This window comes from Buchnera aphidicola (Cavariella theobaldi) (genome assembly GCF_964059165.1).
Classification (GTDB): Bacteria; Pseudomonadota; Gammaproteobacteria; order Enterobacterales; family Enterobacteriaceae; genus Buchnera; species Buchnera aphidicola_BO.
Window position 1 is genome coordinate 1 of the sequence record NZ_OZ060413.1, and the last position, 230,686, is coordinate 230,686.

Genomic DNA, 230,686 nt, shown 5'->3' on the forward strand with positions numbered 1-230,686 from the left:
TTATACACATTTAGTTCATATCATAATTGCTTTTATTATCAATGCTGTATATGACTTATCCACAGATTTTTTCTTTATTAATAATAATAATCATTATCATTATTATTTTTTCTTTTTTTTTTAAAAAAAGATTTAAAAACCATCTAAAAGATAAAAAAAATGTTTTTAAAATTATCTTTGAATTTAACATGTTTTATCTTGAATTAAATATTAATACTATATAGAATACTTTTCGAACACTGTGAGGATTAGTTAGATGTGTAATTTAAAAAAATTTGACGTGATTGTTATTGGAGGAGGGCATGCTGGTACTGAATCCGCTATGGCATCAGCACGTATGGGTTGTAAAACATTATTATTAACGCAAAAGATATCAAGTTTAGGTGTGTTATCTTGCAACCCTGCAATTGGAGGAATAGGTAAAAGTCATTTAGTGAAAGAAATTGATGCGCTCGGCGGTATAATGGCTCAAGCTATTGATTATGCAGGCATTCAATTTAGAATGTTAAATTCTAAAAAAGGCCCAGCTGTTAGATCTACTAGAGCTCAAGCAGATAGATTATTATATCGTATAGAAATATTAAATAGATTAAAAAAACAAAAAAATTTATGTATTTTAGAACAAGAAGTTCAAGATTTAATTATTGAAAAATACGAAATTATGGGTGTTATCACAAAAAATGATAACAATTTTTATGCAAGATCTGTAATCTTATCTACAGGAACTTTTTTAGGGGGTAAAATACATATCGGATTAAATAGTTATCCAGCTGGAAGGATGGGAGAAAACTCTTCTATTGATTTAGCTCTTCGTTTACGCTCTTTATCTTTAAGAGTTAATCGATTAAAAACTGGAACACCTCCTCGCATTGATAAAAAAACTATTAATTTTAAAAATTTATCGGTGCAGCACGGGGATATACCAGTACCAGTTTTTTCATTTATGGGAGATCCTTCAAATCATCCTGAACAAATTCCCTGTTATTTAACGCATACTAATGAAAAAACACATGAGATTATATTTAATAATCTCGATAAAAGTCCTATGTACACTGGTTTTTTAAAAGGTTTTGGACCTCGATATTGCCCTTCTATTGAAGATAAAATCATTCGTTTTAAAAACAAAATATCACATCAAATATTTTTAGAACCAGAAAGTTTATCCGACAATATTATATATCCTAATGGCATTTCAATGAGTTTACCTTTAGATGTGCAAAAAAATGTTATTCAATCTATTAAAGGTTTGGAAAATGCTAAAATTATTAATCCAGGATATGCTATTGAATATGATTTTTTTGATCCAAAAGATTTAAAATTGACGTTAGAAAGTAAATTAATTAAGGGTTTATTTTTTGCTGGTCAAATTAACGGAACAACGGGTTATGAAGAGGCTGCAGCTCAAGGATTATTGGCTGGTATTAATGCTGCACTTCGTGTATTAGATGCGGAATACTGGTTTCCTAGACGCGATCAAGCATATTTAGGGGTTCTAGTCGATGATTTATCTACACAGGGCACAAAAGAACCGTATCGCATGTTCACCTCCCGAGCTGAGTATCGATTAACTTTAAGAGAAGATAATGCGGATTTACGACTTACTGAAATCGGGCGTAATTTAGGTTTAATAAATGATTTAAGGTGGGCTCGTTATAATAAAAAATTATTGAACATGAATACTGAAATGAAACGTTTAAATGACTTTAAAATACATCCTCTATCTACACATGCAAATAATTTACATAGTTTTTTAAATATTCATTTATCTAAAGCAATTACTATTAAGGAATTATTAAAACGCCCAGAAATTACATATAAAAAATTAGAGTTAATGAAAATATTATTTTCTGAAAAAGTAGATTTAGAAATCAAAGAACAAATAGAAAATAAAATAAAATATGAAGGATATATCAAACGGCAATCAGATGAAATTGAACGTCATATCAATAATGAAAACACGTTTTTATCACCCTTATGTGATTATAATAAAATAAAAGGTTTATCCTGTGAAGTTATAGCAAAATTAAATGATGTTAAACCCATGTCAATTGGTCAGGCATCTCGTATATCAGGGGTTACACCAGCTGCTATATCAATTTTATTAATACATTTAAAAAAAGAATCTTATAAAAACATTTCATGTTAATATTACATGTTTTTGAATTATGATTTTGTCAATTTTTTAAAAAAAATAATTATTGCAAAATATTATTACAAAAAATGATATAATTTTATGGAGATTTTTTTATTATACATTTTTTGTTATATAATCTATAATTAAATTATGCAAAAGGTATAAAATTTATTATGGTTTTAAAAGAAACTTTTAATTTTCAGAAATATATTACGCATCATTTAAATCATTTGCAAATGGATTTGCGTACTTTTAAAATTGTTTCATCAAATCATTTTTCTTCACAATACTTTATTATAAATTTAGATTCAATAATATTTTCTCTTTTATTAGGATGTTTTTTTTTAAGTGTATTTTATCTAGTTTCTAAAAGTTTTACTACAGGCGTTCCTAATAAATTGCAAACTAGTGTTGAAATAATATTTCACTTTGTTCATAATAATGTAAAAAATATGTATCACGGAAATAGCCCTCTTATTGCACCTTTGGCATTAACAATATTTGTGTGGGTTTTTTTAATGAATTTAATGGATTTAGTTCCAATAGATTTTTTCCCGTTTATTTGTGAAAATATATTTTCTTTACCAGCCATGAAAATTGTACCATCTGCAGATGTGAATATCACACTTTCCATGTCATTAGGTGTTTTTATTCTTATTTTATTTTATAGTATTAAAATGAAAGGTATATTAGGTTTTTTGAAGGAATTAACATTACAACCATTTAATCATCCTGTTTTTTCTATTTTTAATTTTATGTTAGAATTTGTTTCATTATTATCAAAGCCAATTTCTTTAGGATTAAGACTTTTTGGAAATATGTATGCGGGAGAAATGATTTTTATTTTAATTGCAGGTTTGTTGCCGTGGTGGTTGCAATTTTTTTTACATGTGCCATGGGCTATTTTTCATATTTTCATTATTTCATTACAGGCTTTTATTTTTATGGTATTGACAATTGTATATTTATCTTTAGCATCTCAATCTCATAATGAAAAAACATAACTATAATTCTAATAAATCACTAGGAGAGTTTTTTAAATGGAGCATTTAAATGTTGATATGTTATATATAGCAGTAGCTATTATGATTGGATTAGCTGCTATTGGAGCTTCAATCGGCATTGGTATCCTTGGTAGTAAGTTTTTAGAAGGTGCTGCAAGACAACCAGATTTGATACCGATATTAAGAACGCAATTTTTTGTTATTATGGGATTAGTCGATGCTATTCCAATGATTGCTGTCGGTCTCGGTTTATATATGCTTTTTGCGATTTCTTAATTTTTTTAAGTAAAATCTTTACGTGTTTAGATAGCGTAAAGATTACTTTTTTATTAAAATATTAAAGGTGTTTTTGTGAATCTGAATGCTACAATTTTTGGACAAGTTATTTCATTTATTTTATTTGTTTGGTTTTGTATGAAATATATATGGCCACCTATTCTATTGTCTATAGAAACTCGACAAAGAGAAATTCATGAATCATTATTACGCGCACATGAAGCTCAAAAAGAATTACAATTAGTGCAAGAAACAATCAATCAAAAAATTAAAGAAACTAAAGATAAAGCGTCTAAAATTATTAATGAAGCAAATAAGCAAAAAGCATTAATTATAGAAGAAGCTCACAATAAAGCAACTGAAGAATCAAAAAAAATTTTTATTAAGATGCAAACTGAAATTGATATTAAAATGATTGATGCGCGTGAAATATTACAGGAAGAAACAGTAGAATTAGCAGTAGCAATAGCAGAAAAAATAATAAAAGAACATATTCCCAGAAATATTAATTTAGATTTAACAGATTCTTTAATCAATTCTTTGTCTAAGGTTAAAAATTTATGTTAGTGTCGCAAACAATTGCACGACCATATGCACGAGCAATTTTTGAACTGGCTATCGAAAATAATTCAATAGAAAAATGGAAATCAATGCTGATTTTAATGAATCAAATAGCTTCTCATGAAAAGATTAGATATTATTTATCTGGATCAGTTGCACCTCAATATTTAGTGTCCTTTTTTTTATTAATTGGTCAAAAAAAAATTGATCAATATGGAAGAAATTTTATACAATTGTTATCTAATAATAAACGTTTAAATATATTGCATGAGATATTAAAAAAATTTTTAATTTTAGAGTCTGTATATAAAAATATTGTTAATGTGGAATTAATTTCATCTCATCATTTAAAAAAATATCAAATAAATAATATTAATAATATATTAAAACAGTTTGTAACGGGTAGAATTAATTTTACATCTAAAATAGATACAAGTATAATTGGTGGTATTATTATAAAAATTAGAAATACTGTTTTTAATTTATCTATTAATAATCATTTAAAACAATTGTCTAATTTTTTAAAGTTTGAAGAGAATAATAATATATGCAATTAAATTCTACAGAAATAAGTCAATTAATTAAAGAAAGGATTTCTCAGTTTGAAGTGTTTAATCAATCTTACAATGAAGGTACTGTTATTTCTGTGATTGATGGTATTATTAGAATTAATGGTTTATCTGATGTCATGTCAGGAGAAATGATTCAATTACCAAATAATGAATATGCTCTCGCATTAAATATTGAAAGAGATATTGTCAGTGCAGTTGTCATGGGTCCTTATGCCCATATTACCGAAGGTACTCGTGTTCAATGCACTGGAAAAATTTTAGAAGTACCAGTCGGTGATAATATGTTGGGAAGAGTTGTCAATGCTTTGGGTGCACCTATTGATGGTAAAGGTGTTATTAAAAACGATGGTTATTTACCGGTTGAACGTGATGCGCCTGGTGTAATTGAACGTCAAACAATTAATCAACCTATTCAAACTGGTTATAAAGCAATTGACACCATGATTCCTATTGGGCGAGGGCAACGCGAATTAATTATTGGTGATCGTCAAACGGGTAAAACAGCTCTAGCAATTGATACTATTATTAATCAAAAAAACTTTGGTATTCCCTGTATTTATGTTGCGATTGGACAAAAATTGTCTACAATTATTAATGTTGTAAAAAAATTAGAAGAATATAATGCTTTATCAAACACTACTATTGTAGTTGCTTCATCTTCAGAAGCGGCGACTTTACAATATTTAGCACCTTATGCCGGTTGTTCTATGGGAGAATATTTTCGCGATCAAGGGAAAGATGCTTTAATTGTATATGATGATCTTTCAAAGCACGCTATAGCATATCGTCAAATTTCTTTATTATTACGAAGACCACCGGGAAGAGAGGCATTTCCAGGTGATATTTTTTATCTTCATTCTCGCTTATTAGAAAGATCTGCACGGATTACAATAGAGAGAATAAAACAAATAAATCATAAGATAAAAATATATAACACCGGATCACTTACAGCACTACCTATTATTGAAACACAATCAGGAGACGTATCCGCATTTGTGCCAACCAATGTTATTTCAATTACTGATGGACAAATATTTTTGGAATCTAATTTATTTAATGCTGGTATTCGTCCTGCGGTTAATCCGGGTATTTCTGTTTCTCGGGTAGGTAGTGCGGCTCAAAGTCAAATTATTAAAAAATTATCTTCTGGTATTCGTACAGCATTAGCTCAATATAGAGAATTGGCTGCATTTTCGCAATTTTCATCTGATTTAGATGATATTACTCAAAAACAGTTGACACATGGTCAAAAAATTACTGAATTATTAAAACAAAAACAATATTCACCTATGTCTATTGCTGAGCAAGGCCTTTTATTATTTATTTCTGAGAAACAATTTTTAGATGATATTGTTTTAGATCAGATTAGTATCTTTGAAAAAGATATATTAATCTATTTTAAAAAAAATTATTCTGATTTAATTAAAGAAATAAATAATTCTGGAGTGTTTAATCAAACAATAGAAAAAGATTTTATAATGTTAATTAATAATTTTAAAAAAATTTAAAATTCTATACAATATTTTGAAAATACACATAAAAAATTATTAAAGAGATAATAATGAGGGGAAAAAAAGAAATACGAAATAAAATAAAAAGCGTGATTAATACACAAAAAATTACTAAAGCTATGGAAATGGTTGCAGTTTCAAAAATGAGAAAAGCTGAACATAGAATGCGCTCAGGTCGTCCATATTCCGATATTATTCAAAATGTTATTAATCATGTTGTAGAAGGTAGTTTAGAATATAAACATAGTTACTTAGAAAAGAGAGTTACTAAACGTATTGGTATGATTATAATATCTACCGATCGAGGATTATGTGGTAGTTTAAATACTAATCTGTTTAAGAAAGTTCTTCTGAAAATACAATCTTGGAAACAGATTAATATTTCATGTGATTTCATATTATTTGGAGCAAAAAGTTTTTCTTTTTTTCAATCGTATAAAAAAAATATTCTTTCAAAGAAAAGTAATATAGGAGATTATCCTGTAATTATAGAATTAATTAATAATGTTGAAGTTATATTAAAAAAATATCAAAATAATGAAATTGATAAAATTTTTATTGCTTACAATAAGTTTCATAATAGATTATTACAATATCCAACAATTTATCAGTTACTTCCTTTAATTCAATCAAAGATCAAAAAACCTGTTATTCAAATAAAAAAATGGGATTATTTATATGAACCAGATTCAAAATTAATTTTAGATCTTTTATTTGAACGTTATATTGAATCACAAGTATATCAAAGTATTTTGGAGAACATTGCAAGTGAACAAGCCGCTCGTATGGTAGCTATGAAAACAGCAGCAGATAATAGTGATAACTTTATTAAAGAATTACAGTTAATTTATAATAAATTACGTCAAGCGAGTATTACTCAGGAACTTACTGAAATTGTTGCGGGAGCTTCAGCGGTATCAGTGAATTAGAAATTTTTCAGAGGTTGCAAATGGTTTTTGGAAAAATTATCCAAATTATTGGCCCTGTCGTGGATGTCGAATTTTCACAACATGAAGTGCCAAAAATATATAATGCTTTATCAGTAAAAAATAGACAATGTAATCTTATTTTAGAGGTTCAACAACAACTAGGATCAGGTATAGTCAGAACTATTGCCATGGGATCATCTGATGGTTTAAAACGGGGTTTAATTGTGACCGATCTCGGTCATTATATTCAAGTACCTGTTGGAGAATCTACATTAGGTCGTATTTTGAATGTATTAGGTGAAACAATAGATGGAAAAGGGGCATTAAAAAGCAAAAATAATAATCCTATTGAATACTGGGAAATTCATCGATCACCTCCAGCTTATAAAGAACAAGCGAGTTCTCAAGAAATATTGGAAACGGGTATTAAAGTTATTGATTTAATATGTCCTTTTGCAAAAGGTGGTAAAGTTGGTTTATTTGGAGGTGCTGGTGTCGGAAAAACAGTTAATATGATGGAATTAATTCGTAATATTGCTATTGAACATGCAGGATATTCTGTTTTTACTGGTGTTGGTGAACGAACACGTGAAGGTAATGATTTTTATCACGAAATGAAAGAATCTCATGTGTTAGATAAAGTATCATTGATATATGGTCAAATGAATGAACCTCCCGGTAATCGATTAAGAGCTGCTTTTACAGGTTTAACTATCGCTGAAAAATTCCGTGATGAAGGAAGAGATGTTTTATTATTTATTGATAATATTTATCGTTATACCTTAGCTGGTACAGAAGTTTCTGCATTATTAGGAAGAATGCCATCTGCCGTGGGATACCAACCAACTTTAGCTGAAGAAATGGGTCTTCTTCAAGAGCGTATTACATCAACAAGAAAAGGTTCTATTACTTCTGTACAAGCCGTATATGTACCAGCAGATGATTTAACTGATCCTTCACCTGCAACAACTTTTGCGCATTTAGATTCTACTATTACATTAAGTCGTCAAATTGCAGCATTAGGAATTTATCCTGCTATTGATCCTTTAAATTCCACAAGCCGGCAGTTAGATCCGGAAATTATCGGAGAAGAACATTATCAAACAGCACGAAGTGTACAGTCAATATTGCAAAGATATGAAGAACTAAAAGATATTATTGCAATATTAGGTATTGACGAATTATCTGAGGAAGATAAGTTATTAGTTACACGATCACGAAAAATACAAAGATTTTTATCGCAACCCTTTTTTGTCGCAGAAGTATTTACTGGCTCTCCCGGCAAATATGTATCTCTTAAAGATAGTATTCATGCTTTTCAGGGAATTATAGCAGGTGAATATGATGCATTGCCAGAACAAGCATTTTATATGGTGGGTTCTATTGAAGAAGTAATAAAAAAATCACAAAAATTGTAATTTAATAATAAATATATATTTGGATATGTTAATGGCTTTTTATTTAGATGTTGTAAGTATCGAGAAGCGCATATTTTCGGGTTTAGTAAAAACAATAAGAGTATCGGGTATTGAAGGCGAATTAGGTATTTATTCTGGGCATACTCAATTACTGAGTATTATTAAGCCTGGTATGATATATATTAAACATCTCGATCATAAAAAAGAATATATTTACATCTCCGGTGGAATACTTGAAGTTCAACCTTCTGTTGTTTCTATTTTAGCAGATCTTGCAATACATGCTATCGATTTAGATCGAGCTTCTATTTTAAAAGAAAAAACACAAGCTGAAGAATATATCAAAAGTGCACTTATAAAAGCACAAAGAGATAATATGTCCATTCAATTGTCTAAAGCAATAGCAAAATTACGAGTTCTAGAAATGGCGGAAAAGTTAAATGAATGTTAGTATATCAAATAATTTTGGCGGCTGGTTTGTCCTGCCGCAGGTATTGTGAAAATTTAAAAATAATTTTTAAAACAAGCTTTTTAATAATATATAAAATTATTAATTTTTATATATCAATATTTTCTGCTTGTAAAGCATTATTTTTAATAAATCGCCGTCTAGGTTCTACGGCATCACCCATAAGCGTACTAAATAAATGGCTTGCAGATTCTGCATCGTGAATAGTGACTTGTAACATATTTCTCGTTTCAGGATTCATAGTAGTGTTCCATAGTTGTTCCGGGTTCATTTCTCCCAATCCTTTATAGCGTTGTATAAATAATCCTCTTTTAGATTCTGATGTCAACCATGTTAGTGTCTTTTTTATATTTTTTATTAAATAATTTTTTTCTCCCTTTTCTATAGATATTTGATTTTTAGAAAAATAATAAAAATTTTTACCAATTGAAGTGATTAAAAGATATTCTTTACTTATAAAAAAATTATATTTTAAATCATATTCTTTATGATATGCATATGTAGATATTTTTATAGTCGGTTCAAAAACATTATGTATACTGTTTTTTTTAACAATTGCTTTATAAAAAATATTATTTTTTTTATGTTTATTTAAAATCCGTGCTAATTCATTAGTCCAATTTACAACTTGTTCTTGATTAGTGAATTGTTTTAATGGTGAATGATATATTAATGCATCTAATATAAACATGGGTAGAGAATTTTTATTTTGTTTGCAAATATATTGAAGATGATGATACTGTAATATTATTTTTTTAAATATTTGAGTATCTCGATCTTTTTTTACCACTCCTTCTTTTTTAAAAGTAATTCCATGCAAAGCCATTTTAATTTGATATTTTTGCATATCTTCATCATTCTTAATATATTTTTCTTGTTTTCCTTTTTTGATTTTATATAAAGGTGGTTGTGCAATATAAATATATCCCTTTTCAATTAATTCAGGGAGTTGACGATAAAAAAAGGTTAATAGCAATGTTCTAATATGCGCTCCATCTACATCTGCATCAGTCATAATAATGATACTATTATATCGTAATTTTTGTAAATTATATTCGTTTTTTCCAATGCCACATCCTAGTGCAGTAGTAAGCGAAATAATTTCTTGAGATAATAGCATTTTTTCGAATGTAGCTTTTTCTACGTTTAATATTTTTCCTTTTAAAGGAAGGATGGCTTGGTTTTTTCTATTTCGACCTTGTTTTGCTGATCCACCGGCAGAATCTCCTTCTACTAAATAAATTTCTGATAATTTCGGATCGTTTTCTTGGCAATCAGATAATTTTCCAGGTAAAGCACCGATATCTAACATATTCTTTTTTTTATTAATTTCTCGTGCACGTCTTGCTGCTTCTCTAGATTTAGCGGCATCAATAATTTTATGAATAATATTTTTTGCATCTAATGGATTTTCTAAAAGATATTCAATAAGATGCTCATTAATTAATGATTCTATGACGGGTTTGGCTTCTGAAGATACTAATTTATCTTTGGTTTGAGAAGAAAATTTTGGATCCGGTATTTTAATCGATATTATTGCCGATAATCCTTCGCGTGCATCTTCACCAATAATGGTAGTTTTGCTTTTTTTATTATATCCTTCTCGTTCTATATGTAGATTTAATGTTCTCGTCATTCCTGATCGAAAACCAGCTAAATGTGTACCTCCATCTTTTTGTGGTATATTATTAGTAAAACAATGTATGTTTTCTTGTATTGAATCGTTCCATTGCATAGCTACTTCTAATTCTATTGTGTCTTTTATACAATGAAAATAAAATATATTATTATGAATAGGTGTTTTTTTTTTATTTAAAAAATGAATAAAAGAGCGTAATCCGCCTTTGTTATAATAACAATTTTGTATATTAGAACGTTTATCTTTTAAATGGATAGTAATACTAGAATTAAGAAAAGATAATTCACGTAAGCGATTAGCTAAAATATCTAATTCAAATGTAGTATTATTTGTAAATGTTTTATAACTAGGCCAAAATCTTATATATGTACCTGTTATATTAGTTGTGCCTATTACAGATAGAGCTGATTTTGGTGTTCCATTTTTATATATTTGTTGATATTTTTTTTTGTTCTTATAAATTATTAACTCTAATTTTTCTGATAAAGCATTTACTACGGATATACCTACTCCATGCAAACCACCTGATATTTTATATGATGCATTATCAAATTTTCCACCAGCATGTAGTACTGTCATAATAACTTCTGCGGTAGAAATCCCTTCTTCCGGATGAATATCAGTTGGAATTCCTCGCCCATCATCTTGTATAGAAACAGAGTTATCAGCATGAATGATAACTGTAATTTCTTTACAATATCCAGCTAAAGCTTCATCGATGGAATTATCTACTACTTCAAAAACCATATGATGTAATCCACTACCATCATCAGTATCTCCAATATACATACCAGGTCTTTTACGTACAGCATCCAATCCGCGTAGAATTTTAATACTAGAAGAGTTGTAAAGATTTGACATATATAGTCCTTATATTATATAACGAATGACATGTAATTAGAATGATATTAATTATTTAAAATAAAATACAAAATAGTACTTGATCATGAATAAATTATTTAATTTTTTATAACTATATATAAAAGATATTTTTTGATGATTAATATTAACTTTTTAATAACATCACAATATATAGATTTGAATTATCATTTTCTTCTGTAATTTGTATGGAAGATTGAGATGGATTAATAAATAGTAAAATATTTTCACTTTTAATAACATTTAAGATATCTAATATATAATACACATTAATAGAGAACTCTATTTTAGTTTGAGAATAATTTATATTAAACACATCCTTTGCTGTCTCTTCTTCTTGATTATCCGATGTTATCTTACATTGATTATTACCGATATTAATATCAACACCACAAAATTTTTCATGTGATAAAATAGCTGTACGTGATAATGAGTTTTTTAGTGCAATAGTATTGATTATAACGGGATTATTCATGCTTTGAAATAATACACTATTATAATCTGGATATTTTCCTTCAAGTAATTGCGCTGTAAAGATTAAATTATTTATATTTATTTTAATGTTATTATTACCAATTATAATATGTATTAATTGTGGTGCAATATTCAATAATCGAGATAGTTCCACTATACCTTTTCTAGGAATAATAACTGAAAAATCTATTATATTTTTTTTAATTAAAGTGTGTGACAATGCTAATCGATATCCATCTGTTGCTACAATTTGTAGTAATGCACCTTTTTTTTCTAGCAAAACTCCATTAAGATAATAACGAATATCTTGTTTACCCATAGAAAATTCAGTTTTGTCAATCATATCTTTAAAAATATGAGAATTGATAAAAAATTCTGAAATACAATTAAATTGTTTTTTTTGAGGAAAATTATCAGGAGATAAAGTTGTTAAAATATAATGACTATTATCAGATTTAACATGTATTTTGCTCTTAATTAATTGTATATTAATGACCGAATTTTTTGGTATATGACGGCAAATATTCAATAGTTTACGACCAGATACAGTAATTTTTCCTGGTTGATATTCTGTATTTATTGTGATATTTGAAATTAATTCCAGTTCAAGATTACTAGCTGTTAATGATAGTGTCCCGTCTTCAATATTAAATAATATATTTTCAAGAATAGGTAGAGAAATATTTTTTGTCAATAACCGATATATTTTATGTAAATGTTCAATGAGTATTTTATTGTGAATATTAAATTTCATAAGGTTATATTGATAGTTTTTTAGTTAAGTTAAAAAAATCTTCTTTAATATTATTATTTTTTTCGAACAATTTTTTAATTTTTCGATAAGCATATAATACTGTGGTATGATCTCTGCCATTAAAAGCATGTCCAATCTCAGATAAACTATGATTAGTTAATTCTTTAGATAAAGCCATAGCCATTTGTCTTGGGCGAGCTACAGAACGCGATCTTTTTTTAGACAGTAAATCTGAAATTTTAATTTTGTAATATTCTGCTACTTTTTTTTGAATATTCTCGATACTAATCAGTTTTTCTTGTAATTCTAAAATATCTTGCAGTGCTTCATTTACTAAATCTATTGTAATATTACGATGAGTAAAATTAGCAGTAATAATAATCCTATTTAAAGCACCTTCTAATTCTCGCACATTCGATGTTAACTTTTTTGCAATAAAAAAAGCTATATCATAAGACAAGAAAATATTTTTTTCATCTGATTTTTTCATTAAAATAGCAACTCGAGTTTCAAGATCCGGTGGATTTATACATACTGTCAGACCCCATCCAAAACGTGATTTTAAACGATCTTCAATGCCATTAATTTCTTTAGGGTATTGATCTGATGTTAAAATAATTTGTTGATTTCCATCGAGAAGAGTATTAAATGTATGAAAAAATTCTTCTTGTGAACGCTTTTTATTAGCAAAAAATTGAATATCATCAATTAATAGAACATCAACAGAACGATAGTACAATTTAAATTTTTCAATATTATTATTTTGTAAAGCTTTAACCATGTCTTGAACGAAACCTTCAGAATGCATATAAATAATTTTAATATTGTATTTATATGTTAGAATGTTGTTTCCTATAGCATGAAGTAAATGTGTTTTTCCTAAACCTGTTTTACCATAAATAAATAATGGATTATATGAAGTACCAGGATTTTTGGCTACTTGACATGCTGCTGCTCGTGCAAGTTGATTGGACTTTCCTTCAATAAAATTATCAAAATTATTTTTTTTGTTAATATTCGAATGATAAGATGATTTTTGTAAAATTGGTATCTTATCTTCAATAGGTTTGATATCATCATTTGGATAAAAATAAGAAATTTTTTTCTTTTCTATAGAATTTTTATATATTTTAAATTTAATAGACAGAATATAAGAGCCATATAATCCTTGCAATATCGCTTGAAATTTAGATAAATATTTATCTTTGACCCATTCTAATACAAATTTATTTGGAGCGTATATTTCTAAAATGTTATCTTTTAGTTCGGCTTTCAGAGAACGTATCCACATGCTAAATTCTGTAGTAGGTAGCTCATCTTGTAACCGGTCAAGACATTGTTTCCAAAGAAAAAATGACACGGCAGACTCCAAGCGAACAAAAATAAATAAATAGCTGTAATTTAATAAATTATTATTTTTATATATTTTATATACATATGATATTTTTACATGAATCGTTATACACCTGAATACAGGTGAGTATAACGACAAGATGCAGTACATTTATATTTTATGCATTTATAAGAAGTGATTTTTTATTTTTTATTATGATTTAGAATCAATAATATTGATATCATACCAGAATAAAAATATGAAAAATATTTTTTTTGAACTAGTTAATCTTTTAAGAAATATAAATGAGTTTTTTATATATTCTAGTTTAAATACAGTTAATCAATCGCATCGTCAAGAATAATTATTCTTAAAATAATTAATCTTACAATTGCATATTTTAAAATATGATAGGTAAATATTACTATGAAAAGAACCTTTCAACCATCAATATTAAAACGTAATCGTTCTCATGGATTTAGAGCTCGTATGGCAACAAAAAATGGTCGTTATATTTTATCACGTAGACGTGCAAAATTAAGAGCACGTTTAACGGTTTCTAGTAAATAGCAGGGCTAAATATAGTGTTAAATTATTTTTTTAGTAAACAATTACGTTTATTAAATTCTACAGAATTTAAATATGTTTTTGAAAAACCTTTTAAAAAAAATACTTTTGCAATGTGTATTCTTGGACGAGATAATTTATTAGGATATCCTAGATTAGGAATTAGTATTACGCGTAAAAATATAAAATATGCTTATCAACGTAATTTAATTAAACGATTAATTCGTGAAACATTTCGGTTATTACAAAATAAATTAATTTCGATGGATTTTGTTGTCATAGCAAAAAAAAATATAATTTATTTAAATAATCAAAGTATACTTAACACATTAGGAAATTTATGGTCATATTATTATCGATAATATTATCTTTTTACCATTTTATAACGCGAATTTATAAATATAGTATGCGTTATTATTTTTTATTATTTTCTTTTTTTTGTCCTATTTTTTTTGCATATTTAATATTTTTTTTGTATAAAAATATTTTTTACGGAAATATTATATGTGTTTTAATGTTTGTTTATACTTATTATATTTTTTATGTAGATAAATTAAATTGCATATCAACAAAAATTCAAGAAAAAAGCGAATGTTAATTATGGCACGTCAACGCAATTTTTTTATTTTTGCTTTTTTATTTGTTTCTTTCTTGCTATGGCAAGCATGGCAGAATCAATTTGTTTTACATCATCGCAAAAATATACCAGAAAATCATATATTTCATAATATTCATAAAAATCAGCAAAAAGATTACATTTTTGTAAAAAATGATGTAATAAGTTTAAACATTAATTTATATGGAGGTGATATAGAAGAAGCTAGTTTATTAAAATATAAAGAAAATTTGCACTCTTTAAAACCTTTTAAACTATTAGAGACGAATTCTAATTTTATTTATCATGCGCAGAGTGGTTTATCTGGAAAAAATGGATTAGACGATGTAAATATCCATCATAGACCACATTATTCTGCTACTCAGAAATTTTTTTTATTAAAAAAAAATGATACAAAACTATCTATTCCTATTACCTATGTTAATCCACAAGGTATTATTTATGTAAAAAGATTTGTTCTTAAAGCAGGAGAGTACGATATTCAAGTTGAACATGACATATATAATTCTACTGATAAAAATTTAGAGTTAAAGATGTTTGGACAGCTAAAACAAACTATGCAATTGCCAAAAATTAAAGACACTAATGCTAATCATTTTGGACTGCAAACATTTCGTGGAGCTGCTTATTCAAGCATTGATGAAAAATATAAAAAATATAAATTCGATAATATCGTTAAACATGAGAATTTATATATTAAAACTCAAAACGGTTGGATTGCAATGTTACAACAATATTTTTCTACCGCGTGGATTCCTCACGGTGCAAGTCAAAATTCTTTCTATACTTCTTATTTAGATCATAGTGACGTTGCTATTGGTTATCAATCGTCTTCTATCCACGTTTTACCTCATTCTAAAAAAACGATATCGTCTACGTTGTGGATTGGTCCTGAAATTCAAAATAAAATGGCTGCGGTATCACCTTATTTAGATTTAACCATAGATTATGGTTGGCTTTGGTTTTTATCTCAACCTTTATTTAATTTATTAAGTTTTTTATATAAAATTATAGGGAATTGGGGTTTTTCTATTATTATAATTACTTTCATTGTAAGAGCATTAACATATCCTTTAACAAAAGCACAGTATTTATCTGTGTCAAAAATGCGCTTTTTACAACCAAAAATTAATTTATTAAAAGAAAGATTTGGTAACGATAAAAAACGTATGAGTCAAGAGATTATGTTATTATATAAAAAAGAAAATATTAACCCTTTCAGTGGTTTTTTGCCTGTATTTATTCAAATGCCTATCTTTCTTTCTCTTTATTATATGCTTATGAGTGCTGTAGAATTACGTCATGCTAATTTTATTTTTTGGATAAAAGATTTATCCAGTCAAGATCCATATTATATATTACCGATATTAATGGGTTTAACTATGTTTGTTATTCATAGGATGTCTTCTAACAATATTTCTGATCCTGTTCACAATAAGATTATGAATCTTATGCCTATTATATTTACTATTTTTTTCTTGTGGTTTCCTTCTGGTTTGGTTTTATACTATATGATTAGTAATATAGTAACTATTATACAACAAAGATTTATTTTTTCTAAATTAGATAAAAAAAATATTAAATAGTATCTTAGTATATTTTAAAAGAAGAAAATTTTATGAAAAACAATGATACTATAATTGCACCAGTCACTAGTCCCGGGAAAAGTGCTGTAGGTATATTAAGAATATCTGGCATGAAAGCATCTGAAGTAGCTATAAAGGTGTTAGGTCAGATACCCCCTTCTAGATTTGCGACTTATTTAGATTTTTTAGATCAGAATAAAACAATATTAGATAAAGGTATTGCTGTATGGTTTCCTGCTCCTCGTTCTTTTACTGGTGAAGATGTTTTAGAATTACAAGGACATGGTAGTCCAGTTATAATAGATTTATTGATGAAACGCATTTTACTTATAGATAATGTTAGATTGGCAAAACCAGGTGAGTTTTCTGAGCGTGCATTTTTAAATGGAAAAATTGATTTAGTTCAGGCAGAATCTATAGATGATTTAATTAATGCTGAAACAGAATCATCTATTCGTTCCTCTTTAAATTCTTTACAGGGTTTTTTTTCTATTCATATTCATGAATTAATAGAAATTTTAATTGATTTACGTACGAATATAGAGGCCAGTATAGATTTTGTAGAAGAAGATATTGATATAAATATCCAGGAGATAATATTATCAAAAATTCAGTTTTTAGATAAAAAATTTCAAAATATTCATAGATTAGCTATAGAGGGAAGTATTCTTAAAGAAGGAAAAAAAATTGTTATTGCTGGTTTACCTAATTCTGGTAAATCTAGTTTATTAAATGCTTTATCTGGTCGTAATAGGGCGATTGTTACTAATATTCCAGGAACTACACGTGATATTCTGTATGAACATGTTAATATTAATGGTGTTGTTTTACAAATAATTGATACTGCTGGTTTACGCGATTCAATAGATGAAGTTGAGAACCTTGGTATTATTCGGGCTTGGACAGCGATTAAAGAATCTGATCATATATTATTTGTTATTGATAATACTATAGATAAAATAAAACAAGAAAAAATATGTTATGATTTTATTAAACATTTACACGACAAGAAAAATATTACTTTTATTTTAAATAAAAATGATTTAGTTAAAGAGAAATATAACATTAAAAAAATAAAAGATTTCTTTTTTATTACTCTTTCGGCTTATACGGGTGAAGGTATAGATATATTACGTTGCCATTTAATTGAAATGGAAAAAAATAAGAGTCATGAAAGTATTTTTATTGCTCGTCGACGTCATCTTCAACAATTAAATCTTTCTTATTCTGAATTTAAAAAAGCTAAAAAAAATTGGATAGAAAATAAAAATATTGAATTTTTAGCGGAGTCTTTAAATATTATTAATCGATTGTTAGGTGAAATTACAGGTCAATTCACTTCTGATGATCTATTGAAAAAAATTTTTTCTGATTTTTGTATTGGGAAATAATATTGATAATATTTTATTGAATATGCCCGGAGGCGGAATTGAACCACCGACACGGGGATTTTCAGTCCCCTGCTCTACCGACTGAGCTATCCGGGCAATTTTTATATTAGATCATCAAAGACAAAACATTGTCAATATTTTTTTTATGCAATACAGCTGTATAATATATTTTTTATAAAAAATTTTTATATTATTTTTTTAAAATGGTATAAAAATAAATAAAAAATATTTTTGCCCTTGAAAGTTTTAATAATAATCCCTATATGTAAAAGTAAGAGATTAAAGTAATAAAAACATTTTAAATGATAAAACAAGATTATTCATAGGAGTGTTATTAGTATGAAAATTCGTCCATTGCATGATCGTGTACTTGTTAAGCGTCAAGAAGTTGAATTAAAATCTGCAGGTGGAATTGTATTAACAGGTTCTGCTGCGGGAAAATCTACTCGCGGCACTGTCACTGCGGTTGGGAACGGTCGTATATTAGACAATGGAGATGTAAAAGCATTAGATGTAAAAGTAGGAGATGTTGTTATTTTTAATGAAGGTTATGGTGCAAAAACAGAAAAAATTGATAATGAAGAGTTATTAATTTTAACTGAAAGTGACATTTTAGCAATTGTTGAATAGTACACTATATCTATATACTATATCTATTAAAAATATAAATATATTTAAGGAAATATCAAATGGCTGCTAAAGATGTAAAATTTGGTAATGAAGCACGTATTAAAATGCTTCGCGGAGTCAATGTATTGGCCGATGCAGTAAAAGTAACTTTAGGTCCTAAAGGTAGAAATGTTGTTTTAGATAAATCCTTTGGTGCACCAAGTATTACTAAAGACGGTGTTTCAGTAGCTCGTGAAATTGAATTAGAAGATAAATTCGAAAACATGGGTGCACAAATGGTAAAAGAAGTTGCATCAAAAGCAAATGATGCCGCAGGAGACGGAACTACAACTGCGACTTTATTAGCACAATCAATTGTTAATGAAGGCTTGAAAGCGGTAGCTGCCGGAATGAATCCTATGGATTTAAAACGAGGGATTGATAAAGCTGTCATCAGTGCTGTAGAAGAATTAAAAAATTTATCTGTTCCATGTTCTGATTCTAAAGCTATTACACAAGTAGGAACTATTTCTGCAAATGCTGATGAAAAAGTTGGTGCTTTAATTGCAGAAGCTATGGAAAAAGTAGGAAATGATGGAGTGATTACAGTAGAAGAAGGAACTGGTCTACAAGATGAGTTAGAAGTAGTAAAAGGCATGCAATTTGATAGAGGATACTTGTCTCCATATTTTATTAATAAATCAGATACAGGTATTGTAGAATTAGAAAACCCATATATTTTAATGGCTGATAAGAAAATTTCTAATATTCGTGAAATGTTACCGATATTAGAATCTGTTGCAAAATCAGGAAAACCATTATTAATTATTGCAGAAGATTTAGAGGGAGAAGCATTAGCTACTTTAGTCGTCAATTCTATGAGAGGAATTGTAAAAGTAGCAGCCGTTAAAGCTCCTGGTTTTGGTGATCGCCGTAAAGCTATGTTACAAGATATTTCTATTCTTACTGGTGGAACAGTGATATCTGAAGAATTAGCTATGGAATTAGAAAAATCTACTTTAGAAGATTTAGGTCAAGCTAAACGAGTAGTGATTAGTAAAGATACCACAACTATTATTGGTGGTATAGGTGATAAACGTACTATTCAAGCGCGCATTAATCAAATTCGTCAAGAAATTCAAGAAGCTTCTTCTGATTATGACAAAGAAAAATTAAATGAACGTCTAGCTAAATTAGCAGGTGGAGTAGCGGTTCTAAAAGTTGGTGCCGCAACAGAAGTAGAAATGAAAGAAAAAAAAGCTCGTGTTGAAGATGCGTTGCATGCAACTCGTGCTGCTGTAGAAGAAGGTGTAGTAGCTGGAGGGGGAGTGGCGTTAGTGAGAGTAGCTGGAAAATTATCTAATTTACGTGGTCAAAACGAAGATCAAAACGTAGGTATTCGTGTTGCTTTACGCGCTATGGAAGCTCCTTTGCGTCAAATCGTTTCTAATTCAGGTGAAGAACCTTCTGTTGTAACAAATAATGTTAAAGATGGAAAAGGTAACTACGGTTATAATGCAGCTACTGATGAGTACGGTGATATGATCGATTTTGGTATCTTAGATCCTACTAAAGTAACACGTTCTGCTTTACAATATGCAGGTTCAGTTGCTGGATTAATGATTACTACAGAATGTATGGTAACTGATTTACCTAAAGAAGATAAATCATCTGATTTAGGATCTTCTCCTGCAGGAGGAATGGGTGGTATGGGCGGAATGATGTAATTTATATTTGAAATTACGTTTTTACCATTTTCATTGTAATGTGCTTTTATAAAATTTACTTCCTCAGACTAGTTAGTCTGAGGAAATTTTTTCTATTCATTTTTTATTATATTTTTAAAATGGTATTTTAAAAAATTTTACATAGCTATTAAGGATAGTATGAAATTATGTCATAGTAACAATTTTCGTTCGGGTTTAAAAATTATTTTTGAAAATGAGCCATATTTGATAGAATCTAGTGAATTTGTTAAACCTGGGAAAGGTCAAGCTTTTGTTCGAGTTAAATTAAGAAAATTACTTACAAGACAGTTAATAGAAAAAACTTTTAAATCGACGGATACTTTAGAAATAGCTGATGTTTTGGAACATACTGCATCGTATTTATACAATGATAAAAATTTTTGGTATTTTTTTAAAAAAAACACTTTTGAAGAAATATGCATAGAAAAAAGTATTGTCGGCATACATAAGAAATGGTTACTAGAGCAGGACACATGTGTTGTGATTTTTTGGAATGATCAACCCATTTCTGTGATACCAAATAAATTTGTAAATATTAAAGTGATAGATACATCAGTTGCATTAAAAGGAAGTACTGTCAATGCAAGTACGAAATTAGCCATATTAAGTACAAGTGCGGTTATTAAAGTACCTCTTTTTATTAAAATTGGATCCTTAATTAAAGTGGATACTCGTTCTGGTGAATATGTATCACGTATTAAAGAATAAAATATGTTTTTAATATTCATTGCCTCTAATATATTGACGATAGCTATCCCATTCAAATGTTAACCACAAACTGTTACCTAATCGCATTCTATCAATTACTCTTTCGCCTAATAGACATTTCATACCTTTATGATCTAAGTTTGATAACATGCCTGTAGAACGCTTTGATGATGAGCGTCGGTCAACGATTTGATTAATAATTACTTTTTCATAACGTGATTCAGTTTGCATACCGATTTCATCAATCATTAACAAATCTACACTACTTAAATCATGTAATAAATTTTCTTCAGTAGTATTACTAGTTCCACTAAAAGTACCTTTCATATGAGACATTAAGTCTGCTACAGTCACAATAAGTATACTTTTCCCATGCAGAATTAAATAATTACCAATGGCAGATGCTAAATGATTTTTTCCTGTCCCAGGCCTTCCTGAAAAAATAAAACTAGCGATATTTTTATTAAAATTTTTTGCATAACGTTTTGATGCTTCTAATACTTTTCGTTGCCCTTCATTTTCAATTTTATAATTATCAAAAGAGCAATTCATATATAATTCCCTAATACCAGATCGACCTAGAATACGTTGCATTTTCATAGCTTTATTCGCACGAAGTATAGATTCTGAAGATATTCTACCTTGTTCTTGATTCCAAGATAGTAGCTCTTCATCATTATTAAATTTAGGTTTAATATTATTAGGCATCATTTTTTTTAGACGCTTAAAAAATTCACTATAAAATGTCATTATTCACCTCTAAATCCATTTGGAGTTTTTTTATCAGGAATAGGTATATCTGTAATATTTCTTATATTTTTTTTTTCATAATGCAAAGATCGACTTTTTTGTAAACTTCTAGCAAGTTTTTGTTGCCATTGTATATGATGAAAAAAACAGCCTTCCGCTTTCCAATAGGATATAAAACAGGCTAATTCACATTTTGATACTTGTCCGATAAGATTAATACCCCATAGTGCTGATTGATGAAGAAAATCTTGATCAGGCTTCCATTTTGTGTGCATAGAAAATTTTTGTATGTATTTTTTTTTTTCTTCTTGTGGATTATCATTATTTAAATAGTATTTAATATCAAAAAATTCTTTGAAAAAATCGGGAGTAATTACATAAAATACTGGAGTATTTTTTTTTAATACTGCAAAAAGATCATGTTCTTTTTTTTCTAATATTTTGATGGGATTTTTACAAAATAAATCAATATTAATACTTTTAGAGATAGATATTTTCATGAAATTATTTAACCTTTTATTTTACAGTTTTTATATTTTGTTATTTAAAGTATAAAGATAATATTCGATTTGAGATGTATGTTTTTTTTTATATAAAACCCAATTCTCTGGTATTTTTAAAATTTTTTTTTTATTTTTTTCTATATAAATCATAGAATTTTTTTTTAACCATTTGTTTTTATTTAATAATATAAGTGTTTCATTGATTAATTCTATTGAGTACGGCGGATCGATAAATATTATATCATATGGTGTTCCATTTTTTTTAAGCCAATGTATTGCATTGGTGTGTATTACATTTAAATTATTTATTTTTAGTTTTTTTATATTGTTTTTTAATATTATTGCCGTATTTTTATCGATTTCTAATGATGTTACATGTGTGGCATTTCTAGATATAGATTCTATTCCTAATACACCGCTACCAGCAAAACAATCCAGACAAATAGCATTTTGAACCGTTTTAGAAAGCCAATTAAATAATGTTTCACGTATACGATTCGTAGTTGGGCGTAAATATAGATTGTCTTTAAAATATATTTTTTTCCCTTTAAATTTTCCTGCAATAATAGAAACATAATTGTTTTTTTTTATAAAATTATTATTCATATTTTAGATATTTGTGGTTAGTGATATAATTTATTTTATTATTAATATATGTATAAACAAATGTTTTATTTTTTATATTTTTAAATTATCTTTAATGAAAGTAAACGTTTGACTAATTGATCAAATATAGGGTATTTCATGAGTAATGATAAAAAAAATAGTTTTTTTTCCTGGCTAACTAATAAAATTAGCAATAATAAAATTTCTACTAAAAAAGTTTTGAAAACAGATAAAGAATACAAAGAAGGTAATTGTTTAAATAAAAAATCTATTCCTAATATATTAGCGCAAGAAAAAAATATACAAAAAAAATTTCTTAAGACATCTACATCTTTAAAAACTAATAATGATGATAAAATTATAGATATTGATATTATTCAGGACATAAAAAAGAATACTCAAGATAATATCACTAAGCGAAACAATATTTTTTTAAAATTAAAAAATACTTTAAGAAAAACACAAAAAATTTTTAGCGAAGGAATAAGTAATATTTTTACTTCTAAAAAAATGGATAAACTTTTATTTAAAACTTTAGAAGAAAAAATGTTATTAGCTGACATTGGTATTGATACTACTGATTATATTATTAATACTTTGATAACAGAAAGCAGCCGAAAAGATTTACAAAATTCTGAACAAGTCTATTATTTTCTACAAAAAAAAATGTATTATATTTTGAAAAAAGTAGATGTACCATTAAAAATAAATAATCATATTCCTTTTATAATTTTAGTAGTAGGAGTAAATGGAGTCGGAAAAACTACAACAGCAGTAAAGTTAGCGAAAAAATATAAATCTGAAAACAAATCAGTGATGTTAGTTGCGGCGGATACCTTTCGAGCAGCAGGTGTCGAACAGCTAAAACAGTTAGGAGAAATAAATAACATTCCGGTTATATCACATCAATCTGGCACTGATTCATCAGCAGTGATATTTGATGCGGTACAAGCAGCAATATCAAGAAATATAGATATATTGATTATTGATACAGCTGGTCGTTTACATAATAAGTTATATTTAATGGAAGAACTTAAAAAAAATATCAGAGTAATAAAAAAAATTAATTCATCCGCTCCTCATGAAATTATGTTAGTAATTGATGCATCCAATGGACAAAATACACTTAAACAAACGGAAAACTTTCATAATGCATTAAATATTACTGGTATTGTAATTACTAAACTTGATGGCACCGCTAAAGGTGGAGTATTATTTTCTATTGCCCATCGTTTTTCTATTCCTATTCGTTATATAGGTATTGGTGAAAATATTACAGATCTAGAAGTATTTAATAGTAAAAATTTTATCAAAATAATATTTGATCAAAAATAACATTATCATTATATGATCAGTAGACATAAATTATTTTTTATTTTTAAATTAAAACATTTACAAATCTGTATATAGAAAATTTTTGATTTTATTTTTTAATTACAGTATAATAATTTTATCCCACATATTCATGATTCCATAAAAATATAATTATTTAATGCGGGAATAACAATGATTAACAAAGTACAGATTTTATCTGTGACTCCACTTGGTAATTTAGATGCTTATATTAGATTAGCTAATTTATGGCCAATGCTATCATATGATGAAGAAAAAGCACTTACTAAACGTTTACGTTATAATACCGATTTAGATGCCGCAAAAATTTTAATTTTATCTCATCTCCGTTTTGTTATTCATATCTCTCGTCATTATTCAGGATATGGATTACTTCAAGCTGATCTTATACAAGAAGGTAATATAGGTTTAATGAAAGCTGTTCGTCGGTTTAATCCGGAAATAGGAGTTCGTCTTGTTTCATTTGCAGTTCATTGGATTAAATCGGAAATACATGAGTATGTTTTGCGTAATTGGCGTATTGTAAAAGTAGCAACTACTAAATCACAAAGAAAATTATTTTTTAATTTACGTAAAACAAAAAAAAGATTAGGATGGTTTAATCAAGAAGAAATAGAAATTGTTGCTCGTGAATTAGGTGTTAGTAGTCAAGATGTCAAAGAAATGGAATGTCGAATGTCAGCTCAAGATGTAGCATTTAATCCAGTGCCAGAAGAAGATTATATAGATGGCAAATATCATGGAATTATTCCACATTTACAAGATAAAACATCTAATTTTGCTTATGGAGTGGAACAAGATAACTGGGAAGAGTATGCTGCCGCTAAATTAAGTAATGCTTTGTTAGGTCTGGATGAACGTAGTCGATATATTATTTATGCGCGTTGGTTAGATGAAAATAAAAAAAATACTTTACAGGCTATTGCTAATAATTACGGTATTTCTGCAGAGAGAGTTCGTCAGTTAGAAAAAAATGCAATGAAAAAATTGAAAATAGCTATAGAAGATTAATGTTGTGTTTATATTTATTCTAGAATAAACAATAATGTATTTGAATACTTTTAATTTAAAAAAATTTTATAATAACAATAAAGATGATTTTATTAAAAATATAGTATTTTTTTATTTATAATATTTTCTGCAATTTTTATTATCATATAAGATATAATTATGTTTCTTAAAAAATTTATATTTTGAGATAATACGTATTTTATATAAGATGATAGTATATTTACTATTTAACATTTATTTTATAAACAATTTTTTTGTTGTATATCGTATAAAAATTTTTTCATTTTATATATAAATATTTGAAAATTGATTTATAATGCATATTGGTTTTAAGTATTATATAACTTATTTTTTAGATTAATGTATTTTTTTATTATATTTTATATACAATTTCTTTTATATATAATAATTATTTTCTTAGTATTAATATCTATTTTTTGTATATTATATTTTATATTATTAATTATCTTAATGCTTTTTGATGTAAAATATAATATTTTCAAGGTTTTTTTATGTATAAAATTATCTCAGTTGATTTAGATGGAACTTTATTATCTCCTCAAAATAAAATTACAAAATACACGGAAAAAATTATAAAATCATTACTAGAAAAAAATTTTTATTTTGTTTTTGCTTCTGGCCGACATCATTTAGATATTATGCAATTACAAAACATTTTAAATATAAAAACTTTTATCATTTCTTCTAATGGTGCTAGAGTATATGATTTAAATAGGCAATTAATTTTTAGTCATTATTTAACTGAAGAAATTGCTCGAAGTTTATGTAAAATAAAATATTTTGATAGTAGTATTACTACTCAAATATATTGTGACAAAAATTGGTATATTAATAATGATCAAATCGATAATCAATTGTGTCCATCTTTATCAGCACTACAGTATAAATTTTTTGATCTCAATAGTTTAAATTATAAAAAAATTAATAAAATTTTCTTTACGAGCCGAAATATAAAACAATTAGATATTTTAAAAAAAAATATTATTAATATATGGCATAATGACATTCATATCAATTATTCTATGCCGGGTTGTTTAGAAGTGGTTTCAGGAAAAACCTCTAAAGGGGAAGGTTTAAAAAAAATATGTAATTTTTTAAAAATGTCTTTAAAGGATTGCATATCTTTTGGTGATGGCATGAATGATCAAGATATGTTATATATGTCTGGAAAAGGATGCATCATGGATAATGCTGATCCAAATTTAAAAACCGCCTTACCGTATATGGAAATTATTGAAAAAAACAAAAATGATGGTGTTGCTAAATTTTTATATAATAAATTTTTAAATATTTTATAAATATATATATTATATCAATATATTTTTAATTTTAAAAATATATTATTTAAAAGATCTCGGTTATAAAATATTACGCACTAATGTCAAATTGTTATATGCATGTAAACGGATGTAATGAATAAAATTTTGTATTACTAACTCTTTTTTTTCACTATTACGTATTGCAGCATATAACCTTCTCCAAATTCCATTTCCTATTTTTCTTGTTACCACTAAACCTTGGCGTTCAAAATTGCCTACTGCCCAATGTGGTAGAGCGGTAATTCCCATTTGTGCTGATACCATTTGAATTAATAATAAAGTATTATTAACATTCTTAAATATAGGTATAATTCCAGCTGGTTGTAAAAAATATTTCCATATATCTAATCTATATCTTTGAACTGGATATGTCATAAGTATTTCAGAAGCTAAATCTTTGGGCATGATATTCTCTTCTTTTTTTACTAATGGATGATTCGGGGATAAAATTAATCGCACTTCAAAATCAAACATAGGAGCGTAAAATAAGTTACTACGCGGTAGTACTTCAGAGGTTAAAACAACATCTAAATTACCTTGTTGTAATGCTAGTTGGGGGCTAAATATCATATCTGAATAAAAATCTATTTCTACCTGAGGCCAACTTTTTTGAAAAATTGTTAATGCCGGCATGAGCCATTGAATACAGCTATGACACTCAATAGCTAGGCGTAGTAACATATGATGTGAATTAGTACAATTATGTATAGCTTTTTGTATTTTTGGTAATATTTCTTGAGATAACTGTAGTAAAATTTTGCCTTGAGTAGTAAATTTTATAGGATTGCTTTTTCTGATAAATAACTTAAATCCTAATTTTTTTTCTAATTGATTACACTGATGTGATATTGCCGATTGTGTTTGATGCAATTGAATAGCAGCAGCACTTACAGAGCCGCTATTTTTTAATTCTTGTATTGTACGAAGATGTTTTATTTCAATCATGATATTCCTTCATATTAATTATGAACTATTTACGCTTGTAATTTTTTTTTTATATGAGAATTATAGAGTATCTATATAATACAAATCAATGATAAATTTTTTATAAATAATATTTTATAAAATGATAAGATCATAGGATAAATATCATGGTTGTTTTATCTCATATACTTGGTTTTCCTCGGATAGGTACCAATCGTCAATTAAAAAAAGCTCAAGAAGATTATTGGAATCACAAAATTGATAAGAAAGAATTATTAAGTATTGGATCACAATTAAGACAAGATCATTGGCGGAAACAAAAAGAATCTGGATTATATTATATATCTGTTGGAGATTTTTCTTGGTATGATCATGTATTAAATACTAGTATGATGCTAGGTAATATTCCAGAAAGACATAGAATAGATAATCATATTAATTTAGACACTTTATTCAGTATGGCTAGAGGTTCATCACCAAATATTTCAGCTTGCGAAATGACAAAATGGTTTAATACTAATTACCATTACATTGTACCTGAATTTAGTCGAGATTTAGATTTAAAATTTTCTTGGAAACAAATTTTAGAGGAAGTTGATGAAGCATTATTATTGGGTTACAAAGTGAAACCAATATTGTTAGGACCGATAACATATTTATGGTTAGGAAAGATAAAAGGAAAAACGTTTGACTGTATGGAATTATTAGATAATATTATTCCAATTTATCAACAGGTATTAAAGGAATTATCTATTCGCGGAATAGATTTTGTGCAAATAGATGAACCTGCTTTAGCGTGTGATTTAACAGAAAAATGGAGGCATGCTTATACTTATTCATATTCTAGATTATATGGTATTACTAATTTATTATTAGCTACATATTTTGAAAGTGTTGAACATAATCTTGAGATTATTACTCGCTTACCAATACAAGGAATTCATATTGATCTTATTCATGGACAATATGATTTAGTAAGTTTCAATACTCAATTACCAAAAGAATGGATTTTATCTTTGGGTGTTGTAAATGGTCGCAATGTTTGGCGCACTGATCTTATAAAATGGTTTACAGAAATTATAAATATTATAAAAAATCGTCAAAAATTGATAATTTCTTCATCTTGCTCATTATTACATGTGCCGATAGATGTGACAATAGAAAAAAATTTAGATAATGAAGTAAAAAATTGGTTTTCATTTGCCATTCAGAAATGTGAAGAAGTGTCGTTATTATGTAAAGCATTAAATGAAAATACAACTACTATTCTTAAAAATTGGATTTTACCAATTTATGAGAGACGTTTTTCATCAAGAGTGCATAAAAAAGATATACAGAAAAGAGTATCTAATATTTCTCCAGACTCTTATCAGCGCTTAAATTCTTATGATATTAGATTACTAGAACAAGAAAAAGCATTTAAATTACCCATTTTACCTACTACTACTATTGGTTCTTTTCCGCAAACTAGAGATATCAGGCAGCTACGACACGATTTTAAATCACAATTGATTAGTGAGAAAGAATATAATATTGGTATTAAAAAAAATATTCAAAAAGTTATTTCTTTACAAGAAGATTTGGATATAGACGTATTAGTACATGGAGAATCTGAAAGAAATGATATGGTAGAATATTTTGGCGAGCACTTAGATGGTTTTGTTTTTACTGATTACGGCTGGGTGCAAAGTTACGGATCACGATGTGTAAAACCACCAATTATTGTTAGTGATATTAGTCGTGAAAAACCTATAACAGTAGAATGGTCTAAATATGCTCAGTCTTTGACAAAAAAACCAGTTAAGGGCATGTTAACTGGTCCTGTTACAATTTTGTTCTGGTCTTTTCCTAGAGAAGATATATCATTAGAAGTTATTGCTCAGCAAATAGCATTAGTATTACGTGATGAAGTACAAGATTTAGAAAAAGCAGAAATAAATATTATTCAAATTGATGAACCAGCATTGCGTGAAGGTTTACCATTACGTAAAAAATTGTGGAGTAAATATTTATCTTGGGCAGTGAATGCTTTTCGTTTAAGTTCTTCTGGTGTAAAAAATAGCACACAAATTCACACGCATATGTGTTATTGTGAATTTCATGACATAATGAATTCCATTGCTTTATTAGATGCAGATGTAATTACTATTGAAACTGCTCGTTCTGATATGGAATTATTAGAATCATTTAAAAAATTTCAATATCCTAACGATATCGGGCCTGGAGTGTATGATATTCATTCTCCTAATATACCGAGTGAACAAGAAATAAGTCAAAGATTACTTAAAGCTATAAATTATATTCCATTAAAACGTATTTGGGTTAATCCAGATTGTGGTTTAAAAACAAGAAATTGGAATGAAACAATTATTGCGTTAAAAAATATGGTTTCAGTAACAAAAAATATTAGAAAAAAATATAAAATTAGATAGAAAATGCATTTTTATTTTTTCTGATATACAAAAATATCATACATTTAATCATCTTTTAGATTAGGTTTTTTATAGAATGATCTAAATGATGATTTAATAAAATTTTATATTAATTATAAAAATATAGTATTTTAATGTTTGAAATGACGAGTATGTGTAAAAATCATAGAAATATTTTTTTCGTTAGCTGCCTCTATAACTTCTGGATCTCGAATTGAACCACCAGGCTGTACAATACAATTGATACCCATTAAAGAAGCGCAATCTACTCCATCTCTAAAAGGAAAAAAAGCATCAGATGACATTGTCGCACCGATAATATTTTTTTTTTCTTTTTTTGCTTTCATATTAGCTATATTAATAGCGTCGATACGACTTGTTTGTCCTGCTCCAATACTAATAGTAACATTATTTCTTCCATACACAATAGCATTAGATTTTACAAATTTAGCAACTTTCCAGCAAAATAATGCATCTTGTATCTCATTTTTTGTTGGATGACGTACTGTTTTAACGGTCCATTTATCATATTCTATACTATTATTATCATATTCTTGTACTAATAATCCGTTTCGTATTCTTTTTAGATCTAATCCTGTTGTTTTTTTATTTTTTTTTCCTGAAATAAGTACTCGTATATTTTTTTTTGTTTTTAATATTTTTAAAGCAGTATTATCAATATCAGTAGCAATAATAACTTCAACAAATTGATTATTTATAATTGTTTCTAAAGTAGCTACATCCAATATTCTATTGAATGCAATTACCCCTCCAAATGCTGAAATAGTATCTGCATGATAAGCGGACAAGTATGCTTCATATACTGAATTTTTCATAGATACACTAGAAGGATTACCATGTTTGACAATAACACATGCTGGATCATTAAATTCTTGCACGCATTCTAGAGCTATATCAGCATCAGATATATTATTATAGGATAATTCTTTTCCTTGAATCTGATATGACGAGCTGATTGTTCCATCTAAATAGGTATTCTTTTCTATATAATATGATGCTTTTTGATGTGGGTTTTCTCCATATCTTAAATTTTGTTTTTTGATAAATTGTAAATTTAATATTTTTGGAAAAGCATTGTTATTTTTTAATGTAATATTTTCAGAAAAATATTGTTCAATTTTTTTTTCATATGATAGTGTATATTGAAAGGCTTTATGTGCTAAGTAAAATCTTTTTTCTAAAGTTATATTGTTTGTACTAATATCATTTATAATAGATTGAAAATCAGATAAATCGGTTATTATTATAACATCTTTGTAATTTTTAGCGGCTGCTCTGACAAGAGTAGGTCCACCAATATCAATATGGTTTAAAAAATCACTGATTTTTATTGATGTTTTTGTATTTTTTTTTACAATAGGGTAAAAATTCACTATTACTATATCGATAGGTAATATATTATATTTATGCATAATTTTTTTATCTATATTTCTTCTCCCCAAAATACCAGCCATAATTTTAGGATGCAAGGTTTTCACGCGACCATCCATGATTTCTGGAAATTCTGTGTAATCTGAAATTTTAGTCACGGGTATATTATTTTCTTTTAAAGTTTTTTCTGTTCCACCAGTAGAAAATAAATTGATTTTATTATCGATTAACAATTGAGCTACATTTATAATGTTAGTTTTATTCGATACACTAATTAAAGCATTTTTGATAATATTATTTAATGACATAAGATATATTCTTTATTTGATTAGCAGAATAGTATTTTTTTTATAAAAATACATATATAATATTTTATCTGTTTAACATTTTATGTATAAATTTTTTTCAGGGGTTTTTATACCCCCTCGCAAAATTATTTTTTTTATATTATTTAACAACATTTTTTAATGCTTTCCCCGATACAAAACTTGGTACTTTTGTAGCAGGTATACAAATTTCTTCACCTGTTTGAGGATTTCTTCCGGTACGTGATGCGCGTAGATTGACTTTAAATGTACCAAATCCAACAATTTGTACCGATTCTCCTTTTTTTAAAGATTCAGCAATAGCAGACAAAGTCATCTCTAATGTAGATTTAATTTGCATTCTAGATAAGTTAGATTTTTCAGCGATTATTTTGATTAATTGGGTTTTATTCATTATCTTCTCTTTTATCACTAATATTAATAATTTTTAAGATTTTCATTGGTTTATTTGTGCCAATGAAAGAGTGTGAATATTTAAATAAAACAATAATAAAACATGCATGATAGTGCATATTAAATATGTTTAATACAATTTTAATTTTTAAATTCAATTACATTTTTTTAAGAGAGAATTAATGTTTTATTTATTATACATATAAACCTCTTAATTTTTATATAATATAAAAGCGTTTGATATTGTATTAATGATATTTCTTATATAAAATATATTAAATATTGATAATTTTTATATTTTATATATAAAAATAGCATAATAAATATATGAAAAATATTTTATTTTGATAATGGAATAATATAAAATTTTAATATATTTTTTTAAAAAAAATATATTATATCTTTATTAACTAAATAACAAATATAAATTTATATTTGTTATTTAGTTTTTTTATTAGTGGCATCCGTATTTAGAAATATAAAAAACAAGTTATAAATATTATTTATCGTTGATAAGAGTAGAATTTAAGAGTTCTGATAAATTAGCAGATGCTTCTTCAGCACTTATAGATGAACTTAATGTATTTGAATGATGATCGTTCTGCGCTTGACGTCGATTTAAGCGTTCTTTATGATATGCATATCCTGTTCCTGCTGGAATCAGACGTCCGACAATGACATTTTCTTTTAATCCTCGCAATTCATCTCTTTTTCCTGCAACTGCTGATTCTGTTAACACGCGAGTCGTTTCTTGAAAAGAAGCCGCTGAAATAAATGATTCAGTAGCAAGAGAGGCTTTTGTAATTCCCAATAAATCGCGAGAAAAAGTAGCTATTTTTTTATTTTTATTGCATAAAATACGATTAGACATTTTTATTTTAGAATATTCTACTTGTTCTCCATCTAAAAAATCTGATTCACCTGATTTAATTATTGTAGCTTTTCGTAACATTTGTCTAATAATAACTTCTATGTGTTTATCATTTATTTTGACACCTTGCAAACGATATACTTCTTGCACTTCATTAACAATATATCTAGTAACCGCTTGTACACCTCTTAACCGTAAAATATCATGTGGTGATTCTGGACCATCTGATATTACGTCACCACGCTCTACTCGCTCACCTTCGAAGACATTTAATTGCCTCCATTTTGGAATCATTTCTTCATAAGAATTATTTCCATTGATTGGTGTTATAACCAATCGTCTTTTCCCTTTGGTTTCTTTACCAAATGATATAATTCCACTAATTTCAGCTAAAATAGCCAATTCTTTAGGTCGGCGAGCTTCAAATAAATCAGCGACTCTTGGTAGTCCACCTGTAATATCTTTAGTTCCTCCAGATTCTTGAGGAATCCTTGCTAAAGTATCACCAGAACTTATATGCATGCCATCGTCAATCTGGATAATAGCTTTCCCAGGTAAAAAATATTGTGCTGGCATGTCCGTTCCAGAAATGAGGACATCATCTCCGGATTTATCAATAATCTTCAGTGCTGGTCTTAAGTCTTTTCCGATAGACATTCTTTCTGCCGTATCTAATATTACTATAGAAGATAATCCTGTTAATTCATCAGCTTGTCTAGTAATGCTTTGTCCATCTATCATGTCTATAAATTTAACATAACCATTAACTTCAGTTATAACGGGCATAGTATGTGGATCCCATTTTGCTACAGTTTCTCCTGCATATGCTTTTTCACCATGCCCTTTCGCCATTATAGCTCCATAAGGTACTTTATAACTTTCTTTTGTTCTTCTAAATTTGTCAATGATTTTTAATTCTACATTACGTGATGTAATTACTATTTTCCCGTTAGAATTAGTAACAAATTTAGCATTTTTAAGGTGTATCACACCTGGATTTTTTATTTGAATACTTGATTCGGCTGCAGCTCTGGATGCAGCACCTCCAATATGAAACGTACGCATAGTTAACTGTGTTCCCGGTTCACCTATAGATTGTGCTGCAATTACTCCAATAGCTTCTCCTTTATTTACTAGATTTCCTCGCGCTAAATCACGGCCATAACAATGTGCGCATATGCCAAAATTAGTATCACAATTAACTACAGATCGCACTTTAATATTATCGATAGAGTTTTCTTCGATAAGATCGCATAATTGTTCGTTCAGTAATGTATTTCTTGAAATTAGTATATCCTGGGTGTTTGGTAGGATAATATCCTCTGCAGTGACACGTCCTAAAACACGTTCATGTAATGGTTCTTTGACATCGTCACCTTCAATTAAGGAAGTCATTACAATGCCTTCATAGGTTTTACAATCGTCTTGTGTAATTACTAAATCTTGTGCTACATCCACTAAACGACGTGTAAGATAACCAGAATTAGCAGTTTTTAGCGCAGTATCAGCAAGACCTTTTCGGGCTCCATGAGTAGAAATAAAATATTGTAATACATTTAATCCTTCTCGAAAATTTGCTGTGATAGGAGTTTCAATAATCGATCCATCTGGTTTAGCCATTAATCCTCTCATACCAGCTAATTGACGTATTTGTGCAGCAGATCCGCGGGCACCTGAATCTGCCATCATAAAAATACTATTAAAAGAAATTTGTCTTTCTTTTTCCCCTTTTTTATTTATAACAGATTCTGTAGATAAATTTTTCATCATAGCTTTAGCTACTCTTTCATTGGCAGCTGCCCAAATATCAATAACTTTATTGTACCTTTCTCCGGCTGTAACTAATCCTGATTGAAATTGCTCTTGTATTTCAGCTACTTCTATCTCTGCTTCAGAAATAATATGTTCTTTTTTATCCGGTATAACCATATCATCGATTCCTACTGAAGCACCAGATCTAGCTGCATAAGCAAATCCTGTATACATAATTTGATCAGCTAAATAAACTGTTGGTTTCAAACCTAAAATACGGTAACAAGTATTTAGCATTTTAGAAATATCTTTTTTTCCTAAAGTTTTATTTACTATACTAAACGGTAAACCTTTAGGAACAATCGTCCATAGAATAGCTCTTCCGATAGAAGTATCAACAATTGTTGTTTTTGAAGTAAAATTATTGTTATCATTTTTTTGATATTCTGTAATTCGTATTTTAACTAAAGAATGTATCTCCGCAATGCCTAAGCGATAAATTTTTTCTGCTTCATAAGGTCCACTGAGAATCATTCCCTCTCCCTTGCCATTGATTTTCTCACGAGTCATATAATATAGTCCTAAGACTACATCTTGAGATGGTACAATAATTGGTTCACCATTAGCGGGAGAGAGAATGTTATTGGTAGACATCATTAATGCTCTGGATTCCAATTGAGATTCTATAGTTAATGGGACATGTACAGCCATTTGATCACCATCAAAATCAGCGTTATAAGCTGCACAAACTAAAGGATGAAGCTGAATAGCTTTACCTTCTATAAGAATAGGTTCAAATGCTTGTATACCCAATCTATGTAGTGTAGGTGCTCTATTTAATAATACTGGATGTTCCCGAATAACTTCATCTAATATATCCCATACAACTGATTCTTCTCTTTCTACCATTTTTTTTGCTGCTTTAATGGTTGTTGCTAAACCTCTCACTTCTAATTTTCCATATATAAATGGCTTAAATAGTTCTAATGCCATTTTTTTTGGTAAACCACATTGATGTAATCGTAAATAAGGACCTACAGTTATCACAGATCGTCCTGAATAATCTACTCTTTTCCCTAATAAATTTTGTCTGAATCTTCCTTGTTTTCCTTTTATCATATCAGCTAATGATTTAAGAGGTCTTTTATTAGATCCAGTGATTGCTCGACCCCTTCTTCCGTTATCCAGCAATGCATCTACTGCTTCTTGCAGCATTCTTTTTTCGTTTCTTACAATAATATCTGGAGCTGATAGATCTAATAATCTTTTAAGTCGATTATTTCTATTTATAACGCGTCGATATAAATCATTTAAATCAGATGTTGCAAATCTTCCGCCATCTAATGGTACTAAAGGTCTTAAATCAGGTGGTAGAACTGGTAATACAGTAAGTACCATCCATTCTGGTTTATTATGTGATTGTATGAATGCTTCTAATAATTTAATTCTTTTTGTGAGTTTTTTTCGTTTTGTTTCAGAATTTGTTTCATTTAATTCTATTTTTAATTTATCGCATTCTTTAATTAAATTTATATCTTTTAATAGAATTTGTATAGCTTCTGCTCCCATTTTGGCGTCAAATTCATCACCAAATTCTTCTATAGAATCTAAGTATTGTTCTTCTGTTAAAATTTGTCTTTTTTCCAAATTAGTTAATCCAGCTTCCACTACGACATAAGACTCAAAATATAGAACTCTTTCAATATCTCTTAATGGCATATCTAATAATAAACCAATACGAGATGGTAATGATTTTAAAAACCAAATATGAGCAGTAGGAGAAGATAGTTCGATATGTCCCATTCTTTCTCTTCTTACTTTGCTTTGTGTGACTTCTACGCCGCACTTTTCACAAATCACACCTCTATGTTTTAATCTTTTATATTTTCCGCATAGACATTCAAAGTCTTTGACTGGACCAAAAATGCGAGCGCAGAATAATCCATCACGCTCAGGTTTGAATGTTCTATAATTAATTGTTTCGGGTTTCTTTACTTCACCAAATGACCAAGATCTGATCATATCAGGAGAAGCTAATGAAATTTTAATAGCATCAAAATCTTCAATTTTAGTTTGAGCTTTTAGAAATTTTAGTAAATCTTTCACAAAAAAGCTCCCATCGGAGTGAAACGTGTTAAGATGATTGATATATATATGTGTAATGTAGATGAATTATTGCTATTTAATATTTTTGTTATTCATTTTCTAATTCAATATTAATACCTAATGAACGAATCTCTTTCAATAATACGTTAAAAGATTCTGGCATACCTGGTTCCATTTGATGATTACCATCAACAATATTTTTATACATTTTAGTTCTTCCATTAACATCATCAGATTTGACAGTTAACATTTCTTGTAGTGTATAAGATGCTCCGTATGCTTCTAATGCCCAAACCTCCATTTCACCGAAACGTTGTCCGCCGAATTGAGCTTTTCCACCTAAAGGTTGTTGTGTGACTAGACTATATGAACCGGTAGATCTAGCATGCATTTTATCATCTACTAAATGATTTAATTTTAACATATACATAAAACCGACTGTAACAGGTCTTTCAAATTTTTCGCCAGTACGACCATCAAATAGTGTGATTTGGCCGGAAGATGGTAAATTAGCAAATTTTAATAATGCTTTTATTTCATTTTCTTGTGCACCATCAAAAACAGGTGTTGAAATAGGCATTCCATTTTTTAAATTGTTCGCTAAACACATTATTTCTTCATTGGAAAATGTGTTTAAGTTTACTTTCTGTCTTAAATTTTCACCTAAATCAAAAATTTTTTGAATAAATTTTCTTAAATTAGATACTTTTTCTTCTTTTTTAAGCATAGCATTAATTTGGTCGCCGATCCCTTTTGCTGCCATTCCAAGATGTGTTTCAAGTATTTGACCAATATTCATACGAGAGGGCACGCCTAATGGATTAAGTACAATATCTACAGGTGTACCATGTTCGTCATAAGGCATGTCTTCAATAGGATTAATTTTAGAAATAACTCCTTTATTACCATGTCGTCCCGCCATTTTATCGCCAGGTTGTATTTGTCGTTTAACGGCTAAATAAACTTTGACTATTTTTAAAATTCCCGGAGATAAGTCATCGCCTTGTGTAATTTTATGACGTTTTGTTTCAATTTTTTTTTCAAATTTTTCTTTTAATTCACGATGTTGTTGTAAGAGTTTTTCTATTTCTTTTTTAATATTTTTGTCTTTTGTATCTATAGTTAACCATTTTTCACGAGGTAATTGATTAAGTATTGTTAAATCTATATTTAAAGATAATAGTATTTTTTTTGTATGCATAAATAAACTGGATTCAAATATTTTAAATTCTTCTGTAATATCCTTTTTAGCTTTTTTTAATTGCATTTCTTCAATTTCTATTGCTCTTTTATCTTTTTTTACACCATCTCTAGTAAAAATTTGTACATCTATTACTGTTCCGGATGTACCATTGGGCACTCTTAATGAAGAATCTTTAACATCGGATGCTTTTTCACCAAAAATAGCGCGTAGTAATTTTTCTTCTGGTGTTAATTGCGTTTCTCCTTTAGGTGTTACTTTGCCTACTAATATATCACCTTCAGTTACTTCTGCTCCGACATAAACAATTCCTGATTCATCTAATTTTGATAAAGCTGCTTCACCTACATTGGGTATATCAGAACTAATATCTTCTGGCCCTAATTTAGTATCCCTTGATACACATGCTAATTCTTGAATATGAATTGTGGTAAATCTATCTTCTTGCACTACTTTTTCAGATACTAATATAGAATCTTCAAAATTGTATCCATTCCATGGCATAAAAGCTACTCTCATATTTTGCCCTAATGCAAGCTCACCAAGATCAGTAGATGGTCCGTCTGCTAATACATCACCTTTTTCAATTCTTTCATGTAATTTTATGCATGGTGTTTGATTAATGCATGTGTTTTGATTAGATCGAGTATATTTAGTTAAATTATATATATCTATACCAGCTTCATCTGCGTATGTTTCTTTTCTATTTACTTTAATAACAATACGAGATGCGTCTACATATTGAATAATACCACCTCTTTTTGCCACTGCTGTTACGCCTGAATCTACTGCTACTGCTCTTTCCATACCTGTCCCCACGAGCGGTTTATCTGCTTTTAATGTGGGTACTGCTTGACGCTGCATATTAGCACCCATTAAGGCTCTATTGGCATCATCATGTTCTAAAAAGGGAATTAGTGAAGCTCCTACTGATACAATTTGTTGTGTAGAAACATCCATATAATTTACTTGTTCAGCATTAAATAGACTAGATTCACCTTTATGTCGACAAGTCACTAAATCATGCGTAAAATAACCATTGTGATCAAGGTTGGTATTAGCTTGAGCAATAATATAATTACCTTCTTCAATAGCGGATAAATATTGAATTTCTTCTGTTACTAAACCATTACGCACTTTTCTATAAGGTGTTTCTAAAAATCCATATGAATTAGTTTGTGCATATACAGATAAAGAATTAATTAATCCAATATTAGGACCTTCAGGAGTTTCTATGGGACATACTCGTCCATAGTGTGTAGGATGAACATCACGAACTTCAAATCCTGCTCGTTCTCTAGTTAACCCCCCTAATCCCAGGGCTGAAATTCTTCTTTTGTGAGTAATTTCTGAAAGAGGATTATTTTGGTCCATAAACTGAGATAACTGACTGGAACCAAAAAATTCTTTTACAGCTGCAGATATAGGTTTTGCATTAATCATATCTTGTGGCATTAATATGTCTACATCACCGATAGATAATCTTTCTTTGACAGCTCTTTCAACTCTAACAAGACCAATTCTGAATTGATTCTCTGCCATTTCTCCAACTGATCTAATACGTCTATTACCAAGATGATCAATATCGTCTACTTCTCCCTTTCCATTTCGGATATCAATTAATTTTTTTATGACATCGATAATATCGTTTTTACTTAAAGTGCTAGATCCTTTAATATGTTTTCGAAGCAGAGAGCGATTAAACTTCATTCTACCCACAGAGGAAAGATCATATCTATCTTCTGTAAAAAATAAATTTTCAAATAAATTTTCTGTTGCTTCTTTTGTAGGAGGTTCACCTGGGCGCATAACACGATAAATTTCTATTAAAGCGCTAGCGCGATCATTAGCTGAATCGATACGTAATGTTTCTGATATATATGGTCCGTGATCTAAATCGTTTGTAAATATTGTCTCAATACATGAAATATTTAACTTGTATAATTGTGTTAAATTTTCTAATGATAACTCAGTGTTAGCAGAGATTATTATATTACCTGTGATTTTATCTACGTAATTTTTTGATATCACTCTACCTAAAAGGTATTCCATTGGGACTTCAATAGATTGAATATTATTTTTTTTTAATTCTTGTATGTGTCTAGCTGTGATACGACGACCTTTTTCAACATATATAATATCATTTTTTTTAATATTAAAAGAAGCTGTTTCACCTCTTAGTCTTTCTGGTACTAGTTGTAGTTGAATTTTTTTATCTTTGATATAAAAGATATTTTTTTCAAAAAAAATATCTAATATTTCTTCTGTATTGTAATGAAGAGCACGCAATATAATGCTGACTGGTAATTTTCTTCGTCTATCAATACGTACAAATAAGTTATCTTTAGGATCAAATTCAAAATCTAACCAAGAACCGCGATAAGGAATAATTCGCGCATTATATAATACTTTACCAGACGAGTGTGTTTTGCCTTTATCACTATCAAAAAATACTCCTGGGCTTCGGTGAAGTTGAGATACAACTACACGTTCTGTACCATTGATAATAAAAGTGCCATTATTTGTCATTAAAGGGATTTCACCCATGTATACTTCTTGCTCTTTGATATCTTTAACTTGTGTTTCTGATATTTCTTTATCATATATAATTAAGCGTAGTTTTACTCTTAATGGTGCGGAATAAGTGGCGCCGCGTATTTGACATTCTTGTACATTAAATATTGATCTTCCCAATCGATAACTAACATATTGTAATTCAGCGTTCCCATTATAGCTGTTAATCGGAAAAACAGATCGAAATGCTGCTTCTAATCCATGTTGACCGTCTTTATCTGGTTTTATAAATTTCTTAAAAGAATCAAGTTGAATGGAAAGAAGATATGGTATATCTAAAACTTGAGGGCGTTTTCCAAAATCTTTACGAATACGTTTTTTTTCGGTATAAGAGTAAACCATGGGGTTCCTCATTTATATGGCAGATTATTAAAAATCTAAATTTATTTTGTAGAGGAAATATTTATTTTTGTATTGATTGTAAAAAATAATTGTGTGTTATCATAATATAATAACAAAATATTTATATAATATTTTTATTAAAGTGGCTGGTGTGCGAATAGCACCAGCCGTCTTAAAACGACAATTAATTTGTGATAATACTGTTATTTAATTTCAATTTCAGCACCTACATCTTCTAGTGTTTTTTTAAGCGATTCTGCATCATCTTTAGTAATATTTTCTTTTAATAGAGTCGGTGCCGATTCTACTAGGTCTTTAGCTTCTTTTAGTCCTAAACCCGTAGCGCTACGGACAGTTTTAATAACAGATACTTTATTAGGTCCAATAGCTTTTAGAAATATATCAAATTCTGTTTTTTCTTCAACAGTATTATTTTCTACATTATTATTAGAATTCATAGACATATTAGCGGAAACACCGAATTTTTCTTCCATTGCAGAAATAAGTTCTACAATATTCATTACAGACATTTTAGATACCGCTTCTAAAATTTGCTCTTGAGTAATAGACATAAATATTTATTCCTAATGACTATATAGACTTATGGGTATACGAGTAAAATATTTTAAAAAGTACTTGTTAAAATATTTTCTTTTTTATTTTTTATAGCAAATAATGTATAGATAAGTTTTCCAATAGATGATATTTTTAATATTAATATCATTTTAATTATTGCTTCTTTATAAGTAGGTAATTCTGCTAATTTATTAATTTCTAGTAGCGAAAGTGTTTTTCCTTCAAATACACCCCCTGTAATTTTGAAATTTTGATTTTGTTCCGAAAACTCTTTAAATAATCTTGCTCCACTACCCGGATGTTGCATAGAATATGCAATGAAAGTAGAACCTTTTATTTTTTTTTTTAAACATTCAAAAGATGTATCATGAACACCTAAAGATAATAAAGTATTTTGTACAATACTCATTTTTACACCAACTTCACGTCCATTTTTTCGCAATTGATTAATCGTATTAACTTTAATACCCTGATAATTAGCCGTTATAGCAGATAGTGCGATATTAGATATATCATGAATTTTTGATACAATTATTTTTTTTTTCTGAAGATTTAATGCCATTTATGAAAATCTCTCATATTTTTGTGTAGAGAAAAATTATTTTTTGTGTATTTTTTTAAAAACAGAGACATCATTATAGATGATTTTTCAGAGTCTCTAGAAAGTAATGAATAATTGATTGACTAAATAGATAAACTAGACTGATCGATAGTTAGTCCAACACCCATAGTGGTTGATAATACAATTTTTTTTATATACACTCCTTTTGAGTGCGGTGGTTTTGATTTTTTAATCGATTCTAAAAATATTTTAAAATTTTCTTCAATTTTTTTCTTATGAAAATTAATACGACCGATAGTAGAATGAATAATTCCATTTTTATCATTGCGATAACAGATTTGACCCATTTTAGCATTTTTAATAGCATCAGCAATATTTTCAGTTACTGTTCCTAATTTAGGATTTGGCATCAAACCTCGAGGTCCTAAAATTTGTCCAATGGTTGTTACTATTTTCATGGCATCAGGAGAGGCAATGACCATGTCAAAAGTGACGCCTTCATTTTTAATTTTTTCAGCTAATTCTTCCATTCCCACTAAATCTGCACCATTTTTTTGAGCAATTTTTATGTTATCACCTTGAGTAAATACTGCAACTCGTACGGATCTTCCGGTGCCATTAGGTAATATTATTGAACCTCTAATGTTTTGATCGGATTTTTTCGGATTGATTCCTAAATTAATTGAGATATCAATACTTTCTGTAAATTTTGCTTTAGACAATTTTTGTAATAGCGTTATTGATTCATCAATATGATATAATTTTTTAAGATCAATTTGCTTATTTTTTTTTTGTTGATTTTTAGATTTTTTATTCATTCTGTCTCCTTAATCGTCAAGCCCATCGAATGAGCTGTGCCTTCAATGGAGCGAATTATATTTTCAATATTTGAACCAGTCATATCATTTTTTTTTATTATTGCTATTTCTTTAATTTGAGCATGTGTTACTATTCCATTATTTTCTATTTTTGGTTTATTTGATCCAGATTTAATGCCGGCAGCTTTTTTGAGTAAAATAGAAGCTGGTGGAGTTTTAGTAATAAACGTAAATGAGCGATCTGAATACACAGTAATAATAACTGGTATGGGTAACCCTTTTTCTATTTTTTCTGTTTTTGCATTAAAAGATTTACAAAACTCCATAATATTCAGACCTTTTTGTCCCAATGCAGGACCTATAGGAGGGCTTGGATTTGCTGCTCCCGCAGGAACTTGAAGTTTTATATAAGATTGTATTTTTTTCGCCATTGTGTAGTCTCAGTATAAATTAGTGTTATATGCAGATATTTAAGTAATATTAATTTTTTTCTACTTGTCTAAAATCTAATTCTACAGGAGTGGATCTTCCGAAAATCGAAACAGATACTTTTAACCGATTTTTTTCATAATCTACTTCTTCGACTACGCCATTGAAATCTGCAAAAGGACCATCTTTTACACGAATCATTTCTCCTGGTTCAAACAAAGTTTTAGGTCTAGGTTTATCTCCGATTTGGCGTAATCTATTAACAATTGCTTCTACTTCTTTATCACTAATTGGCGAAGGTTTATCAGATTTACCTCCGATAAATCCCAATACTCTCGGAATATTTTTTATAAGATGCCAAGTGGAATCAGTCATGATCATATGAATTAAAACATATCCTGGGAAAAATCTATATTCGCTTTTTCTACGTTGCCCACCGCGCATTTCGACTACTTCTTCAGATGGAATCATTACTTCTCCAAAAGCATCTTCCATTTTTTTTAACTTTACATGTTCACGTATTGATTGTGCTACACGATTTTCAAAGCCAGAAAAAGCTTGTAATACATACCATCTTTTTTTTTGACTCTCATGCATGTTAGAACCTTAGGCTGATGATAAATGTTATTAAACGAAATATTATACTATCAAGACTCCATAGGATAAGAGATATTAAAATAGTTACAATAATAATAATAAATGTGGTATATAACGTTTCTTTGTATTGTGGCCAAATAATTTTTTGCATTTCATTATATGATTTTTTTAAAAAAACTAAACTATTTTTTCCTTGTGTAGTAGATAGTAAAATGCTCATTCCTATACCAATGAGCGAAAATAAAATTATAATATGAGTAAAAAAATAGTTTTTGTATAAGTAATATGTACTAAGAAAATATATGCATAAGAGTACAAAAATTAATAACCATTTTATTTTTTCTAATAATTTCGTTTTTTTTTGATTATTATTATTAATATTCATAGTTTCTCTTAATATTATAAAATAACTTAGAAAAAATATATATTTTTTAACAGTACATTTTTATTTTCATATATTATGTATAGAATATAAATATTTTTCTAATGATACTTTATACAAAGTATTTTATTTTTTTTATGTAGATGTATGGAAAATTCTTGTAATTTTAGGTGAGATTTTAGGTAAACGATTTTTAATTTTTGTTGTTTTATTTTTGGAAGTTTTTGTTTTACGCTGACACCCAGATTTGAACTGGGAACCTCACCCATACCAAGGGTGTGCTCTACCTTGTTAAGCTATATCAGCTATTATTTTATAGCATGTGGTATCCGGGTTTTTTATATGAGCGGACAGCGGGAATCGAACCCGTATCATCAGCTTGGAAGGCTGAGGTAATATCCATTATACGATGTCCGCTTTTTTTGTATCTATTTGGTGGGAGAAGGATTTGAACCTTCGAAGTCTATGACGGCAGATTTACAGTCTGCTCCCTTTGGCCACTCGGGAATCCCACCGTTTTAAAATATTAATTTTTTTGTTTTTGCCGGCTACCGGAATTGAACTGGTGACCTACTGATTACAAGTCAGTTGCTCTACCTGCTGAGCTAAACCGGCTGTTATTATATTTTATAAATATTATTTTTATAATAAAAAATTTAATATTGATTTTAACTATCAATATTTTTATTATTATATAATCTTAGATTATTATTGCAAGTTTTTTTTGAAAAAATTGTATTTGTATTAATGATGAAAAATTCTTTTATTGATATAAAAATTTTTTTTAAACAATATATATTATATATATTTATTGTATAGGATATTATTTTATTTTTCTTTTTGAGATTTTTTTATATATTAAATATATAAAACATCATTTTTATATTGCAATTGATTGGCATAATATCATTATATTAAAGATAATGAATATTTTTTTATTTTTTTTGACATGAGCATACTAACTATCATGATAGAATGGTTATAAATATAGTATTTTTTTACAATTGTTTCTCTAAGAAAATTAATCTTGCTGTTCGAATGTGTTATCTTATATAGAATATTTTCTAAAATATTATACTGATATCATTGTATTTATTGTATTTCAAATCATAAGAGCTCATGCGCTAAAAGAAATTTAAATTTTATTCTTATTAGAAGAATTTTCTAGATAGTTATATTAAAATTATCTTAGAGGAATTTATAATATATTTTTCTTCAATTGATGTGGAATAACTAAAATACATATTTTTTATTACATTAATTTTTTTATATATTGTATTAATATGTCTTTTAAAAGGCTTTTAGACCGAAATACTAATAATTTTTACATAATATGATATATATATTAATATGATAGTTGACAGTGATCGTATATTCTTACTGTTAATAATATTGTATTTAAAAAAATAATTTTTTCTTTTTACAGCGATAAAATGTTTCAAAATCTTTTTTTTTAGATAAATCATGATTAGTATATTTTTCATATATAAATATTTTATCTAATTATTATTATTTTGTTAATAATATAAATCAAACATATCAATGGAGTTTTATATATGACGTTTTTTAATAGACGTTATCAAGAAACATTAGAGAAAAAATTAATTTCTAATTACAAAGTTAATCATTGTTCATTTGAATTTTTTCCACCTAAAAATATTCTTGAAGAAGAAAAATTATGGACATCAATTTCAAAATTAAGCACATTAAAACCTACTTTTTTTTCAGTAACTTATGGTGCGAACAGTGGTGAAAGAAAAAAAACATATAATATTGTAAAAAAAATTTATAAAAATACAGGGATTGTATCAGTACCTCATATGACTTGTGTTGATGCATCACCGATAGAATTGCAAAAAATAGCAGAAAAATATTGGTGCAGTGGTCTTAAAAGTATTTTAGCATTACGTGGAGATGCTCCACACAAAAATTATATACATGATATGTATGCTGTAGATTTAGTTAAATTATTAAAAAAAATAGCTGATTTTGATATTTCTGTAGCAGCTTACCCCGAAGTACATCCAGAATCAAAAAATTATATACTAGATATTATAAATTTAAAAAAGAAAGTAGATGCAGGAGCAAACCGAGCTATTACTCAATTTTTTTTTAATATAGATAGTTATTTGCGTTTTAGAGATAATTGCGTGCAACATGGTATAAATATTGAAATTATTCCAGGTATCCTACCCATTTCTAATTTTCAACAACTACAGCGTTTTTCTGCCTTGACAAATGTTAAAATTCCTTCTTGGATATTTCATATGTTTGATTGTTTAGAAAAAGATTTTATGACTCAAGAAGTGATTGGTAGTGTAATAGCAGTAGAAATGGTAAAAAAATTACTAGGTGAAGGTGTAAAAAATTTTCATTTTTATACTTTGAATAAACATAAAGTAGTTTATTCTATTTGTTATATGTTGGGATTATAAGAGTTCTTCATGATTTTCAATATATTGCGATTATAATATATTTATATTATATTATAACTTTATAAGTCATGCTAAAGTAATACTTTATAAGTAAAACAGTTATATTAAAAATTTTTTATTTTTAGCAGGGTAATAATAAAAATTTTATCTTAAAATATTTATTTGAAAATATTATAAAAAATAATTTTTAAATAAAAATTTTATCTCAAATTGAAAAATAAAAAAATTGATATTGATATCATACAACAATGATATAAAATATATAATATATAAAATTCAATATAAAATATTAAATATATTAACATCATTCATATGTACTCTAATCATAAAAATAAAAATTTTTAATATATTAACAGATGTTTAACGTTTTTAAAATAGTAAGATATATTTATTTTATTAAAATAATAGAATTGGTAATTATATATTTAAAACAATATTTTTACTAAAATGAGCTTAAATAATGATCAATAAAAAAATAAAAAAAATTGTTTTGGCATATTCTGGTGGTTTAGATACATCTGCAATTATTCCATGGTTAAAAGAAAATTATAATATCAAAGTAATTGCTTTTGTAGCTAATATAGGGCAATCCCAAGAAGATCTAAATAACATTGAAAAAAAAGCATTGCATTCTGGCGCATCAGACTGTGTTGTGATGGATTTAAAAGAAGAATTTATAGAGAATTACGTTTATCCTATGTTACAAACTGGTGCTTTATACGAGGGTCACTATTTACTTGGCACTGCGATAGCTAGACCAATTATCGCTAAAAAACAAGTGGAATTAGCCTTAGATATAGGCGCAACAGCATTATGTCATGGTGCTACAGGAAAAGGTAATGATCAAGTGCGTTTTGAAATAGCCTATGCATCTTTAGCACCAGATCTACATATCATTGCTCCATGGCGCACATGGAATTTAAATTCACGAGAATCTTTATTAAAATATTTGCATACTCGTAACATTTCCACAACTGCAACATTAGAAAAAATTTACAGTAAAGATGAAAATTCTTGGCATGTATCAACAGAAGGAGGATTGCTGGAAAACACTTGGAATACACCTAATTCTTCTTGTTGGAGTTGGACTATTGATCCTGAAAATGCCCCACAAGAACCTGAATATATCTTATTAACAGTAGAAAAAAGTTGTGTTATTGCCATTAATAATAAAAAATTAACTCCATTGCAATGTTTAGAAGAATTAAATAAAATTGGTTCAAAACATGGAATAGGAAGAGTTGATATAGTAGAAAATAGAATTATTGGTATAAAATCAAGAGGTTGTTATGAAACGCCAGGCGGTACTATTATGTTTACAGCAATAAGAGCAATAGAGCAATTAGTACTAGATCGCATGAGTTTGAACTGGAGAGAAAAAATTGCTTCAGAAATGTCTTCTGTTATTTATGACGGTTTTTGGTTTGCACCAATACGACAGTCCTTACAGGCTGCAGCGGTATCTTTAGCATCTAATGTTAACGGTATGGTGATGTTAAAATTGTATAAGGGAAGTGTTATTGCTGTAAAAAAACAATCTCCGCATTCGTTATATTCAGAAGAATATGCAACATTTAGTAAAGATGAAGTATATAATCCATCTGATGCTGAAGGGTTTATCCGTTTACTCTCTCTTTCATCTAGAATACGTGCAAAAAATAAATAATTGTTCAATAAATTTTTTTTAATCAATATTATCTTACTATTAATTTACAGAGAAATGATATGACTCTTTGGGGTGGAAGATTTCTTGAGAAATCTAATCAATTATTTAAAAAATTCAATACTTCATTATTGTTTGATTATATTTTAGTAAAAGAAGATATAATAGCTTCTATTGCTTGGTCAAAAGCATTAATGAAAAGCAATATTTTAACTAAAAAAGAGCAAGAAAAAATACAAACTGCACTTTTTTTATTATTAAGTGAAATAAAAAATGATAAAAAAGATATTTTAATGAGTGGTTCAGAAGATATCCATAGTTGGGTAGAGTCACGATTAATTGATCAGATTGGTGATCTTGGTAAAAAATTACATACTGGGCGTAGTCGAAATGATCAAATTACGACAGATTTAAAATTATGGTGTAAAAAAAAAATATCTTTATTATTAAAAAATATTCTAGCTTTACAAAAGACATTCGTTCTAATCGCTGAACATAATTATAATGTTATTATGCCAGGTTATACTCATTTACAAAGAGCTCAACCGATTACTTTTGCTTATTGGTGTCTAGCTTATGTAGAAATGTTACGAAGAGATGTAGGTCGTTTAGAAGATGCAGAAAAAAGATTAAATACTAGTCCTTTAGGTTCAGGTGCTCTTGCAGGTACGGCATGGAATATTGATCGTGAAGAGTTAGCAAAATCTATGGGCTTTGCATCTGCAACACGAAATGGCTTGGATAGTGTTTCAGATCGAGATTATGTGATTGAGCTTTTATCAGTAGCCTCCATTAGCATGATGCATTTATCACGTTTTTCTGAAGATTTGATTTTTTTTAATTCTGGTGAAGCAAATTTTATTGAATTATCTGATAATATTACATCAGGCTCCTCTTTAATGCCTCAGAAAAAAAATCCCGATGCATTAGAACTTATACGTGGAAAATGTGGTCGTGTTTACGGTTCTTTATTTTCTATATTAACTATATTAAAGAGTCTTCCTTTATCATATAATAAGGATATGCAAGAAGATAAAGAAGGTTTATTCGATACTTTACAAAATTGGAATATATGTTTATGCATGGCTGCATTAATTTTAAAAAATATAAAAATAAATCGTATATCATGTAAAAAAGCAGCTGAAAAAGGTTATTCTAATGCTACGGAAATTGCAGATTATCTAGTAAAAAAAGGGGTAACTTTTCGTGAAGCTCATAATATCGCCGGTCGACTAGTTTTACAAGCTATTAATGAAAAAAAATCTTTAAATAACTTAAATCTTTCTACATTTAAATTATATAGTAATCTTTTCGAAGAAAATATATATGAAAATATTACTTTAGAAGCATGTCTTACGAAAAGAATATCTAAAGGTGGTGTAGCACCAGAGCAAGTGCATCAAGAAATTATAAAAGCTAAAAAAAGACTTCATATTATTTAAAACAATTTTATATATAGAACAATATTATAGATATTTAGATTATATACTTTTTTTACTTGGTCTTATTTTTTATTAGTGAGAATTGATAACATTAAGTACAAGTATTTTTAGATATTTTCTTTGTATCAAAAGGAATTTAAATATTATGCAGAATATAATGTTTTTTATTCGTGACAATTTAATATTAAGTGTGATATGGTTTTTTTTACTTATTTTGATTGTCTCCTTAACTATACAAAATATTTTATCTAAATTTACTATTATCAATTATCATCAAGCAAAAAATTTAATTGAAAAAGAAAATGCTATTATTATTGATACTCGTGTAATTGAATTATTTAATAAAAGTCATGTAGCGAATTCTATCCACATGTCTCTGCAGAATATTTTATCCGGACATATAAAAGAATTAAAATTATCAAAAATTTATCCTATAATTCTTATTATCAGCGAGCTCCATCAATGTAATGAGTGTACTAAACAATTACATACGCACGGATTTAATCGCATTTATGTTATAGAAGACGGAATACAATCTTGGGATGTAAAGGATTTAAATTTATCTGTAGAAGAAAAATAAATGTTTTTATTTTTTAAAAAATGTTATTAATAATCAAATATATGAGTATTATATATGTCAGAAAAAAAAATAGAACCAAAATATTTTGAGATTCAACGTATTTATGTTAAAGATGTTTCTTTTGAAGCTCCTAATACACCTGATGTTTTTAATATTAGCTGGAAACCTATTATAAATATTGATTTAAATACTACGTCTTTTCAAATAGATATAGATATATTTGAAGTTATTTTACATGTTAGAGTAACTGTAAAACATCAAGATAAATTAGTGTTTTTATGTGATGTACATCAAGCTGGTATTTTTTCGATTATTAATTTAAATAATAAAGTTCTTCAGCATTGTCTAGGTGCATATTGCCCAAATATTTTATTTCCATATGCAAGATCATGTATATCAAATTTAGTATCTTATGCTAGTTTTCCTCAATTAAATCTTGCACCTATTAATTTTGATTCTATTTATTATAAAAAAATTGAATTAGAAAAAAATAACATAAAAAAATAATAATCATAGTATAAAAAATTTTTAAAAATATTTTAATATAATCTACAAGATATATTAAGGCAAATATATGGGTTTTATCAGTACAGTAGATATATGGAACAAAATAAAAAACGAAGCTGATTTGATGAGTAAAAAAGAACCTGTTTTATATAAATTTTATAAAAAAAGTGTATTACAGCATAAAACGTTGGGTGATGCTTTAATTTATATGTTGTCTAATATATTATCTACATCACTTATATCAAAACATTGCTTAAAAAAAATTTTACGCAATATATATATAAAATATCCAGATATATTGTTATGTTTAGTTCGAGATATAGTATGTATTGTCACCAAAGATCCAGCGGTAAAAAATTATTTAACACCATTTCTATATTTAAAAGGTTTTCATGCGATAGCTATACATAGAGTCAATCATATTCTATGGAAAGAAAAAAAAATTGAATTGGCTCTTTATTTACAAAGTAGAATGTCTAGTATTTTTTCTATTGATATTCATCCAGCTGCAAATATAGGATCAGGCATCATGCTGGATCATGCAACTGGTATTGTTATTGGTGAAAGCGTTATAATTGAAGATAATGTTATCATTTTACAGTCAGTAACGTTAGGTGGAACAGGAAAAAATAGTGGTAAAAATAGACATCCTAAAATTAGAGAGGGGGTAATGATTGGTGCGGGAGCTAAAATTTTAGGTAATATTGAAGTGGGTGTAGGTTCCAAGATAGGAGCTGGTTCTATCGTATTACACACTGTACCTTCATATGTTACAGTTGCCGGTGTTCCAGCAAAAATTGTTAGTCAATTAGATAGTAAAAAAATATTTTTTAGAAAAGATTATAAATACCGTTTAAATGTAGAAACATTTCAATATGGTGATGGAATTTAGTTAAATATCACATTATAAAAATGTTTATCTATGTAATCATAGTATATTTTTTTAAACTAAATATTAAATATTTCAATCATCTAAAAAACTACGTAATATTTCTGATCGGCTGGGATGGCGCAATTTTCTTAGTGCTTTAGCTTCTATTTGACGAATTCTTTCGCGTGTTACATCGAATTGTTTTCCTACTTCTTCTAGCGTATGATCAGTATTCATATCAATACCAAATCGCATACGCAAAACTTTAGCTTCACGTGCTGTTAATCCAGCTAAAACATCATGCGTAGCAGAACGTAAACTTTCAGATGTGGCTGAATCTAATGGTAGCTCTAAAGTTGTATCTTCTATAAAATCACCTAAATGTGAATCATCATCATCACCAATTGGGGTTTCCATAGATATAGGTTCTTTTGCTATCTTTAAGACTTTTCTTATTTTATCTTCTGGAATGAGCATTTTTTCTGACAATTCCTCAGGTGTAGGTTCTCGCCCAACTTCTTGTAACATTTGTCTTGATATACGATTAAGTTTATTAATTGTTTCAATCATATGTACGGGAATTCGAATAGTTCGAGCTTGATCGGCAATAGAGCGTGTAATGGCTTGTCTGATCCACCAAGTTGCATAAGTAGAAAACTTATAACCACGACGATATTCAAACTTATCAACTGCTTTCATTAATCCGATATTACCTTCTTGAATCAAATCTAAAAATTGTAAACCGCGGTTAGTATATTTTTTTGCAATAGAAATAACAAGTCTTAAATTTGCTTCTACCATTTCTTTTTTTGCTTGCTTAGCTTTTAGTTCTCCAATTAACATTCTTTTGTTAATATCTTTTACTTGCTCAATAGTTAAACCTGTTTCCTCTTCTATTTTTACTAATTTATTAATACGAGTTATAATATTTTCTTTTACATCTTTAATTTTTTCAGACCATGGTTGATTCATTTTTTGTGCAATAATAATCCATTGATTATTTGTTTCGTGCCCTAAAAAAAAATGGATGAAATTTTTTCGAGGCATTTTACAGTGTTCTACACATAATTTCATAATTGATCTTTCTTGTATGCGTACTCTTTCCATCATATAACGCATATTATTTACTAAATAATCAAATTGTTTTGGTACTAATCTAAATTGTTTAAAAATTTCAGAAAGATTATGTATAGCTAATAATGAATCTTTATGATTTCGATTTTTCTGTTTTATTGTATTACTAGTATTAATGTATTGATTACGTAGTTCAGAAAATTTTTCTCTTGCTAATTCCGGATCAATTATCTGATCGTCTTCATTGTCTTCTGGATTATTTTCTTCATCCTCTTCATGATTATGTTCTGTATGAACTAGTTCGGAACCAATATGAATATGTCCAGGGGAGAAAAAATTTTCTGCATTAGGATCAATAAAACCAGTAATTATATCAGATAATCTGATTTGTCCAGTTTTAATTCGATCATATTGCTCAAGAAGATAAGTAATTGCTTCTGGATATTCTGCAACAGAGCATTGTACTTGATTAATACCTTCTTCAATACGTTTGGCAATATCAATTTCACCTTCTCTTGTAAGTAATTCTACACTTCCCATTTCGCGCATATACATACGTACTGGATCAGTAGTTCTACCTATTTCAGATTCTACGTGAGAAAGTACTTGTGTGACTTCTTCCACTGCATCTTCATCTGTATCCGAACTAGTTTCATTTAAAATTAGATCATCAGAATCTGGGGCTTCTTCTAATACTGGAATGCCCATATCGGTAATCATTTGAATAATATCATCGATTTGTTCAGAATCAATGATATCTTCTGGTAAATGATCGTTTACTTCAGCATATGTTAAATATCCTTGCTCTTTGCCATGAGTAACAAGTAGCTTAAGTTGTGATTTTGGATTGTGCTCCATAAGATGGCATCCAACTGGTTTAATTTTATGAGTATTAATTGACTATTATTGTCAATAATGAGTAATAAAAATATTTTTTATTTTAAAATTATAAATATCAAATGTCATTTTTTTTTTGATAATGATTTGTTAATTGACCATACTTCTTTTTTTTCACTTATTGTTAATCCATGTATTCTTTCTTTTGAAATAAGATGTTCGTATCTTTTTTCCAAAATTTTATCATATATATTCATTAATAAGTCTAAAAACATATTATTAATTTCTTTAGGTGCAATCATATGATCCCACCTAGCTAAAATGTTTAAAATTCTAATAATTTTTTTTTCTCGATAAAATTCTAATAGTTGACCCATATTTATATTCGGAAATTGAATGCATTTATTTAATATTTCCAAAAAAATAGGAAAACCTTTAATATGAATATTATTTAGATTGAGTTCTTTAGGTATTATTCTAGATAGATTAGGATTTTGTATAAGAAGTCCAATTAGAGTGCGCATTGGAGTGCGTTTAATTTTAAAATTATAATATTTATATTGAAGATTTTCTTTTTCATATAAAAATTTTTCAAATTGATTATCATCTAAAATACCTATTTTTCTAGCTAATATTTGTCGAAAATAAATACGTATTGTATCACTGGGGATTTTATTAATTAAAGGAAGAGCACTTTTGCTTAAATAAAATTTGTCATCTGTAGACGATAAATTAACATTTTTTAATATATTTTGAAAAAAAAATTCAGACATGGTCATAGCATTATCAATGCGTTTTTGAAAATTGTTTTTTCCTTCTTTACGAACTATAGTATCCGGATCTTCATTAATAGGTAATAATATAAATTTTAATGTTTTTTCGTCAGAGATATATGGAAGAGCAATTTTTAATGCTCTCCAAGCTGCATTAACACCTGATACATCTCCATCATAACAATATATAACTGTATCTGTAACATTAAAAAGAATTTTAATTTGATCCTCTGTTGTTGCGGTGCCAAGAGATGAAACAGCATAACAAATATTATATTGTGTTAATGTTATAACATCAATATAACCCTCTACTACTAGTAAATATTTTGGTTTTAAACATGTTTTTTTAATCTGATATAATCCGTAAATTTCTTTTCCTTTATGAAAAATATTATCTTCAGGAGAGTTTAGATATTTAGGTGTAATATCATATAAAGAACGACCGCCAAAACCGATAATTTTTCCATTTTTATTATGAATGGGAAAAATAATGCGTCCATAAAAACGATTGTATATATAACCTGTTTGATTAATGGATAAAATTTTATAATGTATGAGGTCTTGTTGAAAATTTTTAGTAATATTGAACTGTTTAGAAAATTGCTTCCAATCTTTGCTGACAAAACCAATGGAGAAAATATCCATCATTTTTTTGCTAATTCCCCTTTTTTTCATGTATTCTTGAGCTACATGAGTAAGTAGTATATTTTTTTGGTATAATCTAGATATTTTTTCCATTAATGAATAAATTTTTTGTTTTTTATTATATTCATTATTGTATATTGTTTGGAATGGTATCTTAACTCCATTGGTTAAAGCCAATTCTTGAACACTTTCTATAAAATTTAAATGATCATAATTGATAAGAAAATCAATAGCATTTCCATGTGCACTACATCCAAAACAATAGTAAAATTGCTTTTCATAACTTACAGTAAAAGATGGAGTTTTATCATGATGAAAAGGACAGTTAGTTTTATAATTTTGGCCTTGCTTTTTTAATTTTATACGCGCATTAATGAGATCTACAATATTGGTTTGAGTTAATAGATCATGAATAAAATGTTTCGGTATTTTTCCAGACATATATTTTGTAAAAAGTTATTGTCTATTTTATCAGTAGGAATAGTTTTTCGCTATTTTATGATAATCAAAAAATATAATTAATACATTCGAATACGTTTTGCATTTTCTCGTGTTAGTTTTTTTGCAAGACGCTTTACTGCAGAGGCTTTTGCTCTTTTTCGTTCTGTCGTAGGTTTTTCATAAAATTCTCTTCTACGAATTTCAGATAATATTCCAGCCTTTTCACAAGCTCTTTTAAAGCGGCGTAGTGCTACGTCGAAAGGTTCATTTTCACGTACTTTAATGATGGGCATTATAATATTCACCTCTATTTTATTATTTATGTAAAATAATACTTAATAAAATTTATATAATCACATTAAATAATAAATCCTATATTAATTAATATAATATTGTAAAGCATCATTTTATATTTCAATAAATGATAACAATCTTTATTGCTTATTTTCTTTACTTAGAATAACATTAATTTAAAATAATTGTGAAATCTATTTTGTTCTTATTTTAATTATTAATAGGTAAAACATATGAAAGTATTAGGAATTGAAACTTCCTGTGATGATACTGGAATCGCTATATACGATAGTAATCATGGATTCATTAGTAATGAATTACACAGTCAAAATGATTTACATACTTTATATGGTGGCGTTGTACCTGAATTAGCAGCTCGTGTTCATATGAATACTATCTCTGTTTTTTTAGAAAAAATCTTTACAAAAAAAACTATTATGCCGAAAATTGATTTAATTGCATATACCGCAGGTCCTGGTTTAGTAAATTCATTATTAGTTGGTGCAGCATTTGCAAGCTCTTTGAGTTTTTTTTTAAAAATTCCCATTGTACCCGTAAATCATATGGAAGCACACTTATTATCGCCTATGTTAAGTGATTCGTCTATTAAATTTCCTTTTATTGGATTACTAGTATCTGGAAAACATACTCAGTTAATTAGTGCACAAGAATTTGGTAAATATGAATTGTTAGGTGATTCTCTTGATGATGCAGCTGGTGAGGCATTTGATAAAATTGCGAAACTGTTAGGGCTAAGATATCCCGGCGGTCCTGAAATTTTTAAACTAGCTCAGATGAGTACAAAGAATACTTTATTTTTTCCTCGACCTATGATTAATCATTCAAATTTAGACTTTAGTTTTTCTGGTTTAAAAACGTTTACTGCTAATATGATTAAAAAACATGATTTGAATATACAAATGAAAGCTAATATTGCTCAAGCTTTCCAAGATGCAGTTATTGATATATTATTAATTAAAAGTAAAAAAGCATTGCAAAATAAAGGATGGACAAAATTAGTCATTGCTGGTGGTGTTAGTGCCAATCTGCTATTACGAAAAAAAGCAGATATGATGATAAAAAAATATTTTAATGGAAAAGTGTTTTTTGCTCATCCGAAATTATGTACTGATAATGGCGCAATGATTGCTTACTTGGGTTTTTTACGTAGACATGAAGCAAAAAAAAATCAATTAGAAATAAAAGTTCGATCTAAATGGTTAATTAAAGATTTGTTTTAAATATTTTTTTATATTTTATATTAATCTTTTTTACGTATAAGATTATATCTTTGATAGTTAATATTTTCATATTATAACATTTAGAAAATTCTATAGCTTCCAGAGCACGCATCATAGATCCATCTTTATTTGTTAATTCACAAATAACTCCTGCTGGTTTAAAACCGGCTAGAGATGCCATCTCGATAGCAGCTTCAGTATGTCCAGCTCGTTTTAAAATACCACCAGAATGACCTATTAAAGGAAATATATGACCTGGTCTATTAAGATCGTTAGGTTTTGCATCATCAGCTATAGCAGTTTTAATTGTAGTTATTCTATCTTTGGCTGATACACCAGTAGAAATTCCCCGGGAGGCTTCAATAGTAACAGTAAATGCAGTACGATATATACTGGTATTATTTTGTACCATCATTGGTAGATTCAATTCTTGGCGTTTCGATTCAGTAATACAAAGACAGACAATTCCGCTTCCATATCGAATAGTTAGAGCCATTTGTTCTACGGTCATATTTTCACATGTAAATACTAGATCTCCTTCATTTTCTCTTTTTTCATCATCTAATACTATAATACCTTGACCTAATTTTAATGCACTAATAGCTTGTTTTATTCTTTCTGTAGGCGTTCCAAATTGTGATAATAATTTTTGATTCATTTTTCCAGCCTTTATAAATAATTCGATTCTTTAATAAGAACAGGAAGTATTTTATTATATCTTAAGCGGATTGTAAGAAAAATACAAATTTTTATTATTTTTTTTATTATATAATATTGTTTATAGATGTTTTGCATTCAAGAAGAAACCTATACTTTATTTCTATATAGAACAACTTTTAAAATATTTTTTGAATATTTTTTATATAATCAATATAGTATATATTATATAATCAAAAATAGGGTATAAATATTTATTATAAAATTTTTATACACAATACACATTTTTATAAGTTATTAACATAATAGTTTAATTATATTTTAAAAAAATATTATGTATTGTTCTGTGTTTTATAATTCAAAATTTTTTTAAATGACATAAATAATTTATGATATATTTTTTTTTATAAAAGAGTATTATATGAAAATATATTTAGTAGGAGGCGCTATTCGAGATTCTTTGTTACATTTACCTATCAAAGATAAAGATTGGGTGGTTGTTGGTGCAACTAAAAAAATGTTATTAGACAAAAATTTTCAGCAAGTGGGAAAAGATTTTCCAGTATTTTTACATCCAGAAACTCATGAAGAATATGCTTTAGCACGACAAGAAAGAAAATCTGGAAAAGGATATTCTGGATTTAGTACACATTATAATATTAATATTACACTAAAAGATGATTTGATTAGACGCGATTTGACTATAAATGCAATTGCTCAAGATAAATATGGGAATTATATAGATCCTTTTAATGGAAAAAGAGATATAAAATGTAGAATATTACGTCATGTTTCAAATGCTTTTATAGAAGATCCATTACGTGTTTTACGTACAGCAAGATTTGCTTCTTCTTTGGCACATTTAGGATTTCAAATTGCTAAAGAGACACTGGTATTAATGCGTGTTATCGTAGAAAAAAAAGAATTATTATATTTAACTGCCAATAGAATATGGAATGAAACTAAAAAGGCTTTGAAAACAGAAAATCCACATGTTTATTTTCAAATTTTATATAGTTGTAAGGCATTAAAATATTTGTTTCCAGAAATGCATTATTTATATGAAAAAAAATATTTTTTAAATTTTTTTCATATCCCAAACGTAGAAAATAAATTTTTAATATTTATGGGATTATCTAAACTTGCTGTTATGCATTCTAATTTAAATATACGTTTTGCTTATTTGTGTCAATTTTTTGGAATGGCTCAATATGAAAGTCATATTGTAAAAAGTTTTTATAATAAAAATGCAGCTTCTATTGTAAGTAAATTATGTAAGCGGTTACATGTTCCATCTTGTGTTAAAAATTTGTCTATGATTAGTGCGGGTTTTTTTGATTTTTTAAAAAATATTCATTATCAGTCATCATATAATATTATTATGTTATTTTTAAAAATTGATGCTTGGAGAAGACCTGAGCGTATGAACCAATTAGTATCTTTAACTAATTTTAATTTTTATAATGTTTTTTCCAATAATCTTTTAAATATAAGATCTGGTGATTTTTTACAACAGTCATTTTCTGTGATAAATACAATTTCGGTAAAATTAATTTTACATCAAGGATTTAAAGGATCTAAAATAAAAGAAGAATTGCTACGTTTAAGAATTAAAAAACTAGAATTATGGCGCTCTCAATGCATGACAAAGATATAAGTAATAAAATGATTGATATATAATATTTTTATATCTCTAAAACAAAATATTAATATAGTAAATATTAATAAATATATATCTAAAAGTAAAATATTTTTAATAAAATTAAATCATTTTTATATAAACACAAGTGATAAAAAATATCAAAATTATAAAGATAAATAAAAATATTTTATATTAATCAATTGTGTACTATTTATTGAATAAGAAAGTTTTTTAAAAAAACCATAGATGTAAAAAAAATAATATTCTTTTGTAATAGATTTTTGATATTTTATGACAATTCATTTTTTAAATGTAGTTTAAATTATACATACCAGGATATAATGGAAAGATATTTAAGAAAATTCATGACAAAATATGATTTAAAATAATATTATATAACAAGTAATAATTAATTTAGGTTTAAATGTTTATTTTTTAGTAAAAATTATTTGAGACTAAAAATATATTTTTTTCTATTAGTATGAAGAAATTATTGAATTTTGTTTGAATTATATAACTTTGATAATTTTTGGTGAAATAGAAATTCAAGATATTTATATTTTTTCATATGTTTTTAATCTGAAAATTTTTTATAAAAACACAAAAAATTATTAATTTTGTTTTTTAACTAAGTAAATATATTAATATTTTAATATTATGTTTTTTATTTTTAAAACGAGTTCTATAAAATTATATATTTCTTAGAAGATATAGACAGCAATTAAGTTATATCTTCTCTGGATCCAATAATAATAATGAAAAAAATTTTATAAAAACATATTTATTCCTTATTAAAAAAATAAAACGGCACTAAAAGTACCGTTTTATATATAATTTTACTTGTATAATGAAAAAATAATTGTTTTTCCAGCAGTAACTGTACCTGATGATTTTTCTATTTTTTTAAAATTATCCGTATTAGATATAATAACAGGTGTTACAATAGATTTAGCATTTTTTTTTAAAAAATCTATATTAAAGTTAATAATAACATCCCCTATTTTTACTGATTGATTATCTTTAGCTATCTTTGAAAATCCTTTCCCATGAAGTTTGACGGTATCAATTCCAAAATGTACTAATAACTCTACATTATCTTCGGAAACAATAGAAAAAGCATGCATACTATCAAATATTTTTCCAATAACGCCGTTAACTGGAGATAATATTTGACTTCCAGAGGGTTGGATTGCAATACCATCACCTACAATTTTTTTAGAAAATACCATATCTGGTACGTTTTCTAGATTTATTATTTCTCCGGATAATGGTGCTATAATATCTATTTTTTTAGAAAAATTATTTTTTTTACTATTAAAAAAAGCAGAAAATAAACCCATTTTTTTCTCCTAAGAACTGCTATTTTTTTTAGTTTTTAGTGTATTATTTTTAATAAAAGTATCTATTAAATAATTTATCTCTTCTGCAGTAGATTTTTGTAAAACTTTTGTTGCTAATTTTTTTGCGCTTGAAAAAGATATTTTACGAATAATTTCTTTAATTTTAGGAATACTTGCAGAGCTCATGCTAAATTCATCTAATCCCATTCCTAATAAAAGAATAGTTGCGCGCTCATCACCGGCTAATTCTCCACACATGCCTGTCCATTTTTGAGCCGTATGTGAAATATCGATTACTTTCTTGATTAGTTTTAAAACAGGTAAACTCATGGGATTATAAAGATGTGAAATTAAATCGTTACCTCTATCTACTGCTAAAGTATACTGTGTTAAATCATTTGTACCAATACTAAAAAAATCAACTTCTTTTATTAAAAATTCAGCTATTATAGCCGATGCAGGTGTTTCGATCATAATTCCAATTTTAATATCCGAATCAAATTTAATATTACTATTGTATAGTTGAGATTTTAAGATATTGATTTCAACTTTTAATTTTTTAATTTCTTCCACTGAAATAATCATTGGAAATAGTATACGTACTTTGCCGTAGGCAGATGCTCTAAGAATGGCTTTAATTTGTGCGTGAAGAATTTCTTTTCGATCAATACAAATTCTTATTGCGCGCCAACCAAGAAAAGGATTTTCTTCTTTTGGCAAATTCATATATGGCAAATGTTTATCTCCGCCAATATCCATTGTTCTTATGATAACTGGGTTGTTTTTCATAGCAACAGTGATTTTTTTATAAGCTTGAAATTGTTCTTCTTCGCTAGGTAAAGAATCTCTTTCCATAAATAAAAATTCTGTTCTGTATAAGCCTATGCATTCAGCACCATATTTTTTTGCAGACTCAATATCTTTTACATTGCTAATATTAGAACCAATTTTAATACTATGTCCATCAGTAGTAGTAGCATGTAAATTTTTTAAATTTAATAATTTATCTTTTTTCAAAAAATAATTTCTTTTTATTTTTTTCTTTTCATCAATTAATTTTTGAGATGGGTTGATTAAAACTTGGTTATTAATACAATCCAATATGATAAAATCATTACTCTTGACCATATTAGTAATATTACCTGTACCAACAATTGCTGGAATTTCTAGCGACCTAGCTATTATTGATGTGTGTGATGTTTTACTACCTAAATCCGTTATAAAACCTAATACATATTTAAGATTAATTTGAGCTGTTTCTGAAGGAGTTAAATCTTTTGCAATTAGAATCACTTCGTCGTTAATATTATTTAAATCAATTATATTTAAATTTAATATATTTTTTAATAATCGATGCCCTATATCTCGTACATCTATAGCTCTGTTTTTTAAATATTCATCTTGTAAATTAGATAATACTTTCGCTTGGCTTTCAATAACCAACTCAGTTGATGCAGCGGCAGAAATATGTTTCTTTTCAATTAAAGAAATAATTTCTTTTTCCAGTTCTTCATCTTCCAAAAGCATAATATGCCCTTCAAAAATACTATCTTTTTTTGTTTTATTTTTTATTTCTACTAATTGATCAACTGATTTTTTTCTACCATTAAAAAACGTTTGTATTTCTTTTTTAACGTCTTTAATAGTAATTTTTTTCCGGTTAATGACAATTTCTTCTTCTTTTAATAAAAGAGCGATGCCAAAAGCGATACCCGGTGATGCTAAAATGCCTGAAATCATAACATTACCTTTAATGTTCATTATATTGATTTATAGAAAAAATATTGAATGTCAGGCAAAATTTTTTTTATATAAAATAATTTAGAAAACAATAATTATGTTTTTATTTTGCAAAATTTTACATAGCTCTTTTTACTTAAAAATTACTCCAATTCTATAATTATTTGAGATAAATATTGAATGGCTTGTTGTTCGTCTTCTCCTTCTGCGGATAAAACAATGACACTGCCTTTAGCTAATCCTAATGTTTGAATTTTAAATAAACTTTTTGCATTAGCTTTTTTGCCATTATAAATAATATGAATTTCAGATATAAATTTTTTTGCTTCTTTTACAAATTGTGCTGCAGGACGAGTATGTAATCCATGTGGTGCATTTATTGTAATTGTCTTTTGAAACATATTTTTCTCACTTAATTGTGAATACGTGGTATGTGTTATTATTGTGAATAATGTTACTAAATGGCCTATATATAAATTATAAATGATAAATAAAAAAATTTTTTAAAACATAATATTTCTTATGTCAATAATGCTAAAAATGTTTTTTATTATATCTGTATTTCTTGTTTTTATTTATTTTTTATAATAATGTAGAAAATAATTCTGTACTTAAATAACGTTCACCAGAAGATGGCAGAATCACTACAATTGTTTTATTGACAAAACATCTTTGTTTTTGTATTTTTAAAGCAACTCCTAAAGCTGCACCAGAAGAGATACCCGCTAAAATTCCTTCTTTTTTCATTAAATTTTGAGATGTGAACATAGATTCTTCACTGGAGATGGTAATAATTTGATCAATTATTTTTAAATCTAAATTTTTTGGAATAAATCCAGCTCCAATACCTTGAATTTTATGCGGCCCAGGTTTTACATCTTTGCCTGAAAGAAATTGAGTAATAACCGGAGATTCTGTAGGTTCTACAGCAATACTGATAAAATTTTTTTTATTTTTTATGTTTTTAATATATCTTGTTATTCCTGTAATAGTACCACCTGTTCCTACTGCAGATACGAGTACATCAATATTTCCATTAGTATCATTCCAAATTTCTGGTCCTGTAGTTTTTTGGTGAATTTCTGGATTAGCAGGGTTTTCGAATTGTTTTAACAAAATATATTTTTTAGGATTTAAAGATACAATATTATTTGCTTTAGTAATAGCGCCTTTCATACCATATTGACCGTCAGTTAAAACTAAATTAGCTCCTAATGCTTTTAGTAGCATTTGTCTTTCAACAGACATAGTATCTGGCATAGTAAGAGTTAATTTGTAATTTCTCGCGGCGGCAACATATGCTAATGCTATTCCGGTGTTACCACTAGTTGCTTCTATTAATTCTTTCTTTGCTGTCAATTGTCCTTTTTTTTCTGCACTCCATATCATATTAGCACCAATACGACACTTTACACTAAAGCTAGGATTTCTGGATTCAATTTTAACTAAAATATTACCTAATCCCATATTATTTAAACGAACAAGTGGTGTATTTCCTATAGTGAAAGAATTATCTGTATATATTTTTTTCATATTTACCTTAAATAGTATAAAATATATTTATAAGTCATATATCAAAAATTATTAATAAATTATTTATCATTTATTTTGATATATATTTAATATACATAATAAAAAATAATTTTTTTAATAATTTTTTTTTTGAAAATTCAATAATTTTTAAGATATAGAAATATTTTTATGTAAAAACTTATAATTTGATTTTTCAAAATTATATATAAAAATAATTTAAATATACTAATATTATTAGTTATTTTTGGTATAAATTAAAAAAATTATTTTTTTATTAACTAATATGTAACATTTTATGAAATCTATTAAAAAAAAAATTGCTATATTACGTAAAAAAATTTTAAAATATGAATATTTTTATCATACTTTAGATCAATCAATTATTTCCGATGTAGAATATGATTATTTATTCAATCGACTATATCATCTGGAATCACAGAATCCAGAATTAATCACTTCCGATTCACCTACGCAAAAAATCGGTTCACATAGAATAAATAAATTTAAAAAAATAGTGCATTTTTCACCTATGTTATCTTTAGAAAATACTTTTAGTTTATATGGATATCTTAATTTTCAGAAAAAAATTAAAAGTTTTAAACATTGTTTGCGAGAAATATCTTTCTGTTGTGAATTAAAATTAGATGGTGTCGCTCTAAGCATTGTTTATGAGGAAGGTGAATTAATTCAAGCAGGTACTAGAGGTGATGGTTATATAGGGGAAAATGTGACTGATAATGTACGTATGATTAAATCTATTCCTATTAAATTAAAAGGCTATAATATCCCTAAGAGATTAGAAATTAGAGGTGAAATAATTATATTAAAATCAGATTTTATTGAATTAAATAATCAATTGAAAATAAATAATAAAAAAATTTTTTCCAATCCCCGTAATGCTGCTGCAGGTTCATTACGTCAAATTAATCCTATTATTACAGCGCAAAGAAAATTACTTTTTTTTTGTCATGGATATAATTTTTTTAATGAATTAGATGATATTTCTAGTCATTATCACAGATTAAAAAAGTGTCAAGAATGGGGTTTTTTGATTAAAGAAGAAATGTTATTGTGCTACACTTCCGCAGAAGTATATAATTTTTATAAAAATCTTCAAGAAAAACGTTGTTTATTAGATTTTCATATTGATGGTATTGTTGTAAAAGTAGATTCAATACCATTGCAAAATAAATTAGGTTTTAATACAAAATTTCCAAGATGGGCTATTGCTTTTAAATTTCCTAGTGAAGAACATATTACAAGATTAATTAAAATAAAATTTCAAGTGGGACGTACAGGTGTTATAACACCAGTAGGGTATTTAGAACCTATTCAAATATCAGGTGTTATAGTAAAAAAAGCATCATTATATAATGAAAATGAAATCAATCGATTAAATATACATATTAATGATTTTGTTATAGTATGCCGATCAGGAGATGTAATACCTAAAATTATTGGAGTATTAGAAGAGAGAAGATTGCATGATGCAGAAAAAATATTTTTTCCTATTTTTTGTCCGGCATGTAAAAGTAAATTGATCAAAAATAAAGAAGAACCTATTATTCGTTGTCACTCTGGATTTACTTGTCATGCTCAAAAACAAAAAATGATACATCATTTTTTCTCTAAATCAGCTTTAAATGTAATGGGTTTGGGTCCAGAAATTATTAAAAAATTAATAAAAAATAATATCATTCAAAATATAAATAGTGTTTTTTTTCTTACATCTTTACAATTACAACAAATAGATAATATTAAAGAAAAAAAAAGTATTAGCATTATTAATGCCATAATAAATTGTAAGAAAACAACTTTTAGTCGATTTATTTACGCTTTAAGTATACCTCATGTTGGAAAAATGGTATCCAATAACATTGCTGCTTATTTTAAAACAGCACAAAAATTATTAGATACTAATATATTAGAATTAAGTATTATTCCTGGTGTTGGAAAAATTATTGCAAATAGCATTTTTTGTTATATTTCCTCGCCTTCTAATCGGCGTATAATCATGGAGCTTACGAATAATATAGGTATTTTTTGGGATAAAGAAGAAATATCCAGCAAAATTTTAAAAAAAACATTATTTTTTAATAAAAGAATAGTATTAACTGGCACTTTTATACATTATTCACGAAAGCAATGTATAAATATTTTAGTAGGATTGGGTGCTAAAATATCTAATACTGTTTCTAAAAATACTGATTTTTTGATTTATGGTAATAAAGTAGGTTCAAAATATTCGAATGCATTGCGATTAAAAGTAGAGGTTATAAACGAAGAAAAATTTTTAATGCTGATATGAATATTGATTGAATTATTTTTTTTGGGTCGTGCAGGATTTGAACCTGCGACCAATTGATTAAAAGTCAACTGCTCTACCAACTGAGCTAACGACCCTAAATTTTTGGTGGGTGATGACGGACTTGAACCGCCGACCTCCTCCGTGTAAAGGAGGAGCTCTACCAACTGAGCTAATCACCCTTTTATTTTCTTAGTTACCTTATTGTAATGATAGAAAAAATAGAGTCAATCTTTTTTTTTAAAAAATAGTATATTTTTTGATATTTATGAATTTTACTAACAATATTTATTGTTTTAATGTTTTTAATAACATTATACTTATAATATTAATTTTAATATTTAAATGATATTTTATTATTTAAGGAATTTATGCAAGTTAGAACTCGTTTTGCACCTAGTCCAACTGGTAATTTGCATGTTGGAAGTATTCGTACTGCTTTATATTCTTGGTTATTTGCCAGACATCACAATGGAAAGTTTATATTAAGAATAGAAGATACGGATTTTAATAGATCACAAATATCATCTGTGCAATCGATTTTAGATGGATTAAAATGGTTAGGTTTAGATTGGGATGAAGGGCCTTATTTTCAAAGTAAGAGATTGTATCGTTATAATAAAATCGTTGATACTTTGCTTCAACGAGGCAATGCGTATAAATGTTTTTGTTCAATCGAAAAAATAGAAAAAGAAAGACAGCAACAAATATTAAAAGGGGAAAAACCACGTTATAAAAGAACTTGTAGAAATTTAAACATACATAATATTTTACAAAAAAATTATGTAGTACGATTTAAAAATCCAATTATCGGAGAAGTTACGTTTTATGATAAAATTAGAGGAAAAATTACTTTTGAAAATAGAGAATTAGATGATTTAGTTATTCAACGTTCTAATGGAATGCCAACTTATAATTTGTGTGTAGTAGTAGATGATTTAGATATGAAAATAACACATGTAATTCGTGGGGAAGATCACATTAATAATACTCCGCGTCAAATTAATATTTTAAAATCATTAGAAGCTCCCATTCCGATATACGGACATGTATCTATGATTTTTGATGAAAATGGTCATAAAATATCTAAAAGACAAAATGCTATGAATATCATAGAATACCGTAATAATGGTATTTTACCGGAAGCATTATTAAATTATATTGTGCGTTTGGGATGGTCTCATGGAAATCAAGAAATATTTAGTATGCAAGAAATGAAAGAATTTTTTAGTTTAGAATCTGTAAATAAATCTTCTAGTGTAATTAGCAAAAAGAAAATGTTATGGGTTAATAAACATTATATTAATACTTCTGCCACACCTCATATAGTAGATATTTTAAAAAAACATATGGAAAAAGAAAATATTAATATAAAAAATGGACCTCGATTAGAATCTTTGATAGATTTATTAAAAAATCGTTTTTATACTTTAAAAGAAATAGCTCAATATTGTCGTTATTTTTATGAAGATTTTTCTTTTTCTGATAAAAAATTTATTCAAACATATTTAGTATTTGATAATTGTATTATTTTAGAAAAATTATATCAAAAAATATCTCAAATTATAGTATGGCAATGTGAACATATTTCTAAAGTAATTAGCATTGTAGCTATCGAATGTAATATAGCGGTAAGAGAGATTATTACGCTTTTAAGAATCTCTATTACCGGCGATATTGTTTCACCGAGTATTAGTTCTGTTATATTTTTAATAGGTAAAGAAAAAGTATTATTTAGAATTAAAAAATTTATTAATTATATTCAAGAAATAAATTGTGCTGATCAACGCTCATAATGTGATAGACATAATATAAATTTTTTATAACAAAAATATTTTGTAAAAAATATTATTGACAGAATTCTTGTGTTTTTATATTGTAATAATTTAGGGGCTATAGCTCAGACGGTAGAGCGCTTGCATGGCATGCAAGATGTCAGCGGTTCAATTCCGCTTAGCTCCATAAAAATAATAACTAAATTATACTTCATTATAAAAAATTATTTTATAAAAAAATAGTACAGAATTATTTTTGATATAAAATATTATACGGGTTGATTCATAATTTCTTGATAAGCAGAAATTAATTTATTTCTAATTTGTACTGCCATTTGTATGGCAATAGCAGATTTTTGCCAATCTATTAACACTTCATTAAGAGAAGTATTGGATTGATTTAATTCAAATTTTTCAGTATTTTTTTGTGCATTGATTTGTTCACGACTCACTTCTTCTAATATTTCTTTCATATTCTTCGAAAAATTTTCATATTGAGAGCTATTTTTTTTTTGATTATTTACTAGAAGAAGCGCATTTGAATAATTATTATTATAATTAATATTGTTAATAGACATATTTTCCTTAAATTAATCAAATAGTATTTTATATTTTTATTTATCGGATATTAACATATCTCTTAAAAAGATAAAAATCTTATGTATAAATTATTATACAATAATCATTTGAGTTTATAGTTAATTTAGACATTTAATGTTATATATGTAAAATATATCTAAGATAGTTTAAATAATTTTATCTTAATTAGTGTATTTTAATATTTTAAGCTAAAACTAACTTTAAGATAGGAATATTACATGAATTTTGGTAATTTAGAAAATTCAGTATTAAAAAATAAAAAAAAAATTATTACTTTTTTTTCTCGTTTTTTTACTAATTTTCGAATTTTATTTATTGTTGTATCAGCTTTAGTGATTACGGTTTTTTCTTTTTTTATATGGTTTAGATCTTCTAACAATACAGTATTATATGATCACTTATCTTATGAAGATAAAGTCAAGGTTATTAATCAATTACAAAAAATGCATATTCCTTATAATTTTTCTGATAGCTCTGGCGAATTACTTGTTCCCAAAAACAAGATTAATGAATTGCGCTCTTATTTTTCTGATAATCATGCCGTTAAAAACGAAGATATTGGTTTCGAGCTATTTGATAAAGAAAAATTTGGTATTAGTCAATTTCATGAAAAAATTAATTATCAACGTGCTTTAGAAGGTGAATTGTCACGTACTATAAAAAAAATTAATATTATTAACAGTGCACGTATACATATTGCATTGCCTGAATCTTCTTTATTTTTAAAAGATAAAAGATCTTCATCAGTAGCTATTATATTAAATGTAAAATCCGGTCAATCATTACATGCGCGTCAAGTAAGTGCTATTTTAAATTTTATTTCTCGCAGTATACCAGATTTATCCATTAAAGATATTACTATAGTGGATCAATTTGGAAATTTATTAAATTCATCATCTTTTGACAATGAACCAGCAGGTGATACGAATATTAAATATACTGAGTCTATTGAAAATCTTTATATAAATAGAATTAAAAATATTTTAGAGCCTTTATTAGGCAAAGGAAACGTTCATGCAGAAGTGACTGCTCAAATTAATTTTAATTCTGAAGAGCGCACGCAAGAGCAATATTCGCCTAATGGAAAGAAAAATGATCAATCTATGCGGTCTCGTCAGATAATTATTCATGATACAAAAGAAAATGTGCATACCGATACAACGAAATCGATGAACGCTGTATCTGATGGTGTAAATTCGAAAAACAATTTAATTAATGCTGCCGATCATAATATTAAAAATAATAAGCTTGTGTTTAAGAAGATGAAAGATATGCGCAATATTCCTGTATCTAGTACGTCGCATATAAATCATGAAAATATAACAAATTATGAATTAAATCATATTATTTCACATACAAAAATTCATACTGGGGAAATTAAAAGATTATCAGCAGCAGTGATAGTAAATTATGTAAAGAATAAAAACGGACAGTTTGTGTGTTTAAAACAAGAGCAATTAAGAAACATTGATCAATTAGTACATGAGGCAATAGGATATTCTAAATCTCGCGGTGATAGTGTGTATGTAATGAGTTCTTTTTTTGTTAAGAATGATAATGATATGCCATTGCCAGTAATATTACATCATACTGCATCTGTGCCATTGTTTAATGTATTTTTCTGTATTCTAATATTTTTATTGATAATTTTTTTTATTATATTAATTATACGTAAATATATTTTTCTATCTTTACAAAAAATGAGAAAAGATATACAAGATACAAAAGATTTAATAGAAAATAAGAAAAAAAAATCTTCTATTTTAGAAAAAAAAATTGATAAAAATTTAAATGCAGATCAGTTAATTAGTAATATTTGTAATATATCTAATAAAAATCCACGTACTATAGCATTAATTATTCGAAAATGGATGAACAATAAAATATGATTTTAAACGGTGTTGAAAAAAGTGCATTATTATTAATGTCTATTGGGCCTGAACAATCCGGCGAAATATTAAAACATTTAACTTTCTTTGAAGTACAAAAATTGGTTTCTGCTATGATGAATTTAAACCAATTTTCTACTGAGACATTAACGCAAGTTTTACGTGAATGTTATGAGAATGCAAATAAAATGAACACTATTAGCTGTAATAGTAAAGAGTATTTTTCTGTGATGTTGAAAAAAGCGCTTGGAGAAAAAAAAGGCAATTGTCTTTTGCAGGATACTTTAGAAGCTTATAATACAAAGATCTATATTGAGGCTCTTAATTTCATGGAACCTAATCAAGTTTCTGCCTTATTGTCTAAAGAACATCCACAAATTATTACTACTATTTTAGTGCATTTAGAAAAAAAACAAGTCGCTGCAATCCTTACATTTTTAAATGATACAATACGATCAGAAATTATATTAAGAATCGCTGAATTTAATGGTATTGAAGAATCTAGTTTTGTAGAATTAAGACATGTAATCGATCATTTGCTAAAAAATAAAAAATTAGTATTATCTGATAAAGGTGGTATTAAAATTGCAGCTAGTATTTTAAATTCTATGCAGTTACCATATGAAGAAAAGACTATTAAGAAAATGCATGAATATAACACTATTTTAGCATCTCAGATCATACAAGAAATGAATATATTTGATAACATAATTTATTTAAAAGATCGTTATATAAAAACGTTATTACATTATATCGATGATGAAAAATTATATATTGCTCTGCAAAAATCTAATGATATCGTAAAAAATAAATTTTTTAAGAATATGTCTCAAAAACAAGCGCACGATTTAAATAAGAGCTTACAAAATCCATCTTATATTTCTGATGCAGCTATAGAGAATGAAAAAAAATTAATATTGATGATGATTAAGAATATTTTAGAGAAAGAAAATGATGCGCATATTATAAGGAAAAAATAATGTCACAATTAACTACTAAAAAAGATTGGATTCGATGGAGTCCTCAAAAAATATTTTTAATAAACATGGAAAAAAATTATAAGCAATATTTATATACCCATAAAATTATTGAAAAAAAATTATATACAGATATAAAAATTAATAAAGATATAGGTAATATTGAAAATATTTCACAAGCTGTACAAAAAACTTATTTTAATGATAAAGAAGTCAAAAATTTGCAAAAAGAAGCGTATAAAAAAGGTTTCTCTATGGGGTATAAAAAATATAAAAAAAATGAAGAAGTTTTAAAGAGCCAAATAAAAAAATTATTTATTGATTTTGATAATTCTTTATTAGCATGTGAAAATTTATTATTTTCTCATTTACTGAAGGTGGTGTTGAAAGTATCTGCATACGTAATTGGAAAGCATGTTGATATTGATAAATCTAGTTTATTACAATGTATAAAGAATGTTACTTTAAAAGATAATTTTTTTCTTAAAAAACCTAATCTAGTAGTTCATCCTTCTAATAAAAAAATAGTAGAAAATATTTTTTTAGATTTTTTAAATATGCATAATTGGAAATTATCATACGATGATAATATAGATTTAAATAGTTGTAAAGTTATTTCAGACAGAGGTGATATAGACGCTACCGTAAATGCTAGATGGCAAGAATTATGCCGACTAGTATGTTCAGAGGAGAATTCATGAATTTAAAATTAAAAACATGGTTGAAAAAATTTTCTTTATTTGAATATCGTGTAAATCAATTGCCTAATATAATACATTATGGACGTTTAATTAGCATTAATGGTTTTGTTTTAGAGGTTGTAGGATTAAAAATTCCAATTGGTACTCAGTGTATTATTGAAAGACAAATAGATAATAATATTTTTAATATTACTGGTCAAGTAATTAAATTTACTGAAGATAAGACTATATTGCTATCTTTTAATAATACAGATGGTATTTTCCCCGGTGCTCGCGTCTTTCCTATTGGCAATATTGGTACTAATTTAAATGGTGTTATAAAAAAATTACCATTAGGCATGAATTTATTAGGAAGAGTTTTAGACAGTGAAGGAAAACCTTTAGATAGTTTACCTATTTTAAATACTAAATACTTTACTTGTTTTAATGAAAAAATTATTAATCCATTAAAAAGAAAGCCAATAATTGATATATTAGATACCGGTATACGTGCTATAAATGGATTACTTACAATAGGTAGAGGGCAAAGAATAGGAATTTTTGCAAGCTCTGGGATTGGTAAGAGTGTTTTATTGGGTATGATGGCTAAATATACAAAAGCAGATGTTATTGTAATAGCATTGATTGGTGAAAGAGGTCGAGAAGTTAAAGAATTTATAGAAAATATATTAGGAATTGACGGTCTATCAAGATCTGTAGTAATTGCAGCTCCTGCTGATGTATCACCTATATTACAGGTACAAGGAGCATCTTATGCTACTAGCATTGCAGAATATTTTCGTCAAAATAATAAACATGTATTATTAATTATGGATTCTTTAACACGTTATGCTATGGCACAACGTGATATTGCTTTGTCCATGGGAGAAGTACCAGTGTCGCAAGGGTATCCATCTTCTGTTTTTTCTAAAATTCCTCATTTAATTGAACGCGCAGGTAATAGCTATACTCAAGGATCTATTACTGCATTTTATACAGTGTTAACAGAAAATGAAGAAGAACCAGATCCAGTTTCTTATTTTTCTCGTGCTATACTAGATGGTCATATTATATTGTCACGTTATTATGCAGAATTAGGGCATTATCCATCTATTGATGTAGAAGCATCTATTAGTCGTGTGATGCCATCTATTATTACTGAAAAACAATATTCTTATGCTTGTAATTTAAAAAAATTAGTGGCATCGTTTCAAAGAAATAGAGATTTAGTAAATATTGGTGCTTATATTCATGGAACTGATCCTGTATTAGATATGGCCATCAAAACGTGGCCTATGATAGAAAAATTTTTACAGCAAAAAATGTTAGAAAAAAGTGATTACTTGCATTCATGTCAAACGTTAGAAAAAATATTTATTCAATAATTGTATTTGTCTTATCGATCGAGTGTATAAATTATATGAAGCATAGAAAAAACTTATTTTCTGTATTGGAAAAGATAGAAAAAAAAAAATAGAAATAGAATCAATTAAAATAAAGACATTATATCATCAAAAGATAGAGCATGATAAACAATTAAAATTATTAATAAATTATCAAAATGAATATAAAGAAAAATTATATAATCAAAAGTTACTAGGGATATTTTCACATAATTGGAATAATTATAATAATTTTCTTTTTGTCTTAAGTATAATTATTGATAATAATATTGAAATGGCATCTGATAATAAAAAAAAAATTCAATATAGAATTCATATACTATTAAAAAATCAAATCAAATTAAAAACTTGGGAATTATTAAAAAATAAATAATGAAATATTTTTTTACAAGAACCATTGGCTTAATAAATGCTCTGTAAATAATCTGTAAATGACGATATTTAAAAGTAATATTAAAATAAGGATTTTTATATCATGTTAGATACAATTCAAAATGTTATACTAAAAAAAAATATATTTTCTCATGCACGTCATCAGTCTTATGAAAAAAATAATTCAGATTTTTTCTCACATGTATTTTGTAATGAGTTAACTAAAAATTTATTAAGTAAAGAAATAGAATTTTCTAATATTGTTACAAAAAAAAAAAGACAAAAATATTGTATCAAAACATTTTTTAATTAATTTTTTATTAGATACTTTTAATAGACAAGATATTTTTTCTGATTTTTCGAAAAAAAACAATTATTTTAAAAAAAAAAATAATCAGGACAATATTTTACATACATCATTTTTTTCAAATTATATTAATAATAAAATATTAAAAATAAAACAGTATGAAAAAAATATAAAAATTTTAGAAAAAATTCATCTCAAAGATATTCCAGATACACAAGATAAAAATATTAGTAATAAAAAATCTATTGATTGTATAAAACATGATGAAAATAATGCTCATACTAGATATTCTCATATATATGATATTTCTATGTTAAACATAGACAAAAAGAGTGCACATTTTATCAAATATAGAACAGATATCATATCTTATATACAAGACATAAAAAAATACATTACTACTCCTGAATTTAACCTAAATTTACATAAAAATACGTTTCCATTGCAAAATCATGCAATTCAAAAAATTTTTTTATTACAAAATTTAGATAAAGATAAATATTTCAATGATAATGTCTATCAACCCTGCAATAAAAATATTATTAAATGGAAAAAAGCAATTAGTCAGCAGGTTTTATTTTTTGCTTGTCGAAAAGAAGATATAGCAGAAATACAGTTAGAACCTGAGCATCTTGGACTTATAGATATACGCATTAAAATAAATAACAATACGGCAACAGTAAATTTTCTTTCTCATTGTAGAAAGATAAAAAATATTTTAAATCATGCAATACCTATTTTAAAATCTTCTTTTAAAAAGCATGATATTAAGATTGATGATATTAATGTGCATAGTGCTACTATTGAAAATAGTAAAGAATCAAAAAAATCTCATAGTTATCGCATTAATAGCACGAAAAATATTAGTAATACGCAACATATAAAACCAATATTAAATACAAATCAAAGAAATATGAAATATTTTGGCAATAAAAAAATTGATATATATATATAATATTTTTGATTATTTATAATATGAATATATTATAAAAAATATTTTAAATATTTTGTCAATCCATTGTGTCTACGAGGTATATATAATGAATCAAAGGAATCATACTATAGATCAATTTTCACAGTTTTATCAAAAAGATGAAACAGTAAAGGATATATTTTATATTGAAAAAATTAATATTTTTAAAAATATAAATAGTGTTTTTATTAATCAAATGATTAAAGAAATTTCTTTTTTAACTAATCAGAATATATATTTAAGTTCTTATAGTATGAAAATAGGGCTTGATAACGATAGTATAAAAATGATTGAATCATTAACATATTTTAATTTAATTGAAATATTACCATATAAAAATCAATTATATACTGTTTTTTCTTCAAGCATGTTGTTTATTATAATAGATATTTTATTTGGAGGTAATAATAAACATATCAATTGTAAAAATAAAAATGTAGATATTACCTCTACCGAAGTCTTTGTTAATCAAAAATTAATAGAATTATTTAAAAAAGCTTACTCCGATGCTTGGAAAAATTTTTTTTCAATTGATATCAATTTAATTGATATAAAAAAAAATAAAGATTTAAATAAATCAAATTTTTTTTTGCAGGAAAAAATAATTATTCATCGTTTTTTGCTAAAAATGAATCAAATACGCTTTTATTTTTGTGTATTGACTCCGATATCCATATTAAATCTTTTTAATAAAAATAAATATTTATTTTTTAAAAATAGCATTCCAAAATGCACTTTGTCAGCCAAACCGATATCTATTAAAAATATTAGTTATATAAAATTTAATATTATCGTGCAATTAATGGACTTTTCTGTTTCTGAAAAAAATATTTTCACTTTATCTGTAGGCGATGTATTATCTATTGATAATCCTAAAAAAATAATAGCTTATATTGATAATAAACCAATTTTTTTAGGTTATTATGCGGAATTGCATAAAAAATCTTGTATTATAATAGAAAAATTTATTAATATACAATCTACTATAAAAGAGAAAAAATATTATCATGAATAATATACGAGATACAGTATATCAAAAAGATATAGATGTGAAAGAAGATATAGATGTGAAAGAAGATATAGATGTGAAAGAAGATATAGATGTGAAAGAAGATATAGATGTGAAAGAAGATATAGATGATATAACGAAAAAAAAAAATATTATATTTAATTCTTCTGTTAATATTACCGTAGAATTGGGAAAAACTAAAATAACAATTCAAGATTTTCTTAATCTTTCTCAAGGTAGCGTATTAATTTTAGATAAATTACATGAAGAACCATTAGATATTTTTATCAATGGTTATTTAATTGCATCAGGTGAGATTGTATTTCTAGAAGAAAAGTATGGCCTTCGTATCACTGGTATTAAAAATGTTTCACAGTCTATTAATTTTACAATCTGAGCTTAAATTTTATGAATTATGATAATTATTATTTGCAATTAATACCTAGTATGTTTTCTTTATTACCTCATAATTTATCTTTATTTCAAATAATAAGTTCATTATCGCAAGTTATATTCTTTATATTAATTTGTGTGTGGTTTTTAAAAAAAATATCTTTTTTAAAAAAATATAAAAAATTATCTTTAATTAAAATAATAGATAAAATATCAGTAGGAACTTACGAATCAATTATTATTGTAGATATTCAAGAAAAAAAAATAGTTTTAGGTGTGACTAGAAAAAATATTTCTTATTTATATACTTTACCATCGATGAATATAAAAGATCAAAATGTTCAAATAAAAGATCAAAATGTTCAAATAAAAGATCAAAATGTTCAAATAAAAGATCAAAATGTTCAAATAAAAGATCAAAATGTTCAAATAAAAGATCAAAATGTTCAAATAAAAGATCAAAATGTTCAAATAAAAGATCAAAATGTTCAAATAAAAGATCAAAATGTTCAAATTTTAAAAAAAATTTTTTATTATTTTAAGAAAATATTAATATATTTTCAGACTACGTTGATTTTATTTTTGTTTTGTCCTACGGTATATGCTGATGTCTCTAATATTACAAATAATATGACAGATGGAGGAGATTTAAGTTGGTCTATACCAGTACAAACATTAGTTTTTCTTTCTTTGCTAACTTTTATTCCAGCATTTTTATTGATGATGACAGGTTTTACTAGAATTATTATTGTCTTTGGTTTATTACGTAATGCTTTAGGAACCCCATACGCACCGCCCAATCAAATCTTGATAGGTTTAGCTTTGTTTTTAACGTTTTTTGTAATGTCTCCTACTATAGATAAAGTATATATTAACGCATATAAACCATTTAGTAATAAAACTATAAATATGCAAGAAGCTATTGTACAGGCGTCTATTCCTTTAAAAACGTTTATGTCTAATCAAACTCGCATATCTGATCTAGAATTATTTTCAAAATTAGCACATTTATCTTCTTATAAAGATCAAAAAGATATACCCATGCGTGTATTATTACCTGCTTTTATTATTAGTGAATTAAAAACAGCATTTCAAATTGGATTTACAATATTTATACCATTTTTAATTATTGATTTAGTAGTGGCTAGTGTCTTGATGGCTCTTGGTATGATGATGGTGCCGCCTGCAACTATTGCTTTACCTTTGAAGCTTATATTATTTGTTTTAGTAGATGGATGGCAATTGTTAGTCAGCTCTTTGATACAGAGTTTTAATGTATAAATTCTATATATGTTGTTGAAGCCAATATTGTAATTAATAATTTTAAAAAATAGAGATTTTTATGACATCTGAATATGTAATATCAATATTTCATGACGCGATAAAAGTAACATTTATGTTGGCATCACCATTGTTATTATCTGCATTAGTTAGTGGTTTAATTATCAGTATATTACAAGCTGCTACACAAATTAATGAACAGACTTTATCTTTTATTCCTAAAATTATTTCTGTTGTAGGAGTAATGTTAATACTAGGACCTTGGATGTTAGGTGTAATAATGGATTATATGTATCATTTATTTCGTAATATACCTCTGATTATGCAATAATGTTTCATTTTAATATTATTGATATAATGACATTGACAAGTTATTTTTTTTTGCCATTAGTGCGTATTTTGGCTTTTCTCTCTATATCACCAATATTTAATGAAAAAATTGTTAATAATAAGATAAAATTTATTTTAGCAGCTTGCATTACTTTTTTAATTGCACCTTTTTTACCTAAAATTCATCTTTCATTATTTTCATCAGTAGGTTTGATATTATTTTTACATCAAATATTAATTGGTTGTGCTCTTGGTTTTATAATACAATTTTTATTTATTACAGCAAATTTAGCTGGTGAAATTATATCTTTGCAGATAGGATTATCATTTGCGACTTTCTTTGATATGAACACTCATCTTGGTACTTCTATAATATCTCGTTTATTAAATATTTATGTGTTATTTTTTTTCTTGGCATTAAATGGTCATTTACAGGTAATTAATATTTTAGTTAATAGTTTTTATGCTATACCTATTGATGAAAATTATTTGTATGCCAATATATTTTTAATTATATTAAAATTTTCTGGATATATTTTTATACATGGGATTACATTGTCATTACCAATAATAATTTTTTTGTTGGCATTAAATATTGTTATGGGAATAATTAATCGTTTATCTCCGCAAATATCTATATTTTCTATGGGATTATCTTTAAATTTATTAATTGGAATTTCTTTGTTATACAATTTAATAATGTCTATATTTCCTTTTTTAAAAAATATTTTTAATGAATTAATGTTATTTATTGGTGATATATTTTAGAATGAATAAAATATTTTGGTTATAAAAGTTTATTTTTAGATAGAATAAATATTTTATAAAGTATAATTTCTTTCAATTATACTTTATAAAATGGTTTTTTTAATTTATATATATAAAAAAAATTTTTTTATTTTATTTTTCCTTCATTGTATAAAACATGTTTTCTAATAACTGGATCATATTTTTTTAAAACTAATTTGTCTGGAGTGTTTCTTTTATTTTTAGTTGTAGTATAATAATGTCCGGTTCCGGCAGAAGAAATCATTTTTATTTTTTCACGAATTTTTTTAGCCATTCATTCTCCTTTATTTTTTTTAATACTAATTCGATGCCATATTTATCAATATAGCGCATACCATTAGTGGAAATACGTAATTTAATAAATCTTTTTTCTTCTGGTATCCAAAAACGATGATATTGAATATTGGGTAAAAATTTTCTTTTTGTTGCATTCATTGCATGAGAACGATTATTTCCAACCATTTGCTTTTTGCCAGTAATTTGACATATACGCGACATTTTATTTCTCTTTTATATAAAATACATAATAAATTTTTTTACAATAATGTTATTTTAGCATATTTCAAAAAAATTATGATAATTTATCATCTAATTATTTTATATAAAAATTATATTTATACTATAAAGATAGTATCTATAGATAACCATTTGATGCACATAAAAAATATAAAAATTTTTTATAGAATCTATATTCTATTTTTTATATATTATGTCAGTAATGAATATAGAAGCATTATTTTTATAAAAATAATCTATCAAATATATTATGATAATCGCAATTTATGATTGTGAATAAAAGTTTCAATATATACTTAAATAAATAAATTTTTTGTTGTTATTACTGAAATTATTAAGCAGTAAAATATATTAATGTCTTGATATAAATCTAATTTAATACAACAAAATTAATTGAATATTTTATTTGGCACGTTGATATGCATTTCTAATTTCTAATTTAGCCTCTTTATGATCGCCCCATCCAATAATTTTTACCCATTTTTCTTTTTCTATTTTTTTATAGTTTGTAAAAAAATGCACAATTTGTTGTTTTAATAGTTTTGGTAATTCTGATATATTATTTATTTTTTCATATTCTTTAGATATATCTTCATGCGGAACAGCTATTATTTTTGCATCTTCTCCTGACTCATCATTCATTTTAAGAATGCCAATAGGTTTACATTTAATAACCGCATTAGATTGTATAGGATAGGGAGAAGTTACTAACACATCTAAAGGATCTCCATCTAGAGAGAGTGTTTGGTTAATATATCCGTAGTTACATGGATAAAACATAGGTGTTAATATGAATCTATCTACAAAAAGAGCATTATATTTTTTATTTATTTCATATTTGATAGGATGAGAATATGCAGGAATTTCAATTATTACATAAATATCATTAGGGATATTTTCACCAGCAATTATCTTATTCAAAATTATTTTTCCTTATAAAAAATTTTTTATTATCATATTTTTATTTTAATGTTTTTGTACAATTTATACAAAAAAAGTATAATATAAAAATAAATTTTTAATATTTTAAAAATATTATATCTCACAATATAACATTCCTTATATTTAGATATAAAAATTTTTATATAATTATATTTTATAATATTTTTTTAAGGTTATATTTAAATATAAAAAATCAGGATAGAATAATGCAATTAATACAAGAAATAGAACAAGAAAAGAAATTTCTTATAAATACAGTTAAAAAGATTTTAGAATTAGTTAAAGGTAAAAATTGCTCTATTGAGGTTTCTATAAAAAAAACAATAGGTATTAATATTAATATTAGAAACAATATTACCGAACATATAGAATATAATAGAGATGGCGCGTTATTAATTACAGTATATAAACAATTCTCTAAAGGAAGTGTTTCCTCAAAAGATTTTAGTCTGAATAGTATTAAAAATATGGTAGATAAAGCATTAAATATTGCTAAATACTCTTCCTCTGATTTTTTTTCAGGTTTACCTGAATTAGATTTATTATATTCTCAGAAAATAGATCTCGATTTATTTCATCCTTTAGAATTTAACATTAATAATTCTATTAATCTTGCTGTTGCAGCAGAACAAGCAGCATTTAATCATGACAAAAGAATTATCAATAGTGAAGGAAGTTGTTTTAATAGTCATATTAATATTATAGTGTTTGGTAATAGTCTCGGTATGTTGGAAAGTTATAAATCTACTCGTCATTCTCTTTATACCTGTGTGATTGCTGAAGAGAATAATATTATGCAAAGAGATTTTGATTATTCTGTATCTAGAAAAATTGAGGATTTAGATGCATCAGAAATAATAGGTAAAAAAACAGCTACACGTGCAATTGCAAGGTTAGGATCAAAAAAAATAAAGAGTATAAAATCTCCAGTTATTTTTTCTTCAAATATATCTTCTTCCTTGTTTTCCCATCTTGTCAAAGCTATTAGTGGTTATTATGTACATCAAAAATCCACATTATTAATAAATGATTTTAAAAAAAATATTTTTCCTAATTGGTTAGATATCGAAGAAAATCCTCATATAAAAAAAGGTCTAGGGAGTAAACCTTTTGATGGTGAGGGTGTGGCAACAAGAGTAAAAAATATTATTAAGAATGGTGTTTTAGAAACTTGGTTGTTAAATAGTTATATTGCTCGTAAGATGAAAACGGTGAGTACTGGTAACGCGGGTGGAATTTATAATTGGTTTATAAAAAACAAAAATTTATCTTTTATAGAATTATTAAAAAAAATGCATAAAGGCTTATTAATAACGGAATTAATGGGTCAAGGAGTAGATATTATAAGTGGAAATTATTCGCGTGGTGCAGTCGGATTTTGGATTGATCATGGACAAATTCAATATCCAGTACACGAGATTACTATTTCTGGCAATTTAAAAAATATGTGGAAGAATATTGTAAGTATTAGTAACGATATTGATGAGCGTACTAATATTCAATGTGGTTCTATTTTAATATCTGAAATGCAAATATCAGGTAATTAGCTGATAAATTAATATTTATTTATCAATAATTATTAAAGGTAATACACTTATTACCTTTATTATATAAATAATATATTTTATGTTTGTCAGAAGTTGACCTATAAGCCGGGTTCTGTATTTAACAGTCATTCATCTAGGATAGTAATCACTTACTAACTCGAGCAGCCTACCCAGGTTTAAAAGTACGAGCAATACATATAACCTCTATTTGGCTTTGCTCCAGGCGGAGTTTACCATGCCATAATTGTTACCAATTATGCGGTGTGCTCTTACCACACCTTTTCACCCTTTCCATTCTGTAATAAAATGGTGGTTTTTTTTCTGTTGCACTAGTCATAAGCTTGCGCTTTCCAGGGGTTACCTGGCGCCTTGCTCTATGGAGCCCGGACTTTCCTCTTTTTAGTTTTATATCACACTAAACAGCGACTGTCTTGGTCAACTTCTAATAGCCAATTATATATTATTTTCATTATTTTGTCACTTTTCTTCTTTTTTTATTGCATATTGATATAAATTATTTTTTTTTGTTTTATGTATTTGAGATGTAATATAAACCGATTGTTTAAGTGTTAAAAATGCACGTAATATATTAAATGTATTAATTTCTTTTTGGGATATTAATTTATATTTTGGAGGTTTAAATCCTTCTATAATAATAACTGTTTCTCCTTTATAAGAATTTTTATTATGTTGCACCCATTCTAATATTATTTTTGCTTTTTCTTTATAAATAAATTCCCATTTTTTTGTGATTTCTTTTGCTAATGTTATGTATCGATTATCATCTATTTCCTCTATTATATCTTGAATGCTTTCTAATATTCTATGTTTTGTTTCATAAAAAATGAGAGTGCGCTCTTCTTTTCGTAAAGATTTTAAAAGATTGCATCTTTCTTTTTTTTTAGAAGGAAGAAAACCTTCATAGCAAAAACGCTTTGCTGATATTCCTGAAGCAACTATTGCTGTAATAGCAGCACATGCTCCCGGAAGTGGAGTTATTTGAATATCGTTTAAATGACATTCTACAACTAAAAAATATCCGGGATCATTAATTACAGGAGTACCTGCATTAGAAACTAGTGCAATATTTTTTCCTTTTTTTAATTGTTCTATTAAATAATTGCTTTGCTTTTTTTCATTGTGTTTATTCATTGCTATTATATAATTTTTGATATCAAAATGATTTAGCAAAATAGTGGTATGATGAATATTTTCAGCAGCAATAATATGAACATTTTTTAATATTTCTACTGCACGGTATGTAATATCCGATAAATTTCCAATAGGTGTGGGCACAATATAAAGAATACCTTTATATTTTTTTTTAATATATGATTTGCATACAGCCATAATTATTTCATCGTTTTGTAAGATATATGAATTAAACAAATTAACATATTTTGTAAGAAATATTAAAATTATATTTATTTTTTTAAAAACATATAAATAGAGAAATTATAGATCTTAAATAAATCTTATATAATAATATATTAACATATTTTTTTATACGTAAGGTTAAATAGTGAAGCGAGTGGTAATTACAGGTTTAGGCATTATTTCTAGTATTGGTAATGACAAAAAAAAAGTTTTTGATTCTTTATATTATGGTAAGTCTGGCATTGTATTTTCAGAAGAAATGAAAAATGCTGGAATGAAAAGTAATGTGTGTGGAAAGATTAAAATAGATATAGAAAATTTACGCAAAAATAAAATTTTTCGTTTTATGAATGATAGTTCTATATATGCTTTTTTATCTATGGAACAAGCTATTATAGATTCTTGTTTAAAAAAAAACTATTATCAAAAAAATCCTCGTGTAGGATTAATTGTAGGTTCGGGAGGTGGATCTCCTAAATATCAGAGATATGGTATAAATGCTATGACTAGTAGACGCGGCTTAAAATCTGTTAGTCCGTATATTGCTATACAATCGATGTCTTCGAATATATCTGGTTGTTTATCTAGTATATTTAAGATTTATGGAGTTAACTATTCTATTAGTTCTGCTTGCGCAACATCTGCTCATTGTATTGGCAATGCATTTGAACTTATTCAATCAGGTAAACAAGATCTAATTTTTGCCGGTGGAGCTGAAGAAATTAGTTGGGAGTTATCTTATCAATTTGATGCTATGCGGGTACTATCAAGAAGATTTAATGACAATCCTATTAAAGCTTCACGCGTATATGATAGAAATCGTGATGGTTTTGTAATTTCTGGCGGTGGAGGTATATTGATCTTAGAGGAATTAAATTCTGCTCTATCTCGTTCAGCAAAAATTTATGCAGAAATAATTGGATATTCTGCTACTTCTGATGGGAAAAATATGGTTTGTCCTTCTGGGGAAGGTGCTATTCGTTGTATGAATATGGCAAAAAATAAAAAAAATATATATATTGATTATCTAAATGTACATGGAACATCGACAGTAGCTGGAGATCTAATAGAATTGCAAGCTATTAAAAAAGCTTTTTATCATGAGAAAAAACCTATTATTTCTGCTACTAAATCAATTAGTGGGCATGCTTTAGGAGCTGCAGGAGTACATGAAATTATTTATATATTAATTATGTTGCAGAATAATTTTATAGCCCCTACTATTAATATTGAAAATTTAGAGGCTGATGCTAAAGATATGAATATTATACGTAAAGTGATTAAAAAAAAAATTACTACTGCTATGTCAAATAGTTTTGGTTTGGGAGGTACTAATGTGTCGTTGGTAATAAAACGATACTAGTTAATATGTATTATGCTTTGTAATGATTTTATATTAATTAAACTCAGAGAGTTAGTTCAAAATAGATTGCATCTATTTTAATACCATGTAAAAGCGTATTTTATTTATACTTAAACGTTTATGAATATTTGAGGGGTGTTAACATTGAATCAATTAAATCAGTTAAAACAGTTTACGATTATTGTTGCAGATACAAGTGATATAGAATCAATATATCAATATAAACCAGACGATGCCACTACAAATCCTTCTTTAATATTGCAGGCAGTTAAAGTAGCGTCTAACAAAAATCTTATTGATAACGCAGTAGAATATGCTAAAAAGAAAGGTGGTTCATATAAACAAAAAATAGAAAATGCAAGCGATAAAATTCTAATTGATATAGGAATAAAAATTTTACAGTGTATTCCTGGTTATATCTCTAGTGAAGTAGACGCACGTTTATCTTTTAATAAAGAAAAATGTATTTTAAAAGCACAAAAATTAATTAATATGTATGAAGAACAAGGTATTTCAAGAGATAGAGTATTGATAAAATTAGCTTCAACTTGGGAGTGCATTAAAGCGGCAGAAGAATTACGAAAAGAAAATATTTTATGTAATTTAACTCTTTTATTTTCATTTGCACAAGCACGTGCTTGTGCTGAATCAAATGTCTTCTTAATATCTCCGTTTGTAGGTCGTATTTATGATTGGTATATATCTAAAAATTTAATAACATCATCTTCTTTTGAACAAGATCCAGGCGTTTTATCGGTGCGAAAAATTTTTAATTTTTATAAGCGGCATTCCTATAATACAATAATTATGGGTGCTAGTTTTCGTCATATTGATCAAGTTTTATATTTAGCAGGATGTGATCGTTTAACTATATCAGTTAATTTGTTAAGAGAGTTACAGCTTAATACTGAAATAATAGAAAGAAAACTAATACCACCTACTATCTTTGCAAAACCTCCTTCTCCATTATCTGAATCAGAATTTCGTTGGGAGCATAATCAAGATTCAATGGCAGTGCAAAAACTGTCAGAAGGTATACAATTGTTTAGTAAAGATCAATTGGCTTTAGAAAAAATACTTTCTAAAGAAATATAAATTATATTATAAATAAATATTGGGTCTTAAGGAAAATATATGTGTTCGCGCCAACAATTAGCTAATGCTATTCGTATATTAAGTATCGATGCAGTACAAAATGCAAAATCAGGACATCCTGGCATGCCAATGGGTATGGCAGATATTGCTGAAGTATTATGGAGAGAGTTTTTAAAACATAATCCACTTAATCCGAAATGGAACAATCGTGATCGTTTTATATTATCTAATGGCCATGGATCGATGTTGTTATATAGTTTATTGCATCTTACTGGATATAACTTATCAATTAAAGAAATTAAAAATTTTCGACAATTAAACTCTCAAACACCCGGCCATCCTGAAGTCGGTGAAACACCTGGTGTGGAAACAACCACCGGCCCTTTAGGGCAAGGATTAGCTAATGCTGTTGGAATGGCTATAGCTGAAAAAACTTTAGGAGCTTATTTTAATCGAAAAAATTATGACATTGTTGATCATTATACTTGGGTATTTGTAGGTGATGGCTGTCTAATGGAAGGTATTTCACATGAAGTATGCTCTTTAGCAGGTACTTTAAAATTAGGTAAATTAATTGTTTTCTATGATAATAATGGAATATCGATAGATGGTCGTATATCGAATTGGTTTACTGATGATACAGAAAAACGATTTGAATCGTACAATTGGCATGTGATTAATAATGTGAATGGGCATGATAGTGAGTCTATTAGAAAAAGCATTCAAGAAGCAAAAAATATTTTACATAAACCTTCAATTATTATTTGTAATACTATTATTGGTTTTGGATCACCTAATAAATCTGGAAGTGCAGAATCACATGGTTCTCCTCTGGGAGATGAGGAAATTACTTTAGTAAAAGAAAAATTAAAATGGAAATACTCTTCTTTTGAAGTACCTGACAAAATATATCAAAAATGGAATGCTGCTAAACAGGGAGTAAAATCTGAAAAATTATGGAATGATTTATTTGATTCGTATAAATTACAATATCCTGATTTAGCTAAAGAATATATAAGACGTATTAATAAAGCCTTGCCTATTCATTGGAATCAAAAAACAAATAATTTTATTTTTAATCTGCAAAATAATCCAAAAAAAATTGCTACCCGTAAAGCGTCTCAAAATATATTAGAACATTTTCAACCTTTATTACCTGAATTAATTGGAGGATCGGCTGATTTAGCTCCTAGTAATTTAACCTTGTGTTCGTCTTCAATGTCTATAAAAGATTGTGCATCCGGTAACTATATTCATTACGGTGTTCGTGAATTTGGTATGACTGCTATTGCTAACGGCATATCACAGCATGGAGGATTTATTCCATATACTGCAACATTTTTAATTTTTGTTGAATATGCGCGTAATGCGGTTCGTATGGCTTCACTCATGAATAGTAATCATATTTTTATTTATACTCATGACTCTATTGGATTAGGTGAAGATGGTCCTACACATCAACCTATAGAACAAATAGCTAATTTACGAATGACTCCAAATTTAGTTGTTTGGAGACCCAGTGATCAAGTGGAAACAGCAGTAGCATGGAAGATGGCAATTGAAAAAAAACTGGGCCCTACAGCACTTATTTTATCACGGCAAGATTTACAACAATTTAATAGAAATCCTCAACAATTAGAAAATATCGCTCGCGGAGCGTATATATTATATGATAGTAAAGCACCTTTAGATATTATTTTTATTTCTACTGGTTCTGAATTATCTATTACTCTAGCAGCAGCAAAACATATTTTTTCCTTGGGATATTCTGTTCGTGTAGTATCCATGCCTTCTACTAATATTTTCGATAATCAAGACATTTCATATAAAGAGGAAATATTACCATCCGATGTTATAAAAAGAATTGCTATTGAGGCTAGTATAGAAGATTTTTGGTATAAATATGTAGGTTTAAAGGGTTTAGTTATTGGAATGAAAACATTTGGTGCTTCTGCGCCTGCAGAAGATTTATTTCAAAAGTTTGGATTTACTGTGGAAAATATAATACAGAAAGCACAATTTTTATTAGATTCTTAAATCGTGTCAAGTCATATTAAGAAAATTATAGAGTTCTTTATACTCTATAATTTTTTAATATATTAAAGAATTAATCACTTTCTAGGAAAAAAAATGATTTGTCCTATTGTTAAATTAACACAAGATCTCATACGAATTCCATCTATCAGCCCTCAAGATTTAGGTTGTCAAGATATTTTAATACAACGATTACTTGCAATTGGTTTTATAGTTAAAACCATTAATATTGCTGATACAAAAAATTTTTGGGCATATCGCGGTGAAGGTACAACATTAACATTTGCAGGACATACTGATGTTGTACCTCCTGGTGATAATACAAAATGGCATACTGATCCTTTCAATCCCATAATCGATAATGGAATATTATTTGGTAGAGGAGCATCAGATATGAAAGGTGCTTTGTCTGCTATGATAGTTGCGGCTGAACGTTTTGTAATAAAGTGTCCCAATTATTCAGGACGGTTGTCTTTTTTAATTACTTCTGATGAAGAGTCTAGTGCTGTGCATGGTACAAAAAAAGTAGTTGATTATTTAATATCAAAAAGTGAAAAAATTGATTATTGTATTGTAGGAGAACCATCAAGCACTTCTATTATAGGGGATGTTATAAAAAATGGACGTAGAGGATCAATAACAGCAGATTTAACTATTCATGGAATACAAGGTCATATTGCTTATCCTGAACTTGCAGATAATCCTATACATAAAGGATTACCTATTATTTTAGAAATTTTATCTATAAAATTAGATAATGGCAATGATTATTTTCCTCCTACATCAATTAATATCCCTACGATTCATGCTGGTGAAGATTCTAGTAATGTTATTCCTGAGTCTTTATGTGTTAAATTTAATCTGCGTTTTAGCACAGAATTATCAGTTAGAGAAATTAAATTAGCATTTCATAGTATATTAGATAAAAAAAATATAAAATATTCTATTAAATGGTCTTTATCTGGCTATCCTTTTATTACTAAAAAAGGAATTTTAATTAATAAGGTAACTAAATGTATTTTAAAATTTAATCAAAATAAACCTATGTTATCTACCTCTGGTGGTACATCAGATGGTCGTTTTATATCAATCATGGGCTCTGAAATCATAGAATTAGGTCTTACAAATAGTACTATTCATAAGATTAACGAATGCGTTAAAATATCTGATTTAAAGATATTGTCTTTGATGTATCAAAATATTATGCAAAGATTACTAGTATAATTGTATTTAATATTATTTATAAATCTATAATTTTTATAAAAATATACAAAGTGCAGAATATCGCAATGATACTCTACACTTGAGATATAGAATTAATTGATATATATATTTATAATATAATAATTTTTTTATTTTTTATGGATTGCCTCTTCTTTCTATTTTAATATGATATTGGAGGAAATATACTATATTTTTTTTGATTTAGTTCTTTTTTTGTATAAGGTATATTATATTCTTTATCAGGTTCTGGAAAATTTAAATTTTTTGGTATAATTAATTTTTTTAATTTGCACTTTTTCTCTTGATACAAAAAAATATTTTTTTTTTGAAAATTATCTATATAAGAGCAAGAAGTAATAAAAAAAAATATAATGGGTAGAATTATGATTTCTTTAAAAAATACAATATTATATTTTCGATAATGAGAGATTTGCATATGTAAGAGCTTTTTCGAGTTTTAAACAGGTTGAATTAATAATTGGCGTCATAGGTAATCGCAGTGTATCATGTTTTATTAGTCCAATTTTTTTAGATACCCATTTTACTGGCATTGGATTGGGCTCTATAAATAATGCTTCATGTAATAGCATTAGTTTTTGATTAATTTTTCTAGCTTGAACAAAATCTTTTTTTAGTGCGAAAGAACACATCTGTGTCATTTCGTGAGCTGCTATATTTGCCGTAACCGATATGACACCATGACCACCTAATTGCATAAAATCTAAAGCTGTTATGTCATCTCCGCTAATTAACAAAAAATCATTTTTGACTAATATTTTAATCTTATTAATTCTGGATAAATCACCAGTAGCTTCTTTAATACCTATAATGTTTTTAAGATGAGATAAACGAGCAATTGTTTGGGGTAGTAAATCACAACCTGTACGACTTGGTACGTTATATAAAATTTGTGGTAATTCAGTGTTTTCTGAAATTGCTTTAAAATGCTGATATAATCCTTCTTGAGTAGGTCTATTATAGTAGGGTGTTACAGTTAAACAGCCTGCAATACCAGATTTTTCAAATTTTTTAGTTAGTGATATGGCTTCTGTTGTTGCGTTAGCGCCTGTGCCTGCAATAATAGGAATACGTTTATCTGCTATTTCCAATGTCATCATAACAATATTAACATGTTCTTTTTGGTTTAATGTAGCAGATTCTCCAGTCGTTCCAACAGAAACAATAGCTTTTGTTTTATTATGAACATGATAATCTATTATTTTTTTTAAACTAGATCTACAGAGTTCACCTTTTAGATCCATGGGTGTGATGAGTGCTACAATACTTCCTGTGAACATAAGTTGTCCTCCTCCATAAAAACTTTATGGTGTGTTTGACATATATTTTAAATGAAGATAAATAATTTTCTATTAATAAATAATATTTCATAACTAATTATGATTTTTTAGCATTATTAACTTTTTATTAGCAATAAAGAACGTTCAGTATGTCTTGATTTTATAAAATAATAATTAATTTCTATAAAATAATGTTTTTATTTATTTTTTTAATATTTATGATCATGAATGCGTAAAATTTATGGATGATATCATGATTACATACAATAAAAATATAATTTTATAAAATAAGACACTTATGAATATATTTATCTTATCTAAAGATAATGAGAATATAAAATTTTGTATATAATATAATTTTTTATATTTATATATTGGATAGTAATTTATTTTTTTGTATTAAAAAGATCATGGTCATTGCACTGCGCCCTAAATCTTAATAAATGATCCATTAATACAATTGCTACCATGGCTTCTGTAATCGGTACAGCTCGAATACCAACACATGGATCATGACGACCTTTTGTAATTATATCAACTGGTTCATGATTTTTATTAATTGTTTTTCCTTTTTTGCTAATACTAGATGTTGGCTTAAAAGCCACTCTTAAAATAATATTGTCACCGTTACTAATACCACCTAAAACCCCTCCTGCATTATTGGTATTAAATCCATTCGGAGTTATTTCGTCACGATATTCACTTCCTTTTTTATGAACAGATGAAAATCCATCACCAATTTCTATACCTTTTGCTGCATTAATACTCATTAATGCATGTGCTAAATCAGCATTAAGGCGATCAAATACCGGTTCTCCGAGTCCAACAGGAACGCCTTGTGCAATAATTGTGATTTCTGCTCCGGTAGAATCACCCATTTTTTTTAGATCTTTAATCATATTCTGTAAAGCAAAGATTTTTTTTGAATTAGGACAAAAAAATGGATTTTTTTCTACTTCTTCCCATGAGTGAAATTCACAATTAATGTTACCCATAGCTGACAAATATGCTTGTATAGAAATTCCATATTGTGTTTTGAGATATTTTTTTGCAATGGCACCGGCTGCAACTCGCATGGCAGTTTCTCTAGCTGAAGAGCGTCCGCCACCACGATAATCTCTTATTCCGTATTTTTTTTCATAAGTATAATCAGCATGTCCCGGTCTAAATATATCTTTGATATTCTGATAGTCTTGAGAGCGTTGATCAGTATTATGAATAATTAATCCAATACTGGTACCAGTGGTGATTCCGTTAAATATTCCAGATAATATATGTACTTTATCTGCTTCATTACGCGGTGTTGTATAACGAGATTGTCCAGGTTTTCTTCGATTTAAATCATGTTGTAAATCTTCAGGGGAAAGGTTTAATCCTGGCGGCATTCCATCTACTATACAGCCCAATGCAGAACCATGAGATTCTCCAAAAGTAGTTACACGAAAGATTTTTCCAATTGTATTTCCAGGCATTTTTATATAGCTCACATTTTTTTTTAAAAGATATTATTATTCAAAAAAAATAAAAATATTTTTTCATATATTACTATTTTATATTAAAATTTTTATTTTTTTTAAATGTCTTTTAATACATTATTTTATATGCAATGTTGAGAAACTTTTTTATTTGTTGTTTTTGTAAAAACTAAAATATATAATTAATAAAAATATTATAAGTCATAATAGAAAATATTGTACAAAAAATGTTACTGTAATTATATATATTTATCAAGAGTTTGGTAATTAATAATCATGAATAAAAAGAGGCAATGTGCCACCGAGGATAATATTTTATTTCGTCAATATTTAACTAATACACGTGAGATAGTACAGGATACCATATTTCATTCCCGCATTCATAAAGTAAAAAATACTAATTTACTAAAACGTCTGTATATTGAAGAAGATGGGCATATTCATTATTTTTCTTATACAAACAAAAAAAAATATTTATTTCAAGATAATCCAGTATCTTATGTACGCAGTAGACATTCACATAAAATTTTAAAAAATTTAAAAAAAGAAAAATATAATCCAGATATTTTTATTGATTTACATGGATTAACGCAATATCAGGCGCAAAAAGAATTAGGTCGATTAATTACCATTTGCCGTAAAGAAAAAATTTTTTGTGCTCATATTATGCATGGATATGGTAAATGTATTTTAAAGCAACAAATACCTTTTTGGTTATCTCAACATCCTGATATTATAGCTTTTCATCAAGCTCCAAAAATGTTTGGTAGTGATGCCGCTATTATAGTGATTATTGAAATTTGATCTTTTTATAACTGTATAAATTCACATTATTAAATATTTTATAAATGGTTTTAAAAAGAAACAATTGGTTTTAGAGATATATTATATATTTTTAAAATCATATTATTTTTGATAAAAAATAAAATTTATATATTACATATATAAAATATTTTTTAAGGAATTATAAAAGCAATGAATAACAATCGTGTACGTATAGCTATGCAAAAAACTGGTCGTTTGAGTAATGATTCAATCAAATTGCTAACTAAATGTGGAATAAAAATCAACTTAAAACAGCAAAAATTGATAGTATTTGCTGAAAATATGCCATTGGACGTTATGTTAGTCCGTGACGATGATATTCCTGGATTAGTTATGGATGGAGTAGTGGATTTAGGTATTGTAGGTGCTAATGTTTTAGAAGAAGTATTATTATGTCGAGAAGCTCAGAGATTAGAAAGCTCTTATATTGTATTAAAACGTTTAGATTTTGGAATTTGTCGATTATCGATTGCAGTTCCTATAAACTCTCAATATTTAGATATAAATTGTTTAAAAAATAATAGAATTGCCACTTCTTATCCTCATTTATTAAAAAAATATCTTGATAAAAAAAATATTATTTTTAAAACCTGTTTGTTAAATGGATCAGTTGAAGTCGCTCCGCGAGCAGGTTTATCCGATGTTATTTGTGATTTAGTTTCTACTGGCGCGACATTAGAATCTAATAGCTTACGTGAAGTACAAGTAATTTTTCATTCTAATGCATGTTTAATTTCTAAAAGCGGATATATTAATTCTTCAAAAAAAGAAGTGATTAGCAAATTAATGACAAGAATACAAGGAGTTATAAAAGCTCGAGAATCCAAATATATTATGTTACATGCTCCAGTAAAAAAATTAGAAGAGGTTATTTCTTTATTGCATGGAGCTGAACGACCAACCATTTTGAAGTTAGCAGGTGATGATACTAGAGTGGCTATGCATATGGTAAGCAGTGAAACATTATTTTGGGAGACAATGGAAGAACTAAAAAATCTAGGGGCTAGTTCGATTTTAGTTTTGCCAATTGAAAAAATGATGGAGTAGAGATGTGATGCAAGATATAAAAAAAATCTTTTACTGGAATACACTCAGTGCACATGAAAGAAAAAAAATTTTATTAAGGCCAATAGTAACACGTAAAAATATAATCACAAAAGAAGTAAAAAAAATTATTGAAAATATATGCAAGTATGGTGATAAAGCAATTCATGAATACACGATTTTATTTGATAATTATACACTAGATGAATTTCAGATTTCTGACAAAAAAATTGACTTATCTTTAGGAAACATCAATAGAGATTTAAAGAAATCTATTTTAATTGCAAAAAAAAATATTGAATGTTTTCATCAAGCTCAAATTATGCCTACAATAGATATTGAAACTCAATCTGGAGTGCGTTGTCAGCAAATTAGTATACCATTAAATTCTGTTGGTATTTACATACCCAGTGGTACTGCACCTTTATTTTCTACTGTATTAATGTTGGCAATACCTGCTAATATCGCAAAATGTAAAGAAGTTATTCTTTGCTCTCCACCTCCAATAAGCGATGAAATATTATATGTTGCATCTTTATGTGGAATTAATAAAATTTTTCAAATTGGCGGCGCCCAAGCGATTGCTGCTCTTGCTTTTGGTACTGAAACAATTCCTAAAGTTGATAAGATTTTTGGTCCTGGTAACGTATATGTGACAGAAGCAAAATTTCAAGTAAGTACTACTTTAAATGGACCTGCAATAGATATGTTAGCAGGGCCTTCAGAACTTTTGATTATTGCCGATACAAAATCTAATCCTGATTTTATTGCTGCTGATTTATTATCACAAGCTGAACATGATATTTCTTCTCAGGTTATTTTAATTACTCCCGATGTAGAAATAGCGAAAAAAGTTATTTTTTCTCTTAACAAACAATCAAAAAAATTATCTAGATTAAATATCATTAATCATTCTTTAAAAAATAGTAAAATTATTATTGCTAGGGATATATTACAATGTATTGAAATATCTAATTTGTACGCGCCTGAACATTTGATTATTCAAATTGAAAATCCTAGAAGTATATTAGATAAAATCTCTAATGCTAGTTCTGTTTTTCTTGGTCCCTGGTCTCCTGAATCAGCCGGTGATTATGCATCAGGCACTAATCATGTTTTACCAACATATGGTAAATCTATTACTAATTCTGCATTAGGATTATCTGATTTTCAAAAGCGTATATTAGTTCAAGAATTAACATATTCTGGTTTTATGACATTAGCTTCTTCTCTTGTTATTTTATCTGAAGCAGAAAAATTAGAAGCACACAAGAATGCAGTAACAATTCGCATGAATATGTTAAAGGAATCAATATGACAAAAGATAATGTTATAAATTTAGTAAGAGAAAATATTAAAAATCTCATACCTTATCAATCTGCAAGGCGAATTGGTGGTCATGGTACTGTGTGTCTAAATGCTAATGAATCACCTATTCCAGTATTTTTTACGTTGAAAAAAAAAGAGTGGAATCGATATCCAGAATGTCAACCTACAGAACTCATTTCTGCTTATGCTAATTATGTGAATATAGAATATAATAATGTTTTAGTGACAAGAGGTGCTGATGAAGGTATTGAGCTTTTAATTAAAGCTTTTTGTGAACCGAGAAAGGATGTCATCGTTTATTGCCCTCCAACATATGATATGTATCAAATTACTGCAAATATATTTGATGTTTTAGCTCGAAAAATTCCTACTAAAAAAAATATTTGGCAACTAGATTTAATAAATATTCAATTAAATTTACACTCAGTAAAAATTATATATATATGTAATCCTAACAATCCAACAGGCACTATAATATTACAAAATGATATCATAAAATTGTTAAATATAACTGCAGGAAAAGCTTTAATTGTAGTAGATGAAGCTTATATTGAATTTTCTTTGAAAGATAGTATGATTACTTATTTAAAAAAATATTCTCACTTAGTTATTTTGCGAACTCTCTCTAAAGCATTTTCTTTAGCTGCTATTAGATGTGGTTTTATTTTAGCTAATAAAGAAGTTATTAATATTTTGAATAAAGTGATTAGTCCATATCCTATCTCAATACCAGTTACTGATATTGCATGTCAATCACTGGAGAGTAAATCGATTGAATTAATGAAGAAGAGAGTATTATCAAATGATCTTAATCGTATATGGTTTATGGAAGAGTTAAAGACGTTACCTTGTACAGAGAAAATTTTTGATAGCAGTGCTAATTATGTATTAGTACAGTTTAAAATGTGTGAAAAAATTTTTAAAGAATTATGGAGTAAAGGGATTATCTTAAGAAATCAAAATAAAAAAATGTATTTAAAAAATTGTATACGAATTTCTATTGGCACGCGCACTGAATGTATTTATGTAATAGATGAACTTAAACGTTTTTGTTTAAAAAACAATATTATGAGGAATAAGTGAAAGATAAAATTTTATTTATTGATCGCGATGGGACATTGATTGATGAACCTGTAAGTAATTTTCAGGTAGATAATATAAAAAAATTAATATTTAAAAAACATGTTATCTCCTCATTATCTAAATTAATTCAATTCGAATACAAGTTAGTCATGGTGACAAACCAAGATGGTTTGGGTACTTCCACTTTTCCTATAGAAAAATTTAATACGCCCCATTTTTTTATGCTGGATATATTTTATTCGGAAGGTATTACATTTGATGATATTCTTATTTGTCCTCATTTTTTACGTGATCAATGTGAGTGTAGAAAACCTAAAATTAAATTATTACAACCATGGTTAATCGATAATTTAATTGACCGAAATCGTAGTTATGTTATTGGTGATAGAGATACAGATATGGAGTTAGCTAAAAATATAAATGTGATGGGGATTCAATATCAAGAAGATAAGTGTACTTGGACTGATATTTTGAAAATTATTTTAACCAGAAATAGATATAGCGAAATAGTTAGAAAAACACAAGAAACAAAAATATATGTACAAGTCAGTTTAGATTTACCAGAAAAAAGCTCTATTAGCACTGGTATCAAATTTTTTGATCATATGTTAGAACAATTATCATTACACAGCGGGATTTATATAAAAATTTTAGCCAAAGGTGATCTTAATGTGGATGATCATCATACAGTAGAAGATACAGGTATAGTTTTAGGTCAAGCATTGTTAAAAGCGTTGGGACAAAAAAGAGGTTTAAGTCGTTTTGGTTTTTGTTTACCTATGGATGAAGCTCAAGCTAGTTGTATTTTAGATATATCTGGTCGTCCATATTTTAAATTTAAATCTAATTTTCTTTATCAAATGATTGGTGATTTAAATACCAATATGATTGAACATTTTTTTTATTCTCTTTCTTATTCCATGAATATTACATTACACCTATCGAGTTTGGGTCGGAATGATCATCACTCCGCCGAAAGTTTATTTAAGGTATTTGGAAGAGCTTTGCGTCAAGCAATTAAAATAGATGGGGATGTTTTACCAACCTCAAAGGGAATTTTATGATGCCTATAGTGATATTAAATACCGGATGTGCTAATTTAGCGTCAATCACTATTGCAATAAAAAAGTTAGGATATACGACTATAGTGACATGTGATCCTGCAGTAGTACATAATGCCAAAAAAATAGTTATTCCTGGAGTTGGTAGCGCAGTAACTGCAATGAGAGAATTATCTAGAAATATGATAGTAAATGTAATTTGTAATGTTAAAACACCTGTTTTAGGCATTTGTCTTGGCATGCAATTGTTATGCAATTTTAGTGAAGAGGGTGGTGGTATTAAAACATTAGGAATATTAAAGACTCCAGTCTATCGATTAAGAAATAAAAATATTACATTGCCGCATATTGGATGGAATAAAATTATTTTTAATCGCGGTAGTATATTATTTAATAATATAAAAACGGGATCTAGATTTTATTTTGTACATAGTTATTTTGTACCTATTAATAAGTATACATTAGCCTGTTCCGATTATGGAATATCTTTTAGTTCTGTTATACAAAAAAACAATTTTTTTGGTGTTCAATTTCATCCTGAAAAGTCTGGAGATATTGGAGCTCAATTATTAAAAAATTTCTTAGAGATATAATAATATGATTATTCCAGCATTTGATATTATTAATCATCAAGTAGTTCGTTTATATCAAGGTAATTATTGTAAAAAAACGTGTTATGATATTGATTTGTACAATTATTTAAACGAGTACCATAAAAAAGGTGTTAAAATAATTCATTTAGTTGATTTAGATGGTGCTCAAAATAGCTCTAAAAGACAATTGCAATTTTTTAAAGATATTATATCTTATAAAATTATTTCTTTACAAATCGGCGGTGGTATAAGAACAGAAGAAGATATTAATACACTTCTTATGTTGGGAGCGAAAAGAGTTGTTATTGGTTCGGTTGCAATTGAAAAAAAAAATATAGTAAAAAAATGGTTAAATACTTACGGTGCAGATTCTATTGTTTTAGCATTAGATGTACACGTCAACAAGGATAATCATAAAAAAATTGCAATAAATGGATGGCAGAAAACAACGGATATTAGTTTAGAAGAAATATTAAATTTTTTTTCTGATACAGGACTCAAACATGTTTTATGTACAGATATTTCTAGAGATGGTACATTATCAGGTCCTAACATAAAATTATACCAAGAAATTTGTCAAAATTTTAATAATATACATTTTCAAGCTTCTGGTGGCATTAGTACATACCATGATATTAGTTTACTGAAAAATATTGGAGTAAAAAGTATTATTATCGGACGTAGTTTATTAGAGGGGCAGATTACTATACAAGAGGCGTTAAAATGCTGGCAAAACGGATAATAGCGTGTCTTGATGTTAAAGATGGATCAGTAGTAAAAGGTGTACAATTTCAAGATCATACAGTAGTGGGTGATATTCTGGCTTTATCTCAAAAATATACAGAAGAAGGTATAGACGAATTAGTTTTTTATGATATCACAGCTTCTACAGAAAATAAGTTAGTAGATAGAAAGTGGATTGAAAAAGTTGCAGAAATTATCAATGTTCCTTTTTGTGTTGCAGGGGGTATTAAAAGTGTACAAGATGCACAAATTATTTTATCTTCTGGCGCAGATAAAATATCTATCAATTCTTCAGCTTTAATAAATCCTTATTTAATAACAGAAATGGCTAATCGTTTTGGAGTCCAATGTATAGTAGTAGGCATTGATTCATGGTGGGATCATAAAAAAAACTGTTATATGGTGCATCAATACACAGGTGATATTGATCGGAGATATCAAACAAATTGGAAAACATGTGATTGGATACAAAGAGTACAAAAATATGGAGCGGGAGAAATAGTATTAAATATGATGAATCAAGATGGTTTACAGAATGGATATGATTTAATACAATTAAAAAAAATGAGAAAAATATGTCAAGTGCCTTTGATTGCATCAGGAGGTGCTGGAAAAATAGAGCATTTTTATGATGTGTTCTATCATACTAATATAGATGGTGTATTAGCAGCATCTGTATTTCATAAAAATATTGTGCATATTCAAAATTTAAAAAGTTTTTTAATTAAAAAAGGAATAGAAGTGAGAGAATGTTAACACAACAAGATTTATCTAGACTCAATTGGTCAAAAACTCATAATATGATACCGGTTGTAATTCAAAATTATGCCTCTCATACAGTATTAATGCATGGTTATATGAATTATGATGCATTATTAAAAACACAAAGAGAGGGTTTAGTTACTTTTTATTCACGTACTAAAAAACGTTTGTGGACAAAAGGAGAAGTTTCCGGTAACTTTTTAAGAGTTATCGAAATTAGTCCAGATTGTGATTATGATACATTATTAATATTGGTTTCCGCTATTGGAGATACATGTCATTTAAGTAAAAAAAGTTGTTTTTTTTCAAAAAAATATCCTTTACATTTTTTATTTGAATTAGAAGAAATTATTAATACTCGAAAAAAAACATTTAAAAAAAATTCTTATACAAAAGATTTATATCACTCTGGAACGAAACGGATTGCACAAAAAGTGGGAGAAGAGGCTATCGAAACGATATTAGCAGCTATGAAAAAAGATAAAAATGAATTAATAAATGAAACTGCAGATTTAATTTATCACTTAATAGTCTTATTACAAGATCAAGATTTAAATCTGATAACAGTTATTGATACCTTAAAAAAGAGGCATTTATTGTCTTGTAAATAACTAAAATAGTATTTTTAACTATTTATAAATAGATATATTGATTTATACCATAAAATTATCTTATTCTCTTTATTTTACAATATATTTATAAATATAATATATAGTATATTATATATCATATATATTATTTAGCATATTAAATAAGGGAAAGAAATGGCTAAACAGAATATTGGCGTTATAGGCATGGCAGTAATGGGAAAAAATTTAGCTTTGAATATAGAAAGTCATAATTATACTGTTTCTATTTTTAATAGAACTAGAAAAATAACTGAAGAGGTTATTCAAAGTAACATAGGTAAAAAGATTTTTCCTTATTTTTCCATTGAAGATTTTGTTAATTCATTAATAAAACCTCGATGTATTCTCCTAATGGTTAAATCTGGTCAAGCCACGGATGCAACAATTACATCGCTTTTATCTTATTTAGATAAAGGTGACGTCATAATCGATGGTGGTAATACTTTTTATAAAGACACTATACGTAGACACGATATTTTATCTAAAAAAGGAATTGATTTTATTGGTATGGGAGTTTCTGGTGGCGAATCTGGAGCTTTAAAGGGTCCATCCATTATGCCTAGTGGAACAAAAGAAGCATATGCTCGAATTGCTCCCATGCTTAAAAAAATTTCGGCAAAATTTAATGGTGAACCATGTGTGAGTTATATTGGATCTGATGGCGCTGGTCATTATGTAAAAATGGTTCATAATGGTATAGAATATGGCGATATGCAGCTTATTGCAGAATCTTATCAAATATTAAAAACAGTTCTAAATAGTACTAATCAAGAATTAGCAAGTATTTTTCATGATTGGAATCAAGGTGAATTGAATAGTTATTTAATAGATATTACAAAAAATATATTTTTGGAAAAAGATAATGATGGAAATGATCTTCTTAATATGATTTTAGATCAAGCAGAAGATAAAAACACTGGAAAATGGATTAGTGCTAGTGCTTTAGAATTGCGTGAGCCTTTATCATTGATTACAGAATCTGTTTTTGCACGATATTTATCTTCTTTAAAAGTCCAACGATCTATTGCATCTAATATATTAAAAGGACCTAATTTAGATATTATTGCTAAAGATCAAAAAAAATATATTGAAGAAGTACGAAAAGCTTTATATTTAGGTAAAATTATCTCTTATGCACAAGGATTTTCATTATTAAAGAAAGCATCAAAAAAATATTCATGGAATTTAAATTTTGGAGAGATTGCAAAAATATTTAGATCAGGGTGTATTATTCGAGCAAGTTTTTTACAAAAAATAACAGATGCGTATTCTAAGGATAAAGATATTGTTAATTTACTATTAACTCCTTATTTTTTAAAAATTGCTAATTTATATGAGAGTTCTTTGCGTAAAATAGTAATTTCCTCTGTAGAATACGGTATTCCAGTTCCCGCTTTTTCTTCCGCTATTGCATATTATGACAGTTATCGATCAGAGTTATTACCTGCCAATTTAATTCAAGCGCAACGAGATTTTTTTGGTGCACATACTTATAAACGTATTGATAAAGATGGTATTTTTCATACAAAATGGAAAATAGTCTCATAATTTGAATGCATATATAAATGTATATTAATATCATCGTATAAGTATTTTATAGTATGATTGATTTCAATAGCAGTAGATATCTCATTATGTCTCTGCTATTACATATTTTTTAATAGTTATAATAAATTATCTGTATGTATTTTGTATTATAGAAAATATTTAAATAAATTATATGTGATATAATAGGACAATGAATGCGATTATGTGATGAAGATATTGAGATTTTATTAAATAAAAAAGAATTGATTATTATACCATATCCTAAAAAACAATTAATTAATGGTATTACAGTTGATATACACCTTGGTGACAAGTTTCGTATTTTTCATGATCATAAAAGAGCATGTATTGATTTAAGTGGTTCTAAAGAAAATATAGCATTATCTTTATCAGAAATTATGAGCGATGAAATATCTTTTTCTTCAGAAAAACCATTTTTTTTACAACCAGGTACTTTAGCTCTATCTTCTACTTTTGAAAATATAATCATGCCAAATAATTTAGTAGGTTGGTTAGATGGTCGGTCTTCTTTAGCTCGTTTAGGTTTAATGGTTCATGCTACCTCACATCGTATTGATCCGGGATGGGAAGGTAATATTGTATTAGAAATTTTTAATTCCGGAAAATTAACATTGGTATTACGACCTCAAATGAAAATTGCAGCATTGAGTTTTGAAATGCTTTCCAAATCTGTTTTGCGTCCTTATTCTTCTAGGCGCGAAGCTAAATATAAACAGCAAAATGGAGTAGTTTGTAGTCGTATTGACCAAGAATAATTTTTTATAGATATAATGAAAAATCTTTTAGAATTAATTGAATTTTATACATTTTTTACTTATTCAAAGAAACACAATATATATGGCTAATAGAAAAATTTTAATTACTTGTGCGTTTCCTTATGCTAATGGACCAATACATATTGGTCATATGTTAGAACATATTCAAGCTGATATTTGGGCTCGTTATCATAGAATGCGTGGTCGTGAAGTTTGGTTTATTTCTGCAGATGATGCGCATGGTACTGCCATTATGTTGCAGTCTGAAAAATTAGAAATTTCTCCAGAACAATTAATAGGTGATGTGATAAAAGAGCATAAATTAGATTTTTTGAATTTTAATATTTCTCATGATAATTATTATTCTACTCATAGCACGGAAAATTTTTATTTTTTAAAAAAAATTTTTCTCAAATTACAAAAAAAAGGATTAATTCAAGAAAAAATAATTTCACAGTTTTATGATAATATAAAAAATATTTTTCTTCCTGATAGATTTATTAAGGGGACTTGCCCTAATTGCAAATCAAAAAATCAATATGGAGATAATTGTGAGGTATGTAGCGCTACTTATGAACCTGTAGATCTCATAGATCCAATTTCTGTTATTTCAGGTCAACATCCTATCTTAAAAAAAACAAAACACTTGTATTTTGATTTACCATTTTTTAGTTCTATTTTGAAAAATTGGATACATTCTGGTGTTTTACATAATACCGTGATTAATAAAACGGAAGAATGGTTTAAAATAGGATTAAAACAATGGGGTATTTCTAGAGATGCACCATATTTTGGATTTAAAATTCCTAATTATTTAAATAAATATTTTTATGTTTGGCTTGACGCTCCTATTGGTTATATTAGTGCCTTTAAAAACTTGTGTAGTTTTAATAAAAAATTACATTTCAAAGATCTTTGGTGTACAGACTCTGAATACGAATTATATCATTTTATCGGTAAGGATATTATTTATTTTCATACTTTATTTTGGCCTGCAATATTAGAAGCTGCCAATCTGAGAAAACCAAATAGTATTTTTGTACATGGTTATCTTACTATGAACGGATTAAAGTTATCTAAATCGCGTGGTGTTTTATTAACAGCAAAAGACTGGATAAAATATTTTGATTCTGATAGTTTACGTTATTATTTTGCGAGTAAACTGTCAAATAATATTAATGATATTGAAATTAATTTAAAAGATTTTGTTCATAAAATCAATAGCGATATTGTCAATAAACTCGTAAATTTAGCAGCAAGAAATGCCAGCTTTATTAATATATATTTTGATAATTTTTTATCTCGTACTTTAAATGATATAAAATTGTATCAGTATTTTATTGATTCTTCGAAAGATATTGAAATTTTTTTAGAAAATCGTGATTTTAGTTCTGTTATTCGTAAATCTATGATGTTATTAGATATGGCTAATCATTATATTAATGAAAAAAAGCCATGGTTAATTGCTAAACAAGATCCGAAAAATTCTGAATTACAAATTATATCTACTTTAGGTATTAATTTATTTAGAATTATTATGATTTTTTTAAAACCAATATTGCCTGATCTTGCAAAAAAAACAGAACTGTTTTTAATAGATGAGTTACGATGGAATAATATTAATAAACCACTATTATCACATAAAATTAAAAAATTTATACCATTATATAAAAGAATTAACATAAATATAGTTGATCACTTAACGGCTAATTTTAAAGAATAATTTTTTATTCTATTCAGTAATTTTATACGAATATAAATTGATTTATATTTTTTGATGGAATTTTATTTTTCCATGTAATTTTCCAAATTTTTTTATTTTTTTCATTAGTATTTACAATAAAAACTCCCAAGGCGCTAATAAATCTATCATTATAAAATAATAATGGAATTTGATTACGCAACCAAGGCGGTATGTTTTTTTCTTGCCAAATTTTTTTGATATTTCTTTTTTTGTTTCTGCCTATAATTAATAAGGTTCCTTCATACTGAAATCTAATATTTATGAGTTCATTTTTTTTAGGTATAGGTAAAGACAAGCCTGCGGGATTTTGTTTTAATTCACCTAATGCATTAGGTAAAATTAAATTTTTACTTGTATCATGCCAAAATATAATTATATTTTTTATTATTGGTTGCGTGGTTATTAAGTATAATACACTCTTAAAGCGTCTTATTTCTTTTTGATTGAGAACAATCTTAGGATTAGCATCTTTTTGACTATATATCATTTGATAGTAAATAGAATGAATCATTTTGTATGAAGGCATTTTAATAGTTTTTTTAGAAATCCAATATCTTATTAATGAGTGACATTTTATTTTATTAATATTTTTAAAATTTTTTATTTTTAAGCCATAATCTGATGTTATGTATTGTTTTATTTCTTGTTTAAGAAAATGTCTTAGTAGTATAGTTTCTTGTCGGCATATATTGGCGCTACGTGCACAATTTTTTAAAAAATAAGGCCATCTTTCTTGTAGAATGGGAATAATTTTATGTCGAATAAAATTACGATCATATAAAATATCTGAATTACTAAAGTCTTCTATCCATTTCAGTTTATTATTTTGTGCATATAATTCCAAGTCTTGACGTATTATATTTAAAAAAGGACGAATAATTTTTTTGTTTCCGAATTTACTTGTTTGTTCCATACCAGATAATCCAGTAGGACCGCTTCCTCTTTTTAAAGATAAAATTAATGTTTCACATTGATCATTTAGATGATGTCCGGTAAGTAGTATTTCATTAATGCATAAATTTTGATAGATAATTGTATATCTTTTAATGCGCAACTGTTCTTCACAGTTATGTTTTTTTATCTTAATAAAGATATCTTTAATAATTAATGGTATTTTATACTTTTTGCATATTTTTTTGCAGTGTATAGCCCATTCTTTAGAAAGATAATTAATATTATGATTAATATGTATTGCTCTTATTTGAATAGATGGAATGTTTTCTTTTTGAATGGTAAATATTTTATGCAATAATACTGTAGAGTCTAATCCTCCACTGTATGCTATTAAGAATAATTTATTTTTAGATTGTTCAATAATTTTTTTAATCACGTCTATAAATTGAATTAAAATAATTTTTGTGAAGTATATACGAAAATAAAAATTTATACGTTCGAGTGGACTTGAACCACCAACTTCTACCATGTCATGGTAGCACTCTAACCAATTGAGTTACGAACGTATATAATTAAAGAATATATTATTTTTTATAATAATGCATCTAAATAATTATATATTATTTTTTTTAGAATATACAAATATTTTATTTGAAAAGATAATATTTCTATAGTATTAGTAATAATATAAAAATATCTGATTAATATTGTATATTTATTGTGAAAATATTTTATATTTTACATGAATATGATAATAAATAATAAATTTATATTAACGAGGTATTATGTTTACAGGTATTGTACATGGCACAGCAAATGTTGTATCTATAGAAAAGAAAAAAAATTTTCATAGTTATACTATTAAGCTTTCATCTCTTTTATCTGAAGGATTAAAAGTTGGAGCTTCAGTGTCAAATAATGGCTGTTGCTTAACAGTAAAACATATTGATAAATTATATTATACTTTTGATATTATGAAAGAAACATTAAATCATACTAATTTGGGAATATTAAATATTGGAGATTATATTAATATTGAAAGATCCGCTAAATATGGTGATGAAATTGGTGGTCATATAGTATCTGGACATATCCTAAATACAGCAGAGGTTTGTCGCATATCTGAATTCAGTAATAATTATACTTTATGGTTAAAAATACACAACAAAAATATTATGAAATATTTTTTTTATAGAGGATTTATTTGTATAGATGGTATTAGTCTTACTATTGGTGAAATTATTGAAAACGAATTTTGTATTCATATAATACCAGAAACTTTATTACGTACAACAATAAAAAATAAAAAAAAAGGCAGTTTAATGAATATTGAAATTGATGTTCAGACACAAATTATTGTGGATACAACAGAGCGTTTTATAAATAATCAAAAAAAATATTTATTCAAAAATATAATATCCCATTAATACGGGTATAAAAAATAAAAATAATTTTTATTACTGGTTATAAATATTGTATTAGAAATTCATTAATAACATTTTATTATGAGAAGAAAAATAAAAAATAAAATAGGAATAATAAGTGAAGCACTATTTTTTTTTATGTTTATCTAATATATTCATCGATAATTTTATTTTAGTAAAATTTCTTGGTTTATGTCCTTTTATGGGTGTTTCAAATAATATTCAAAGTGCTGTGGGTATGAGTTTAGCAACATCCTTTGTAATTATAATATCTTCATTTTTTTTATGGTTTATAAATGGATTTATCTTAATTCCATATGATCTTTTGTATTTAAGGATAATATTATATATTTTAATTATTTCTGTACTTGTTCAGTTTTTAGAATTATTTTTAAAAAAAATTAGTTTTCGTCTATATCTTATGTTGGGAATTTTTCTTCCTTTAATTACAACTAATTGTGCTGTGTTAGCTATTCCACTATTTAATATTTATTTACATCATACTTTAATAGAATCTATATTATATGGAGTCAGTGCATCTCTGGGTTATACTTTAGTAATGATAATATTTTCAAGTATACGAGAGCGTATCATAGTATCTGATATTCCTTTGATCTTTAAAGGTGCTCCCATTGCTTTAATTAACATTAGCTTAATGTCAATTACATTTATGGGATTTCAAGGTATAATAAAATTATAATTATGTTTATTTTTATTGTTATTTTTATATTGAGTATTTTTTCTTTTATTATAGGATTAATATTAAGTTATAGCGCATATATATTACGAATAAAAAGTGATCCTATTATAGAACAAATAAATGAGTGTTTTCCTCAAAGTCAATGTGGTCAATGCGGATATTCTGGTTGTTATCCTTATTCAAAAGCAATCATTAATAAAAAAGAGAAAATTGATAAATGTGTTCCAGGTGGCGAAGAAGTGATATTAAAAATTGCTCAATTATTAAATATCAAACTCACTATTAAAAATGCACTTCAAGATATAAAAAAAGAAATAGTAAACACAACTGTATCAATAGATGAATATAATTGCGTAGGATGTTCTAAATGTGCTTATTTTTGTCCGGTTGATGCAATCATAGGAGCTCCTAATTTTATTCATACAGTATTAGAAGATTTTTGTACAGGTTGTAACATTTGTTTGTTACACTGCCCTACTAATTGTATTAAAATAAAAAAAAGATATGATAATGATTAATATAAAAATTTTCAAAATAAAAAAAATATTTAATTTTATTTTTTCTATAAAAAAATGGAGATTATTATTTAATACTATTATTAGAAAAAAAAACATAATTTTTTAGGTGGTATAAAATGTTTTATGATAAAAGATAAATATAAAATATCTTCTATTAAAACATTTCCACTGTCTAAAAAATTTTTTATTTCTATCAAGAATGGAATCAATTTAAAAAATAGATTACGAATCAGTATCAATCAGAAAGTGTTACGAGGGCAGCCATTAATTTTTGGACATAATCATACAGTGCCCGTACATGCACCTACATCTGGTTGGATAGAGGATATAATTTTTTATTCAGATATTGATATTCCTACGCAAGATAATATTACTATTATCATTAGATCTGATACGAAAGATTCTTGGATACGTGTAAAAACTTATAAAAATTATAAAAATTATACCCCCGATAAATTAATAAAGATTATTTATCAATCTGGTATTATTGGATTGGGTGGCGCAAAATTTTCATCTTCTAAAAAATTATTATTAAGTCTAAATAAAGTTCATACTTTAATTGTGAACGCAGTAGAAAGTGACCCTTATACAACATCTGATGAGTGTTTAATACATAATTATATAGAAGAAATATTGATAGGATGTGAAATTATTGCTTGGATTACAAAAGTAAATCTAATTTTAATAGCGGTTCAAGATGATAAATTAACATCTATTTCAATCATTAAATCATATATTAAAAATAAATCTTTATTTAAAATGTTTATTATAACTAATAAATATCCTGCAGGAAGTAGTAAAATTATTATTCAGGCATTAACAGGAAAAGATATACCACACGGACAGCATGCTATTGACATGGGTTATTTGATTTTTAATATTGCAACTATATATTCTATTAAAAGAGCTATATTTAATGGTGAACCTCTTACTAATCGTATAGTTACTATTGACGGTAATAAAAGTACATATCCTGGAAATTTTTGGATAAGAATAGGCACTCCTTTAGTGGATATTATACATTATCAGAAATGTAAAAAATATTCAGATTTAATCTTTTATTTAGGAGGTTTTTTTATGGGTGAAAAAACAGTCTATTTGGATAATATTACATTAAAAAGTGAAAATTGTATTTTAATTATGTTAAAAAAAGAAGCAGATAAAAAATCAATGGAATACCAATGTATTCGTTGTGGTTACTGTTCTGAATTATGCCCAGTCTCTTTGTTGCCTCAACAGCTTTATTGGTATAGTAAAGCTAATAATCATATAAAAACAAAAGAATATTATATTTTAGATTGTATTGAATGTGGTATTTGTGAAAAAGTGTGTCCTAGTAACATCCCCTTAATTAAATATTTTAAACATGAAAAAAAAATACATTATAAAATAGATTTGCAAAATCATCGTCAAAAAATATCTTTATTAAGATTTAATACACGTCAAAAAAGATTATTGGAGGAAAAAAATATAGTTTCTCAAATAGCACGAAAAGAGCAAATACAATTAGCAATACAACGTATGAAAAAAAAGTCATAAAAAAGAGAAAAAAATGAATTTTCCTTATATATATCCGATGTATAGCATCAGAAAAATAATGTTTTTTGTTTTAATTGCCTGCATTCCTGGCATATGTGCAAAATGCTATTTTTTTGGATTAAATGTTTTAGTGCAAATATTTTTTTCTATTGTTATTTCTATATTATTTGAAATAATTATTTTAAAAATGTGTCATAAAAACATTAAGTTTTATTTATATGATAATTCTGTTATTGTAACTGCTATATTATTTGGAGTTAGCCTTCCTTCTTTATTACCATGGTGGATTATTTTTATTGGTTTATTTTTTTCTATTATTGTTGCTAAACATTTATATGGTGGCATTGGACAAAATATATTCAATCCAGCAATGATTGGTTATGCAATATTATTGATATCTTTTCCATTATATATGAGTAATTGGAAAGAACGTGATTTATCTCTTTCATTAATCGAAGATGTTAAAGCATCATATAGTGTTATTTTTTTAAAAAATAGTATATATCCTGAAGAAAATAATAACCCAGTATTAGTATCACCTGAATTATTTTCACAAGCTACCCCTTTAAATGATTTTAAAACACATTCTCACCTTAATTATAATAATTTTTTACATTCCACTCTTGAAGAATATCAAATAGTTAATCTTAAAAATAGTTGGAAATGGATTAATATTAATTTTTTATTGGGTGGTATTTTTTTAATATATAAAAAAATTATTTGCTGGAGAATTCCATTAAGTTTTTTAATTACTTTAAGTTTTTTATCTACAATTACTTGGCTGTGGAATGCTACATTGTTTTCTTCTCCTATAATACATTTTTTATCTGGAGGAACAATGATATGTGCATTTTTTATTGCTACTGATCCAGTTACAATGCCTTGTACTAACACAGGTCGAATTATTTTTTCTATTATTACTGCTCTTTTGGTATGGTTACTACGTAATTATAGTAACTACCCAGATTCTATTGCCTTTTCAGTATTATTTTCTAATATGCTTGTACCGCTCATTGATTATTTCATTAAGCCATCTGTTTATGGTCATAAAAAAATATGAAAAAAATAAATGTTATGTGGAAAAATTCTTTATTACTTAGCATATTTGCGACAATATTTATCGCCATGACAGTATTGTTTTTTCATATCACTAAATATAAAATCCTGCAATATGAAGAAGAAGCAAAAAAAATATTCTTGAAAGAAGTGGTATCTAAAGAAATATATAGTACTTGTATTAAAAAATTATATAAAGTCCAAGATATATTGCTGGGAGATAACAAAATTCATAATTTATGGATATTTTTTAAAAATAAAGAAGCATATATTGCTGTTGCTGAAAGTGTTGCACCAGATGGTTATGCTGGATCAATTAATATTTTAGTTGCAGCAGATTTTAATGGAACTATTATGGGTGTAAGAGTATTATCTCATCAGGAAACTCCAGGTATTGGAGATAAAATTGACTTTTCTGTGTCTAATTGGATTAGTCAATTTCATAATATGCATGTGTTCAATATTTTAGATAACGATATTCTTTTAAAAAAATATGGAGGTAAAATTGAGCAATTTACAGGAGCTACCATTACTCCTCAGGCTGTTACCAATGCCATTAAAAGAACAGTTCTATTTATAAAAAATATCGTCAAAACTCATTACAAAGGAGTAAAATGAAATTAAAGCTTTTTTTATACAATCGCATTTGGAAAAATAATTCTTCTTTAGTGCAGTTTTTAGGATTGTGCCCTTTATTAGCTATGACTACTAATATAACTAATGCTATTGGTTTAGGTATGGTTACAACTATAGTATTAACTATGACTAATACAATTATTTCTGTATTAAAAATTTTTATACCTAAAGAAATTAGAATTCCAATTTATATGATTATTATTTCTTCAGTGGTTACTTGTACTGAAATGTTATTACATGCTTATCAATCAGATTTATATAAATCATTAGGTGTGTTTATTCCTTTAATTGTAACCAATTGCATTATTCTTGCAAGAGCTGATTTTATAGCCTATAAAAAATCTATATTTATTTCTTTTTTAGATGGTATTTTCATAGGTTTGGGCTCCACTATTGCCATTTTTATAGTAGGTGCTATAAGAGAATTTTTTGGTAATGGTACACTTTTTTTTGGAATCAATAAAATTTTTATTATATTTAATCATCATGAATACTGGACATTCATAGATAAAAATCATACTATTCTTTTAGCTGTTTTACCTCCTGGTGGTTTTATGATATTAGGTTTTTTAATTGCTATAAAAAATATGATTAATATTAGAAAAAGCAATAAACTTTTTTCATATTGCACTGAATGTAAAAAAAATAATATAATCAAGAAATAATATTTATGAATTATAAAAAACGTTATAAGATATTGTCTTTATTTCTTATTCATAATCCATATCCAAAAACAGAGTTAATTTTTTCTTCTTCTTTTGAACTGTTGTTGTCTGTTATGCTATCAGCTCAATCTACCGATTTTATGGTTAATAAAATTACTAAAAAATTATTTAAAATTGCTAATACGCCCGAAAAAATTCTTCAATTAGGCATAGAAAATTTAAAATTTTATATAAAAAGTTTAGGTTTGTATAATATTAAATCGGAAAATATTATTAAAACTTCTATTTTACTATTAAACAAGTACGATGGATTAATTCCACGAACTCGTTTTAAATTAGAACAATTGCCGGGTGTAGGAAGAAAAACTGCTAATATTATATTGAATATATTATTTAAAAAAAATACCATTGCAGTAGATACTCATGTTTTTAGAGTATGTAATAGAACTAATTTTGCTCAAGGTAAAAACGTTCAAGAATTAGAAAAAAAATTATTAAAAGTAGTGCCGACCATATTTAAGATTAATTTTCATTTTTGGTTTCTTTTGCATGGACGTTATATTTGTACTGCGCGTAATTTTCAATGTCAAAAATGTATAATATATAATTTATGTGAATATAAAAATAATATATTACTTTAATTTATAAAAACTAATATTAAAATTATTTGGATCCATACGTGATTATTGCCACAGTAATCGTACATTTGTCTATTAAAAAATATTTTCAATATCGCGTTCCGAATGATATGACTCCAGTCATTGGAGGGCGTGTTATAGTGCCTTTTCGTTCAAAAGAATTAATAGGTATTGTTTTATCAATATATACTAATGTTAATATAGATGAAAAAAAATATAAATTTATTAAATCTATTATTGATAAAAAATCTCTTTATACTAATCTTTTGTTAGATATACTACTTTGGTCAAGTAAATATTATCATTGCCCTGTTGGTGATGTTTTTTTTTCTGTTTTACCTAAATTTTTACAATCAGGTCATGCTTTACCAAAGACATATATCAAAAAATGGACACTAACTAAAAAAGGTTTATGTATAAATTTCAATGGTTTTAAAGATAATAAAAAAAAAATAAGTGCACTTTTATTGTTAAGGGAAAAAAGTATTTTAGATTATGAATTAAAAAAATATAATATATCTTCTATGATTTTGCAGGAGTTGATTATAGAAAAATTATGTAAAAAAACATTATTATCTGAAGAATTATTTAAGCAAGAAGATGTCTTTTTTAATAAAAAGAACATTATTTTAAATGATAGAATAGTATGTCAAATAAAAAAAATTTTAAAAAAAACATATTTTTCATATTGGTTATTAACAAAAAATACTTTATTTATAAAAATAAAATTCTATCTTGGTTTGATAAAAAATATTTTAGAAAAAAAATCTCAAATTTTAATTATAGTTCCTTATATTAAAAATATTCACCGTATTGTATCTTTATTGAATCGATATTTTTGTATTTCTATTGCTATTATTCACGCTCAACTAACAAGTATTCAATATTTAAGAAATTGGATTGCAATTAAAGATGGAAAAAAAAATATTATTATCGGTACTAGTGAAAGTGTTTTTATTCCTTTTTTCAAATTAGGTTTAATTATTATACTAGAAGAAAATAGTTCTAATTATAAAAATACCAAGAAATTTAGATATAATACTAGAGATATAGGAATTCTTTTGGGTTTTAAAGGAAAAATACCTGTTATTTTAGATTCAGATACTCCTTCATTAAAAACATTGCATAATATTTTTTTTAAAAAATGTTCTCGTGTTGATCTAAATTCAAATTATTTTTGTAAAAAAATACAGCAGAAAATAGTTGATTTAACACATGAAAAAATAAAATGCGGTTTATCACAATCTCTTATAGAGGAGATACATGATACTATTAAAAATAAAAAACAAATTTTGTTAATTTTTAATAAATTAAATTTTATTTTTTTTGGTTTAACGTGTAGCTATTGCGGTTGGATAGCAAAATGTAATTTGTGTCATGATTATTTAGAAATTAACTTGTATCAAAAAATAATGTCTTGCAAATATTGTATTTTAAAAATTAAAATACCTATTTTTTGTGCGCGTTGTAAAGCTTTTCCTTTAATACAGTTGAATTTTGGTAAAAAATATATTAAAAATATAATAAAACGTTTTTTTCCTAATACACCCCTTATTTGTTTTCTAAAAAAAAATTCATTAAAAAAAAATCATGAAAATTTTTTAAAATTATCTTCTTTGAATCCTTGTATCATTATTATTACAGAAGAAATGGTACAAAATTATTTTTTTCCTCATGTAAAATTAATTGGTTTAATTTGTATTGATCATTATTTTTATTCTACTAATTTTCGATTTATTGAATCTTTTTCTCAATTTTATATGAGTTTAAACCTAATAGTCAGAGATAATTTCTCTCCAGTAAAAGCAGTAATACAAACATCATTTGCATATCATAAAAGTTTATTAGAATTTTTTGATTTGGGATATTTTTCTTTTGCAAATAAGATATTAAAAAATCGAAAAATTTTTTCATTACCTCCTTGGAATTATCAGATAACTGTTTATGCTCAAAGTTTTTCTGCAGAAAAGAGTTTTTATTTTTTATTATTTTTATATACTATTTTAAAAAAAAAATCTCAAAAAGATAGCACCTCTGTTTGGTTAGTAGGACCTTATCCTGATATTTCATTTCAATACAAAAAAGGTTTTATTTATTATTTATTGATACAACATTCATCACAAGTATATCTACAAAAATTGTTAAAAAAGTCTCTATATCTTATTAGTTATTTTTCTATAGCGTATAAAGTAAAATGGTTTGTAAAAATAGATATAGAATGATATATAAGAGTATTTTTTTGTATATTTTTGCTTATTGAACTTCTAAGTAATTAAGATATAATAAATTCTTATAAGTAAAATATTTAAATAAAATATAAAAATGTATTAACATGGAGTGCAAATGGTTACATTTGATTTTATTCATGAATTACGTAATAGATGTTTAATATCACATGTTAGTAATGAAGAACAATTACAAGATATTATAAAAAACCAATCTATTGCTTTTTATTGTGGTTTTGATCCTACAGCAGATAGCTTACATATAGGGCATCTTCTTTTGCTCATTACTTTAAAAAGATTGCAGAAATATGGACATAAACCTATAGTCTTAGTAGGTGGAGGTACAAGTTTAATAGGAGATCCAAGTTTTAAAGAAAAAGAACGTTTATCTGATATTAATAATAACGTAGATAAATGGACGCAAAAAATAATCAAACAAATTTCTTTTTTTTTAGATTTTAATTGTGGCATGAATAGCGCTCTTATTTTAAACAATAATATTTGGCTTAAAAAGCTTGATTTGTTGTCTTTTTTACGTAATATCGGCAAACATTTTTCAATTAATACAATGATTAATCGTGATTCAGTAAAACAGCGTATTATAAGAACAGATCAGGGTATTTCTTTTACGGAATTTTCATATAGTTTATTGCAAGCATATGATTTTTTTATATTAAATAAAAAATATCAAGTTATTCTTCAAATTGGCGGATCTGACCAATGGGGCAATATTTCTTCGGGGATGCATTTAATTAACCGGTTATCTCAAAAAGATGTATATGGTCTTACAATTCCCCTTCTTGTACAATCAAATGGAATTAAATTTGGTAAAACAGAATCTGGTACAATTTGGCTAGATGCTAAAAAAACTAGTCCTTATAAATTTTATCAATTTTGGATTAATATTGATGATAATAGTGTATATTACTTTTTAAAATTGTTTACATTTGAAGAATTATCTATTATTGAATTATTAGAAAAAGAAAATAATATTAATAATCAAATTATTAAAGATAAATTATTTCTTGCAAAAACTATCACACGTTTAGTACATGGAAAAGAAAATTTATTAGCAGTTGAGAGAATTACCGAAGTTCTTTTTTCGAGAAAAATTCATTGTATTACTGAATCTGATTTTCAGCAATTAGAACAAGACGGTATTCCTTCAATAACAGCATATCAAATAAAAGATTTGCAAGATGCATTAATATTATGTAATTTTTCGAAGTCTAGAACGCAATCTAAAAATTTAATTCAAGCTAATGCTATTTCTGTGAATACTCAAAAAATTATAAATTTAAATTATATATTTAGTACTAATGATAAATTATTTAAAAAATTTACTTTATTATCTAAAGGTAAAAAACATCATTCTTTAATTTGTTGGAAAAATTTTTAACGGTATTAATTGATAGAAAAACTATCACCACATCCGCAAAGATTTTCAAATTTTTTGTTATTAAATTTAAATACCTTATTAATATTATTTTGTATAAAATCTATCTTTACACCTTCTATTAATGAGATATGTTTGGAATTTATATATACTAAAATATTATTAATAGAAAATATTAAATCTTCTTTTTTTTCTTTTTTTACTAACTCCATAGTATATCGAAATCCAGCACAACCTGATTTTTTTATACCAATTCTTATTCCTTTATTATTAGCATTTGAATGTATTAAAAATATAATTTGTTTTATAGCGTGATCCGTTATAATAATTTTTTTCCATGAATTTTTATAAAATGCTTTTTTTTTGCTGTCTGATTCTTTCATAATTATATCTCTTAAAAAATTTTTTAATATTTTTTATATTTTATATAATATTTCTTTTTGTACATTATTTTTATAAAATTTGATGTTATAATTATTTTTGTATATATAAACTATAATGTATTTAATATAAATAATAGTCTTTTTGCTAAAAATAAGAACTCTTTATAAAATTTTTAAGAAAAAATTTTTTTTGAAAAATTTTATAAAAACTATTTATCATATAAAATACTAAGGTCAAATAATTATATGCAAAATTCCAAGAGAAAGATGGATTTACCGAAATCTATTTTATCACTTATATTTATTATTTGTATAACTATTGCAAGTTTTTTAGTTATTCGTCCATTTATTTTAGTTTTTTCTTGGTCAAGTATGATTGTAATTGTAACCTGGCCAATGATGCTAAAAATACAGAAATTATGTGGAGGTAGACGATCGATTTCTGTAGTAATTATAATGATAATATTATTACTATTGTTTATTGTTCCTGTATTTTTTTTAATTAATAGTCTCATTGCAACAAGTATACCATTAGTTCATTGGTTTGGTTCAAATATTGTAGATTTTCCAGAATTAATATGGCTGCAAGATATTCCTGTATTTGGTAAAAAAATATTCATACATTATCAAGAATTATTAGATGGTGATAGCAACGAATTACTTCATGAAGTAAAACCTTATATGGTGCGCACCACTCAATTTTTTATTGTTCAGGCTAAAAATTTTGCATTGCTTATATTTCATTTGTTATTAATGTTATTATTTAGCGTATTATTATATTGGAATGGAGAAAAAGTTACTAATTCTATTCGCGATGTTGCATATCGACTCAGTAAAAAAAACGGTCATGCTATTGTGATGCTTTCTGTTCAAGCAGTTAGAGCAGTAGCATTGGGTGTTTTAGTTACAGCTTTAATTCAATCTGCATTATCTGGAATAGGATTATTAATTGCAGGTGTTCCATATTGGCCATTAGTTATGATGTTAACTATTTTTTCTTGTTTATTGCAATTGGGACCATTACCAGTTTTAATTCCATCTGTTTTGTGGTTATATTGGAACAATTATTCTACTTGGGGTACTTCTTTACTAGTATGGAGTTGTTTATTATGTATATTAGATAACATTATTAGGCCTTTGTTAATACGTATGGGTGCCGATGTACCTATTTTATTAATTTTATTTGGAGTGATTGGTGGTTTAATTTCTTTTGGAATGATTGGTTTGTTTATCGGTCCTGTAGTATTAATTATATTTTACCGTTTATTAATATCTTGGATGTACGGAACGCCTATTCCATGCTTTCCAGATAAATCCACGGACTTGAAGAGTATTGAAAAAAAATAATGTATTAATATTTCATATATTGATGCGAAAAATTGATCAGATACTATTACATATATAAATATATTTATATGATAATAATATCAAAAAATATTTCATAAAATATTAACAGTTTTTTTATTTTTTATTACATTTATACCTTGTCTTTATTTTATTTTTTTATTTTAAAAAATTGTCATACTATTGTAAATTTTTTTTTGATAACTTAAGCGATTTGAATAGATTATTTTATAATTGCTTTAATAATATCTTATTATTTTAGAATAAAAATTTATTTAGAGAAAAAAATGAAAAAAACAGATGAACTCCGTACAATTAGAATGGATCCTTTAATTACTCCATCTGAATTAGCACAAAAATATGCTATTACTTCAGATATTATGGATAATGTTATTACAACAAGGCAAAATATTGCACGTATTATGACTGGACAAGACTTACGACTACTTGTTGTCATAGGACCTTGTTCTGTTCATGATCCCCTGGCTGCAGTAGAATATGCACATAGATTAAATGAATTACGTATAAAATATAAAGATCGTCTTGAAATAATTATGCGTACATATTTTGAAAAACCAAGAACAGTAGTTGGTTGGAAAGGTTTAATTTCAGATCCAGATTTAAATGGTAGTTTTAGAGTTAATCATGGACTATCTATAGCTCGTAAATTATTACTAGATATTAATTCCATAGGTATGCCTGCAGCAACAGAATTTTTAGATATGGTTATAGGGCAATTTATTGCAGATCTTATTAGTTGGGGTGCAATTGGCGCGAGAACAACTGAAAGTCAAATTCATCGAGAAATGGCTTCTGCTCTTTCTTGTCCTGTAGGATTTAAAAATGGTACAGATGGGAATATACGTATTGCCATTGATGCTATTCGCGCCACACAAGCACGTCATTTATTTTTAGCACCTAATAAAAATGGGCAAATGACTATTAACCATACCAGTGGTAATCCGTATGGACATATCATTATGCGAGGTGGTCGAACACCTAATTATCATGCAGAAGATATTGATTTAGCTGTTAAATATTTGCGAGAATTTAATTTATTAGAATATTTAATGGTTGATTTTAGCCATGGTAATTGTTTAAAAGAACATACTCGTCAAAAAAATGTTGCACGTTCTATTGCACATCAGATTGTTAATGGTTCTAAGTTTATATTTGGTGTGATGATTGAAAGTTTCTTAGAAGAAGGATTTCAACAAGTAGTGGAAAATCAACCATTAATATATGGTAAATCCATTACCGATGCTTGTTTAAATTGGAAAGATAGCAGTATTATTCTTAATCAATTAGCAGATGCTGTAGATGCTCGTTTTTAATATTATATGCTAGTCAGAATTTTTGACTAGCATCTTTTTATGTATTAAAAAAATATTATAATTAGAAAGAATCAATATGTAATAAAAATATTTTTCGAGACATGTATTAATTTATATGAACCTAATTTCTGTATACTTTAATAAAAATGTATACATAAATATATTATATTGTCTTAATTTAAAAGACTAATATATAACAAATATTACAGTCTTAAAAAAATTTTAATTAAGGATTTAAGAATGCCTGTAATAAGTTTTGATGATGGCAGTCAGCAGGTATATGCACATTCTGTTTTATTGACAGATATTATAAAAAATATTAAACCTAGTATAAGACAAACATTAATTTCTGTTGCGGTTAATGATCGATTTTCTAATATTGATGCTGTAATAAAAAAAGATTCTAAAATATCATTTTTTTATAAACAAGATGATGATACGGTATTAAATATTATTCGATATTCTTGTGCGCAAATTTTAGGTTATGCACTAAAATTGACATGGCCACTTTCTAAAATTGGAAAACATGATATTACTTCAAATGGTTTTTATTGTGATGTAGATATAGAAAATAATATATCAGAAAAAGATCTTTTATTATTAAACAATTGTATGCAAAATATTATCAAAAAACAATATAATGTTTTAATCAAAAAATTTTCTTTTCAAGAGGCAAAAGATATTTTTTTAGAGCGATCTGAACATTATAAAGCATCATTAATTAACGAAATAATAGATAAAAAAGAAAATATTTTCTTATATTATCATGAGCAACATATCGATTTTGATATAGGTATGCAAGTTTTTAACGTAAAATTTTGTAAGTATTTTAAATTACAAAATGTTTCAGGTGCATATTGGAAAAATAATAAAAAAAATAAGATGTTGCAACGTATTTATGGTACTGCTTGGTGTGATCAAGATCAGATAGATAAATATTTAAATTATATAGAAGAATTAGATAAAAGAGATCATCGCAGAATTGGAAAATTTTTAAAATTATATCATATTCATGAAGCATCACCAGGTATGATTTTTTGGCATAATAATGGTTGGATTATTTTTAATGAGTTAGAACTTTTTGTGCGTAATAAATTAAAAAAATATCAATATCAAGAAGTAAAAACACCATTATTAATGGATAAATCAATATGGAAAGAAAGTGGACACTGGGATAATTATAAAGATTCAATATTTACTACTTTATCCGAAAATCGTGAGTATTGTATTAAGCCCATGAATTGTCCTGGACATGTGCAAATTTTTAATGTTGGTATAAAGTCATATCGGGATTTACCAATTCGTATGGCAGAGTTTGGAAGCTGTCATCGTAACGAATCGTCCGGTTCTTTGCATGGTCTTATGCGTGTTCGTAATTTTACTCAAGATGATGCTCATATATTTTGTACTACAGAACAAGTGCGTTCTGAAATACATAATTGTATTACAATGATATATGATTTTTATGATGTTTTTAATTTTAAGAATATTTTAGTTAAATTATCTACTCGACCTAAAAAGCGTATTGGTCATGATAGAATTTGGGATAAAACAGAAAAGGATTTATCCGATGCGTTATTAGAAAGTAACTTATCATTTGAGTATCAGATTGGTGAAGGAGCTTTCTATGGACCAAAAATTGAATTTATTTTACAAGATTCTTTAAATCGTCATTGGCAATGTGGAACTATTCAACTAGATTTTTATTTGCCTTCTCGTTTAAATGCAGTTTATATTGATGAAAATAATCAGCGAAAATTTCCTGTAATGATTCATCGCGCGATACTAGGTTCTATTGAAAGGTTTATTGGTATATTAATTGAAGAAAGTTCGGGTCATTTGCCTGTTTGGTTATCTCCCGTACAAGTAATAGTGGTTAGTATTTCGTATAATCATGTTGCCTATGTTCAATATATTATGAAAAAGTTATCTAATTTTAATTTTCGTGTAACATGCGATATAAGACAAGAAAAAATTGGTTTTAAAATTCGAGAGCATATATTATATCGTGTGCCGTACATTATTATTTGTGGAGATAAAGAAATGATGAATGATAAAATTTCTTTACGCACAAGAAATGGATGTAATTTAAGTATGATAGATATTAACGTTTTTATTCAAAGACTACAGAAAGAAATTAGTACTCGTAGTTTTTGTCCAGTGGAGGAATAGAGTATTAAAGGTGGAAAAAGAATACAGTTAACGCGACCACATCGCATTAATAGCGAGATACGTGCCGCAAAAATTCGCCTTACAGGAGTAGACGGCGATCAAATGGGTATATATAACTTATATGAAGCATTAGAAAAATCTGAAGATTTAGGATTGGATTTAGTAGAGATTAGTCCTAATGCGGAACCTCCTGTCTGCCGTATTATGGATTATGGTAAATTTCTTTATGAAAAAAGTAAATCTTCTAAAGAACAAAAAAAGAAGCAAAAAATTGTTCAAATAAAAGAAATTAAATTTAGACCTAGTACAGACGAGGGAGATTATCAAGTTAAATTAAGAAATCTTGTTCGTTTTTTAGAAGATGGTGATAAAGTGAAGATTACTTTGCGATTTAGAGGTCGCGAAATGGCTCATCAAAAAATTGGTGTTAATGTATTAAATAGAGTAAAAAATGATTTGATAGAGCTAGCAAATATTGAATCGTTTCCATCTAAAATTGAAGGTCGTCAAATGGTCATGATTTTATCACCTAAGAAAAAATAAATATTTTTATATATTTATAACTTGATTTTTTAATAATTTTTTATAATTTTAATGAAATATTTTATGTCAAAAATAAAAACTTTAAAAAGTGCAGCAAAAAGATTTAAAAAAACTGCATCTGGTAAATTTAAACGTAAACAGGCAAATTTACGTCATATTTTAACAAAAAAAACAACATCTAAAAAACGGCATCTTCGATCAAAAATTATAGTATCTAAAAGCGATGCAGATAAAATTAAATCTTTTTTGCCTTATGTATAAATAAATTTATACTAAGATAATTATAAATAGGAAAGCATAGATGGCTCGTGTAAAACGTGGTGTAATAGCTCATGCTCGTCATAAAAAAATATTAAAACAAGCAAAAGGTTATTATGGCGCTCGTTCTCGTATTTATAGAGTTGCTTGTCAAGCAGTAATTAAAGCAGGGCAATATGCATACCGTGATAGACGTCAACGAAAAAGGCAATTTCGTCAGTTATGGATTACTCGTATAAATGCTGCAGTACGTTTAAAGGAAATTTCGTATAGTAATTTTATGTTTGGTTTAAAGAAAGCATCAATTAATATTGATCGTAAAATATTATCCGATATGGCGATATTTGATGCATTGTCATTTAATGCCTTAGTTCATCAAGCTAAGCAAGCTTTATCTTAAATATTAAAATTAAGAGGGGAAAATTATTATCCCCTCATTATTAAAGGAAGTATATAGAAAAGTATATTTTTTTATTATTTATTTTAAAAAATAGAATAAGCTTCCATGATGGAAGCTTTTTTTATGAGAGTAAAATATTTTATATTGATAATCATTTTAAAAAGAGAATGTTTATGCTTAATAAATTATTTCAAAAAATACAAATAGATATAAAATCTTCAAAAAATATAGAATGTTTAGAAACTCTGAGAATAAAATATTTAGGAAAAAAGGGTATAATAGCCAATTATATGCAAAAATTACAATTATTATCTCTTCATGATAAGAAAAAAAATAGCATTATAATTAATGAAATAAAAAAAAAAATAATAATAGAAATTGAAAAAAAAAATATATTCTTAAAAGAGAAATTATTACAAGAACGTATTAAAAATGAAAAAATTGATATTTCATTACCTGGTCGTCGTATGCACAATGGTTCTTTACATCCTATTACTCATACAATTAATGATATAAAAAATTTTTTTTATGAATTAGGCTTTAAAATAAAACATGGACCAGAAATAGAAGATGAATATCATAATTTTGATGCTTTAAATATTGATAAAAATCATCCGACTCGTGATAGTCAAGATACTTTTTGGTTTGATTCTAATCGATTATTAAGAACACAAACTTCTAGTATGCAGATTAGAATTATGAAAAAGGATAAATTACCAATTCGTTTATTAGTACCTGGAAAAGTATACCGAAACGATTGTGATGCCACTCATACTCCGATGTTTCATCAGGTTGAGGGGTTGATAGTTGATAAAAATATAAGTTTTTCTAATTTAAAATGGATTATATATAATTTTTTATATTCTTTTTTTAGTACTAGCGTATCCATTAGATTTCGACCTTCTTATTTTCCTTTTACAGTACTTTCAGCTGAAGTTGATATTATCAATAAAAAAGGTCAAGCATTAGAAATATTAGGGTGTGGAATAGTACATCCTAAAGTATTAAAAAATGTTAACATTGATACTAATATATATTCTGCTTGCGCTTTTGGTATAGGTATTGAGAGAATAGCAATGTTACGTTATGGCATTTTGGATATCAGATCTTTTTTTGAAAATGATTTACGTTTTCTTATGCAATTTAAAAATATATAGTGAGATAAAATGAAATTTAATGAAACATGGTTACGTGAATGGGTAAATCCAGTTGTCAGTAGTGATATTTTATGTCAACAAATAATTAATTCTGGTATAGAAATAGAGTTATTAAATGTATTTAATCCGTTATGTACCGGTGTTATAGTAGGAGAAATTATAGATTGTATAAAACATAAAAAGCATAAGCAATGTAAAATAGTTAAAGTTAATATTGGAAAGGAAAAGTTATTAAATATTGTTTGTCGTGCATCTAATTGCAGAAGTGGTATTAAAGTGGTAGTAGCGACTATTGGAGCTGTATTACCTAATAAAGTAGTTATTGATACACGCATAGTGCAAGGCGAAATATCGGAAGGAATGTTGTGTTCTTTTGCAGAAATAGGACTTTTTGAAAGTAATGATATTATTGAAGTGGATGTAAAAGAACCAATAGGCAAAAATATTAGCGAGATATTCTTACTAAAAGATAAAATCTTTAAAGTAACCACTACACCTAATCGTCCTGATGGGTTAAGTATTTTAGGTTTAGCACGTAATATAGCTGCTACCAATAATCTTGTATTACCAATATTGTCATACAAAAAAAATGATATAAAAATTAACAGAAAAATTTTTATTGATATTCACTCTAATAAAGAGTGCACTTATTTTGCAGGTCGTTTGATAAATAATATACAAGTAAATGTTAATACACCTTTGTGGATGAAAAAAAAATTATTTTTTTGTGATATGCTATCTAATGATGTTATTACAAATATTACTAATTATGTTTTAATGGAAATTGGACAACCTCTTCATATTCTTGATGCAGATCAAATAAATGACGCTATTATTGTACGTATGGCGAGAGAAAACGAAAAAATAATTTTAAAAAACAATAATATAGTTTATCTTGACAAAAAAATCTTAGTGATTTCTGATAATCAAAAAATACTATCTATTCCTGGTAATATAAATTCTGATATCGTTGATATAAAAAATAGTACTAAGAGTGTATTTTTAGGAAATGCCTTATTGAATAAAAGATCGATATTAAGTATTATGAAAAAATTTCCTTCTAATAAGATATTAGAATATTATCGCTATGGAATAGATGAAAAATTACAAAATTATGCTATTGAATATGCTACGGATTTAATTTTAAAAATTTGCGGTGGAGTGTCTGGTGCGATTACAAAAAAAACATCATGTTTTAAAATTGATATTCATAAAAATATTTTATTACATCATAATAATATAAATAAAGTTATTGGTGTTTTTATTGATGTAAATACTATTTCACATATTTTGAAAAGATTAGATTATACATTTATTTTTAAAAGAGAATATTGGGATGTGATTCCGCCTAGTTGGAGATTTGATATCATTATCGAAGAAGATGTTATCGGTGATATACTGCGTATATATGGATATGAAAATATTTTCCCAGTATCTTTAAAAAAAATATTTATTGTTCACAAAAAATATAAGTTAAAAGATTTTTTATTAGATAAGGCGAAGATATTATTAACAAATAAAGGTTATTTTGAAACAATCACTTATTCTTTTATTGATCCCAAAAGACATAATATATTTTTTCCTCATCAGTCTAAATTATTAATATCAAATCCCATATCTAAAGATATGTCATGTATGCGTACGTCTTTATGGCCCGGGCTTCTACAAGCAGTATCTTATAATAAAAATCGTCAAAATCATAGTATTAAATTTTTTGAAAGTGGTTTATGTTTTCTTCCTGACAAAGATGCGATGCTTGGAGTAAAACAAGAGTTTTTTTTAGGAGGTATTATTAGTGGTACATATATGCTAGAAAACTGGCATTCTTTAATAAGAAAAGTAGATTTTTATGATTTAAAGGGTGATTTAGAATGTTTATTAGAATCTATATGCGGATTAAATAATATAGAGTTTAGAAAAAAACCTATATTAGGTTTGCATCCGAAACAAAGTGCAGCTATTTATTTAAATAATCACTATATAGGAAAAATTGGCGCAATACATCCTCGGTTAGAAGAGTTATTTAATTTTCATGATAATATTTTTGTTTTTGAAATTTTATTTAATAAAATTACAAATTTTCCACCAGTAAAGATAAAAAAAATTTCTAAATTTCCTTCTAGTCGACGTGACATTTCTTTTTTGATATCTAAAGATATTGAAATGATTAATGTTATTGAAGAATGTAAAAATTTTTTCAAAAAGGGCATAGTAGAAATTAATTTATTTGATATATACTTTTGCAAAAAAATTAGCATGACTCAGAAAAGTGTTGGTATTAGTTTTGTTTTTCAAAGTGATAATAAAACACTTCATGAAAATATGATTAATATCATGCTTGAAAGTTGTATAATATCATTAAATAAAAAGTTTCAAATTATTTTAAGGAAGTAAATTTATGGTGCTTACAAAATCTAAAATTTTAGAAAACTTATTTGAAAAATTGCAATTAACTAAAAATGACATAAAAAAATGTTTAGATTTTTTTTTTACAGAAATAAAAATAACTTTAGCAAGAGGTGAAGACGTACAATTGTATGGATTTGGACATTTTAAATTAAAAGATAAATCAGAACGTCCAGGTAGAAATCCAAAAACTGGAAAAATAATTTCTATTGCGGCAAGACGTGTAGTTATATTTAAACCAGGTCAAAAATTAAAAGATAGTATTGTATACTATGATATAAAAAATAATTATTTAAAATAAAACACTTATAGACAATGGAATATAAATGAATTTTAAAATTATAAAAGAAGATAATCAAGCTAGATATGGTGTTTTTGTTTTTAATAATGAAATTATTGAAACTCCTATTTTTATGCCAGTAGGCACTTATGGAACTGTAAAAAGTATTAGTGTGGAAGAGTTAAAAGATATTGGTAGTAAAATTATTTTAAGTAATGCTTTTCATTTATATTTCCGACCAGGTCAAAAAATAATAAAATTACATGGTAATTTACATAATTTTATTAATTGGTCCGGTCCAATTCTTACTGATTCTGGAGGATTTCAAGTTTTTAGTCTTTCAAAATTTTGTAAAATTAATGATGAAGGTATATTATTTAAAAATTATATTAATGGTCAAAAATGTTTTTTTACTCCCGAGTTATCTATGCAAATACAAACAGATTTAGATTCAAATATTGTTATGGTATTTGATGAGTGTATTGCTTACACAAAGAAATGGGATATTACTCAGCATGCTATGGAAAGATCATTAAAATGGGCAAAAAAAAGCCGTATTTTTTTTGATGCAAAAAAAAATAAGAATTTATTATTTGGTATTATTCATGGAGGTATTCACAAACATTTACGTGATATTTCTATTAAAGCATTAATCAATATAGGATTTGACGGATATGCTGTAGGGGGTTTAGCTGTAGGAGAATCAAAGAAAGAACTTTATAGTATTTTAGATCATGTATGTCCGCAAATACCAAAAAATAAACCAAGGTACTTAATGGGCGTAGGAAAACCGGAGGATTTGATCGAATCAGTAAAAAGAGGTATAGACATGTTTGATTGTGTGATCCCTACTCGCAATGCTAGAAATGGATACTTATTTGTTACTAATGGTATTATTAAAATTAGGAATTCAAAATATAAGAATGATTTATCACCTTTAGATAAAAAATGTTTTTGTTATACTTGTAAAAATTATAGCCGTTCTTATTTACATCATCTTGATTCTTGTAATGAAATGCTGGGTTCTCGTTTAAATACAATTCATAATTTATATTATTATCATACATTAATGTTTAATATTAGGAATGCAATAAAAAAAAATATATTTAATGAATTTATAAAAAATTTTTATTCTCAAAAAAAAAATATGTCTATATAAAATAATAAAATTATAAATTTATACATAAATATATATAAATTTTTTTGAATATATTTATGTTGAATACTAAACCTTTAAATTTATTCAAATATATAATAATTTTTTATTATGAATAATGTTTATATTATATTAATATAAATACGTAAAATTAGCGATTTTAAAACACATATTTTTTATTAAATTTAATAAATTTAATCTATTTATACGTATTTTATAATCAGAATGTAAAATTTTTATAGTGTCTAAAAAGTTATGTATATACAATTCTAATTCGCATACTTTAAGTAATATTTCTTGATATTTATAAGATTTTGCAAGATGTTGAAAATGTTCAGAGTAATTAATTATTTTTTCAAATAATATTTTTTCTGTTTTTTCTTGGAAAATAGAAATATTTATATTGTCCGTGATATTTTCATTATTTTTTTCCAAAATATTAGAAATTCTTTTCATAGATAATAGAATATTTTTAGAAGAATTTAATTTTTTAAAGTAATCTATAGCTTGTATTCTATTGTGCACATCTATAGGAATAGTTAATTTATACGATAATACTGATTTAATTACTTGAATACTATATCCTTTTTCTTGATACCAATTGAATAATCTTATCATAAAAAAATTTAAAATATCATCATATATTGTCATATAATGATTTTTTTTTTCATATAGTTTGACACTGTGATGAATTAAATTTTTTAAATCTAATGGTATTTTATTATGTATAATGATACGTATTATACCTATAGCCAATCTTCTTAATCCGTACGGATCCTTATCTGATGTAGGAATTTTTTTGATTATAAACATACCTGATAAAGTATCTATTTTATCAGCAATTGAAAGAGAACATCCTATATTTGTCAATGGTAAATTATCACCGGAAAAAGAAGGTAAATATTGTTCTTTAATAGCAAGTGCAATATCTTTTTTTTCTCCATTTTCTAATGCATAATACATTCCTATCGTACCTTTTAGTTCTTTAAATTCACTTACCATATTAGTCAGTAAATCACATTTAGATAATGTAGCTGCACGAAAAGAATCATTTATATTGGCCTTATTATAAGGCGAAATCCATTGCACTAATAGTTGTAAGCGAATAGTTTTATCATATAATGTTCCAAGATTATTTTGAAAAATTACTTTTTTGAGTAAATTAAGATATTCTATTAATTTTGTTTTTTTATCTTTTTTAAAAAAAAATTCAGTATCTTCTAAACGTGCATGCATCACTTTTTCATTACCAGAAACAATATTTGATGATGTTTGGCTGTAAGTATTAGAAACTAATACAAAATACGGCATAATTTTTTTTTGTATATTATATACTGGAAAACATTTTTGATAATATTCTATAGTGTATACTAATATTTTTGTAGGTATTGTAAGAAATTTTTTTTGAAAACTTCCTAGAAAAATAGTTGGAGATTCGACTAGTGAAGTGACTTCATTTATTAATAATGTATTAATTTTTATTAGACCATTAACTGTGCATGCTATTTTTTGAATGTTTTTTTGAATAAATTTTTTTCTTTCTTGATAATTAGCTATAATGTTATACGTATTAAATAATATTGCTGGATATTGTTTAGCATTTTGAATTCGTATTTTTTTTTCTTTGTCACAAATATGATTATAAATATAATTGCTAGAATTTAATCCATATATTTTTCCTGGTAATATTTTGTCATCTAATAATAAAACAATATTTCGAATAGGTCTACAAAACTTAGAAATATTATCCTTCCATCTCATAGTATGTGTAATAGAAACATTTTTCAGTGATTTTTCTATGATATCAGGCAATAATAGTGTAGTAGATTTTTGTTTTTTTTTGATTTGATATATCAGCCACTCACCTTTTTCATTTTTTAATCTATGAGCTTGGTTAATATTAATATTACAATTCTCCGCCCATCGACGTGCAGCTTGTGTTGGGAATCCATTTTTATCGAAAGATTTATATACTGAAGGACCTCTCTTATTAATTAAGGTTATTTTTTCTGAAACATCAATATTTTTTATTTTTATTGACAACCTTCTTGGGGTAGCAAACCATTCTGCTTTTTCATATAAAATATTATATTCATGTAGTTCATGAATTATGTTTTGATAAAAAGCACAGGCTATGTCATGTAAAATTTTTGCAGGAAGTTCTTCAATACCAATTTCTGTTAAAAAGATGTTTTTTGTCATTTCATTCTCTATTTTTTTTATGACATAATGGAAAATTTATTTTTTCTCTTATATTGAGATATTTTTTTGCTACCTCTGTTGTTAATGATCGAATTCTTAAAATATAATTTTGACGTTCATTAATAGATATTAATTTACGTGCATCTAATAAGTTAAAAATATGATTGGATTGTATTATTTTTTCATATGCTACTAATAATAACGGTGTATTTAATTGTAATAAACGCTGTGCTTCTAGTAAGTATTTTTCAAAACTGTCTAGTAAAAAAGAAGTATTGGAGTATTGAAAATTATACTGAGATTGTTCAATTTCGTTTTCATAAAAAATATCACCATAAGTAATGGTATTATTTTTTGTTTTATCCCAAATAATATCATATACATTAGATTTATTTTGCATATGCATAGCAATTCTTTCAAGCCCATATGTGATTTCTACAGTCACTGGTGAGCATTCTAAACCACCTACTTGCTGAAAATAAGTAAATTGAGTAATTTCCATTCCATTCAACCATATCTCCCATCCAATCCCCCAAGCTCCTAATGTTGGATTTTCCCAATTATCTTCTACAAAACGTATATCGTTATTTTTATTATTAATATTCAATAAATTTAGTGATTCTAAATATAAATTTTGAATATTTTCTGGTGGTGGTTTGATAATAACTTGTAGTTGATAGTAATGTTGCAATCGATTAGGATTTTGTCCATATCTTCCATCAGTAGGACGCCGACATGACTGTGTATATACAGCTTTAATTGGCTCGGGACCAATAGTGCCCAAGAAAGTTTTATTATGAAATGTACCAGCACCTACTGGTAAATCTATTGGTTGAAATACAGTACATTCTTTTTTAGCCCAATATTTTTGTAATTTTAAAATTATATTACAAAAAGTATTGTGATAAATTTTTTTCATGATTAGACTCATTTTATTAAACTAATATCGATTTTGTAATTAGAAATTATTATGATATTAATTATGAATTAAATTTTTTATTTTTTATTTTGCATATAAAATTATAAATATATAAAAATTTTTATTTTAAAATTAAATAAAATCTATTTTATTTTCAAAAATATTGTTATGAAATTACATCTAAAAAATTTATGTATATATTAAAATAAATATCATTTTTATCTGAAAAGATCAAAATATTTTTTTAAAATAATCTATTTAAAAACAATTTTTTTTGAATATAATGTATCTATATTATTTTATGGTTAAATTTTTATACTAATAATTAGGATTTATAAAAATTTTAGAATATTTTATGCATAAAAATATCATAAAAAATTATAATTTTAGTATTATATTTTTATTTAATAAAAAAATACAATATTTTTAAAAATCTTATTCTATTTTTTTAAATATTTTTTATAAGAATACGTCTAATTTAATGTTACTCTATAAATTATATAAAAATTTTTATTAATTTTATATCTTAATTACATTAATAGTTTATAAAAATATGTAAAATATATGATAATTTCTTAATAAAAAATGTTCGAAGGGAAAATACTATATGAAATATATCGGCGCTCATGTAAGTTCATCTGGTGGTGTAGATAAAGCGGTATCGCGTGCTTTTCAAATTACTGGTACTGCTTTTTCTTTTTTTACTCATAACCAACGAACATGGCATGCCGCTGCGTTACATCCTCAATCTATAGAAAATTTTAAAAAGAATTGCATAAAATATAATTTTCAACCTCATCAAATTTTACCACATGGTAGTTATTTAATTAATTTAGGACATCCTGTAGATCATTTATTAACTAAATCGCGCATGTCTTTTAGAGATGAAATAAATCGTTGTAGTCAATTGGGTTTAATGTTTTTGAATTTTCATCCAGGTAGTCATTTACATATGATCAGTGAGAAAACGTGTTTAAATCGTATTTCGGACTCTATTAATCTTGTTTTAAAAAATACCGACAATGTTATTGCTGTAATAGAAAATACTGCTGGACAGGGTACTAATGTTGGGTATTGTTTTGAACATTTATCGCATATTATTAATAAAATTAATGATCATTCTAGAATTGGAATATGTCTTGATACTTGTCATTTATTTGCTGCAGGATATGATTTAAGAACAGAAGAAGACTGTGAGAATACGTTTAAAAAATTTGATAATATTATTGGTTTTAAATATTTAAAAGGTTTACATTTAAATGATTCTAAAAAAGAATTTAAGAGTCGAGTTGATCGTCATGAAAATTTAGGAATTGGTAAAATTGGTACATCGGCTTTTAAGTGGATAATACAAAATAAAATTTTCTATGATATTCCCATGATATTAGAAACAAAAAATTCTAAAATATGGGAAGATGAAATTTTCTGGTTAAGATCACAAAAATAGTAATACAATTATTTTATCAGAAGGAATATATTATGTTAACGATTTATGCAACACATAAAAAAGAAAATGGTAAAAGCATTAGCAGACGGCTACGCACAAATAATAAATTTCCTGGTATTTTGTATGGTCTAAACAAATGTTCTGTTGCGCTTGAATTAGATCATAATAGTGTATTTAATTTACAAAAAAAAATAGAATTTTTTAAAGAAAATTTATTTTTAATCATTGATCATCATAAAAACATCGTTAAAGTGCAGGCTATTCAGCGTCATGCATTCAAATCACGATTATTGCACATTGATTTTATGTACGTTTAAATATTAATATTTTATAGTTTTAAGATGCGCATAAAAAGATCTTTAAAAACAAACATTGCAGGATGAAATTGCATAGCTATTAAGCTGGTTAATCCAAATGATAATATTATAATAGATATCCATCCTAATTTTTTCTTTGTAAAAAAAGAAGTTGTATTATCTTTGCTTGCTTTCCACCATTTTGATGTTAACCATATGCCCAACCATATAGTAAGTGAAATAATCAATAAAAACCATTTAAAATAATCGTTTTGAGGGTTATCTGGTATGTTAATCGCTATACCCGTAACAATGCCTGGAAAAAAATATATAGGAGGCCATAATATACAGCCAATAATATTGGGTGATATAAATTTTTTTAAAGGAAGCTTTAACATACCCGCAACCATTGGAATTAGGGGTCTAGTTGGCCCCACAAAACGACCAATTAGAATTGTGATCAAACTATGTTTGCTTAATATATGTTTTGTTTTATCAAGTAATATTTGATGTTTTTTTAAAAACTTTAAGTTATGTAACCAGTCTTTAAAATATAAACCAAGATAATATGAAACCCAATCTCCTAATAAGCATCCTACTGTACCGGCCATCCAAGCTGGATAAAAAGATAATTTAGCATCTCCTATTAATGTACCTAATGTGGTCATAAACACTACACCTGGTAGTAATAATCCCACTAGAGCAAGCGATTCTAAAAAAGATACTAGGCCTACTATAAATAAAGAGCAAGTAAACGAATATGTTACTAAAGAAGTCAGCCAGGAGTCCATAACGTCTCATTATATTTAAAATTAAATTTTTTATGTAATTTTTATATTTATTATGAATGATTTACAAAAATATATTATACTCTATATAATTTTTAAAATAACCTCAAGAAAAATTTTTTAATTTTATTTTATAAAAATATTTAATTGATACTTAGAATATTAATCAGTAATGTATACAATAATAGTTTTATAAAAATTACATGTACAAAAGAAGATTGATAATGAAAATATGGATTTTTTTAATACTTGCTATTTTTTTAAATATTTATTCTATTTCTGTATATGCTATAGTTACAGATAAGATTGTTGCTATTGTTAATAATAGAATTATATTGAACAGCGACATAAAAAAATTTCTTTTTTTTCTCCAACAACAAAAAGAAAATAGTACTGATTTTTTTAAAGAAAATATTTTAAGAGAAAAAGTGATCCGAAAATTAATTTTAGAAAATATTTTATTAGATAAAGCAGAGGATTTAAATATTACCGTTACTGATGCCCAAGTGGATCAAGTAATAGAAAATATTGCTTTGCAAAAGAAAATCAGTTTAATAGAATTAAAAAATAACATCTTATTTACTAATAAAAATAGTTTTTTTAAATATGACGATTATCGTAATAATATTAAAAAAGCATTAATCATTCAAATTCTTCAAGAAAATGAGTTATATAAAAATATTAATATTACAGAAAAAGACATAAATCATTTTTTTTCGTATTTTCTTGAGGAGCAAAATAAGCACAAAAAAATAAATGTAAGTTATATATTTATACCATTTTTGGATAAAAATATTAAAAATAATGTATATAATACTCAATTTTTATCTGAAAGTATAATAAAAAAAATTAATAATGGTTATAGATATGAAGATTTATATAGAAAATGTATAAAAAATAATAATTTTTTTTTAGCAAGAAATTTATCATGGATTAGTTTTTTTGATTTACAAAAAAAATTTTCAAATTCTTTAAATATAATAAAAAAAGGTGATATATTAGGTCCTTTTTTAGAAAAAAATGGATTTTATATATTAAAAATTCATGATATTGAAACTCCCAAAAAAAATATTATAACAGAATGTCATTTACAACAATTTTTTATGCCATTTTCACCTATTATAAAAAATGAAATTATTAAAAAAAATATTTTTCATATATATAAAAAATTAAAAAAAGGAATATATAACTTTAATTATGTTGTAAAAAATTTTTCTAATCATAAAAATATATCTAATAAAAAAGGTGATCTCGGTTGGATATTATATGATGCACTCGATAACAATGTTAAGAAAATTGTAATTCATTTAAAAAACAATAAAATTACCTCACCTATTCAATCTAATATCGGTTGGCATATTTTTAAAAAATTAAATGAACGCAAAGTCAATACATGCTATTTAATAGAAAAAAATAAAGCTTATAATATCTTATTGAAATATAAAATTACTACCGCAAGAGAACAATGGATTAAGGAACTGGTGCGATTATCATATGTATCGATAATACAATAACGGCAAACATTTCTATATCTTTCAAAAAATATTTTTTTAATATAGTTATTTTTGTATGATGTGTCTATTTGAATAAAATGATTATAAATACATGAGTAAAAACAGATATAAGAATTGTTTACCTTTAAAAAAATTTGGTCAAAATTTTCTTATTGATAAAACTATCATAAATAAGATTATAAAATTTCTTGATCCCCAAAAAAATGAATTGCTAGTAGAAATTGGGCCTGGATTAGCCGCATTGACAAAGCCTATATGTCAAATAGTAGATTCTTTAATTGTTATTGAAATAGATGCGCATTTATTAAAATTATTAAATGGTTCTGAATTTTTAAAAAAATTAATTATCTTTAATCAGGATGCATTAAATTTTAATTATTTTAAGTTATTTAATAAAGAAAAAAGATTAATGCGAATTTTTGGCAATTTGCCTTATAATATTTCTATATCTTTAATTATTAATTTATTTAATTATATAAATAATATTAAAGATATGAATTTTATGATTCAAAAAGAAGTAGCGCAGCGTTTGATAGCAATTCCAGGAAGTAAAAAATATGGTCGTTTGAGTATATTGGCACAGTATTATTGTAATATAGAAATGATTTTTCAAGTTTTACCAAAATCATTTTTTCCTATTCCCAAAGTGCATTCCGTATTTATTAACTTGATGCCTCGTAAGAATTATACTATTTATGTACAGGACATAAATATGTTAAGTAATCTTACAAGAATAGCTTTTCAGAAAAGAAGAAAAATGTTGCGTCATAGTTTAAAAAGTGTATTTTCCTTAAAAAGATTGATAAAGTTAGGTATTGATCCAACATCAAGAGCGGAAAATATATCAGTAGTACAATATTGCCAAATGGCTAATTACTTGTCTAGTAAAAAATCTTAGAAGATTTTTAAAAATTTTTTATTTTAAATTAAATGTAAAAATATGAGCACGTATTTTATTGGTGATATTCATGGTTGTTATACACAACTTATGCTTCTTTTAAAGAAAGCGAATTTTAATGCAAAAAAAGATTATTTATGGATTGCTGGAGATTTAGTTGCTAGAGGTCCGGATTCTATCAAAGTATTACGTTATTTATATTCATTGCAAGATCATGCTAAAATAGTATTGGGTAATCATGATTTAAATTTAATTTCAGTATTTTTTGGTAAAAGACAAAATAAAAAGGAAAATGCATTTAATGATTTTTTTTTCTCAAAGGATAGCGAGATGTTAATGCATTGGTTACGTCATCAACCACTTTTACAAATTGATGAAGATCGAAAAATTATTATGTCACATGCCGGCATTAGTCCGTATTGGGATGTAAGTACAGCGAAATCTTGTGCTAAAGGTATTGAAGAGTGTTTATCTAGTCAAGATTATATAGTTTTTTTAGAATCCATGTATAATAACAATGTCATGCATTGGCAATTAAACTTAACACCATTAGAAAAATTGCAATATAGTATTAATGTTTTGACACGGATGAGGTATTGTTATCCCAACGGACAGCTAGATCTTACTTGCAAAGAGATTCCATGTTTTGCAAAAAAACCTTTACAACCATGGTTTTTAATGAAAAAAAAAATATCTAAAGAATATTCTATATTCTTTGGGCATTGGTCTTCATTAAAGAATACTCGTGTTTTGCATCCTTTTTATCCTTTAGATTATGGTTGTTGTTGGGGTGGGGAATTGGCTATGATAAGATGGGAAGATAAAAAATATTTTTTTCAATCTAATAAAAAATAATACTTGATTTAAAAGTATTATTTTTATTTTTTTAAAAAAATTTATCTTGATAAAATTTCAAAATAGTAATTATAAGGATTTTTTTTATTTTTAGAAAAATGTTGTTGAAATAATATTTTCCAATATGAACATAATTTATATTGAGGAAAATATGTATCACCAATAATATCTATATCTATATGAGTTAAATATAATTTATTTGCATAAAATAACATTTGTTGAAATATTTGTTGACCACCAATTACCATTATCTCTTTATTTAATTCTGCAGACAGAATAGCATTAGATATAGAATTTGCCCATATTATTCCTTTGTGTTGAATTTTTTGATGACTAAGAACTATGTTCTTTCGCATTAAAAGTGGTTTTCCAATGGATTTCCAGGTATTATGACCCATAATAATGCTTTTATATATTGTATGTCGTTTAAACCATTGTAAATCTGTTGGGATATGCCAAGGAATTATATTTTTATTTCCTATTACACGATTATTAGTAATAGCCGCAATCAAGCTAATGTTCATTTTATATAAAATATTCTTATGAATTGCTGTTTAATATAAATAATATCATATTTATAATATGTATTTTAAAAAATTAAATATGTTATATTTTTTTATATATCACATTTATTTTTTTATGTATTTCTTGTAGTGATCTTATATTTTTGATTGGATCTTCGTTTAAAGCCATCACTGTTGCAAAAGCACCATTGATGGTAGTATCATAATGAACTTTATATTGTAGAGCACTACGACAAATTAATTGAGAATCTTTTATGCCTTGATCACAAGATGTAGTATTTACTATATACGTATACTCTCCATTTTTTACTCGATCTTCAATATGTGGTCGACCTTCATGTACTTTATTTACTAATCTAGATTTTATTCCAGATTTTTTTAATGCTATAGATGTACCTTTAGTGGCATCTATTTTAAATCCTATTTTTTTAAGTTGTATTGCTAAATGTATTATTCTATCTTTATCATTATCCCTTACAGAAAGAAGAACACGTCCATATTTTTTTATATTTGTATGTGCACCTAACATAGATTTTGAAAATGCTTCAGAAAAATTTTTTCCAATTCCCATGACTTCACCTGTAGAACGCATTTCAGGTCCTAATATGGGATTAACACCTTGAAACTTATCAAAAGGTAGAACAGCTTCTTTTACAGAAAAATATGGTGGAATAATCTCTTCAATAAAACCTTGTTCTAATAATGTTTTTCCACACATTACACGTACGGCTATTTTTGCAAGAGCTAATCCAGTAGCTTTTGATACAAATGGAACTGTACGTGCCGCCCTAGGATTAACCTCAATGATATATATCTTGTTATTTTTAATAGCAAATTGTACATTCATTAATCCCTTTACAGATAATGCAAATGCTAATTTTTTTACTTGTTCTCTAATTTCATTTTGTATTTCTTTATTTAATGTGTAAGCTGGTAAAGAGCATGCGGAATCTCCGGAATGAATTCCGGCTTGTTCAATATGCTCCATAATACCCCCAATTAAAACGTTATCACCATCACAAATAGCATCTACATCTACTTCTTTAGCATAGTCTAAATATTGATCTAACAAGACAGGTATTTTATTATTTTTTTGTAAAACATTTTTAAAATAATTATCAAGATTATATGGTTCATAAATAATTGCCATCGCTCTTCCACCTAATACATAAGATGGTCTAATCATGATAGGATAACCTATCTTATTAGCTTTTTTATGCGCTTCTTCTAATGTAAGCGCGGTTGCGTTGAAAGGTTGTTTTAAATTTAATTGAGTAACAATTTTTTGAAAACGATCACGATTTTCTGCTTGATCAATTGCATCTGGTTTTGTTCCAATAATAGGAATTCCTTCTTCCTTAAAAGATTGCGCTAGTTTTAAAGGCGTTTGCCCACCATACTGAATAATAATTCCAATAGGTTTTTCAATACGTACAATTTCTAATACATTTTCTAATGTAATTGGTTCAAAATATAATCGATCTGAAATATCATAATCTGTAGATACCGTTTCTGGATTACAATTGATCATAATAGCTTCAAATCCATCCTTTCTTAATGCCTGTGCCGCGTGAACACAGCAGTAATCAAATTCTATTCCTTGACCTATTCTATTAGGTCCACCGCCTAATATAATAATTTTTTTTGTATTCACATGAGGATTGGATTCACATTCGTCTTCCCATGTAGAATACATGTATGCTGTTTCGGTAGAAAATTCAGCTGAACAAGTATCAATTCTTTTATATACTGGGTGCAATTTAAACTTATATCGTAGTTGTCGGATTTCTTTTTCTGTTTTATGTGTTAATTTAGCTATACGAAGATCAGAAAAGCCTTTTCTTTTAATAAAATAAAGAAAATTAGTAGTAAGTCCTATAAATTTATTGTTTATAATTTTTTTTTCTAAATCAATTATTTCTTTAATTTGCGTTAAAAACCAAGGATCAATAGCAGTTAATTCAAATACATCATTGATAGACATTCCAGTACGAAAAGCATCTCCAATATACCAAAGTCTTTCAGCTCCAGCATTTTTCAGTTCATATTTTATTTTCTTTAGAAAATCGTTTGAATCATTAAAAGATATTAGTGATTCGAAACCTGTGTAACCGACTTCTAAACCACGTATTGCTTTTTGTATAGATTCTTGAAAGGTGCGTCCTATAGCCATGACTTCACCAACAGATTTCATTTGTGTTGTTAATCGATCGTTGCAACCAGGAAATTTTTCAAAATTAAATCTAGGAATTTTAGTGACTATATAATCTATAGATGGTTCAAATGATGCCGTAGTATTATTACCGGTAATATCATTAGCAAGTTCATCTAACGTGTATCCTACTGCTAGTTTTGCTGCTATTTTAGCGATTGGAAATCCTGTAGCTTTAGAAGCTAATGCAGAAGAACGAGATACTCTAGGATTCATTTCAATTACAATCATACGTCCATTTTTAGGGTTAATTGCAAATTGTACATTAGATCCTCCAGTTTCTACACCTATTTCTCTTAAAATAGACATAGAAGCATTTCGCATAATTTGATATTCTTTATCACTTAAAGTTTGTGCAGGAGCTACTGTAATAGAATCGCCAGTATGAATTCCCATTGGATCTAAATTTTCAATGGAGCATACGATTATACAATTGTCATTCTTATCTCGTACAACCTCCATTTCATATTCTTTCCAACCAATAAGGGATTCATCAATTAAAAGTTCTTTATTAGGCGATAATTTTAATCCTCTTTCACAAATATCTGAAAATTCTTCATTATTGTATGCAATACCACCTCCATGCCCTCCCATAGTGAATGAAGGTCGTATAATGCATGGCAATCCTACATCCTGTAATACAGAAAATGCTTCTTTTATGTTATTTGCAATACCACATTTTGCTGTATTTAACTTCAGTTTATTCATTGCATGTTCAAATAATTTTCTATTTTCAGCTTTTTGAATTGCATTAATAGTAGCACCTATTATTTTAACATTAAATTTATTTAGCACTCCTTTTAAATCTAATTCCAATACACAATTTAAAGCTGTTTGACCACCCATAGTAGGTAGCAATGCATCTGGTTTTTCTTTTTGGATAATTTTTTCAACTATTTTCCAATGAATAGGCTCAATATATGTGATATCAGCCATATCAGGATCTGTCATGATTGTAGCGGGATTGGAATTCACCAAGATTATTTTGTAACCTTCTTCTTTTAACGCTTTACATGCTTGCGCGCCAGAATAATCAAATTCGCATGCTTGACCAATGACAATTGGTCCAGCTCCAAGAATTAAAATAGATTTTATATCAGTAGATTTGGGCATTTTCTTCTCTAATTCATACTTTAGTATGATTGTGTTGATTAATCATTAATTTAATAAAATAATCAAATAAAGATGATGCATCATGTGGTCCAGGACTTGCTTCTGGGTGTCCTTGAAAACTAAATGCATTTTTGTTTTTTAAGGCAAGTCCTTGTAATGTTCCATCAAAAAGAGATCGGTGTGTAATATCAATATTATCTGGCATATTCTTTGTATCAACTGTAAAACTATGATTTTGAGATGTAATAATAACACGGTTTGTTTTAATGTTTTTCACTGGATGGTTTCCGCCATGATGTCCAAATTTCATTTTTTTTATTTTTGCACCACTGGCTAATGCAAGAAGTTGATGCCCTAAACAAATACCAAAAATAGGCAAATTAATTTTTAAAAAATATTGAATTGCTTCGATAGCGTACTGGCAAGGTCTGGGATCACCAGGTCCGTTCGATAGAAAAATTCCATGTGGTGATAATTTTAATATTTTTTGAGGATTGGTTTTAGCCGGTACTACAGTCAAATAACAGCCTCTATCCACTAGCATGCGTAATATATTTCTTTTGACGCCAAAATCGTATACTACAACATGAAATAAAAAATTTTTTTTTGTTCTTATAGGTATATTAGCATTATTAAAATTAAATGTACCTTGATTCCAATTATAAATATTTTTAGTAGTTACTTCCTTAGCTAAATCTAATCCTTGTAAATTTAAAAAATTTTTTGCGTGTGTTTGTGCTATAATATAATTTTCTTTTTTATCTTCTATAATACATCCATTTTGAGAACCGTTAGTTCTTAAAATACGTGTAAGTTTTCTTGTATCAATGTCTGATATAGCAACAATATTATTTTCTTTTAAGTAATCTGAAAAGCTTTTTTGATTACGAAAATTGCTTGGTATAGGTGACATATCACGAATAATAAGCCCTTTTATATATATTTTAGAAGATTCTTCATCATATGAATTTGTACCGATATTACCGATATGAGGATGAGTTAATGTGACTATTTGATGTGAATAAGAAGGGTCAGTAATGATTTCTTGGTATCCAGTTATTGATGTATTAAAAACAATTTCACCTATTGTAGTCCCTGGTGCTCCAATAGATTTTCCATGAAATCTAGTTCCATCCTCTAAAACAAGTACTGCTGATTTCTCCAAAAGATCCCCCATTAAATAAATTATTTTTTTTATTATTAAGAAGAAATTTATTACTGCTATGTTATGTATAACACTTTAACTAAAATTAATATTTTTGTCTATTAACATCCTAAGTATTTATTTTGTAATAATTAATAAAGGTTTGTATTAATAAAAATATATTTTATGTTAATTAATTTATAAAAAATTTTTTAAAATAAATAGTATAGATATTTATTAGAAAGATAATACATGTTCCATATTAAACAATCCTATTTTTTTTTGATGTAGCCATATTGCTGCTTGAATAGCGCCTTTAGAAAAGGCATGTCTATTAGAAGCAATGTGTGTGATATTAATTTGTTCTCCATCACTAGCATACATAACAGTATGTTTACCAATAATATCGCCTGCACGTATAGTAGAAAATCCAATTTTATTTTGTTCTCTTATTTTTTTATTTTTTTCTCGTGAGTAAATAGATTGTTTTTTTAAGTCCCAATTCATGACTTTCGCAATTGCTTCTCCTATAGATAATGCAGTTCCTGAAGGTGCATCTAATTTATTACGATGATGATATTCAATAATTTCAATATCAGATTTATCTCCTATAGTTTCAGTAGTTTTTTGAACTAACTGTAATAGTAAATTAATACCTATACTAAAATTAGACGACATAACAATAGCTATTTTTTTTGAATATGATTGAATTATGCTTTTTTCTTCTTGAGAGAAACCAGTAGTACCAATAACAATATTTTTTTTTAACATACTACACTGTTTTAAATATTTTAATGTACTACTAGATTTTGTGAAGTCGATTAATACATCAAAGTCATGTTGTTTTTCATCTAATGTATCACTTATTAACACTCCTACTCTTCCTATACCAATTATCTCGCCTATATCTTTTGTAATAAATGGATTATTTTTTAGTACTAGTGCTGCGCTTAATATTGTATTTTTATTTTTTTGTATCTCTTTAATTAATGTGATTCCCATTCGACCCATGGCTCCAGCAATGGCGATACGAGTTTTTTTTTGTTTTGTTTTATTCATTTTTCCCTTGTTTAATATTTTAAATTATTTTTTTGTATAGTATATTATACATGGATTTTATAAAATGTGTTTACAGCGATAAAAAAAGTATAGATATCATTTTTTATTATTAACATATTTTTTCATTATGATTATAGTAACGCCTATAAAAATACTTAAATCTGCTATATTAAATGTTGCAAAGTGATAACCATCAATGTGTAAATCAATAAAATCTATAACACATCCATAAAATACACGATCAAATAAATTTCCAATGGCACCACCGATAATAAAGGAATATGATATAATATCGTTTTTTTTTTGCTCTGTAATATTGACATATATCATATTTAATATCGTAATGATACTAATTAAAGAGAATAACCATTTTTGCCATCCATTTTGGTTTGATAATAGGCTAAATGCAGCACCATAGTTATGCACATAAAAAATATTACATATAAAAAATATTTTTTTGATTTGATACAAAGAAAAATGCTTGAATATCCAATATTTACTAAAAATATCAGCAAAAAATATAATAATAACTATATATATCCAACTATATCTTTTTTTATTATAAAAATTTTCTTTTTTCACCGCATCCTACTGTATTCAATAGACATCTTGAGCAAATTTGATTATTTTTGCTGTTTTTGTTTGAAATAATAGCATGATGCCAACATCTTGGACATTTTAAATTTTCGCTTTTTTTTATTTTTACTTTAAGACTAGGAATATTTTCGCTTTTTTTTGCGTTTATTGGTGCTTGTTCATATTTTTTCACTGTTACTTCGGATGTTAAGAATATAAATTTTAGTTCTTTTCCCAAAAGATTTAATTTTTTTTCTAGATCAGAATTAACATATATACTGATACAAGTTTCTAATGAATTATTAATATATTTATTTTTTTTTTCTTCTTCTAAAAACTTATTTATTTCGTTTTTAATATCAATTAATTCATTCCAAAATGAATGATTTAAATTGTGGTTATCATCTAAATAAAAAAGTTTGTCAAACCATTCTTCTGTAAAAACATATGAAGAATTATTATTGGGCAGGTGACTCCAGATTTCATGTGCAGTAAAAGACAGTATAGGGGCGATCCACCTAACAAGAGCATTTATTATGTAATATATAGCTGTTTGACAACTGCGTCTTTCAAGACTGTTTTCTTTTAAAGTATATTGTCTGTCTTTTATAATATCAAGATAGAAAGATCCCATTTCAATTGAGCAAAAATACATAATACGTTTTATAACAGAATGAAAATTATAGGAATTATAAAAATTTATTATTTGTTCTTGTACTTTTTTTGCTTGTCCTATAGCCCATTTATCTAAATAAATCATTTTTTCTTTAGTAATAATGTTTTGATTTGGATGAAAATCATGTATATTAGCAAGCATAAAACGTGCAGTATTTCTGATTCTTCTATATGTATCTGATGACCGTTTTAATATGTCATGAGAGATCGAAATATCTCCAGAATAGTTGGATGAAGCGACCCAAAGTCTTAATACATCTGCTCCTAGTGTTTTTATAATATCATTTGGACTAAGAGTATTGCCAATGGATTTAGACATTTTGAGTCCATTTTGATCTATTACAAAACCATGAGTTAATACTTCATTATAAGGAGCCTTTTTTTTTATTAACATAGAAATAATTAATGAAGACATAAACCATCCTCTATACTGATCTGCCCCTTCTAAATACATATCTGCATAATCTTTAATATATTTTTTATTCTTATATTTGATTGAAGTATGAGTATTTCCGGATTCAAACCATACGTCTAATACATCTACTACTTGACTATACTCTTTATGATTATCACCTAATATTTTTTTGAGATCGATTGTCCACCAAGCTTGTATTCCTTCTAGTTCTATTCTTTGTGCTATTTTTTCCATTAACAAACGAGTATTTGGATGAATTTCTCCTGTTTTTTTATGTATAAAAATACAAATCGGGACTCCCCATTTTCTTTGTCTAGAAATACACCAATCTGGTCTGTACTGGATCATTTCTGACATTCGTGATTGACCCCATGCAGGTATCCAAGAAACTGTTTTAATAATTTCAAGAGATTTTTTTCTTAATTCTTGTTTATCTATATTTATAAACCATTGAGGAGTAGCTCTAAATATGATAGGTTTTTTGTGTCTCCAACAGTGAGGATAACTATGTTTTATATATTCATGATGCAGTAATGATTGATTTTTTTTTAATATGTTTATAATGCAAGAATTAGCTTGTAAAACATTTATATTATCTAATTCTGGGTGTATATTTTGAATATAATTTCCTGATTTGTTTACTATATTGATAGGGTGGATATTATATTTTTTACTTACAATATAATCATCTGGTCCATGATCTGGTGCTGTATGTACAGCTCCTGTTCCAGTTTCTAGTTTGACATGTTTTCCTAATATTATAGGTAAATAAACATTTCTTAAAAATGGATGTAAAAATTTTATTTTTTCTAAATATTTTCCCTGTATTGAACTTAATACTTGCCATTTAAAAATATTTAAGGAATGTAATATTTTTTCAGCTAACTCTTGAGCTAAAATAAAACAATATTTTTTTGTTTCTATTAACTGATATATAAAATCAGGATTAATAGATATAGCCTGACTAGCTGGTAAAGTCCACGGTGTAGTGGTCCATATAGGTAGAGAAATATTTTTTTTTAATTTTTTTGTATCAAATATTTTTTCTATAAGATCATGTTCAGTATTTATAAAATTTACTATAATAGAATCTGATTGTTTTATACGATATTCTAATTCTGCTTCAGATAAAGAGGAGCAACATGTTATACACCAATGTATAGGTTTAAATCCTTGATATATTTGCTCTTGATGAAGAACATTAGATAATGTTCTAATTATCTCAGCTTCTTTTTTAAAATCCATTGTGAGATGTGCATTTTCCCAATCTCCAATAACACCAAGTCTTATAAAATCTTTTTTTTGTTTACATACTTGTGTTTCTGCATATTTACGACATTTTTTTTGAAATTGTAAAAAATCTATTTTTTCTTTTTCTTGACCAAGCATGCATTCTACTTTTTGTTCAATAGGCAAACCATGACAATCCCAAGAGGGTATATAAGGTGCATCAAAACCCGATAAATTTTTTGATTTAATAATAATATCTTTTAAAATTTTATTAACCGCATGTCCAATATGAATATTACCATTAGCATACGGAGGGCCATCGTGTAGAAAAAATATTTTATTGTTTTCTTTTTTTTTACGTATTAGTGTATATAGATTGTTTTTTTGCCAATCTTGTAATATTAATGGTTCTTTTTTGGCAAGATTACCTCTCATGGAAAATGTAGTTTTTGGTAAATTTAAGGTTTTTTTATAATCATTCATGTTTTATTCTTTATTGTTATAATGACTAAAGTTGATAGATATGAAGAAAAATTTAATTATTTTATATTTTCAAAGAAAAAATTTTTATTATGTATTTTACAAAAAATAAATATACTAATAATATTCTGTGGTGTCTAAAATAATGTAATTAAAAATTAATATTAGATATACTTGAGAAGTAGTTACTTAACAAAATATTTAATTTTTTTCTACATATATATTATCATTGCACAAAATATTTATATTCAATAACATATTTATAATAAGATAATCGGTAATATTCTTATGTTTTTCTCAATCAATTTTCTGTGAATATCTTATAGATAAATTAAAAACATTTAGTCTAATAGTGGAGTTTATAAAAACAATATCTTGATTTTTTGTATGATGCGCATTTTAATATTACAATAGTATAGAAAGTTTATAGACATTGTTTAAAAAAATATATTTTTTCTAAATTTTTGACAGATTAAAATTATTGATTTTTAGTACTAAGACGAAAGTTTTTTATAAAAATATAAATTTATGTGTAAAGTTTCTTTATTAATAGATATATGATAAAATCTTTTGCGTTCACAGATATAAAAATATTATTCAATTTAGTAGATAAAGTATAGATAATTTTTGAAAATATGCTTTCTTCTGTATAAGAAATGTTATAAAGCGATGTAAAATAATTTTTTTAAATATTCTAATAGTGACAGCTCGGATATTGATTGCTATCATTAGCATATTATATTTTTTACTGATTTGGTGAGATTTATAGAGTTTTTTAATGACGCAAGTTTATATGATATTAATATTGCTTATGATTATTATAAATTAATATTTTTATGTTCGATATACACTGTGTATACATTTTAAAATATTGTTTCTCAGTATAATATGTAAATAATATATTTTAATAATTTATATTATACTAATAATATTTATTTTTTGTTTTTTTTCAGTTTATTTCTTTTTTAAAAAATTATATTTAGGAGTTACCATTGGCAAATATTAAATCATCTAAAAAAGATTCGATTACATCTGAGAAACGTCGTCAAAACAATGCTAGTCGTCGATCCATGATTCGTACTTTTATTAAAAAAGTAAAGATTGCTATCTTATCTAAAAATCATAAATTAGCACAGGACGAGTTTTATAAAATGCAAATTATTATCGATCAACATGTAAGTAAGGGTTTAATTCACAAAAATAAAGCTGCACGGCATAAGTCTAATTTATCACATCAAATAAAAAATATTATTTTGCAAGATAATTTTTAAATATAGAAGTAGTATTGCCTCTATTTTTTTCAAGAAGCAATACTCTATAATATTTTATCTAGTTAAGTCGTCAAAAAATCTTTTAACTCCATCAAAAAATCTTTTTGAACGAGGGCTATTTTTTTCACCTCGGAAACCATTAAAACTATTTCCTAATTCATATAAAAGATTTTTTTGTTGTTCATTAAGGTTTACAGGAGTTTCTACTACAACACGGCATAATAAATCTCCTTGATTTCTATTTTGAACAGATTTGACACCCTTTTGACGTACTCTAAATAATTTTCCAGATTGTGTTTCAGATGGTATTTTTAATTTTACTCGACCATCTAGTGTTGGTACTTCAATTTCTCCGCCTAATGCCGCCATAGTGAAATTAATGGGAACTTCACAATAAAGATTATTATCTTCTCTTTCAAATATAGGATGTTTTTTTACTTTTATTTGAACGTATAAATCGCCTGCAGGTGCTTTATTAATTCCAGCTTCCCCTTCATTATTCAGACGAATTCGATCATTTGTATCGATACCGGGAGGGATAGTCACAGATAATGTTTTTCTTGCTTCTATTCTTCCTTGTCCATGACATAATGAGCATGGATGATGAATAACAGATCCTCTTCCTCGACAAGTAGGGCAGGATTGTTGTACGGTAAAAAATCCTTTTCTTGTTTGTATTTGTCCTTTTCCATAACATGTAGCGCAAGCATTAGGTTTAGTGCCTGCACTTGCACCACTACCATAACATGTTTGACATTTTTGTAAAGTTGGAATTTTTATCTCTTTTATTGTACCTTTAACAGCTTCTTCTAAAGATAATTCTAAGGTGTAACATAAATCTGATCCTTTTTTTGCTCTTTGTGCTCTAGACCCACCAAAAATATCACCAAATACATCTCCAAAAATATCACCAAAATCTGAAGAGCTTGTAAAAGTGGTATGAGTACTATGTCCAGAATTACCATTTTCAAATGCTTCATGTCCATATTGATCGTATGCGTTTCTTTTTTCTTCATTAATTAAAATTTCATAAGCTTCTTTAATTTCTTTGAATTTACTTTCAGCTTTTTTATCACCTTGATTTCGGTCAGGGTGATATTTCATTGCTAATCTTTTATATGCTTTTTTAATATCTCGGTCTTCAGCAGTTTTTTCAATTCCTAGAATATGATAGTAATCTTTTTTTGCCATTCTTATTCTTCCTGCTTTTGAAATAAATGCACGGGCGTAGATTTTTTCTACGCCCGTGCTTGTTTACATACGGTAGTAGTTATTATTCTGATTTTTTTTGATCTTTGATTTCTTCAAATTCTGCATCCACCGCATTATCTTCTTTATTAGCAGAAGATGATTGTTTTTTATTTTTATTTTCTTCTGATCTTTTTTTATTCATTTCTGTAAATTTAGAAGATTCTTTTAAAAGAAGTTGTATTTTATTTTCAATATCAGATTGACTATCATTTTTTAGTGATTTTTCTAATTCTTGCAGTGCTGTTTCTATTTTAATTTTATCTGTTTCTTCGATAAAATCTTTATTTTCATTGAGTTGTTTTTTTGTACTATGAATTAATTGATCACCTTGATTTCTAATTTTTATAAGTTCTTCAAATTTTCGATCTGATTCTGCATGAATTTCTGCATCATGTACCATTTTTTTAATTTCTTCTTCATTTAATCCTGAAGATGCTTTAATGGTAATTTTTTGTTCTTTTCCTGTTTTTTTGTCTTTAGCAGATACATGTAATATTCCATCTGCATCAATATCAAATGTAACTTCGATTTGTGCTGTACCTCGTGGTGCAGGCTCAATACCATCTAGATTAAATTGTCCTAAAGATTTATTATCTGAGGATTTTTTTCTTTCACCTTGTAATATATGTATAGTTACTGCTGATTGATTATCCTCGGCTGTAGAGAATACTTGACTATGTTTGGTAGGAATTGTAGTATTTTTATTGATAAGAGGAGTCATAATACCTCCCATAGTTTCAATTCCTAACGATAACGGTGTTACGTCTAAAAGTAGAACATCTTTTACTTCTCCGGATAGAACACCGCCCTGAACCGCTGCACCTACTGCTACTGCTTCATCTGGATTTACATCTTTTCTAGGTTCTTTGCCAAAAAAATCCGCTACCTTTTTTTGTACCATAGGCATTCTTGTTTGACCACCTACTAGAATGACATCGTTAATATCAGATGTGGATAATCCTGCATCTTTCAGTGCAATTTTGAGTGGTTCAATTGAGCGTATAATTAAATCTTCTACTAATGATTCTAATTTTGCACGAGTTACTTTGATATTTAGATGTTTCGGCCCTGTAGCATCTGCAGTAATATATGGTAAATTTACATCTGTTTGTTGCGCAGATGATAATTCTATTTTAGCTTTTTCAGCTGATTCTTTTAAGCGCTGCATAGCTAATGGATCATTTCTTAAGTCGATTAGCTGCTCTTTTTTAAATTCTTGTACTAAATAATTAATTAAACGACTGTCGAAATCTTCTCCGCCTAAATGAGTATCGCCATTGGTGGCGAGTACTTCAAATGTTTTTTCTTTATCTACATTGTCTATTTCAATAATAGAAATGTCAAATGTTCCACCACCTAAATCATACACTGCAATAGTTTTATTACCTGGTTCTTTATCTAAACCATATGCTAATGCTGCAGCTGTTGGTTCATTAATAATTCTTTTTACTTCTAGTCCAGCTATTTTCCCAGCATCTTTAGTGGCCTGTCTTTGTGCATCATTAAAATACGCAGGCACTGTAATAACTGCTTCTGTGACTTTTTCCCCTAAATAATCTTCTGCTGTTTTTTTCATTTTTTTTAATACTTCTGCAGAAATTTGAGGTGGAGCCATTTTTTTAGTTTTTACATCTATCCATGCGTCACCATTGTTTGAATTAATAATTCTATATGGCATAATTTTAATATCACGTTGTACTTCATCATCTGTAAATTTTCTACCAATTAGGCGTTTTATGGCAAAGAGTGTATTTTTAGGATTTGTAATAGCTTGACGTTTAGCTGGTTGTCCAACTAATACCTCTCCATCTTGTGTATACGCGATAACTGATGGAGTTGTGCGATCACCTTCGGCATTTTCTAATACTCTCGGTTTTTTTCCGTCCATAATTGCAATACATGAATTAGTTGTTCCTAAATCAATACCAATGATTTTACCCATGGAAATTTCTCCAAATTTAATATCTTAATAAATTTATGTATTTAAACTTATAGATATTTTTTTGATTAGTTCGATATAATAGTTGTGAAGTATTACATTAATCTAAAATGTTGAATGATTATTAGATGGGGTCACTTTTTCGGTCATCAAGGGTTTAATAAAAAAAAAAGAATGTTAGTAATTTATTTACATAATAATAAGTACTTTGGTTTAAAAGTATGATTTTTATGAAATATTATCAACTTCTATAACAGTTTTAAAATTATTTTCTGGTATTGTGTTTATAATAAAGAAATTAATTAAATACATTTATTTTTAGGAAAAATTTTTTTTATGTTAAAAAATATAGAAATTATAATTGAATGCTTATCTTTTTTTGCTTTTATAATTTTTTCTTTTGGTTTTTGTTTGTTTATGTTGTTATTTAGCTGGATATTAGGAGGAAAATCAGAATCTAGATATAAAAATACTATTTTTGAATCTGGAATTGCACCTCTTGGAAATACAAAATTGTATTTTTCTGTAAAATTTTATTTGGTAGCTATTTTTTTTGTAATTTTCGATATGGAAGCTCTTTATTTATATGCATGGTCTTCTAGTATACGTGAAACAGGATGGGTTGGTTTTTTTGAAGTTTTCATGTTTATTATATCAATATTGTTGGGACTATATTATTTAATACGTAATAAAGCAATAGAGTAGATTTATCAATAAGTTTCATGAATTTAATATTGAAATAATCAATAAGGATTTATATGAAAAACTATACTTTAACCAGAGCTGATAAAACAGATAGTAATCAGAAATACCCTAGACAAACCAACAAAGATGTTGAAGATCCTATTCAAGGATATATTAAAAAAAATATTTTTATGGGAAAATTAACTAATTTATTACATAAATTAGTTAATTGGGGTCGAAAAAATTCTCTTTGGCCATATAATTTTGGATTGTCTTGTTGTTATGTAGAAATGGTAACAGCTTTTACTTCTGTACACGATGTAGCACGATTTGGTGCTGAGGTATTACGAGCTTCTCCTAGACAAGCAGATGTTATGGTAATTGCGGGTACACCATTTATTAAAATGGCTCCTATTATTCAAAGATTGTATGATCAAATGTTGGAGCCAAAATGGGTGATTTCTATGGGTGCATGTGCTAATTCTGGTGGTATGTATGATATTTATTCGGTTGTGCAAGGTGTAGATAAATTTTTACCAGTAGATATTTATATACCTGGATGCCCTCCTAGACCAGAAGCTTACATACAAGCTATAACGCTTTTACAAAAGTTAATTCAAGAAGAAAGACGGCCCCTATCTTGGGTTATTGGCGATCAGGGTATATATCATAAAAAAATGATATCAGAAAAAAAAAAGAAAAGAAGTAAAAGAATTTCTATTGTAAATCTTCCCACTTCGAAACGCGCATGATGATTGTAATATATTATTATCTTAATTTATTATAAAAATATTATAATTTTATTATTTTGCATTAAAAAAGAGAAATATATGATAGATTTAGTAAAAAATGATTTTCCTTTAAATACAGAAAAAAAAAGACAAGATCCATTAATACAAAAATTATTTCATGCTTTTGGTAAAGAGTCTGTTACTTTACAAGTAACTCGCACTGGTTTTCCTATAGTTTGGATAGATGCTTCGTTATTATTAAAAATGGGAAATTTTTTATATACTTTACCCGATCCTTATAATTTTCTTTTTGATTTACATGGTGTAGATGAACGTTTACGTGAATTTCGTAATGATTTACCAAAAGCAGATTTTTCAGTTTTTTATCATTTAATATCTGTTAAAAGAAATAATGATATTATGCTTAAGATACCTTTATTAGAAGATAATTTACATGTCCCGACATTAGTAAGTTTATTTCCTAATGCAAATTGGTATGAACGTGAAACATGGGAAATGTTTGGTATTTTTTTTGATAAACATCCTAATTTAACTCGTATTATTATGCCACATACATGGCGTGGGCATCCCTTAAGAAAAAATTATTCTGCGCGAGCCACAGAATCCGAAGCTTTTTTTTTAAATCAAAAAAAAGAAGATTTAGAAATGCGGAGTTTACAATTTAAACCAGAATTATGGGGTATGAAGCGAAGAGATAAAGATGTGGATTTTATGTTTTTAAATTTAGGACCTAATCATCCATCTGCCCACGGTGCTTTTAGAATTATATTGCAGTTAGATGGTGAAAAAATTGTAGATTGTGTACCTGATATTGGATACCACCATCGTGGTGCTGAAAAAATGGCAGAACGGCAAACTTGGCATAGTTATATTCCATATACTGATCGTATAGAATATCTCGGTGGTTGTGTGAATGAAATGCCATATATATTAGCTATAGAAAAATTATCTGGTATTTGCGTTCCAGAAAAGGTTGAAGTCATTCGAGTCATGTTGTCAGAATTATTTCGTATTAATAGTCATCTTCTATATATTTCTACTTTTGTACAGGATATAGGTTGTATGACACCAGTTTTTTTAGCTTTTACTGATCGTCAAAAAATTTATGATCTAATTGAAGAAATTACTGGAGCTAGAATGCATCCTGCTTGGTTTCGTATTGGTGGTGTAGCTAATGATCTTCCGAAAAGATGGCATTTTTTACTTAAAGAATTTCTTCAATGGATGCCAAAACGATTAAAATATTATGTTACAGTAGCTCTTAAAAATAGTATTCTTATCAGCCGTTCTAAAGGAGTGGCGTCATATAACCAAAAAGATGCAATTAAATGGGGAATTACAGGTGCTGGTTTACGTGCTACTGGTTTAGATTTTGATGTAAGAAAATGGAGACCGTATTCAGGTTATAATAATTTTCATTTTGATGTTCCAATAGGTGGAGGTGTTAGTGATGCTTACACAAGAGTAATGATTAAAGTAGAAGAAATTTATCAAAGCCTAATTATTTTAGAGCAGTGTTTAAAAAATATGCCTAATGGTCCTTTTAAATCTGATCATCCTTTGACAACACCTCCGTTGAAAGATAATACTTTTCAACATATTGATACGATGATTACTCATTTTTTACAAGTATCATGGGGCCCGGTTATGCCGGTGAATGAAAGTTTTCAAATGATTGAAGCAACTAAAGGTATTAATAGTTACTACTTAATTAGCGATGGTGGTACCATGAGTTACCGTACGAGAATACGAACACCTAGTTTTCCACATTTACAGCAAATACCTTCAGTAATTCGTGGAAGTTTTATTTCTGATTTAATCGTATACTTAGGTAGTATAGATTTTGTCATGTCAGACGTGGATAGATAATAATGTATAAAAAAAAAATCATGATATTAGAGAAATTTGTACTACATTCACTTTAACGAATGCAGAAAAAAATGAAATAGAAGAACAAAAGAAATATTATGAAAACAATCGAGCTATCTCCATAGAAGCTTTGAAGATTGTGCAAAAAAAACGTGGTTGGGTGTCCGATCAGGCTATTTTTGCTATTTCTAAAATATTAAATATTAACCCTAGTGAATTAGAGGGTGTGGCAACTTTTTATAGTCAAATTTTTCGTCAGCCAATAGGTAATAACATTATTCGTTATTGTGATAGTGTAGTTTGTTATATAACAGGATATAAAAAAATAGAGCGATTTTTAAAAAATTATTTAAAGATAAGAGCAGGAGAAACAACATTAGATAATAAATTTACTTTATTGCCTGTTTGTTGTTTAGGTGATTGTGATAAAAGTCCAGTTATCATGATTAATGAAGATACATATTATAATGTTACACCAGAATTAATAATACATATACTGGAATCATATCAATGAAAAAAATTTTGCGTATTCCAGAAACTCATCCATTGACATGGCGGTTAAGAGAAGATCAAAAAACTGTATGGATAAAAGAGTATATTAGTAAAAATGGTTATTTTTCTTATCAAAAAACATTAAAAGAAAAAACTCCAGAAAGTGTTGTATCTATAATTAAAAAATCCGGTTTAAAAGGTCGAGGAGGTGCTGGTTTTTTAACAGGTGTAAAGTGGAGTTTAATGCTTCAGAATGATTCTGTTAAAACGCGTTATTTATTATGTAATGCAGATGAAATGGAGCCCGGTACATATAAAGATAAATTATTAATAGAGAAAATTCCACATCAATTAATTGAAGGTATTCTATTAAGTGCTTTTGCTTTAAATGTTTCTCGTGCATATATTTTTTTAAGAGGAGAATATATCAAAGCAGAAGAAATATTAAAGAAGGCTATACAAGAAGCAAGAGATTATGGTTATATCGGATTGCATATTCTAGGCACTGATATTAATTGTGATATAATTGTTCATACTGGAGCTGGTCGTTATATTTGCGGAGAAGAAACAGCTCTTATTAATTCTTTAGAAGGACGTAGAGCTAATCCTCGATCTAAACCTCCATTTCCTGCAGTTTTTGGTTTATGGGGAAAGCCTACCTGTGTCAATAATGTAGAAACTTTGTGTAATATTCCAGCGATTTTATTATATGGTGTAAGATGGTATAAAAATTTATCTAATAGTATTGATTCTGGTACAAAATTAATGGGTTTTTCAGGTCATGTTAATAATCCTGGTTTATGGGAAGTACCCTTTGGTATTACCGCGCGTGAAATTTTAGAAGATTATGCTGGCGGTATGAAAAAAGGTATGGTATTAAAAGCTTGGCAACCAGGTGGCGCGGGAACTGGATTTTTAACTCATGATCATTTAGATGTATCAATGGATTTTGATAGTATTAATAAAATAGGTAGTCGTTTAGGTACGGGTATTGCCATGGCTGTAGATCAACATATTAATATGGTATCTTTGGTATATAATCTTGAAGTTTTTTTTTCGCGCGAATCATGTGGTTTATGTACTCCTTGTAGAGAGGGGTTGCCTTGGATTGTAAAAATATTAAAAACATTAAAAAATAATATAGGAAAAGAAAATGATATAAAAATTTTAGAGAGATTATGTATTAGTTTAGGAATAGGAAAAACATTTTGTGCTCATGCACCGGGAGCAATAGCGCCTTTATATAGTGCAATTAAATATTTTCGTTCAGAATTTGAAGCGGGTATTAAGATGTATGATAAATAAAAAGATAGCATCTTATAATTTTCACCCATTTTTTTAATTAAAATATAATAACAATTATATAAATACATATTTAACATGTACTTTAGATAATCAATTCTTTTAATACCAGTTTGTGGAATTATTCTCTTATGGCTCAAGTTTACATAGATGGTAAAAAATTTAATTTAGATCCATCATATAATCTATTGCAAGCATGTTTATCTGCAGGTTTAAATATTCCTTATTTTTGTTGGCATCCTCTGTTAGGTAGTTTAGGAGCGTGCAGGCAGTGTGCTGTTATTCAATATAGTGATTTGAACGATCATAAAGGTCGTTTAATTATGTCATGTATGACTCCCGTTGTAGATGGGAGTATTATTTCTATTAATAATATAGAAGCTCAACTATTTCGAAAAACGATTATTGAGCTTTTATTAACCAATCATCCACATGATTGTCCAGTATGTGAGGAGGGTGGACATTGTCATTTACAAGATATGACAGTGATGACTCAACATAATACTAGAAATTATCAATTTAAAAAAAGAACGCATAAAAATCAGTATTTAGGTGATTTTATTAAACATGATATGAATAGATGTATTGGATGTTATCGTTGCGTTAGATATTATCAAGATTACGCTGGTGGTACCGATTTTGGTGTATATGGTGCAAATAATAATATTTATTTTGGAAGAGTAGAAGATGGTGTTTTAGATAATGAACACTCCGGAAATTTAGTTGAGATATGCCCTACAGGTGTTTTTACTGATAACACACATTCTAAAAGATATAATCGTAAATGGGATATGCAATATGCACCAGGTATATGTCATAATTGCAGTATAGGATGTAATATTAGTATTGGAGAAAGATATGGTGAAGTGCGTCGTATAGAAAATAGGTATCATAAAAATATTAATCATTTTTTAATTTGTGATTTAGGTCGTTTTGGATATTCTTATACTAATTTAAACAATCGACCTAGACAACCAGCTAAAATTTTTAATGGAGAAAAGATAAGATTAAATTTCTCAGAATCTATTAATTTATCAGTAAATTTTTTAAAGCGCTTTAGTAGAATTATAGGGATTGGCTCTACAAGATCTAGTATAGAAAATAACTTTTCTTTAAAAGAGTTGGTTGGAAAAGAAAATTTTTCTCATGGTATGACTATTAAAGAAGCGTCATGTATTAAATTAATTATAGATATTTTAAAAGATAATTCTATATATACACCATCGTTAAAAGAGATAGAAAATTACGATATTGTTTTAATTCTAGGGGAAGATATAACACAGACTGCTGCTCGAATGGCTTTAGCAGTACGGCAATCAATGAAAAAAAAGGCAAGAGATTTGGTGGAATCATATAATATTCCTTTATGGAATACTGCTCCTATTGTTAATATAGAGGACAATATTAAAAATTCTTTATATATCACGAGTACACATGAAACAAAATTAGATGATCTTGCAAAATGGAGCTATTACGGGTCTATTCATGATCAAGCGCGTTTTGTTAGTGCTATTGCGCATGTATTAGATTCTAATTTACCACCAGTATTAAATTTAAATCTTTTATTACAAGAAAAAGCCATGTTGATTGCCAAAGAATTGCTGGATTCTAAAAAAGTGTTGATTATTTCTGGTTCTAATTCGTTTAGTACTTCTATTATTAAAGCATCTTTTAATATTGCTAAAGCAATAAAAAAACATAGAGTAAATGATATTGGATTATCTTTTGTCACTTCTTCTGCAAATGCTTTAGGAGTAAAATTAATTGATGGCATGTCAATAGAATGTGCGTTAAATAAATTTCAAACTGGCGAAGCAGATGCAATTATTTTTATGGAATATGATTTATATCGTCATATGAAAAAAGATTATTGTGATTTAATATTAAAAAATAAAGAAAAAATATTAACTATAGATTGTCATTATACTAAAACTTATAAAAAATCCGGTTTGACTTTACCAGCAAAAAGTTTTGTGGAAAGTTCTGGTACAATAGTTAATTTTGAAGGCAGAGCTCAGCGATTTTTTCAAGTATATGATCCGTGTTTTTATGATTCAAAAAATTGTATTATTGAAAGTTGGAAGTGGTTACATATTATTAAATCAAAATATAAAAATGTTGAAGAGTCTTGGTTAAAATTAGATGATGTTATTAGTGCATATAGTTCTCAATACTATGCTTTAAGTAAAATACAGAAAGATGAATGCAATTCTTCTTTACGTATACATGGTCAAAAAATTGCTAGATCTCCAAATCGTTATAGTGGACGAACATCTTTACGCTCTCATATTGATGTGCATGAAATTGCCCAACCAAAAGATATGCATAGCATGTTTGCATTTTCTATGGAAGGAAATAATCAATCAAATCAATCTATATCTCATATTCCATTTGTATGGTTGCCTGGATGGAATTCCCCTCAAGCGTTAAATAAATTTCCGGAATTAACAGAAAAAAACTTAAAATACTATGATTCAGGTATTTATTTATTTAAAGATAGACACGATCCAGTAGATTCATATTTTAACTTAACCTTCGATCAAGCTATGGATCCAAAAGAGTGGTATGTAATTCCTTATTATCATCTTTATGGTAATGAAGAAATGACACAATATTCGTCGGTAATTCAAAAAAATATACCTTCAGCATACGCATTAATTGGTATGCAAGAAGCATTGGAAATGGGTTTAAAAAAACATTCTATTGTCGAATTTAATTGTTTAAATAACAATTATTGTTTAGAAATACGACTATCTAAATATTTAAATAATAGACAAATAGGTTTACCGATAGGAAGAAAAAATTTTCCTATATCACTCATTGGAAAAAAAATTAAACATTTACAGGAATTTACTCAATGATATTTTTAGAAACCAATATATTTGCCATTATATCGTCTTTTTGTAAGGTTATATTTATATTGTTTTTTATTATTTTTTTTAGTGCTATGTTGAGCATTGTTGAGCGTAAATTACTAGCTTTTTTTCAAAATAGGCATGGTCCAAATCGTGTCGGATGGTCTGGTAGTTTACAGATTTGTGCGGATATGATTAAAATATTGTTTAAAGAAGATTGGGTGCCTGCATTTAGTGAAAAAGGTATATTCGTTTTAGCACCAGTAATTGCTTTTATTTCTTTACTTACAGTCATTGCAATTGTTCCATTTACATCAACTTTTTTTATAATTAATTTAAATATTGGAATATTATTTTTTCTGATGATGGCTAGTATATCAGTTTATGCAGTTTTATTTGCTGGTTGGTCAAGTAATAACAAGTATTCATTATTAGGAGCTGTTCGTGCTGTTGCTCAAACACTGAGTTATGAAGTATTTTTAGGATTATCATTAATGGGTGTTATAGCAGAATCTGGTTCTTTTAACATATTAGATATTGTTAATAGCCAGAAGCATTTATGGAATATATTTCCTCAATTTTTAGGATTTTTAACTTTTTTTATAGCGGGATTATCTATTTGTCATAGGCATCCATTTGATCAACCAGAATCAGAACAAGAATTAGCTGATGGTTATCATATTGAATATTCTGGTATGAAGTTTGGGCTATTTTTTATCGGAGAATACATCTCTATTATAGTTATTTCTTCTTTAATAACAAGCATATTTTTCGGTGGTTGGATGGGCCCTTTTCTTCCAGGTATTATATGGTTTATGATCAAAACTATATTATTTATTTTTCTTTTTATTTTAATTCGAGCATCCTTACCAAGGCCTCGGTATGACCATGTTTTATCATTTGGTTGGAAATTTTGTTTACCTTTAACACTATTAAATTTGCTTTTAACTGCTTTCTTTTTATTGTTAAAAACAACTTAAGAGATATTTTATTTATGACTTTAAAGAATATTATTATTGGATTTATGACTCAAATACGCAGTATATATATGATAGGTATAAATATATTCTTTCCATCAGAAACAAAACTATATCCAGAAGAATCGGTTGCATTATCACCGCGTTATCGGGGTCGCATAATATTAACTCGTAATTTAGATAATGAAGAACGTTGTGTTGCTTGCAATTTATGCGCTGTTGTTTGTCCTGTGGATTGTATTTCTTTACAAAAATCTGAGATGATCAATGGTCGTTGGTACCCGGAATTTTTTAGAATTAATTTTTCTCGATGTATTTTTTGTGGATTATGCGAAGAAGCATGCCCCACTGCTGCTATTCAATTAATACCAGATTTTGAATTAGCTGAATTTAAAAGACAAGATTTAGTATATGAAAAAAAAGATTTATTAATTTCCGGTCCTGGAAAATATTCAGATTACAATTTTTATCATTTTTCTGGAGTAACATTTAAAGGAAAAAAAACAGGTTCTCTGGATAGAGAACACAAGCCAGTCAGCGTGAAAAATTTATTACCATAAGGAGTTTTTATGCAATTTGTTTTTTATGTTAGCTCCTGTATCGCTATTTTATCTACTATATTAGTTATTTTTCAGAAAAATGCCATATATGCTTTGCTGTATTTAATCATTTCTATGTTATCTATATCTACTATTTTTTTTGCATTAGGTGCTTTTTTTATAGGAGCTTTAGAAGTTATTATTTATGCTGGGGCAATTATGGTATTGTTTGTTTTTGTAATTATGGTTTTAAATTCAGGAGAAAATTCTATTCATCAAGAAACACAATATTTTAAATATAAATTATGGATTGTACCTGGTATATTATCATGTTTTTTATTTATTTTAATGTTGTATGTTGTTTCATTTTTAAGAGATCAATATATACATTCTATTGTTATAGATTCTAAATTTGTTGGCATAAGTTTGTTTGGCCCATATTTGTTATTAGTAGAATTATTGTCTATGATTCTTTTATCTGCATTGGTAGTAGTATTTCATATCGGAAAAGATGATAATACAAAATATTTAGATGAAAAATAAAGTAATATCTTATATTTATATCTAAGAGGACAACAATTGATGATTTCTTTATTTTATGGATTATGTTTGTCATTAATATTATTTATATTAGGCTTAATGTCTCTTTTTGTTCGTCGTAATTTGTTATTTATTTTAATTAGCTTAGAAATTATGATAAATGCTGTTGGAGTGGCTTTGATTATAGTCGGTTCATATTGGCAACAAGTGGATGGTCAAGTAATGTATATATGTGCTATTACTTTGGCTGGAGCAGAAGCTAGTATAGCTTTATCATTATTATTACGTCTTTATAGACGCTATAAGACATTAAATATTAACGTGTTAAGTGAGATGAGTGGATGAATATTATGTTTTTTGTGATTTTATTTCCATTGATGAGTTTTTTATTTTTATCTTATACACAAGGTGTAATATCTAAAAAAAATGCTACTAATATAGGTATAGTATCAATATTTTTGTCTTTTATGCTTACGGTTTTTTATAGTATAAAATTTTTTAATGATAGTTCACTCGTGTTAGTGCAGTCATTATGGACCTGGTTTTCTATAGATGGTCTGAATATTGACTTTGGTTTAGTATTAGATGGATTATCTTTAAGCATGTTAGGTGTAGTTACTGGAGTGGGATTATTAATACATGTTTTTTCTATTTGGTACATGCGATTAGAAGAAGGGTATTCAAGGTTTTTTGCCTATACTAATTTGTTTATAGCCAGTATGCTAATATTAGTATTAGCAGATAATTTTTTATTTATGTATTTAGGGTGGGAGGGTGTTAGTGTATGCTCTTATTTATTAATTGGTTTTTATTATAAAAAAAATTACAATATTGCATGTGCTTTTAAATCTTTTGTTTTAACACGTATATCTGATATTTTTTTAATTATTGCTTTATTTTTAATATATAAAGTATATGGAACATTTAATTTTCAAGATATTCATATTTTATCTAATGCTTCTAATATAGAAAATATTTTGGATATTAATATTATTAATATATTATTATTTATTGGTGTTATTGGAAAATCAGCACAATTACCATTGCAAACTTGGTTAACTGATGCAATGGTTGGTCCAACACCTGTATCAGCTTTAATACATGCTTCTACTATGGTAACAGCCGGTGTATATTTAATATCAAGAATTCATTTTTTATTTTTATTAACGCCACAAGTGTTATATTTGATTAGTTTAACTGGTGTAATAACAATATTTTTATCTAGTTTTTCTGCATTAGTACAGACTGATATTAAGCGTATTTTAGCATATTCAACTATAAGTCAAATTGGTTACATGTTTTTGGCTTTGGGTGTACAAGCTTGGCAGGCGGCTATTATACATCTCATTATGCATGCTATTTTTAAAGCATTATTATTTTTGTCTGCTGGTTCTTTAATTATATCCTGTAATCATGAGAAAAATATTTTTAAAATGGGTGGTTTGCGTACAAAATTACCTTTTTTATATATTAGTTTTTTAGTCGGTGGTTTATCTTTAATTTCTTTTCCTTTAATAACATCGGGTTTTTACAGTAAAGGTAATATTTTATTTAGTGTTTTACAAAAAGGATATTTAAATTTTTTCTTGATTGGTTTATTTTGTTCTTTCTTAACTGCGTTATATACTTTTCGAATGATTTTTGTCATATTTCATGGAAAAAATAAATTGTCAGTTGTTATAAATAAGGGATTGACACATGATATACCTTTATTTTTATTATTAGTTTTTTCTACTTTTATAGGATCATTTATTGCACCGCCCTTATTGTTTGTATTTCCATTAGTAATAATTAATGATCACGGTAAATTTTTATTTGAAATATTTTCTAGTATGGTATCTATTTTGGGGGTTTTCATATCCTATTATTTATGGGTTCAAAATAATTCTTTTATACGTAACATTTGTACATTTAAAATTAGTGAAAAAATATTACATATATTGCGTAATGGATGGTATTTTGATTGGTTGTACAATATATTTTTTATACAATTATATTTATATATTGCTAAATTTTTAAACATTGATTTTATAAGTATGATTACTAATTTTTTTATTGATCAAATTATTTTCAGTAGTAAATTTTTTTTAAAAAAAATTAGTGGTAATACTATTGATTACGCATTATCTATGATATATAGCATAATTTTAATTTTTGCATGTATTTTATTTTTTTAATTAAATAATTTTATTAAACAACAGGAATATACGTGTAATGTTAGTTTTATTATTAATTATTTTTCCATTTTTTAGTAGCATTTTTTCGCTATTTTTTTCATTTTATGGAAAAAATCTTCCTCGTTTAATTGCTTTGATAGGGATGGGATTAACATTATTCATTACAATAGTAATATGGCAGACAGAAAATTATAATTTTTTTCAAATGGATAATTATTTTGCTGCAAATCATCAATTTGTATCTTCTTGGATACCAAGATTTGGAATTGAATTTAACATAGCTATTGATGGTGTATCTCTTTTGATGGTGTTTTTAACAAGTTTCTTAGGAATAATCGGAATATTATGCGCGTGGAATGATATTCATGAGAATACAGGATTTTTTTATTTTAATTTAATGCTGGTATTAACAGGAATATTGGGTGTTTTTATCGCATATGATTTATTTTTATTTTTTTGTTTTTGGGAATTAATATTAGTACCAATGTATTTTTTAATAATATTATGGGGTCGAAAAACAAATACGGGGCAAAAGCGCTGCGCAGCTGCTAATAAGTTTTTTATGTATACGCAATCTTCTGGTGTTTTAATATTGATTGCAATATTAGGTTTAGTTTATACCGATTATCAAAGTACTCATGTGTTAACATTTAATTATAATTCTTTAATTAATACACCTATGTCTCTGCGTAGAGAATATTTTTTTATGTTATGTTTTTTTATAGCGTTTGCAGTTAAAATGCCTATTTTTCCATTTCATGGATGGTTGCCGGATGTACATTCTAACTCACCTACTTGTGGTGCATTAGATATAGTGGGTGTGCTTTTAAAAACTGCACCTTATGCATTGTTACGTTATAGTATTGTTCTTTTTCCTCATGCAAGTAGACATTTTTCTATAATAGCAATGTGTTTGGGATTAATTAGTATTTTTTATGGAGCTATAGTAGCTTTTGCTCAAACAGATATTAAACGTGTTATTGCTTATTCTTCTATTTCTCATATGGGATTAATTATTATTGCATTATATAGTAATAGCATTATGGCATTTCAAGGCGCAATCGTACAGATGCTATCAAATAGTATTACCTCTTCTTCTTTGTGTGTTTTATCAGGTCAACTATATAAACGTTTTAAAACTCATGATATACGTCAAATGGGAGGCGTGTGGGAATATATTTTTTGGATTCCAGCATTTACTTTATTTTTTTCTTTAGCCAATTTAGGATTACCTGGTACAGGGAATTTTATAGGTGAATTTTTAATATTAATAAGCGTTTTTCAAATTTTTCCCATTATATCTATTATTTCTACCATTGGCTTGTTTCTTTCTATGTTGTATTCTTTAAATATGATACAAAAAATTTACTATGGTGTATCACAAAAAAAGTTTTTATTATCCCCGGTTAGTATACAAGAATTATGGATAGTACTGGTATTAATTTTTTCCTTAATCTTTATTGGTTTACAACCGCAAACAATTTTAGAGATTTCACAATATTCTCTAATAAATATTAAAAAAACATTTGATGACTCTTTTTAACAATAAGGTTTTAATTAGTAATGATTATAAATTCAGAGGAATTCACAGCATTGTTGCCTTTTTTGATTTTGATATCAACAGTAATTTTAGTAATGTTATCTATTGCATATCGTCGCAATCATTGTTTTGTTGCTGTATCAAGTACGTTAGGTTTACTTTGTTCTTTCTTTTCTTTATTTTTAGTCAATACAGTACTTCCGCGGCATATAACTACTTTATTTTATGTGACAAAATACTCTATTTTTTATATGGGTATAGTTTTATTATCCAGTATTATTAGTTGTATTTTTGCGTATTCTTGGTTATATAAATATCGATTAAATAAAGAAGAATTTTATTTATTAATTTTGTTTTCTACTTTAGGTGCTATTGGATTAATTATATCTGATCATTTTTCATCTTTATTTGTAAGTATTGAACTGATATCTTTACCAATATTTGGTTTGATTTTTTATTCGCATTATTATAAATACGCTTTAGAAGCTACATTGAAATATATTATTTTATCTAGTGTATCATCTAGTTTTTTATTATTAGGTATTGCTTGGATTTATGCTATTTCTGGAAGTTTAAGTTTATCAGCTATGCATCAAGTATTAAATATAGAATTTTTAAATTCACAATTTGTAATTTTTTTTGGTTTATTTATGGTATTTTTCTCTTTATTTTTTAAATTATCCATTGTTCCTTTTCATATATGGATAGCTGATATATATCAAGGTACTCCCGCATTAGTTTTATCTTTTTTTTCTAATGCTGCAAAAATTTCTATTGTTGTTTTTATGGTTCACTTTTTTTCATACTGTTCTTTAGAAAATCATGAAACATTATATGCATTAATATTTTTAATGATTTTTTTATCTATTATTTTGGGAAATTTAATGGCTATTATACAAAATAATATTAAACGATTATTTGGATATACAGCCATTTCACAACTGGGCTATTTATTAATTGCACTATTGGTATTAAAGAATCATTATTTTTTTTCATTAGAAGCAATAGGTATAGGTCTAGTTAGTTATTTTTTTGCTAATATATCTTTTTTTGGTAGTATTGCTTTAGTATCTAATCCAAATTATTTGAAAGATATTGATTTGATGACGTCATATCGAGGTTTATTTTGGACGCAACCTATCTTATCTGGGATACTAACAATAGTATATCTTTCTTTAGCAGGTGTACCTTTTACTCTTGGTTTTATTAGTAAATTTTATATCCTTTCTATTATAATACAAAATCATCTATGGGTTCTAGGTGTTTCTTTTTTCATTGGATCTGTTTTAGGTTTTTATTGCTATTTGCGGTTGATTATCAATTTTTATTTAAAACCGGTAAAATTATTGCAGAATAATATAAAACTTTCTAGTAAATGGATGTATACTTTTTCTGGTATTATAATTATTATTTCAGGAATTATATTATTGATATTAGGTATATATCCGAATCCTTTAATATATTTGGTACAATCCGCTGTATATGTTTAATAATTTTCGTAACGTAAATATTTATATATAATTTATTATTTTTCTTAGAAAGGATATTTAGTTTAATGAAAAATTTTTTTATTCCATTTTTTTGGAGTATTTTTTTTTTCTTGATTTTAATAGCATTTATAATAGATTATATAAGACAAAAAAAAAATAAAAAATCATTATACATACAAAATATGCATTTTAATGATTTTTTATGGTTATTTTTATCATGTGTATTTGTTTTTCTATTATGGTTGTTTTCGTATTATGATCAAGGAGTAATTTTTGCTAATTCAAGAATTATAATGTTTCTTTCTGGATATTTATTAGAAATGTTATTATCAGTAGATAATGTATTTGTATGGTTTTTAATTTTTGAAGCGCTTAAAATACCTTTCATTTATCACAAAAAAATTTTATTGTATGGAATATGGGGTTCTTGTATATTACGTTTAATAATAATTTTTTCTGGTGGTATATTATTTTCTTACTGGCATTGGTTATTGTATTTTTTTGGTGTATTTTTTTTACTAACAGGTCTTAAAATTATTTTTTTTCGTAATTCAAAAAAAGAAAAAAAACATAAAACATGCATGCCTTTTCTATATAAATTTTTTCGTGTCACAAATACAATTGATAGTGAAAAATTTTTTTTAATAAAAAACAACAAATTTTTTATTACGCCTTTATTCGTATGTTTAATTTTAATAGAATGTAGTGATATCATATGTGCTATGGATAGTATTCCTGCTATTTTTTCTGTTACAAATGATTTTTTAATAATATTCACTTCTAATATACTATCAGTACTAGCTTTAAGATCTATTTATTTGTTATTATTACGTTTTATAAAAAAATTTTCTATATTAAAATATGGTTTATCCGTAATATTCATATTTATTGGATTGAAAATACTACTGAACAAATATATTTTTATTTCCTCTATGATGTTTTTTATCACTGTACTTATGATATTAATTTTAACTTTAATAATCGATTATTTTTTTTATAGTAAAAAATTATAATACGGTTATTGTATAATAATTTTTATATAAAGTCATATTATGTATTTTTTGATATATAAACAAAATAGTATGTACAATAAAAATTATTTTTTATGATAAAAAATATTAAAATATGTTAGGAAATATATTATGTTGAATATTTTGAATATGATACTTTTAGATACGTGGTTAAAGACAGTGCGTGTCAAATTTTTTTAGAGCGGCTATGTTGGTAGAATAAATAGAAAATCAACGATTGATAGAATTTTAGAAAAATTATTTTTCAATTTTGAGTATATAATTATTTTTTATATTTTATCTTATATCATGTGTTATTTGAAAAATATTACAATTCATGGTATTTTTTGTAAAATATATTATATTTCTTTTTTTGATCTTTAAAAACGAGATTTTTAATAATCAGTTATTATATATTAAAATTTTTTGTATAAATTTTTATTTTAATAACTCTATTAGATATTTTATATTATTAATCGGTATCGGTTTTGAATTATATTTTTATAAATATTTTTAAATGCTAATTAATCCATCATTTCTAATATCAGGATAAAACATTATTGTTTTTGAGATGGTATTGATTAAGAATTTCAAAAAAATACGATATTTCATATCTGGTAGTATTTCTATAATCGGAATCACTCATATTCTAATCTGTATCAATACAGTAGTGAAAATATAAAAATGAATTGACAATAACCTTGTCCATGGTTCAATATCTAGAATAACATACATACACTACAACAAATATTATGAGCAATTACTTTATTGTTTTACTATTTTAATACAGAAATACTATATTGTTTATCCGCATCTTGATTTTATTTCAGATATAGAACAAGGATTGTGTCTAGATGTCGTATTATATTTTTTAAAAAAATTAAAAAATAAAGGTATTTCCGATATTTTATTTTTTTAGAATATTTGAACGATTCTCAGTGGTCATGTGTTTAAAAATTTTTGTATTTATAAAATATAGAAATATAAAATACTTATCTCCACGCAGTATTTTTTTAGTTTAAAATATCTATTTTTTAGAAAATAATAAAAAAATTTATTATTAGTATATTTTTTTAATTGTATCTGGAAGGATGATATTAAAAATAAAATATCGATATAATATATAACAATAGAAAAATTTTTTTAAAACAGCTAAAATCATATATTAATAAAATTATTTTTTTATTAACTAAGCACATGATAATTTCTTTAATAAATATTACATTGTGCTTAGTATAATATTTAATGTTCAAACATAGCAGAAATAGATTCTTCGTTGCTAATACGTCTTATTGCTTCGGCTAACATACCCGCTAAAGTTAATGTTCGTACATTTGGTAGTGATTTTATTTTTTCTGATAGTGGGATGGTATCGCATACCACCACCTCGTCAATAACAGAGTGTTTTAAATTATTAGAGGCTTCCCCGGAAAATATCGGATGAGTAGCATAAGCAAATACTCTTTTAGCTCCTCTTTCCTTTAGTGCTTCCGCTGCTTTACATAGAGTTCCTCCTGTATCTATCATATCATCTACTAAAATACAATCACGATTTGCAACATCGCCAATAATATGCATGATTTGTGATATATTAGCGCGAGGTCGTCTTTTATCTATAATAGCCATATCAGTATCATATAATAGTTTAGCGATAGCACGAGCTCGTACTACGCCGCCTATATCTGGCGATACAACAATGGGATTTTTTAATTCTCTTTGTAGCATGTCTTCTAAAAGAATTAAACTACCGAAGACATTGTCAACAGGAACATCAAAAAATCCTTGAATTTGTTCTGCATGTAGATCAACTGTCAGTACACGATCTACTCCAATACTTGATAAAAAATCAGCTACTACTTTAGCTGTAATAGGCACGCGTGCAGATCTTACTCTTCGGTCTTGACGCGCATAACCAAAGTATGGTATTACTGCGGTAATACGTCCGGCTGAAGCTCTTCTTAAGGCATCAACCATTACTACTAATTCCATTATATTGTCATTAGTAGGCGCGCAAGTGGATTGTATTATAAAAACATCTCCACCTCTTACATTTTCATTAATTTGAACACTAATTTCACCATCGCTAAATCGACCTACGGCTGCTTTTCCTAAATTGATATATAATCGATTTGCAATAAACTGTGCAAGTTTTGGAATAGAATTTCCAGAAAACAGCTTCATATCAGACATAAAAAACCTTATTTTGTATTTTTTTATACTTATAAGTCAATCGTGTTTTTATATTTTTTTGATTGTAATAATTTTTCATTTTGATATGATTTATTATTTTATTAAACATTTGATATCATACAAAAATAGTATTGTTTATACTATATTTTAATATACTTTATTACATGAAAAAATTTTATAAGTAGGTTATATATGATATAGATAATAATATAGGATTCAATATTTATTATTTTTTATATTTAATATCTTGGATAAGATATTAAAAAGTTATTTTAACACCAATATATTTTATTTTTTATTTTTTAATTAATTCTTAAAAGAAACAATGATAAATTCATATATTAACATATTTATTAATGTAAATATTAGAAATATATAAAATAATTTTTTAAAAAATATTTGTAAATGAGACAATTTAACATGAATAGTTCTATTTTAAAAAAATTGAAATATTTACGTAATCGTTATGAAGAAATTGAAGTAATGCTTGCTGAAAAAGATTTGATTTTTAATCAAGAAAGATTTAAAAATTTATCAAAAGAGTATTTACAGATTTCTGAAGTAATACAATACTTTATTGAATGGGAAAAATTAGCATTAGAAAAAAAAGATATACAAGATTTATTACAAGATGAAGAATTTTTTTATATTGCACAAGAAGAATTATGTAAATTGAATCAAAAAATGAAAATAATAGAAAAAAAAATTAAATTATTGCTACTACCTAAGGATCCTAATGATAAAAATAGTTGCTTTATTGAAATCAGAGCGGCAACTGGAGGGGATGAAGCTTCTATTTTTGCAGGAGAATTATTTAGAATGTATACGAAATATACAGAACAGCACATGTGGAATACTGAAATTATGAGTATTAGTGCAGGTGAAAAAGGTGGTTTCAAGGAAATAATAGCTAAAATTACAGGTAAAGGTGCCTGTGGTCGTTTAAAATTTGAGTCTGGTGGGCATAGAGTACAAAGAGTGCCGGAAACAGAATCTCAAGGAAGAATTCATACATCTACATGCACAGTTGCTATAATGCCTGTTAGACCAAAATCGAAACAAGAAGATATCAATCCTGCTGACTTAAAAATTGATACTTTTCGCTCTTCTGGTGCAGGCGGTCAACATGTAAATACTACTGATTCTGCTATTAGAATCACTCATATTCCGACTGGTTGTGTTGTAGAATGTCAAGATGAGCGTTCACAACATAAAAATAAAGCAAAAGCATTATCTATTTTATCAGCTCGTATTTTTTCTGCGCAATTAGCTAAGAATCATGAAGAAAATTCATCGATGAGACGATTATTACTGGGTAGTGGCGAGCGTTCTGATCGAAATCGTACATATAATTTTCCTCAAAACAGAGTTACTGATCACAGAATTAATTTGACTATATATAAATTAGATGAAGTACTGCAAGGAAAATTAGATTTATTAATTAATCCTATGATTCAAGAGTATCAAGCAGATATGTTAACATTATTATCACGATCTTAAATATGAATATTCAAAAATGGATTCAAAAAACATCAGAAAAATTATCTTTGTGTGATAATCCAAAATACGAAGCAGAAATCTTATTAATATACACTTCACAACATACGTATAGTGACATTTTAACTTTTAATCATATTAAAATGAGTGCAATGCAATTAAAAAATTTAAAAAATTTGGTATATCGAAGATCTCTTGGAGAGCCAATGGCATATTTAAAAGGAGAAAAAGAATTTTGGTCTTTGTCTTTACGCGTTTCATATGATACTCTTATTCCAAGACCTGAAACTGAAATTTTAGTAGAACAGGTATTATTAAAAGCTCAGGATAAATTTTCTTCTATTCTTGATTTAGGTACTGGATCTGGCAATATTGCTTTAGCATTAGCTAGTGCATGTAAACATTTTAGAATTACAGGTATAGATAATTCAAAAAAAGCATTAAAAATAGCTAAATATAATGCAGTAAATTTAAAATTATATAATATTTGTTTTTTTTATAGCGATTGGTTTTCATGTGTTAAAAAAAAATTTCATATTATTGTAAGTAATCCACCTTATATTAGTATAGATGAAAGTTTTTTATTGAAAAAAGATATTTTTTTTGAACCATTCAATGCGCTTTTTTCTAAAAATAATGGTTTAGCGGATATTGAACATATTATAAAAAATTCTTTTCATTATTTATTATATAAAGGTTGGTTATTGGTAGAGCATGGATGGAAACAAAAATTAATAATACAGCATTTTTTTAAAAAATATAATTTTCATAATATTACATCACATAAAGACTATGGAGGAAACGATCGTGTTACTATTGGGCAAAAAATAAAATAATTAATTGATATTGCTGTTATTACGTACAATATATAGATAATGCGATGTGTTTGTAATAAAGAATATAGTTATATATTTTTTATAAAAGGTATATTCCTATATATAATTATTAATAACATTTTTATTTTTAATCATCTAAATAATATTAATATTGCTAATAATATGAAATCTGTTGCTAATATTGATTTTTCCAAACTATCACTTTTTGATTCCATTCTTGCAACTTCTCAAATTATACGAGAAGATTTTCCAGCGGAATGTGTTTTGTTAGAATTAAATGCTAAAGTACAAGAAGCAAAATCTTATATTTCTTCTGAAAATCAACCTAATCGACAATTAAAAAAATTATTAGAATTGTTTTATAAGCATTGGCATTTTGGTAGTGCAAGTGGTGTATATAAATTGTCCAATGTTCTTTGGATTGATCACGTGTTAAAAACGCGTCAAGGTACTGCGGTGTCTTTAGGTGTTCTTTTTTTATATATTGCACAATCATTACATTTACCATTAAATCCAGTTATATTTCCAACGCAATTCCTTTTAAGAGCGGATTGGATGAATAAAAAAAAATGGTTAATTAATCCTTTTAATGGAGAAATTGTAAATAAACATATATTACAAGTGTGGTTAAAAGGCAACATTAGCCCAACTGCAAAATTATATGAAAGCGATTTATATAAATCTGAGCCTATCACTGTAATTCGTAAAATGCTTGATATATTAAAATCTGCATTAATAGAGGAAAAAAAAATGGAATTAGCATTAAATGTAATTAATGTACTATTACAAATTGATCCGAATAATCCGTATGAAATTCGTGATAGAGGATTAATATATGCACAATTAAAATGTCATCATGTTGCTATAACAGATTTAATTTATTTTATTGAACACTGTCCAGAAGATCCTATTAGTGAAATAATTAAATTACAAATTCATTCTATTGAACAAAAAAAAATTATTTTACATTAACGCATGTATTTTTATTTATCTGATAGTATAATGGGAAGATGTCTTTTGTGTTCTGTTTTTAAATAGAGTTGTTCAATAATTTTTTTACTTCGGGTATCTACTTGTTGACCTTCTAAATAAGAATCGATTGTAGCATATGTAATACCTAAAACAGATTCGTCCGGCTGCTGTGGTTTATTATCTTCTAAATCTGCCATTGGTTTTTTTAAATAAAGATGTTTAGGGCAATTTAATTCTTTTAATAAAGCACATCCTTGTCTCTTATTGAATCTAGAAATAGGATTTATATCGGTAGCTCCATCACCGTATTTAGTAAAAAATCCAGTAATTATTTCTGCGGCATGAGCTGTTCCCACTACTAAACCATTATTAACAGCAGCTACACTATATTGTATTTTCATTCTTTCTCTTGCTTTTTCATTGCCTTTTATATAGTCTGAAATATATATTCCTGATTTTTTTAATGCTCGTTCACTACTCAAAACTGCATTTTTAATATTAATAACAAAGCATTGATCGGGATATATAAATTTAATCGCATCTTGACAATCTTTTTCATCTTTTTGAGAACCATATGGTAAACGCAATGCAATAAATTGATAATTAATGTTTTTTGTTTCATTTCTTAATTGTTGTATAGCTATTTGACATAATTTCCCAGTTAATGTTGAATCTTGACCCCCACTAATACCTAAGACTAAAGATTGTAAATTAGAAAAATGAGATAAATATTTTTTTAAAAAATCAATACATTTTTTAATTTCGATTTTTGGTATAATTTTTGGTTTTACTCCTAATATTTTAATAATTTTTTTTTGTAATTTCATCTTTTGCTCCATATATAGTATTTTTTTTTGAAGTATACAAAATTTTTATATAATTAATATTATATTTTTTGCGATTTTATAAAAAGTAACACTATATTAAAACATTTAAATATATTTTTTGATAAAATATATTATATATCTTATTAAATCGGTATAACAATATTGAAAAATCTCATTTTAGTTTTAAACTGCGGAAGTTCTTCTTTAAAATTTTCTGTCATAAATCCAAAAAATGAAAAAAAATATTTATTTGGTACAGTGGAACGTTTGTTTTTATCGGATACATATGTTACATGGGAATCAAAAAAAAATAAATATAAAAAAAATATCGGTTCAAATATTTCTCATGAACAAGCATTAGATTTTGTCATAGATCATATTTTTTTGTTAGAAGAAAAAATTCTTAAAAATATTGTTGGTATAGGGCATCGAGTAGTTCATGGAGGTAAAAAAATAAAAAATTCTATATTAATTAATGATAAAATCATTAATTTAATTGAAGAAGCCTCTATTTTTGCTCCTTTACATAATCCAGCTAATTTAATTGGAATTAAAAAAATTTTACAGAAATATCCTATACTTTCAAAAAAAAATGTTGCGGTTTTTGATACTTCTTTTTATCAAAATATGCCTAAGGTATCCTTTTTATATGCTATTCCTTATGATTTTTTTAAAAAATATGGTATTAGACGTTATGGTGCGCATGGAATTAGTCATTGTTATATCCTTCATAAAACAGCTTTTTTATTACAAAAATCATTTAATCAATTAAATATTATCACTTGTCATTTAGGTAATGGCGCTTCTGTTTCTGCTATACGTAATGGAATATGTGTTGATACTTCTATGGGATTAACTCCATTAGAAGGGTTGGTCATGGGTACTCGCAGTGGAGATATAGATCCATCAATTATTTTTTTTATGTATAAACAACTTAATATGAGCATACATCAGATTGAAGAATTATTAATCAAAAAATCTGGTTTATTAGGATTAAGTGGTATAAGTAGTGATTTTCGTTATCTCGAGAAAAATTATAATATTAATGAAAAAGCAAAAATAGCTGTAGATATTTTTTGTCATAGAATTAGTAAGTATATTTCTGCTTATACATCATTAATGCATGGTCGTTTAGATGCGATAATTTTCACTGGTGGAATAGGCGAAAATGTTCCTTTTATTAGAAGTATCATTATATCTAAATTATCTTTACTAGGATTTTTTATTCACTCGGAAAAAAATTTGTTAATATGTAATGGAAAAACTGGTAATATTAACATTAAAACTTCGCGCCCTATTTTTATTATTCCAACCAATGAAGATTTAGCTATCTCTCGAGAGACTATAAATATAATTAGTCTTGTGTAAAAACTATATCATTTTATATCAAAAAAATAGGATATATATATGTCTCGTATTATTATGCTGATTCCTTTAAATAATCAAGTCGGTTCTACGGCAATAAGTTTAAGTATGTTAAATTTTTTTAATAAAAATAAATATCGTAAGGATATGAATAAGCCTATTTTATATATTTCTTGCCAAAGTAACTCGCTAGATCACACCACTGTACTAATTAAGAAATATTTTTCAAGTTTTGTACATATACTTAATAATATAGATTTTTCTAATATTTATTTTGGTTCTGATATATATATATCTTTAATAAATACGATAATAGAAATATGTTATAAAAAAAAAAAATTATATGAGTTAATCTTTATTGAAGGATTGAGTCATGAAAAGAATTTGTACTCATATCAAATAAATCATGATATAGCAAATAGTATTAATGCAGAAGTGGTGTTAATAACTAATATAAATCGATATTCTCTAAATAGCATTCAAGACAAAGAAGATCAAATTAAATTTTTCTTGCAACAATATCATTATAAAAAATTTATAGGTGTTATCTTTAATGAGATGAATTTTATTTATTTAGGAAAAAATATTAGTTTTATAAAAAAAATAAAATTTTTAAAAAAAATAAAAGAAGAAAAGAAAAAAACAATAATTGTAAAAAGGGATATAAAAACAAGTTTATATCCTATTATTGCGTATATTCCTTGGAATCAAGATTTTATGAAAATATTTGTAGTAGATATTTATCATTTTTTAAATGCAATACCACTTCATATTGATAATATCAATTTTCGTATTATAGAAACGGTGATAATATTTAATGAAAATAATAAAGATATCTTAAAAAAGATAAATTCACATATTTTAATTATTTTGCCGTGGACTCAAATAGATATTTTTATTATATTTTTTTCTAAAGAATATAAATTTAATAATATCAGCGCGATATTATTAACAGGTCAGTGTCAATCCATAAAGCATTCAATAAAAATATGTCAAATATTTATTCAAAACGGTATCCCAGTATTTTTTTTAAAAAAAAATATTATAGATATTTTATATAAATTACAAAGTTTTTATTTTGATCTTAATATAAAAGAAAAAAAATATATTTTTAAGCTGCAAACTTATATGAGTAGTTTTTTTAATGTTAAATACTTAAATATAATTAAAAAAAAATCTGATACTCATATTAATCTTTCGCCAAGAGAATTTTGTTATCGCTTAAAAATGTTATCTAGAAATAGTAAAAAACGTATTATTTTACCTGAATCATATGAAATTCGAATATTGCAAGCAGCATCTATGTGTTACGATCTAGACATTGCTCAATGTGTATTATTAGGAGATAGAAAAAAAATTTATAATCTTGCTAAAGATCAAGGTATTCATTTAAATAAAAATATTGAAATAATTGATCCTGATTTAATTAGAGATAAATATATGGCTCGTTTTATAGAAATAAGACAGCATAAAAGTATAAATGAGGATTTTGCATATCAACAGTTACGGAATAATATTATTTTAGCAACTCTAATGGTTGAATCAGATGAGGTGGATGGCATGGTATCTGGTTCTATAAATACTACTGCTAGCACAATCCGTCCTGCACTGCAGTTAATTAAAACAGAGTCTGTTAGTTCTTTAGTATCATCTATTTTCTTTATGTTACTGCCAGAGAAAGTTTTAATTTATGGAGATTGTGCGATTAATATTGATCCAACAGCAGAAGAATTGGCCGCTATTGCTATTCAATCTTCTTGTTCAGCAAAAATATTGGGTATAGAATCTCGTATAGCTATGTTATCTTATTCTACTGGTGATTCTGGTTGTGGTAGACAAGTGGATAAAGTAAGAAAAGCAACTGATATTGTAAGAATAAAAAGACCAGATTTAATTATTGATGGACCTATTCAATATGATGCTGCAGTTTCAAAAGAAATATCAAAACTAAAGAGTCCAAAATCCTCTCTTGTCGGAGATGCTTCTATTTTTATTTTTCCTGATTTGAATTCTGGTAATATCACTTATAAAGCAGTTCAGCGCTCATCACAACTGGTTTCCATTGGGCCTATGTTACAAGGACTCAGAAAACCAGTAAATGACTTATCTAGAGGTTCATTAGTAGAAGACATTATTTATACTATTGCTTTAACATCCATTCAGGCAATATAAAATATTTATTTATTTTTTGAGTATTTATATACTAATTATTATATTTCCTTTAGGCTGACAAAAACATGGAAAAATATCATTTTTATTATGCATAGAAGCAATTGGTTTTTGTTGGAGATAACATATTTCGCCCTGTAATAGCTGTATACGACATGTACCACAATATCCAGAACAGCATTGATATTCTATATATATTTTATTAAATTTTAAAATTAATAATAATGAATTATAATTTTGATTATAAAATATTTTTTTTTTATAATTTACTATATATATAGTAAAATTATTTTTTTTATAATTGAAAGTATTTAAATTCATCGTCAGATACTTCCGAATTAAATTGTCCTACTAAATATGAGCTAATTTCTGTTTCTTGAGGAGCTGTTTGTATATTATCAGAAGTTAACCAATCATTAATCCAAGGAATTGGATTGGCTTGTTTTTTAAAAGGCGATACAAAACCCAACGCATTCATTCGCAGAGTTGTAATATATTCGATATATTGACATAAAATCTCTGTATTCAATCCAATAATAGAACCATTTTTAAATAAATATTTAGCCCATGTTTTTTCTTGTTGTGCAGCAGTAATAAATATGTGATAAGCTTCTTCTTTACATTCCAATACAATATCTTTCATATTTTCATTATTATTAATACTATTAAAAGTATTTAAAATATGTTGAGTACCTGTTAAATGCAATGCTTCATCCCGCGCTATTAATCTAATAATTTTAGCATTACCTTCCATTAATTTTCTTTCAGCGAATGCAAAAGAGCATGCAAAACTTACATAAAATCTAATAGCCTCTAAAACATTTACACTAATAAGACAAAGATATAATTTTTTTTTTAATAATTTTAAATCAACGTATAGAGGTTGTTTATTAATTAAGTGAGTTCCTTCACCTAATAAATGCCAGTAATTTGTTGCTTCAATAAGTTGATCGTAATAAATAGAAATATCTTGTGTACGATTAGTAATGTTAATATTTGAAATAATATCGTCAAATATAATAGCTGGAGTGTTAACGATATTCCTAATAATATGAGTATATGAACGTGAATGAATAGTTTCGGAAAAAGACCATGTTTCAACCCATGTTTCTAGTTCTGGTAGAGATATAATTGGTAAAAAAGCAATATTGGGACTTCTTCCTTGAATTGAATCAAGTAGGGTTTGGTATTTTAAATTACTAACAAAAATATGTTTTTCGGATGGAGATAAATTATTAAAATCCATTCTATCTCTGGATAGATCTATCTCTTCTGGTCGCCAGAAAAATGATAGTTGTTTTTCAATAAGTTTTTCAAAAACATAGTATTTTTGTTGATCATATCTAGCTATATTGACCGATTGTCCAAAAAACATGGGTTCATTTAGTTGATTATTCTTTTTTTTTGAGAATGTTGTGTAAACCATATTATTTTACCTAGTAAGAAAATTAAATAAAATAAGTATTTATTTTGATTTTTTATATTATATTGCACAAGAGCCACTTTCACAGTGATCGTTTGCAGATGTAGAAAATATAAATGTATGATTGTCTTTAGATCCATCGTGAATATTTTGATAGTATAATGTTTTTAAACCTAATTTATATGCTATCAAAATATCATATAGTAATTGCCTCATAGGAATCTTTTCATTTTCAAATCTTTCTGGATTATAGTTTGTATTTACTGAAATAGATTGATCAGTAAATTTTTGTATAATTCCAGCAATTTGTAGATATCCTTCGTTATTAGGCATATCCCATAATAGTTCATATTGTTGCTTTAATTCATTGTAACTAGGTACAACTTGTCTTAGCATACCATCTTTTGATACTTTTACACTAACAAATCCCCTTGGTGGCTCAATGCCATTAGTGGAATTGGAAATTTGCGAAGATGTTTCTGACGGCATAATGGCAGATAATGCAGAATTTCTTAATCCATACTTTTTAACATCTTCACGTAGTGATTGCCAATCTAAGTGTAATGGTTCATCACATATATCATCAATGTATTTTTTGTATGTATCTATAGGTAATTTTCCTAAAAAATAATTAGTTTGATGAAATAAAGTACATACCCCCCTTTCTTTAGCTAGCGCACAAGATGCTTTTATTAAATAATATTGTATTGCTTCAAAAGTTTTATGTGTTAAATTATTTGCACTGCCATCTGAATAACGAACATTATGCTTCGCCAAATAATATGCAAAATTAATTACACCTATTCCTAATGAACGTCTAGAAAGAGCAGATTTTTTAGCTGCTAATATCGGATATTGTTGATATTCTAATATTTCATCTAGCGCGCGTACAGATAAATCGGCTAAATCTTCAAGATCACTAAGATTTTTAATAGCGCCTAAATTAAATGCAGATAATGTACATAAAGCAATTTCTCCATTTTCATCATAAATGTTATCTAATGGCTTAGTAGGTAGTGTGATTTCTAAACATAAATTTGATTGTTTGATAGGTGCTAGTTTAGGATTAAATGATCCATGTGAATTGCAATGATCTATATTTTGTATATAAATTCGTCCAGTGGAAGTTCTTTCGTGCATAAGTAAAACAAATAAATCTAATGCTTTAATGCTTTTTTTTTTGATATTTTCTTGTTTTTCATGCTCAATATATAATTTATTAAATTCTTTTTGATCAGTAAAAAAGGCATTATATAGTTTAGGTGTATCAGAAGGATCAAATAAAGTGATATGTTCACCAGATAACATTCTTTGATACATTAATTTATTGATCTGTACAGCATAATCCATATGGCGAACTCTATTATCTTCAATTCCTCGATTATTTTTTAAAACTAATAAATTTTCAACTTCAAAATGCCAGATTGGATAGAATATTGTTGCAGCTCCTCCTCTAATACCACCTTGAGAGCAACATTTAACTGCTGTTTGAAAATGCTTATAAAATGGAATACTGCCAGTATGAAATGCTTCACCATCTCTTATAGAGCTTCCTGCAGCGCGAATTTGTCCTGCATTAATTCCAATTCCCGCTCTTTGTGAAATATATTTCACAATTGAACTTGTAGTGGCATTGATAGAATTTAAATTATCAGCACAGTCAATTAAAACACATGAGCTAAATTGACGAGTAGGTGTTCTTACCCCTGCCATAATTGGTGTTGGTAAAGAAATTTTAAAGGTAGAAATTGCATCATAAAACCGGTGAATGTAACTTAAACGAGTTTCTTGTGGATATTTTGCAAATAAACATGCAGCTATAAGAATATATAGAAATTGAGCGCTTTCATATATCGTGCCTGTTATTCTATTTTGTATTAAATATTTTCCTTCTAATTGTTTAACTGCTGCATAAGAGAAGCTCATATCGCGTTCATGATGAATAAAAGAATTCATAATGAAAAATTCTTTAGGTGTATATTTTTTTAATAACATTGAATCATATTTTTTTAAAGTAACTAATTTATGAACATGTTTATATAAAGGAGGTGGTGTAAAATTTTTATAAGCTTTTTTTCTCAGTTGAAAAACAGATAATCTTGCTGCTACATATTGATAGTCAGGAGCTTCTGTGGAAATTAAATTAGCTGCTGTCTTGATAATAATGTCATTAATTTGTGCGGTAGTGATATTATTATATAGTTGAATATGAGAAGATGATTCTATTTTGGCGACAGATATATTATTAAGACCAGATTTTGACCAATTCAAGATTTGATTGATTTTATTTAAATTTATTAGTTGTTTTTCTCCACTACGTTTAATGACAAAAATACCATGTGTCATAATGTCTTTAAGCCTTTTTTTTGAAATTTTTGGAATTTATACGAATGTATATTATGATATTTGATATATACACATTTTATGTATATTAATAAATATATATAATTTACCTAAACGATATATATAAATATTATAAAAAATAACTATTTTTTAAAAGATGTTTTTTATATAGGTTTTGTAATTCTCTGTAAAGCAACAACTTTTTCATTTTTTGATGTTCTAATTAAAATAACACCTTGTGTATTTCTACCTAAAATTCCTACCTCTGATACTCGAATCCTTACTAGAGTACCGGCGTTTGTAATCATCATAATTTGATCTGTTTCGACAACTTGTATTGCCCCAATCATTTTACCATTTTTTTTAGTTATTTTTATAGCAATGACCCCTTGTGTTGCACGCGATTTTATAGGGAAATTAGCAATATTTGTTCTTTTTCCAAAACCATTATTAGTAGCTAATAGAACACTTTCCTTTTTATGAGGAATAATTAAAGAAACTACTTTATCATTTTTTTTTATTTTTATTCCTTTTACTCCTAGTGCTGTACGACCCATAGTACGCACACTATTTTCACAGAATTGAACAACTTTTCCATTTTCTGTAAATAGCATAATGTTATCATTTCCGTTGGTTAAAGCAATACCGATTAATTCATCATCTTTCCGCAAATGAATTGCAATAATCCCTGCAATGCGCGGTCTTTTAAATTCATTTAAAGAAGTTTTTTTTACCATACCATTTGCTGTTGCCATAAAAATATAAAGATTATCCTTATATGCTTTTACTGGTAATATAGCTGTAATTCTTTCTTTTATACTTAATGGTAATAAATTAACAATGGGTCTTCCGCGTGCATGTCTGCTCGATTCGGGTAATTGATACACTTTCATCCAGTATACAATACCTCGACTAGAAAAACATAAAATAGTATCATGTGTATTGGCAATAATTAAACTTTCTATAAAATCTTCTTCTTTAATTTTAGCTGCTGATTTTCCCTTGCCTCCCCTTCTTTGAGCATTATAATCTGAGAGTGGTTGATATTTAACATATCCGGAATGAGATAATGTTACTACAACATTTTCTTGATTAATTAGGTCTTCGATATTAATATCCGATTTATTTTCAGTGATTTCTGTTCTTCTTTTATCTTTAAAGTTATTCTGTATGAATATTAATTCTTCTCGAATGACTTCTAGCATACGATGAGGATTATTTAAAATGCATATAAGTTTTTTTTCTTTTTCTATTAACTTTTCATATTCTATAATAATTTTTTTTTGTTCTAAATTAGTTAATTGATGTAGGCGCAGATCTAAAATAGACTGGGCTTGTTCTTCAGTAAAATAATAATGATCATTATTATTTTTTTTGAAATGATCAAGTGTTTCAGATGATTCTTGTATATTTTTTATAATATAAGATTTATGATGAATATGAGAAGTCCATTTTTGTTTTTTTATTAATATTTTTGCATTAGTATTATTTTTTGCATTTTGTATCAATTTTATCAATACATCTATATTTTTTAAAGCAATACTAAATCCTTCAAGGATATGAGTTCTTTTTTTTGTTTTATTTAATTCGAATAAACTACGTCGTGTAACAACTTCTTGTCTATGAGATAAGAAAGATTCTAATATTTTATGTAATGATAACGTTTGTGGTTGACCATGGCATAGAGCAACCATATTAATGCCAAAAGAAATCTGTAATTGTGTTAAAGAGTAAAGTTGATTTAATACAATTTCTGATATAGCTTCTTTTTTTATTTCAATAACAATTCTCATTCCGTCTTTGTCTGATTCATCACGTAAAGCACTAATACCATCAATTCTTTTTTCTTTAACTAGCTCTGCAATTTTTTCAATTAATCGTGATTTATTAACTTGATACGGTATTTCATAAAATACAATGGATTCTTTTTTGTTTTTTTGATTTATTTCTATTTTATGTCGTGCACGAATATAAATTTTACCTTTTCCCGATTTATATGCTTCTTTAATGCCTGATTTTCCATTAATGATACCATATGTTGGAAAATCAGGGCCTGGAATATGTTGCATTAGTTCAGATAACGTAATCTGATTATTATCAATATATGCCAAACATCCATTAATCACTTCATTTAAATTATGTGGAGGAATATTAGTGGCCATTCCTACAGCTATACCTGATGATCCATTAATAAGAAGATTTGGTATTTTAGATGGAAGTATTTCGGGTATTTTTTCAGAATTATCGTAATTTGGTAAAAATTCGACAGTATTTTTTTCTAAATCACTCAGTAATTCGTGAGCAATCTTAGACATACGAACTTCTGTATATCGCATAGCTGCTGCAGCATCTCCGTCTATAGAGCCAAAATTTCCTTGACCATCTATTAACATATAGCGCAAAGAAAAATTTTGCGCCATGCGAACAATGGCATCGTACACGGCTGAATCTCCATGTGGGTGGTATTTCCCAATAACATCACCTACGACGCGAGCAGATTTTTTATATGCTTTGTTCCAATCATTACCTAATATATACATTGCAAAAAGTATTCTTCGATGTACTGGTTTTAATCCATCTCGAACATCAGGCAAAGCTCTACCAATTATTACTGACATTGCATAGTCTAAATAAGAGCTTTTTAACTCTTCTTCAATATTTACCTGTATAATTTCCCGTGTAATGTCTTTCATCAAGATATTATCTCTTCATCAATTAATATAATAGCGTGTGGTTAGAAAATGGTTATATTATAACATAATTAATTTCTTTCGTGCATGGAAAGCAAATCATTATTATAGATAATTTTGTATTAATATAAAAAATAAATTTTTTATTGTTTATTTTTTATTTAAGTATTAAAATAGAAATTTAACTATATTTATAAAATTTCTTTTAAAGCGAGGTTTTATATGCAAGATAAAGAAAAAAAGTTAATAGAAAATTTATTTGATCGTTTAAAAAATGCTGAATTAAACTCCTCTTCTCGAGATGAGCAAGCTGATATTCTAATTAAAAATTTAGTAAAAAACCAACCGTCTTCGGCTTATTATATGATTCAAACAATATTAATTCAGGAAACAGCTATTAAAAAAATGAATGAAAAAATTGAAGAATTAAAAAGTCAATTATTACAGTTGGAAGAAAAAAATAATATAAAAAAAACTAGTTTTTTATCGGGATTATTTTCCAAAAAAGAATCTTCTCCCTTCTCTTCATCACATGCACATAATATGTCAAAAAATGAAAATATTCCAGCGACACCGGGTGCTAATACTGCCATTCCAACAAATTATAATAACGGCCGTAGTAGTTTTCTGAGTAATGCATTGCAAACTGCAACTGGTGTAGCAGGAGGTATGATGTTGGGGAATATGCTGATGAACCTTTTTCAACATACAAAACCAGAAGAGGACATCTTTAATACTATTCATGAATCTTCTTTAGATGATAATGATGCGAATATATTGCATGGTGCTACTCATGATAATTCTGATCATAATAGTGATTTTATCAATTATGAGGATAATAACGATTATGATACACCTTCAGATTCTAGCATATATAATTCTGATATAGATGATATGGATGATATAGATATAAATGATGATAATTTAATATAAATTGTTATAGTAAAGCCAGCATTAAATGTATACTGCTGACTTTAAATTAAAAATTTTAATAATGTTTACTCAAATACGAAGACACTCCCTCGAGAGATGCTTTCATACCTTCTTGTCCTGATTTCCAATTAGCAGGACATACTTCTCCATTTTTATTATGAAAATCTATAGCATCTACCATTCTCATCATTTCTTGTATATTACGACCAAAAGGAAGATCATTTACTACTTGATGACGTACAATCCAATGATTATCAATTAAAAAAGAAGCTCTTAACGCCACTCCCAGATCGGGATGCTCAATACCATAAGATTGTTGAATTTCGCGTTTAATATCGGAAACCATTGGAAATGCAATAGGTCCAATACCGCCATTTTTAATTGGGGTTTTTTGCCATGCTTGATGCACAAAAACGCTATCAGTAGATACGCCGACTATTTTTACGTTTTTTTCTTTAAAATTTAAATAAAGTTGATTAAATTCTATAATTTCAGATGGACATACAAAAGTGAAATCCATAGGCCAAAAAAATAGTATAATTTTTTTTTTATTAGAAAATTTTTTTAAATCGAATTTCTGAACAATATCACCATTTTTTAGAATTGCTGGTGCTATAAAATTTGGAGCTTGTTGTGTTACGAGAACCATATTTTTCCTTATTATCTTATAATGAAGATAAATGATATAAATAATAACAAAATCATAATATATTATAATAACTATTTATGATTTTTACACAAACAGGAATTTAATAATGAATGTTTTTTTAAGTTGGAAAGATGTTTTGTTTCAAGAAAAAAAAAAAATATTTTATTGATATCATACAATTTCTTAAAAAAGAAAGATTAAAAAAAATCATTTACCCTTCTCATCAGGATGTATTTAATGCTTTTTTGTTTACTGATTTTAACAAGATTAAAGTGGTTATTATTGGTCAAGATCCATATATTTCTGAAAATCAAGCTCATGGATTATCATTTTCTATACCTAAAAATTATACTATAGCACCTTCTTTAAAGAATATATACAAAGAATTAAATTCCGATTTTCAAAATAATTTTGTTTTTAAGCATGGTTGTTTAACAACATGGGCAAAACAAGGTGTTTTCTTATTAAATAGCATTTTAACAGTAGAGTCTAAAAAACCTAGATCACATTATCATATAGGATGGGATATTTTTACTAATACAGTTATTAGTATGATTAATCATCATCATAAGAGTATTGTATTTTTATTATGGGGAAAAGAAGCACAAAAAAAATGTTATTTAATCAATGATCAAAAGCATTATATTTTAAAAGCTGCTCATCCTTCTCCTTTATCTGCTTGTCGAGGATTTTTTGGTTGCAAGCATTTTTCTCAAACCAATAAGATATTAATACATGAAAAAAAAAAACCTATTAATTGGTTCTTATTTTAAAAATAGAAAAATATAATTTTTCTATTTTTAAATAAATTTATATTGATTTATTTTTAGCTATTGTAACTATGGATTTTCGCAATACAGTTTTATTAAATGTATATCCTTTTTTATGTACAGAAATAATATGATTATGTTTTATTTTAGTAGATACTTTTTCAGAAGTAGCATTATGCAGATTGGGATTAAATATTTCATGTTCTTGACCTTCTATAGATATTCCAAACTTGCACATAGTACTTAAAAAAGATTTTAACGTAAGTTCAACGCCCTTTATTACAGGTTCATCTTGTAATTTTAGTTTTTGAGAGAGTAGAAGTGTTTCTTCAAAATGATCTATAATAGATAATGTTTTTTTAAAAAATATTTCTTTTTCTATTTTTTTTTCTTGTTCTATTTGATATCGAGTTTTTTTTTCAATATTTTCTATTTCTGCTAATTGTCGTAGTTTTATATCATTAATATTTTTTTGAGCGTTTTCTAATTTTAATTTTAGTTCATTTATTTTTTTATCATTATCTTGAAGAAGACAATTATTTTCTTTTTCATCAATATTGTGTTTTAAATTATTTTCTATTTTGTCCATATGCGTACCAGATAAAATATGAAGTAGAAATTAATTACGTATTTTATAATTATTATATGAAGAATATAATATTTTTTTATTTTTAATATTGTAGGTTTTTAAAAAGTAAGAAGTGCAGTTTTTAATATAATCTTTTTTTTAAGGATTTTTTTATTTTGAAATGATTTCTATAGAACGTTTAATTTTTTTAAATAGAAAATAAAGAAATACTAATTTTTTTTGCATATCTTTTAGGCGAATATATTGGAGCTGGCGGGATTCGAACCCGCGTCCAAAATTTCTACGAATACAGTACTACATGCTTAGTTTTTCTAAATACATTTCCTCGTTTAATTTGGAAAAACACATTATAAACGTATAGCTTGAATAAAATCATACATAACCGTCAAGCTTGGTATATGCATTTTCTCTTTTTTTGACCTTCCTTTATTCTCGTCCTAAGAGAGGAGGCTGAGAAGGAAGGGCTTTAAAACGGGTTTTTAAGCCGCTAAAGCGTAGTGTTGTTTATGATTTGCAGCTATTTTTTTTCGGTTTTTATCGAGGCAAACCGTTCCTCGGCATGCACTGTATTTTTTGATAATTTTGTCAAATCCAAAAACAGCCCCTTGTTATATTATTACAAAAAAAAATAAAACTGTCTATGATATTTATCATTTGCTATTACAAATAATTTTTTATATTTTATAATTATATTGTTATAATTTATTTGTTATTTTTTTTTTAAAAGAAGTATTATTATAAAGGTTTAAAATATGAATATTATTCAAAAAATAGAGTCTCAAATCAAAGATAATCCTATTTTAATTTATATGAAAGGTACTCCAGAATCACCTAGTTGCGGTTTTTCTGCTCAAGCAGTGCAAGCTTTGTCTGCTTGTGGAAAAAAATTTGCATATATTAATGTTTTAGAAAATATAGAAATAAGAAATGAATTACCTAAATATGCCTCTTGGCCAACTTTTCCGCAATTATGGATTAATGGTGAATTAGTTGGTGGTTGTAGCATTATAATAGAAATGCTAAACAATGGAGAATTACAAAAATTGATTACGAGTGCTACAAAAAATAAAAACATGAAATAGTTTGGTTATTATATTATAAACGAGTCGATATGACATTACATACAGTATCTCGATAAATGATCTCGAGTGTTAATGTCATATCTTTTTGTATTTTGAAAATATTTTTCAATTAATTAAATGTTTGTATCAGATGTGATAATTTTTTTATTTTTACTCTCTTGAATAGGCCATCCGCCTAATCGTTTCCATCGATTCACTAATTCACAAAATAAGTTCGCAGTTTGTAGAGTATCATATAATGCAGAATGTGCTTGATTATTATCAAATGATAAACCCATAGCTTTGCACGCTTTAGCTAATACCGTTTGCCCAACGACTAATCCACTTAATGCCGCTGTATCAAAAGTAACAAAAGGATGGAAGGGATTTTTTTGAACATTTACTCTATTGATAGCTGCCATTAAAAAATTATGATCAAAACTAGCATTATGCGCCACAACAATGCCGCGACTACAGCCTTGTAATTTTATACCCTGATGTACTATTTTAAATATGGATTCAATAGCTTTTTTTTCACTAATAGCGCCGCGTAATGGATTGAATGGATCAATTTTATTAAAAGCAATAGATTCAGAATTAATAATAGATCCTTCAAACGGCTGAATATGAAAATGTAATTTTTTTTCTTTATGCAGCCATCCTGATTTATCCATTTTTAACGTAATAACGGCAATTTCTAATACTGCATCAGTTATAGGATTGAATCCTGCTGTTTCGATATCTATGACGACAGGATAAAAGGTACGAAATCTTTTACTTAATAAATTGTATTCTTGAATTATAGACATCCAAATCTCATTTTTTAGAACACTTTATGTTGATTATATTTATTTTTTGATTATATTGCATATAAACTGTTTTAAATTTTTTATTTTATTAATATAAATATGAGAAAAATATAAAATTTTTTATTTATACAATTATTTAAAACGTACATATTATACTGAATAAAAAAATTTATATATCCAGAAAATATGTATTATAATTTTTTATATATTTAAAATTATACTATAATTTATATAATTTTTTAAGTTAAATTCATAATTTCAGCGATTATTAAATATTTTAGTAGTTTTAATAATTAACAGATATTAATTATACTTTATAAGGATAAAATAATGAGTTATTTTTTGCCCTCTTTACCATATTCCTATAGTTCTTTAGAACCTTTTTTTGATGAACACACGATGCGTATTCACCATACAAAGCATCATCAAAATTATATTAACAACACAAACATTATTTTGGAAAATACTACTTTTTCTTCATTGTCTATTGAAGAATTAATATCTATTTTTAGTGAAATTGTATTAGATAAAAAAGATATTTTAAAAAATCATGCCGGAGGTCATATTAATCATATTTTATTTTGGAAAGGATTAAAAAAAAATACACAATTAACAAGTGATTTAAAAAAAGAAATTGAAAAACAATTCATAAGTATTGAAAAATTTAAAGAAAAATTTGAAGAAGTGGCTTTAAATCACTTTGGTTCTGGATGGGTATGGTTAGTCAATCAAAATGATCATCTATCTATAGTGTCTACAAACAATCAAGATAATCCTTTAATGGGATTAGAAATATCAGGTACTTATGGAACTCCTATTATATGTTTAGATCTTTGGGAGCATGCATATTATTTAAAATATCAAAATAGACGATTAGATTATATTAAAGCATTTTGGAATGTAGTAGATTGGGAAGAGGCTTCTAATCGTTTACAAAAATAATTTATTTTTTTTTGTGTTAATTATCAATAACTGGCATACATTGAAAATTAATTATTTTGATATTCAAAATAATTACTAATATAACATAAAACATATAATAGAGATATTATATGTTTTTTGAAATAATTTTTATATTGTAATATATTAAATCTATTATTTAAGGATATTGTTTGAATATAATTAAAATGATTGTCGGGTTATCTAACCCATTAGAAAAATACAAGAATACGCGCCATAATGTAGGTTCTTGGTATATTAAAATGTTAGCAAAAAATTGTAAAGCATATTTAACAGAAGAAAAAAAATTTTTAGGTTTTACTGGTTGTATTAAAATAAATCATTATTCTATTCGTTTATTAGTACCTAATATTTTTATGAATATTAATGGGAAATCAATTTATAAAATGGCTTCATTTTATGGTATTAATTTAAATCAAATATTGATAGCACATGATGATTTAGACCTTAAACCAGGAATAGCAAAATTAAAATATAGCTATGGACATAGTGGACATAATGGATTAAGAAATACAATTGATACATTTAATGAAAAAAATAGTTTTTATCGATTTAGAATTGGTATTGGTCGTCCATTAGAAAAAGAAAAAATAGCTTTTTTTGTATTATCTTATCCGACTAATATAGAGCGATTATTAATTAAAAAATCAATCTTAAATGCAGTACGTGAAACTTTTATACTAATTAAAATGCAAGATAAATTAAAAAATAAATCTATTATTTAAAATTATTTGTTTTAAAAGGTGTATGAATATGAGTTTTAAATGTGGAATTGTAGGTTTGCCCAATGTTGGTAAATCTACTTTATTTAATGCTTTAACAAAAGGTAATGCTGCAATTGCAAATTTTCCATTTTGCACTATCAAACCCAATATTGGTATATCACCAGTGTTAGATTATCGAATACAAAAACTTTCAAAGATTGTCAATTCCAAAAAAATAGTGCATACATTTATAGAATTTGTAGATATTGCAGGCTTAGTAGAAGGCGCTTCGAAAGGTGAAGGTTTAGGTAATCAATTTTTAAGTAATATAAGAGATACGAATGTAATAGTACATGTTGTGCGTTGCTTTGAGAGTAACAATATTGTTCATGCATATCAAAAAATTGAACCATTAAAAGACATAGAGATTATAAATACTGAACTTATTTTATCTGATTTAGAAACGTGCGAAAAGTCTGTGTTACAACTTAAAAAAAAAATAAAAATTAATAAAAAATTAGAAGATAAAACATTATTCGTTTTACAAAAATGCATCTCTTTTTTATCTCGTGGTGTTATGATTAGAAATGCATTATTAGATATAGAGGAAAAAAAAATAATTAGATATTTGCGTTTATTAACTTTAAAACCAACAATGTATGTTGCTAATATGAATGAAGAAAAAGAATCAATTGCACTATTAAATCAGCTAAAAATTATAGCTATAAAAGAAAATACTGTTGTTATTCCTGTTTTAGCACAATTAGAATTAGATCTTTCTAGCATGAATACAACGGAAAAAAAATATTTTATAAAAGAATTTGATATACCTTTTCTAGGATTGCATGACATTATTAATAAAGGATATCAATTGCTTAATTTAATTACTTTTTTTACTGTGGGGCCGAAAGAAATTCGCGCTTGGTCTATTTCTAAAGGAAGTACCAGTATAGAAGCTGCGGAAAAAATACACAGCGATTTTAAAAAGGGTTTTATTCGCGCACAAATTATAAAATTTTCCGATTTTTTAAAATATAAAAGCGAATCAATAATAAAAGAATTAGGAAAATGTAGAACAGAAGGGAAAAATTATTGTATTCAGGATGGTGATATAATTCATTTTTTATTTAATGTATAATAAATTTTATTTATATTGTTAACAAATGCCATGTTTCATGTGAAAACCATCTCTAGAGAGGAAAAATTACTTATCCTCTCTATATTTAGAATTATTTTTCTAACAAGAATTTTTTTAATTTACTAAAATTAGGATTTATATTATGAGATAATAATGGTAAATTGATTCTATTTTTAAGCGCCTGAGGTAAAGTAATAATATTATTTAATATTTTTTCTATAGTGTTTTTAAACTTTGCAGGATGAGCAGTACCTAAAAATAAACCAAATTCATCTTCTTTTAGTTGATCTTTTAATAATCGATATGCAATCGCTGCATGTGGTTCAGATATATAACCTATTTTAAACAATTCGTGTAATGTTTTTTTTGTCTCATCATCTGATACACTACCAAATTTAAGTTCTTTTATGTCCCATTTTTTTCTTTTAAATAATTCTTCTACTCTTGTCCAATTGTTTGGTTGGCTAATATCCATTGCATTAGAAATAGTAGAAACAGTTTGATTTGGTTGCCATATACCATTTTTAAGAAATCTAGGCACTGTATCATTAGCATTAGTACATGCTATAAAATATTTAATTGGTAAACCGAGGGATTTTGCTAATAAACCAGCTGTGAGATTTCCAAAATTACCACATGGTACAGAAATTACTAATTTTTTTCTTTGTTCTTCTGAAATTAATGAAAATGCTTCAAAATAATAACATATTTGTGCTAATAATCGACTGATATTAATGGAATTTGCAGAGTTAAGACCTATTGATTCTTTTAGTATTTTATCATCAAAAGCTTCTTTAACAAGTTTTTGACAATCATCAAAACTTCCATTGATAGATATAGTTTTTATATTTTTTCCTAAAGTGCAAAATAATTTTTCTTGTAGTTCACTAATTTTTCCTTTTGGATACAAAATAATTACTCTGACATTTTTCATACCATAAAAAGCATGTGCTACTGCCGCACCAGTGTCTCCTGATGTTGCCGTTAAAATAGTAAAGGATTCATTATTTTTATTTAGAGATAATATCATTTGAGCCATAAATCGCGCGCCAAAATCTTTAAATGCTAAAGTTGGGCCATGAAATAATTCTAAGCATCCTATATTATTTTTTATTTGTACTTTTAATGGATATTGAAAATAAAATGCTTTTTTAATGCAATCATATAATTTATCTTTGGAGATTTCATTTTTGATAAAATAAGATAGTATTTCTGTACTTCTTGTAATAAAATCCATTTTTAATATTTTTGATAATTCAACGGATGTAATAACTGGTAATTCTACTGGAAAAAATAATCCCTGTTGTTGTCCTAATCCTAATTTAACAGCATGTTCAAAATTGACTATTTCAGTATGATCTTTTAAATTATAAAGCTTCATTTTTTTTATCCTATTTGGCGTGCACCTTCTAAATCTAAAGAACAAACGTGCACAAAACCTGTATTATTTTTTAAATAATTTTCTTTTAACCATAACGATATTTTTTGAGCTATATTGATATTATCAGACACTGCAAAGATAGCTGGTCCAGATCCTGATATACCTACACTAAGAGCTCCAATTTTTTTTAGTGCTATTTTTGTATGTATAAAATTAGGTAATAATATTGCGCGATATGGTTCAGCTATAAAATCTTGCATTAATCTTGCGGCTAAATCAGGTTGTTGAGTATATGATGCATGAATAAATCCTGCTAAATATCGGCTACTTTTGATACAAGTATCTTTATTATATTTTTTTGGTAATATTTTTCTTGCTTCTGAAGTAGATATTTTTACACCAGGCCATGCTATAATCCAAAACCAATTTTGAAAATTAGGTATTTTTTGGCTTATATCATCATTATCTTCGAGTATTAATTGCATACCACCTAAATAAGATGGTGCAACATTATCATAATGGACACTACCGGATATTTCTCCTTCTATTTCACCCATTAAAAACAATAGTTCTTTTAAATTTAATGGTTTATTACATAATTCATTTAATGCAACTAGCGTTGCTACAACCGAACATGCGCTAGATCCTAATCCGGATCCAATAGGCATATTTTTTTTTAGTGTAATCGAGACTGGAATTTTTTTCTTCATTACTGTGCAAAATTTTAACCAACATTTCCAGACAATGTTTTGTTGGGTATTTTGAGGTAATTTATCAGAGAAAGTACCTTGATTACATAGTTGAAATTCTTTTGATAGTTTTACTGTAACGCAATCACCCAATAAATCACCGTTAATAGGCATAATAGCAGCACCTAAAATGTCAAATCCAACTCCAACATTACCAATAGAAGCTGGTGCATAAATTTTGATCATTACTATTTTCCTGAATTTTTATGATATTGTACGTAGCAAATCGGAGAATATTCCAGAGGCTGTGACATTATTACCAGCTCCATATCCCTTTAAAACAAGAGGAACAGGTTGATAATATTTACTATAAAACGCTATTACATTTTCACCATTTTTTATTTTATATAAAGGATCTGTAATATTTATTTCTTCAATTTTTACTGTACATTGTCCTTTTTTGTCTATAGTTCCTACGAAACGTAATACTTTTCCTTCTTTCTGTGCTTTTTTTGTTTTTTCTACAAAGTAAGAATCTACATCTTTTATTTTTAATAAAAATTCATTGATATCTTGATATTTTTTAAAATTCTGAGGTAGTATAGGTTCAATTTTTACATCTTTTAATTCTTTATGATAGCCCATTTCTCGGGCTAAAATTAATATTTTTCTTGCAACATCTATACCAGATAAATCATCAGCGGGGTGTGGTTCTGTGAATCCTAAATTTTTAGCTTCTTTAGTAGCTTGCGATAATAGAACTCCTTCTTCGAGTTTTCCAAAAATAAAAGATAATGAACCAGATAATATCCCTTGACATTTGATTACAGTATCTCCTGTATTTAATAATTGTTTTAATGTAGATATTATTGGTAATCCCGCGCCGACATTAGTTTCATAAAAAAATTTTTTATTTGTGTTTAATGCAATTTTTCTTATTTTTGTATAATATTCAAAGTTATTGGTATTAGCTTTTTTATTAGAAGTGACTATATTGAAACCGTTTTTTAAAAATGCACTATACTCTTCAGATAAATATTGATCAGAAGTACAATCAATTATTGTCGGGTTTAAAAAATGATGTTTCCTTGTTAAAGAAATCAATTTTTCTAAACTAAACTGTTCTTGTGATTTTTTAAATTCTTTTTCCCAGCAAGATAAATTAATACCATTATTTACAATTAAAATTTTTTTTGAATTTGCTATTACACAAATTTTAATATTTATATTTTTTTCATTTAAAAAATTTTGTTGCTGTAATATTTGTTGTATTAATGTACTTCCTACACCTCCTATACCTATTAAAAAAACAGTTATAATTTTTTTATTAGAAAACATTGTATTATGAATGATTTTAACTGCATTTAAAATATTTTTCTTATTTACTACCATTGAGATAGAATGCTGAGAAGAACCTTGTGCAATTGCTAGAATATTAATATTAGAAGAACCTAGAATATAAAAAATTTTAGAAGCAATATTATGCTTCATGCGAATATATGATCCTACAATAGATAAAATCGATAGTTCTTTTTCTATACTAATAGGATTTAAAATTTTTTCTTTTAATTCTAATCGAAATTCTTCCGTTAGAGCAGATTTTACTGAATTCATATAATTTTCAAGAACGCAAAAATTAATAGTATGTTCTGAAGAAGATTGAGTAATAAGTACAATCTTTATTTTTTTTTGAGCAATTGCAGTAAATATTCTACCAGTAATACTAAGCGTATTTTTAATAGATGATCCAGATATACTAAACATCACGATGTTATCTAAGTGCGTGACTCCTTTTAAAAAATTTTTTTCAGTTTTATTTTCCTCACAAATTAAAGTACCAGGTGATTTTAGATTATTAGTATTTTTTATAATACATGGAATTTTAAATTGAGCGATAGGCTCAATAGTACGTGGGTGTAATACTTTAGCGCCAAAATAAGATAATTCCATAGCTTCTTGATAAGAGATGGATTTTAGTAAATAAGAATCTATCACTTCTCGAGGATCACTAGTAAAAACTCCATCTACATCCGTCCAAATTTCACAGCAACTAGCATTCAAACAAGCAGCGAGAACTGCTGCTGAATAATCTGAACCATTACGTCCCAAGACTACTAATTCTTCTTTTTTATTTCCTGCAATAAAACCCGCCATTAAAATAATATCTGCATGAGTTGTATTAATTTTATTAATTATTTTTTTAGATCGAGGTATATTAACAGTAGAATCAAGATAATGACCTTTAGATATAAGATTTTTTACAGGATCGATAACAATAATATTATGTTTTCTTGCTTCTAATATATATTTCATAATTAAAACTGACAGTATTTCACCGCGAGAAATTAAAATCGCACGAACATTATCTGGACATTGTTGTAGTAAAATTATTCCATCTATCATATATTTTAATTTTTTAAATTCTATTTTTATTAATTTCACTATTGATTCGTAACAAAAATAAGGCTGTATTTTTTTGATATTATGAATTAATTCAAGAAAAATATTTTCAGCAATATTGATGTTTTGTGCGTTATTATCATTTTTAATTATATTATCAATAGTTTGCACTAAGTAATTAGTTATTTTTGCAGGTGCGGAGAGCACGGCTGCAATTTTTTTATTTTGAATATTTTTTTCTATGATATCAGCTACACATAAAAATTTTTCAGCATTAGCTAATGATGTGCCGCCAAATTTTAATAACTTCATTTTGTCTTCCTTAATTTTTTCATAAAAAAACCCGCATAAGGGTATAAGCGAGTTTTTTATCAGTTATACTTTATTGATATCATGATGAATTTTAAAAATTAGCATAATGATTGTAGTAAAAAAGCTAAATACATTTTAATTATTTTAAAAAAATAAAATAACTAACGTCTTTAATAAAATAAATTTATTATAAGATATTTTTTTTGGTTTATTTTGATATGGATGTGTCATATTATTAATATTAGCATAAATTTAGTAAGTTAATTTTTTATTCAAAAGAAAAATTTTTTTATATATTTTATATTGACAATTTTACATTTAATGAAAATAAATATTTTTAATAAATTTACTTATCATAATGGATACATGTATTTTTTTTCTAGATATATTATGTTATTTAAATTATTTAATACTATAATAAAATATACGTTTATTATTTATGTTCTATAGAATAAAGTTATTTTTTTAATATATATTATTGTATTCATTTCAATGATATTGTAATAAAATTAATGTTTATATTAAAATGTTAGTGAATAATATGAAAATATTAAATTAATACTATGAAACATACTATTAAAGTTATGATTTCTCAAAAAGATATTCACACCCGTATTGGTGCTTTAGGAAGAGCCATAACTCAAAGATATCAAAATAATACAAATAAAATAATATTGATTGCTTTATTACGTGGTTCTTTTGTATTTATAGCAGATTTATGTCGTTGCATTACGATTGCTCATGAAATTGATTTTATGACTATTTCTAGTTATGGTCGTGGCATATTATCTACTGGTGATGTGAAAATTATTAAAGATTTAGATGAAGATATTTATAATAAAAATGTTTTGATAGTAGAAGATATAATTGATTCTGGAAAAACATTAAGTAAAGTATTAGAAATTTTAAAATTAAGAAATCCAAAATCATTATCAATTTGTACGCTACTGGATAAACCAGAATGTCGAGAAGTTAATATTTGTGTGGATTTTATTGGTTTTTCGATTCCTAATGATTTTATAGTCGGTTATGGTATTGATTATGCGCAACGTTATCGTTATTTACCGTATATTGGAAAGATTGTATTTGAATAATTTGTATCTATTTATCGTATAAAAAATTTTTTATTATCAATAAGGCGTGTTTTTCCTAACCATGCAGATGCTATGATGATTGCTTCTTTGCTTTTTTTTGATAAAAATTGCAGTTTTTCAGCATCATATACATTGAATATATCTATAAAAAATCCTTTTTCTAGTAATTTTAATTTTGATATTTTAATGATTTCTGAAATATTATTTTTTTTTGATTTTATAATTTTTTCAGCAGTGTTTTGAATAATTTTATACAAATAAGGCGCTTTTTTAATTTCTGAGGAATTTAAATGATTATTTCTTGAACTAAGAGCCAGTCCATTTCTTGATCGTATAGTGGGTATACTGATAATTTTAATCATATAATTTAATTCTATCACTATTGTTTTGATAATTAATAATTGTTGATAATCTTTTTCACCAAAAAAAGCATATTGGGGTTGCACTAAATTAAATAATTTACAAATAATTGTAGCAACTCCCTGAAAATGTCCTGGTCTTGATTGACCTTCTATAATATTTGATAAATTTGAAATTTCAATTAATATTTCATTTTTTATTCCAAACGGATACATTTCATGTATAGTAGGAAAAAAAATAATATCAACATTGTATTTTTTTAATATTTCACAGTCTTTTTCAAAAGTTTGAGGATATTTTTTAAAATCATGTTCATTATCAAACTGAATAGGATTAACAAAAATACTAACAATTATAATATCTACATATTTTTGAGCTGATAAAACTAAAGATATATGCCCATAGTGCAAATTTCCCATGGTAGGTATAAGTCCTATTGTTTTATTTTGTTTTTTTAAAGTATTAATTTTTTGAAATAATTTTTTTTTTTAAAAATGTACATTTTTTTCTCTTTATTTTAAAAACTGTGTTTGATATCAGGATATAAACCTGTTTCTACTTCGAGGATATATTTTTTAATTGCTGCTTGAATACTATTTTTCTGATTAAGGAAATTTTTTGAAAATTTAGGAACATGCCCTTCTGTAATACCTAATAAATCCTGCATAACTAGTATTTGTCCATCAGTATTTTTTCCTGATCCTATACCGATAACTGGAATAGATAGTTTTTTTGTGATTGTTTCAGCTAATGCTGAAGGTATACATTCTAACACAAGCATTTTTATACCAGAATCTTCCAATAATAACGCTTCATCTATCAATCTTTGAGCATCATCATATGTTTTACCTTGTATTCTATAACCACTTAAAAAATCGATAGATTGCGGGGTTAAACCTATATGTCCACATACTAATATTGATCTATCAGAAAGCTCTTTAACGATATGTAATATTTTTTTTCCACCTTCTATTTTTACCATATTTGATCCAGATTGTATTATTTTTTTTGTATTTTTAATAGCTTCTGTAACATTATAATAGGATAAAAATGGTAAATCAGATATTAAAAATACTTTTGGAGCACCTTTACGAACAGCTTTAGTATGATAGGTAATATCATCAACTTCTACTGTTATTGTAGAATTGTTGCCTTGAATGGTCATACCTAGTGAATCACCTACAAGTATAACTGGTATTCCTTGATTAGAAAATAAACGCGCAAAGCTAAAATCATAAGCCGTGATGGCAGCAAATTTATTATTGCAATTTTTACAGTGTTGCAATGTAGATATAGTAATTTTTTCCATATTAATCCTATTGTATTTTTTTCTAGTTATAAGATATAAAAATTTTTTAATGAAGTGATATTTAATAGTGTTTGTAAAATATTGATAAATATGAGAGATGGTATCAGAATAATGTATAATTCAGGATACTCGGAATAATATAATTTATTCGTCGAATATCCTATTTTTAATTTTATATTAACCATTCATTTGTTTTTCACGAATTTCTGCTAATGTTTTACAATCAATACAAAGATTAGCAGTGGGTCTGGCTTCTAATCGTCTAATGCCAATTTCTATACCACATGAGTCACAATAACCAAAATCTTTTTCTTTAATTTTTTTTAAAGTCATTTCAATTTTTTTTATTGTTTTTCGTCCTCTATCACGATTTCGTAATTCTAAATTAAATTCTTCTTCTTGCGCGGCTCTATCAATCGGATCTGGAAAATTAGTTGATTTTTCTTGTATATAAAGTAAAGTATGATTCATTTCGTTTTTTAATTGATTTTTCCATGTTTTTAGAATTTTTTTAAAATGTAATATTTGATCTTCATTCATATATTCTTCATCTATTTTTTTCTGATATGCTTTTACATCTGAGATAGAAAGAAAGTTAAAAGACGATTTTTTTTTGTTTTTTTCTTTTTCCATAGTTTTTTCCATATAATATGTTTATTAAAATTATAATTATAATATTTGATTTTTTATTTATATTTTTTCAAATATATTAATATTAATAATATTAAATAATATATTAATATGACATATTATCAATTAAATAAATAAAATATCAGAATATATTAAACAGCAATGTGAATGAGACATATTTTATTTTTTTTAAGTGTCACATAAAAAATATTTTTAAACAAATATTTTAAATGAATTTATTTTATATGGTTAAAATAACAATGATAAAAAAATTTGCACTATGTGTAGAGTATAATGGTGGCAATTATCATGGATGGCAACGTCAAAAAAATGTTTCTAGTATCCAAGAGGAAATAGAAAAATCTTTATCAATGATTGCAAATCATAAAATAGATGTTATATGTGCTGGTCGTACTGATGCTGGTGTACATAGCATAGGACAAGTTATACATTTTAATACAATTTCTATTCGTAAAAAATCTGCTTGGACAATAGGTGCTAATCATTACTTATCTAAAGATATATCAATTAAATGGATTAAAGAAGTACCAGAAAATTTTCATGCTCGCTATAGTGCACTATCCCGCTCTTATCGTTATATAATATATAATTATAATTTACGCACGTCTTTTTTCAATTATGGATATAATCATATTCATCAAAAATTAGACATACTTAAAATGAATAATGCAGCTCAATACTTATTAGGAGAGCATGATTTTTCTGCGTTTAAGTCAGCAAACTGTCAATCGAGTTCTTCTTGTAGAAAAATTTTTAAATTAAAAATTTCGCGCTTAAATAATTGGATTATAATAGATATCACAGCAAATGCATTTTTATATCACATGGTTCGTAATATTGTAGGATCTTTAATTGAAATTGGGATATCTAAAAAAAAAGAAAATTGGATGAAAATTTTGTTACAAAAAAAAGATAGAAATTTAGCTGGTCCGACTGCAGCTTCTAAAGGATTATACTTGTTTTCTGTAGAATACCCTATTTTTTTTAATTTACCTTAGTTTTTTATGATGTTATGTAATAATAAATTATAATAACATTTTATTGTAATATTTTTTATGTCAAATTTATTCACAAATAAAATTGTTAATGTATTCTATGCAATATTTTTGAATTTTTAACACAAGTTTTTCATTAATACATATTATAATATTTTATATATTATATTTTTTAAACGGGTTAATTTATTTATGATCATATATCATATTTTTTATTTTTTATGGATATGTATTTATAATACAGAATATAGTAATGTACTACTTTAAAATATATTATTTTTTTACAATAAATAATGTATATAAGAATAGATCTATTTCTTCCATCTGGAAATAATGTCAGAATATAGTATAGTATGAACAAATTTTTTATTTTTATAGATATAAATATCTGAATGTTTATATTCAATTTTTTTGACGACTATTTTAATAAAAAATAAAAAGATATTTAAGAGTTAAAAAATGAGTTTTTCCTGAGCTTTTTATTCATTGTATTTTAAAATACTAAAAAGCTTATTTTTATACAAAATATCAAAATATTTTTTCAACATTATCATTATCACAAAATATATGTTTTATTTTTTTGAACTATAATATTACATTTTTTCTATTGAAAAACTGCGTGAGTCAATAAAAATTTTTTGTTTGTACTGTATAAAATACATAGTAAATGAACTAATCCATAAGTAAAATATTTTTACAAAACATTTACTTTATATAAAATAGATACACGTTAATTTTTTTTATAAAGAAAGAATTTTAGCATTATATTGAAATATAGAGTTTTGAAATTAAATGTGTCATAAAATATTTGTATATTTCTCATTTTATTTTTTTAGTTTTAATTAATTAATTGCAGATAAAAATATTGTATATTGTATTATTAATTTTTTATAGGATCTTTTTTCATATCATCTGCAGTTACATCTCGCCAAATTTTTCAGTAAAAGAGACATAATATTACATTCAAATGTATAATATATAATTATGTTTGATATATGCAAGTGTTTTTCTCATACATGTTTAAAGTGAGTTTCTAAATTTTTTCTTAGAACCTCACAAATATTTTATAAATTAGTATAATTCAAGCGAACAAAATGTTTAGTTATATACATAATTTATTTAGGATAAATAATATTTATTATTTATGATGGAAAACTATACAATTGGGTTTAAAAATCTTTTAAAAATTTATTTCATGTATAAAAATAAAAAATTTAGATGCGATAATACAGAAATTAATAAATATAGAAAAGTATTGCAGATAATAAGAGTGATTAGTAATACTAAAATAAAGCATTTTAGTTTTAATATGCAATTTTTCACGCTAATAGATCTACGAAAATATTAATAAACTGTTTAGATTAAATTTTTACCAGAGATAATATATCTAATAAATATATCACTTATTAATATCAGTAAGAAAATTAATTTAAAGATATTCAATAGACATATTATAAGATATATACCTAAAGATCATAAATAATATCTTATTTAATTTTGAGAATCTAATAATTCAATATTTCTATAAATATTTTAAGTGTATAAATAATTATTTTTGGGCTGAATAAAAATTCTCATTTGTAATGAGATTACTTATATATAAAAATACTATTTTCTATTTAAATTTTCTCGATTTTACAATAAAATATTCGATGTAATTTATATTTCTTATTTTAAAATAATAAAAAAAGTTATAAATTAGTTGCTTTATGCGATTTTTAGTAAAAATTTTTGCATATTGAAATATATATTTTAATTTCAATAGTATTAGTTTCAGGATACTAAATATTTTTATACTATAGTTGATAAGAAAAATATCATAAGAACTAATATGTGTATTAACAGTCAATAGAGTTATTTTTGCTATCAAATATAATTAAGACATGTTATAGACGATTCACAATGCAAACTCATGTTATTCATTGTAAATTTTTTAAAAAGTATAAATATTTTTATATTTATAAAAGAGAGAGTTATTTTTTGATTTAGATACTTATTATATATCATTTTATGGTCAATAATCTTATTTTAAAAGAATATATAATTATTATCTAAAATTTTTAACACATTAAAATGTTATAAATTTTATATGATATATTTTTTGAAGATATTTTATATCTTTTACTATATTTTTATTATATTAATTTTTATTTTAAGCATTATATTTAATTGAATAAATAAGTTCTTTAACAAGAAATTAATTTTAAATTTTTTATAGAAAAATATATAAATATGGAAACATAGCATGTTAATTAAATTGTTAACAAAAATATTTGGTAATCGTAATAATCGTATTTTAAAACAAATGCAAAATACAGTTGATACTATTAACCAATTAGAAACAGTATTTAAAAGTTTTTCTGATGCACAATTACGTCAAAATACATATTTATTTCGCGCTCGTTTAAAGAATGGTGAATCTTTAAATAGTTTACTGCCAGAATCATTTGCTACTGTTAGAGAAGCAAGCAAACGTGTTTTTAATATGCGCCATTTTGATGTGCAGATATTAGGAGGCATTGTATTAAACAATTGTTGTATAGCAGAAATGCGAACTGGTGAAGGTAAAACTTTAACTTCTACATTGCCGGCGTATTTAAACGCGCTAAATGAGAAAGGCGTACATATAGTAACGATGAATGATTATTTAGCTCAGCGGGATGCTAAAAAAAATTCGGCTTTATTTGAATTTTTAGGGTTAAAAGTAGGTCTCAATTTAACTGATATGTCCGCTTCCGAAAAGAGAAGAGCTTATTTAGCTGATATTACTTATGGAACGAATAATGAATATGGTTTTGATTATTTACGAGATAATATGGTTTTTTCTTCTGCAGAAAGAGTTCAACGTACATTAAATTATGCACTAATAGATGAAGTTGATTCAATTTTAATAGATGAAGCTCGCACACCGTTAATTATTTCTGGCCCTTCAGAAGATCATTCACAATTGTATAAAACAATTAATAATATAGTACCTTTACTAATATCACAAGATCAAGAAGATTCAGAATCTTTTAAAGGCAAAGGGCATTTTTCTATTGATGAAAAATTAAAACAAGTTTTCTTAACGGAAAGAGGTTTAATATTAATTGAAAACATATTATTTGATCAAAAATTAATTAAGAAAGGAGAATCTTTATACTCTTCACATAATATAATATTAATGCATCATATTATATCAGCATTACGTGCTCATAAATTGTTTATACGAGATGTTGATTATATCGTAAAAGATAACGATGTTATTATTGTAGATGAACATACGGGACGTACGATGCCTGGTCGTAGGTGGTCTGATGGTTTGCATCAGTCTATAGAAGCAAAAGAAAACGTTACTATAAAAAATGAAAATCAAACACTTGCTTCAATTACATTTCAAAATTATTTTCGTTTGTATAAAAAAATATCTGGTATGACTGGAACTGCCGCTACTGAATCTTTTGAATTTAGTAATATTTACAATCTAGATACTATTGTCATTCCCACTAATCAACCCATGATCCGAAAAGATAAGCCTGATTTAATTTATATCACTGAAAAGGAAAAAATACATGCCATTATTCAGGATATTAAAAAATGTATAAAAAATAAGCAACCCGTTTTGGTAGGAACTGTTTCTATTGAAAAATCTGAACTGATTTCAAAAAAACTATTCGATTTAAATATTTCGCATAATGTGTTAAATGCCAAATTTCATGCGAAAGAAGCAGATATTATTTCCCAAGCCGGGAAACCAGGTGCAGTGACTATTGCTACTAATATGGCTGGACGCGGGACAGATATTGTCCTAGGTGGCAGTTTAGAAAGTGAATTAAATAAAATATCTCATATTACTCCACATGAAAGAAGAAAAATTAAAAAAGACTGGCAAAAAAAACATGATTTAGTTGTATTATCTGGAGGATTACATATTATCGGAACAGAGCGTCATGAATCACGTCGTATTGATAACCAACTTAGAGGGCGTTCCGGTCGTCAAGGAGATAGTGGTTCTTCTCGTTTTTATTTATCTATGGATGATTCTTTAATGAGAATTTTTGCATCGGATAAAGTTGTTCATATGATGCGTAAATTAGGTATTGTTTATAATGAAGCAATCGAGCATCCTTGGGTTACAAAAGCGATAGAAAAAGCGCAAAAAAAAGTAGAAAGTAGAAATTTTGATATGCGAAAAGAATTGTTAGAATATGATGATGTAGCTAATGAGCAACGCCGTGCTATTTATTCACAACGCAATAAAGTAATTGATGCTATTGATATAAAAAACATGATTGATGATATGTTTGAAGATGTTTTTACCAAACAAATAAAAAAATTTATTTCTCCTTTTTCTTCAAAAAATGTCTCTAATATCATTTATCTAGAACAAGAACTGCGTAATAGTTTTAATTTAAATATATCTATTATAAGTTGGTTAAAAAAAGAATTATTTTTAAATGAAGAGATGATTATAAAAAAAATTATTTCTATTGCTAAAAAAAATTATAGAGACAAAGAAAATATAGAAAATAAAAATGGAATTAGAGCTATAGAAAAATCTATTATCTTAAAAACATTAGATACACTTTGGAAAGAACATTTGTCTGCTATGGATTATTTAAGACAAGGTATTCATTTAAGAGGGTATGCTCAAAAAGATCCTAAACAAGAATATAAAAGAGAATCATTTAATCTTTTTACTAGTATGTTGGAAACATTAAAATATGAAGTGGTATCTTTTTTGAGCGCTATTAATTTATCTACTATAAAAAAATATTTATATACTAATAATAATGTGCTTTTTTTATCTCCTGATACTAAATTGTCTCCAGAGTACGATATAGAGAAAAATAATAAAAGTTTTTTTTCTTCGATCCAGAATATTCACACAAGTAGAAATTCTATATGTGCTTGTGGTTCCGGAAAAAAATATAAATATTGTCATGGTGTTGTATAATACTTTCAAGAAAAAATTATTTTTTTTGTTATTGGCATAACATATGACATGTAAATATATTTGTATTATTTGTATATAAATAAAAAATTTTGATATTAATCACGGTAAAAATCTTTAATATTTTATACTATAATATAGTATTTTATATATATTTTATTATACGTTATTGTTTTAGAGTTATTTTATATACATGATCATCTTTATTAGAATCTTGCATATAAAATATTTTTTATTGAATTATAGAAAAAATTTTTATATGAATTAAAGTATAATTTTTTTAATTTAATATAGAAAATCAATTAATTATAAGTTTTTTAATTTAGAAATAGTGTTTTAAAAAATAAAATAATCTTTATTATTAATATTTTTTAGTATTAATGATGGTTATTTTATTTTTGTAAAAAATATCTAGTATATGTTTATACTATTAATTTTTTAAGTGAATGTTATAATAAAAAATAACCTTATAATATATGTTTCATGTATTATTTAAATATATCATAAATCTTTTATATAAAAGTATATAAATTTAATTATAAAATTAACTTGCAATCTAATAGAGTTTTTATTATGCGTATTGAAAGAGATATTAAATTAGGTTTTAAAGATGTTTTAATTAGACCTAAGCGTTCGATATTAAAAAGTCGTTCTCAAGTAGATTTAACGCGCAAATTTTTTTTTAAATATTCTTCCACTGTATGGTCTGGTGTTCCGATTATTGCAGCTAATATGGATACAATAGGAACATTTCAAATGGCACAGTCTTTATCTAATTATAATATACTGACAGCAGTGCATAAATACTATTCATTTGAAGAATGGAGAGATTTTGTAAGCGTTTCTTCAGACAAAACATTAAATCATGTAATAGTATCGATTGGTACATCTAATTTAGATTTTGTTAAAGTAAAAAAAATTTTTTCATTATCTTTAGAGCTAAAATATATTTGTATTGATGTAGCCAATGGATATTCCGAGCATTTTTTATCTTTTTTAAAATTAGTGAGAGAATGTTTTTTAGATAAAATTATTTGTGCTGGTAATGTTGTCACAGGAGAAATGGTGGAAGAATTAATACTTTCGGGAGCTGATGTAGTAAAAGTAGGTATTGGACCTGGATCGGTATGTACGACACGTATAAAAACTGGGGTTGGTTATCCACAACTTTCAGCTATTATAGAATGTGCAGATGCAGCTCATGGACTTGGAGGACAAATTATTAGCGATGGTGGATGTGCGGTTTCAGGTGATTTGGCAAAAGCTTTTGGGGGAGGGGCGGATTTTGTAATGTTAGGTGGAATGTTGGCTGGTCATAGTGAATGTGATGGTCAGATAATTGAAAAAAAATCTAAAAAATATATGTTATTTTATGGCATGAGTTCCAAATCTGCTATGCAGAGATATATAGGGGGTGTACCAGTATATAGAGCATCAGAAGGAAAAACAGTTAAAATACCTTTTCGTGGTGGTATTGATGCTACAATACAAGATATTTTGGGGGGTTTACGGTCTGCTTGTACTTATGTGGGTGCTTCAAGACTAAAAGAGCTTACAAAAAGAACAACTTTTATACGTGTTTCTGAGCAAGAAAATTGTATATTTAATAGTTTTTTATTTTGATAATTTTCATGTAAATATGAATTCTAATAAAAATTAATACAATTCATTATAACATATATATTTAATTTTATTGATTTTTTAATAGCATTCACATTCAAAGTCATATTTTTTTATCATAAAAAATTTATTTATTAGATATATACTATAATATATAAGGAATTTATGTCATGTCAGAAATTTTATACCATGACGTGGATCCAGTTGAAACTAATGATTGGATACAATCGATCGAATCTGTTATACGTGAAGAAGGTGTAGAAAGAGCTAAATTTTTAATTGAAAAAATACTTGAAAAATCTAATATTGATAGGAAAGAATTTTTAAAAGATTTTTCTAATAGAAATTATGTTAATACTATTTGTAGTGATGATGAAATTATATATCCGGGAAATTTAATAATAGAAAAAAATATCCGCGCTTATATTCGATGGAATTCCATCATGATGGTATTACGTGCATCACAAAAAAATTTGGAATTAGGAGGACATTTATCATCTTTCCAATCATCTGCTACAATATATGAAGTGTGTTTTAATCATTTTTTTCGTGCTTTTAATAAAGAAGATGGAGGTGATTTAGTTTATTTTCAAGGTCATATTTCTCCAGGTATTTATGCAAGAGCATTTTTAGAGGGTCGATTATCTGAAGAACAAATTAATAATTTTCGGCAAGAAGTAGATGGTATAGGCTTACCATCTTATCCTCATCCAAAATTAATGCCTAATTTTTGGCAATTTCCCACTGTTTCCATGGGTTTAGGACCTCTTTGTTCTATTTATCAAGCAAAATTTTTAAAATATTTGCATAATAGAGGGTTAAAAGATACTTCAAAACAAACTGTCTATGCTTTTTTAGGAGATGGTGAAATGGATGAGCCAGAATCTAAAGGAGCAATTACTATTGCAGTTCGCGAAAAATTAAATAATCTAATTTTTATAGTAAACTGTAATTTACAAAGATTAGATGGTCCAGTTATAGGAAATGGAAAAATTATAAATGAGTTAGAAAGTTTTTTTTGTGGTGCTGGATGGGCGGTTATTAAAGTCATCTGGGGAAGTCGTTGGGATTTTTTATTAAATAAAGATAAAAGCGGAAAATTAATTCAGTTGATGAACGAAACTGTTGATGGTGAATATCAAAATTTGAAATCAAAAGATGGCGCATATGTGCGTAAATATTTTTTTGGAAAATATGTAGAAACACTTGATTTAGTGAAAGATATGACAGATGAAGAAATATGGAAACTAAATAGAGGTGGTCATGATTCTAAAAAAATTTTCAATGCTTTCAAAAAAGCTAAAGAAATAAAAGATCGACCCACAGTCATTTTAGCGCATACCATTAAAGGATATGGTATGGGTAAAATTGCTGAAGGAAAAAATATTGCACATCAAATAAAAAAAATTAATATTCAGGGAATAACATATATTCGTAATCGTTTTAATATTCCGATATCGGATCAATTATTAAAAAATTTACCATATGTTACTTTTAAAAAAAATTCTCAAGAACATCAATATCTTCATCAACAGCGAAAAAAATTAGGTGGATATCTTCCTTTTCGTTTATCTAAATTTACTAATTCATTGGATTTGCCTAATTTAATAGATTTTCAACCATTGTTAGAAAAACAAAATAAAGACATTTCTACTACTATAGCTTTTATACGTGTATTAAATATTATTTTAAAAAATAATTCTATTAAAAAATTGATAGTGCCTATCATTGCAGATGAAGCGCGTACTTTTGGTATGGAAGGATTATTTCGAAAAATAGGCATTTATAATTCGAGCGGGCAAAAATATATACCACAAGATAGAGAACAATTAGCATATTATAAAGAAGAAAAAACAGGTCAAATATTACAAGAGGGTATTAGTGAATCAGGTGCTACTGCTTCTTGGTTGGCTGCTGCTACTTCATATAGCACAAATAATTTTCCAATGATTCCATTTTATATTTATTATTCTATGTTTGGTTTTCAGAGAGTAGGTGATTTATTTTGGGCGGCGGGAGATCAGCAGGCAAGAGGTTTTTTAATTGGTGGAACTTCAGGGAGAACTACTCTTAATGGAGAAGGTTTACAACATGAGGATGGACATAGTCATATTCAGTCCTTAACTATTCCCAATTGTATATCTTATGATCCCGCTTTTTCATATGAGGTTGCAGTGATTATACAAGATGGATTACGAAGAATGTATGGTGTTGTACAAGAAAATATATATTATTATATTACAACTACAAATGAAAATTATCATATGCCAGAAATGCCTAAAGGAGTAGAAAAAGGCATTTGTCAAGGTATATATAAATTAAAAACATTATTAGGTGGTAAAATTAAAGTACAATTAATGGGTTCAGGTGCTATTTTGCAGAGTGTTTGTCAAGCAGCAGAAATCTTATTGCAAGATTACTCTATTACAACTGACATATATAGTATTACTTCTTTTACAGAATTAGCTCGAAATGGTGCAGATTGTGCGCGCTGGAATATGTTACATCCTAATCAAGAAAAAAAAATATCCTATATAGAACAAGTAATGAATTCTTCCCCTGCTGTTGCAGCAACAGATTATATGAGTTTATTTGCTGAACAAGTTAGACATTATATTCCTTCTGCTGTGTATTATGTTTTAGGTACGGATGGATTTGGACGTTCAGATAGTCGTGATAAATTACGGAATCATTTTGAAGTAAATTCTTATTATATTGTCATAGCTGCTTTAAGTGTATTAAGTCAATCAAATTATATTCACTCTAAGATCGTAGAAAAAGCTATTTTAAAATTTAATATTAATATAGATAAAATTACTCCGCGTTTAGTATAAGAGGTTAAAGTAGAGTGGATATCCATATAAATATGCCCGATATTGGCGTAGACGCATTAGAAGTGACAGAAATATTAGTAAGAATTGGTGAAACAGTTAATATAGAGCAAAGTTTAATAACAGTAGAAGGGGATAAATCTTCTATAGAAGTACCCTCATCTCATGCAGGTATCGTAAAAAATATTTTGGTAAAAATTGGTGATAAAGTTAAAACTTCTTCGATTCTAATGGTATTAGAAAATTTTAATATTTCTTCTAAATCACACAATTTAAATATAGATCAATTACAAGAAAGAAGTAAAACTGTTTATTGCGATAAAATATTCAATCCGCATCATGATCAGAATAAAAACGCAATACATGCTACACCTATGATTAGACGTTTATCAAGAAAATTAAATATACCATTAAATCAAGTAGTATCAACAGGTCGTAAAAATCGAATATTAAAAAAAGATTTGGAATTGTATATTCAAAATAATACAATCTCTTCAGAAAAATACAAAATACAAAATAATACATTAATGTCATCGAATAATACTAAAAAGCATATATCAAAGGAAATAGATATTAGTAAAAATCAATTGATAGTGGGTTTTAATTTACATAAAAATTATACTAATATTCCGCATGTTACACAATTTGATGAAGCGAATATTACTATATTAGAAAATTTTCGTCAGAAATACAATAAAGAAAACCAAGATAAATCTAATCATATCACTATATTGGTTTTTATTATTAAAGTATTAGCTCATGCTTTAGAAAAATTTCCTTTATTTAACAGCTCATTATCTACAGATAAAAAAAAAATAATCCTTAAAAATTATATTAATATTGGTATTGCTATAGATGTAAATAATGATTTATTTGTCCCTGTTCTAAAGAATATTAATAAAAAAAATATAATTGACATTTCTTCTGATTTATTGTCTTTATCTAAAAAAGCACAAGCAGGGATATTAAAAAAAGAAGATATAACGGGTAGTTGTTTTACAATATCTAATTTAGGTGGTATTGGAGGTCATTGGTTTTCTCCTATTATTAACGCGCCTGAAGTAGCGATCTTGGGAGTTTCAAGAGCGATTGTAAAACCCATTTGGAATAATAAAGAATTTATTCCGTCGCTGATGTTACCGCTGTCTTTATCATATGATCATCGTATTATTAACGGAGCATATGCTGCACGTTTTATATCATTTATTAATAAAGTGCTTTCTGATATGCATTTTTTGTTTATGTAGTGGATAATTATTTTGATAAGACAAAATGATATTTAGTAATAATTGGGTATATAAGAGGTAGTAATGGATAAAAATATTAATGCTCAAGTAGTTGTAATTGGAGCGGGGCCCGCTGGTTATTCTGCAGCATTTCGTTGTGCAGATTTAGGTTTAGATACTGTATTGATAGAGCGACATAAAAATTTAGGAGGGGTTTGCTTAAATATTGGATGTATTCCTTCAAAAACTTTATTGCATATTGCTAAGGTTATAAAGGAAGCAGAAGAACTATCTAAAATGGGTGTTCATTTTGAAAAACCAATAATTAATATCAATGAAATTCGTATTTGGAAAGATAGTATTATTGATAAATTAACTAACGGTTTATCTGTTATGAGGCAAAAAAGAAAAATAAGAATAATCCAAGGTGAAGCGGAATTTAATACCAATCATAGTATTGTAATTAATGGTTTAGAAGAAAAATTTTTTATTTCTTTTCAGTATGCAATTATTGCCACTGGTTCAATTCCTAAAACAATACCTTCTATACCACATACTGATAATAGAATTTGGAATTCCACTGATGCTCTTTCACTAAAAAATATACCGAATCGTCTTTTAATTATCGGTGGAGGAGTTATTGGTTTAGAAATGGCTACAATATATAGTGCATTTGGTTCACATGTAGATGTGATTGATCGATTTGAAAAATTTTTTCCATGGGTTGATCAAGATATTTCTGATATATATAAAAAATCTATTATTAACAAGTTTAATTTATTACTTCAAACTAGTGTGGAAGAAATTGATGTTACGAAAAATCATATTGCAGTTAAGATGTTAGGAAATAATATTACGCAAGATTTTTATCATTATGATGCTTTATTAGTAGCGATAGGTCGCAGTCCTAACCTTAGTAATTTAGGAATTGAAAAAATTGGGTTAAAAATTAATGATCTTGGTTTTCTTCAAGTAGACCAGCAATTAAAAACTAACATCTCTCATATTTATGCTATTGGTGATGTGACTGGGTTACCTATGTTGGCTCATAAAAGTGCACATCAAGGTCATATTGCGGCAGAAATTATTTCTGGAAAAAAACATTATTTTGAGCCTAAAGTCATACCATCTATTGCATATACTGAACCAGAAATTGCATGGGTTGGTATAAATGAAAAAGAAGCTATAGAAAAAAATATTGATTATGAAATTTCATCTTTTCCTTGGCATGCATCTGGAAGAGCATTGGCATCCAATTGTAGTATTGGTATGACAAAATTAATTTTTGATAAAAAATATCATCAAGTTATTGGCGGTGCTATTATCGGTACGAATGCTGGTGAATTGATAGGAGAGGTTGGATTAGCAATTGAAATGGGTTGTGATGCAGAAGATATTGCTTTAACTATTCATGCACATCCCACTTTACATGAGTCAATTGGTTTATGTTCAGAAATTTTTGAAGGTACAATAACAGATCTTTTAAATGCTAAATCTAAAATATAATATAAAAAGATTTTTATTAGCGTTTCAAACAAAATAAAATATTTTTAGAACAAGAAAAGATTATAGAGATCTTATGTCTATAATCTTTTCTTGTTCTAAAAATATTTTATTTTGTTTAAATAAAAACATATTTTTTATTATGATTGTAAGAATATTTATGTTCTAGAAATTATATTAAATATTGATGCAAATTTTATTAGTATATAAGTACTAATTTCTTATCTCTGTTCTTAACATTATAGATATATTTGAGAATAGAATTTTAAATAAAAATTTTAAAAAAGACTACATAACATATTTTTAATTAATGTAAAAGTTTTATGTGATGCACAAGAAACATTTTTTTTAAAATTAACAGTAGCGCGTTGATCAGATGCATCAGATATATATTTTATTACAATTAATGGGATGTTAAATTGATAACAAACTTGAGATATAGCAGCAGCTTCCATATCAACAGCTATTGCAGGAAAAAATTTCGTTTGTAATTTTTTAATGGAATTTTTATGTCGAATAAAAGAATCTCCACTTATTAATAACTCTTTAAAAAAACAATATTTTAATTTTTTAGCGCTATTATATGATAGATTTAACAAAGTATCATTATTCTTAAACATTTTTGGAAATCTAGGAATTTGACCTAACGAATATCCGAAATTTGTTAAATCTACATCATGATAACATATAAGATTCGGAATAATTATATCTCCTATTTTTAAAATTGCACTTAAACTTCCAGCTGATCCAACATTGATAATATATTTTGGATGATATAAATTTATTAAAATCATAGTTGCCACACTTGCGGAAACCTTACCAACACCAGATTGTATTAAAACAATATTAATATTTTTAAATTGACCAGTATACACTGGACAATGATGTATAACATTTTTTTTGTATTTTTTTATAATATTTTTAAAATTTTTAATTTCTTCTTTGATTGCGCTGATTATACCAATTTTCATATGAATATTTTTAAATACTAAAGGATGAGCCGCATCCGCATGTATTTTTTGCATTAGGGTTAAAAACTGTAAATTTTGATCCTTCTAAATTTTCTAGATAATCCACTTTTCCACCATATAAATATTGGAGACTAATTGGATCTATAATGATAGAGACATTTAATTTTTTGATGATTATATCATCTTCATTGATTTTTTCATCAAAATCAAATTGATACTGAAATCCGCTGCAACCTCCCCCACTGATATATACTCTTAATTTTAAATTTTTATTATTTTTTATATGAATCAACTCATTTATTTTTTTTATCGCGGCATCAGTAAAATTAAGAAAGTTATTAGATGTATTCTTCATATTATTCTCAAGATATTTTTTATGTAATATTAAAACATGAATAAATATTTTTTATTAAAAAATTTTTCTGTATAAATATTTTTTTAATCAAGTATAGTATATATTGAACATAAGTATTATACATTATACATATATAATATGAAGAGTATAATGCATGCGCCGATAGATATTTTTTATTGGCGCAGGCTAAAAAATATTTTCGAATAAATAATAAATTAAATAGTATTAAGTGGATATAGATATATCTATTTTTTATTTTTTTTTTTTTTTTTTTTTATTGAATATACTTTTTAAAAATAAAATGTTATTAATATATTCTGTATATAAATAAAATTTTCATTGTTTAATCTTTTTTCTTTCTAAGAAAAGTTGGAATATCTAAATATTCTGGTCTTTTTTGTTGTCTATTATCTAATATTTTTACTTCTTTTTTAGAATTTCTTTTATCTAATGATGTAAGAGATATATTTAAATGTGAATTTCTATAATCGATTAATTTTTCTCTAGAAAATTTATTTTTAATTTGATTAGTTTCTGAGTATTTCTCCATTCCAATACCAGTAGCAACAACGGTTACGCGAAGTGTATCATTCATATCAGGATCTAATGATGTTCCAATAACTACTGTAGCATTGTCTGATGAAAAAGATCGAATAGTATTTCCTACTGTTTCAAATTCGTCTAATTTTAAATCAAAACCAGCGGTAATATTTACTAATACACCTTGTGCTCCAGATAAATCTATATCTTCGAGTAAAGGACTGGAAATTGCTATTTCCGCAGCTTCTTCTGCGCGATTTTCGCCGGAAGAAGTACCAGTACCCATCATGGCATATCCCATTTCAGCCATAACAGTTCTTACATCAGCAAAATCTACATTCATTAAACCAGGTCTAGTAATTAATTCAGCAATTCCTTGTACTGCGCCTTTTAAAACATTATTTGCAGCAGTAAATGCATCTAATAAGGAAATTCCGCGATTTAATACTTTTAATAGTTTATCATTAGGAATAATTATTAAAGAATCGACATGTTTGGATAATTCAATCACGCCCTGATCCGCAATAATCATTCTTTTTTTTCCTTCAAAATTAAATGGTTTAGTGACTACTGCTACGGTTAAAATACCTAATTCTTTTGCAATTTCTGCTACTACTGGAGCTGCTCCTGTGCCAGTTCCACCGCCCATTCCCGCTGCTATGAACACCATATCTGATCCATCAAGCGCAGATTTTAGTAGTTCTTTATCTTCTTCTGCAGAGGTTCTTCCTATTTCTGGATTAGCTCCAGCACCTAATCCCTTTGTAATATTATTACCAATTTGTATTATATTTTCTACTTCAATTTTTTTTAAAGCTTGTGCATCTGTATTAATAGCAGAAAATTCTACGCCTTCAATACATTCTCTAACCATATATTCTACTGCATTACCCCCCCCGCCTCCAACACCGATTACTTTAATGATTGCATTGTTACTGGTTTCTGAGTTTTCAAACATGATGTATTTCCATTTTATCTGCATTATTAAAAAATTTACTGTAGTATATTTTTAAAATTCTTTTTTAAACCAATTATTGATATGTACAAACCATTTTTTTATAAAAGAATTTTTATTATTTTTTTTTTCAATATTTATAGATTTTTCTTTTCCATATTTTAATAGACCTACTACTGTAGAGTAATTGGGTTGATTGATGGGTTCTATTAATCCGGAGATGTTGAAAGGGTGAGCAATACGTATTTTTTTTTGAAATATTTTTTCGGCGCATTCATGCAATCTTTTAATTTTCGATGCACCTCCTGTCAATACAACACCTCCTTTTATTTGATATTGCAATCCTGAATTATAAAGTTTTTTTTGTATATATAAAATTTTCTTATTTACTAAAGATAATAGTTCAATGTATCTTGATTCAATTACTTCAATTAACATATCTTGTTTTATCGTTTTTTTTATACTGCCATCTGCATTAAAGAGATCAATATTTTGTGATATATCAGAAGATGTTTTTTGAGCAGCACCGTATTGAGTTTTTAAATTTTCTGCATCATGATAAGAAGTACTAAAAGCATATGCAATATCACTAGTAACAATATTACCTGCATAAGGAATAACTTGGCTATATTCTATACAATCATTAATATAGATTATAAAATCTATTGTACCACCACCCATATCAATCATGCATACACCAATTTTTTGTTCGTCTTTTGTTAAGACAGCTTTACTAGACGCTAATCCAGAAAAAATAACCTGATTGACTTTTAGATTACATTTCTCAATAGCTTTTACAAGATTTTTGGATATGTTATTATGACAAGTGATAAGATGGGCTTTTACTTGCATACGTAATCCAGATAATCCTATGGGATTTTTGATTCCTGATTGCCGATCAATATAATATTCTTGCGGAATAACATGCAATATATGATGTTTATGAAAGATATGTACAGATTTTGCTATTTTTATTACATTTTTTATATCCTGTTTTGTAACTTCATCTTTTGAAATGGTTACCATTCCTACTTCATTTTGACATTTTATATATTTATTCGATAAAGACAAATATACAGAAGTAATTTGACAATCGGCCATATTTTCAGCTTGATGAATAGATTTTTTTATACATTGCACTACAGTATCTAAATTATTTATACGGCCTTGATCAATTCCATATGAAGCACATAATCCTATGCCAATAATTTTAATTTTTTCATCTTTTAAAATCTCTCCTATTAAAGTTACTACTTTTGTGGTTCCAATTTCTATTCCGACTACTAATTTTCTATCTGTGGACATAATCATTGTCTTTTAACCTGTGACATATTTTATTTTTTTATGTCTATCATGATAAAATAAATTTTTTTGTTATTTTTTATAGTGCTAATTTATCATAATTACTATTTTTATTTTATAATATTAATAGGATAAGATTATAATAAATAAATAAGAAAAAAATTTTTTATTATTTTACTTCATACTTTAAATGTTAAAATTTTTAATATTAATGTATGTATGATATTAATAAAAAATATAATTTTTTTTATTTCTAAGTAAATAATTTTTTAATAAAATTATAAGATTTTTATTTTATTGTTAGTAAAAATAAGGTTATTTTAAATTAATATTATTATTTGAATAAGCATAATTTTATCTATTACATAATAATTGCATATATTGTAAATTAATAATTATATAATTTTGTTATATTATATATTTTAACTATTTTGAATATATTAGGATATACGTGTTTAGTATAATACAATATATATTTTTTATTATATTAATAAAGTATATTTTTAATTGTTAATGTTAATAAAATAGTCTATTATTTTTTCATATTTTTTAGATAAAATATGAATATATTAAAAATAAAATATTGCAATGATTATTTGTATTGCGTAATTAAGTGATTTTATATGTATATTTAATTTTTTATTATTAGTTTACATAAATATGTAATATTAAATATTTATTTTTATTCATATTAGATTGTCTTATAATTTATATTATAAAAAAATAAAACTAATATATGATAATGTTTCTATAAAATTTTTTTATTTATATCTATTTCATAGCTAGAATTATTTTATTTTTTTTGATAATTTTTTATTATTCCAATATTTTTCTGTATCTATCTTATTTTATATTGTTTTGGAATATACTGTAATATACAGTAATTATTCAGTAATATATAATATTAAATTTCCGTATTATATGAATAAAATATTTTTATAACATTACGTCAATATTCAATTTAATCTTTGTAAGATCGCGTTTTGTATATTATAGAAATTTTTTAGAAAGGTTTTTTTATATAATATCAATATTGTAATTTTTTTTGAAGTAAATGCGGAGTAATTTTTGTCCATCTTTATCTTTTATATTAAAGTAATATTTTAATATATTATAGAAATTAAAACGTTTCACATGATACTTTAATGCGATATTAAAAGAGTGTTTATTATATTTTATTTATTAATTGTTTTTAAATATTTTTAGATAAAAATCTATTCTAGTAAAAACTTATTTTCTCTCTGCATATACATAGTATTATGAATTTATCAATTTAATATAATATTTTTAATACAAATATTACAAGAAATTATATTTTCGTATATCTGTTAGATTAAATAGTATTATTAATTTTTTGTTGTACGATCATATCGTATTTTTTAAAGTATTATAAAAAATTTAATCAGATATGACTTCAGTCAATGACGAATATATTATGACTATTTTAAATATTTTTAACAACAGTTTTATTACCATATAAAAAAGATATATCTCTGTGATCAATTTTTTAATAAATTTACGAGAATATACTTATTACGTATAGAAATGCATAGAGTTAATTAATCTTCCATTAATAACATTAAGATTATATTTGATTCTTCATACACTCTTATCATCATTAGAGTGATGGTAGTTTCACTGCAAGTGTCCCATATCGCCATTTTTGCTTTTTTTGCATAAAATTATTTTCAATTGGTGAAAATTATCGTATTGTTATTTTTCAGTAAAGATTTTTTTAAATACTATATGTTTATCTTGATATTGATAAGTAACAAATATTTTAACCTTATTTTACCATATATATTATATTTATATTGCATAATAAAGAGATATGTATATCATTAACTTTTCTGTATATATAGTAGATATTGAATATAAAATTGATATTTATATCAATTTTTTAGGTAGATTTTTATCTAAAATTAATTACTGTAATATTACATACAATATTTTTTTGTAATAACAGATGTTTTTTAAAATTGAACATTGTTAAAAACGTTAAAATTGTGATTGTTTTTTTAATGTAAAATATTAAAAAACTTTTTGATTATAATGTTTTTGAAATGAGAATATTAATAACTTTTTATAAAATATTTAAAATATTTTTAGTGATTACGCAGATATAGAGAAAATTTTTTATGTATTTTGTTATGATTCTTCAACAATGATATGATGGTTATAACTCGAGTAGTTTTTTCATATAAGTATTCAGAGAATGATGAAGAAACAATATTCTTTTCTGACTAGTTTAGATAATTTTTTTCTATTATTGATACAATATTTTAAGATTTATTACGAATATTTTTTGTGTATTGCATATAATTTTATATTAGTACAGTTATCTATCAAATAAAATTAGTATTTTTTTTAAAAAATAAATTGAAATAAAATTTTTTATTAAAATATAATTTATTTTTAAAATTTTACGTATGAATCTAAATTATTACAATTTTTTTAATATATCAATATAATGTTACTTATTATAATAATATGAATTATAAAATAACATTTTTTATAATTTTATATATCATTTTATTTTTATATGCATTTAAATATTTAAATGATTTTAAAAAAGTTAATTTATGATTATATATAGTATATTAATACTGTTATTTTTCAAATAAAATTATTGCTGAAAAAATTTTCTAATTTTTAATAGTTTCATTTACTTCATTTCATTATTACTATTAATTGACTGATATTTATATGATAATCTTAAAAAAAGTGATGTCTGTATAATAACTATGTCTGAAATAGCTGGAAATATTTATGAACAAAGATAATTATAGTCAATACGTATTAAAGTGTTATTTATATAAAAATTTTTTTATTTTTTCTATATAAAATATAAATGATTATAATTTATATTTTTATATTATTTAAAAATATAATAACATTAATATAGAAAAACTAATATTTTTTTAAAAATACAATGGGGTATATTTTATATATTTTTTGTACGATTATCAGCTGGAGAAATAATGGAGTATTTTATTGTTTAAGAAAATATTTTAAAATCAATAATAATTAATATTTCTAATGATTGAAATTATCATGATTTTATTTTAAATAAATAGATCGTAGACATTATTAGAATTACATGAAATATAAAATTTATTTTTGTTTTAATATATTTTGTTTATATAAAATATTTTTAGTATTCTATGTAATAATATAAATGATAGTAACATATTAACTATTTTGAGTTTAATTCTCACATTTAAAAACAAATAAATATAATTTATTCCACTTTATATTTGTAGTGATATTTATTCAAAACAATTTATATATTAATAGATATTGTATTACATCATAGCTACAAATAATAATAGTAAAACAATCTAAAATATAATGACAACATTAAATTTAGAATATTTATTCTATTTTAATATAATCATATTACTATGTTCTTAAGTATTTTGTTATATTACAGGAAATAGTTTATCAGATTATGGACATATTTATTACAGAAAACGTATATTATACGAATGAGAAGTAGTAATTATTTTATTGTTATAAATCTTCTATCAATCTCTATGTACCATATAACAGTAATAATGCAAAAATTTTTATAAATATTTTCAAAATTATGTTTTATATTACAAAAATTTTAAAATAGCATTATTTTTAATAATATACTCTAATATTATATCCATAAGAATATAAAAATTTTTTTTATTATAATGGTTGCTAACCTTTTTAATATAAAATTTCTCAACTTGTTTTTATTGCATTTTTATATCATATACTCTATTTTTTTCTATTTTTAGTATTTTATTAATATTTGATAATTTTTAGTATTTTTTATTTTATGATATATATTTTATAAAAGACTATATTTTTTAATATCTTTATATCTGATATAACATGAGAATTACATATGTTATACATGTGTTTTTAGACACTATGGTTAGCTCTAATCGAGCATAGTTTAATAAAATTATTTATATACCTTTTTATACAGTATCCAAAAGTATTTGATAGTAAATTTTTTAGTGCTAGATAACTAGTTCATGCGAAACATTTTTATATTTTGTTTTTCTATTGAGCAAGATAATTACTATTTGAATTAATAAAAATATTTTTTGTAAATCAAAAAAATTTTTTTTATTTTTTAATACATCTAATGAATAGTAATTTTTTTCATACTAGAAAAAAATAGATGTTATTCATAAGTATCATGATAAGATAGCTTATATCGTGGTGGTTGCAGTGATTTATTAGGATTTTTTACGATGGATTGAAAACAACGTATTTATATTCTTTTTTTTAAAAATTCTTTTAAATTCATAATCATTTCTATAGTATAAAATTAATTATTTATTTATAGAGAACGTTATTTTTTAGTGAAAAATTTTTTCAATGATGCTCTCTGATAAATTTTTAGAATATTTTTACTATTATATGAGATACATATTATCTTGTTTTCTACCATAATATAAATCAGTTATTTTTTTAATATAATTTTAATATATCTAAGTATAATAATAACTAATAATAAAAATATAATCATTAGAAATATATTTTTTATATACCTATATGATTAGTGTTTATTTTTAAGAGGCTTTTGTAGTAATTTATTAATTGTATTTGAATTCTAAATATGCAATTTTTTGTAAAAAATTTATGATATTAAATTTTTTATAAATATTATAAAATTCACTATTGTGACTTTTTTTAAAAATAAATATAAATAATATGGATATAAAATTTGTCTCAATAGCATTAATTCATGCATTTTTATTCTTTTATATTGTCATAATTATTTTAATAATCTGATATCAGATTATAAAATAGAAATTATTTAAAAGATCTTTTATAAGATTTTTTTTATCATTCTATATGAAAAATTTGATAGTGATTACTTTAAATCTTTATATAAAAGTATAAAATATACATAACACAAGAAATAATATTTTTAAATTTAATATTATATTAAAATTTTTTTATTACCTATTAATTATTTTCCAAGACTAAAATATTTATATATTGCGAAATTTATTTTATTTTGTTTTTTAGTTTTAATTATTTGTACGATATTTAAATTTTATTTTTAATAATTATAAAATTTTTCGATAAGATAAAATCCATTAAAATAATTTAAAAAGATATGATATACAGATTTTTTTATATATAGATTATTTAATATCAACATCATTTGTAAAATAAATACTAATATATAAGCCACTCTATTGCAATAATTTTTATTTTTTATAATAAGAAGAGATTATATGGTTATTATAAATTATTTATAATTTTAAATATATAAAAATTGTTTGTATTAATGCATTTTATTTTTAGATATTTTTCGATTATCAAGTATTTTTTAAAAAATATCTTTCTTGTATTTATAGCACGTCATATAATTATAAAAGAATAATAACGCTAATGATTACTTATATCGAGATTGATAATCTTGATTATAAAATATTGATATTTTATTTATAGATAAATTTTTAAATATATTTGTATATCAAGATTATTTGATCAATACTGTACAATGAATTGTTCACTATTTTTTATATAAAATAATTTTTTGTATTTTAGGTCTATTTTTTAAATTGATTTCTAGAATACAGAAGTATTATAATATTATATAAACATGCATACAATTTTTTTATTTTTACTAATTAAAAATTTTATAAAATGTTGTCGTTTTTCTTTTAAAAGACGCTATTTTATATAAAATAAAGTTTTTATTCATTGTTCTTTTTTAATTCGGCTGTTCGTAATATAGCACTACGCGCACGAGGATTGTTATTAATTTCATGAATACTTGGAAAAATTCGATGAATTATTTTTAGTTTAGGTTTTTTTAATGCAGATAATTGTTTTTCATTTATAGGCATTCCGTATGGAATATCTGCATGTTTACTATTATGTACTATAAATTTTTTTACTATTCTATCTTCTAAGGAATGAAAACTAATAATAGATATTCTTCCACCCGGTTTTAATATCTTTAATGTTTCTCTTAATCCAATTTTTATTTCTTCCAATTCTTGATTGATATAAATCCTAATAGCTTGAAAAGTTCTTGTAGCGGGATGTTTAAATGAGTTTTTAGTAGGTATTATTTTTTTAATAATATTAGCTAATTCTAATGTTCTTGTGATTTTTTTATATTGATTATTTTTTTTAATTGCTAAAGCTATTTTTTTTGCACATCGTTCTTCGCCATATTTTTTTAATACGCAAGCAATTGTTTTTGTATTACTTTTAAATAACCAATCAGCAGCAGAAATGCCTATATTAGGATTCATTCTCATATCTAATGGACCATCTAACATAAATGAAAATCCTCTTTTTGCATTATCGATTTGTGGTGATGAGACTCCTAAGTCAAAGATTATTCCATTAATTTGGCCGACAATTTTTTTTTCTTCTGCATAATGTAATATTTTTGAAAAATTATTATGTTTTATATCAAAGCGTATATCATTAATTTTTTTTCCAAAATAAATAGATTGTGGATCTTTATCCATAGCATATAATTTTCCGTATTTTCCTAATTTTTTTAAAATTTCAAAAGAATGTCCTCCCATACCAAAAGTGCTATCGATATAAATGCCATTTTTTTCTATACATAAAGATTGTACAACTTCCTTTTTCATTACAGGAATGTGCTGAAATATTGTATTCATAGAAATATATATAATATAAAGTAATTTATTAAAAATGGATAAAAGTATATATTTATTATCATAAAAAATGACCATATTAAATAAAAAACAATGTATGTTTTTATTTTATTTAATATGATTATATACTTTTGACGAGTGGTATTGTGTTTTTTAAATAAAATTATTCATTTCTTGTTTTTAGCAATTTTTTATAGTATTAATGTATTTACCTCGAGTGATACCGACAATCCCAGATCGTGTTATTTCAATTATCTCTGATATGTTACGTATGACGTCAAGAAAAGCATTTAATTTTTTAGTATTTCCAGATAATTGTAAAATATATGTTGTTGATGTAATATCCACAATTTTTCCTCGAAATACTTCAATAATATGTTTTATTTCATCTCTTCTATAATTTTTAATTTGCACTTTTATCAACATAATTTCTCTTTCTATATGAGGCGCATTACCAATTTGTATTACCCGCAATACATCAATTAATTTATGTAATTGTTTTTCAATTTGTTCAATAATTTTTTCATCACCTATAGTTTGTATAGTCATTTGCGATAAAGTGGGATCGTCTGTGGGTGCTACTGTAACAGTTTCTATATTATAGCCTCTTTGAGAAAAAAGCCCTATAACTCTTGATAATGCACCTGGTTCATTCTCTAATAGAATAGATAAAATTCTTCTTTGCATATTTTAGGAAGCCTCTCCCTTCCTTAACCACATTTCATTCATACCGCCGCCTTGAATCTGCATAGGATAAACATGCTCTAAATTATCTATTTTAATATCTACAAAAACTAAATTACCATTAGATAAATATTTTAACGCTAAAATTAATTTTTTTTCTAATTCTAATGGGTTATTGATTTGAATACCAATGTGCCCATATGATTCTGTTAGTTTCACAAAATTTGGAAGAGAATGCATATAAGAGTGCGAGTGACGGCTGTCATAAATCATATCTTGCCATTGCTTTACCATTCCTAATGAAGAATTATTTAAATTTAATATTAAGATAGATAATTTATACTGTTTTGCAGTTGATAATTCTTGAATGTTCATTTGAATACTACCATCGCCGGTAATGCAAATTACTGTTTCTTTAGGTAATGCTAATTTTACGCCTAATGCAGCGGGTAGTCCAAAACCCATTGTGCCTAATCCACCAGAATTGATCCAATGTCTAGGTTTATTAAATAAATAATATAAAGCTGCAAACATTTGATGTTGACCTACATCAGAAGTAATATAAGCTTCTCCTTTAGTTAAATAAAAAAGAGTTTGTATTGCATGTTGTGGTTTTATATTTTTACTATTCTGATTATAAGATAAGCTTTTTATTTTTTTCCATTTTTCAATGCATACCCACCATTTCTTAAAACATGGCAGATTTTTTTCATATTGTAGTAATTCTAACATTTTTTTAAGAACGTATTTAGCATCACCTACAATAGGAATATTTGCGGTGACAGTTTTGGAAATAGATGTCGGATCAATATCTATATGTAATATTTTAGCATTAGGACAATATTTGCTTAAATTATTAGTAGTTCTATCATCAAATCGTACACCAATAGCAAAAATTACATCGGCATGATGCATAGTCATATTTGCTTCGTACGTACCATGCATACCTAACATAGATATACTTTGTGCATGACTACCTGGAAATGCGCCTAACCCCATTAACGAAGTTGTTACAGGAATATTAAGTTTTTCAGCCAATCTCAATAATTCTTTGTGACTATCCGAGATTATGATGCCACCTCCAGCATAAATAACTGGTTTTTTTGCGATTAGTATTGTTTGTAGTGCTTTTTTGATTTGTCCCTGATGGCCTTTTACATTGGGATTATATGAGCGTATATATATTTTTTTTGGCCAAATATAGTGATATTTGTTAGTAGTTTTTAATATATCTTTAGGAAGATCAATAACTACAGGACCAGGTCGTCCACTTGATGCTAACCAAAAAGATTTCTTAAAAATAATAGGAATATCTTGAGTTTTTTTAACTAAAAAACTATGTTTGACTATGGGTCGAGAAATACCAATCATATCACATTCTTGAAAAGCATCGTATCCAATTAATGATGATGCTACTTGTCCCGAAATAATAACCATTGGAATCGAGTCCATGTATGCAGTGGCAATGCCTGTAATTGCATTTGTTGCACCAGGTCCAGATGTGACTAATACTACTCCTGTCTTGCCTGTAGCTCTTGAATATCCGTCGGCCATATGAGTAGCAGCTTGTTCATGTCTGACTAAAATATGCTCGATTCCTCCCATGGTTTTTAAAGCATCATAAATATCTAATACAGCACCACCAGGATAACCAAATATATGTTTTATTCCTTGATCGATTAATGATCTAATCACCATTTCGGCTCCTGATAACATTTCCATTTTTTCCCCAAGATAATCTTTATTGAGTGTCATTTTCTGTTTTTTATCTTCTATATATCAATACTACAGAAAACAGGTGTGTGGTTGAATATTAACATATACATTTTTAAATTTGTGTTTATAGTAATAAATATTGCAATAATATTAAAATTTCATAATTTTTTAACATTTTTTATTGTAATCAATAAATATTTTCAATAAATCTTGATAAGATGGAATTTAAAAATTTTATAGGCTTAAATTATATTGATTATGACAAATATAATAAATATTATCAATCAATAGAGTGCGTAAAATATTGTTTATATTTATCACGGATACATTCAGTATTATTAATTTTTTACTAAAAATTTTTTGAAAGCGGGAGATATCCAGGTATAAAATATTTTTTTTTTCTCAATAACAAGACATACTGCTAGTTTTTCTTTTATAGATAATTTTTTTGCTTTTTTAAATCCTAGTATCAAAAGCCCTGTATCCCAGCTGTCTGCGTATACAGCATTTGAAGCAATAACACTCACTGAAACTAAATTATGTTTAATGGGATAACCATTCATTGGATTGATTATGTGAGTGGTGCGTATACCGTTCAAATAATAATAATTGAGATAACTACCAGCAGTACTAATAGCATAATTTTTTAAATATACTAATAAATGTATTGATTTTTTTTTATCAGTAGGTGTTTGAATTGCAATAATTTTTGGTTTTTCTAGAGCATTTTGTATTTTAACGAAAATTGTTCCACCAATGGCGATTGTATAATTTTTTATGCCTTGTTTATTTAAAACTAAAGATAAATGATCCACAGCAAAACCTTCACCGATAGTTGATAAATTTATTTTGACTCCGTTTTTTGTTTTTTTTAGGAAATATCCCTTAGAATTATGAATTAATTGCAAATATTTACTACCGATAATAGAAATTTTTTCTTTTATTTTTTGTGCATCAGGATATTGATAATTTTTTTTTTTTGTACTAAATCCCCAAATGCTTATTAATGGTTCAATAGTTATATCTAATTTTCTTTTAGTTTTTTTATTAATCATTAATGCGGTAGCAACAATATCAAAAAATTTTTTATTTATTTTTTGTAATGCATTTTTTTTACATTTATTAAATTGAGAGACTATTGATTTTTCTTTCCAAGAAGATAGCATATTTTCATCTTGATTAAGAACATTTTGTATTATATCTTTGATATGTTTTTCATTTTTTAAATCAGGTATTTTTACTTGCCAATATGTTCCCATAGTCATTCCGGAAAATATTTTAACATTTTTTTTTATATCTCCAATATGGGATATAACAGTATGTTAAAATAAATAGTATACAAATAAGAACATTAATAATTTTTTTAAAAGACATAAGAATATAAATTTTCCCCTTTTTTATGTATTAATTATTGAAAATAAATTACTAAACATTTTTTAAATATCATAATGTTTTGAACAATATATTTATTATGATTTAAACCATATTATTATAATCAAAAAATATTTATATTATATAGAAATTAACATATGCATATAAAAAATTATACATCATATAGTAAAATATTATTATATATTCTAAATATATAAAGATATATATTTACGGATTTAATTATAATATGAGAAATAAAAAATGAAAAAAATAACGATAGCATTTAGCATTATTATGCTAGTACTAGTGCTATTATTCAGTTCCAAAACGTCTTGGGGAATAGAAAGTGTAAACAATATTAATAAGTTTTCTTCTCCCCAATCGTTTCCTAGTTTAGCGCCTATGTTAGAAAAGGCCACACCTTCAGTAATCAGTATTAATATTGAGGGACAAGAAGGCGTAAAAGATTCTAATTTATCTTATCAATTTAAATCTTTTTTTAGTAAGAATTTACCTTTTTGCCAAAAAGAATTGTCTTTTTATAGTTCTTCTTTTTGTCATATTCATTATTCTTCTTTAAATAATCGAAACAAATATTTTCATGCTTTAGGCTCTGGTGTGATTATTAATGCAAAAAAGGGTTATGCAGTTACAAATTATCATGTTGTAAAAAATGCTCGTAAAATTCAAATTATATTACACGACGGACGACGTTATAAAGGAAAATTAGTTGGTAAAGATCCACATTCTGATATTGCCTTAATACAGTTAGTAGGTGCAAAAAATTTAAAGGAAATAAAAATTGCCAATAGTGATTTTTTACGTGTAGGAGATTATACTGTTGCTATTGGAAATCCTTATGGTTTAGGGCAAACTGTAACATCAGGTATCATTTCTGCATTAGGGCGAACTGGATTAAATATTGAACATTATGAGAATTTCATTCAAACTGATGCAGCTATTAATAGAGGAAATTCAGGTGGAGCGTTATTAAATCTACAAGGGGAATTGATAGGAATAAACACAGCTATTTTAGCTCCAGATGGAGGTAACATCGGTATTGGTTTTGCCATTCCTGTTAATATGGTTAAAAATTTAACAGAACAAATAGAACTATTTGGTCAAGTACAACGCGGAGAGTTAGGAATAGTTGGAATAGAATTAAATGCCGATTTATCTAAAATCATGCATATCAATATACAAAAAGGTGCTTTTGTAAGTCAAGTATTATCTAATTCTTCAGCTTTTAATGCTGGTATACGAGCTGGTGATGTTATAGTTTCTTTAAACGACAAAATAATTTCTAGTTTTGCAGCATTACGTGCTGAAGTGAGTTCTCTGCCAGTAAAAACTAAGATCAAATTAGGAATATTTCGCCAAGGAAAAGTTCATACTACTATAGTAGAATTACAAAATGCATCCCATAATAGTTTAACTTTTAAAAATACATATTCACAACTAGAAGGTATGCAATTGAAAAACGTTTTCTTAAACGGAAAAACAATAGTACAGGTTACACGAGTTATAAAAAACACTCAAGCCTCTAGAGTTGGATTTAAGAAAAATGATATTATCATATCATTTAATAAAAAAGTAGTTAATAATTTACGTGCATTAAAGAAAATGTTAGATATGAAGCCGAATGTATTAGTTTTTTATGTACAGCGAGGTAACAGCAATATCTTTTTAGTAATTTAGTAATAATTGTAAATATGTATGATGATTTTTATCCGCCTATCGTACGGGCGGATTGTTTTCTATATCATATTTCATCTATGTTTCGTAATAATTGATTAATTTCTACTTTCATTTTCGTTTTAGAATCTACTTTTTTTACAATAATCGCAGCATAAAGATGACAATTTCCTTTCCGTGATGGTAAACTACCAGATACCACTACAGAACCAGAAGGTACTTTGCCGTAATAAATTTTTCCTGTATCTCTATCATATATTTTAGTACTTTGACCAATAAAAACACCCATAGAAATAACTGAATTTTTTTCTACAATAACACCTTCAACTATTTCAGAACGAGCACCAATAAAGCAATTGTCTTCAATAATAGTCGGGTTATTTTGTAAAGGCTCTAATACGCCACCTATACCAACCCCTCCAGATAAATGTACATTTTTACCAATTTGAGCGCAGGATCCTACAGTAGACCATGTATCAATCATGCTTCCTTCATCTACGTATGCTCCTATATTAACATAAGAAGGCATAATTACTGTATTTTGCGCAATAAATGATCCATACCGTACCGTTGCGGGAGGCACAATACGCACTTTTTCTAATTGAAATTTTTGTTCGTTATATGAATGATATTTAAGAGGAATTTTATCATAAAAACAATTATTGTCACCTTTGATAATTTTATTTTTTTTAAAGTAGATATATAATAAAACAGCTTTTTTAATCCATTGGTGAGTGGTCCATGTATTATTTTTTTTTTCTGATATTCGAATTTTACCGTCATTTAATAATTTTATTGCATATTCAATTTTTTCAAATTCATGCGTATTAATAATATTGCTATCGATAGTATTTTTTCGCGCATATATTTCTTCAATTTTATTTTGTAGTAATTGCATGTATTTATCTCCATTGTTAATCATAAAATTTTTATAATATAAAATATTATTTTTTATATGTTAATAAATCTTAACGATATAATAACAGCCTATCATAATTCATATATTTTGAAATTACTTAGTATATAAGGTTAAGGTTGGTTAATTAATATAGAAGGGATAGTTTCATTTTTTTGCCATGTTAAAATATTACAGCCATCTTTTGTTACTAAGATAGTGTGTTCGTATTGAGCAGATAAAGAGCGATCTTTTGTTTTTACAGTCCAGCCATCTTTCATACATTTTACTTCTGCACCACCTGTATTAATCATGGGTTCAATAGTAAAAATCATATTTTCTTCGACAATGTTGTTATTTTTTTTATTTTTATAATGCAAGATATGTGGTTGTTCATGAAAATTATAACCAATACCATGACCACAATATTCTTTTACTACTGAAAATTTTTCTTTTTGAACATATTTTTCAATTGTTTCTCCAATTTTATATAATGGTATTCCAGGACGTACTATATTTAATGCTTGATATAAACTTTCACGCGTAACTTCACATAAGCGTTTAGCCAAATCACTTATTTTTCCTACATAAAACATTTTAGATGCATCACCATGATAACCATTTTTAATAATTGCAACATCAATATTAACTATATCCCCTTCTTTTAAATTTTTTGAATCACTTGGTATGCCATGGCAGACGGTGTCATTTATAGAGATACAAATAGATTTTGGAAATCCATGATATCCTAAACAAGCTGGAATTGCTTTCTGTTGTGTAACAATGTAATCATGACAAATATTATTAATTTTTTCTGTACTAATATTAGGCTTAATATATTCTTCAATCATTTCTAAAACTTCAGAAACTAGTTTTCCTGATATGCGCATTTTTTTTATTTCTGATGCTGTTTTAATTATATAACTCATAAAATTTCTCTATTTTTATCCAAATGAATTTATGATTATTAACAATTTATTATAAAATTTTTAATTTTTTATATGTTTTTTATATATAATATTAAAAATTTTGAAATTAATAGACAATTGTTTATATAATCCTTAACTGAATATGATATAAATAATTTTTATATAACATATAATTATTATAATTATTAAAAAATTGATATATTATTATTGTGAAAATGAGATTAACGTTTTTATTGTATTTCATTTTGTGCATTCTTTATATTCTTTATTAGAGGTAAATATGGAAATAGTATCAATGCGTGCAATGTTAAAAGCGGGTGTACATTTCGGACATCAAACTCGATATTGGAATCCTAAAATGAAATCTTTTATTTTTGGTTCTCAAAATAGAGTGCATATTATTAATTTAGAAAAAACTCTTCCTATGTTTCATACTGCCTTGCTAGAATTAAAAAAAATTTCTGTTAGAAAAGGAAAAATATTATTTGTAGGTACAAAAAAAGCAGCTAGTAAAGTAATAAAAGATGTTGCTATTCATTGTGAACAATTTTATGTTAATCACCGATGGTTAGGTGGTATGTTGACAAATTGGAAAACAGTACGACAGTCTATAAAATTATTAAAAGATTTAGAGATAGAATCACAAGATGGCACCTTTGACAAATTAACTAAGAAAGAAGCTTTAATACGCTCAAGAGAATTAGCTAAGTTAGAAAATAGTTTGGGGGGTATTAAAAATATGGGTGGTTTACCTGATTGTTTATTTGTCGTCGATGCTTTGCATGAAAATATTGCAATAAAAGAGGCTAATAATTTAGGTATTCCAGTTTTTGCGATCGTGGACACGAATTCTAATCCTGATGGTGTAGATTATATTATTCCCGGAAATGATGACGCAATTCGATCTATAAAATTATATTTGCAGGCTATTGCATCAACTATTTTTAAAACAAGAAATAAAAATATATTAGAAGAAGTGCGTATTAATAACAATAAAACAGCAATAGCATATAAATAAA

Annotated in this window: 187 protein-coding genes, 9 tRNA genes, 2 other RNA genes and 2 pseudogenes; 119 read left to right on the forward strand and 81 right to left on the reverse strand. The window is 26.2% G+C overall.

Annotated features, from left to right (window positions below; all coding sequences use genetic code 11):
• Positions 1-256: 256 nt before the first annotated feature.
• The 9 genes from mnmG (at position 257) to AB4W59_RS00045 (ending at position 8,856) form a co-directional block, all read left to right on the forward strand.
• Positions 257-2,146: a tRNA uridine-5-carboxymethylaminomethyl(34) synthesis enzyme MnmG gene (gene mnmG, locus AB4W59_RS00005; protein WP_367673105.1), complete on the forward strand. Its 1,890-nt coding sequence runs from the start codon at positions 257-259 to the stop codon at positions 2,144-2,146.
• A gap of 161 nt (positions 2,147-2,307) precedes the next feature.
• Entirely contained in the window at positions 2,308-3,138 is an 831-nt protein-coding gene (gene atpB / locus AB4W59_RS00010; RefSeq protein ID WP_367673106.1) for a F0F1 ATP synthase subunit A, read from the forward strand.
• Positions 3,139-3,174: 36 nt separating this feature from the next.
• The gene (atpE, locus tag AB4W59_RS00015; RefSeq protein ID WP_367673107.1) at positions 3,175-3,414 is read left to right on the forward strand and encodes a F0F1 ATP synthase subunit C; all 240 of its coding nucleotides are present in this window, start codon (positions 3,175-3,177) and stop codon (positions 3,412-3,414) included.
• Between the two features lie 75 nt (positions 3,415-3,489).
• Entirely contained in the window at positions 3,490-3,981 is a 492-nt protein-coding gene (locus tag AB4W59_RS00020) for a F0F1 ATP synthase subunit B (protein ID WP_367673108.1), read from the forward strand.
• Positions 3,975-4,532, forward strand: a complete 558-nt coding sequence (locus AB4W59_RS00025; protein WP_367673109.1) for a F0F1 ATP synthase subunit delta — start codon at positions 3,975-3,977, stop codon at positions 4,530-4,532. Before AB4W59_RS00020 ends, AB4W59_RS00025 begins: the two co-directional genes overlap by 7 nt.
• Positions 4,523-6,055 carry a F0F1 ATP synthase subunit alpha gene (gene atpA / locus AB4W59_RS00030; RefSeq protein WP_367673110.1) on the forward strand — a complete coding sequence of 511 codons (1,533 nt, stop codon included), beginning with the start codon at positions 4,523-4,525 and terminating at the stop codon, positions 6,053-6,055. The genes AB4W59_RS00025 and atpA overlap by 10 nt, the downstream gene beginning before the upstream one ends.
• 53 nt (positions 6,056-6,108) lie before the next feature.
• Positions 6,109-6,987 (forward strand): F0F1 ATP synthase subunit gamma, encoded by an 879-nt coding sequence (gene atpG, locus AB4W59_RS00035; RefSeq protein ID WP_367673111.1) that lies wholly within the window; start codon positions 6,109-6,111, stop codon positions 6,985-6,987.
• A 20-nt stretch (positions 6,988-7,007) separates the two neighbouring features.
• Positions 7,008-8,405, forward strand: a complete 1,398-nt coding sequence (gene atpD, locus AB4W59_RS00040) for a F0F1 ATP synthase subunit beta (RefSeq protein ID WP_367673112.1) — start codon at positions 7,008-7,010, stop codon at positions 8,403-8,405.
• 25 nt (positions 8,406-8,430) lie between these two features.
• Positions 8,431-8,856, forward strand: a complete 426-nt coding sequence (locus tag AB4W59_RS00045) for a F0F1 ATP synthase subunit epsilon (protein ID WP_367673358.1) — start codon at positions 8,431-8,433, stop codon at positions 8,854-8,856.
• Positions 8,857-8,962: 106 nt separating this feature from the next.
• On the opposite strand, the gene gyrB is transcribed toward AB4W59_RS00045, so the two are convergent.
• From gyrB to dnaA, 3 genes are all read right to left on the reverse strand, one after another.
• The gene (gyrB, locus tag AB4W59_RS00050) at positions 8,963-11,374 is read right to left on the reverse strand and encodes a DNA topoisomerase (ATP-hydrolyzing) subunit B (protein WP_367673113.1); all 2,412 of its coding nucleotides are present in this window, start codon (positions 11,372-11,374) and stop codon (positions 8,963-8,965) included.
• 145 nt (positions 11,375-11,519) lie between these two features.
• Positions 11,520-12,620, reverse strand: coding sequence for a DNA polymerase III subunit beta (gene dnaN, locus AB4W59_RS00055; protein ID WP_367673114.1), 1,101 nt, complete (start codon positions 12,618-12,620; stop codon positions 11,520-11,522).
• Positions 12,621-12,624: 4 nt separating this feature from the next.
• Positions 12,625-13,980 carry a chromosomal replication initiator protein DnaA gene (dnaA, locus tag AB4W59_RS00060; RefSeq protein ID WP_367673115.1) on the reverse strand — a complete coding sequence of 452 codons (1,356 nt, stop codon included), beginning with the start codon at positions 13,978-13,980 and terminating at the stop codon, positions 12,625-12,627.
• Between the two features lie 399 nt (positions 13,981-14,379).
• On the opposite strand from dnaA, the gene rpmH reads away from it, so the two are divergent.
• The 4 genes from rpmH (at position 14,380) to mnmE (ending at position 18,113) form a co-directional block, all read left to right on the forward strand.
• Positions 14,380-14,523 (forward strand): 50S ribosomal protein L34, encoded by a 144-nt coding sequence (gene rpmH / locus AB4W59_RS00065; RefSeq protein ID WP_367673116.1) that lies wholly within the window; start codon positions 14,380-14,382, stop codon positions 14,521-14,523.
• 14 nt (positions 14,524-14,537) lie between these two features.
• Complete coding sequence (gene rnpA / locus AB4W59_RS00070; protein WP_367673117.1) at positions 14,538-14,882, forward strand: ribonuclease P protein component; 345 nt, start codon at positions 14,538-14,540, stop codon at positions 14,880-14,882.
• A gap of 238 nt (positions 14,883-15,120) precedes the next feature.
• Positions 15,121-16,722 (forward strand): membrane protein insertase YidC, encoded by a 1,602-nt coding sequence (gene yidC, locus AB4W59_RS00075; protein ID WP_367673118.1) that lies wholly within the window; start codon positions 15,121-15,123, stop codon positions 16,720-16,722.
• A gap of 32 nt (positions 16,723-16,754) precedes the next feature.
• Complete coding sequence (gene mnmE / locus AB4W59_RS00080; RefSeq protein ID WP_367673119.1) at positions 16,755-18,113, forward strand: tRNA uridine-5-carboxymethylaminomethyl(34) synthesis GTPase MnmE; 1,359 nt, start codon at positions 16,755-16,757, stop codon at positions 18,111-18,113.
• A gap of 23 nt (positions 18,114-18,136) precedes the next feature.
• Here mnmE and AB4W59_RS00085 read toward each other — a convergent pair.
• Positions 18,137-18,209 (reverse strand) — tRNA-Phe (locus AB4W59_RS00085).
• 243 nt (positions 18,210-18,452) lie between these two features.
• On the opposite strand from AB4W59_RS00085, the gene AB4W59_RS00090 reads away from it, so the two are divergent.
• The 3 genes from AB4W59_RS00090 to efp all read left to right on the forward strand — a co-directional run bounded on the left by AB4W59_RS00090 (position 18,453) and on the right by efp (position 21,178).
• Positions 18,453-18,743: a co-chaperone GroES gene (locus AB4W59_RS00090; protein ID WP_367673120.1), complete on the forward strand. Its 291-nt coding sequence runs from the start codon at positions 18,453-18,455 to the stop codon at positions 18,741-18,743.
• Between the two features lie 59 nt (positions 18,744-18,802).
• A complete protein-coding gene (groL, locus tag AB4W59_RS00095) occupies positions 18,803-20,449 on the forward strand; it encodes a chaperonin GroEL (RefSeq protein WP_367673121.1) in 1,647 nt (548 codons plus the stop codon).
• Positions 20,450-20,608: 159 nt separating this feature from the next.
• Positions 20,609-21,178: an elongation factor P gene (efp, locus tag AB4W59_RS00100; protein ID WP_367673122.1), complete on the forward strand. Its 570-nt coding sequence runs from the start codon at positions 20,609-20,611 to the stop codon at positions 21,176-21,178.
• Positions 21,179-21,187: 9 nt separating this feature from the next.
• Here the strand turns inward: efp and dnaC are convergent, their stop codons facing one another.
• Genes dnaC through rsmD form a run of 3 tightly spaced genes read right to left on the reverse strand, consistent with a single transcriptional unit; the run spans position 21,188 to position 23,037 of the window.
• Positions 21,188-21,928 (reverse strand): DNA replication protein DnaC, encoded by a 741-nt coding sequence (dnaC, locus tag AB4W59_RS00105; RefSeq protein ID WP_367673123.1) that lies wholly within the window; start codon positions 21,926-21,928, stop codon positions 21,188-21,190.
• Positions 21,928-22,428 (reverse strand): DnaT-like ssDNA-binding domain-containing protein, encoded by a 501-nt coding sequence (locus AB4W59_RS00110; protein WP_367673124.1) that lies wholly within the window; start codon positions 22,426-22,428, stop codon positions 21,928-21,930. The genes dnaC and AB4W59_RS00110 overlap by 1 nt, the downstream gene beginning before the upstream one ends.
• Positions 22,429-22,458: 30 nt before the next feature.
• Entirely contained in the window at positions 22,459-23,037 is a 579-nt protein-coding gene (rsmD, locus tag AB4W59_RS00115; protein ID WP_367673125.1) for a 16S rRNA (guanine(966)-N(2))-methyltransferase RsmD, read from the reverse strand.
• Positions 23,038-23,175: 138 nt separating this feature from the next.
• On the opposite strand from rsmD, the gene ftsY reads away from it, so the two are divergent.
• The 3 genes from ftsY to AB4W59_RS00130 all read left to right on the forward strand — a co-directional run bounded on the left by ftsY (position 23,176) and on the right by AB4W59_RS00130 (position 26,720).
• A complete protein-coding gene (gene ftsY / locus AB4W59_RS00120) occupies positions 23,176-24,372 on the forward strand; it encodes a signal recognition particle-docking protein FtsY (protein ID WP_367673126.1) in 1,197 nt (398 codons plus the stop codon).
• A gap of 171 nt (positions 24,373-24,543) precedes the next feature.
• Positions 24,544-25,401, forward strand: a complete 858-nt coding sequence (gene rpoH, locus AB4W59_RS00125; protein WP_367673127.1) for an RNA polymerase sigma factor RpoH — start codon at positions 24,544-24,546, stop codon at positions 25,399-25,401.
• A 512-nt stretch (positions 25,402-25,913) separates the two neighbouring features.
• Positions 25,914-26,720, forward strand: a complete 807-nt coding sequence (locus AB4W59_RS00130) for a Cof-type HAD-IIB family hydrolase (protein WP_367673128.1) — start codon at positions 25,914-25,916, stop codon at positions 26,718-26,720.
• A 60-nt stretch (positions 26,721-26,780) separates the two neighbouring features.
• On the opposite strand, the gene metR is transcribed toward AB4W59_RS00130, so the two are convergent.
• Positions 26,781-27,686, reverse strand: a complete 906-nt coding sequence (metR, locus tag AB4W59_RS00135) for an HTH-type transcriptional regulator MetR (protein WP_367673129.1) — start codon at positions 27,684-27,686, stop codon at positions 26,781-26,783.
• A 146-nt stretch (positions 27,687-27,832) separates the two neighbouring features.
• On the opposite strand from metR, the gene metE reads away from it, so the two are divergent.
• Positions 27,833-30,097, forward strand: a complete 2,265-nt coding sequence (gene metE / locus AB4W59_RS00140) for a 5-methyltetrahydropteroyltriglutamate--homocysteine S-methyltransferase (protein ID WP_367673130.1) — start codon at positions 27,833-27,835, stop codon at positions 30,095-30,097.
• A gap of 131 nt (positions 30,098-30,228) precedes the next feature.
• Here metE and purH read toward each other — a convergent pair whose 3' ends face one another.
• The 14 genes from purH to AB4W59_RS00210 all read right to left on the reverse strand — a co-directional run bounded on the left by purH (position 30,229) and on the right by AB4W59_RS00210 (position 45,033).
• Complete coding sequence (purH, locus tag AB4W59_RS00145; protein ID WP_367673131.1) at positions 30,229-31,797, reverse strand: bifunctional phosphoribosylaminoimidazolecarboxamide formyltransferase/IMP cyclohydrolase; 1,569 nt, start codon at positions 31,795-31,797, stop codon at positions 30,229-30,231.
• A gap of 139 nt (positions 31,798-31,936) precedes the next feature.
• Complete coding sequence (locus AB4W59_RS00150) at positions 31,937-32,224, reverse strand: HU family DNA-binding protein (RefSeq protein WP_367673359.1); 288 nt, start codon at positions 32,222-32,224, stop codon at positions 31,937-31,939.
• A 483-nt stretch (positions 32,225-32,707) separates the two neighbouring features.
• Positions 32,708-36,937: a DNA-directed RNA polymerase subunit beta' gene (gene rpoC, locus AB4W59_RS00155; protein ID WP_367673132.1), complete on the reverse strand. Its 4,230-nt coding sequence runs from the start codon at positions 36,935-36,937 to the stop codon at positions 32,708-32,710.
• Between the two features lie 88 nt (positions 36,938-37,025).
• Positions 37,026-41,054: a DNA-directed RNA polymerase subunit beta gene (rpoB, locus tag AB4W59_RS00160; protein ID WP_367673133.1), complete on the reverse strand. Its 4,029-nt coding sequence runs from the start codon at positions 41,052-41,054 to the stop codon at positions 37,026-37,028.
• A gap of 203 nt (positions 41,055-41,257) precedes the next feature.
• On the reverse strand, positions 41,258-41,626 hold the full coding sequence (rplL, locus tag AB4W59_RS00165; protein ID WP_367673134.1) for a 50S ribosomal protein L7/L12: 369 nt from the start codon (positions 41,624-41,626) through the stop codon (positions 41,258-41,260).
• Positions 41,627-41,679: 53 nt separating this feature from the next.
• On the reverse strand, positions 41,680-42,192 hold the full coding sequence (gene rplJ / locus AB4W59_RS00170; protein WP_367673135.1) for a 50S ribosomal protein L10: 513 nt from the start codon (positions 42,190-42,192) through the stop codon (positions 41,680-41,682).
• Positions 42,193-42,314: 122 nt separating this feature from the next.
• Positions 42,315-43,010, reverse strand: a complete 696-nt coding sequence (gene rplA, locus AB4W59_RS00175; protein WP_367673136.1) for a 50S ribosomal protein L1 — start codon at positions 43,008-43,010, stop codon at positions 42,315-42,317.
• Positions 43,007-43,441, reverse strand: a complete 435-nt coding sequence (rplK, locus tag AB4W59_RS00180) for a 50S ribosomal protein L11 (RefSeq protein ID WP_367673137.1) — start codon at positions 43,439-43,441, stop codon at positions 43,007-43,009. The genes rplA and rplK overlap by 4 nt, the downstream gene beginning before the upstream one ends.
• Positions 43,442-43,490: 49 nt before the next feature.
• Positions 43,491-44,036 carry a transcription termination/antitermination protein NusG gene (gene nusG / locus AB4W59_RS00185; protein ID WP_367673138.1) on the reverse strand — a complete coding sequence of 182 codons (546 nt, stop codon included), beginning with the start codon at positions 44,034-44,036 and terminating at the stop codon, positions 43,491-43,493.
• A gap of 1 nt (position 44,037) precedes the next feature.
• Positions 44,038-44,421 carry a preprotein translocase subunit SecE gene (gene secE, locus AB4W59_RS00190; RefSeq protein WP_367673139.1) on the reverse strand — a complete coding sequence of 128 codons (384 nt, stop codon included), beginning with the start codon at positions 44,419-44,421 and terminating at the stop codon, positions 44,038-44,040.
• Positions 44,422-44,650: 229 nt separating this feature from the next.
• Positions 44,651-44,724 (reverse strand) — tRNA-Thr (locus AB4W59_RS00195).
• A gap of 39 nt (positions 44,725-44,763) precedes the next feature.
• Positions 44,764-44,835, reverse strand: a tRNA-Gly gene (locus AB4W59_RS00200).
• 16 nt (positions 44,836-44,851) lie between these two features.
• A tRNA-Tyr gene (locus tag AB4W59_RS00205) sits at positions 44,852-44,933 on the reverse strand.
• 27 nt (positions 44,934-44,960) lie between these two features.
• Positions 44,961-45,033, reverse strand: a tRNA-Thr gene (locus AB4W59_RS00210).
• Between the two features lie 941 nt (positions 45,034-45,974).
• Here AB4W59_RS00210 and metF point away from each other — a divergent pair.
• The 6 genes from metF (at position 45,975) to cysE (ending at position 51,937) form a co-directional block, all read left to right on the forward strand.
• Positions 45,975-46,853, forward strand: a complete 879-nt coding sequence (gene metF, locus AB4W59_RS00215) for a methylenetetrahydrofolate reductase (RefSeq protein WP_367673140.1) — start codon at positions 45,975-45,977, stop codon at positions 46,851-46,853.
• Between the two features lie 460 nt (positions 46,854-47,313).
• On the forward strand, positions 47,314-48,519 hold the full coding sequence (locus tag AB4W59_RS00220) for an argininosuccinate synthase (protein WP_367673141.1): 1,206 nt from the start codon (positions 47,314-47,316) through the stop codon (positions 48,517-48,519).
• Between the two features lie 59 nt (positions 48,520-48,578).
• Complete coding sequence (argH, locus tag AB4W59_RS00225) at positions 48,579-49,958, forward strand: argininosuccinate lyase (RefSeq protein WP_367673142.1); 1,380 nt, start codon at positions 48,579-48,581, stop codon at positions 49,956-49,958.
• Positions 49,959-50,103: 145 nt separating this feature from the next.
• Positions 50,104-50,538, forward strand: a complete 435-nt coding sequence (locus tag AB4W59_RS00230; RefSeq protein ID WP_367673143.1) for a rhodanese-like domain-containing protein — start codon at positions 50,104-50,106, stop codon at positions 50,536-50,538.
• Between the two features lie 54 nt (positions 50,539-50,592).
• Positions 50,593-51,045: a protein-export chaperone SecB gene (gene secB / locus AB4W59_RS00235; RefSeq protein ID WP_367673144.1), complete on the forward strand. Its 453-nt coding sequence runs from the start codon at positions 50,593-50,595 to the stop codon at positions 51,043-51,045.
• 67 nt (positions 51,046-51,112) lie between these two features.
• Positions 51,113-51,937: a serine O-acetyltransferase gene (gene cysE / locus AB4W59_RS00240; protein WP_367673145.1), complete on the forward strand. Its 825-nt coding sequence runs from the start codon at positions 51,113-51,115 to the stop codon at positions 51,935-51,937.
• Between the two features lie 72 nt (positions 51,938-52,009).
• Here cysE and rpoD read toward each other — a convergent pair whose 3' ends face one another.
• The 3 genes from rpoD to rpsU form a co-directional block, all read right to left on the reverse strand.
• Entirely contained in the window at positions 52,010-53,848 is a 1,839-nt protein-coding gene (gene rpoD, locus AB4W59_RS00245) for an RNA polymerase sigma factor RpoD (protein WP_367673146.1), read from the reverse strand.
• 104 nt (positions 53,849-53,952) lie between these two features.
• Positions 53,953-55,686, reverse strand: a complete 1,734-nt coding sequence (dnaG, locus tag AB4W59_RS00250) for a DNA primase (RefSeq protein WP_367673147.1) — start codon at positions 55,684-55,686, stop codon at positions 53,953-53,955.
• A gap of 77 nt (positions 55,687-55,763) precedes the next feature.
• Positions 55,764-55,979: a 30S ribosomal protein S21 gene (rpsU, locus tag AB4W59_RS00255; RefSeq protein ID WP_367673148.1), complete on the reverse strand. Its 216-nt coding sequence runs from the start codon at positions 55,977-55,979 to the stop codon at positions 55,764-55,766.
• 234 nt (positions 55,980-56,213) lie between these two features.
• On the opposite strand from rpsU, the gene tsaD reads away from it, so the two are divergent.
• Positions 56,214-57,221 carry a tRNA (adenosine(37)-N6)-threonylcarbamoyltransferase complex transferase subunit TsaD gene (gene tsaD, locus AB4W59_RS00260; RefSeq protein ID WP_367673149.1) on the forward strand — a complete coding sequence of 336 codons (1,008 nt, stop codon included), beginning with the start codon at positions 56,214-56,216 and terminating at the stop codon, positions 57,219-57,221.
• Here tsaD and ribB read toward each other — a convergent pair.
• Positions 57,205-57,879: a 3,4-dihydroxy-2-butanone-4-phosphate synthase gene (gene ribB / locus AB4W59_RS00265; protein ID WP_367673150.1), complete on the reverse strand. Its 675-nt coding sequence runs from the start codon at positions 57,877-57,879 to the stop codon at positions 57,205-57,207. The genes tsaD and ribB overlap by 17 nt on opposite strands.
• A 420-nt stretch (positions 57,880-58,299) precedes the next feature.
• On the opposite strand from ribB, the gene AB4W59_RS00270 reads away from it, so the two are divergent.
• Complete coding sequence (locus AB4W59_RS00270; protein ID WP_367673151.1) at positions 58,300-59,535, forward strand: tRNA CCA-pyrophosphorylase; 1,236 nt, start codon at positions 58,300-58,302, stop codon at positions 59,533-59,535.
• Positions 59,536-60,356: 821 nt separating this feature from the next.
• On the opposite strand, the gene crr is transcribed toward AB4W59_RS00270, so the two are convergent.
• The 4 genes from crr to cysK all read right to left on the reverse strand — a co-directional run bounded on the left by crr (position 60,357) and on the right by cysK (position 64,133).
• The gene (gene crr, locus AB4W59_RS00275; protein WP_367673152.1) at positions 60,357-60,860 is read right to left on the reverse strand and encodes a PTS glucose transporter subunit IIA; all 504 of its coding nucleotides are present in this window, start codon (positions 60,858-60,860) and stop codon (positions 60,357-60,359) included.
• 9 nt (positions 60,861-60,869) lie between these two features.
• A complete protein-coding gene (gene ptsI / locus AB4W59_RS00280) occupies positions 60,870-62,600 on the reverse strand; it encodes a phosphoenolpyruvate-protein phosphotransferase PtsI (RefSeq protein WP_367673360.1) in 1,731 nt (576 codons plus the stop codon).
• A 143-nt stretch (positions 62,601-62,743) separates the two neighbouring features.
• Entirely contained in the window at positions 62,744-63,001 is a 258-nt protein-coding gene (locus AB4W59_RS00285) for an HPr family phosphocarrier protein (protein ID WP_367673153.1), read from the reverse strand.
• Positions 63,002-63,182: 181 nt separating this feature from the next.
• Positions 63,183-64,133: a cysteine synthase A gene (gene cysK, locus AB4W59_RS00290; RefSeq protein ID WP_367673154.1), complete on the reverse strand. Its 951-nt coding sequence runs from the start codon at positions 64,131-64,133 to the stop codon at positions 63,183-63,185.
• Between the two features lie 295 nt (positions 64,134-64,428).
• Here cysK and ligA point away from each other — a divergent pair, with 295 nt between their 5' ends.
• The gene (ligA, locus tag AB4W59_RS00295; RefSeq protein WP_367673155.1) at positions 64,429-66,441 is read left to right on the forward strand and encodes an NAD-dependent DNA ligase LigA; all 2,013 of its coding nucleotides are present in this window, start codon (positions 64,429-64,431) and stop codon (positions 66,439-66,441) included.
• 22 nt (positions 66,442-66,463) lie between these two features.
• Here the strand turns inward: ligA and AB4W59_RS00300 are convergent.
• Together AB4W59_RS00300 and AB4W59_RS00305 are read right to left on the reverse strand one after the other, a co-directional pair.
• Positions 66,464-66,536: transfer RNA gene (locus tag AB4W59_RS00300), tRNA-Lys, on the reverse strand.
• Positions 66,537-66,544: 8 nt separating this feature from the next.
• Positions 66,545-66,620 (reverse strand) — tRNA-Val (locus tag AB4W59_RS00305).
• 189 nt (positions 66,621-66,809) lie between these two features.
• Here AB4W59_RS00305 and gltX point away from each other — a divergent pair.
• Positions 66,810-68,234, forward strand: coding sequence for a glutamate--tRNA ligase (gene gltX / locus AB4W59_RS00310; RefSeq protein ID WP_367673156.1), 1,425 nt, complete (start codon positions 66,810-66,812; stop codon positions 68,232-68,234).
• A 93-nt stretch (positions 68,235-68,327) separates the two neighbouring features.
• Positions 68,328-68,400, forward strand: a tRNA-Ala gene (locus AB4W59_RS00315).
• A gap of 82 nt (positions 68,401-68,482) precedes the next feature.
• On the opposite strand, the gene fliE is transcribed toward AB4W59_RS00315, so the two are convergent.
• Positions 68,483-68,791 carry a flagellar hook-basal body complex protein FliE gene (fliE, locus tag AB4W59_RS00320; protein ID WP_367673157.1) on the reverse strand — a complete coding sequence of 103 codons (309 nt, stop codon included), beginning with the start codon at positions 68,789-68,791 and terminating at the stop codon, positions 68,483-68,485.
• 240 nt (positions 68,792-69,031) lie between these two features.
• Between fliE and fliF the strand changes: the two genes are divergently transcribed.
• From fliF to fliR, 11 genes are all read left to right on the forward strand, one after another.
• The gene (gene fliF / locus AB4W59_RS00325; RefSeq protein ID WP_367673158.1) at positions 69,032-70,702 is read left to right on the forward strand and encodes a flagellar basal-body MS-ring/collar protein FliF; all 1,671 of its coding nucleotides are present in this window, start codon (positions 69,032-69,034) and stop codon (positions 70,700-70,702) included.
• Positions 70,699-71,682, forward strand: coding sequence for a flagellar motor switch protein FliG (fliG, locus tag AB4W59_RS00330; protein ID WP_367673159.1), 984 nt, complete (start codon positions 70,699-70,701; stop codon positions 71,680-71,682). Before fliF ends, fliG begins: the two co-directional genes overlap by 4 nt.
• Positions 71,682-72,380, forward strand: coding sequence for a FliH/SctL family protein (locus AB4W59_RS00335; RefSeq protein WP_367673160.1), 699 nt, complete (start codon positions 71,682-71,684; stop codon positions 72,378-72,380). Before fliG ends, AB4W59_RS00335 begins: the two co-directional genes overlap by 1 nt.
• The gene (locus tag AB4W59_RS00340; protein WP_367673161.1) at positions 72,335-73,744 is read left to right on the forward strand and encodes a FliI/YscN family ATPase; all 1,410 of its coding nucleotides are present in this window, start codon (positions 72,335-72,337) and stop codon (positions 73,742-73,744) included. Before AB4W59_RS00335 ends, AB4W59_RS00340 begins: the two co-directional genes overlap by 46 nt.
• A 493-nt stretch (positions 73,745-74,237) precedes the next feature.
• Positions 74,238-74,447 carry a hypothetical protein gene (locus AB4W59_RS00345; RefSeq protein ID WP_367673162.1) on the forward strand — a complete coding sequence of 70 codons (210 nt, stop codon included), beginning with the start codon at positions 74,238-74,240 and terminating at the stop codon, positions 74,445-74,447.
• Positions 74,395-75,396 carry a flagellar hook-length control protein FliK gene (locus AB4W59_RS00350; protein ID WP_367673163.1) on the forward strand — a complete coding sequence of 334 codons (1,002 nt, stop codon included), beginning with the start codon at positions 74,395-74,397 and terminating at the stop codon, positions 75,394-75,396. The genes AB4W59_RS00345 and AB4W59_RS00350 overlap by 53 nt, the downstream gene beginning before the upstream one ends.
• A gap of 85 nt (positions 75,397-75,481) precedes the next feature.
• Positions 75,482-76,429, forward strand: coding sequence for a FliM/FliN family flagellar motor switch protein (locus tag AB4W59_RS00355; protein WP_367673164.1), 948 nt, complete (start codon positions 75,482-75,484; stop codon positions 76,427-76,429).
• Complete coding sequence (gene fliN, locus AB4W59_RS00360; protein WP_367673165.1) at positions 76,422-76,820, forward strand: flagellar motor switch protein FliN; 399 nt, start codon at positions 76,422-76,424, stop codon at positions 76,818-76,820. The genes AB4W59_RS00355 and fliN overlap by 8 nt, the downstream gene beginning before the upstream one ends.
• A gap of 50 nt (positions 76,821-76,870) precedes the next feature.
• Entirely contained in the window at positions 76,871-78,097 is a 1,227-nt protein-coding gene (gene fliP, locus AB4W59_RS00365; protein ID WP_367673361.1) for a flagellar type III secretion system pore protein FliP, read from the forward strand.
• A gap of 61 nt (positions 78,098-78,158) precedes the next feature.
• Complete coding sequence (gene fliQ, locus AB4W59_RS00370; RefSeq protein WP_367673166.1) at positions 78,159-78,428, forward strand: flagellar biosynthesis protein FliQ; 270 nt, start codon at positions 78,159-78,161, stop codon at positions 78,426-78,428.
• Positions 78,428-79,195: a flagellar biosynthetic protein FliR gene (gene fliR, locus AB4W59_RS00375; protein ID WP_367673167.1), complete on the forward strand. Its 768-nt coding sequence runs from the start codon at positions 78,428-78,430 to the stop codon at positions 79,193-79,195. The genes fliQ and fliR overlap by 1 nt, the downstream gene beginning before the upstream one ends.
• A gap of 127 nt (positions 79,196-79,322) precedes the next feature.
• Here fliR and rpmG read toward each other — a convergent pair whose 3' ends face one another.
• The 3 genes from rpmG to ppa all read right to left on the reverse strand — a co-directional run bounded on the left by rpmG (position 79,323) and on the right by ppa (position 80,659).
• Positions 79,323-79,490 (reverse strand): 50S ribosomal protein L33, encoded by a 168-nt coding sequence (gene rpmG / locus AB4W59_RS00380; protein ID WP_367673168.1) that lies wholly within the window; start codon positions 79,488-79,490, stop codon positions 79,323-79,325.
• A complete protein-coding gene (gene rpmB, locus AB4W59_RS00385; protein WP_367673169.1) occupies positions 79,463-79,714 on the reverse strand; it encodes a 50S ribosomal protein L28 in 252 nt (83 codons plus the stop codon). The genes rpmG and rpmB overlap by 28 nt, the downstream gene beginning before the upstream one ends.
• 420 nt (positions 79,715-80,134) lie before the next feature.
• Complete coding sequence (gene ppa / locus AB4W59_RS00390) at positions 80,135-80,659, reverse strand: inorganic diphosphatase (protein WP_367673362.1); 525 nt, start codon at positions 80,657-80,659, stop codon at positions 80,135-80,137.
• 221 nt (positions 80,660-80,880) lie between these two features.
• Here ppa and pmbA point away from each other — a divergent pair, with 221 nt between their 5' ends.
• Positions 80,881-82,221 carry a metalloprotease PmbA gene (pmbA, locus tag AB4W59_RS00395; protein ID WP_367673170.1) on the forward strand — a complete coding sequence of 447 codons (1,341 nt, stop codon included), beginning with the start codon at positions 80,881-80,883 and terminating at the stop codon, positions 82,219-82,221.
• An 85-nt stretch (positions 82,222-82,306) separates the two neighbouring features.
• Here the strand turns inward: pmbA and rnpB are convergent.
• Together rnpB and rsmI are read right to left on the reverse strand one after the other, a co-directional pair.
• Positions 82,307-82,664: RNase P RNA component class A (gene rnpB / locus AB4W59_RS00400), an RNA gene on the reverse strand.
• 34 nt (positions 82,665-82,698) lie between these two features.
• Entirely contained in the window at positions 82,699-83,550 is an 852-nt protein-coding gene (rsmI, locus tag AB4W59_RS00405) for a 16S rRNA (cytidine(1402)-2'-O)-methyltransferase (protein ID WP_367673327.1), read from the reverse strand.
• 193 nt (positions 83,551-83,743) lie between these two features.
• On the opposite strand from rsmI, the gene AB4W59_RS00410 reads away from it, so the two are divergent.
• The 4 genes from AB4W59_RS00410 (at position 83,744) to dapE (ending at position 89,314) form a co-directional block, all read left to right on the forward strand.
• Entirely contained in the window at positions 83,744-84,961 is a 1,218-nt protein-coding gene (locus AB4W59_RS00410) for a beta-ketoacyl synthase N-terminal-like domain-containing protein (protein WP_367673171.1), read from the forward strand.
• 144 nt (positions 84,962-85,105) lie between these two features.
• The gene (gene tal, locus AB4W59_RS00415; RefSeq protein WP_367673172.1) at positions 85,106-86,056 is read left to right on the forward strand and encodes a transaldolase; all 951 of its coding nucleotides are present in this window, start codon (positions 85,106-85,108) and stop codon (positions 86,054-86,056) included.
• A 39-nt stretch (positions 86,057-86,095) separates the two neighbouring features.
• On the forward strand, positions 86,096-88,093 hold the full coding sequence (gene tkt, locus AB4W59_RS00420) for a transketolase (protein WP_367673173.1): 1,998 nt from the start codon (positions 86,096-86,098) through the stop codon (positions 88,091-88,093).
• A 93-nt stretch (positions 88,094-88,186) separates the two neighbouring features.
• Complete coding sequence (gene dapE / locus AB4W59_RS00425; protein ID WP_367673174.1) at positions 88,187-89,314, forward strand: succinyl-diaminopimelate desuccinylase; 1,128 nt, start codon at positions 88,187-88,189, stop codon at positions 89,312-89,314.
• A 160-nt stretch (positions 89,315-89,474) separates the two neighbouring features.
• Here the strand turns inward: dapE and AB4W59_RS00430 are convergent, their stop codons facing one another.
• The 3 genes from AB4W59_RS00430 to aroC form a co-directional block, all read right to left on the reverse strand.
• A complete protein-coding gene (locus tag AB4W59_RS00430; RefSeq protein ID WP_367673175.1) occupies positions 89,475-89,750 on the reverse strand; it encodes a hypothetical protein in 276 nt (91 codons plus the stop codon).
• Positions 89,722-90,612 (reverse strand): 4-hydroxy-tetrahydrodipicolinate synthase, encoded by an 891-nt coding sequence (gene dapA, locus AB4W59_RS00435; RefSeq protein WP_367673176.1) that lies wholly within the window; start codon positions 90,610-90,612, stop codon positions 89,722-89,724. Before dapA ends, AB4W59_RS00430 begins: the two co-directional genes overlap by 29 nt.
• A gap of 386 nt (positions 90,613-90,998) precedes the next feature.
• The gene (gene aroC / locus AB4W59_RS00440; RefSeq protein ID WP_367673177.1) at positions 90,999-92,084 is read right to left on the reverse strand and encodes a chorismate synthase; all 1,086 of its coding nucleotides are present in this window, start codon (positions 92,082-92,084) and stop codon (positions 90,999-91,001) included.
• Positions 92,085-92,363: 279 nt separating this feature from the next.
• On the opposite strand from aroC, the gene smrB reads away from it, so the two are divergent.
• The 12 genes from smrB (at position 92,364) to metG (ending at position 104,204) form a co-directional block, all read left to right on the forward strand.
• Positions 92,364-92,891 carry an endonuclease SmrB gene (gene smrB, locus AB4W59_RS00445; protein ID WP_367673178.1) on the forward strand — a complete coding sequence of 176 codons (528 nt, stop codon included), beginning with the start codon at positions 92,364-92,366 and terminating at the stop codon, positions 92,889-92,891.
• A gap of 171 nt (positions 92,892-93,062) precedes the next feature.
• Entirely contained in the window at positions 93,063-93,959 is an 897-nt protein-coding gene (gene hisG / locus AB4W59_RS00450) for an ATP phosphoribosyltransferase (protein ID WP_367673179.1), read from the forward strand.
• 7 nt (positions 93,960-93,966) lie between these two features.
• Positions 93,967-95,274 carry a histidinol dehydrogenase gene (gene hisD, locus AB4W59_RS00455; RefSeq protein ID WP_367673180.1) on the forward strand — a complete coding sequence of 436 codons (1,308 nt, stop codon included), beginning with the start codon at positions 93,967-93,969 and terminating at the stop codon, positions 95,272-95,274.
• Positions 95,271-96,368: a histidinol-phosphate transaminase gene (hisC, locus tag AB4W59_RS00460; RefSeq protein ID WP_367673181.1), complete on the forward strand. Its 1,098-nt coding sequence runs from the start codon at positions 95,271-95,273 to the stop codon at positions 96,366-96,368. Before hisD ends, hisC begins: the two co-directional genes overlap by 4 nt.
• Positions 96,365-97,432 (forward strand): bifunctional histidinol-phosphatase/imidazoleglycerol-phosphate dehydratase HisB, encoded by a 1,068-nt coding sequence (hisB, locus tag AB4W59_RS00465; protein WP_367673182.1) that lies wholly within the window; start codon positions 96,365-96,367, stop codon positions 97,430-97,432. Before hisC ends, hisB begins: the two co-directional genes overlap by 4 nt.
• A complete protein-coding gene (gene hisH, locus AB4W59_RS00470) occupies positions 97,432-98,022 on the forward strand; it encodes an imidazole glycerol phosphate synthase subunit HisH (protein WP_367673328.1) in 591 nt (196 codons plus the stop codon). The genes hisB and hisH overlap by 1 nt, the downstream gene beginning before the upstream one ends.
• Positions 98,023-98,026: 4 nt before the next feature.
• Entirely contained in the window at positions 98,027-98,764 is a 738-nt protein-coding gene (gene hisA / locus AB4W59_RS00475) for a 1-(5-phosphoribosyl)-5-[(5-phosphoribosylamino)methylideneamino]imidazole-4-carboxamide isomerase (protein ID WP_367673183.1), read from the forward strand.
• Complete coding sequence (gene hisF, locus AB4W59_RS00480) at positions 98,746-99,522, forward strand: imidazole glycerol phosphate synthase subunit HisF (RefSeq protein ID WP_367673184.1); 777 nt, start codon at positions 98,746-98,748, stop codon at positions 99,520-99,522. The genes hisA and hisF overlap by 19 nt, the downstream gene beginning before the upstream one ends.
• Positions 99,516-100,139 carry a bifunctional phosphoribosyl-AMP cyclohydrolase/phosphoribosyl-ATP diphosphatase HisIE gene (gene hisIE / locus AB4W59_RS00485; protein ID WP_367673185.1) on the forward strand — a complete coding sequence of 208 codons (624 nt, stop codon included), beginning with the start codon at positions 99,516-99,518 and terminating at the stop codon, positions 100,137-100,139. Before hisF ends, hisIE begins: the two co-directional genes overlap by 7 nt.
• Positions 100,140-100,292: 153 nt before the next feature.
• The gene (gene gndA, locus AB4W59_RS00490) at positions 100,293-101,705 is read left to right on the forward strand and encodes an NADP-dependent phosphogluconate dehydrogenase (RefSeq protein ID WP_367673186.1); all 1,413 of its coding nucleotides are present in this window, start codon (positions 100,293-100,295) and stop codon (positions 101,703-101,705) included.
• A 194-nt stretch (positions 101,706-101,899) separates the two neighbouring features.
• Positions 101,900-102,481: a dCTP deaminase gene (dcd, locus tag AB4W59_RS00495; protein ID WP_367673187.1), complete on the forward strand. Its 582-nt coding sequence runs from the start codon at positions 101,900-101,902 to the stop codon at positions 102,479-102,481.
• An 82-nt stretch (positions 102,482-102,563) separates the two neighbouring features.
• Complete coding sequence (metG, locus tag AB4W59_RS00500) at positions 102,564-104,204, forward strand: methionine--tRNA ligase (RefSeq protein ID WP_367673188.1); 1,641 nt, start codon at positions 102,564-102,566, stop codon at positions 104,202-104,204.
• Positions 104,205-104,226: 22 nt separating this feature from the next.
• Here the strand turns inward: metG and tilS are convergent, their stop codons facing one another.
• Together tilS and AB4W59_RS00510 are read right to left on the reverse strand one after the other, a co-directional pair.
• Positions 104,227-105,555, reverse strand: coding sequence for a tRNA lysidine(34) synthetase TilS (tilS, locus tag AB4W59_RS00505; protein ID WP_367673189.1), 1,329 nt, complete (start codon positions 105,553-105,555; stop codon positions 104,227-104,229).
• A 56-nt stretch (positions 105,556-105,611) separates the two neighbouring features.
• Positions 105,612-105,685, reverse strand: a tRNA-Val gene (locus tag AB4W59_RS00510).
• A gap of 219 nt (positions 105,686-105,904) precedes the next feature.
• Here AB4W59_RS00510 and AB4W59_RS00515 point away from each other — a divergent pair.
• From AB4W59_RS00515 to tyrS, 10 genes and pseudogenes are all read left to right on the forward strand, one after another.
• Entirely contained in the window at positions 105,905-106,546 is a 642-nt protein-coding gene (locus AB4W59_RS00515; RefSeq protein ID WP_367673190.1) for a riboflavin synthase subunit alpha, read from the forward strand.
• A 115-nt stretch (positions 106,547-106,661) separates the two neighbouring features.
• A complete protein-coding gene (gene rsxA / locus AB4W59_RS00520) occupies positions 106,662-107,243 on the forward strand; it encodes an electron transport complex subunit RsxA (protein ID WP_367673191.1) in 582 nt (193 codons plus the stop codon).
• Between the two features lie 2 nt (positions 107,244-107,245).
• On the forward strand, positions 107,246-107,761 hold the full coding sequence (locus AB4W59_RS00525; RefSeq protein WP_367673192.1) for an RnfABCDGE type electron transport complex subunit B: 516 nt from the start codon (positions 107,246-107,248) through the stop codon (positions 107,759-107,761).
• A gap of 105 nt (positions 107,762-107,866) precedes the next feature.
• Positions 107,867-109,300: pseudogene (gene rsxC / locus AB4W59_RS00530) on the forward strand (electron transport complex subunit RsxC); the annotation flags it as partial.
• A gap of 13 nt (positions 109,301-109,313) precedes the next feature.
• On the forward strand, positions 109,314-110,360 hold the full coding sequence (locus AB4W59_RS00535) for an RnfABCDGE type electron transport complex subunit D (RefSeq protein WP_367673193.1): 1,047 nt from the start codon (positions 109,314-109,316) through the stop codon (positions 110,358-110,360).
• Positions 110,357-110,974 (forward strand): electron transport complex subunit RsxG, encoded by a 618-nt coding sequence (gene rsxG, locus AB4W59_RS00540; protein ID WP_367673194.1) that lies wholly within the window; start codon positions 110,357-110,359, stop codon positions 110,972-110,974. Before AB4W59_RS00535 ends, rsxG begins: the two co-directional genes overlap by 4 nt.
• Positions 110,971-111,657: an electron transport complex subunit E gene (locus tag AB4W59_RS00545; protein ID WP_367673195.1), complete on the forward strand. Its 687-nt coding sequence runs from the start codon at positions 110,971-110,973 to the stop codon at positions 111,655-111,657. Before rsxG ends, AB4W59_RS00545 begins: the two co-directional genes overlap by 4 nt.
• A 5-nt stretch (positions 111,658-111,662) precedes the next feature.
• Positions 111,663-112,298, forward strand: coding sequence for an endonuclease III (gene nth, locus AB4W59_RS00550; protein WP_367673196.1), 636 nt, complete (start codon positions 111,663-111,665; stop codon positions 112,296-112,298).
• 38 nt (positions 112,299-112,336) lie between these two features.
• Complete coding sequence (gene priA / locus AB4W59_RS00555; RefSeq protein WP_367673197.1) at positions 112,337-114,517, forward strand: primosomal protein N'; 2,181 nt, start codon at positions 112,337-112,339, stop codon at positions 114,515-114,517.
• A gap of 121 nt (positions 114,518-114,638) precedes the next feature.
• Entirely contained in the window at positions 114,639-115,919 is a 1,281-nt protein-coding gene (gene tyrS, locus AB4W59_RS00560) for a tyrosine--tRNA ligase (protein ID WP_367673198.1), read from the forward strand.
• Between the two features lie 5 nt (positions 115,920-115,924).
• On the opposite strand, the gene AB4W59_RS00565 is transcribed toward tyrS, so the two are convergent.
• Complete coding sequence (locus AB4W59_RS00565) at positions 115,925-116,299, reverse strand: HesB/IscA family protein (RefSeq protein ID WP_367673199.1); 375 nt, start codon at positions 116,297-116,299, stop codon at positions 115,925-115,927.
• Between the two features lie 246 nt (positions 116,300-116,545).
• On the opposite strand from AB4W59_RS00565, the gene ydiK reads away from it, so the two are divergent.
• From ydiK to tgt, 10 genes are all read left to right on the forward strand, one after another.
• On the forward strand, positions 116,546-117,646 hold the full coding sequence (gene ydiK, locus AB4W59_RS00570) for an AI-2E family transporter YdiK (RefSeq protein WP_367673200.1): 1,101 nt from the start codon (positions 116,546-116,548) through the stop codon (positions 117,644-117,646).
• A gap of 284 nt (positions 117,647-117,930) precedes the next feature.
• Positions 117,931-118,977, forward strand: coding sequence for a 3-deoxy-7-phosphoheptulonate synthase (locus AB4W59_RS00575; RefSeq protein ID WP_367673201.1), 1,047 nt, complete (start codon positions 117,931-117,933; stop codon positions 118,975-118,977).
• Between the two features lie 240 nt (positions 118,978-119,217).
• A complete protein-coding gene (gene thrS, locus AB4W59_RS00580) occupies positions 119,218-121,149 on the forward strand; it encodes a threonine--tRNA ligase (RefSeq protein ID WP_367673202.1) in 1,932 nt (643 codons plus the stop codon).
• A 3-nt stretch (positions 121,150-121,152) separates the two neighbouring features.
• Positions 121,153-121,692: a translation initiation factor IF-3 gene (gene infC, locus AB4W59_RS00585; protein WP_367673329.1), complete on the forward strand. Its 540-nt coding sequence runs from the start codon at positions 121,153-121,155 to the stop codon at positions 121,690-121,692.
• Between the two features lie 63 nt (positions 121,693-121,755).
• Positions 121,756-121,953 carry a 50S ribosomal protein L35 gene (gene rpmI, locus AB4W59_RS00590; RefSeq protein ID WP_367673203.1) on the forward strand — a complete coding sequence of 66 codons (198 nt, stop codon included), beginning with the start codon at positions 121,756-121,758 and terminating at the stop codon, positions 121,951-121,953.
• A gap of 40 nt (positions 121,954-121,993) precedes the next feature.
• Complete coding sequence (rplT, locus tag AB4W59_RS00595) at positions 121,994-122,350, forward strand: 50S ribosomal protein L20 (RefSeq protein WP_367673204.1); 357 nt, start codon at positions 121,994-121,996, stop codon at positions 122,348-122,350.
• 167 nt (positions 122,351-122,517) lie between these two features.
• A complete protein-coding gene (gene pheS, locus AB4W59_RS00600; RefSeq protein ID WP_367673205.1) occupies positions 122,518-123,507 on the forward strand; it encodes a phenylalanine--tRNA ligase subunit alpha in 990 nt (329 codons plus the stop codon).
• Between the two features lie 9 nt (positions 123,508-123,516).
• Positions 123,517-125,901, forward strand: a complete 2,385-nt coding sequence (gene pheT / locus AB4W59_RS00605) for a phenylalanine--tRNA ligase subunit beta (protein ID WP_367673206.1) — start codon at positions 123,517-123,519, stop codon at positions 125,899-125,901.
• A 4-nt stretch (positions 125,902-125,905) separates the two neighbouring features.
• Positions 125,906-126,214 carry an integration host factor subunit alpha gene (locus AB4W59_RS00610; protein ID WP_367673207.1) on the forward strand — a complete coding sequence of 103 codons (309 nt, stop codon included), beginning with the start codon at positions 125,906-125,908 and terminating at the stop codon, positions 126,212-126,214.
• A 25-nt stretch (positions 126,215-126,239) separates the two neighbouring features.
• On the forward strand, positions 126,240-127,352 hold the full coding sequence (gene tgt, locus AB4W59_RS00615; protein ID WP_367673208.1) for a tRNA guanosine(34) transglycosylase Tgt: 1,113 nt from the start codon (positions 126,240-126,242) through the stop codon (positions 127,350-127,352).
• 129 nt (positions 127,353-127,481) lie between these two features.
• On the opposite strand, the gene glyS is transcribed toward tgt, so the two are convergent.
• Both glyS and glyQ read right to left on the reverse strand, forming a co-directional pair.
• Positions 127,482-129,551, reverse strand: a complete 2,070-nt coding sequence (gene glyS, locus AB4W59_RS00620) for a glycine--tRNA ligase subunit beta (protein ID WP_367673209.1) — start codon at positions 129,549-129,551, stop codon at positions 127,482-127,484.
• A 1-nt stretch (position 129,552) separates the two neighbouring features.
• Positions 129,553-130,470 (reverse strand): glycine--tRNA ligase subunit alpha, encoded by a 918-nt coding sequence (gene glyQ / locus AB4W59_RS00625; RefSeq protein ID WP_367673210.1) that lies wholly within the window; start codon positions 130,468-130,470, stop codon positions 129,553-129,555.
• 607 nt (positions 130,471-131,077) lie between these two features.
• Between glyQ and nfo the strand changes: the two genes are divergently transcribed.
• Both nfo and rplY read left to right on the forward strand, forming a co-directional pair.
• Positions 131,078-131,917, forward strand: a complete 840-nt coding sequence (gene nfo, locus AB4W59_RS00630; protein WP_367673211.1) for a deoxyribonuclease IV — start codon at positions 131,078-131,080, stop codon at positions 131,915-131,917.
• A gap of 32 nt (positions 131,918-131,949) precedes the next feature.
• Positions 131,950-132,234, forward strand: a complete 285-nt coding sequence (gene rplY, locus AB4W59_RS00635; protein ID WP_367673212.1) for a 50S ribosomal protein L25 — start codon at positions 131,950-131,952, stop codon at positions 132,232-132,234.
• A gap of 11 nt (positions 132,235-132,245) precedes the next feature.
• On the opposite strand, the gene AB4W59_RS00640 is transcribed toward rplY, so the two are convergent.
• Positions 132,246-133,004: a DedA family protein gene (locus tag AB4W59_RS00640; protein WP_367673213.1), complete on the reverse strand. Its 759-nt coding sequence runs from the start codon at positions 133,002-133,004 to the stop codon at positions 132,246-132,248.
• A gap of 200 nt (positions 133,005-133,204) precedes the next feature.
• Between AB4W59_RS00640 and AB4W59_RS00645 the strand changes: the two genes are divergently transcribed.
• The 3 genes from AB4W59_RS00645 to apaH all read left to right on the forward strand — a co-directional run bounded on the left by AB4W59_RS00645 (position 133,205) and on the right by apaH (position 136,268).
• Positions 133,205-134,515, forward strand: coding sequence for a peptidylprolyl isomerase (locus tag AB4W59_RS00645; protein ID WP_367673214.1), 1,311 nt, complete (start codon positions 133,205-133,207; stop codon positions 134,513-134,515).
• A 91-nt stretch (positions 134,516-134,606) separates the two neighbouring features.
• On the forward strand, positions 134,607-135,413 hold the full coding sequence (rsmA, locus tag AB4W59_RS00650; protein ID WP_367673215.1) for a 16S rRNA (adenine(1518)-N(6)/adenine(1519)-N(6))-dimethyltransferase RsmA: 807 nt from the start codon (positions 134,607-134,609) through the stop codon (positions 135,411-135,413).
• A gap of 42 nt (positions 135,414-135,455) precedes the next feature.
• Complete coding sequence (gene apaH / locus AB4W59_RS00655) at positions 135,456-136,268, forward strand: bis(5'-nucleosyl)-tetraphosphatase (symmetrical) ApaH (RefSeq protein WP_367673216.1); 813 nt, start codon at positions 135,456-135,458, stop codon at positions 136,266-136,268.
• 41 nt (positions 136,269-136,309) lie between these two features.
• Here the strand turns inward: apaH and folA are convergent, their stop codons facing one another.
• The 6 genes from folA to ileS all read right to left on the reverse strand — a co-directional run bounded on the left by folA (position 136,310) and on the right by ileS (position 145,699).
• Positions 136,310-136,792 (reverse strand): type 3 dihydrofolate reductase, encoded by a 483-nt coding sequence (gene folA / locus AB4W59_RS00660; RefSeq protein WP_367673217.1) that lies wholly within the window; start codon positions 136,790-136,792, stop codon positions 136,310-136,312.
• Between the two features lie 82 nt (positions 136,793-136,874).
• Entirely contained in the window at positions 136,875-140,117 is a 3,243-nt protein-coding gene (gene carB, locus AB4W59_RS00665) for a carbamoyl-phosphate synthase large subunit (RefSeq protein WP_367673218.1), read from the reverse strand.
• A 13-nt stretch (positions 140,118-140,130) separates the two neighbouring features.
• Positions 140,131-141,294, reverse strand: a complete 1,164-nt coding sequence (gene carA / locus AB4W59_RS00670) for a glutamine-hydrolyzing carbamoyl-phosphate synthase small subunit (RefSeq protein ID WP_367673219.1) — start codon at positions 141,292-141,294, stop codon at positions 140,131-140,133.
• Positions 141,295-141,498: 204 nt separating this feature from the next.
• Positions 141,499-142,320: a 4-hydroxy-tetrahydrodipicolinate reductase gene (gene dapB, locus AB4W59_RS00675; protein ID WP_367673220.1), complete on the reverse strand. Its 822-nt coding sequence runs from the start codon at positions 142,318-142,320 to the stop codon at positions 141,499-141,501.
• 96 nt (positions 142,321-142,416) lie between these two features.
• Positions 142,417-142,902 carry a signal peptidase II gene (gene lspA / locus AB4W59_RS00680; protein ID WP_367673221.1) on the reverse strand — a complete coding sequence of 162 codons (486 nt, stop codon included), beginning with the start codon at positions 142,900-142,902 and terminating at the stop codon, positions 142,417-142,419.
• Positions 142,880-145,699 carry an isoleucine--tRNA ligase gene (ileS, locus tag AB4W59_RS00685; RefSeq protein WP_367673222.1) on the reverse strand — a complete coding sequence of 940 codons (2,820 nt, stop codon included), beginning with the start codon at positions 145,697-145,699 and terminating at the stop codon, positions 142,880-142,882. The genes lspA and ileS overlap by 23 nt, the downstream gene beginning before the upstream one ends.
• A 989-nt stretch (positions 145,700-146,688) precedes the next feature.
• On the opposite strand from ileS, the gene rpsT reads away from it, so the two are divergent.
• Entirely contained in the window at positions 146,689-146,967 is a 279-nt protein-coding gene (gene rpsT, locus AB4W59_RS00690) for a 30S ribosomal protein S20 (protein ID WP_367673223.1), read from the forward strand.
• Between the two features lie 54 nt (positions 146,968-147,021).
• Here rpsT and dnaJ read toward each other — a convergent pair whose 3' ends face one another.
• Together dnaJ and dnaK are read right to left on the reverse strand one after the other, a co-directional pair.
• Positions 147,022-148,158, reverse strand: a complete 1,137-nt coding sequence (dnaJ, locus tag AB4W59_RS00695; protein WP_367673224.1) for a molecular chaperone DnaJ — start codon at positions 148,156-148,158, stop codon at positions 147,022-147,024.
• An 82-nt stretch (positions 148,159-148,240) separates the two neighbouring features.
• Positions 148,241-150,160, reverse strand: coding sequence for a molecular chaperone DnaK (dnaK, locus tag AB4W59_RS00700; protein WP_367673225.1), 1,920 nt, complete (start codon positions 150,158-150,160; stop codon positions 148,241-148,243).
• Positions 150,161-150,493: 333 nt separating this feature from the next.
• Between dnaK and ndhC the strand changes: the two genes are divergently transcribed.
• From ndhC to AB4W59_RS00770, 14 genes are all read left to right on the forward strand, one after another.
• A complete protein-coding gene (gene ndhC / locus AB4W59_RS00705) occupies positions 150,494-150,862 on the forward strand; it encodes an NADH-quinone oxidoreductase subunit A (RefSeq protein WP_367673226.1) in 369 nt (122 codons plus the stop codon).
• A gap of 53 nt (positions 150,863-150,915) precedes the next feature.
• The gene (locus AB4W59_RS00710) at positions 150,916-151,593 is read left to right on the forward strand and encodes an NADH-quinone oxidoreductase subunit B family protein (protein ID WP_367673227.1); all 678 of its coding nucleotides are present in this window, start codon (positions 150,916-150,918) and stop codon (positions 151,591-151,593) included.
• Between the two features lie 78 nt (positions 151,594-151,671).
• Positions 151,672-153,462 carry an NADH-quinone oxidoreductase subunit C/D gene (nuoC, locus tag AB4W59_RS00715; RefSeq protein ID WP_367673228.1) on the forward strand — a complete coding sequence of 597 codons (1,791 nt, stop codon included), beginning with the start codon at positions 151,672-151,674 and terminating at the stop codon, positions 153,460-153,462.
• A 25-nt stretch (positions 153,463-153,487) separates the two neighbouring features.
• Complete coding sequence (nuoE, locus tag AB4W59_RS00720) at positions 153,488-153,976, forward strand: NADH-quinone oxidoreductase subunit NuoE (RefSeq protein WP_367673330.1); 489 nt, start codon at positions 153,488-153,490, stop codon at positions 153,974-153,976.
• A complete protein-coding gene (gene nuoF / locus AB4W59_RS00725; protein ID WP_367673229.1) occupies positions 153,973-155,259 on the forward strand; it encodes an NADH-quinone oxidoreductase subunit NuoF in 1,287 nt (428 codons plus the stop codon). The genes nuoE and nuoF overlap by 4 nt, the downstream gene beginning before the upstream one ends.
• A gap of 128 nt (positions 155,260-155,387) precedes the next feature.
• Entirely contained in the window at positions 155,388-158,117 is a 2,730-nt protein-coding gene (gene nuoG, locus AB4W59_RS00730; protein WP_367673230.1) for an NADH-quinone oxidoreductase subunit NuoG, read from the forward strand.
• Positions 158,114-159,091: an NADH-quinone oxidoreductase subunit NuoH gene (gene nuoH / locus AB4W59_RS00735; protein WP_367673231.1), complete on the forward strand. Its 978-nt coding sequence runs from the start codon at positions 158,114-158,116 to the stop codon at positions 159,089-159,091. The genes nuoG and nuoH overlap by 4 nt, the downstream gene beginning before the upstream one ends.
• Positions 159,092-159,105: 14 nt before the next feature.
• The gene (nuoI, locus tag AB4W59_RS00740) at positions 159,106-159,648 is read left to right on the forward strand and encodes an NADH-quinone oxidoreductase subunit NuoI (protein WP_367673232.1); all 543 of its coding nucleotides are present in this window, start codon (positions 159,106-159,108) and stop codon (positions 159,646-159,648) included.
• A 9-nt stretch (positions 159,649-159,657) separates the two neighbouring features.
• Complete coding sequence (gene nuoJ / locus AB4W59_RS00745) at positions 159,658-160,170, forward strand: NADH-quinone oxidoreductase subunit J (protein WP_367673233.1); 513 nt, start codon at positions 159,658-159,660, stop codon at positions 160,168-160,170.
• 39 nt (positions 160,171-160,209) lie between these two features.
• The gene (gene nuoK / locus AB4W59_RS00750; RefSeq protein ID WP_367673234.1) at positions 160,210-160,512 is read left to right on the forward strand and encodes an NADH-quinone oxidoreductase subunit NuoK; all 303 of its coding nucleotides are present in this window, start codon (positions 160,210-160,212) and stop codon (positions 160,510-160,512) included.
• Complete coding sequence (nuoL, locus tag AB4W59_RS00755) at positions 160,509-162,344, forward strand: NADH-quinone oxidoreductase subunit L (protein ID WP_367673235.1); 1,836 nt, start codon at positions 160,509-160,511, stop codon at positions 162,342-162,344. The genes nuoK and nuoL overlap by 4 nt, the downstream gene beginning before the upstream one ends.
• Positions 162,345-162,381: 37 nt before the next feature.
• Positions 162,382-163,887, forward strand: a complete 1,506-nt coding sequence (gene nuoM, locus AB4W59_RS00760) for an NADH-quinone oxidoreductase subunit M (RefSeq protein WP_367673236.1) — start codon at positions 162,382-162,384, stop codon at positions 163,885-163,887.
• Between the two features lie 20 nt (positions 163,888-163,907).
• Positions 163,908-165,374: an NADH-quinone oxidoreductase subunit N gene (locus AB4W59_RS00765; RefSeq protein WP_367673237.1), complete on the forward strand. Its 1,467-nt coding sequence runs from the start codon at positions 163,908-163,910 to the stop codon at positions 165,372-165,374.
• Between the two features lie 65 nt (positions 165,375-165,439).
• Positions 165,440-166,387, forward strand: coding sequence for a TerC family protein (locus tag AB4W59_RS00770; RefSeq protein ID WP_367673238.1), 948 nt, complete (start codon positions 165,440-165,442; stop codon positions 166,385-166,387).
• Positions 166,388-167,626: 1,239 nt separating this feature from the next.
• Here AB4W59_RS00770 and AB4W59_RS00775 read toward each other — a convergent pair.
• Complete coding sequence (locus AB4W59_RS00775; RefSeq protein WP_367673239.1) at positions 167,627-168,574, reverse strand: ribose-phosphate pyrophosphokinase; 948 nt, start codon at positions 168,572-168,574, stop codon at positions 167,627-167,629.
• Between the two features lie 420 nt (positions 168,575-168,994).
• Between AB4W59_RS00775 and prfA the strand changes: the two genes are divergently transcribed.
• The 3 genes from prfA (at position 168,995) to sirB1 (ending at position 171,879) form a co-directional block, all read left to right on the forward strand.
• Positions 168,995-170,074: a peptide chain release factor 1 gene (prfA, locus tag AB4W59_RS00780; RefSeq protein WP_367673240.1), complete on the forward strand. Its 1,080-nt coding sequence runs from the start codon at positions 168,995-168,997 to the stop codon at positions 170,072-170,074.
• 2 nt (positions 170,075-170,076) lie between these two features.
• A complete protein-coding gene (gene prmC / locus AB4W59_RS00785) occupies positions 170,077-170,907 on the forward strand; it encodes a peptide chain release factor N(5)-glutamine methyltransferase (RefSeq protein ID WP_367673241.1) in 831 nt (276 codons plus the stop codon).
• 162 nt (positions 170,908-171,069) lie between these two features.
• Positions 171,070-171,879, forward strand: a complete 810-nt coding sequence (gene sirB1 / locus AB4W59_RS00790) for an invasion regulator SirB1 (protein ID WP_367673242.1) — start codon at positions 171,070-171,072, stop codon at positions 171,877-171,879.
• 11 nt (positions 171,880-171,890) lie between these two features.
• Here the strand turns inward: sirB1 and nadE are convergent, their stop codons facing one another.
• Positions 171,891-172,706 (reverse strand): ammonia-dependent NAD(+) synthetase, encoded by an 816-nt coding sequence (gene nadE / locus AB4W59_RS00795; RefSeq protein WP_367673243.1) that lies wholly within the window; start codon positions 172,704-172,706, stop codon positions 171,891-171,893.
• Positions 172,707-172,865: 159 nt separating this feature from the next.
• On the opposite strand from nadE, the gene AB4W59_RS00800 reads away from it, so the two are divergent.
• Together AB4W59_RS00800 and pta are read left to right on the forward strand one after the other, a co-directional pair.
• Positions 172,866-174,074 (forward strand): acetate kinase, encoded by a 1,209-nt coding sequence (locus tag AB4W59_RS00800; RefSeq protein WP_367673331.1) that lies wholly within the window; start codon positions 172,866-172,868, stop codon positions 174,072-174,074.
• Positions 174,075-174,113: 39 nt separating this feature from the next.
• Entirely contained in the window at positions 174,114-176,243 is a 2,130-nt protein-coding gene (gene pta / locus AB4W59_RS00805) for a phosphate acetyltransferase (protein ID WP_367673244.1), read from the forward strand.
• Between the two features lie 24 nt (positions 176,244-176,267).
• Here the strand turns inward: pta and yfaE are convergent, their stop codons facing one another.
• The 4 genes from yfaE to gyrA form a co-directional block, all read right to left on the reverse strand.
• Positions 176,268-176,561 carry a class I ribonucleotide reductase maintenance protein YfaE gene (gene yfaE / locus AB4W59_RS00810; RefSeq protein WP_367673245.1) on the reverse strand — a complete coding sequence of 98 codons (294 nt, stop codon included), beginning with the start codon at positions 176,559-176,561 and terminating at the stop codon, positions 176,268-176,270.
• Positions 176,536-177,666: a class Ia ribonucleoside-diphosphate reductase subunit beta gene (nrdB, locus tag AB4W59_RS00815; RefSeq protein WP_367673246.1), complete on the reverse strand. Its 1,131-nt coding sequence runs from the start codon at positions 177,664-177,666 to the stop codon at positions 176,536-176,538. The genes yfaE and nrdB overlap by 26 nt, the downstream gene beginning before the upstream one ends.
• Before the next feature lie 57 nt (positions 177,667-177,723).
• On the reverse strand, positions 177,724-180,009 hold the full coding sequence (nrdA, locus tag AB4W59_RS00820; RefSeq protein WP_367673247.1) for a class 1a ribonucleoside-diphosphate reductase subunit alpha: 2,286 nt from the start codon (positions 180,007-180,009) through the stop codon (positions 177,724-177,726).
• 161 nt (positions 180,010-180,170) lie between these two features.
• A complete protein-coding gene (gyrA, locus tag AB4W59_RS00825) occupies positions 180,171-182,699 on the reverse strand; it encodes a DNA topoisomerase (ATP-hydrolyzing) subunit A (protein WP_367673248.1) in 2,529 nt (842 codons plus the stop codon).
• Between the two features lie 219 nt (positions 182,700-182,918).
• Between gyrA and AB4W59_RS00830 the strand changes: the two genes are divergently transcribed.
• The gene (locus AB4W59_RS00830) at positions 182,919-183,629 is read left to right on the forward strand and encodes a DUF2076 domain-containing protein (protein ID WP_367673249.1); all 711 of its coding nucleotides are present in this window, start codon (positions 182,919-182,921) and stop codon (positions 183,627-183,629) included.
• A 55-nt stretch (positions 183,630-183,684) separates the two neighbouring features.
• On the opposite strand, the gene AB4W59_RS00835 is transcribed toward AB4W59_RS00830, so the two are convergent.
• Positions 183,685-184,278 (reverse strand): peroxiredoxin C, encoded by a 594-nt coding sequence (locus AB4W59_RS00835; protein WP_367673250.1) that lies wholly within the window; start codon positions 184,276-184,278, stop codon positions 183,685-183,687.
• A 106-nt stretch (positions 184,279-184,384) separates the two neighbouring features.
• Here AB4W59_RS00835 and ung point away from each other — a divergent pair.
• Positions 184,385-185,051, forward strand: a pseudogene (ung, locus tag AB4W59_RS00840) (uracil-DNA glycosylase).
• 37 nt (positions 185,052-185,088) lie between these two features.
• Here ung and grpE read toward each other — a convergent pair.
• Positions 185,089-185,637: a nucleotide exchange factor GrpE gene (gene grpE, locus AB4W59_RS00845; RefSeq protein WP_367673251.1), complete on the reverse strand. Its 549-nt coding sequence runs from the start codon at positions 185,635-185,637 to the stop codon at positions 185,089-185,091.
• 241 nt (positions 185,638-185,878) lie between these two features.
• Positions 185,879-186,242, reverse strand: a transfer-messenger RNA (tmRNA) gene (gene ssrA, locus AB4W59_RS00850).
• 147 nt (positions 186,243-186,389) lie between these two features.
• Between ssrA and grxD the strand changes: the two genes are divergently transcribed.
• Complete coding sequence (grxD, locus tag AB4W59_RS00855) at positions 186,390-186,719, forward strand: Grx4 family monothiol glutaredoxin (protein ID WP_367673252.1); 330 nt, start codon at positions 186,390-186,392, stop codon at positions 186,717-186,719.
• A gap of 113 nt (positions 186,720-186,832) precedes the next feature.
• Here grxD and rnt read toward each other — a convergent pair whose 3' ends face one another.
• Positions 186,833-187,507, reverse strand: a complete 675-nt coding sequence (gene rnt, locus AB4W59_RS00860; RefSeq protein WP_367673253.1) for a ribonuclease T — start codon at positions 187,505-187,507, stop codon at positions 186,833-186,835.
• A gap of 330 nt (positions 187,508-187,837) precedes the next feature.
• On the opposite strand from rnt, the gene AB4W59_RS00865 reads away from it, so the two are divergent.
• From AB4W59_RS00865 to ychF, 3 genes are all read left to right on the forward strand, one after another.
• Positions 187,838-188,449, forward strand: a complete 612-nt coding sequence (locus AB4W59_RS00865; RefSeq protein WP_367673254.1) for a Fe-Mn family superoxide dismutase — start codon at positions 187,838-187,840, stop codon at positions 188,447-188,449.
• 185 nt (positions 188,450-188,634) lie between these two features.
• Positions 188,635-189,192, forward strand: coding sequence for an aminoacyl-tRNA hydrolase (gene pth / locus AB4W59_RS00870; protein ID WP_367673332.1), 558 nt, complete (start codon positions 188,635-188,637; stop codon positions 189,190-189,192).
• A gap of 28 nt (positions 189,193-189,220) precedes the next feature.
• On the forward strand, positions 189,221-190,309 hold the full coding sequence (ychF, locus tag AB4W59_RS00875; RefSeq protein WP_367673255.1) for a redox-regulated ATPase YchF: 1,089 nt from the start codon (positions 189,221-189,223) through the stop codon (positions 190,307-190,309).
• Positions 190,310-190,400: 91 nt separating this feature from the next.
• Here ychF and thrC read toward each other — a convergent pair whose 3' ends face one another.
• From thrC to thrA, 3 genes are read right to left on the reverse strand one after another with little or no spacing between them, the layout of a single operon-like run.
• Complete coding sequence (gene thrC / locus AB4W59_RS00880; RefSeq protein ID WP_367673256.1) at positions 190,401-191,690, reverse strand: threonine synthase; 1,290 nt, start codon at positions 191,688-191,690, stop codon at positions 190,401-190,403.
• Positions 191,691-191,695: 5 nt separating this feature from the next.
• Positions 191,696-192,625, reverse strand: a complete 930-nt coding sequence (thrB, locus tag AB4W59_RS00885; protein ID WP_367673257.1) for a homoserine kinase — start codon at positions 192,623-192,625, stop codon at positions 191,696-191,698.
• An 18-nt stretch (positions 192,626-192,643) separates the two neighbouring features.
• Entirely contained in the window at positions 192,644-195,091 is a 2,448-nt protein-coding gene (thrA, locus tag AB4W59_RS00890; RefSeq protein ID WP_367673258.1) for a bifunctional aspartate kinase/homoserine dehydrogenase I, read from the reverse strand.
• A gap of 563 nt (positions 195,092-195,654) precedes the next feature.
• On the opposite strand from thrA, the gene hpt reads away from it, so the two are divergent.
• Entirely contained in the window at positions 195,655-196,185 is a 531-nt protein-coding gene (hpt, locus tag AB4W59_RS00895; RefSeq protein WP_367673259.1) for a hypoxanthine phosphoribosyltransferase, read from the forward strand.
• Between the two features lie 11 nt (positions 196,186-196,196).
• Here hpt and panC read toward each other — a convergent pair whose 3' ends face one another.
• The 3 genes from panC to dksA form a co-directional block, all read right to left on the reverse strand.
• Positions 196,197-197,012 (reverse strand): pantoate--beta-alanine ligase, encoded by an 816-nt coding sequence (gene panC / locus AB4W59_RS00900; RefSeq protein ID WP_367673333.1) that lies wholly within the window; start codon positions 197,010-197,012, stop codon positions 196,197-196,199.
• 50 nt (positions 197,013-197,062) lie between these two features.
• Positions 197,063-197,854, reverse strand: coding sequence for a 3-methyl-2-oxobutanoate hydroxymethyltransferase (gene panB, locus AB4W59_RS00905; RefSeq protein ID WP_367673260.1), 792 nt, complete (start codon positions 197,852-197,854; stop codon positions 197,063-197,065).
• Between the two features lie 177 nt (positions 197,855-198,031).
• Positions 198,032-198,487: an RNA polymerase-binding protein DksA gene (gene dksA, locus AB4W59_RS00910; protein ID WP_367673261.1), complete on the reverse strand. Its 456-nt coding sequence runs from the start codon at positions 198,485-198,487 to the stop codon at positions 198,032-198,034.
• A gap of 242 nt (positions 198,488-198,729) precedes the next feature.
• On the opposite strand from dksA, the gene truA reads away from it, so the two are divergent.
• The 6 genes from truA (at position 198,730) to lpdA (ending at position 211,616) form a co-directional block, all read left to right on the forward strand.
• Positions 198,730-199,503: a tRNA pseudouridine(38-40) synthase TruA gene (truA, locus tag AB4W59_RS00915; RefSeq protein WP_367673262.1), complete on the forward strand. Its 774-nt coding sequence runs from the start codon at positions 198,730-198,732 to the stop codon at positions 199,501-199,503.
• A gap of 2,242 nt (positions 199,504-201,745) precedes the next feature.
• Positions 201,746-204,436, forward strand: a complete 2,691-nt coding sequence (secA, locus tag AB4W59_RS00920) for a preprotein translocase subunit SecA (RefSeq protein ID WP_367673263.1) — start codon at positions 201,746-201,748, stop codon at positions 204,434-204,436.
• Between the two features lie 570 nt (positions 204,437-205,006).
• Positions 205,007-206,056, forward strand: a complete 1,050-nt coding sequence (locus tag AB4W59_RS00925; RefSeq protein WP_367673264.1) for a GMP reductase — start codon at positions 205,007-205,009, stop codon at positions 206,054-206,056.
• A gap of 167 nt (positions 206,057-206,223) precedes the next feature.
• A complete protein-coding gene (gene aceE / locus AB4W59_RS00930) occupies positions 206,224-208,887 on the forward strand; it encodes a pyruvate dehydrogenase (acetyl-transferring), homodimeric type (RefSeq protein WP_367673265.1) in 2,664 nt (887 codons plus the stop codon).
• Between the two features lie 32 nt (positions 208,888-208,919).
• The gene (locus tag AB4W59_RS00935; RefSeq protein WP_367673266.1) at positions 208,920-210,131 is read left to right on the forward strand and encodes a 2-oxo acid dehydrogenase subunit E2; all 1,212 of its coding nucleotides are present in this window, start codon (positions 208,920-208,922) and stop codon (positions 210,129-210,131) included.
• A 63-nt stretch (positions 210,132-210,194) separates the two neighbouring features.
• Positions 210,195-211,616 carry a dihydrolipoyl dehydrogenase gene (gene lpdA, locus AB4W59_RS00940; protein WP_367673267.1) on the forward strand — a complete coding sequence of 474 codons (1,422 nt, stop codon included), beginning with the start codon at positions 210,195-210,197 and terminating at the stop codon, positions 211,614-211,616.
• Between the two features lie 275 nt (positions 211,617-211,891).
• Here the strand turns inward: lpdA and AB4W59_RS00945 are convergent, their stop codons facing one another.
• From AB4W59_RS00945 to AB4W59_RS00980, 8 genes are all read right to left on the reverse strand, one after another.
• Positions 211,892-212,584 (reverse strand): 5'-methylthioadenosine/adenosylhomocysteine nucleosidase, encoded by a 693-nt coding sequence (locus AB4W59_RS00945; protein WP_367673334.1) that lies wholly within the window; start codon positions 212,582-212,584, stop codon positions 211,892-211,894.
• Between the two features lie 10 nt (positions 212,585-212,594).
• On the reverse strand, positions 212,595-212,939 hold the full coding sequence (erpA, locus tag AB4W59_RS00950) for an iron-sulfur cluster insertion protein ErpA (RefSeq protein ID WP_367673268.1): 345 nt from the start codon (positions 212,937-212,939) through the stop codon (positions 212,595-212,597).
• A gap of 343 nt (positions 212,940-213,282) precedes the next feature.
• Positions 213,283-214,437: a cell division protein FtsZ gene (gene ftsZ / locus AB4W59_RS00955; protein ID WP_367673269.1), complete on the reverse strand. Its 1,155-nt coding sequence runs from the start codon at positions 214,435-214,437 to the stop codon at positions 213,283-213,285.
• Positions 214,438-214,488: 51 nt separating this feature from the next.
• Positions 214,489-215,745: a cell division protein FtsA gene (gene ftsA, locus AB4W59_RS00960; RefSeq protein ID WP_367673270.1), complete on the reverse strand. Its 1,257-nt coding sequence runs from the start codon at positions 215,743-215,745 to the stop codon at positions 214,489-214,491.
• A gap of 5,687 nt (positions 215,746-221,432) precedes the next feature.
• Positions 221,433-222,380, reverse strand: coding sequence for a 16S rRNA (cytosine(1402)-N(4))-methyltransferase RsmH (gene rsmH / locus AB4W59_RS00965; protein ID WP_367673271.1), 948 nt, complete (start codon positions 222,378-222,380; stop codon positions 221,433-221,435).
• Positions 222,381-222,557: 177 nt separating this feature from the next.
• On the reverse strand, positions 222,558-223,064 hold the full coding sequence (gene ilvN / locus AB4W59_RS00970; RefSeq protein WP_367673272.1) for an acetolactate synthase small subunit: 507 nt from the start codon (positions 223,062-223,064) through the stop codon (positions 222,558-222,560).
• 3 nt (positions 223,065-223,067) lie between these two features.
• On the reverse strand, positions 223,068-224,783 hold the full coding sequence (locus AB4W59_RS00975; protein ID WP_367673335.1) for an acetolactate synthase 3 large subunit: 1,716 nt from the start codon (positions 224,781-224,783) through the stop codon (positions 223,068-223,070).
• Positions 224,784-225,115: 332 nt separating this feature from the next.
• A complete protein-coding gene (locus AB4W59_RS00980; RefSeq protein ID WP_367673273.1) occupies positions 225,116-226,036 on the reverse strand; it encodes an FAD:protein FMN transferase in 921 nt (306 codons plus the stop codon).
• Positions 226,037-226,409: 373 nt separating this feature from the next.
• Here AB4W59_RS00980 and AB4W59_RS00985 point away from each other — a divergent pair, with 373 nt between their 5' ends.
• Positions 226,410-227,846 (forward strand): Do family serine endopeptidase, encoded by a 1,437-nt coding sequence (locus tag AB4W59_RS00985; RefSeq protein WP_367673274.1) that lies wholly within the window; start codon positions 226,410-226,412, stop codon positions 227,844-227,846.
• Positions 227,847-227,910: 64 nt separating this feature from the next.
• Here the strand turns inward: AB4W59_RS00985 and dapD are convergent, their stop codons facing one another.
• Positions 227,911-228,741: a 2,3,4,5-tetrahydropyridine-2,6-dicarboxylate N-succinyltransferase gene (gene dapD, locus AB4W59_RS00990; RefSeq protein WP_367673275.1), complete on the reverse strand. Its 831-nt coding sequence runs from the start codon at positions 228,739-228,741 to the stop codon at positions 227,911-227,913.
• A gap of 131 nt (positions 228,742-228,872) precedes the next feature.
• Positions 228,873-229,667, reverse strand: a complete 795-nt coding sequence (gene map, locus AB4W59_RS00995) for a type I methionyl aminopeptidase (protein ID WP_367673276.1) — start codon at positions 229,665-229,667, stop codon at positions 228,873-228,875.
• A 280-nt stretch (positions 229,668-229,947) separates the two neighbouring features.
• Here map and rpsB point away from each other — a divergent pair, with 280 nt between their 5' ends.
• A complete protein-coding gene (gene rpsB / locus AB4W59_RS01000) occupies positions 229,948-230,685 on the forward strand; it encodes a 30S ribosomal protein S2 (RefSeq protein WP_367673277.1) in 738 nt (245 codons plus the stop codon).
• Position 230,686: the final 1 nt, after the last annotated feature.

Coding starts and splice junctions, on each gene's coding strand:
- AB4W59_RS00945 (WP_367673334.1), bottom strand. CDS start 212,584: ATGAAAATTGGTATAATCAGCGCAATCAAAGAAGAAATTAAAAATTTT.
- AB4W59_RS00515 (WP_367673190.1), top strand. CDS start 105,905: ATGTTTACAGGTATTGTACATGGCACAGCAAATGTTGTATCTATAGAA.
- cysE (WP_367673145.1), top strand. CDS start 51,113: ATGGGTTTTATCAGTACAGTAGATATATGGAACAAAATAAAAAACGAA.
- dnaG (WP_367673147.1), bottom strand. CDS start 55,686: ATGTCTGGAAAAATACCGAAACATTTTATTCATGATCTATTAACTCAA.
- ychF (WP_367673255.1), top strand. CDS start 189,221: ATGAGTTTTAAATGTGGAATTGTAGGTTTGCCCAATGTTGGTAAATCT.
- truA (WP_367673262.1), top strand. CDS start 198,730: ATGGTTAAAATAACAATGATAAAAAAATTTGCACTATGTGTAGAGTAT.
- glyS (WP_367673209.1), bottom strand. CDS start 129,551: ATGACAAAAAACATCTTTTTAACAGAAATTGGTATTGAAGAACTTCCT.
- rsmH (WP_367673271.1), bottom strand. CDS start 222,380: ATGAATACAATATTTCAGCACATTCCTGTAATGAAAAAGGAAGTTGTA.
- AB4W59_RS00710 (WP_367673227.1), top strand. CDS start 150,916: ATGAAAAACTATACTTTAACCAGAGCTGATAAAACAGATAGTAATCAG.
- ftsY (WP_367673126.1), top strand. CDS start 23,176: ATGAGTAATGATAAAAAAAATAGTTTTTTTTCCTGGCTAACTAATAAA.
- crr (WP_367673152.1), bottom strand. CDS start 60,860: ATGGGTTTATTTTCTGCTTTTTTTAATAGTAAAAAAAATAATTTTTCT.
- dapE (WP_367673174.1), top strand. CDS start 88,187: ATGATTTGTCCTATTGTTAAATTAACACAAGATCTCATACGAATTCCA.
- fliR (WP_367673167.1), top strand. CDS start 78,428: ATGTTTCATTTTAATATTATTGATATAATGACATTGACAAGTTATTTT.
- grxD (WP_367673252.1), top strand. CDS start 186,390: ATGAATATTATTCAAAAAATAGAGTCTCAAATCAAAGATAATCCTATT.
- argH (WP_367673142.1), top strand. CDS start 48,579: ATGACTCTTTGGGGTGGAAGATTTCTTGAGAAATCTAATCAATTATTT.
- rplK (WP_367673137.1), bottom strand. CDS start 43,441: ATGGCGAAAAAAATACAATCTTATATAAAACTTCAAGTTCCTGCGGGA.
- AB4W59_RS00025 (WP_367673109.1), top strand. CDS start 3,975: ATGTTAGTGTCGCAAACAATTGCACGACCATATGCACGAGCAATTTTT.
- prmC (WP_367673241.1), top strand. CDS start 170,077: ATGAATATTCAAAAATGGATTCAAAAAACATCAGAAAAATTATCTTTG.
- AB4W59_RS00270 (WP_367673151.1), top strand. CDS start 58,300: ATGAAAATATATTTAGTAGGAGGCGCTATTCGAGATTCTTTGTTACAT.
- nusG (WP_367673138.1), bottom strand. CDS start 44,036: ATGCATGAGAGTCAAAAAAAAAGATGGTATGTATTACAAGCTTTTTCT.
- atpD (WP_367673112.1), top strand. CDS start 7,008: ATGGTTTTTGGAAAAATTATCCAAATTATTGGCCCTGTCGTGGATGTC.
- thrS (WP_367673202.1), top strand. CDS start 119,218: ATGCCTGTAATAAGTTTTGATGATGGCAGTCAGCAGGTATATGCACAT.
- rpsB (WP_367673277.1), top strand. CDS start 229,948: ATGGAAATAGTATCAATGCGTGCAATGTTAAAAGCGGGTGTACATTTC.
- hisH (WP_367673328.1), top strand. CDS start 97,432: ATGCCTATAGTGATATTAAATACCGGATGTGCTAATTTAGCGTCAATC.
- glyQ (WP_367673210.1), bottom strand. CDS start 130,470: ATGAAAAAAATTTATCACAATACTTTTTGTAATATAATTTTAAAATTA.
- tyrS (WP_367673198.1), top strand. CDS start 114,639: ATGGTTACATTTGATTTTATTCATGAATTACGTAATAGATGTTTAATA.
- AB4W59_RS00865 (WP_367673254.1), top strand. CDS start 187,838: ATGAGTTATTTTTTGCCCTCTTTACCATATTCCTATAGTTCTTTAGAA.
- dnaN (WP_367673114.1), bottom strand. CDS start 12,620: ATGAAATTTAATATTCACAATAAAATACTCATTGAACATTTACATAAA.
- rsxG (WP_367673194.1), top strand. CDS start 110,357: ATGAAAAAAATAAATGTTATGTGGAAAAATTCTTTATTACTTAGCATA.
- thrB (WP_367673257.1), bottom strand. CDS start 192,625: ATGATCAAAATTTATGCACCAGCTTCTATTGGTAATGTTGGAGTTGGA.
- dapB (WP_367673220.1), bottom strand. CDS start 142,320: ATGAATAAAACAAAACAAAAAAAAACTCGTATCGCCATTGCTGGAGCC.
- AB4W59_RS00110 (WP_367673124.1), bottom strand. CDS start 22,428: ATGAAAATATCTATCTCTAAAAGTATTAATATTGATTTATTTTGTAAA.
- mnmG (WP_367673105.1), top strand. CDS start 257: ATGTGTAATTTAAAAAAATTTGACGTGATTGTTATTGGAGGAGGGCAT.
- dnaC (WP_367673123.1), bottom strand. CDS start 21,928: ATGACATTTTATAGTGAATTTTTTAAGCGTCTAAAAAAAATGATGCCT.
- AB4W59_RS00525 (WP_367673192.1), top strand. CDS start 107,246: ATGTTTATTTTTATTGTTATTTTTATATTGAGTATTTTTTCTTTTATT.
- tkt (WP_367673173.1), top strand. CDS start 86,096: ATGTGTTCGCGCCAACAATTAGCTAATGCTATTCGTATATTAAGTATC.
- mnmE (WP_367673119.1), top strand. CDS start 16,755: ATGAAAAACAATGATACTATAATTGCACCAGTCACTAGTCCCGGGAAA.
- AB4W59_RS00285 (WP_367673153.1), bottom strand. CDS start 63,001: ATGTTTCAAAAGACAATTACAATAAATGCACCACATGGATTACATACT.
- ilvN (WP_367673272.1), bottom strand. CDS start 223,064: ATGCAAAGAAGAATTTTATCTATTCTATTAGAGAATGAACCAGGTGCA.
- hisD (WP_367673180.1), top strand. CDS start 93,967: ATGCAAGATATAAAAAAAATCTTTTACTGGAATACACTCAGTGCACAT.
- nth (WP_367673196.1), top strand. CDS start 111,663: ATGAATTATAAAAAACGTTATAAGATATTGTCTTTATTTCTTATTCAT.
- nadE (WP_367673243.1), bottom strand. CDS start 172,706: ATGAAATTACAAAAAAAAATTATTAAAATATTAGGAGTAAAACCAAAA.
- AB4W59_RS00345 (WP_367673162.1), top strand. CDS start 74,238: ATGTTAGATACAATTCAAAATGTTATACTAAAAAAAAATATATTTTCT.
- dcd (WP_367673187.1), top strand. CDS start 101,900: ATGCGATTATGTGATGAAGATATTGAGATTTTATTAAATAAAAAAGAA.
- AB4W59_RS00045 (WP_367673358.1), top strand. CDS start 8,431: ATGTTAATGGCTTTTTATTTAGATGTTGTAAGTATCGAGAAGCGCATA.
- AB4W59_RS00640 (WP_367673213.1), bottom strand. CDS start 133,004: ATGGACTCCTGGCTGACTTCTTTAGTAACATATTCGTTTACTTGCTCT.
- gndA (WP_367673186.1), top strand. CDS start 100,293: ATGGCTAAACAGAATATTGGCGTTATAGGCATGGCAGTAATGGGAAAA.
- nuoH (WP_367673231.1), top strand. CDS start 158,114: ATGATATTTTTAGAAACCAATATATTTGCCATTATATCGTCTTTTTGT.
- AB4W59_RS00610 (WP_367673207.1), top strand. CDS start 125,906: ATGGTGCTTACAAAATCTAAAATTTTAGAAAACTTATTTGAAAAATTG.
- nrdB (WP_367673246.1), bottom strand. CDS start 177,666: ATGGTTTACACAACATTCTCAAAAAAAAAGAATAATCAACTAAATGAA.
- rpmG (WP_367673168.1), bottom strand. CDS start 79,490: ATGGCTAAAAAAATTCGTGAAAAAATAAAAATGATTTCTTCTGCCGGA.
- nuoM (WP_367673236.1), top strand. CDS start 162,382: ATGTTAGTTTTATTATTAATTATTTTTCCATTTTTTAGTAGCATTTTT.
- nuoK (WP_367673234.1), top strand. CDS start 160,210: ATGATTTCTTTATTTTATGGATTATGTTTGTCATTAATATTATTTATA.
- efp (WP_367673122.1), top strand. CDS start 20,609: ATGAAATTATGTCATAGTAACAATTTTCGTTCGGGTTTAAAAATTATT.
- atpG (WP_367673111.1), top strand. CDS start 6,109: ATGAGGGGAAAAAAAGAAATACGAAATAAAATAAAAAGCGTGATTAAT.
- nuoJ (WP_367673233.1), top strand. CDS start 159,658: ATGCAATTTGTTTTTTATGTTAGCTCCTGTATCGCTATTTTATCTACT.
- rpoD (WP_367673146.1), bottom strand. CDS start 53,848: ATGGAGCACAATCCAAAATCACAACTTAAGCTACTTGTTACTCATGGC.
- metR (WP_367673129.1), bottom strand. CDS start 27,686: ATGATTGAAATAAAACATCTTCGTACAATACAAGAATTAAAAAATAGC.
- AB4W59_RS00220 (WP_367673141.1), top strand. CDS start 47,314: ATGATCAATAAAAAAATAAAAAAAATTGTTTTGGCATATTCTGGTGGT.
- pta (WP_367673244.1), top strand. CDS start 174,114: ATGTCTCGTATTATTATGCTGATTCCTTTAAATAATCAAGTCGGTTCT.
- AB4W59_RS00090 (WP_367673120.1), top strand. CDS start 18,453: ATGAAAATTCGTCCATTGCATGATCGTGTACTTGTTAAGCGTCAAGAA.
- ftsA (WP_367673270.1), bottom strand. CDS start 215,745: ATGATTATGTCCACAGATAGAAAATTAGTAGTCGGAATAGAAATTGGA.
- rsmA (WP_367673215.1), top strand. CDS start 134,607: ATGAGTAAAAACAGATATAAGAATTGTTTACCTTTAAAAAAATTTGGT.
- fliQ (WP_367673166.1), top strand. CDS start 78,159: ATGACATCTGAATATGTAATATCAATATTTCATGACGCGATAAAAGTA.
- dksA (WP_367673261.1), bottom strand. CDS start 198,487: ATGGAAAAAGAAAAAAACAAAAAAAAATCGTCTTTTAACTTTCTTTCT.
- carA (WP_367673219.1), bottom strand. CDS start 141,294: ATGGGGGATCTTTTGGAGAAATCAGCAGTACTTGTTTTAGAGGATGGA.
- smrB (WP_367673178.1), top strand. CDS start 92,364: ATGAATAAAAAGAGGCAATGTGCCACCGAGGATAATATTTTATTTCGT.
- apaH (WP_367673216.1), top strand. CDS start 135,456: ATGAGCACGTATTTTATTGGTGATATTCATGGTTGTTATACACAACTT.
- ptsI (WP_367673360.1), bottom strand. CDS start 62,600: ATGATTTCAGGCATTTTAGCATCACCGGGTATCGCTTTTGGCATCGCT.
- AB4W59_RS00645 (WP_367673214.1), top strand. CDS start 133,205: ATGTACAAAAGAAGATTGATAATGAAAATATGGATTTTTTTAATACTT.
- gyrA (WP_367673248.1), bottom strand. CDS start 182,699: ATGAAAGACATTACACGGGAAATTATACAGGTAAATATTGAAGAAGAG.
- rplY (WP_367673212.1), top strand. CDS start 131,950: ATGTTAACGATTTATGCAACACATAAAAAAGAAAATGGTAAAAGCATT.
- nrdA (WP_367673247.1), bottom strand. CDS start 180,009: ATGACACATGGTATTTTTGTCATTAAACGTAGTGGAGAAAAACAACTA.
- rplL (WP_367673134.1), bottom strand. CDS start 41,626: ATGTCTATTACTCAAGAGCAAATTTTAGAAGCGGTATCTAAAATGTCT.
- nuoL (WP_367673235.1), top strand. CDS start 160,509: ATGAATATTATGTTTTTTGTGATTTTATTTCCATTGATGAGTTTTTTA.
- thrA (WP_367673258.1), bottom strand. CDS start 195,091: ATGAAGTTATTAAAATTTGGCGGCACATCATTAGCTAATGCTGAAAAA.
- groL (WP_367673121.1), top strand. CDS start 18,803: ATGGCTGCTAAAGATGTAAAATTTGGTAATGAAGCACGTATTAAAATG.
- AB4W59_RS00830 (WP_367673249.1), top strand. CDS start 182,919: ATGCAAGATAAAGAAAAAAAGTTAATAGAAAATTTATTTGATCGTTTA.
- ileS (WP_367673222.1), bottom strand. CDS start 145,699: ATGAATGATTATAAAAAAACCTTAAATTTACCAAAAACTACATTTTCC.
- pmbA (WP_367673170.1), top strand. CDS start 80,881: ATGCAATTAATACAAGAAATAGAACAAGAAAAGAAATTTCTTATAAAT.
- rpoB (WP_367673133.1), bottom strand. CDS start 41,054: ATGGTTTACTCTTATACCGAAAAAAAACGTATTCGTAAAGATTTTGGA.
- hisG (WP_367673179.1), top strand. CDS start 93,063: ATGAATAACAATCGTGTACGTATAGCTATGCAAAAAACTGGTCGTTTG.
- prfA (WP_367673240.1), top strand. CDS start 168,995: ATGAATAGTTCTATTTTAAAAAAATTGAAATATTTACGTAATCGTTAT.
- metF (WP_367673140.1), top strand. CDS start 45,975: ATGACGTTTTTTAATAGACGTTATCAAGAAACATTAGAGAAAAAATTA.
- AB4W59_RS00765 (WP_367673237.1), top strand. CDS start 163,908: ATGATTATAAATTCAGAGGAATTCACAGCATTGTTGCCTTTTTTGATT.
- atpB (WP_367673106.1), top strand. CDS start 2,308: ATGGTTTTAAAAGAAACTTTTAATTTTCAGAAATATATTACGCATCAT.
- yfaE (WP_367673245.1), bottom strand. CDS start 176,561: ATGAATTTAAATACTTTCAATTATAAAAAAAATAATTTTACTATATAT.
- AB4W59_RS00535 (WP_367673193.1), top strand. CDS start 109,314: ATGAATTTTCCTTATATATATCCGATGTATAGCATCAGAAAAATAATG.
- AB4W59_RS00775 (WP_367673239.1), bottom strand. CDS start 168,574: ATGTCTGATATGAAGCTGTTTTCTGGAAATTCTATTCCAAAACTTGCA.
- nfo (WP_367673211.1), top strand. CDS start 131,078: ATGAAATATATCGGCGCTCATGTAAGTTCATCTGGTGGTGTAGATAAA.
- fliP (WP_367673361.1), top strand. CDS start 76,871: ATGTTTTCTTTATTACCTCATAATTTATCTTTATTTCAAATAATAAGT.
- ligA (WP_367673155.1), top strand. CDS start 64,429: ATGAAATCTATTAAAAAAAAAATTGCTATATTACGTAAAAAAATTTTA.
- dnaJ (WP_367673224.1), bottom strand. CDS start 148,158: ATGGCAAAAAAAGATTACTATCATATTCTAGGAATTGAAAAAACTGCT.
- yidC (WP_367673118.1), top strand. CDS start 15,121: ATGGCACGTCAACGCAATTTTTTTATTTTTGCTTTTTTATTTGTTTCT.
- rpsU (WP_367673148.1), bottom strand. CDS start 55,979: ATGCCCATCATTAAAGTACGTGAAAATGAACCTTTCGACGTAGCACTA.
- map (WP_367673276.1), bottom strand. CDS start 229,667: ATGAGTTATATAATTAAAACAGCATCAGAAATAAAAAAAATGCGCATA.
- nuoI (WP_367673232.1), top strand. CDS start 159,106: ATGACTTTAAAGAATATTATTATTGGATTTATGACTCAAATACGCAGT.
- nuoC (WP_367673228.1), top strand. CDS start 151,672: ATGATAGATTTAGTAAAAAATGATTTTCCTTTAAATACAGAAAAAAAA.
- hisF (WP_367673184.1), top strand. CDS start 98,746: ATGCTGGCAAAACGGATAATAGCGTGTCTTGATGTTAAAGATGGATCA.
- aroC (WP_367673177.1), bottom strand. CDS start 92,084: ATGCCTGGAAATACAATTGGAAAAATCTTTCGTGTAACTACTTTTGGA.
- purH (WP_367673131.1), bottom strand. CDS start 31,797: ATGTCATTAAATAATATTATCAAAAATGCTTTAATTAGTGTATCGAAT.
- AB4W59_RS00430 (WP_367673175.1), bottom strand. CDS start 89,750: ATGCAAATCTCTCATTATCGAAAATATAATATTGTATTTTTTAAAGAA.
- rplJ (WP_367673135.1), bottom strand. CDS start 42,192: ATGGCATTAAATCTTCAGAAAAAAAAAATAATTGTATCAAAAATTCAT.
- grpE (WP_367673251.1), bottom strand. CDS start 185,637: ATGGACAAAATAGAAAATAATTTAAAACACAATATTGATGAAAAAGAA.
- AB4W59_RS00985 (WP_367673274.1), top strand. CDS start 226,410: ATGAAAAAAATAACGATAGCATTTAGCATTATTATGCTAGTACTAGTG.
- AB4W59_RS00975 (WP_367673335.1), bottom strand. CDS start 224,783: ATGGAAATGTTATCAGGAGCCGAAATGGTGATTAGATCATTAATCGAT.
- rnt (WP_367673253.1), bottom strand. CDS start 187,507: ATGTCTATAATTCAAGAATACAATTTATTAAGTAAAAGATTTCGTACC.
- pheS (WP_367673205.1), top strand. CDS start 122,518: ATGTTTATGCTTAATAAATTATTTCAAAAAATACAAATAGATATAAAA.
- ydiK (WP_367673200.1), top strand. CDS start 116,546: ATGCAAAATTCCAAGAGAAAGATGGATTTACCGAAATCTATTTTATCA.
- fliG (WP_367673159.1), top strand. CDS start 70,699: ATGATTTTAAACGGTGTTGAAAAAAGTGCATTATTATTAATGTCTATT.
- gltX (WP_367673156.1), top strand. CDS start 66,810: ATGCAAGTTAGAACTCGTTTTGCACCTAGTCCAACTGGTAATTTGCAT.
- fliE (WP_367673157.1), bottom strand. CDS start 68,791: ATGTCTATTAACAATATTAATTATAATAATAATTATTCAAATGCGCTT.
- tsaD (WP_367673149.1), top strand. CDS start 56,214: ATGAAAGTATTAGGAATTGAAACTTCCTGTGATGATACTGGAATCGCT.
- rsmD (WP_367673125.1), bottom strand. CDS start 23,037: ATGAATAATAATTTTATAAAAAAAAACAATTATGTTTCTATTATTGCA.
- rpmH (WP_367673116.1), top strand. CDS start 14,380: ATGAAAAGAACCTTTCAACCATCAATATTAAAACGTAATCGTTCTCAT.
- AB4W59_RS00835 (WP_367673250.1), bottom strand. CDS start 184,278: ATGGTTCTCGTAACACAACAAGCTCCAAATTTTATAGCACCAGCAATT.
- AB4W59_RS00980 (WP_367673273.1), bottom strand. CDS start 226,036: ATGGGAACATATTGGCAAGTAAAAATACCTGATTTAAAAAATGAAAAA.
- atpA (WP_367673110.1), top strand. CDS start 4,523: ATGCAATTAAATTCTACAGAAATAAGTCAATTAATTAAAGAAAGGATT.
- rplT (WP_367673204.1), top strand. CDS start 121,994: ATGGCTCGTGTAAAACGTGGTGTAATAGCTCATGCTCGTCATAAAAAA.
- AB4W59_RS00130 (WP_367673128.1), top strand. CDS start 25,914: ATGTATAAAATTATCTCAGTTGATTTAGATGGAACTTTATTATCTCCT.
- secA (WP_367673263.1), top strand. CDS start 201,746: ATGTTAATTAAATTGTTAACAAAAATATTTGGTAATCGTAATAATCGT.
- AB4W59_RS00355 (WP_367673164.1), top strand. CDS start 75,482: ATGAATCAAAGGAATCATACTATAGATCAATTTTCACAGTTTTATCAA.
- AB4W59_RS00575 (WP_367673201.1), top strand. CDS start 117,931: ATGAAAAAAACAGATGAACTCCGTACAATTAGAATGGATCCTTTAATT.
- AB4W59_RS00770 (WP_367673238.1), top strand. CDS start 165,440: ATGAAAAATTTTTTTATTCCATTTTTTTGGAGTATTTTTTTTTTCTTG.
- AB4W59_RS00335 (WP_367673160.1), top strand. CDS start 71,682: ATGTCACAATTAACTACTAAAAAAGATTGGATTCGATGGAGTCCTCAA.
- panB (WP_367673260.1), bottom strand. CDS start 197,854: ATGGAAAAAATTACTATATCTACATTGCAACACTGTAAAAATTGCAAT.
- nuoG (WP_367673230.1), top strand. CDS start 155,388: ATGGCTCAAGTTTACATAGATGGTAAAAAATTTAATTTAGATCCATCA.
- nuoF (WP_367673229.1), top strand. CDS start 153,973: ATGAAAAAAATTTTGCGTATTCCAGAAACTCATCCATTGACATGGCGG.
- rpoH (WP_367673127.1), top strand. CDS start 24,544: ATGATTAACAAAGTACAGATTTTATCTGTGACTCCACTTGGTAATTTA.
- AB4W59_RS00545 (WP_367673195.1), top strand. CDS start 110,971: ATGAAATTAAAGCTTTTTTTATACAATCGCATTTGGAAAAATAATTCT.
- pheT (WP_367673206.1), top strand. CDS start 123,517: ATGAAATTTAATGAAACATGGTTACGTGAATGGGTAAATCCAGTTGTC.
- ndhC (WP_367673226.1), top strand. CDS start 150,494: ATGTTAAAAAATATAGAAATTATAATTGAATGCTTATCTTTTTTTGCT.
- dapA (WP_367673176.1), bottom strand. CDS start 90,612: ATGTTCACAGGAAGTATTGTAGCACTCATCACACCCATGGATCTAAAA.
- AB4W59_RS00935 (WP_367673266.1), top strand. CDS start 208,920: ATGCCCGATATTGGCGTAGACGCATTAGAAGTGACAGAAATATTAGTA.
- hisA (WP_367673183.1), top strand. CDS start 98,027: ATGATTATTCCAGCATTTGATATTATTAATCATCAAGTAGTTCGTTTA.
- tgt (WP_367673208.1), top strand. CDS start 126,240: ATGAATTTTAAAATTATAAAAGAAGATAATCAAGCTAGATATGGTGTT.
- carB (WP_367673218.1), bottom strand. CDS start 140,117: ATGCCCAAATCTACTGATATAAAATCTATTTTAATTCTTGGAGCTGGA.
- cysK (WP_367673154.1), bottom strand. CDS start 64,133: ATGAAAAAAATATATACAGATAATTCTTTCACTATAGGAAATACACCA.
- pth (WP_367673332.1), top strand. CDS start 188,635: ATGATTGTCGGGTTATCTAACCCATTAGAAAAATACAAGAATACGCGC.
- secE (WP_367673139.1), bottom strand. CDS start 44,421: ATGAATATTAATAATAATAATCAAAAAAAAACGAAATTATTAGAAAAA.
- rplA (WP_367673136.1), bottom strand. CDS start 43,010: ATGAATAAAAAATCTAAAAATCAACAAAAAAAAAATAAGCAAATTGAT.
- ftsZ (WP_367673269.1), bottom strand. CDS start 214,437: ATGTTTGAAAACTCAGAAACCAGTAACAATGCAATCATTAAAGTAATC.
- ribB (WP_367673150.1), bottom strand. CDS start 57,879: ATGAATCAAAAATTATTATCACAATTTGGAACGCCTACAGAAAGAATA.
- gyrB (WP_367673113.1), bottom strand. CDS start 11,374: ATGTCAAATCTTTACAACTCTTCTAGTATTAAAATTCTACGCGGATTG.
- rpmI (WP_367673203.1), top strand. CDS start 121,756: ATGTCAAAAATAAAAACTTTAAAAAGTGCAGCAAAAAGATTTAAAAAA.
- AB4W59_RS00925 (WP_367673264.1), top strand. CDS start 205,007: ATGCGTATTGAAAGAGATATTAAATTAGGTTTTAAAGATGTTTTAATT.
- thrC (WP_367673256.1), bottom strand. CDS start 191,690: ATGAAGCTTTATAATTTAAAAGATCATACTGAAATAGTCAATTTTGAA.
- erpA (WP_367673268.1), bottom strand. CDS start 212,939: ATGAAGAATACATCTAATAACTTTCTTAATTTTACTGATGCCGCGATA.
- folA (WP_367673217.1), bottom strand. CDS start 136,792: ATGAACATTAGCTTGATTGCGGCTATTACTAATAATCGTGTAATAGGA.
- metE (WP_367673130.1), top strand. CDS start 27,833: ATGGTTGTTTTATCTCATATACTTGGTTTTCCTCGGATAGGTACCAAT.
- rpmB (WP_367673169.1), bottom strand. CDS start 79,714: ATGTCGCGTATATGTCAAATTACTGGCAAAAAGCAAATGGTTGGAAAT.
- atpE (WP_367673107.1), top strand. CDS start 3,175: ATGGAGCATTTAAATGTTGATATGTTATATATAGCAGTAGCTATTATG.
- fliN (WP_367673165.1), top strand. CDS start 76,422: ATGAATAATATACGAGATACAGTATATCAAAAAGATATAGATGTGAAA.
- dapD (WP_367673275.1), bottom strand. CDS start 228,741: ATGCAATTACTACAAAATAAAATTGAAGAAATATATGCGCGAAAAAAT.
- hpt (WP_367673259.1), top strand. CDS start 195,655: ATGAAACATACTATTAAAGTTATGATTTCTCAAAAAGATATTCACACC.
- hisIE (WP_367673185.1), top strand. CDS start 99,516: ATGTTAACACAACAAGATTTATCTAGACTCAATTGGTCAAAAACTCAT.
- metG (WP_367673188.1), top strand. CDS start 102,564: ATGGCTAATAGAAAAATTTTAATTACTTGTGCGTTTCCTTATGCTAAT.
- dnaK (WP_367673225.1), bottom strand. CDS start 150,160: ATGGGTAAAATCATTGGTATTGATTTAGGAACAACTAATTCATGTATT.
- secB (WP_367673144.1), top strand. CDS start 50,593: ATGTCAGAAAAAAAAATAGAACCAAAATATTTTGAGATTCAACGTATT.
- aceE (WP_367673265.1), top strand. CDS start 206,224: ATGTCAGAAATTTTATACCATGACGTGGATCCAGTTGAAACTAATGAT.
- sirB1 (WP_367673242.1), top strand. CDS start 171,070: ATGAAATCTGTTGCTAATATTGATTTTTCCAAACTATCACTTTTTGAT.
- AB4W59_RS00565 (WP_367673199.1), bottom strand. CDS start 116,299: ATGAAAGAATCAGACAGCAAAAAAAAAGCATTTTATAAAAATTCATGG.
- AB4W59_RS00230 (WP_367673143.1), top strand. CDS start 50,104: ATGCAGAATATAATGTTTTTTATTCGTGACAATTTAATATTAAGTGTG.
- AB4W59_RS00340 (WP_367673161.1), top strand. CDS start 72,335: ATGGCAAGAATTATGCCGACTAGTATGTTCAGAGGAGAATTCATGAAT.
- lpdA (WP_367673267.1), top strand. CDS start 210,195: ATGGATAAAAATATTAATGCTCAAGTAGTTGTAATTGGAGCGGGGCCC.
- fliF (WP_367673158.1), top strand. CDS start 69,032: ATGAATTTTGGTAATTTAGAAAATTCAGTATTAAAAAATAAAAAAAAA.
- hisC (WP_367673181.1), top strand. CDS start 95,271: ATGACAAAAGATAATGTTATAAATTTAGTAAGAGAAAATATTAAAAAT.